Genomic DNA, 230,686 nt, shown 5'->3' on the forward strand with positions numbered 1-230,686 from the left:
GCACGGGCGTCCCCTCCCCCGGAGGGGGAGGGGACAGGGAGGGGGCTCCCAGAGAGGAAAATACTACCGCCCGGGCAGTTCCAACTCCTTCATCTTCCTATAGAGAGTATTGCGCGCGATGCCGAGGGCCTTGGCGGCTTCGGTGATGTTGCCGTCGTACTGGCTCAGCGCTTCCTTGATGGTCTCGGCTTCGGAGTCCTTGAGGGCGTGCAGCGGCGGTACGATCTTCTTCCTGCGCATCACCGCGAGCAGATTGGACTGGGCCTGGCGCAGAGAGGTGAGCATCCCGGTCAGTTCGTCGGCCCCGAGCCGGTCCAGACACTCGCAGCTGCGACATTGCTCGACGAGGTCGCCGCCGGCATGAAATGACTCCGGCTCGGCGGAACGCAGCGCCGGTTGGGCTGCCGAACGCACCGGGGCGGAAGGCCCGGCCAGGAAGGTGCCCCCGAGGTGCTCGGGGAGGATGGTGTCGCCGTTACAGATCACCACGGCGCGCCGCATCACGTTGGCGAGCTCGCGGATGTTGCCGGGCCAGGAGTATCCCTGCAAAAGGCGCACGGTGCCCGGGGCGAGCCGGAGATCCCGGTTCAACTGCTGCACGAAGTGCTCCGCCAATAGCGGTATGTCCTCGTGACGCTCGGCAAGGGACGGGATCTCCAGGCGCACCACGTTGAGCCGGTAAAAGAGGTCCTCGCGGAAGGTCTTCTCCCTGATGGCCTGCTCCAGGTCGACGTTGGTGGCGGCGATCACCCTGACGTCGGTCTTGATGGGACGCTCCCCCCCTACCCTCATGAACTCGCCGGTCTCCAGCACCCGCAACAGCTTCACCTGGATCTGCGGGGTGGCGTCGCCGATCTCGTCCAGGAGCAGCGTCCCGTTGTTGGCCAGTTCGAAGATGCCGCGCCGGGTCTGGTTGGCGCCGGTGAAGGCGCCCTTTTCGTGACCGAAGAGCTCGCTCTCCAAGAGGTTCTCGGGCAGCGCGCCGCAGTTGACCGGGATGAAGGGCTGACCGGCCCGGGCGGAGGCGGCATGGATGAAACGCGCCAGCACCTCCTTGCCGGTGCCGGTCTTGCCCTGGATCAGCACCGAGATGTCCTTGCCGGCCACCTTGTAGGCCAGGGAGACCATGCGCTTCATCGGCGGAGAGACACCAACCCGGAAACCGACCCCCTGGGCCACCTCGGCCCACTCGTCGGCGGCGGCAAGCCCCCGGCCGCGCACGAGGCCCGCACCGGCGGCGCGCTCGATCATCAGCTCGATCTGGTCGATGTCGTCGAAGGGCTTTTCCAGGTACTCGTAGGCCCCCAGCTGCATGGCGGTGACCGCGGTCTTGACCGTCGAGTACCCGGTCATGATGATCACCTCGCAGGAGGGCTGCCTCGTCTTGATGATCTCAAGGAGCGTGATGCCGTCCGTATCGGGGAGCTTCAGGTCCACCAGGGCGACGCTGAAGCGCCCCGCTTCCAGCGCCGCCAGGGCCTCGGGCTCGTTGGCGGCGGTGACCACCTGGTACCCCTTGCGGGTCAAAAGGCGGCGGAAGAAGGTGCACACGTCCCTCTCGTCATCGATTATCAGGATTTGCATTTGAGATTCTGTCACGGCCTGCTCCCAACTATTCGTCGTTGCTTTCATCTACCGGCAGTACGAGACTGAAACGGCTCCCCTGCCCCAAGGTGCTCTCCACCTCGATGTTGCCGTGGTGCGATTCGGCGATGCCCAGGCTGACCGAGAGACCGAGTCCGGTCCCCTTGCTGGCTTCCTTGCTGGTGTAAAACGGTGTGAAGATCTTGGAGACGTTCTCGGGCGCTATGCCGATGCCGTTGTCACTGACGCTCAAGACCGCCCAGCGCTGTTTGCCGTCGAGCCGTAGCGAGGTGGCGACCTCGATCACCTTCTCCTTGCCGTCCACCTCGGTGAGCGCATCCCGGGCGTTGATCAGGAAGTTGGTCAGCACCTGCTGGATTTGGGGACCGTTGGCGCTGATCTTGGGGAGGTCCCGGTCGAAGTGCTCGAAGATCGCTATCTGGCTGCGGTTGATCTGGTACTGGATCATGTCCAGCACCCGCTCCGCTTCGGCGTTGAGGTCCACCGGCGAGAACGGGGCCTGGTCCTGGCGCGAGAAGGTGAGCAGGTTCTGGATGATGCGCTTGCAGCGCAGACCGCAGTTGATGATGTCGGAGAGCGCCTCGACGTGCTCGGAATCCTCCTCCCCCTGCAGGTCGCGGGCGAGCATCTGGGCGGTGCCGATGATCACGGTCATGGGGCTGTTCAGTTCGTGGGCGACGCCGGCCGCCATGACGCCCAGCGCCACCATCTTGGCCGACTGCACCAGCTGCGCCTCCATCTTCAGCTTCTTGGTCACGTCCTTCATGATGATGGTGACCGCGGCGAGCTGCTTCTCCTCGTTGAAGACCGGGTAGTAGGAAAGTTCCAGGAATTCCCCCTCCGGGGTGTTCCACTGCTGGAACACCGGCTTGCCGGTCTCCTTGATCTCCTGGATGGGGCAGTTCTGGCAGGGCTCGGTGCCGCCCCTCAGCTTGGCGAAGCACTTGTTGCTGATGGCCTGGTTGAAGGCGTTGCTCATGCCCGGGGGGAGCTGGCCGTTGTGCAGCAGCACGTTGTAGTCGGTGTCGATCAGGAAGATGGGATCGGTCACGGCGCGGAAGGTGGCTTCCCACTCCTTCTTGGCGCGGGAGACCTGCTTGTACAGCCGCGCGTTCTGCATGCTGATGGCGAGCTGGTCGGCCAGGTGCTGCGCGAAGTTCAGTTCGGCACGGGCGTAGGCCGCGTCGATGGTGCTCCCCAGGAGCAAAAGCCCGGTCACGGAAGAGCGCTCGAACAGGGGAGCGGCAGCGAGGGAGCGCAGCGGCTCGACGTGCTTTTTGGTCACCTGGGCCAGGCAGAGCGGGTCCAGCATCGGGTTGTAGCTGGTGGCGCCCTTGTCCCGGAAGGCATTCCAGAGGATGGACTGCTTGGGGATGTAGCCGAGATCGGTGAAGTCGCGCGGGGCCACGGCGATCAGCTTGAGCTTCCCCTCGGTGAGCTTGGCCAGCGCCAGGAAGTCGCAGGGGAGCGCCTCAGGGAGTTTGCGGAACGCCCTCTCGATGATGTCGCCGATGGACATGTCGATGTTGATGTCTCGGGTCAGCTGCTGCAGGATCTCCAGGCGGCTGTTTTGTTTCAGCACGTCCTGGTTCCTCTTTTTGAGCTCGACGTAGTAGTTGAGCTTCGAGGAGTCGACGCCGGTCAACTGTTCGAGGAGTTTACCCCTGTTTTTCACGGCACTTCCTTTGCGGCCCCAGGCCTACATGGCGTTGCGGTAGATCTGCTCGATCTGCTCGCGGGTTGCGTAGCGCGGGTTGGTGACCAGGCAGGCGTCCTTGGTGGCGTTCTCGCTCAATAGCGGGATGAACTCCTCCTTGAGCCCCAGCTCCGAGAGCCCCTTGGCGAGCCCGATGTCCTCGATGAGACGCTGCACCGCCTCAATGGAACGCTCGGCGGCGGCCACAAGCTCCAGCCCGGCGACATCCTCCCCCATGGCGACGGCGATGTCGCGGAAGCGCTCCGGGCACGCCTGCAGGTTGAAGCGCATCACGTGCGGCAGGATGGAGGCGTTGGTCTCGCCGTGGTGCTGATCGAGCAGTCCGTCGACCTGGTGGGTCATGGCGTGGGCGGCGCCGAGGATGGCGTTGGAGAAGGCGAGGCCCGCGGTGAGGCTCGCCATGGCCATGTTGGTGTTGGCTTCCATGTCGCTTCTCTCGGCAACGGCCCTTCTCAGGTTGCGGGAGATGAGCGAGATCGCCTTGAGGGCGTGAATGTCGGTGAGCGGCGTGGCGGCCAGCGACACGTAGGACTCGATACCGTGGGTGAGCGCGTCAACCCCGGTGGCGGCGGCGAGCTTGGCGTCCTTGGTCTTCAAGAGTTCCGGGTCGACGATGGCGATGTCCGGGATGAGGGAGCGCGAGATGATGGACATCTTCAGCTTGCGGTCGGTGTCCACGATGATGGTGAACTGGCTCACCTCGGACCCCGCCCCCGCCGTCGAAGGGACGATGACCATGGGGGGAAGCGGCGTCGAGATCTTGTTGATCCCCTCGTAGTCCTTGAGGCGCCCGCCGTTGGAGGCGATGGTGGCGATGGCCTTGGCGACGTCGGTGGGGCTCCCCCCGCCGACCGAGACGATGCCGTCGCAGCCGGAGGCAAGGTACTTGGCCGCCCCCTCGGTGACCTCGCAGTCCTTAGGATTGGTGGTGAGGCTGGAGAAAATGACCGTGTCCAGCCCGGCGGCACGAAGGTAATCCACCGCGGTGTCGACCCACCCGGCCGAGATGACGTCGTCGTCGCTGACCAGGAAGACCTTGGACACGCCCAGGCGCACGACGCTCTCGCCGATCTGGCTCAGGGAGCCCCGGCCGAAGATGATTTCGGGTGCAACGAACTTGCTGATTTCCATAGTGCTGTGACTCCTGAAGCGGGCTCTGCACCTGCGCTGTGGCGCCGGCTGACAACGTATACACTGGCAAGATCGATACCAAAACCGGGCCCGAGCAGCCTCGGGATGGCAGCATCTCTAATGAAGAATGCCGGTAAGCATTGAATACAAAACAATGAGACGGTTTTTTACGATCTGCAAAAAGAGACGCCCCGATTTGGAACACCGCGCTGCTCCAACCGGTAACAGTGTCACTATACCTAACAAATGTAACTTTTTGGAACAGAAAAAATGTCCTGCTTTGTAACAGTGGAGAGTTGGAGGGCGGCGCCGGCGGCGTAAAGATGGGACAAGTCTTTGAGAAAAGGGAGCTTGCACTGCTTGATGGTACGAAAGGGAGACTTACCCCTCCTGCAGGGGCGAAAGGTTCTATTTATGTGTAAACAAAGGCGCAGAGAGGGACTGGCTCCGTCAGGTGCCTGTCCCTATAGCGGAACGCCCTGTCAGCTCAGCCAGCTTCACAAGCGGCAAAGGGGACAGGCACCTGGCGGAGCCAGTCCCCTTTAGTTCTGCTTTGCTTTTACCTTGAGGTGGGGCTTGAACTCCCAGGGGGGCTGCGGGTTCTCCTGGGTCCAGAGGCCGTTGCGCCTGGCGCGGGCCATACGCTCGGTGGCAAAGTACTGCGGGTGGTCACCCCTGCTGAGCAGCCTGCGGTAGGCCCAGGCCCAGCCGTCGTTGACCATTTCCAGGTTGATGTTGCGCCCGTCCAGGAAGACCACGGCAACGGCAACCTGGGTGGGTTCCGTTTTGAAAACCAGGGTTTCGCGGATTTCGATGCGCACCACCTGGTGCAGCACCTTCAGGGAAAGGGCGCGGAAGGCGTCCTCGGCGTAGGGTTGGCCCTGCTTGTACCAGCCGGTGAACCTGTCGATCTTGGCGGTTTGGGGTGCAGCGATTCCGTAGAGCCGGACCGGTATCTCGGTGCCGTAGGAGTTGACGGTGAGACGGTCACCTTCGCTGACTCCCACCACCAGTCCTTCGATGATGTGCACCTGGTGATGGGGATCGTTCTGGGCCTGGGCCGGCACTACCAAAAGGAGCAGGCACGAACAGAGCACCAATAAACAGCCGGCTTTTTTCAACAACAGCCCCCTTTCCACCATCACAACCGGTTGATTTGCAAATGCGTGCGCCATGTTAACAAAAGAGAGTGGCCAAAGCAATGCTCAATAGCGCGCCTGTTGTGCAGGAAGCGGAGGAAGAAGCTTGATCAGCAACTGGTAGGCAAGTATTTCGAGGGAAACGATGCCGACTGCGATCATGACTTCGGCGAAAGAAGGGAAGTAATGCCAGCCAGTGCCGGGGTTGAACCCGATCAGGTAGACGTTGAACCGGTACAGCCCTCCCCCAAGGAGCATGACGACCGCGGCGAGAAAGAGACGGCGCGGTGAGTGCCTGGTGCCGACTCCGAAAAAGGGGATGGCACCGATGCCCATCAGGAAACACTCGGCCAGGAAGAAGATGGAGTAGAAATCGCCGTGAAAGACGGCGGGGACCTGGTCGCGGCGCATGACGTCGCCGATGCGGATCACCAGCCAGGCCATGGTGAGCCAGGGGATGACCCGGCCGACCGCGGCGAGTTGCGCGTTGTAAAAGCCCCGCTCCAGGACGAACGAAGACAGTATGGAAACGAAGATGACGATGGCGTAGCCGAAGTAGATGCAGTTGATCAGGAACAGCAGGGGGAGAAAGGGGCTGTGCCAGAGCGGATGCAGCTTGGTCGAGGCGATCAGCATCAGCGAGCCGAGCGCGGACTGGTGCATGGTCGGGAGGATGATGCCGGCCACAGCGGAGCAGATCAGGGTGCGGTTGATGATGGTGGCAAGCCGGGCCGAGGCGACCGGAGTGCTCCCCTCCCCTGCCGGCTGCCAGGCCACCAGTGCCCGGCGCACAAGGCAGTTCAGCGCCAGGGTGCGCAGCGCGGTGGGCGTGCCGCGCCCCATGGAGGCAAGCAGGTTGGGAAGGTATTCCAGGCTCAGCGCGATCAGGTAGCCGAAGAGGCAGAGCACGAGCTCGAAGAAGGCGGAGTTGGGCTGCCAACTGGTGGCGGAGAGGAGTCCGTGGGCGTTCCAGGGGCGGCCTATTTCCACCACGATGGAGGAGGCTGCCAGGAAAGAGCCGAACAGGCTGGTGAGGATGGCGGATTTGACCAGGGTGTGGTAGCGGCCGCGGTTGATGATGTAGCTTAACAGGGCGACGGTGTAGCCGCCGCAGGAGACGGCGGTGCCGATGGCGACGTCGTAGGCGACCCAGATCCCCCAGGGGTAGCCGTCGCTCAGGTTGGAGACGGCTCCGATCCCCTTGGTGAAACGGACCGCCGTGAAGAAGATGCCGACCAGGGAGAGGATAGACAGGACGAAGAAGGATTTGGTGAAGATATGTCCGTTGGCGCCGGGATGGCGGGTACTGTCAGCGATCATCTCTGTCCCTGTTGTGTTGCGCTATGAAGCGCCGCAAGTGTAAGGGGTGCAAGGGGTGACTGTCAACAGTTGCGTATTACATGAGTTAGAAACAGATCCCCCCTGCCCTTCGCAAAAGGTGGCTCGAAGCCGACCATACCCTCGCCCTCCGGGAGAGGGTATGGTCGCAGGCCGGGTGAGGGCGACGCCACGAAGTAGAGTTTTCCTGGTTCCCAAGCTCCAGCTTGGGAACCCCATATGGCGCAAAGCTCCAGCTTTGCATCCGAGGGAAGTCGGAGCTTCGGAGAGGCTTTGCGTTCCCAAGGTGGACCTTGGGAACGAGAGCAAAGCCGACCATACCCTCGCCCTCCGGGAGAGGGTGGCCGCAGGCCGGGTGAGGGCGACGCCACGAAGTAGAGTTCAGTGTCGGTGGCAGGGTCAGCGCAGATTGCTGCGCCCTCACCCCAGCCCTCTCCCGGAGGGAGAGGGGGCGAGAGGTGAACAATCCCCGGTCGCTCGCCGGAGGAGGAGTGCGTGGAAAGGTGGCTGAGCTGAAAGGAGCGTTCCGCTAAAGGGACAGGCACCTGACGGAGCCAGTCCCTTCTGCTCACAAAAAAAGCCCCGGGGGGACCCGGGGCGAGGGACAGACTTGAGGTTGTGGCGGTTACGCTTCTTCGAAGAGCGCGGTGGAGAGGTAGCGCTCGGCGAGGTCGGGGAGGATGACCACGATGGTCTTGCCGGCAAACTCGTCGAGGTTGGCGAGACGGACGGCGGCAGCCACGGCGGCGCCGCTGGAGATGCCGACCAGCAGGCCTTCCTCCTTGGTCAGGCGCTTGGCAAACTCGAGCGCCTCGTTGCTGTCGACCTGCTCGACGCGGTCGATGACGGAAAGGTCAAGGGTATCCGGAATGAACCCGGCACCGATGCCCTGGATCTTGTGCGGACCGGGCTTGAGCTCCTGGCCGGCCAGCTTCTGGGTGATGACCGGGCTCTCCTTGGGCTCGACGGCGACGGAGATGACCGGTTTGCCCTTGGTCTGCTTCAAGTAGCGCGAAATACCGGAGATGGTGCCGCCGGTACCCACGCCGGAAACGATGACGTCGACGGCCCCGTCGGTATCAGCCCAGATCTCGGGACCGGTGGTCTTCTCGTGAATGGCAGGGTTCGCGGGGTTCTTGAACTGCTGCGGCAGGAAGTAACGAGCGGGATCGGAAGCGGCAATCTCCTCGGCCTTCGCAACCGCCCCCTTCATCCCTGCGGAGCCGGGGGTGAGGATCAGGTTGGCGCCCAGGGCGGCGAGCACCCTGCGGCGCTCGATGCTCATGGTCTCCGGCATGGTGAGGGTGAGCTTGTAGCCGCGTGCGGCGGCGACGTAGGCGAGCGCGATACCGGTGTTGCCGCTGGTCGGCTCGACGATCTCGACCCCGGGTTTCAACACGCCACGTTCCTCGGCGTCCCAGATCATGTTGGCGCCGATACGGCACTTGACCGAGTAGGCGGGGTTGCGCCCTTCGACCTTGGCAAGGACGGTAGCCTTGGCCCCCTTGGTCACATGGTTCAGCCGCACCAACGGTGTGTTGCCAATGGATTGGGAGTTATCTTGGTAGATACGGGACATGGTGGTTGTTCTCCTTTCGGGTGGGTGACCTTCGTTGGCTGCGCCAACTTTAACATCTGCGAAATTGTCGGCAATCTCTCAGCGTTTTGATAATTTTTATATTTAACCTGCAACATTGTCAACTATTTTATTCGGGTACTTGATCTATACGATGTGTTTTACGAAGAATCAGGGTGAATTCATCCACCTGTGGGACCGCCGGCACGGCCATCACAAGGAGCGCCACGTGCAGCTGCCACGCCGCCACATTGTCGCACGACTGTGTCAATTATTGCCTTTATTCAACCCACTCCCTCAACACTCCCGGGGTAGAGATCACAAGGTAAGCGGCCGAGAGTCCGTCTCTTTGTTTGATCTCGACGCCGGCACAAGATGCTGACAAAGGATGCGCCATCTGTGTCGGCTCCCCCCCTTTCTGTGACAACCAGAGCCAGACTGAAACAACACCTTGCCACTATGACAATTGATAATTATTTCTTGACAAAAGGACTTTTAAAAACTACCCTCCCCGCAGTTATTGTTGCACTATGAGAATCGGCATACGCCGGTCCGCCGTGAACCGGCGAACGGAGGGGATGTGGCAGAGGCGGGACAGGAGCTAAAATTCGACACGAAACTCATCCATGGCGGGACCACCCTCGGCCCTTCCGGCGCGACCAAGGCCCCCATCGTGCAGGCTTCGGCTTTCGCCTACCAAACCGCTGAAGAACTGGAAGACATCTTCAAAGGACGCGCAGTAGGCCAGGTCTACACAAGGATCGGGAACCCTACCCTGGAGGGGTTGGAGAAACGGCTGGCGGTGATAGAGAACGGCATCGCCGCCGTGATTACCTCCTCCGGCATGTCCGCCATCACTACCGCGGTAATGGCCGCGGTGAGAAGCGGCGACGAGATCCTCTCCTCGTCCTCCCTCTTCGGCGGCACCTACTCGTTGTTCCACGACACGCTGGCCAACTACGGCATCAAGACCCGCTTTTTCGACCCCACCGATCTGCAGGCCCTGGAAGCGGGCATCAACGAGGCCACGCGCCTCATCTTCGTGGAAACCATCGGCAACCCCAAGATGGACGTCCCCGACATCGCTGCCTTCTCGGCCATTGCCCGGCGACACGGCATCCCGCTCATGGTCGATGCCACCGTCTCCACGCCCTACCTCGCCCGCATGCGGGAACTGGGCGCCGACCTCATCATCCACTCCACCAGCAAATATATAAACGGCACCGCCAACTCCATCGGGGGCGCCATCATCGACGCGGGAAGCTTCGACTGGCGCAGCGACAAGTTCCCCCACTTCGAGCAGTTCCACCGCAAGTACCGCAACTTCGCTTTCACGGCCCGGGTACGGAAGCTGATCCACAAGGATTTCGGGGCATGCGCCGCGCCGCTGAACGCGTTCCTCTCCGGCGAGGGCCTGGAAACGCTCGCTCTCAGGATGGAGCGCCACTGCTCCAACGCCCTCGAACTGGCGAGATTTCTCCAGGCGCACCCGAAGGTCGCCTGGGTCAACTACCCGGGCCTGCCCGATTCGCCCTTCCACGAGGTGGCCTCGCGCCAGTTCGGCGGACGCTTCGGCGGGCTGCTCACCTTCGGCCTTGCCGACAAGACGGCGGCGTTCCGGGCCATCAATGCGCTCAGGCTCGCCAAGAACCTCGCCAACATCGGTGACACCAAGACCCTGGTGATCCACCCCGCCAGCACCATCTGCGCCGACTATACCCCCGAGGTTAAGGCACTCATGGGGGTGAGCGAGGAACTGGTCCGGGTCTCGGTGGGAATCGAGGATCCCGCCGACATCATCGAAGATTTCCGTGTCGCGCTGGAAGGGGTTTAAGGCTGTTATTTACCAATCATCTATGCTACTAAACGAGGAGCGCATCTAATGAATCTGACTGTGAACGGCAAACCCGCCACCATCGCCGAGGAGACACCGGTCTCCCTTACCTACCTGCTGGAGGCCCTCAACGTCGAGCAGCGCGAGTACGTCACCGTGGAACTGAACGGCGACATCATGGACCGCGGCGACTTCGAGGGAACCACGGTCAAGGACGGCGACACCGTCGAATTTCTCTATTTCATGGGCGGAGGTAGATAGTGAAGCTCACCGAAGAGCAGATTAACCGCTATTCGCGGCACATCCTTCTCAAGGAAGTCGGCGGCAAAGGGCAGCTGAAGCTGATGAACGGCAAGGTGCTGGTGATCGGCGCCGGCGGCCTTGGCTCCCCCATCGCCCTCTATCTCGCGGCCGCCGGGGTAGGCACCATCGGCATCGCGGACGCCGACCAGGTCGATCTCTCCAACCTGCAGCGCCAGATCATCCACAGCACCCCCGACGTGGGCAAGGCCAAGGTGCTTTCGGCAAAGGAAAAGATGCTCGCCATCAATCCGGAGCTGAACGTGGTCACCTACGAGACCTGGGTCAACGCCGACAACATCCTGCCGATGATCGCCGACTACGACTTCATCATCGACGGCACCGACAACTTCGCGGCCAAGTTCCTGATCAACGACGCCTGCGTGCTGGCCGGCAAGCCCTACTCGCACGGCGGCATCCTGCAGTTCGACGGGCAGACCTTCACCGTGTCCCCGGGCGAGTCCCCCTGCTACCGCTGCGTCTTCCCGGAACCGCCCCCGAAGGACGTCATCCCGACCTGCTCGCGGGCCGGCGTGATCGGCGTGCTCCCCGGCGTCATCGGAACGCTGCAGGCCACCGAGGCGATCAAGTACCTGCTGGGCGCCGGCGACCTGCTGCACGGGCGGCTCCTTACCTACAGTGCGCTGCGCATGCGCTTCCGCGAGGTACCGATCCGGAAGAACCCGAAGTGCCCGATCTGCGGCGACCACCCGACCATCACCGAACTGAAGGACGAGCTGGACGCCCTGACCGTCTGCGACCTGGGGCACTGAGATGCTGGAGATCCCGAGGGAGATACTGGACGCGGTGATCGAGCAGGCGCAGCAAGGGTTCCCGCTGGAGGTGTGCGGCCTGATGGGGGGGGCGGGCAACCGCGTGGCGAGCCGCTACCCGATGACCAACACGGACGCGAGCAACGAGCACTTCATGATGGACCCCAAGGAGCAGTTCGCCGCGGTGAAGGCGATGCGCGCCGCGGACGAAGAGATGCTGGTGATCTACCACTCCCACCCGGAGTCCCCCGCCCGCCCCTCGCAGGAGGACATCCGTCTCGCCCTGACCCCGAACGTGTGCCACCTGATCGTGTCGCTGGAGAACCGGGAAGAGCCGGTGGCGAAGGCGTTCCGGATAGCGGCGGGCGTGGTCGAAGCGGTGGACATCGAAACCATTTAACAGGGATAAAAGGGATAAAGGGGATAACGGCAAAAGGCTTTGGGTAAAACCTTTAAACCTTAAATCTTTCAACAGGGATGAAGGGGATGAAGGGGATAACGGCAAAAGGGCTTGGGTTAACCAAAAAGCTCTTGAGGTGTTCGGTTTTATCCCTTTTATCCCCTTTATCCCTGTGAATAAAGGTTTGTTTTTTAAGGAGAGAACTGTGGCAGAACCGAAGATCGATCTGAAAAACCTGAAGGCCGGCGGCTTCATCAAGGAACGCGGCAAGGACCTGTTCACGGTGCGCCTGCGCGTGCCCGGCGGCAGGATGAGCGTGGACCGCCTGTCCAAAATCGCGGCGGTGGCACAGAAGTACGGCAAAGGATACGTGCACCTGTCGGTGCGCCAGTCCATCGAACTGATCAACATCAACTTCGCCGACTTCGACGCCGTGGTGGCGGAATTGGGCGAGGAGCAGCAGAAGGTCGCCTCCTGCGGCGCCCGCGTGCGCGTCCCGACCGCCTGCGGCGGCTGCGAATACAACCCCAACGGGCTGGTCGGCACGCAGAAGTCCGCTCTCGAGGTGGACCAGAAGCTGTTCGGGACCGCCACCGGCCATCACAAGTTCAAGGTCGGCTTCGCCGGCTGCCCCTTCGACTGTCCCAAGTCGGCAACCAACGACGTCGGCTTCCAGGGCGCCGTGTGGCCCAAGCTCGACAGCGACGGCTGCATCAGCTGCGGGCTGTGCGCCAAGTCCTGCGCCGAGGGGGCGCTCTCCATGGGCGCGGACAACAAGCCGGTTTTCGATGCGGCCAAGTGCATCTACTGCGGCGACTGCATCAAGGTCTGCCCGACCGGCGCCTGGAGCGCCGAGAAGAAAGGGTACACGGTAAGGATCGGCGGGAAGTGGGGGCGTCGCCCGCTGGTGGGGACCCTCTACGCTACCTTCGTCCCGGAAGAGCGCGTGGTGGACTTCATCGCGGCAGTACTGGGCTGGTACCAGGAGAAGGCCGAGGGAGCCGGGCGCGTGCGCCTCGGGGACATCATCATCCGCGAGGGGTGGCAGTCGCTGCTGGAGCGCCTGCGCAGCGAGTTCCCGGAATACGTGGTCCAGGAAACCATCGCGCCGCAAGTGATCCAGAGCCAGCTGCCGTTGCCCGGCCAGCAGGCTTAAAAGCAGAAAGCGAGGAAACAGCATGCAAAGCATAGATCTCAGGGGCGTTACCTGCCCCACCAACTTCGTCATGGCCAAGCTGAAACTGGAGGACATCGAGGTGGGCACCACGGTCGAGTTCCTGCTCGACGACGGCGAGCCGGTCAAGAACGTCCCCAGGAGCCTCAAGGATGAAGGGCACAAGCTGCTCGGACTGCAGGAGCGGGACGGGTACTACGTGCTCACGCTGGAGAAAGGCGCGGAGTAAAGGCAAATCCCCCCTGCCCGCCGGCAGGAGGGGGACTGGCTCCGCCAGGTGCCTGTCCCCTTGGTGTTTTCCTGGTTCCCAAGCTCCAGCTTGGGAACCCAATATGGCGCAAAGCTCCAGCTTTGCATCCGAGGGAAGTTGGAACTTCGAGGCTTTGCGTTCCCAAGGTGGACCTTGGGAACGAGATCAATCCCCCCTGCCCGCCGGCAGGAGGGGGACTGGCTCCGCCAGGTGCCTGTCCCCTTGGTGTTCGCGAAGCTGGTTTAGAACTGAAAAGAGCGTTCCGCTAGAGGGACTGGCACCAAACGGAGCCAGTCCCTTCCGGCACGCCCCGCCCTCTCCAACGGCAACGAAGCCACTCAACGGAAAAGAATAAATGTCAGATAAAAAACGCGTAGTAGTGGCAATGAGTGGCGGCGTCGATTCATCGGTGACCGCCGCTCTTCTTAAGGAACAGGGGCACGACGTGATGGGCGTGTCGCTCCAACTGTACGAGCGCCCGGAACAGACGCCTTCGGGCGGGAAAACCTGCTGCTCCCTCACCGACGTGATGGACGCGGCACGCGTCGCCAAACGGCTCGGGATCCCCTTCCAGGTGGTGGACCTGCGCCAACGCTTCAAGGAACTGGTGATCGACGATTTCGTGGCGGAATACAAGGCCGGCAGAACACCGAACCCCTGCGCCCGCTGCAACGAGAGGATCAAGTTCGGCCTGCTCCTGGAGATGACCGCCTCCTTCGACGCGGACCTCCTCGCCACCGGGCACTACGCCCGTATCGAGCCGGACGCCTCCGGAATCTACCGGCTGCGCAAGGGGCTCGATCCCCGCAAGGACCAGACCTACTTCCTGTTCGGCATGAACCAGCAGCAGCTCGCCCGCACCATCTTTCCGGTCGGGCACCTGGAAAAGCCCGAGGTGCGGCAACTCGCCGCGCACTTCAACCTCCCCGTGGCGCAAAAACAGGAAAGCCAGGAGATCTGCTTCATCCCCGATAACGACTACGTCCGCTTCCTGGAAGAAGCAGGCGTGACGCCGCGGCCGGGCGAGATCGTGGATCGCGACGGCAAGGTGCTCGGGCGCCACGACGGCATCCACCGCTACACCGTGGGGCAGCGGCGCGGCCTGGGCATCGCCTGGAAGGAACCGCTCTACGTCACCGGCCTCGATACCGCCAACGCACGGGTTGTGGTGGGCTCGAAAGAGGATCTGCACCGCAGCAGCCTCTGCGCCGACCAACTCACCTGGACCGACCTTCCCATCACCGGTACCTTCCACGGCACCTGCAGCATCCGCTACCGGCAGCAGCCGGTGCCGTGCCGCGCCGAACTGTGCCCGGACGGCAGGCTGCGGGTCGAGTTCGACACCCCGCAGGCGGGGGTCACCCCGGGACAGGCCGTGGTGCTCTACGACGGGGACACGGTGGTCGGCGGCGGCTGGATCCTCTAGCCGCCAGTTGCCTTCAGCTCAGGCGGCGGAAGGACGAGGCCTTGATCACGGCGTACACTTCGTGACGTGCCTGGATGGCCAGGTCGTCGGCCGCCTGCACCACTACCTCCGCGATCAGCGTCTCGTGGCCGCAACGCAGCTCCACCCCCACCTTGTTTCCCGAGGGAAAGGTGTCCATCACGGTGCACTTGAGGAGATTGCGGGCGCTGACCGCCTCGGGATGCCTGGTGAACAGGATGATGTCCCGGGAGGAAAGCTCGAACACCGCCATGGGCCCGTCGTCACCGGCAGAGACGAAGAGTTCCTCCATTCCCCAGCGGTAGACGTACAGCCCTCCCATCTTGCGCAGTTTCTCCACCTGCAACAGGTTGATGTACCCCACCTGGCTCTGCCCCATCCGCTCGCGGGCCAGTTGTTCCGGCGTGGTCTGGCCGAGCACCCTCCCCCCTCCCATGGTCAGCACCTGGTCGGTCAAGAGCCGTATTTCCAGCAGCGAATGAGAGATAAATAAATAGGGAATCCGGAACTTTTCGCTGGCGCGTTTCAAGTAGTGGATGATCTGCAGCTTGAGGGCGTCGTCGAGTGCCGACAGGGACTCGTCCATGAGCAGCAGGCGCGGGTTGGAGAGAATGGCCCGCCCCAGGGCGACCCTCTGCTTCTCCCCTCCCGAGAGCCGGTTGACGCCGCGGTCGAGCAGGCCGTCCAGCTTGAGCACCGACACCAGCGCCTTGACGTCGATCTGCCGGTGCCGGGTCGGACAGCGCCGGTAGCCGAAGAGCAGGTTGGACTCCACGCTGAGATGCGGGAACAGGCAGCTGTCCTGGAACACGATGGCGACCCGGCGCTCCTGCGGCGGGACGTTGATGCCACGCCCGCTGCTGAACAGGCAGTCGCCGTCGAGGACGATCTCCCCGTGGTCCGGCTCGATGAGGCCGGCGAGAAGCCCGACCAGGGTGGATTTGCCGCTCCCGGAGACGCCGAATACGCCGACCTGCTCACCCGTCACCGTAAAGTCCGTCCTCAGGTCGAATGCGCCACCGAAATTCTTGGCAACCGCCATGCTCAGTTCCATGTCACTGTCTCCTGGTGAGCTTCCTGGTAAGGCTTTCGTGCACCAGCAGTACCAGAACCGAAAGGGCGACGGCGACGGCGCACAGCAGCAGGGCGGCCTGTTCGCCGCCGGGTGAGCCGGCATAGTCGTAGATGGCGAGCGGGATGGTGCGGGTAATCCCCGGGATGTTGCCGGCGACGATGATGGTCGCCCCGAACTCCCCCATGCTGCGCGCGAACATCAGCGAGGAACCGGCCACGATGCCGGTCCGGGACAACGGGAGGATCACGGTCAGCAGCGTGTCCACGGAGCCCGCGCCCAGCGTGCGCGCAGCCTGCACCAGGCGGCCGTCGATGGATTCCATGGCCAGACGGATCGAGCGCACCAGCAGGGGAAAGCCGACCAGCGCGGAGGCGAGCACGGCAGCCTTCCAGGTGAAGATAAGTCGCACCCCGAGGGGCTCCAGCAAGGGGGCAAGCGGGCCGTTCTTCCCCAAGGCGACCAGGAGCAGGTAGCCCATGACCACGGGAGGCAGCGTGAGCGGAAGGTTGACCAGGACTTCCAGGAGCACCTTCGCCCTGAACTTGAAGAAGGTCATCAGGTACGCGTAGAGGAAACCAAACGGCAGGCTGAGCAGGGTCGCGGTGAGGGCGACCTTGAGGGAGAGGACGATGGCATCGATATCGGGACTGCTCAGAACCGGCATGGCTCACCTCGCTGTGATGCCGTACCGGTAGCAGGTTTTGTTCCAGATGCGGTAAACGGCGCAAGTGGTTGAGCTGGCGCGGTTGTTGGGGCTGGGGGTGGCATGGGGTAGCGGCCGGGGTGGGCGGTCGGTGCTGATTTTTAGGGCAAATGGAGGCGGACTCAGGCAGAGAGAGTGGCAAAAGGGGGGACGCGAGGGAACGTACAGCACCGCCGTAGCGATTGCATCGCAAAAGTTGCAGTGCTTGACAGGCGGCCGTCTTTCCGGCCGCCTTTCTCTTTTTCTGTCAGGGCATGCTGTCCGTTAGCACGCGACCTTGAACTGGCTCATGATCCGCTCCAGGTCCTTGACGCAGACGGTGAGCTGGGAGGCCTGGCCGGCACAGTTGTGAGAACCTTCGGCGGTGCTCTGCACCAGGTCGGTGATCTGCCTTATGTTGCCGCTGATCATCCCGGTGGTTGCGGTCTGCTCCTCGGCGGCCTGGGCGATCTGCACGATCTCGCCGGCAACGATGTTGACCTGGTCGAGGATCTCCCGCAGCGCCGCGCTCGACTTGGTCGCCTCGCTGGTGCCGGCCTCCACCTCGCGCACTCCTTCTTCCATGGCGACCACCACTCCGCGGGTTTCCTGCTGCATGGTATTGATCATGTCGCCGATCTCGCGGGTGGCCCGGGTGGTCCGCTCGGCAAGCGCCCTCACCTCGTCGGCGACGACGGCAAAACCGCGCCCCTGTTCGCCGGCGCGGGCAGCCTCGATGGCAGCGTTCAAGGCCAGCAGGTTGGTCTGGTCGGCGATGTCCTCGATGGTGCCGATGATCTGACCGATCTGGTCGCTGCGCTGCCCCAACTGTTCGACGGTCCCGGACAGCCCCTTGACCCGCTCTGCGATCTGCTCCATCACCGTGATAGTGCCGGCGACCACGGTAACGCCGGTCTCGGCGATGCCGCTGGTGCAACGCGAGTTTTCGGCAGCATGCTGGCAGTTGCGTGAGATCTCGTGCGAGGTGGCCGCCATCTCTTCGCTCGCGGTGGCCATGGTGACCGATTCGTTGGCGGCGTGGCCTGCGTTGCCGGCTATCTGCTCCGAGGTGACCGAGAGCTGGTCGGCAGCGTCGACCAGCGTTGAGGACGTGGTTTGCAACTGCCGCATCACCTCGCTGAACCTTTCCACCATGGTCTTCAGGCTGATCATCATGCTTCTGACACTGCCGCCCCCTTCCACCGTGACGTCGACGGAGAGGTCGCCCCCTGCGATGCGGTCCATCACCGTGGTGCAGGCAAGGAAGGTGTTGTGAATATTCCTGATGATGAACGCGCTCAGGAGGAGGCAGCCCACGGTGACGGCGAGGCAAAGCGCAACGAGTAACGCGGTGGAGCGGCTTAGCTCGCCACCCGCACTCTTCTCCAGCGCTGTTCCATTGGCGTTGGCCAGTTGGACCAGCTTGTCGATGCTGATGCGGTGCTGTTCATACAGCCCGGTCAGTGTTGCGACCGCCTGGCCTGCCTTGGCCTGGTCGCCGGAGAGCAGCGCCGGGAAGAACTCGCTCTGCGCGACCTGGTAGAACTGTGCCGCGGGGCGGTACGAGGTCTCGGAAATGAGCCGTTTTTCCTCTCCATCCTTGAGTTTCTTGCCCCAGTAGGCATGGCGCTCATTGTACTCTCCCTTGAGCTTCTTGAAGGAGTCCTGCAACGCCCGGACCTTGGCCTGATCGGTCTCCCGCGCGGCCTGGAGCACCACCAGGTACGATTCGATGATGTATTCCGGCGGCGGGAGGATGTCGGCGACCAAGTCCTTTCCCTGCACCAGTTCGTTGTAGATCGGCCCGTTGACCTTGACCCGGTTGATGATGGAGTATGCGGTGACGGAAACGAAGCTGAGCCCTACCACGCAAACAAGCGCGAGGAAGACGATCTGCTGCAAAATGCTGAAGCGGGAGATGGAGGATTGCCTCATTGCACACCTCTGATAATGATGATCGTTGATGCAACCCAACGAGTATCGGCAGACGCGGCCGCAACTTTAGCGAGAAGAAGGAGCTGCTGCACAATTGGAGGGGAGAGCCTGGAGGAGAATCGGATGAAGGTCAGGCGCCGTTGGCCAGGAGGGTGCCGCGCAGCAGCTCACGGGCACGCTCTTCGCCCAGGAGGGATTCGATAACCGAATAGCCGCCCACCAGCATCTCCCACAGCTTTTCGCTGCGGTGCCCGTCGCTGCCGACGCAGGAGTACAGGCCGTGCCGGAGAAACAGCAGGGCGCGCTCGCGAACCTCGTAGCCGTAGTATCCGGCGAAGCTGCCCAGGTTGCCCTGGAAGCGGCAGCCCAGCCGCTTGAGCGCCACGACCTCCGACTCCTCCAGTTGCGGTTCGCTTTCCTTGCCCAGCACCTGGGAAAGCGCGCCGCGCAGCACCCCAGTCGCCCGGGCAGGATCGAAGGCGTTGCAGCGTTCCGGATGGGCGATGAGCGGGGCGAGACCGTGGCCGGCGAAGGTCTGCACCATGGGACGCAGCAGCTCGGGACCGGCATGGAAGGGAACCTCGACCAGCAGGTAGCGGGTGTCGCCGGCTCGAAGCGCACCGTGGAGCATCTCCGGCAGGTACTGGTCCAGGTAATGCTCGTTCCCCGGAACCAGGCGCAGGGAAATGCCTTCGTCATCGAGCCGCCGCTGCATGAACTGTACGGCGCGAACAACACGGGCCGGATCATTCTCATAGCCGCCGCGGATCAGGTGCGGCGTACAGTGCACCGTACCGAAACCGAAGCTTGAGAGCGTGCGCGCCATGTGGAGCGACTCTCTCAAGTCGACGGCTCCGTCATCGAGCGCGGGGAGCAAATGGCAGTGATAATCGATGAAGTCTGAAGGCATGCCTCATTCTGTAACACCTCAAAGGTGTGAAGTCAAAGATGGACATGGTTACAATGCTCTAAAACAGTCAATTGGCCTGTCAGTGAATCCCGCGGTAATGCCTTGCCATCATCAGCTCCCCCGGTAGAATTGTCACTTGTGCAAGGAGGTACCGTGGCGAAGAACTTCCTGAAAACCTCACGGCTGGACCAGTTCCTGGAGACGCTGCGCCTCTTCGGAGAACTGCACGCACCGACCATCTCCGAGAGCGGGGTGCACGGGTTCGCGCCCCTGGACGACCCCGCCGATCTGAACCTTGACTACCGCCGCACCCAGATTCCCCCCAAGAAATACCTGCTCCCCTTCAGGGAAGAGATCCTCCAGTGCGCCGGCGGCAAGTACCGTGAAGGGAACTCCGGAGCCGGCGACATGGTCCTGTTCGGCGTCCACAGCTGCGACCTGGAAGGTATCGCCTACCTGGACCGGGTTTTCCTGTCCGACCCCGTTGATCCGGGATATTCCGCGCGCAGGGCCCGCCTGACGCTGGTGGGCATCTCCTGTGTTCCGGACGACTACTGCTTTTGCCCGGAAGAAATGACATCCACCGCCTGCGATCTCTTCCTGGGCGCCTCGGCAGAAGGCTTCCATCTCAGCTGTTACAGCACCAGGGGACGCGCCCTGCTCGCCGCGGCGGAGCACCTGCTCGAGGAAGGAGCCCCCCTGCCGGCAGCGACCTGCTCCGGCCCCTGCTTCCCCCCCCAGGACCCGGACCTTCGCTTTTCCGACCACCCGCTTTGGCAGAAGTTCGCCTCCACCTGCGTCTCCTGCGGGGCCTGCTCGGTCTGCTGCCCAACCTGTTACTGCTTTGACGTGCGCGAGTACCCGGGGCTTGCCGGGGGAGGCACGCGCATCAGGGAGTGGGACAACTGCCTGTTCGCCACTCACGGCGAGGTGGCGGGGGCGAACTTCCGCCCGGACCGGCTGGACAGGCTGCGTTACCGCTTCCTGCACAAGTACTGCGGTTTCACCCCGCTGCAGGGGACCAGTTCCTGCGTCGGCTGCGGCCGTTGCAAGGCGGTCTGCCCGGTGGATATCGACCTGCGCGAACTCACCGTCGCGCCGAAACGGGTGCAGCCATGAAACAGCCCCACCACTCGCCTCACCTCCCCTATTCCGCGTACCTGGTCGAGCGTCGCGACCTCTCCGAGGACACCTCCCTGTTCCGCATCGCGCCCGAAGCGGACGCGTTGACCGAACTTTCCTCCTTCGTTCCCGGGCAGTTCGTGCAGCTCTCGGTCCCCGGGGGCGGCGAGATCCCGATTTCGCCAGCGGACCTCCCCGCTGCCCAGGGAACGGTGGAGTTGTGCGTGCGCCGCGTGGGACACGTCACCGAACTGCTGCACAAGCTCGAACCGGGGGCCCAACTGGGACTACGCGGCCCCTTCGGCTGCGGCTTCCCCCTCGACGACATGGCCGGCCGGCCGGTCCTGCTCCTTGCCGGAGGGCTGGGGATCGCCCCCCTGCGTTCGCTGCTCATGCACCTTTTGCGGCAGAGGGAGCGTTACGGCGACATCACCCTCATGTACGGCGCCAAGCAGCCCGGGCTCATGCTGTTCCGCGAGGAGTTGGCCGCCCTCGCCGCCGCCGGTGGCATGCGGCTCTACCTCACCGTCGATTTCGCACCGGAGCAGCTGGAAGGCGGCTATTCCTGCGCCATCGGTCTGTTGCCCGACCTCCTGAAGGGTTTCCGCTTCGATGCCGCCAACACCTATGCCGCCGTGTGCGGTCCGCCCCCTCTGTACCGTTGCCTGGTCGCCGACCTCGAACGCGCCGGGGTCGCGGCGCAGCGGATCCTGCTCAGCCTGGAACGCAGGATGCGCTGCGGCGTGGGCCGCTGCTGCCACTGCGCAATCGGACAGAAACTGTGCTGCGTGGACGGGCCCGTGTTCCGGGCCAGCGATCTGAAAGGCATTCCGGAGGCGCTATGAGACCGATGAAAATCGCCATAACCGGCCTCACGGCCTGTTCCGGCTGCCAGCTCACCCTGTTGAACTGCGAGGACCAACTCCCGGACCTGCTGGCGCGCTGCGAACTGGTCTACTTCCCGCTCGCCGAAAGCGGCAACACGCTGGAGGTGAAGTTCGACGCCGCCATCGTGGAAGGAGCCGTTTCCACCCCGAAAGACCTGGAACTCCTGTTCCAACTCAGAAACGCCAGCACGCACCTGGTCGCCTACGGGACCTGCGCGCTCTTTGGCGGCGTCGCCGCCATGAACAACAGGACCAGTTGCAGGCAGGATCTGCTGCACACGGTATTCGGCGCAGCAGAGAAGCTGCCGGAGAGCTTTGCCCCCGCCCCGTTGGCCAACTACGTCAGCGTGGACGCCGCTGTCACCGGGTGTCCGCCGGAAAAGCAGGAGATCGCGGAACTGGTGGCAGCGCTCGCCGCCGGCACCCTCCCACCGCCCCGCTCCTACCCGGTCTGCACCGAGTGCCGCAGCCGGGAGAACCTATGCCTGCTACTGGAGAAAAAGGAGCTTTGCCTGGGGCCGGTGGTGCAGGGAGGATGCAACGCGCGCTGCCCCGCCACAGGAATCGTCTGCGAGGGGTGCCGGGGACCGGTACGCGAGGCCAACGTGGCCCAGGAGCTGGAGCTGTTGCTGGAGCGAGGCTTCGGCAGGGACGAGATCGAACGCAGGATGAGCCGTTTCAAACCGGAGTGGGACTATGGGCAGCGTCGTTGAAATAGCGCCTCTCACCAGGCTGGAAGGTCACGGCAGGGTCCGCATCTACCGGGAGGGATGCCGGGTCGAGCGGGTCGAACTGCAGTTCGTCGATTCGCCCCGCCTCTTCGAGGCGCTCCTGGTCGGGAAGAGTTTTGCCGAGGTGCCGGAGATCATCTGCCGCATCTGCGCGCTCTGTTCCACGGTGCACAAGGTGACCGCGCTTCTGGCCGTGGAGAACGCTTTCGGCGTCGAGGTCTCCGAGGTGACCTCCCTCACCCGCGACCTCATGCTGCAGGCGGGCATGGTCCAGGACCACGCGCTGCACCTGTACTGCCTGGTGCTGCCGGACCTGTTGGGTGTGCGGGGTGTGGCCGAACTGGCGCGGGTCGCCCCGGAACTGCTCAAGACCGGACTGGCGATCAAGAAGGCCGGCAACCTGGTCCTGGAAACCGCCGGGGGGAGGCTCATCCACCCGGTCAACATCTGCCTTGGGGGGCTCGGCCGTTGCCTGAACAGGAAGGAACTGACGCTGCTCAGGGATGAGCTTCAGAAGGTGCTCCCGGCGGCGCAGGAGGCGCATCGCCTCTTCAGCACCCCGTTCCCCTTCCCCGAACTTCCCGCCCCCGATTTTCTCGCCCTGCACCCCAGCGACCGCCCGCTGCAGGCGCAACTGTGCCGCATGGGCGACGACCCGGCGTTTCCGCTGCGGGACTACCGGGAGCACATCGAGGAGACCGTGCTCGAGTACTCCCACGCCAAGCTGTCGAAGGTGCACGGCAAAGAAGCCACCGTCGGAGCCCAGGCCCGGCTCAACCAGGGGCCCGACCTGGAGCCGCTCGCCGCGAAGCTTTTCGCCGACCACAGGCATGAACTGGTCGGCAGGGACATGCGGGGCAACAACCTGGCCCAGGCGATAGAGATGTGCCACGCCACCGAAAGGGCACTGCGCCTGGTGGAACGGCTCATGGAGCTTGGTACCCGGCGGGCGGACGCGGCGCCCATTGCCCCGCGTGCCGCGACAGGTTGTGCCGCCTGCGAGGCGCCGCGCGGCACCCTGATCCACAGCTATAGCTTCGACCCGCAAGGGATCTGCAGCGCGGCCGACGTCATCACCCCCACCGCGCTGAACCAGGGGGCCCTGGCCCGCGACCTGCTCGCCCTGGCCCGCGGCATGGAGGGCGAAGAGACCAGCCGCATGACGACCGCAGTGGAGCGCCTGATCCGCTGCTACGATCCCTGTATCTCCTGCTCGGTACACGTCCTGTCACTCTAACAGTCTTACCGGTGTGACACCCGTCACACTATCAGGCAACCGATGCGCACCTCGCCGCTGCAATCTTCGTTGCACCTCCCCCCTTGCCACCCAAACAAAACGAAAGGCAACTGTCATACCAACAATGAGAAAAAGTGGTCTGACAGGGCGGTAACCGATCTGACTCAACGAGCCGAAAGGTGCGAAATGACAGCCGCTTTGAGCGCCAAGCAAAATGCATAAAGATACTATTTTTCAATACGTTGCATCAGATGAAATTAATTTCATGTCAGCCTTGACACTCATAGCGCGGTTGCTAGACTTGGGTCAAGCTTTAGCATGTCAATGCGAGCGGCTCTGGAATACTCGTTGCGCATCCGTTTGGGTCCCTGACTACCTTTATTATCAAGATGTCCCTGGTTTCAGTCGTGGTGAGCAAGCCCTCAACAAGGCAGAGGGAAGCCTGAAGCGTCTCACCGGGGTATGTTGCGACACAGGTCAGTAATCCAATCTTCCTCGTGGCGGTATTCCGGAGCAAAAAAAATTGGCGTTAGTCGGGACAACGCTGAAAGCGACTTATCTCATCCGCCAGGCGGCTGCGCTTGAAAAAGGGAAGCCGACCGGTACGCGCTGCGAGGAGGCACCGACCGCGCAGCACCCGGCCGCGAAGCTTTACCGACGGATTGGAAGAAAGTGCCCCGCTCTAACGCCAATGCAGGGAAAAGGCCCATGGAACCCATGGGCCTTTTTTAGTGTCCGTAAAAGTCCGGCAGGGGACGTTTCTCATAAAGCACCCAATTCGCGGCCAGTTGCGGTAGTTACCCCCATGCCGCGAAGCCCCCCGCAACCGGTTGAGCGCAAGACGGTAAGACATTATCTAACTACCTATATTGTTGGGATAAATGATGCAAGCGATCTTCCACAAGAACTGTGGAAAACTCTGTGGGTAACGCCCCTTCAAAACGAAAAAACCGACGTGGCAATCGCTAATGATAGCGTTTTGCTCATTTTTTAGGCAGACCAATCACACCAATAAAAAAGGCGCAGCCAGCGCCACGCCCTTCCCCTCCTACAGCGCTTCCGGCGCCGCTATCATTCGACCTGCAGCTTCCTGAAGTGGTCCTTGATCATCTCTGTTTTCTTAAGCGCCCGCACCTCGAGGATGCCGTCCCTGAATGTAGCCTTGGCGGTGTCGGTGAGGATGGCCACCGGGAGCCGGCAGGTCTTGATGAACGAGCCGTAGGAGCGCTCCATGCGGTAGTAGTCCTTGTCGTCGATGCGCTGCTCCTTGCTCTTTTGCCCGGAGATGGTGATGTTGTCCGCGGAGAGTTGCACGTCGAGGTCTTCCCTTTTGAGCCCCGGGATCTCGGCCTTCACCACCACGGAGTCTCCTTCCTGGTAGATGTCGATGGGCGGGTTCAACTCCTCCATCTCCTCACCCGACATCCTTTGTGACAAGTGGTGGAAAAAGGGCCTCTTGAATACCTCGTCGAACAGCCGGTCCATCTGCGCCAGCGCAGAGAGTTGCCGGTCATCCTGGTCAGCGCGGCGCCCCGTCTGGGGGCGTCGATCCGCCTCGCGCCGGTCCTCCCGTTTCAGCAGGTCGCTTTCCTTTTCCAGCATCTGTGCACCTCCCCATCGCGTTTTTTGGAATGGGAAAACACTAATGCAGAGCAGGGTATTGTCAAGAAAACGCGGGGAGGCAAAGGCGGGCGAATGATTATTCGCCCCTACGGGTGGACCGGTGTCACTCCTTCAGGCCGGCCTCCAGGTTGGGGTAGAGCAAGGTGATGCCCAGTTCCTTCAGCATCTTGCTGCTGTCGACGATGCGCCCCTCGGAGAAGTAGGAGATCATGAGCGGGGTCATGAGCTGGCGCGCCTCGGCCATGGTCACCTGCCTGGGCCGGGGAAGCCCGAGTTTGTCGGCAGCCGCGTTGAAGTAGGCGGTCATGGTACTGGGGGCGCCGTCGCTCACGTTGAAGACTGCGCCGTCCCGGCCGCGTTCCAGGGCCGCCAGGCAGATGCGGGACAGGTCGTCGGCGTGGATCCTGTTGCTGGGGAGGCATTCCTCCTCCAGGAGCACCGGCTGGCCGGTGGTGAGCTGGGTGACCGGGAGGCGGTCGGCCGCATAGATGGCAGTGACCCTCAGCACGACCACGGCGACCCCGCGCTCGCGCCCCCAGGCCTGCAGCAGGCGCTCCGCGTGCAGGCGTCTCTTGCCGCGCGCGGTCTGCGGGTCGGGCTCGGTCTCCTCGGTGACGACACTGCTCCCTCCGCCGTAGACGCCGCTGGTGCTGATGTAGACCACCTTGGCGGGCTCGTCCCCGGCGGCGATGCTGCCGAGGAAGCTGCGCATCCTGGTATCTTCGTGGCCGCCGCCCGGTGGCGGAGCGAGGTAGATCACCCCGGCGCCGCGGGTGGGGAGCCCCCGCAGCGTATCCGGCTCGTCGAGGTTGCCGCTATGGTGCTGAACCCCGGAAAGCGGGGCCTCGCCCCTGTTGAAGGTGCAAACGCTCTGTCCCTGCGCGAGCGCCAGTGCCGCTACCCGGCGGCCGACGGCGCCACACCCGACGATCAATAATGGTTGCATGTAGAGACCCCTTTACCGCGTAGTTCTACCGCAGCAGGCGCTGCAGCCCTCCTTTTCTAGCAGAAACCCCGTCGCCATGTCAGCAAAAAACACCCGAGGGTGGGGACTGGCTCCGTCAGGTGCCTGTCCCCTTAGTGTTTTTGTAGCTGAACTGAGCGTTCCTAAAGTTTGCTGAGCCGAACGGAGCGTTCCGCTAAAGGGACAGGCACCTGCGGAGCCTGTCCCTTCTGCCGCGCCCCCTCTCCCGATCTGCCTCCGACATTTTTGTAAATGAAATTTAATGTGCTATCGTTTTGCTTTTGGGCGGAGGTAAAGGCATGAAATATCGTGCGGGCACCTGCATTGCGCTGCTTCTGTTCACGGGAATGGCCACGGGGGCGCTGATCCCCACCCCTCCGACCATCCATATCGAACAGGAGGAATACCTGGAGGCCGACGACTGGTTCCAGGCCGGTGTGGAACTGAACAGCGAAGGGAACTACCGTGAGGCCACCGAGGCCTTCGCCAGGAGCGTCGCCTTGGCCCCCAGCAACGCGCTGGCCTGGCTCAACCTGGGCACATCGCAGGCACTGATCGGAGACTACCAGCGGGCCATAGACTCTCTCAAGAACTCCCTGTTGTTGGACAATACCCTGGCACTGGCCTATTCCAACCTGGCAGAAGTCTGTTTCAGGGCCGACCGCTACCAGGAAGCTGCCGAAGCCTACAGTTCATTGCTGAAGCTGTGGCCGGGCAATGCCAATGCACTGTACAAGCTGGGACTGACACATCTGCTGCTCAATGAGACAGAAAAGGCCCAGGGAGAGTACCTTACCCTGAAAATTGTGGACCCCGAACTGGCGGAAAAACTGCATCATGCGATAATTCAGGGTGCTGGTAATTGAACGGGGGGACACCATGACGTACTCGGCACTGCTGACCGACCTTTACGAACTGACCATGCTGGCGGGATACCATGACCAGGGAATGCACCAGCGGCCGGCCGCCTTCGATCTTTTCTTTCGCCACAACCCGTTTCGCGGCGGCTACGCGGTCTTTGCCGGGCTCGATACCGCCCTCTCCTTCCTGGAAGAGCTCTCCTTCAAAAGCGACGAGCTCGCCTACCTCGACAGCCTGAAGATCTTCAAACCCGCCTTTCTCAATTACCTCTCCGAGTTCCGCTTTACAGGCAAGGTAACCGCGCCGCCCGAGGGGACAGTCGTGTTCGGCGGAGAACCGCTGCTCACCGTGGAGGGTGGCCTCGCCGAGGCGCAGTTCGTCGAGACGGCACTGTTGAACATCATCAACTTCCAGACCCTGGCGGCAACCAAGGCGGCGCGCATCAAGATCGCAGCCGGCGCTGCCACCGTGCTGGAATTCGGACTGCGCCGCGCCCAGGGTCCCGACGGCGGGCTTTCCGGAGCCCGGGCCGCCTTCATCGGCGGCGTGCGCTCCACCAGCAACGTGCTGGCGGGGATGCGCTACGGCATCCCGGTGCGCGGCACCCATGCCCACAGCTGGATCATGGCCTTCCCGGACGAACTGACCGCTTTTCGGACCTACGCCAAGGAGTTCCCGGACAGCTGCGTCCTCCTGATCGACACCTACGACACCTTGCAGAGCGGCCTCCCCAATGCGCTGATCGTGGCGCGCGAGCTGAAGGAGCGCGGCCATGACTTGGCCGGCGTCCGCATCGACTCGGGCGACCTTGCCTACCTCTCCCGCCAGGTCCGCGCCGCCTTCGACGAGGCCGGTTTCCCGGGGGTGAAGATCGTCGCCTCCAACGAACTGGACGAGCACGTGATCGAATCCATGCGCCGGGAAGGAAGCAGGATCGACATCTACGGGGTCGGCACCCGCCTGGCCACCTGCGCCGGCGAGGGAGGCGGCGCCCTGGGCGGAGTGTACAAGCTGGTGTCCATGAACGGCGAAGCCAAACTGAAGCTCACCAGCGACGTGGCCAAGGCCACCCTTCCGGACCGGAAGAAGGTGCTGCGTGCCATTGCCCCGGACGGCTCCTTCATCCTGGACCTGATCGCGTTGCAGGACGAGGAAGTGCTGCCCGGCACAGTGGTCTTCGATCCAGCCAACCCGGTACGGCACGTCCGGATCCCGGAGCAGGCGCGACTGGTCGATCTGCGTCGCATGGTGATGGAAAACGGCCGCAGGTGCCTCCCCACGCCGGACCTGGAGAGCAGCGCCGACCTCGCCTCGGCACAGCTGCAACTGCTGCCGGAAGGATGCCTGCGCCTGGTCAACCCGCATATCTACAAGGTATCAATCAGCGCCGGGGTCAACACGCTGCGCCTGAAACTGATGACCCGAATCCAGAGCAAATACCGCATCTAGAGCCGGTCGGCAGCTGCGCCGACGAAACGGCAAAGGAGGTACGCGATGCAACGCAGAGCCGCCCTGCTCGTGATCGACGTACAGCTCGATTTCTGTCCCGGAGGCGCCCTCCCCGTGTCCAACGGTGACCAGGTGGTGCCGGTGCTCAACCTCTACCTCGAACTCTTCAACATGAGGAGTGTGCCGGTCTTCGCGTCCCGGGACTGGCACCCGGAGCACAGCAAACACTTCAAGGAACAGGGCGGCATCTGGCCCCCGCACTGCGTCCAGGGCTCGCCGGGCGCCGACTTCCACCCCGGCCTGAGACTGCCGAAAGGGACCATCGTCATCTCCAAGGGGATGTCCAGCTGGGACAACGGCTACTCGGCCATGCAGGGGACCACGGAAAACGGCACCCCCTTCGCCATGCTGCTGCGCCGCATGGAGCTGGACCGGCTCTACGTCGGGGGACTGGCGACGGATTACTGCGTGAAGGAGACCGTGCTGGAAGCGCTCAAGGAAGGGTTTGCGGTGACGGTGCTGACCGATGCGGTACGTGGAGTCGACGTGAAGCCGGGCGACACGGAGCGGGCGCTGCAGGAGATGCGGCGAGCCGGTGCCGACCAGACTACCTTCTCCTCGGTCCGCAGCGCCCTGCTCGCCGATGGTGAGGCGCGCCCCCCTGCCAGAACGGGGTAAAGTCCCCAAGCTGGTTCAGCTTTTTATACCTGCACCATACAAAAATATGCTCCCGGCAAAATTCAGTGCCGACGGGGCATTTTTTTTTGACAGCGTCCCGGAAACGCGCTAGATTACGCCACATTAAAAACTGCTAGCGCGGGAGCGTACCATGATTAAGACGAACAACCTCAAGGTAAAAAGCATCACCCCGATCATCGCACCGACCGATCTGAGGCAGGTTTTCCCGATCTCCGAGCAGTCCGGGACCTGCGTGAGCGAAAGCCGCGCGGCCATCGCCAAGATACTGCGGGGCGAGGACAAACGCCTCATGGTCGTGGTGGGCCCCTGCTCCATCCATGACCCGAAGGGCGCCCTGGAGTACGCCGAGAAACTCGCGGCCCTGGCCAAGGAAGTTTCCGGGGAACTGCTCCTGATCATGCGCGTCTATTTCGAGAAGCCGCGCACCACCGTCGGCTGGAAGGGGCTCATCAACGATCCCGGCATGGACGGCACCCACCTCATCTCCAAGGGGCTGGGCATCGCCCGCGGTCTTCTGTGCAAGGTGACCGAGATGGGGCTCCCGGTCGCCACCGAAATGCTCGATCCCATCACGCCGGAGTACCTGGCCGACCTCCTCTCCTGGGGCGCCATCGGGGCCAGGACCACCGAGTCGCAGACCCACCGCGAGATGGCCAGCGGCCTCTCCTTCCCGATCGGCTTCAAAAACGGCACCGATGGCAACCTGCAGATCGCCATCGACGCCATGAAGGCCGCGCTGCATCCGCACAGCTTTTTGGGCATCAACCGCGACGGCCTCACCTCCATCATCCAGACCACCGGCAACCCGGACGTGCACATGGTGCTGCGCGGCGGCAACAAGAAGCCCAACTATGCGCCGGAGGACATCGCCAAGTCCGAGGAGATGCTCTCCAAGGCGGGGCTCAATCCGACCCTGATGGTGGACTGCAGCCACGGCAACTCGGAGAAGAAGTTCGAGCGCCAGACCGAGGTGCTGAAAAGCGTGGTCGACCAGATCGTCGCCGGCAACCGTTCCATCTCCGGTGTCATGATCGAGAGCTACCTGAAGGAAGGGAACCAGCCGCTGCCGAAGAACCTGGCCGACCTCACCTACGGCGTCTCCATCACCGACAGTTGCATCAGCTGGGAGACTACCGAGAAGGCGCTGCGCGAGGCGCACCAGAGGTTGAGGGCGTGCGGCGGTAGAAAATTAGCCTAACCCCGGAACACAGAGGACACGGAGTCCACAGAGGGCACAGAGGAGACCGAAGGACCTCTTGATGAGGCATGAATAACTGTAGGGGCGAATAATCATTCGCCCCCCTTATGCGTGCCGGCAACGCCGCCGATACCTGCGACGGCGTCCTGGCGTCACCGGCGCTGGGCGAATGGTTATTCGCCCCTACACTCCAAGGCACCCCTATACGAAAAAAGGCCCCCGAGCTTGCGCCGGGGGCCTTTTCTGTTCCTGCTTTTCTATCCCGCCTTACTTCGCGGTTGTGCTTGGGAAGGTGGCTGAGCTGAAAGTAGCGTTCCGCGAGAGGGACAGGCACCTGACGGAGCCAGTCCCTTCTGCAGCGCCCCCCTCTCTCACTGCTCGTCCTTTCGCCTTACTTCGCGGTGATCAGGTAGAGGGGCTTCACGAAGGTCGCGTCGGTCGCGGCCCTCACCTCTTCCACCACGTCCGCAGGGACCGCGGAGTCGAGGGAGAGGATGACCATCGCCTCGCCCTTCTTCTCGCGACGGCCGAGGTTCATGGCGGCGATGTTGATCTCGTGCTTGCCGAGGATGGTGCCGATCTTGCCGATGATGCCCGGACGGTCGCCGTAGGCCAAAAGCAGCATGTGCTCTTCCGGACGGAAGTCCATCTGGTAGTCACGCAGCTTGACGATGCGGGGGACCCCTTCGAACACGGTGCCGGAGATCAGGCGTTTCTCGCCCGGCCCCTCGATAGTCACGGTGATGAGGTTGGAGAAGTCCTCGGAGTGGGTGGACTTCACTTCTTCGACCACGATGCCCATGTTGTCGGCCACCAGCTGCGCGTTGACCATGTTCACTTCCTGCTCGACCCTGCGGTTCAGCAGTGAAGCGAGACCGCAGACGGTGATCGGGGTGCAGTCGTACTGCGCCAGGCCGCCGGTGTAGGTGAAGGTGATCTTGTTCAGGTTGGTGTCGACCAGCTGGATGATGAAGTCGGCCAGCACGTTCACCAGGTTCAGGTACGGACGCATCTGCCCCATGAGGGAAGCGTCGAACTTGGGGATGTTGATGGCGTTCTCGATGGGCTGCTCGTCCATGTAGCGCAGGATTTCCTTGGCCACGTCGACCGCGACGTTGACCTGCGCCTCGAAAGTGTTGGCGCCCAGGTGCGGGGTGACCACCATCTTCTCGTGACCGATCAGCTTCTTGAGGGTCTCGGAGTCGGGCGGCTCCTGGCTCCAGACGTCGAAAGCGGCACCGGCGACGCGGCCGGAGTCGAGGGCTTCCAGCATCGCCTCCTCGTTGATGATGCCGCCGCGCGCTGCGTTGATGATGATGACACCGTCCTTCATGGCGGCCAGTTCCTTCTTGCCGATCATGTTGTGGGTCTCGCTGGTGAGCGGGGTGTGGACGGTGATGATGTCGCAGTTCTTGATGATCTCGTCGAGGGTGACCAGCTTCACGCCGAGGTCATGGGCGCGCTTCTCGGCGATGTACGGGTCGCAGGCGAGCACTTCGCATTCGAAGGCCTTGAGGCGGGTGGCGACGCGGCCGCCGACCTTGCCCAGACCGATGACGCCGGCCGTCCTCCCCTTGAGCTCGTAGCCGGTGAAGGGAGCGCGTTTCCAGGCGCCGCCTTTGAGGGAGCCGTTGGCCTTGGTTACGTTGCGGCAGAAAGAAAGCAGCAGCGCCATGGCGTGCTCGGCCGCGCTGTTGGTGTTGCCGAAAGGTGCGTTGACCACGATGACGCCCTTGGCGGAGGCGTAGTCCACGTCGACGTTGTCGACGCCGACGCCGGCGCGGGCGACGAGTTTCAGGTTGGTCGCTGCGTCAAGCAGGGGCTTGTCCACGGTGGTGCCGCTTCTGGTGATGATAACGTCGTAATCACCAATGATCGAGTAAAGCTCCTCCTTCTTCAGTCCCAGCTTGATGTCCATCTGCACGCGCGGGTCACGCTGCAAAATCGCCAGTCCTTCCTGAGCCACCTCATCGGTTACGATAATCTTCATTGCCACTCCTTTTTTTGGGTTGGAAACCGGTTCTGCGTTCAACGTCTCCGTTGTACGTACTCTTAACATTCACCTGCTATGTCTTTGTTGCTCAATCAGTTTGTGTATCAGACCGGGTGCGGGTGCTTTGCCAACTGGATGAAGCGGCGCACCTTGTCGGGATCCTTCCTGCCGGGGGATGACTCTACCCCGCTGGAGACGTCCACCCCGTAGGGGCGCACCCGCGTCACCGCTTCCGCAACGTTGTCAGGGGTGAGCCCGCCGGCCAGCACGATGCGCCCCTTTTCCTTGGCGGCAATGGCGCACTCCCAGTCGAAGACCTCACCGGTACCGCCGTAGGCGTTGGGCGAATAGGCGTCGAGCAGGTAGGCCGAGACCTGGTACTCGGCGAGCGGGGTCAGGCTCTCGGGCCCGCGCACGCGGAACGCCTTCATCACCCTGCGGTTCACCAGGCGGCAGTATTCCGGGCTTTCCTCACCGTGCAACTGGACGATGTCGAGGCCGCAGCAGTCGGCGGTACTGTTGACCACGTCGAGATCGGCATTGACGAAAAGGCCGACCACCTGGATGAAGGGGGGGAGCTTGGCGATGATCTTCTGCGCGGCCGCCGCTCCGATGAAGCGGGGGGACTTGTCGAAGAACACGAAGCCAAGGGCGTCGGCCCCGGCATCGACGGCCATCAGAGCATCGTCCTCCGATGTTATGCCACAAATCTTCACCTTTGTCATGCGCGTATACCCTTAGAATTATTCAACTTCCCAAAAACCAAAACCATTGGCCACGGAGAAAATCTGAGGACTTCTGAGAAAACCTGTTCCACGTCTTTTGGGGAAACCTTCAGCATCCTCTCTGCTTGCCGGCCTCAGTTGCCCGGGATCCTCTTCCGTTACAGGCTCACCTTGGGGAGCCGCTCCAGTGATTGACGGATCGATTCCTCCGGATACTCGTAGTCTTCGAGCCGGCCGGAGAGATAGGCATCGTAGGCGCCCATGTCGAGCTGGCCGTGACCGGAAAGCCCGAAGAGAATGGTCTTCTCCTTCCCCTCTTCCTTGGCAAGCACGGCCTCGTCGATGGCGGCGCGCAAGGCGTGGGAGGATTCCGGCGCGGGGACGATCCCCTCGGTCCTGGCGAAGAGGAGCGCGCCCTCGAAGCAGGCGTTCTGCTTGTAGGACTTGGCCTCGATCTCACCGGCATGGTAGAGCTGCGAGATGAGCGCGGACTCGCCGTGGTAGCGCAGGCCGCCGGCGTGGATCCCCGGCGGCATGAAGTCGTGCCCCAGGGTGTACATCTTGGTGATGGGCGCAAGCTTCGCGGTGTCGCCGTAGTCGAAGGCGTAGACCCCCTTGGTGAGGGTCGGACAGGAGGCGGGCTCGACGGCCAGGCAGCGCACCTTCTTGCCGTTGGCGCGGTCCATCAGGAACGGGAAGGTGAGTCCCGCGAAGTTGGAACCGCCGCCGCAGCAGGCGATGACCACGTCCGGGTAGTCTTGGGCCAGCGCCATCTGCTCCTTGGCCTCCAGGCCGATCACGGTCTGGTGCAGGCAGACGTGGTTCAGCACGCTCCCCAACGCGTAGTTGGTATCGTCGTGGGTGGCGGCGTCCTCCACCGCCTCGGAAATGGCGATGCCCAGGCTCCCCAGGTTGTCCGGGTCGTGCGCCAGGATGCCGCGCCCGGCATTGGTGAACTCGGACGGGGACGGGATCACGGTGGCGCCCCAAAGCTGCATCATGCTCTTTCTGTACGGTTTCTGCGTGCAGGAAACCTTCACCATGTAGATGGTGCACTCCAGGCCGAACATGGAGCAGGCCAGGGCCAGGGAGCTCCCCCACTGCCCGGCGCCGGTCTCGGTGGCCAGCCTGCGGATACCGGCCTGCTTGTTGTACCACGCCTGCGGGATGGCGCTGTTGGGCTTGTGGGAGCCCGCCGGGGAAACGCCCTCGTACTTGTAGTAGATCTTCGCAGGGGTCTGCAGCGCCTGCTCCAGCCTGCGCGCGCGGAACAGCGGCGACGGGCGCCAGATCCGGTACTTCTCGCGCACCTCTTCCGGGATGTCGATCCAGCGCTGGTTGGACATCTCCTGCTCGATGAGAGACATCGGGAAGATCGGGGTCATGTCCTCCGGGGTGACCGGCTTAAGCGTCGCCGGGTTGATCACCGGCTCCAGCGGCCCCGGCATGTCGGGAATGATGTTGTACCACTGTTTCGGGATGCGGGACTCGTCAAGCAGGAACTTGGTATTCATAGCCACTCCTTTGTCAGTTGGAACATTTCAATTCAAATGTCTACCTTGGGTGAGAAGCAAATCCCCCCTGCCCCCCCTTTGACAAGGGGGGACGCTGGGTCGCGTGCAGCGCGTTGCGGGCTATCTTTTCCTGGTTCCCAAGCTCCAGCTTGGGAACCTCATATGGCGCAAAGCTCCAGCGTTGCATCCGTGGGAAATCGGAGCTTCGGAGAGGCTTTGCGTTCCCAAGGTGGACCTTGGGAACGAGACCAACGAGATCACTCCCTGCCCCCAGCCATTTACCCCAGCAACTCGGTGAGCTTCGCACCGACATCGGGCTCGCGCATCATGGACTCGCCGATCAGGAAGGCGTGCAGGCCTTTCCCGGTGAGACGCACGATCTCGGCGCGGGTGTTGATGCCGCTCTCGGCAACGATGATCCGGCCGGCGGGAATCTGGGCCGCCAGACGCTCGGAGGTCGCGATATCGACCTGGAAGGTGCGCAGGTCGCGGTTGTTGATGCCGATCAGGCTGCAGTCGGTCTGCAGCGCCATCTCCAGTTCCTTCTCGTCGTGCACCTCGAGGAGCACGTCCATGGAAAGCTCTTTGGCCAGGCTGTGAAAGTCGCGCAACTGCGGCACGTCGAGCATGGCGGCGATGAGGAGGATGGCGTCGGCGCCGGCGGCGCGGGCCTGGTAGATCTGGTAGGGATCGAAGATGAAGTCCTTGCGCAAAAGCGGCAGCGAGACCTGCTCGCGGATCAGCGCCAGGTAGCTTAAGTGCCCCATAAAAAAGTGCTCGTCGGTGAGGACCGAGAGACAGGTGGCGCCGTTGTCCTGGTAAGTGATGGCGATCTGCAGCGGGTCGAAGTCGGCGCGGATCAGCCCCTTGGAGGGGGATCCCTTTTTGACCTCGGCGATGATGGGGGTCCAACCGGAGCCGAGCGCGTTGAGGATGGCGTTTTGGAAACCGCGGGGGGTGTCTTCGAGGTCGGCCAGGCGGTCCATGATCTCGTTGAGCGGGACTGCCCGCATGGCCTCTTCAAGCTCGCCCTGCTTGTAGTCGACTATCTTCCTGAGTACGTCGGGTACCTGGGTCATCTGCTATTGCACCTCGTTGGTGAGCGCCACCAGCCGCTCCAGTTGCTTCAGGCCGCGCCCGGAATCGATGGTCTCGGCGGCAAGCCTGATCCCTTCCGGGACGTCGGCTACCTTGCCGGTGGCCAGCAGCGCGAAGGCGGCATTGAGGAGGACGATGCGGCGCTTGGCGCCGTCCTTGCCGGCCAGGATGTCCCTGACGATGACGGCGTTGCCCTGGGCGTCGCCGCCGTGCAGTTCCGCAAGCGGTGCGCGCTCCAGGCCGAACTGCTCCGGCGTGATCTTGTAGACCTTGACGCCGTCGGGGCCGACCTCGCCGATGGTGCTCTCACCGGTCAGGGTCACTTCGTCCATGCCGTCGCAGCCGTGTACCACGTAGCCGCGGCGGCAGCCGAGCTTTTTCAGCACCAGGGCCAGCTTTTCGACCAGTTCCTCGCGATAGACGCCGAGCACCTGGCAATCGGCGCTGGCGGGGTTGGTGAGGGGGCCGAGGATGTTGAAGATGGTGCGGACGCCGATCTCGCGGCGGGGGCCGATGGCGTGCTTCATGGCGCCGTGCAGCGCCGGAGCGAAGAGAAAGCCGATGCCGATCTCGGAGATGCAGCGTTCCACGGTTTCCGGCGTCACGTCCAGGTTCACGCCCAACGCTTCCAGAACGTCGGCGGAGCCGCAGGAGGAGGAGACGGCACGGTTGCCGTGCTTGGCGACCTTGACGCCGCAGGCGGAAACAATGAAGGCGACGGTGGTGGAGATGTTGAAGGAGTTGGTGCCGGAGCCGCCGGTACCGCAGGTGTCGAGGATGGTCTCGCGGTCGAGGTTGATGTCGTCGCGGTCGATGCCGAGGACGCTCTTGCCGACGCGGATGGGAAGGGCCCGGTCCCGCATGACCCGCGCCGCGCCGGTGATCTCGTCGACCGTCTCGCCTTTCATCCTGAGCGCGGTGATAAAGGACGCGATCTGGGCCGGGGTGGCCCCGCCGGACATGATCTGGTCCATCACCTCGATCATCTCCGCCTCGCTGAGATTTTCCCGCTCCACAACACGTGCAATGGCCCTACGAATCATAGCAGCTCCTTCCAAACGGAATTCAAAGACACAAAAAGACAAGCTCGCATTTCCCCTCTCCCTATGGGAGAGGGTGCCCGAAGGGCGGGTGAGGGGTTTTCTGCTACTTTGGCGCCGCTGCCGCCGCCCTCACCCTAACCCTCTCCCAGAGGGAGAGGGCACACTACCGAAGACTTCTCTCTACCGGGACGCCCTGGACATCTTCAAGAAGTTGCGCAGCAGATCCATGCCCCCCTCGGTGAGGATGGACTCGGGGTGGAACTGCACCCCCCAGATCGGCAGCGTGCGGTGGCGCATCCCCATGATCTCACCCTCGGCGACCCAGGCGGTGATCTCCAACTCGGCCGGCAGCGTATCGCGCTCGACGATGAGGGAGTGGTAGCGGGTCGCGGCGAAGGGGTTGGGGAGTCCCTCGAAGAGTCCCTTGCCGTCGTGCAGGATCGGCGAGGTTTTGCCGTGCATCAACGTGGCGCTCTTGACGATGTTGCCGCCGAAGGCGTAACCGATGGACTGGTGGCCGAGGCAAACGCCGAGGATGGGGATCTTGCCGGCGAAGTGCCGGATCACCTCGACCGAGATGCCGGCCTCCGCCGGCGAACAGGGACCGGGGGAGACCACGATGCGATCGGGGGCGAGCGCCTCGATCTCGGCGATGGTGATCTTGTCGTTGCGGAAAACCTTCACCTCCTCACCCAACTCGCCCAGGTACTGGACGATGTTGTAGGTAAAGGAGTCGTAATTGTCGATCATCAGGAGCATAGATGGCAACCCTGCTGGCGTCGGGCCGAAGGCGCGAAAAGCGATGCGAACCCCACCCGTTTGCTGTTAATTGGAAAGGCTGAAATATATAGGTTTCGCGGCAAAAACTCAAGAAAATCCGACAGGAAAAGCACAAAAAGAGAGGAGAGGAGCAGGCCGCCATGGGCAAAAACGTCGTTACCCCAGTGGCCGGGGAGGAAATATTTATCCTCCCTAAAACAATATTTACCGAGGCTAGCTTGTGGGACGCCTGTTCCAGGCGAGCCAGTAGAAGCCGAGGTCACGCAGCAGGTTGCTGAAAGAATCGAAGTCGACGGGTTTGGTGAGGTAGCTGTTGGCGTAATGGTTGTAGGCCTGGGCCAAATCACGCTCGGCTGCGGAAGTGGTCAGGATCACCACCGGTATGGCCTTCAGCTGTTCCGAAGACTTCACTTGCTTGAGCACCTCGATGCCGTCCACCTTGGGCAGGCGCAGGTCGAGCAGGACCAGGTGCGGGCGCGGGTAGGCGCCTTGGTCCGCGAACCGGCCGCGGTTGTTGAGGTAGTCCAGGGCGGCCTCGCCATCCTCGACGTGGAACAGGTGGTTGACCAGCCCGGCATCGGTCAGGTTGCGGATGGCCAGTTCGGCGTGGTCCGGGTTGTCCTCAACCAGCAGGATGCACAGCGGTTCGCCTTCTATCATGGTTCGCTCCTTTCAGGCCAATCAAACTACCAAAGGCGTTTAACAGGGATAACAGCGGATTAAAGGGATGGGTAAACCAAACCGTTTAAAGGCCTTTATCCCTTTCATCCCCTTCATCCCTGTTTGAATCAGTACACAAAGACATTCACTGCAAAACCGTTTAACAGGGATAACGGCGGATAAAAGGGATTGTAAAACCTATAAACAGCCTTTATCCCTTTTATCCCTTTTATCCCTGTTCGAGTGGTTCTGGAGGGCGGGTGTTCAGGGTGAAGCAGAAGGTGCTCCCCTGCCCTGCCCCGTCCGACTCGACCCACAGCTTGCCGCCGTGAAATTCGACGATGCGCCGCGCCAGGGCCAGCCCGATACCGGTCCCCTCCGAACGGGCATCCAACTGGTTGAATAACCCGAAGATGGTTTCGTGGTACTGTGCGGGCACCCCGATACCGTTGTCGCGCACGATGAATACCGCCCCTCCCGCTTCGTCACGCATGCCGATCTCGATGCGCGGTTGTCGCTGCTCACCCCTGTACTTGATCGCGTTCTCCACGAGGTTCTGCAGCACCTCGCCTATCCGGGGCTGGTCTCCCCATACGGTGCCCAAGCCCGGCTGCAGCACCACCTCCACCCCGGCCTGCTGAACCGGCCCGGAGAGCTGGGCAAGCACGTCTTTCACCAGCAGGTTCATGTCGATCAGGGAGGGTGCGTTGACGATGCGGCCGATGCGGGAAAGTTCCAGCAGATCGCTCAAAAGGGCCGACATCTTGTCGGCAGCCCCCATGATGCGACGCACGTCGCCGTCCAGGCGCTGCAGGTTGCCCCCCTCGACGTCCTTGAGCACCGCACCGGCGAACCCCTTGATGGTGATGAGCGGGCTCTTCAAGTCGTGGGACACGGTGTAGGTGAAGCGTTCCAGCTCCGCGTTCTTCGCCTCCAGTTCGGCTTCCCGCTCCATGCGCTCGCGCACTTCCTTTTCCAGGAGCACCGCCTGCTCGCGCAGGGTCTCGCTGGCCATTTTCCGGTCGGTGATGTCGCGGTTGCTGCCCCGGATGCCGTTCTCGACGCCGCTGGCGGTGTAGACCAGACGGCAGATATGGGCGATCCAGCGGATCTCGCCGTCTTTTCTGATGATGCGGAAGTCGATCGGCTTGGGCGTACCGCAAAACGACTCCCGGACGTGGTTCTCGTAGCACGGCTGGTCATCCGGGTGCACGATGCGGTGCAACAGGTCCGGATCAGCATAGAACTCCTCGCGGCTATAGCCGGAGAGCTCAAGACAGGACGGCGAGACGTACCGGAAGGTGCGATCCGGCCCCTGCCAGTACTCCCATCCCTCGGTGTAGTCGGCCACGGTCCGGTAGCGCTCCTCGCGCTCCTCGATGGCGCGGGCGCTGCGACCGAGCACGCGTGCGCCGGTGCCGATCAGCCCCACCCCCAGCAGCCAGATGAACCCGTGGCTCACCGCCGCGCCGGTAACCACGTCCCCCATCACCGCCGCATCGACGTCCAGCGGCACCGAGGCGCTGACGCCGCCCCTGATGTCCCCGACACGGTACCCCTGTGCCGCGTGGCACTTCAGGCAGGAAGGTTCGGTCACGAAGGGGCGCATCAGCCTCATGTAAGGGCGGCCTCCCATCTGCTGGACCTCGCTCACCTCTTTCACCCCGGTTTCAAACTGTTTCAACGCCTTGGCCTCCCACGGGTCGGGCTTGTTTTCGGGCCGGATGGGGTTGAGGCTGGTGATGTGACCGCGCACCAGGTTGTTCTGGCTGTCGGCGAGCTCGAACACCTGCCGGGTCATGTACGCCGGGTTGACCAGCGTCAGTGCCTTGCCTGAGGGGGTGGTGACGTCGCGCTCGGGAACGTGCTGCAGGTACGGGTTGGCAGGGCTTTGTTCCGACGCGGGCACATAGACCCCGCCATGCCGGGTCGCCCAGCGCCGGTACAGGGTATCTTTCTCGAAGGTGGCGCGCGCCTCGGCGCGGCCGATGGCCAGCACCGTTTGTTGCTCGCCCCGGTAGAACCAGTAAAAGGAGAATGCGATCCCCGCACTCCAGAACAGCACCAGGACCAGGGCAAAGCGGCGTATCTTGTGGACCTGCGTGATCATGCCAGCCACCTCTTTAGGGGCAGATTAAGACTAAGACTAAGACTAAGACTAAGATTGAGACTGAGATTGAGATTAAGACTAAGACTAAAATTAAGAGTACGAGTAAGAGGAACAGGAAGACTGAGAAAGATCTGTCCTACCTTAATCTTTATCTCAATCTTTATCTGCTTCACCACGCCGGTCCAGCATCTCACGGACCTTTTTCAGCAGCACCATGGGCTTTACCGGTTTCATGACCAGCTCGGCGCCTTCCTCGAGATCGCTCCGGCTGCGGATGATGTCGGCCGTGTAGCCGCTGGTGAAAAGAATCTTCGCATCAGGCTGATATTCCCTGATGGTCTCTGCCGCTTCCTTGCCGTTCATGACCGGCATGATGATGTCCATCAGCACCAGCCTGATGCCGGTGTTTTCCTTGAACCGCTGCACCGCCTCCAGTCCGTTGGCGGCGTGGATGATGGAATAACCGTACTGCTTGAGGATGGAGGAAACCAGGTCGAGGACATGCAGATCGTCCTCGGCGACCAGGATGGTCTCGGTGCCGCGCACGTCCGGCTCCGCGGTCGGCGCGCTCTTTTCGGGTTCTGCGGCGTTGATGGCGGGAAGATAAATCCTGAAGGTGCTGCCGATACCCGGCTCGCTGTAGACGTTCACGAACCCCTTGTGCTGGGTGATGATGCCGTAGACGATGGCAAGACCGAGCCCGGTCCCCTTGCCGACCACCTTGGTGGTGAAGAAGGGATCGAAGATCTTCTTGCGGGTGGCCTCGTCCATCCCCTGCCCGGTGTCGGAAATGGTAAGCAGGGCGTACTGTCCGGGGATGCCGAAACCGTGGGCGTGCACGAAGGCGGCGTCGATGTCGTGGCGCTCGGTCTCCACGAAGAGCCGCCCTCCCTTGGGCATGGCGTCGCGGGCATTGGCCGCCAGGTTCATCAGCACCTGCTCGATCTGCCCGCTGTCCACCACGGCCCAGAGCGCCCCTTCTGCCAGCGAGGTGGTGAGAGCGATGTCCTCTCCGATGATCCGCTGCAGGAACTTCTCCACCCCCTTGACGATGTCGTTGAGGTTGGCAGGGGCGGCCTTCACCTCGCCTTTGCGGCTGAAGGCGAGCAGGCTGCGGGTCAGGTTGGCGGCCCGGTCCGCCGCCGCCGAGATCTGCATCACCTTGTCGCGTGCTGGGTTGTCCTGGGGCAGGTCCAGTTTGAGCAGTTCACAGTAACCGCCGATGACGGTGAGTATGTTGTTGAAGTCGTGGGCCACGCCGCCGGCCAGCACCCCCACCGCCTCCAGTTTCTGCGAGTGGCGCAGCTGCTCCTCCAGCTTCATCCTCTCGGTGATGTCCAGGGCGATGGCCAGCAGGCGCTCGCACCCGTCCACGGTGATCCGTTGGCAGTAGTACTCCCCCTTCAGGGTCCTGCCGTCCTTGGCATGCAGGGTCACCACGGTCCCGGCGACCTGTCCCTCCTGGTCCAGCTTGTCGATCAGGGCCTTGCGGTCGAGAGGGCTGATCCAGCCCAGGGAAGTGGAGGTCCGTCCCAGCACCTCGTCACGGCTGAAGCCGGAGAGCTCCACGAACTTGCGGTTCACGTCGAGGAAGGCCCCCTCCTCGAGGTCGGTGATCACCATGATGAGCGGCGCGCTGTCGAAGGCCTTGTGGAACTTTTCCTCGCTGAGCCGCAGGGTCTCCTGGGCCAGCTTCCGTTCCGCGATCTCCTTTTTCAGCAGCAGCGCCTGCTCCTGCAGCGCCTCCTGGGCCAACTGGCGCTCGGCCACCTCGTGTTCGAGGCGGTGGCTTTGCAGCTTGAGCGCCTCCTCCGCCCGCTTGTGCTCGAGCATGTGGTCCCACTCCCGCAGGGCGCGTTCCACGATGCGCGGCATGGCGTCGAAGACCTCGGGCATCTTCACCACGTAGTCGATGGCTCCGGACTTCATCACCTCGACCGCGACCTGCTCGCTGCCGTGCGAGGTCATCATCACTACCGGCGCTATGTCCGCCGACTGCGCCACCAGGTCGCCACCTTTGCCGTCGGGAAGGAGGTAGTCGGTGAGCACGATGTCGTAATTCCTGCTGCGGATGCGGTCTAACGCCTCCTTCACTGTGGCGGCGACGGTCAGCTCGTACTGGCCGGACAGGTCGCTGAACCCCCGCCGGATCAACTCCGCGTGGGCGTCGTCATCCTCCACAACAAGGATCTTCTTGATTGGGCTAAGCGAGGCCATACTCATCACTCCCGCATCTTCTGTCTGAAGAGCTCTCACAGCATTTCAGTAAATCTCACAGCGACGGCGTCCAAATAAACAAGGCTGGAACCAAACAATTGATCGAAAGAATTTTACAATAAATTTGCCATTAGTCTGCAACCGACTATTCTTTTTGAGATTATAATTCGACAACATGTGAATCTGTTTTTCGCTGAGCCTGCCCTATGACAGCAGGTAGTAGCAAGACGTGGACGAAAGCCCCCAAAGACTAAGCAACGCGGTGCGGAAATTGGGCTGGAAGGGTTCAGGGCAGAAAAAAAGGGCGCACCGGAAACCGGGCGCCCTTTATCGAATGCGGAGGGAGGGGACTGTGAGTTGAAAGGGGCGTTCCGCAAAGGGACAGGCACCTGACGGAGCCAGTCCCTCCTACTCTCAGTCCAGCCCGCGCTCGGCCATCTCGATGGCCTTCACTACGGCCTTGGCCTTGTTGACGGTCTCCACGTACTCGGCGGCAGGATTGGAGTCGGCCACGATGCCGGCGCCGGCCTGGAGGTGCACCTTGCCGTCCTTGATCACCAGGGTCCTGATGGCGATGGCCATGTCCATGTTGCCCGAGAAGGAGAAGTACCCGACCGCGCCGCCGTAGACCTCGCGCCGCACCCCTTCCAGTTCGTCGATGATCTCCATGGCCCTCACCTTGGGAGCCCCGGAAAGGGTCCCCGCCGGGAAGGTGGCGCGCACCACGTCGAAGGCGTCGTGCCCGGGCGCCAGTTCCCCCTGCACGTTGGAAACGATGTGCATCACGTGCGAGTAGCGCTCGATCACCATCAGCTCGGAAACCTTGACGCTGCCGATCTCGCAGACGCGCCCGAGATCGTTTCTCCCCAGGTCCACCAGCATGACGTGCTCGGCGCGCTCCTTGGGGTCGGCCAGGAGGTCCTGGGCCAGCTCCTCGTCGGCGGCGGGAGTCGCCCCGCGCGGGCGGGTGCCGGCGATGGGGCGCAGTTCGACCAGTTCCCCTTCCTTGCGCACCATGACCTCGGGGGATGCGCCCACCACCATGGTCTCGTCCAGGCGCAGGAAGAACATGTACGGGGACGGGTTCAGCGTCCGCAGCACGCGGTAGATGTCGAAGGGGTCCACGGTGAGATCGCCGGAGAAGCGCTGGGAGAGCACCACCTGGATGATGTCGCCGCTACGGACGTACTCCTTGGCGCGGGTCACCCAGGACTCGAACTCCTCGCGCTTCACGTTGGAGGTGAGCTCGACCTTCCCCTGGGCAGGCTTCTTCTCCATCGCCGGCAGCGGCTTCTTGAGGCGCTCGATCAGCCCCTCGATCTTGCCCACCGCCTCGGCGTAGGCGGCCTCGGGGGTGGTGCTGCCGTCCAGGTGCGCGTTGGAGACCACCTTGATCTTCTGGCTCAGGCTGTCGAAGATGACGATGGTATCGGTGATGATGAAGTAGGCGTCGAAAGTGTTGATGAGGCTCGGGTTCTGGTCCGGCAGGCTTTCGAAGTGGCGCACCGCGTCGTAGCCGAGGTAGCCGACCGCGCCGCCGAAGAACCTCGGGATGCCGGCCACCTCGACCGGCTGGTAGCGCGCCATGTAGTCCCGGACGTAGTTCAAGGGGTCGGACACCTCGATGCGGCGCACCTCGCCCCCCTCCACGATCTCGACCCAGTTGTCCTTGCCGCGGATGACCACCGCCGGCGAAGAGCCCAGGAAGGTGTAGCGCCCCCATTTCTCGCCCCCCTCGATACTCTCCAGCAGGAATCCGAAGCGGCCGTCGTCGATCTTCTTGAAGGCCCCCACCGGGGTATCCAGGTCGGCCAGGATCTCCCGGTAGACCGGGATCAGGTTGCCTTGTGCGGACAGGGTCTGGAACGTCGCGAAATCGGGGCAGTACATGAGGCTCCTTTTTATGGCGTGCGAGGTGTTAGGTAGGCTATCCCCTTGCGGGGAAACGAGTTTTGGCCCGACCTTAGTAACATAACGATGAAAGGGTGTCAAGGAAGGGGGAGTCTGGTAGAATCATGTGCTAATGAAAACACCCGAGCTCCTGATCAGATTAAGAGAGCGCTACTTCGCCTTCGCATTGAGGGTGGTGGACCTCATCGTCCGTTTCAAGCGGACCACCGAGAAGATGTTCCTCTCCTGGGAAAAGTGGGTAAAGCCGGAGGGGCACATCGCGCTGGAAAAGCTGGTCTCGCGTTTCCCGCGTTACCTCACCCCTCCCTCGGGCAGCGTGCGCTGCGGCCCCGGCTGGTATCCGCTGGTGTGGGACCTCTGCACCGCCATCGAGGCCATGGAGCACCTGGCCATGCCCAGGATCGGCCATTTCAAGGCCGAGGAGAGGCTCGGCGGCCTCTTCGTGAGGATCGGGTCCCGCTCGTCGATCGTCCAGGAGCTGGCCAAGGACATCGAGCACAAGGCGACCGCCATCTGTTCCGAGTGCGGGGCGCCGGGATCGCTGCAGCTGGGCCACGGCTTCGCCAAGACGCTCTGCCCGGCCCACGGCAAAAAGCGCCAGCCGCAGAAGGCAAAGCCGGCCCCGTTGTCCGCCGAACTCGCGGCCGGCGAGCCGCTGCTCCTCTTCCTGGACACCGAGTTCACCGATTTCGACTATCCGCAGCTGATCAGCATTGCGCTGGTGTCGGAGAGCGGGGAGAGTTTCTACGCCGAGCTCGCCAACGGCTGGAGCCCCGAGGTGTGTTCCGCATTCGTGACCGCCCACGTGCTGCCGCAGCTGACCGGCGGCGACTTTTTCCAGGAGCGCAGCTACGCCAGGCGCAGGCTGGCCGAGTGGATCACGTCGCTGGCCGTGCCGGTAAGGGTGGTGTGCGACGCGCCCGGGTTCGACTGGGTGCTCATGGTGGACCTGCTGCACGATGCCTTCCCCAAGAACCTCTACCCCGCCCCGATCCACTACTACAGCGAGAGCTTCCCCGGTCTGTTCGAGCTGTTGCAGAAGGCCCACGCCGAGGCCTACGACGAGTTCCCGCCCCACCACGCCCTGCACGACGCCGAGGCCCTGCGCGAGGCCTGGGAGGTCATGAAGGAGCACCTGCACCCCGCGATTCTGAAGCAGTACTTGAAATTGTAAGGCGTAACCCAAAAACGGATCACAGAGTACACAAAGGAAAAGCCAAAGCGGTCACAGAGAAATACACAAAGGTTTTAAACCTTTTAGTCCTTTCTCTGTGCCCTCTGCGGACCTCCGTGACCTCTGTGGTAGCGCTTTTAGTCTTTTTCTTCCTTCCCCCTTGAAATCCTCCCCTCCAGTGATTATGTTCCCTCGACCATTCCCTAAGACCAAAGGAGACCACCCAGACATGGCTAAAACCGTCAAGAAGTTCGAGACCGAGGTCCAGCAGCTTTTGGACCTGGTGATCCACTCCCTCTATTCCAACAAGGAAATCTTCCTCCGGGAGCTCATCTCCAACGCGTCTGACGCCATTGACAAGATAAAGTTCGAATCCCACTCCAACATGGAACTGCTGGAAGGGAACGCCGACTGGAAGATCAAGCTGCACGCAGACAAGGAAGCGGGCACCCTCACCATCACCGACAACGGCATCGGCATGAGCATGGACGAGGTGGCCGACAATATCGGCACCATCGCCAAGTCGGGCACCAAGAACTTCGTGGCCGCCCTGAAGGAACAGAACCTCGCCGACAACCCGGAGCTGATCGGCCAGTTCGGCGTCGGCTTCTACGCCTCGTTCATGGTGGCGGACAAGGTGGTGCTCACCACGCGCCGGGCGGGCGAAAAGCAGTACGGCTGCCGCTGGGAGTCCACCGGCGACGGCTCCTACTCCATCGAGGAGTGCGAGAAGGAGACCCGCGGCACCGAGATCGTGCTGCATCTCAAAGACGACATGAAGGAATTCCTCGACGAGTGGAAGATCCGCTCCATCGTCAAGAAGTACTCCGACTACGTGCAGTACCCCATCGTGATGGACATCACCCGCTCCGAGCCGGTCAAGGACGCCGAGGGTAAGGTGATCGAGGGCGGCGGCACCATCGACAAGACCACCGAGGAGACCCTGAACTCGATGAAGGCGATCTGGACCCGCCCCAAGAGCGAGATCACCGAAGAGGAGTACGAGGAGTTCTACAAGCACATCTCGCACGACTACGACAAGCCGCTTTCCACCATCCACTACTCCGCGGAAGGGGTCAGCGAGTTCAAGGCCATCGTCTACATCCCGTCCCACAAGCCGTTCGACCTGTTCCTGCGCGACCACAAAAAGGGCGTGCACCTCTACGTGAAGCGGGTCTACATCACCGACAACTGCGAGGCGCTCTTGCCGGACTACCTGCGCTTCATCAAGGGGGTGGTGGACTCCTCCGACCTGCCGCTCAACGTCTCCCGCGAGATCCTGCAGGAAGACGTGCAGATCAAGCGCATCCAGAAGTCGCTGGTGGGCAAGGTCCTCTCCACCCTCGCCGAGATGAAGGAGAAGAACCTCGACGACTACCTGAAGTTCTACGGCGAGTTCGGTCCGGTCCTGAAGGAAGGGATCCACTTCGACTACGCCAACAAGGAGAAGTTGCAGGACCTGCTCCTGTTCGAGAGCTCCAAGACCGAGAAAGGGAAGTTCGTCTCCCTCAAGGAGTACGTCGAGCGCATGCCCGAGGGGCAAAAGGAGATCTACTTCATCACCGGCATGTCGCGCGAGTCGGTTGAGAACTCCCCCTACATGGAGGCGCTGCGCAAGAAGGACTACGAGGTCCTCTACATGACCGACCCGGTCGACGAGTGGGTGGTGCAGGCGATCCACGAATACCAGGAGAAGCACCTGAAGGCGATCGACAGGGGCGACCTGGAGCTCGACACCGAGGAGGAAAAGAAGGAGAAGGAAGCCAAGAAGGAGGAGGCCAAGAAGGAGTTCGGCGGCGTCATGGAGTACATCCAGGAAACCCTGAAGGACCGCGTAAAGGAAGTGCGGTTATCTTCCCGTCTGACCGAGAGCGCCTGCTGCCTCGTGGCCGACGAAATGGGACTCAACGCCAACATGGAGAAGATCCTGAAGGCGATGAACCAGGAAGTACCGGAAGGAAAGCGCATCCTCGAGCTCAACCCGGAGCACCAGATCATGCAGGTCATGACGGCCATGTTCGAGAAGGACAAGACCAACCCGAAGCTCGCCGACTACAGCGAGCTCCTCTTCGACCAGGCCCTCCTGACCGAAGGTTCACCGATCAAGGACCCGCTGCGCTTCACCAGGCTGGTCAGCGAACTGATGGTCGCCGGCGGTAAATAGCGCCACTTCAATCACATGAAAAAAGCCGGGAGGTTCCGCGACCTCCCGGCTTTTTTGTGTTTAGGCTCACAAAATCAATACTTTTCCGCATGTTAATTAGTTTTTGTAATTTACACACCTACAATTTTAATTTATATGTTCCTACACCAACATGGGAAAACCCGTGTGGAATATGCTATGGCAACGCTTTGCATGCACAAGGAGGACTCAGATGACGAAAAGACTTTTCGCCCCCGTGGCGGCCTTACTGCTCGTTTTGGTAGCTTCCACCGTCGTTCTCGCCCAGGATCTCGACACCCGCTACGGCAAGATCTCCATCGTCGCTTATGACCGCAACGGCAACCTCATCATGGACGACGGCACCAAGACGAACTACAAGAGGATCCAGTACCTGTTGAACGACAAGCTCATCCACGAAGAGGTGGACGAGTCTGTCGCCAAACCGGTCCCCGAACTGGTCCGGGTATTCCAGCAGAGCCAGTCCGACGCCGTGCTGGTACTGACCGACACCGGCGAAACCACGGGCACCGGCGCCATCCGCTTCATCGACGTGACCGACGCGGGAGCCAAACTCTCCAACGTCTTCGCCGACTGCAAGGGGGAGCCCCGCTACTCCCGTAAGGGTGATGTGATCCGGGTCTTCTTCAAGGAGGCCAAGCCGCTCAAGGTCGCGACCTACAGCAACGGCTACATCCGCTAAATCCGCTGCACGAGAATTAAAAGAGGGGCGCCCTGCAAGAGCGCCCCTCTTTTTTCGCCATCTGCTTACTCTTAATCTCAATCTCAGTCTTAATCTTGCCCCCCCAGCACCTCGGACAGCTTCCTGCTCATCTCCAGCACCTTGTACGGCTTCTGGATGAACCCGGAGAGTCCCGCACCGGCCAGCTTCAGGCTCACCTCCTGCTCGTTGTAACCGCTGGACATGATCACCTTGACGTCGGGTTTCAGGGCGCGCAGCTCCCGGAAGGTCTGCTCGCCATCCAGGTTGGGCATGGTCAGGTCGAGCAGGACGCAGACGATGTCATCCATCCCCGCCTTGAACAGTTCCACCGCTTCGCGGCCGTCGCTGGCCAGCATGACGTCGAACCCCAGGGAACGGAGCATGTCGCTGCCGAGCACCCGGATGCTTTCCTCGTCATCGGCGAGCAGGACGGTGCCGCTGCCGTGCCACAGCTCCTGCGACTGAGGAGGCTCGGGGCAGTCGGCCGCGCCGGCGCTGCAGGGGAGCAGCAGTCTGAAGCTGCTCCCCTTCCCTTTCTCGCTGTAGACCTTGATGGCCCCCTTGTGCGCCCGCACGATACCGAGAACCGCGGCCATGCCCAGCCCTCGCCCGGTGAACTTGGTGGTGAAGAAGGGGTCGAAAATCTTGGGGATGATGTCGCGATCGATGCCGCAGCCGGTGTCGGAGACCTCGAGTACCACGTAGCACCCTTCCGGGAGCCGGTCGTCGATCCAGGATTCCGAGAGATAGGAGCGGTCGCACTGCATGCTCCTGGTGCTGATGGAAATGAGACCGGTCCCCTCGTCCATCGCCTCCGAGGCGTTGATGACCAGGTTGAGGATCACCTGGCGCAGCTGGGTCGCGTCCCCGCTGATGGCCGGCAGGTCCGGGGCGAAGTTGTAGCGCAGCAGCGCCTTTTTGGAGATGGAGACCTCGAGCATGGAGCCCATGTCCTGCACGAGCCGGTTCAGGTCGAGCTTTTCGATGACGAAGTTGCCCCTGCCGGAGTAGGCGAGCATCTGGCGCGCCAGGTCAGCCGCCCGGGTGGCGGCCTGCTCGATCTGGACCAGGTTCTCGGTGGCAGGGGAGTCGGGAGGGACCCGAAGCAAGGCGAGGTCGGCGTTGCCGAGCACCACCATGAGGATGTTGTTGAAGTCGTGCGCGATGCCGCCCGCCAGCACGCCCAGGCTTTCCAGCTTCTGCACGTGCAGCATCTGGGCCTCGATCTGGCGTTTCTCCTCCTCGAGCCGTTTTCGCTCGGTCATGTCGACCGAGATGAACATCAGGTGGTGGGTCCCCTCGACGTCAAAGCGGGACAGGAACACCTCAACCTGGAGATCCCTGCCGAAAGAGGTAGAGATGGCCACCTCCATGTTGCGGGTCTGGCCGTCAGCCAGCACCCGCTCACCCAGTTCGTAGATGCCGGTTTCCTTGAAGGAGGCGATGCTCCTGAAGTTCTGGCTCAGCAGCCCTTCCACGGTACCGCCGACCATGCCTGCGATGGAGTGGTTCGCCTTGACGCAGGCGCCGGTCTCGCCGTCGTAGACCAGGATGCCGGTAGGCGACGAGGCCAGCAGCGATTCCAACATGGCCAGGGCGCGGTCGCGCGCCTCCTCGACCCTCTTTCTCTCGGTTATGTTCTCGTACACGCCGAGGACGCCCACCACGGCGCCGCTGTCGTCGCAGAGGGGAACCTTGGTGGTGTCGACCCAGTGACGGTCACCGCTGGCCTGGAGCTGCTGTTCGATGATGTGGTATTTCGGGGTGTTGCTGTCCATGACGCTACGGTCATCGGCCCGGTAGGCGTCGCTCTCTTCCTGCAGCCAGGGCAGGTCGTAGTCGCTCTTGCCGCGGATCAGCTCGGTCCGGTCCAGGCCGGCCCCCCGTGCGAAGACCATGTTGCATCCCTCGTAGACGCTGTTTCGGTCCTTCCAGAAGACGAACTGCGGGATGGTGTCGATGATCTGCGCCAGCATGTTGCGCCCCTGCCGCAGTTCCTCCTCGACCCGCTCCCGTTCCACGAGTTCCTGTTTCAACTGCTCGTTGGCCTGGTGCAGTTCCTCGGTTCTCTCGGCTACCCTCTGTTCGAGCTCTTCCTTGGCCCGCCGCAGTTCCTCCTCGACCTGGGCCTGCTTGCGGGCCTTCACCTGGAGAGCTTTGCCCAGTACCAAGGCAAAAAGCGCGAAGAGGGCCACTACCACGGCCAATTGCAGCCAGTCGCCCTGCCAGTGGAATCCCCCGGGCGCCGCCACGGCGGCAAAGCCCGGGGACAGGCGCCGGCTGCAGGAACTTCCGGGGATGGTTTGTGTGAGGTGCGGCATCTGCTCTCCTACTGCCAGCGGGCGGCCCTGCGAGACGAGCCGGCGCGGCGGGTGCAGCATCGATGAGGGATGGTGCTGGGTTGGATTTCTTTTCGGCAAGGACCACTGGCTTCATTAGGGAAAAACGGTGTCGCGGGCGCGGAGGGAGGAAATGACGGCATCGGCGCTGGGCGAATGGTTATTCGCCCCTACGGTGGTGGCAACGGCCGCCCGCCCCGGTGTTTGAAAGTTTCAGGCGGTCTTGCCGTAGAGGGCTTCCCTGCTGGCGAAAGCGCGCTTGACCCTGGTGAGGAGGCCGATCTCCTTGACCGGCTTCAGTACGAAATCGAAGAACCCCTTTTCCAGGGCCTCCTTCTCCTCGTCGGGAGTGGCCGCGGCAGTCATCAGGATCACGGGCATGTAGCGGAACTCGGGGATGTTCTTGATGGCGAACAGGAACTCGTACCCCCCCAGTTTGGGCATGACCTTGTCGGTGATCACCAGCTTGGGCTTCAGGGTGAAGATCTTGCTGAAGGCGTCCATGCCGTCTATGGCGGTCTCCACGGCGTACCCCTGGCGGGTGAGGATCTTGGCCACCATCTCGCGGGAGAGTTGATCGTCCTCGACCAGCAGGATCGACTTGCTGGCGGGGCCGGCGATGGTCTGCCCGAGGTAGTGGCGCGCTATGGCCCGGTTGATCTCGAGGCGCGTGGAGACGTAGAGCACCAGCTTCACGTTGTGCTGGGCCGCGATGGAGGCAAAAAGGTCGTCGGTGGTCGGGTCGGCCACGGCCAGTCCCAGGCGGCCGTCGTCGAGCTTGAGCGGGAAGATGCTGTGCTTTACCGCCATCTCCATCGGGATCAGCTTGAGCACGTTGGCGGGATAGCTGTACTTGGCGAAATCGACGATCTTCCGGACCCGGTACTGTATGGCGAGCGCCTCGGCGAGTTCCTCCGGGGTGACCAGGCCGATCACCTCGAGCAGTTCGCCCAGGCGGATGTTCTTGCTCTTGGCGTGGGCGATCAGGCGGTCGACGGAGGCCCGGGTCAACAGGCCGCGCTCGACGAAGATCTCGCCAAGGGGTTTGCGGGTGGCTTGCGGTGCGGCAATCGGTTTAATATCTGCGGTCATGCGATCCTTCTCCTGCGGACGGTGCTGCCAGCCGCGGTTGCTGCTCGTTCTTCGGGTAAATAGCAGCCGCCGACGCTGTAGCGAGCAGGTGCGGCGACGATGCGCGAAGCACAATAATGTGAGCGGAACAGGTTGAAAGTCAATGACTTTATCGGCAGGACCGGCGAAAAGATGATCAGGAAATGATCATCTCGTCGGAGAGCTCGTTGCGATCGTCATCGCGGCGCGGGAAATGGCGCTGCAGCTCGTTGCCGCAGGCCTCAACCACCTCGCAGACCGCCTGCGCACCGCGCCCCTCGCGCAGGCCCTGGGCGAGCCGCTCGGCAAGAGTCTTCCAGTACCCCGGCGGAATCTTCTCATTGATGCCACGGTCGCCCACGATCCAGACCTTGCGTTCCAAAAGGGAGATGAAGATCAGTATCCCGGTCTCCATGCGGGTCCGGTACAGCCCCTGCTGGTAGAAGGCGACCAGCGCCCGTTCGCTGACCGCCTCGGCCAGCCGCCTGGGTCCCACGAAGGAGAGCTTCAGGCGCGGGAAGCGGCGCAAAAAGAGGAGTACCGGATAATAGAGCAGGACGACGACGGGGATGTAGGTCCAGATGGTGACGTGGTGCAAAAGCACGGCGACCACCACCCCGACGAATCCCGAGAGGAGCAGCGCCCCCAGCGCCTCGGCCTCGCGATAACGGTCGCTCTCGGAGACCACCATGGTGGCGATCTCGCCGCTGGAGCGCGCCTCGGCGCGGGCCACCGCCTGCTTGATGGCCTCCTTGTCGGCCTGGCTGAAGAAATCGTCAGCTATGGAATTGTGCGAAAGGTCCATTTACCAGTCTCCCGAAGCGCCGCCGCCGCCGAAGTCGCCCCCACCGCCGGAGAAGCCGCCTCCGCCCCCGCCGCCAAAACCGCCGAAGCCGCCACCCCCGCCGTAGCCGCCGAAGAAGGGGGGGCCTCCCATGAAGCCGCCGCGCCCTCCCGAGGAGAAGAGGAAGGCGATGAAGAGGCCGGCCAGGAAGCCGACCACCGCCAGCGCTCCCAGCAGGAGCAGCGAGACCCCGGAGAAGGAGATAAAGGCGGCAACGGGGAGGCCGATGGCTCCGGCAACCCCGCCCAGGAAGCGCGAGATGCCACCCAGGAAGACCGAGGCGACCAGGACGAAGAGAAGCAGCGTCAGTATCGGTGGCGCCCCCTTCTTGCCATGGCGCAGGTCGGTGGCCTGCGCCTGGTACTCGCCGCGCACCGTCGCCATGATGGCGTCCACGCCGCGGGAAATGCCGATGTCGAACTCACCGCGCTTGAAGGCGGGGGTGATCTCGTTGCGGATGATGCGTCCGGACATGAGGTCGGTCAGCTTCCCTTCCAGCCCCCGCCCGACTTCGATACGGATCTTGCGGTCGTTTTTGACCACCAGCAGCAGCGCGCCGTTGTCCTTCCCCTTCTGCCCCAGCTGCCACTTCTCCACCACCTTGATGGAATACTGCTCCAGCACCTCACCCTCCAGGCTCGGGATGGTGAGGATCACGATCTGGGTCGAGTCGCTAGCCTCGAAGGCGGTCAGCTCCGATTCCAGCTGCTGCGCCATTTGCGGCGAAAGCATCGAGGCGTAGTCGTTCACGTGGCTGCGCAGCGGCGGCACCTCCGCCGCCGCGCAGACCTGGACCGTCAGCAAGAATATGAGGAGCAAAAACAGCTTTTTCATGGGCGCCTCAAAGGCAGATTAAGATTGAGATTAAGATTGAGATAAAGAGAAAGACACAGAAACTACGACGACCTAAGTCTTGGACTTAATCTCTATCTTAGTCTTAATCTGTTTTTCAGAACTTGATCTTGGGCGCCACCTTGGCCCCCTCTTCCGCCTTGAACGGCTCCTTGCGCTGCAGGTGCAGCATCATGGAGTTGGTGAGCGAGTTCGGGAAGGTCCTGATGGTGGTGTTGAAATCCTGCACCGCCTGGTTGTAGCGCACGCGCGCCACGTTGATCCGGTTCTCGGTCCCCTCCAGCTGGTTCTGCAGGTCCATGAAGTTCTGGTTGGCCTTCAGGTCCGGGTAGCGCTCGACCACGACCATGAGGCGGGACAGCGCACCGCTCAACTGGGACTGGGCCGCCTGGAAGTTCTGCATGGTCTTGGGATCGTTGACGGCGTCCTTGGAAACCTGCATGGAGCCCACCTTGGCGCGGGCCTCGGTGACCGCCTTCAGGGTATCGGCCTCGTGCTTGGCGTACCCTTTGACGACCTCGACCAGGTTGGGCACCAGGTCGGCGCGGCGCTGGTAGGAAGCCTCTACATCGCCCCAGGCGGCGAAGACGGCCTCTTCTTTCGCCTGCATGGTGTTATAGCCGCAGCCGGAAAGTGCGGCAAGGGTGAACAGCGACAGCAAAAGTAACGTCAGGCGTTTCATGATGTGATCCTCCTTGAATGGCATGAGCACAATAATAATCATCAAGCTGCCAAATGTCACCTGTTGAGAGCCGAAAAATGCATGTAATTTCAAGGAACAGTCAGTTGTCGTCCTGCTGAGAGAAGAAGAGTGCCAGATAGAGAGGAAAAAACGGGTGACCGGGAGGCACAGATCAGCGAGCGTGCACCCTCTGTAGGGGCGAATAACCATTCGCCCAGCGCCGGCGCCAGCACGTAATGGCAGCTTCGACAGCTGATTACTGCCGCCGGCGACAGAGTGTCAGAGCCTCAGCCTTGGGGGAAGATCCTGGTATTGTCGGCGAGGACGCGGAAGGCAAGCAGATACATGGCGGCGTTCCAGGACTGCCTGGGCATCCCCATCGGCTCGCCCGTCTGTCCTTGAAACCACTCGTTGAACTCCCAGCCGTTAACCTTGCAGCTGAGCGCCATTTTTGCCAGCTCGGCGCGGGCCAGGGTGCGCTCGCCAAGCATCGCCAGCAGGATGACCCAGAAGCCCCCCACGAAGGGCCAGGCCCCGCCGTTGTGGTACTGCCAGGGAAGGTTCTGCCGGTGACGCTGCATGTACGGCCGCCAGCGCGGCGAGCCGACCTCGATTGGGATACCCACCACGCGCACCGGGTGCGGGTCGTTGGCGCTGAGCGCCGTGACGCCCGCCACCATCTTGCAGGCCTCGGAAGCGGTCCCAAGGCCGGTAAGGTAGGCGAGGATGTTGCCGAAGATGTCGATCTCCTCCCCCCAGAAGGAGAAGTTGACGTAGCTCAACAGGAAAGGTTCCGGGCGGCAGCTGTTACGGACGTAGTGGCGCATGAGCCGAACCCGCTTCTGGTCCGGCACCGCGTTGTCGAAGGGGTTGAAGAGAAGCCGGGCAAAGCGCTGGGTCTCTGTGGCCGTGGGAAGATCATAGAGCCGCTTGGCCCAGTACCAGATGGCGTTGCTGTAGAGAACGAAGCCGCTTCTGGGCATGATGTCGGCCCAGTCGGAACAGTCGTTTTGCTGCAGCAGGAACCATCCCTGGTGTTCCTGGCATTCCAGCCAGTTCAGCGCGCGCACCACGTTGGCGGAGAGCCGCGTTGCCAGGTCGAGGTGCGGCGCCACCCGGTCTACGAAGTGGACGGCTATCAGCCACCAGATGGTCGCGTCAACGCAGCCTGCGTACCAGAAGTCGACCTCGGCCAACTCCGGCTTGACGAACTTCGGGATCTGGCCGTTGCGGGCCTGGTGCCGCGCCAGGGTGAGCAGACCGGCCTCGGCCGACTGAAGCAGCTCCGCATCGCCGGAAAGGGCCATGCCGAGCGCGCAGATGGCGGCGTCGCGGCCGAAGATGGAGTCGTAGTTGCGACCGGACGACTTGGGGTTGCGCGCCGAGGCGAGCACGCCGGCCGGAGTCGAATTTTCCCGCAGCAGGCGCAGGGCTTCCCGGTAACACTCCGCCAGCAGGAAGTCCTCCCCCTCCCGCGCCGCCGCCGGCACTGTATCGCGGTGAACGGTAGTCACTTGAGTTGCACCATCTGGAAACTCGCCTGCCCCTTCCTGACCCTGACCACGAGGATGTGGTTGACCCTTTCGCCGTGACGGCTCATCCAGACCAGGGGGGCGCCGGCGCCGCCGGAAATGAAGGCGGGCACGCCACCGAAGACGCTGGCATCGTAGAGATGGGAGTGGGCGAAGAAGAGGCCGCGCACGGTGGGCGCCGCGGCTACCATCTGCTCCAGCTCGGCGGCCCCCTTGGTGAAGGTATGGCCGCGCCAGCGCTTGGTTTCGGGGGGGACGTGCATGGCCACGAAGGTGGCGCCGGGGGCGGATGCCAGTTCGCGCTTGAGGTAATCGAGATCCGTGGAGTGGAGCCTGTTCTGCGAGTTGTCCAGGGCCACCACCTTCAACCCGAGGCGGGGTACGGCAGCGGTAAAGCGCGGCGGACCGATGGTTTTTTCGAAAACCTTGGGATTCTCGTGGTTGCCGAGCACCACGAAGACCGGGATGCCGGGGGCGTTTTTCTCAAGCAGGGTGAGGAAGTTGGCCGTCTCCTCCTCCCCACCCTCGGTGGAATAGTCCCCGCCGTGCAGGATGAAGAGCGGGTTGAAACCGGCGGCGGTACGCAGCGCCTTCTTGAAGACGGCGTCGTTGGATCGGCTGTCCCCCATGACCACGAAGCAGTAATCGTCGGCCTGGGTGTGACGGGCTTTCTCTTCAAGCTGCGTCGAGGAGCGCTGGAACAGGGTATCGGCGTAGGAGACAGAGGTCAGCAGAAGCAGGCAAAGCAGGAACAGGAGGCCGACATGCGGCCCCCTGCCCGGGGTGAAGGATTTAGCTGTTGACGACATACCGCTTGTTGCTCTCGATGCAGAGCTTGCACAATTTCTCAATGCTGGCTACCTGGCTGTCAGTGAGTCCGGTTGTGTCGGGCAGAAAAAAGGTGCGGCAATCACAACAACAGCAGAGCATACCAAGGTCGAGTCCGAGATCCCCATCAAGCATCACTGCGCCCCCAACATAGATTTGGATGAGCTAATGTTGCAGCATGCTATCACAGAAACCGACAGCAGGCAACATCTTTGAGACAGTGAAAAATGACCGGATAGTGAAGTTAGCTTCTGGACAGGGAACGATGCTTTTTGGCGGCGGAACGGAGCTTTCCGGCATCGTTTTTGGCCACCTTGGTTATCTTGGCGCCGCGGTGCCCGGCACGGGCCTGCAGCGTACGGCGGCCGGGCTTGACCGAGCACTTGGCCGCGTGACGGTCATGACGAAGCTTCAGCGAGGCGAATCGTTGCACGCTGCGCCCGCCGATCTGGGTCGCCGCAGCAGTGATGACCTGCGCCTTGATCCTTTGCTCCTCGGCCGGCGGCGGCAACTCGCCGGCAATCCCCTTGAGGTCCGCGGCGGCGTAGGTGGAGACGTTCCTGCGCAGCTGGTTGAAGTTATGCACGTTGCGGTAGTCGACCCGCCTGGTCAGCATGATGACGAACATGTCCTGCTGAGGGTCGATCCAGATCGAGGATCCGCTGTAGCCGGTATGGCCGAAGGAGGCTTCCGAGAAGTAGCTCCCTTTGGGCGCAGAGAACGGCGATGCCACGTCCCAGCCCAGGGCGCGCTTGATCCTGCCGTTGTTACAGGCGTAGGGGGTGGTCATCTGGGTCACCGCCTGCTCGGAGAGGATGCGGGTGCCGTCGAGGGTGCCGCGCCCGAGGATGAGCCGGGCATAGCGCGCCAGGTCGTAGGCGGAGCTGAACAGCCCGGCATGGCCTGCAACGCCTCCCAGGCGCCGCGCGTTCTCGTCCTGCACCACGCCCCCCTGGGTGCCGGAGGTGGGGGCGATTTCGTTGCCGTCCCGGGACGGGAGGAAGGAGGTCTCGCGGGTCCCCAGCGGCTCGTAGATCTGTTCACGGCAGAACTTGTCCAGCCTCTCCCCGGTGACCCGGTGCACCAGTTCCCCGAGCAGGATGAAGTTGATGTCGGCGTACTCGAAGCCGGTGCCGGCGCCGCGGAAGCGTTGTGTCGCGATCTTGCGCACCAGTCCCTCTATCGAGCCCCCCTGCCCCACCATGACATCGGAAAGGCCGGAGGTATGGGTCATCAGGTGCAGGATGGTGATGTTCCCCTTGTCGGTGCCGGCAAGCTCGGGATACCAGCGTGAGAGCGTGTCGGTAAGGGAGATGCGTCCTTCGTCGAGGAGTTTGATCACCGCCGGGGTGGTGGCGATGACCTTGGTGAGCGAGGCGACGTCGAACAGGGTCCGGTCCGTGATGGCCGGCGCCCCGGCGCTGCCGCTGACCTGGCCGCGGGCGGCGGTGGCGATGATCCCCTCGTGGTTGCCGACCACGACCACTCCGCCGGCAATGAGGTTTTCGGACATGGCGCGCTCCAACAGGAGATCCAGGTTGGCGGTGGATATGGTCTCCGAAGAGGCGGGATCAACCATGGCCCGGGCTTTGATGGGGGACACAAGCGGGAACAACAGGAGTATCAGGAGAATAACGCGCACGAGCTTCCTTTTAAGATCTGTGCTGCCACAGATTTTCAGTTAGGACTGCGGTTGATGTTCTTGGTGAGCAGTCGGAGTGGAGGGGGCTGACGCTGCCGCCCGGTAAGCACGACAGGGGCTAGGATACAGGAGAGGCCGGTTTAGTTTTGTGACCAAGGTCACCATTTTGCCAGCCAAATCCGCGATCCGCCGTGGGAATTGCCGCGGCAAACTTCCGGCAGTTTACTTTGTCTGCGGGAAGGGATGCAAGAGATCTTTACAGCGGCGCCCTGTCCCACCCCCTAACCCCCTCCCCTTGCGGGAGGGGGAGGCGACCAAGGGTGCGCGGCAGAAGGGACTGGCTCCGTCAGGTGCCTGTCCCTCTAGCGGAACGCTCCTTCGGCTCAGCCACCTTCCACCAGCACCAAGGGGACAGGCACCTGGCGGAGCCAGTCCCCTCCTCCCCCAAAAGAAAAGGCCCCGGGATTTCTCCCGGGGCCTTTTCGGTGCAAATGATTACTGCAGGTGGTGCGCTTACTTCATGCTGGGCAGGTCGTGGACGTCGAGGTGGCAGCCCAGGCAGTTCGGGAAGCGGGTCAGGATCGACGCCGGATGCGGAGCCTTGTGGCACTCGGTGCACTGCGGGATGTAACCGTGCTTCGCCTTGTGGCAGGAAGCGCAGGCAACCTTGGAGTGACGTGCCTTGGAGTTGAACAGTTTCGCCGCCACCTTGCTGTGGCAGGAAGCGCAGGTCTGGTTCCAGTCGGTGCCCTGGTAGGTCACCTGCTTGGGCTTGTGTACCGAGTGGCACTTGGCGCAGGCCTCGATCGGCTGATCCTTGAAGTGCGGCTTGTGGCACATGAAGCAGGACGGCTTGAAGCCGTGCGAAGTGTGGCAACGGTCGCAGGAGACGTTGGTGTGCTTGCTCGGGAACTTGACCAGTTCGGCCTTCTCCTCGGCATGGCAGGTAGCGCAGGTGGTGGCCAGGCGCTGGGTCATGGCGACTTTACGCGGGGTGTGCGGGTTGTTGTGGCAGCTCGCGCAATCCTTGTTGGCCGGCCCGTGGATATCGGTGTGGCAGGAGGCGCACTTCGGCATCACTTCGTCGTAGTTGGCCTTCTTCGGGTTGTAGGCGTGGATCACGGTGTGGCAGGCCTGGCAGTCGAAGCGGTGCTTGCCGCCGGCGGTCTTGAGCCCGTTGAACGCGCCGGTGTGGCACTGGGCACATTGCTGCGGGGTGAGCGCAGCCGGTGCGGTCGCGTACATCTCCGGCTTTTCCGGGATGTCAACGGTCGCCATCTTGGCAGCAAAGGCCGTGGAAGCGACGAGAATCAAGGTCGCAACGAAGAGCGACAGGGTACTCTTTTTCATCATTCCTCCCCAAATAACAGTGTATTCACTACAGTCGACTGGTCTTAATACTACCTATGGCGACTGTCTGTCAAGAAAAGATGTGATTAAAATCACGGGCGCAGCAAGGTGATATACGTCGAGGGGAAGAATGAAAGAGCCGTGCTAGAGGCGGATCAGGTCTTCGTGCGGTTCGTCGGAAGGGTTTATGTGTATCATCACGTCACCCACGTTGCTGAAATGTTCGAAGATGCGCCGCTTCACTTCGGTGGCGATGTCGTGGGATCGTTTCACGGTCATCTCCGGGGGCATCTCGAGCTTGAGATCGACGATGAGGTACTGTCCGGAGTGGCGCGCCCTGATCTCGTGCACCTGGTCCACCCCCTCCACGCTGCGGGCGATCTGGGTGATGGCGTCCAGAAGGGACTGTTCGGGCTGACCGTCCATGAGCTCGTGGGCCGAGATGCGGAAGGTGTGGTAGCCGATGTGAAAGATGAAGAGCGAGGTGAGGGCGGCTGCAATGGGGTCCATGATGCGGATGCCGAAGTAGGCGCCCCCGACCCCGACCAGGGTGGCGACCGACGTGATGGCGTCTTTTCGATGGTCCTTGGCGATGGCGAGCAGGGCGGGACTTCCCAGGCTCCCCCCGACTTTCATGGAGTAGCGGTACAGCGCCTCCTTGGCCACGATGGTGCCGGCCGCGGCCAAAACGGCCACCAGCGCCGGCGTGGCGTAGCGCCCCTCCAGCATGATGGTGGCGGCGCCGTAGAGAATCCACCCCCCGGTGGCGGCGATCACCAGCGAAACGAAGATGGCGGAGAGGCTTTCCACCTTGCCGTGGCCGTAGGGGTGATCCGAGTCGTAGGGTTTGCGGCCGACCTTGAGGGCGATCAGGGTCATGCCGATGGCGATGAAGTCGCAGGCGCTTTCCACGCCGTCGGCGAAGACCGCATCGGAATGGCCGTAATGACCGGCGGCGAGCTTCAGCACCATGAGGACCGCGTTGGCCCAAAAGCCGATGCGGATGACGCGGTCGGCCTTGTTGAAGCGGTCGCTCCTCAGCACGTCCCCTCCGGGCGCAGGTCCTTCACGGTCAGCTGCAGCGAACTCCGGCCGTTCCAGACGTTGATGGTGGGGGCAAAGAGGAGGTCGACGTTCCCCTGCGGCAGGCCCGCCTCGGCGAGACCGAAGCCGATGGCGTCGAAACTCTCCCCCCCCTGCCCTACCTTGAGCTTCAGGTGCCCCCCCTTGAGCACCCGGCTCTCGAGCACCCGGGCCCCCTTCAGTACGAAGAGCGGTTCGGGGTTCCCCATGCCGAAGGGCTTCATCTGCTCCAGCTGCCGCACCAGGTCCGCGGTGATCTCATCGCCATCCAGCTCCAGGTCGAAGGCGAGCGTGGGGGTGAGTGCGTCGGCGTCGAGGGCTTCCCGGGCCGCCTCGTCGAAGCGCAGCGCGAAGCGCTCCAGTTCCTCCTGCACGATGGAGAGGCCGGCGGCGTGGCTGTGTCCGCCGAAGCGCAGCAGGTGATCGGCGCACTCCTTGATGGCGTCCAAAAGGTGAAAACGGGAGATGCTGCGCCCCGAGCCCCTGCCCGTGGCGCCATCGAAGGCGAACAGGATCACCGGACGATGGAAAAGCTCCACGATGCGCGAGGCGACGATGCCGATGACCCCGGGGTGCCACTCTTGCGAGCCGAGCACGATGCTCTTGCGGCCGCTGCAGGCCCCCTGCTCCAGCATGGCGCGCGCCTCCTCGAAGGTGGCGCGCTCCAGGGCCTGGCGCTCGGCGTTGGCCTCGTCCAGTTCGCGGGCGATGTCGCGGGCGCGCTGGGGGTCGCGGCAGAGCAGCAGTTCGAGCCCGAGCGCGGCGTCCTCGAGCCTCCCGGCCGCGTTGATGCGCGGGGCCAGCCGGAAGCCGACCGCGCCGCAACCCACCTCACCCGTGATCCCGGCCACCTCCTTGAGCGCCTCGACGCCCACCCGGGTGCCGGCGCAGAGCTGCTTCAGGCCGTAGGTGACCAGCACCCGGTTGATGCCCAGAAGCGGCACCACGTCGGCGATGGTGCCCAGGGCGACCAGGTCCAGGTACTCCTTGAGATCGGGCTCGGCGCCGGGCTTGAAGTAGCCGTCGGCGCGCAGCCGGGCGCGCAGTGCCACCACCAGGTGGAAGGCGACGCCGACCCCGGCCAGTGACTTGAACGGGAACGGGCAGCCGGGCTGCAGCGGGTTGATGACGGCGCAGGCGTCCGGGAGCTCTTCGCCCGGCGAGTGGTGGTCGGTGACGATGAGGTCGACGCCGGCCTCGCGGCACAGGCGCGCCTCGTTGACGGCGGTAATGCCGCAGTCGACGGTGACCAGCACGGTGGCGCCGGCGCGGGCCGCCGCGGTCACCCCCTGCTCGGAGAGGCCGTACCCCTCGGTGAGGCGCTTGGGAATGTAGTGGCAGCAGTCGAGGCCGATCTTCTGGAAGAAGCTGATCAGGACGGCGCAGGAGGTGACGCCGTCGACGTCGTAATCGCCGTGCACGCAGACCCGCTCTTTGGCCTTGAGCGCCCGGACCAGCCGCGCCACCGCCTGCTCCATGCCGGCCATGAGCATGGGATCGTGCAGCCGGGACAGCACCGGGTTCAGGTAGCCGTCGGCCTCTTCGGGGGCGCAGACGCCGCGGTGGGCCAAAAGGCGCGCCAAAAGCGGAGCGACGCCGGCCCGGGTCAGGCCGGACACCGCCTCGGCATCCGCCTCCCTGGCGCGCCAGCTTCTATGGGTGACAGGTTTCATCCCTCCTCCAATGGAAAAAAATCAGGGTGCAATCATAGCATAAGGAACAGCCGGTTGCGCGGTTAATGTGCGGCAAGTCCTACTCCCCCTCACTTGACGGCAGCAGAAGGGACTGGCTCCGTCAGGTGCCTGTCCCTTTAGCGGAACGCTCCTTTCGGCCAGGCCAGCTTCCACAAACTAAAGGGGGACAGACACCTGGCGGAGCCAGTCCCCCCTGCATCCTTCAGCAAGCAACAAAGGGGACAGGCACCTGGCGGAGCCAGTCCCCTAAAAAAAAACCCGCCGGTGGGCGGGTTTTTTCTCCATCTTTTTCTTTATCTTAATCTCAATCTTAATCTGTCTCTTCCCTTACTTCTTGAACGAGGTCGGCATCTGGTTCAGGCCTGCCATGTCGTTCTTGATCTGCTGTGCCGTCGGGCTGGTCGAGTCGAACTGCAGGTACTTGGTCCAGATCTCCTTGGCCTTGTCCGGCTGTTTCAGGTCCTGGAGGTAGACCACGCCGAGGTTGTACAGGCTTTGCAGATGCTTGGGGTCGATCGACTGCGCCTTCTCGAAGTTGGCGATCGCCTTGTCGTACCAGCCGATCTTGCGGTACATGATGCCCTGGTCGGTCATCACGTTCAGGTTGTTGGGATCGAGCTCCAGGGCCTTGCCGTAGGCGTTGACCGCCTTCTGGGCCTGGTCGGTGTCGAAGTAGTCGTTGCCAAGCTGGATCCAGGCCTGCAGGTTCTTGGGATCCGCGGCCACGATCTTCTCGGCCTCGACGATGCGCCGCTGGTAGTCGGTCGGCGAACCCGCGCCCTGCGGCACGCTCATGGCGACCTCGGGAGCCTTATTCTGGCCGGCGATGTTGAAGATCAGGTAGCCTCCCAGAAGCCCCACGATCAGCGCTACCACTATGGTGAGTACGTTCTCCTTGTTCACAGAACCTCCTTAGGCGGCCTCGGCCTTGGTCTCGACCGCGTGCTTTTCCCACAACGCCACGATCGGGCTCGCCACGAAGATGGACGAATAGGTGGCGACCACGACGCCCACGACCAGGGCGAAGGCGAAGTCGTGGATCACCTCGCCGCCGAACAGGAACAGCGATACTGCGGCGAGGAAGGTGGTCACCGAGGTGATGATGGTACGGGACAGGGTCTCGTTGATCGACTTGTTGAAGATGGTGATCATCGGGTCCTTGAGGCTCTTGTGCATGTTCTCGCGGATTCGGTCGAAGACGACGACGGTATCGGTGAGCGAGTAACCGGCGATGGTCAGGACCGCGGTGATGAACAGGATGTTGACCTCGCGGTGCATGACGTAGAACACGGCGATCATGGCGAGCACGTCGTGCATGGTGGCGATCACCGCGCCCACGCCGAACTTGAAGTCGAAGCGCCAGGCGATGTAGAGGATGATGCCCAGCATGGAGAGCGCCACGGCCACCAGGGTGTCCTGCTTTAGCTTCTCGCCGATGGAGGGGCCGATCTCGGTGGAGCTTTCCACGGTGAAGGTGTTGCCCGGGATGCCGGCCTTGAGGGCGTCGGCGACCTGGTCGGCGGACTTGCCGGTGGACTTGTGCATCTTCACGATGACCTGGTTACCGCCGGTGATCTCCTGCAGTTCCACTTCCTTCACTCCAGCCTTGCCTAAAGCCTCACGGATGGCCTGGGTGCTGGCCGGCTGGGCGAACTTGATCTGCATCTCGGTGCCGCCGGAGAAGTCGATGCCCATGTTGGCGGTGCCGCGGGCGATGGCGATGATGCCGAGAATGCCGATGATGGCCATGATGCCGGAGGCGATGAAGGAGAACTTCCTCATGCCGATGAAATCTATGTTGGTCTTCTTGAGCAGTTCCATTGGTCTCCCCCTTATACGCTGAGTCGCTTCACGTGGACGCGCTCCAGGAAGGCGTCAAAGAGCACCTTCGTGGCGACGAGCGACGTGAACAGGTTGATGATGATACCGAGGCTCAGCGAGACGGCGAAGCCCTTGACCGGGCCGGTGCCGAACTGGAACAGCACCGCTGCGGTGATGAGGGCGGTCACGTGTGAGTCCATGATGGTGAGAAACGCCTTGTCGTAGCCGGCGTCGAGCGCCGCGTGCGGCGTCTTGCCCAGGCGCAGCTCCTCACGGATCCTCTCGAAGATGAGGACGTTGGAGTCGACCGACATACCGACCAGCAGGACGATAGCGGCGATGCCCGGCAGGGTCAGCGTCGCGCCCAGCGCGGAGAGCGCGCCCATCAGGAACAGGATGTTGAGCACCATGCCCAGGTTGGCCACCATGCCGGAGAGCTTGTAGTACATGGCCATGAAGGAGACGACCAGCAGCACGCCGATCAGGCCGGCCATGAGCCCCTTGTGGATGGAGTCGCGACCCAGGGAAGGTCCGACGGTGACGTTCTGCAGGATCTTGACCGGAGCGGGGAGCGAACCGGCGCGCAGCACGATGGCCAGGTCGGCGGCTTCCTTCTCGGTGAAGGAACCGGAGATCTGGGCGGAACCGCCCGAAATCCTCTCGCGGATCACCGGAGCCGAGTAGATGTTGTTGTCCAGCACGATGGCGAAGCGCTTGCCCACGTTGGCCGCGGTCACCTGGTCGAACAGACGTGCGCCGGTGGAGTTGAACTCGATGGCGACGTAGGGCTGGTTGTACTGGGAGTCGATCCTGATCTGGGCGTCGGTCAGCAGCTCGCCGGTGATGATGGCCTTCTTCTTCACCACCAGCGGGGTCTCGGAGACGGCGCCGGTCTGGGGGTCGGTCCTCTTCTCGGTGAGGAGTTCGTCGTCCTCGGGGAGCGAGCCGGCGGTCGCGGTGGCCGCGTTCACGGTCTCGTCCACCAGCTTGAACTCGAGGCGGGCGGTCTTGCCGATCAGCTCGATGGCGCGTTTGGGGTCCTTGATGCCGGGGAGCTGCACGACGATGTTGTTCAAGCCTTCGCGCTGGATCACCGGCTCGGAAACGCCGAACTGGTCAATCCTGTTGCGGATGGTCTCCAGGGCCTGCGCCACGGCGCGGTCCTTCCTGACCTGGGCCTCTTTCTCGTTGATGCGCAGCTGCATGTTGACGAAGCCACCCTCGTCGAAGACCGGCAGGGTCTCGAGGTCCGGGTACTTCTTCTTGATCAGCGCCTGCACCTTGTCGGCGGAGCCGCGATCGTAGAGGGTGAGCTGCACCTTGTCGCCGCCCAGGCGCGCGATCTTCTTGAAGCGGAGGTTCTGCGCGGTGAGGGAGTCCTCGAGGTCGGTGGCGATCAGGTCCAGGGAGCCTTCCACGGCCTTCTGGGTCTCGACCTCCATGACCAGGTGGGTGCCCCCCTGCAGGTCAAGACCCAGGTGGATCTTGTCCTTGGGCAGCAGGCCGCTCCACCACTTCGGGAGCGTGTCGACCAAGGTCGGCGTCAGGTAGACGCACGAGGCGATGATGAAAATGAGGATAAGAGAGATGCGCCAGGTATAACCCTTCATGGGAAAAGCTCCTTTCGGAAAAATTTCAATACACTAGTCCTGCTTCACAGACGCAATGTACCCTTTGTTGATCCTGACGTTGACGCCGGGAGCGATCTCCAGGGTGACCACCTGGTCGTCCAGTGCGGTCACCTTGCCGTGCATGCCGCCGGCGGTGACGACCTGATCGCCTTTCTTGAGCGCATCCAAAAGCGCCCTGTGCTCCTTGGCCTTCTTCTGCTGCGGCCTGATGAGCAGGAAGTAGAAGATGGCGAACATGAACACCAGGGGAATCAGCCCCTGGAACTGCGCCATCATACCTCCGCCCGCCGGCGCGCCGCCCTGCGCGGGAGCAGCCATTGCAAACGCCAAACCTAACATTTAGTTACCTCCTGGGATGTATTTCCATCACTTCGTGAGAGTGAAAAACCTTCCGGTAAAACTTCAATTAAAACGGCTAACAGCTTGTTCTGGCGGCATAGAACTCCTGCCTGAACTTGACGAATTCGCCCCTGCCGATCGCCTCCCGCATCTGCTTCATCAGGTTCAGGAAGAAGTGCAGGTTATGCCAGCTGTTCAGCCGCGAGGCCAGGATCTCCTGGCTGCGGTACAGGTGCCGAAGATAGGCCCTGGAGTAGTTGCGGCAGACGTAGCAGTCGCAGGCGGAATCGATGGGACCCTGGTCCTCGGCGTAGATGGCCGCCTTGATGTTGATCCTGCCGAAACTGGTGAACAGGGCGCCGTTTCTGGCGTTCCTGGTGGGCATGACGCAGTCGAACATGTCGAAGCCGTTGTAGACCGCCTCGACCAGGTCCTCGGGTGCGCCGATCCCCATGATGTAGCGCGGCGAGTTTTCGGGAAGGATGTCGCTGCACTCCTGCATCATGGCGTGCATCACTTCCTTCTCCTCGCCCACCGACAGCCCCCCCAGCGCATAGCCGTCGAAGCCGATGTCGGTGATCTGGCGGGCGCTCTCGCGGCGCAGGTCCGGGTGCATTCCCCCCTGCACGATGCCGAAGAGCGCCTGGTCCGGGCGGCTGTGCGCCTCCTTGCAGCGCCTGGCCCAGCGCGTGGTCAGCTCCAGCGACTTCTGCACGTAGGAGCGTTCCGCCGGATAGGGAGGGCACTCGTCGAAGCACATGGCGATGTCGGCGCCCAGCGCCTCCTGGATGGCGATGGAGACCTCGGGGGAGATGAAGTGCTTGGAACCGTCGATGTGGGAGCGGAACTTCACCCCCTCCTCGGAGATCTTCCTGAGTTCCCCCAGCGAGAAGACCTGGAACCCCCCTGAGTCGGTCAGCATGGGGCGGTCCCAGTGCATGAAGCGGTGCAGGCCGCCCAGCCGCGCCACCAGCTCGTGGCCGGGGCGCAGGTAGAGGTGGTAGGTGTTGGCGAGGATGATCTGCGAGCCCACCTCGACCAGTTCCTCGGGGGTCATGGCCTTGACCGTGGCCTGGGTGCCGACCGGCATGAAAATCGGGGTTTTGATCCTGCCGTGCGTGGTTGTCAGAGAGCCTAAACGGGCCGCGCAGCCCGGGTCTTTCTTGATCAGTTCAAACGATATAGCTGACAAAGCACTCCCTACGGATTCTCTTTATATCCCCCTCCCCTTGCGGGAGGGGGAGGAACGTCATCTCTTCCAATTGCTTCAAGGTCCACTGTAGGGGCGAATGATCATTCGTCCGTCCACCCCCTCGCCCTCCGGGAGAGGGTGGCCGAAGGCCGGGTGAGGGAGGCGCCATGGGCAGCCCTGCAGCGGTCGGCGAGGTCATTGCTGATTTCAGCGCCCTCACCCCGACCCTCTCCCAGGGGGAGAGGGAGGTTAACGCATCAGCCGATGAACATGGCGTCGCCGTAGCTGAAGAACCGGAAGCGGCGCCGTACCGCCTCGCGGTAGGCCTCGAGCATGAACTCTTTGCCGGCGAAAGCGCACACTAACATAAATAGGGTCGATTTGGGGAGATGAAAATTCGTTATCAACGCATCAACCACCCGGAAACGGTACCCGGGCAGGATGAAGATGTCCGCCTCGCGCTCCCCTGCCTCCAGTTCGCCGGTCGATGCCGCGTGCTCCAGGGCCCGCATCGACGTGGTCCCGAGCGCGACCACCCTCCCCCCGGCCTCCCTGGTGCGACGGATGGCCTCCGCGGTTTCATGCGGGATCCGGTACAGTTCCCGGTGCATGGTGTGCTGGGACAGGTCCTCTACCCGCACCGGCATGAAGGTCCCTAGTCCCACGTGCAGGGTAAGGGGCGCGATCTCCACGCCGCGACCCCGGATCTCAGCCAGGATCTCCGGGGTGAAGTGCAGTCCGGCGGTAGGGGCGGCCACGGCCCCCTTCTCGCGTGCGAACACGGTCTGGTAGCGCTCCAGGTCCTCGCCTTCGGGGGCGCGCTTGATGTAGGGGGGCAGCGGCATGCTCCCCGCACCTTCCAGCCACCCCATGAAATCGTCGCTCCCTTCGAAGCGGACCTGCCATTCCCCTGCCTCGCGGGCCACCACGGTCGCGGTGACGCCGGCGGGGAGGATGATGCGGGTGCCGGGGCCGGGGGACTTGGAGGCCTTGATCAGACAGCTCCACACCTCACCGTCGCCGGGAACGCGACGCACCAGGAACACCTCGACCGCACCGCCGCTCTCCTTGTGCCCCTTGAGGCGGGCCGGGATGACGCGGGTGTCGTTCAGCACCAAAAGGTCGCCGGGACGGAACTCCCCGGCGATGGCGGCCACCGTGCTTTCCCCCACCGCGCCTGTGGCGCGCTCGAGGGTCAACAGCCTGGAGGCGTCCCTGCGGCTGGCCGGGTGCTGGGCAATCAGCTCCGGCGGGAGTTCGTAATCGAAATCGGAGAGGCGCATGCTAACGTCCGTACCCGCCGGAAAGCTTCACGCCCGGATAATAGTAAGTAAGGATCTCGCGGTAATCGAACCCCTCGTTGGCGCGCCCCTTGGCGCCCCACTGGCACAGCCCGACGCCGTGCCCGGAGCCGGCGCCGACCACCTGGAGGTCGTCGCGCTGGCCGCGCAGTTCGAAATTGGTGCTCTTGACGGCGCCGTAGCCCAGCGCCTTGCGGAAGGCGACCGCGGGGATGACGACGCTGCCGCGGGAGCATTCGGCGACCACGTCCTGCACCCTGCCGCTCGCGTTCCTGCCGCGCACCCGCAGCTCCCTGAGGCCCGCCACCTGGAAGCCGGCGGCCTTGAGCGAGCTCTCCACCTTTCTCAGGGGAAGGTTCAACTCCCAGCGGATCGGGTTGGACTCGCCGCAGTAACGGCAGGAAACGCCCTGGAGGTACGGGATGGCGAGCCCCCAGACGTTCCTGGAGTTCTCGGTGTGGCCGGCGCAGTTGGAATGGTAGAAGGCCTGGATGGTCTTGCCGTTGTAGGTGAGCACCTCTCCAGCGGTCTCGCGCACGCCGTAGGCGGCGCGGCTGTCCTCTACGTCCGCCCCTTCGTAGACCTGGTCCATGACGCTGGACTCGAGCTGGTAGTTCTGGCCGCGGCGGGCCTGCATCTGGTACACCGCGTAGGAACGGGCGATGACCGCCTGCGCCTTGATGGACTCGATGGGCCAGGCGGAACTGATCTCGCAGTTGATGAGGCCGACCAGGTACTCCTCCAGCGGCAGTTCGTTCACCACCAGGAGCCCCCTGTCGGCAGGCGTCACCTCGATGAGCGCGCGGTACCCCTTGCCGTTCACCGAAATACGCGAAAAGGCGGAGGCCACCAGGCGGCTCACCGGCCTGCCGTTCACGGTGAGGCCGTTGCCGGAGCGCCGCACCTCGAGGGGCATCTCCACCCTGAGCGGTTCGCGGCCGTCGGTAAGGAGCACGCCGTCGCCGTCGATCCTGAGGGTCTCGGCCCCCTTGATCAGGGCCACCCGCACCATCTCCGGTCGCATCGCCGCGGCACTACCCCCGGCGGCGAGGCAGATGATTAATATGATCAACGTCCTGAAGCAGCTCATCAATTCCGTTTACACATGGGTTTAACTGTCCCCGCAAAAGCCTTAGATATAAACCATGGAACCGCCCGCAAAGTCAATAATTTTGTGGCTCTAATCAGAGGGTTTTCAGCTTAATGAGTTGGCAAGCGAATTGCTTTCTTTCTCATTAAGTCCGGGGTCCACGGGGTCGTCGCCTGGGGGGTCCGCACTAACCGGCAAAGCTAAACTGTCGACATCAGTAGGTTTGACGGCAGCGACGCTAATCTGGAAAATCCAAATAAGTGTTGCCAGAAGTACAAAAAAAGGCTATATCGCTGTTGGGGCTTAGCCATTTAGCGTGATCTGTGCCACCGTTCGGAGCTGTATGCGCGTCTCCCTCAAAGTCAAAATACTCACCCTGGTCACCGCGATCCTGGTCATCGTCATCTCCACCGTTGCCTACCATAACTACAGGCAGCAAAAGGAAATGCTGCACGAGATTGCCAACCGGAACACTTCCGTTCTGATCGAGACCATCAAGAGTTCCATTGCCAACGCGATGCTCTCCGGCCGCTCCGACGAGGTGGCCAACATCTTCGCCCGGATCAAGTCGCGCGAGTTCGTCAAGTCCATCAGGATCGTGGACGCAGAAGGGAAGATCCTCAATTCCGCCGACCGCGACGAAATAGGCAAGCAGATCCCGGAACAGGGACGCGGCAAGCTCCCCAGCCGAAACCTTTCCCTGCTCCCCGAAGAGGGGGTCTTCCTCTCCTACGCACGCATCTTCAACGCACCGCAATGTTATAAGTGTCACCCCGCCAGCAGCGAAACCCTGGGGCTGCTCCAGATCAAGCTCTCCCTCGGGTACATGAACGGTTTCATCTCCCGCGAGCGCGAGATCGCCATCGTCTCCGCCATCGTGCTGGTTCTGCTCACCGTATTCACCATCTTCACCTTCCTGGTCATCTACGTGGAGCGCCCCCTGCGCAAACTGATGCGCTACATGGAGAAAGTGGAGCAAGGGGACTTCACCCAGGAAATCAGCCTCACCTCCAGCCGCGAGATGCGCTCGCTGGGCAACAGCTTCAACCACATGGTCGGCACCATCGCCGACCTGATGGAATCGACCGTGAAGCACGAGAGGGAACTGGCCCGGGCCCAGGAAAAGCTGGCGCACCACCGCGAGACCCACCTGATGAACGGCCGCCTGGAAGAGCAGATCCGGGAGATCGAGAACCTGAACGTGACCCTGGAGGAGCGCATCGAGGAGATCGAGGAGGCCAACTACAAGATCGCCGACCTGGCAGGAGAGCTGGAAGACAAGAACACCAACCTGGAAAAGGCGGTGGCGAAGCTGTCCACCCTGTACCGCCTGGGTCTGGCCATCAACTCCACCATCGAGGTGGAGGACCTGTACCGGCTGGTGGTGAAGACCACCATGGACACGCTGCAGGCCCAGGTGGGCTACGTGGTCCTGTACGACGCCGAGCACGGCGAGCTGCGCGTCACCAACCTGGTCGGCTACCGCGACCCGAACCCGCAGCACCTGCGCGTCCCCATGAAGCCCTCCAGCGTCTCCAGCTGGGTGATCCAGAACAGCAAGCCGCTTCTGATAGCCGACATCGCCCTCACCCCGGAATTCGACCGCGTCAGCCCGCTGGGCTTCGAGAGAAAGACCCTGATCTGCGCGCCGCTCATGGTCAAGGACGAGATCATCGGTACCCTCACCGTGGTCAACAAGCTCAACAACACGGTCTACAACCACGAGGAGCTGGAACTTCTTTCCACCATCGCGGCCCAGGCCTCGATCGCCATCAAGAACGCCATGCTCTACGACGAGCAGCAAAAGACCTACCTGAACACCATCCAGGCCCTGGTCTCCGCCATCGAGGCTTCCGACAGCTACACCCGCGGCCATTCCGAGCGCGTCACCCGCTTCTCGCTGGCACTGGCCAGAAAGCTCGAGCTTCCCGCCAACCGCCTCAAGGTGATCGAGCGCGCCGCCATCCTGCACGACATTGGCAAGATCGGCATCGACCTCTCCCTGCTGCACAAGGAGGAGACCCTCACCAGGGACGACGTGGCCGAACTGCAGCAGCACCCCACCATCGGCATGAAGATCCTGGAGCCGATCGAATTCCTGCACGACGTGCGCCTGTGCATCGGCCAGCACCACGAGCGCTACGACGGCAAGGGCTACCCCAACCGCCTGACCGGGCAGGAACTCCTGCTCGAGTCCCGTATCCTGGCCATCGCCGACAGCTTCGACGCCATGACCTCGGACCGCCCCTACCGCAAGGCGCTCAAGCTCGAGGTCGCCATCCAGGAGCTGGCCGAGAACGCCGGCACCCAGTTCGACCCCGAACTGGTCCCCATCTTCATCAAGCTCCTGAAGACGCCCAATTTCCTGCCGCAGCGCGAGGAATACCCGGGACTGCACGTGGTCCCCGCGCCGCAAAAGGCCGGTAACGCAACTCACTCCTGCATTGCCCAGTAATTCAAATAATGGTATAAGATAAAACTTTGCAGCGCGGCCCGCAGAGCCGGTCCGCGCCCTTTTTGTGCCCTCGCGGGCACCGGGAGCCCTTGTGCCGGCACTTCTAGAGATCACAGGACTGCGCACCGAATTCCGCCTGAAAACCGGCGTGCTGAAGGCCGTGCGCGGCGTCGACCTGACCGTCGAACCGGGCGAGACGCTGGCCCTGGTGGGGGAGTCCGGCTGCGGCAAGAGCATCACGGCCGCCTCGGTGTTGAGGCTGGTCCCCCCGCCCGGACGCATCGTTGCCGGGTCGATCCGCTTCAAGGGGGAGGACCTCCTGGCCCTCTCCGAGGAGCGCATGCGCGAGATCCGCGGCAACCGGATCGCCATGGTGTTCCAGGACCCGATGACCTCGCTGAACCCGGTCTTCACCGTCGGCTTCCAGGTCGCCGAGGGGCTCAGGATCCACCGCGGCCTCTCCGCACAGGCCGCCGAGCGCGAAGCGGTGGAGCTACTGACCCAGGTCGGCATCCCCGCCGCCAAGGACCGGGTCAAGGACTACCCGCACCAGCTCTCCGGCGGCATGCGCCAGCGCGTCATGATCGCCATGGCGCTTGCCTGCGGCCCGGAGCTGGTCATCGCCGACGAGCCGACCACCGCCTTGGACGTGACCATCCAGGCGCAGATACTGGAGCTTCTGGACCGGCTCATGGCGGAAAAGCGCATGGGGCTGATCCTGATCACCCACAACCTCGGTATCGTGGCCGAGCGCGCCCACCGGACCGCCATCATGTACGCCGGCGAGATCGTGGAGAGCGCCCCCACCGCCGAACTGTTCGAGAACCCCTTGCACCCCTACACCAAGGGGCTGCTCGCCTCGCTCCCGGAGTTCGGGACGCCCGGCGAGAAGCTCGCCACCTTCGCCGGAGGGGTCCCCGACCTGCGCGGCGACCTGGCCGGCTGCCCCTTCCGGGAGCGCTGCCCCATCGGCGACGACGCCTGCGAGAGGGAAACCATAGCGATGAGGGAGGTGGCGCCGGGACACCTGGTGCGCTGCCGGAAGGTATCATGACGCCGCTTCTGACCGCAGACAACCTGGTGAAGCAGTACCCCGTGCGCGGCGGCATGTTCGCCGAGAAGCGGATCCTCACCGCCGTGGCCGGCATCGACCTGGAGCTGTACCCGGGTGAGACGCTGGGCCTTGCCGGCGAGTCGGGGTGCGGCAAGTCCACCGTGGCCAGGCTTTTGACCGGCCTCACCCCGCCCACCTCGGGGAGCATCAAGTATGAAGGGCGCGAACTGGCGCGCATGAGCAAGAGCGAGCTGGCCCAGTACCGCAAAGAGGTGCAGATGGTGTTCCAGGACCCGTTCTCGTCGCTGAACCCGCGCATGCGGGTCGCCGAGATCCTCGGGGAGCCCCTGGAGATCCACCGCATCGGCGATGCCGCCGGGCGGCGCGACAAGGTGGCCGAACTGCTCACGCGGGTGGGGCTTTCCCCCGAGCACATGATGCGCTTCCCGCACGAGTTCTCCGGCGGGCAACGCCAGCGTATCGGCATCGCGCGCGCCCTGGCCGTGTCGCCGCGCCTCATCATCGCGGACGAGCCGGTATCGGCCCTCGACCTCTCCATCCAGGCGCAGATCATCAACCTCTTGCAGGACGTGAAGAAGGACCTCGGGCTCTCCTTCCTGTTCATCACCCACGACCTCTCGGTGCTGCGCCACCTGAGCGACCGGGTGGCCATCATGTATCTCGGGCGCATCGTGGAGACCGGCAGTCGCGACCAGGTGCTGGACCGCCCCCTGCACCCCTACACGGAGGCGCTCCTCTCCGCGATACCGAGCATCGACCCCGGGAAGAGGACCCGGCACGTGATCGCCAAGGGCGAGCTCCCCTCCCCCGTTGCCCCGCCCAGCGGCTGCCCCTTCCACCCGCGCTGCCCCTACGCGCAGCCGGTATGCAGCGAGCAGCGCCCTGAACTGCTGGAAAAAGTGCCCGGGCAACGGGCAGCCTGCCACTTCAGCGAGGAAATCTTCCTGAAGGAAACAAAGTAATTCAGTTGACAATTGCAATCAGCATATATAGATTATCTTTAGCCCAAACCGGAGGATACCAAGTTGGCATTTGACAAGACCAAAGATTACGGAAAAGAAGCGGAGATGCTGAAGGTGCTCGGGCACCCGATCCGCCTGAAGATAGTGGCAGGGCTGTGCACCCAGGAGTGCAACGTGAAGCACATCTGGGAATGCCTGGGGCTTCCCCAGGCGACCGTGTCGCAGCACCTGGCGCTTTTGAAGAACAAGGGAATCATCGAGGGGACCCGGGACGGGGTCGAGGTGCACTACGCCGTGGTGAGCCCGTTCGTGCGCAGGCTGATCGAGATCCTGGACGCAGAGGCGTAAGAGAAGCAAAGCTTGCTGAAGGACCGCACCCGCCCGGGGCGGTCCTAGGTTCCGCTGATATCGAGTTCGGCGATCCGCAGCGACGGCGAACCCGTCGAGCCGAAGAAACGCAGGTCGCTGCCGACCTGGTCCACCCTTGCAAACATCTCCAGCAGGTTTCCCGCCAGGGCCAGCCCCTTGACCGGGTACCTGATCTCTCCATCTTCCACGTAAAAACCTGCCGCACCGACCGAGAAGTCACCGGAGATGGGGTTTGCCGTGTGCATGCCCATCACCTCGGTGATCATTACCCCTTTGCGCACCCCCGTAAGCAGTGTGGCGAGATCTGCCGTGCCGGGCTCGACATGGAGGTTGTGGGGGCCGACCTTGGGCGGGGTCTTGATGCTGCTACGCACCGCATTGCCGGTCGAGCGCGCCCCCAGGCGCCCGCCCCAGTAGCTGTCGTAGAGGAAGCCCTGCAGCACGCCCCCCTGCACCAGCGCGGTATCCTGCTGCGGCACGCCCTCGCCGTCGCAGGGCGCGCTCCCCAGGCCGCCCGGCAGGAGGCCGTTGTCGCGCACGGAGACCAGCCCGGAGAACAGGCGCTCCCCTACCCTGCCGGCCAGAAGCGACTTCCCCTTGTGTACGTTTTCGGCCAGAAAGGAGCCGGACAGGACATCGAGCAGGTCGGCTGCCACGCGGTTGTCCAGCACCGCCTGGCAGCGCATGGTGGCCAGCGTCCGCGCTCCTAACAGCCCGGTCGCCTTGCGCCCGGCGCCGGAGGCGACCGCCGCCAGGTCGATGCCGGCGAAGGAGGGCGAGAAGCCGTAATCCCAGCCGGTCTGGGCGTCGCCGTCGGCTTCCGCCACGGCGGAGACGCTGCAGGAGTTGTAGGTGCCGCTGTAGGCGGCGCTTAAGCCCAGGGAGTTACGGACCAGGGAATGGTAGGTGGATTCGCCGTAGCTGCATTTGCGCACCCGTTTCACGCGCGGATCGACCGCGAGCACCAGGCGCTCCAGTTCCAAAGCGCGGGCAACCTTGACCGATTCGTCTACTGAGGCGAGCGAGGGATCGAAGAGCCAGGGGGTATCAGGATAGGAGGCGGCGGCTTGGGCAAAGGTGAAATGCTCGTCCGGTGTCTGCACCCGGGCCGCGACCAGCGCCCCCTGCACCATGCTTTCCAGCGCGGCGTCGTCGAGGGCGGTCGAATAGGAAAAGCCCATGCCCTGGCCCACCAGCAGGCGCAGGGAGATGCCCAGCGGCTCCGCCACGCGGAAGGCGTCCACCTTCCCCTGTTTCACCTCGATGGCAAGGTCGCGCGAGCCGGAAACGGCGATCTCGTAGCCGTCGATTTGGCGCCCCTTGAGCAGGCGTTCCACCGCGTCGGCGTGTCGTGTCAGTTCCATGGTGGCCTCGGAAAGATAGTGACCGGGAGCCCGTGTCATTGCGGCTTCCATCGGGTGGGTACTGCGGGGGCAAACTTCGTGATTTGCTGTGATGTCCAATAATCCCTCTCCCTCCGGGAGAGGGTGCCCGAAGGGCGGGTGAGGGCTCTTGCCGGCTGCGGGTCTTTTGCCCTTGGCAATGCCCTCACCCTAGCCCTCTCCCCGAGGAAGAGGGAATGTGGACGCATGCCTGTGGTGGCGACGCCATAAAGGAGGGGCGAATGATTATTCGCCCCTACAGGTCGACGACGCCCTCTCCGGCCTTTACAGCTCCAAAATCATCGCGATCTCGTCGCAGTCCGGGAACTTGACGCACTTGATGCAGTCGCCCCACACCTTGTGCGGCAGCTCGCTCTTGTCGGCGATCTTGAAACCGAACTTGGCGAAGAAGTCAGGCTTGTAGGTGAGGCAGAAGAGCTTCTTGAGCCCCAGGCTACGCGCCTCCTCGATGCAGGCTCCCACCACCTGGCTGCCGATGCCGCGCCGCCCGGCGCTCTCGGCGACGGCCACGGAACGGACCTCGGCCAGGTCCTCCCAGACGATGTGCAGCGCGGAGGTGCCGAGCAACTGCCCGTCCTCCTCGAAAACGTAGAAGTCGCGCAACGCCTCGTACAGTTCGGAAAGCGAGCGGGAGAGCATCTCGCCGCGGCTCGCGAAGTTGGTCAATAGTTTCTGAATCTCTTTTACGTCGCCAATCCTGGCCTTCCTGATCATCTCACTGCCTCCTGAATCAACTCCCTGGCGTGCTCCAGGGTCTTTTCCGTGACGCGCGCGCCGGACAGCATGCGCGCCACCTCGGCCACCCGCTCCTCCCCTTCCAGGAGCTCCACGCCGGTGGCGGTGCGCCCGTCGGCGACCTTCTTCTCGACCTTCAAGTGCTGGTCGGCAAAGGCGGCCACCTGCGGCAGGTGGGTGATGGCCAGCACCTGCTGCTCGCGGGCCACCCGTTTCAGCTTCTCGCCCACCAGCGCGCTGGTTGCCCCGCCGATGCCGGTATCCACCTCGTCGAAGATGAGCGTGGGCACCTCGGAATCGGGATGCAGCTGCTTCAGCGCCAGCATGAGCCGGGAGAGCTCGCCACCGGAGGCGATCTTCGCCAGCGGTTTGGGGGGCTCGCCCGGGTTCGGGGAGAAGAGGAACTCGGCGCGCTCGAAGCCGTAGCTCTTCGCGTCAACACTCTTCTCGAAGGAGGTCTCGAAGACGGCGTGTTTCATGGCCAGTTCCGCGAGTTCGTGCTCCATACCCTGCTTGAGCTTCTGGGCGCCGTCCTGGCGCGCCCTGGTCAGCCTGGCGCCCAGCGCCGCCAGTTCCTGCTCCAGCTGCGCGATGCGCTGCTGCAGCTCGCCGCGGGTCCCCTCCAGGTTGGTGAGCACCGACAGTTCCTGGTCCACCTGGCGCTGGTACTCGAGGATCTCCCCGATGCTGGCGCCGTACTTCTTCTTGAGGCGGCCGATGGCGTCGAGGCGGTCCTCGATCTCCTCCAGCCGGGCCGGGTCGGACTCGACGCGGGCCGCGTAGTCGCGCAGGGTGAGCGAGGCATCTTCCAGCTGCGCGTAGGCCGCCTCGAGCGCCTCGGTGACCGGAGCCAGCGCCGGGTCGATGCGACCTGCGTCGGCTACCCCGGCGATGATGCTGGCGAGACTCCCCAGCAGGGTTGCCTCGCCGCCGTAGAGGGCGTCGAAGGCGCCCTGCGAGGCGCCCATCAGCTTCTCGCTGTGCGCCAGCCGGGCGCGCTCTTCGGCCAGCTCCTCTTCTTCACCGGGGGTGAGCTTGGCCTCGGCGATCTCGTTGCTCTGGAAGGCGAGCAGGTCGAGCCGGCGCGCGGCCTCGCGCTCCCCCGCCTCGAGCGCCTGCAGTTCGTGTTTCGCCGCCTGGCACTGCTCGTAGCGTGCGGCGAAGTCGGCGCGCAGGGGGAGCGCCCCGCAGTAGCCGTCCAGAAGAAGCAGGTGCTGCTCGGTCTTCAAAAGGCTCTGCGCGTCGTGCTGCCCGTAGATGTTGATCAGGTTGCGGCAGATCTCGGAGAGGAGCGACGTGGTGGCCAGGCCGCCGCCGATGAAGACGCGGCTCTTGCCGCCGGCCGCGACCACGCGCCGCACCAGCAGCTCGCCGTCGCACTCGATCCCGGCCTGCGCGAGCGCCTGAAGCAGCCCATCCCGCCCGGAGAGGTCGAAGACGGCCTCCACGGAGGCCTCCTTGGCGCCGGAGCGGATCAGGTCGGCGCTGCCGCGCCCGCCCAGGATCAGGTTCACCGCGTCGATGATGATGGACTTGCCCGCGCCGGTCTCGCCGGTGAGGATGTTGAGCCCCGGGCTGAATTCCACGTGCAGCCTGTCGATGATGGCGAGGTTGGTTATCTGGAGCTCTCTGAGCACTTAGCGTTCACCCCATTTGAGCTTGGTGCGGAGCACCTCGAAGTAGTCCTTGCTGCGGGACTGGATCAGGCGCGTCACGTGAGGGGCCTTCCGAATCTGAATGACGTCGCCGGAAAGAAGCTTCATCCCCACCTGGCCGTCCAGGGTGAGGAACACGGACTCGTCCGGTGCGTAGTTCAGCTTGATGGCGATCTGGGCCTGCGCGTCCACCACCAGCGGCCGGTTGGTCAGGGTGTGCGGGCAGATCGGGGTGATGGAGATGCACTCCAGTTCCGGGTGCAGGATGGGACCGTTGGCGGAAAGGGAGTAGCCGGTCGAGCCGGTCGGGGTCGATATGATCAGGCCGTCGGCCTTGAAGGTGGTCAGGTAGCGCCCGGTCACCGAGGTCTCCATGTCGATGATCCTGGCCAGGGCCCCCTTGTTGATGACCACGTCGTTGAGCACGCGGTGCAGCTCGACCACGGCACCGTCGCGCTCGACGCTCGCCAGGAGCATCATGCGCTCGGTCACCTCGAAGTCGCCGGCCAGGCAGCGCTCCATGGACGGGTAGAGCTCGTCCAGGGTGATCTCGGTGAGGAAACCGAGGCTCCCCAGGTTGACCGCCAGGATCGGGACGTCGCACTCGCCGATGAGGCGGGCAGCGGCGATCAACGTGCCGTCCCCGCCGAGCACCACCACGAGGTCGGCGTCGCGCGCTATTTCGGAACTCTCGGAGCTCTCGGCGAGCGTGGTGCGTCTGAGCCTGCGCGAAAGATGTTCCTCGACGTGGGCGGTAACGCCGCGGGCCGCCAACCACTCGATCAGTTCCTCGGCGACCCCCAGGCAACGCGGATCGTGTACTTTCGCGAAAATGGCGATTTTTTTCATCACGAGCCCTTTACTTGTACTGTAATCTAGGATTTACTAGCACAGTTGGTGTATCATGTCCAACGGAAAACTGGCGCACCCCAAGTAGTCCCGCAGAGACCTTTCCCACAATAACTACGTGCAGATGCAGGGTGACTCATGACTGAAGAGCAGATAGGCGTGAACGAAGAGCTTGACAAGCAGATGCTCATTATCAAGTCCTTTCTGGAACACCTCGAATACACACTGGGAAAGGACAAATACTCCGCTACAGCTTATGACAGGTTCAACGCCCTCGCCTATGCGGTCCGCGATTACCTCGTTGAGCGTTGGCTCGACACCCAGCAAGCGTACTACAACTCCGACTACAAGAGAGTCTACTACATGTCCATGGAGTTCCTGATGGGAAGGACCCTCAGCAACAGCCTGATCAACCTGGGGCTGTGGGAGGACTTCAAGGACGCCATCAGCTCCCTGGGCAACGACTTCGACCAGATCGTCAACGAGGAACAGGACGCGGGCCTCGGCAACGGCGGCCTGGGGCGGCTCGCCGCCTGCTTCCTCGACTCCATGGCCACCATGTCCATCCCCGCCTACGGCTACGGCATCCGCTACGAGTACGGCATCTTCCGCCAGCACATCATCGACGGCGCCCAGGTGGAGATCCCCGACAACTGGCTGCGCTACCGCAACCCCTGGGAGTTGGACCGCCAGGAGCACCTGCACACGGTGAAGTTCTACGGCCGGGTCATCTCGACCCCCGACGCCAACGGCAAGCTGGTGCGCGAGTGGGTGGACACCGACGACGTCATGGCCATGGCCTACGACACCCCCATCCCCGGTTACCAGACCCAGAGCGTCAACACGCTCAGGCTGTGGAGCGCCAAGTCCAGCCGCGAGTTCGACCTCAAGTTCTTCAACGAGGGGAACTACATCCGCGCCGTGGAAAAGAAGATGCAGTCGGAGACCATCTCCAAGGTGCTCTACCCCGCCGACAACGTGGTGGAGGGGAAGGAACTGCGCTTCAAGCAGGAGTACTTCCTCGCCTCGGCCACCGTGCACGACGTCATCTACCGCTTCAAGAAGAAGCACCAGGACATGCGGCTGTTGCCGGACAAGGTGGCCATCCAGTTGAACGACACCCACCCCACCCTCGCCATTCCCGAACTGATGCGCGTGCTCATGGACGTGGAAGGGGTCGAGTGGGAGGAGGCGTGGGACATCACCAAGAAAACCTTCGCCTACACCAACCACACCATCCTCCCCGAGGCGCTGGAGCAGTGGCCGGTCTGGTTCTTCGAGCAGATCCTGCCGCGGCACCTGCAGATCATCTACGAGATCAACGAGCGTTTCCTCAAGGAGATCCGGGAGCATTTCCCCAACGAGCCCGAGCGTCTGGCCCGGATGTCCATCGTCGAGGAACACTGGGAAAGAAAGATCCGCATGGCGCACCTGGCCATCGTGGGGAGCCACTCGGTGAACGGCGTCGCCGCGCTGCACACCGAGATCCTCAAGAACGAGCTGTTCCGCGATTTCTACGAGATGTACCCGGAGCGCTTCAACAACAAGACCAACGGCATCACCCAGAGGCGCTGGCTCAAGATGTCCAACCCCGCCCTCTCGGCGCTGATCGACGAGTACATCGGCGGCGGCTGGACCACCAACCTGTACGACCTGGAGAAGCTCTCCGCCATCGCGTCCGACCCGGAGTTCATCGCGCGCTGGCGCCAGGTGAAGCGGAGCAACAAGGAGGGGCTGTGCCGCTACATCAAGCAGCACAACGACCTCGACGTCGACCCCGACTCGCTCTTCGACGTGCAGGTGAAACGGCTGCACGAGTACAAGCGCCAGCTGTTGAACGTGCTGCACATCATCACGCTCTACAACCGGATCAAGGACAACCCGGGAGCCTACGTGGTGCCGCGCACCTTCATCTTCGCCGGCAAGGCAGCGCCGGCCTACGCGACCGCCAAGCTGATCATCCGGCTCATCAACGCCGTGGCCGCCGTGGTCAACCACGACCCGGACGTGGCGGGACGGATCAAGGTGGTGTTTTTAGCCAACTACAGCGTCTCGCTGGCGGAAAAGATCTTCCCCGCCTCCGACCTCTCCGAGCAGATCTCCACCGCCGGCACCGAGGCTTCCGGGACCGGCAACATGAAGTTCGCCCTGAACGGCGCCCTCACCATCGGCACCCTCGACGGCGCCAACATCGAGATCATGGAAGAGGTGGGACGCGACAACATCTTCATCTTCGGCATGACCGCGGCCGAGGTGTCGCAGCTGCGCGCGCGTGGCTACAATCCGCGGGAATACTACAACGGCAACCGGGAACTGAAGCGGGTACTGGACATGATCGCCTCGGGCTTCTTCTCCCCCTGGGCTCCCGACCTGTTCACACCGCTCACCGACTCCCTTTTGAACCTGGGGGACCACTACATGCTCCTGGCCGACTACGCTTCCTACGTCGCCTGCCACGAGAAGGTGGCCGAGCTGTTCAAACAGCCCGACGAGTGGGCGCGGCGCGCGATACTCAACTGCGCCGGCATGGGCAAGTTCTCCAGCGACAGGACCATCGACCAGTACGCCCGCGAAATCTGGGGCATCAAGCCGGTGAACATCCTCCCGGGGACCGTGGAACTACAGAGGCATTGATTGGATCTTTTCAACGGAACCGACGCACGATTCGCACCGCTTGCCGAACGCATGCGGCCCCGCACCATCTCCGAATACCTGGGCCAGGGGCACCTTCTGGGTGAAGGGAAGCTCCTGAGAAGCCTGATCGAAACCGACCGGGTCACCTCCCTCATCTTCTGGGGCCCTCCGGGCTCCGGCAAGACCACCCTGGCCCGCATCATCGCGGGCGCCACCAAGAGCCACTTCATCTTCTTCTCGGCCATCATGAGCGGCATCAAGGAGATCCGCGAGGTGGTCAAGGAAGCCGAGGACATCCTCAAGTTCCAGGGCAAGCGCACCATCCTCTTCGTGGACGAGATCCACCGCTTCAACAAAAGCCAGCAGGACGCCTTCCTCCCCTACGTGGAGCGCGGCACCTTCACCATGATCGGCGCCACCACCGAGAACCCCTCCTTCGAGGTGATCGCGCCGCTTTTGTCGCGCTGCAAGGTGCTCGTTTTGAACCCGCTTGCCGACGAGGACGTGCGCCAGATCCTGGTGAACGCCCTGAACGACCGGGAGCGCGGGCTCGGGGAGTTCGAGCTCGCCGCCTCCGAGGACGCCCTCTCCTTCCTGGCCGAGCAGGCCGGCGGCGACGCCCGCATCGCGCTCAACACCCTGGAGACGGCGGCCAGGCTGGCGCGCGACGGCGAGATCTCCCTGGATATCGCCCGCGAGGCATCGCAGAAGAAGCCGCTGCTCTACGACAAGGGGGGCGAGGAGCACTACAACGTCATCTCCGCCTTCATCAAGTCGATGCGGGGCTCCGACCCGGACGCCGCGCTCTACTGGCTGGCGCGCATGATCGAGGCGGGGGAAGACCCCATCTTCATCCTGCGCCGCATGGTCATCTTCGCCTCCGAGGACGTGGGCAACGCCGACCCGCGCGGGCTGCAGATGGCGGTATCGGCGCTGGAGGCGTTCCGCCTGGTGGGGATGCCCGAGGGAAGGATCATCCTGGGGCAGGCCGTCACCTACCTCGCCACCGCCCCCAAGTCCAACGCGAGCTACACGGGGATCAACGAAGCCCTGGCCGAGGTGAGAAAGTCCGGCGGCCTCCCGGTCCCCATGCAGATCAGAAACGCCCCCACCAAGCTCATGAAGGGTCTGGGCTACGGCAAGGGCTACCTCTACCCGCACGACTACCGGGACGGCATCGTGGCGCAGGGCTACCTCCCGGAGCAACTCTCGGGGCGGCGCTTCTACGCACCGAAAGAGAGCGGCTACGAGAAAAGCATCCGCGAGCGTATGGCCTGGGTCAGGGGACAACGGGAAAAGACGAACGATCCCGAGCGGTAAGGCCTTGTTGAAAATGCGACACCCCATGATATATTCAAGCTTGCTTTGCCCGGGGGCATCCCCCCCCGGCACACTAACCTCCAGCGGAGTCAGAGCATGAAGAAGATCGGGATACTCACCAGCGGCGGAGATTGCTCCGGCATGAACGCGGCGATCAGGAGCGCAACGCGCACGGCGCTGGGACACGGGGTGCAGGTGGTCGGCTTCAGGAAGGGGTACGCCGGCCTTTTGAAGGGCGACCTGCTGGAGATGACCACCAGGGACGTAGCCGGGATCCTGCACCGCGGCGGCACCTTCCTGCAGTCGGCCCGCAGCGAGGAGTTCCGCACCGTGCTGGGGCGGGAGAAGGCGGTCCGGCACCTGCAGGACCTGGGGGTCGAGGGACTGGTGGTGATCGGCGGGGACGGCTCACTGAACGGCGCCCTCGCCCTGCACCGCATGGGGGTGCCGGTGATGGGGATCCCCGCCAGCATCGACAACGACATCGCCTACACCGACATGGCCCTGGGCGTGGACACCGCGCTCAACAACATCATCTACGCCGTCGACTGCATCAAGGACACCGCCAGCTCGCACGACCGCGCCTTCGTCATCGAGGTGATGGGAAGAAACTCCGGCTACCTGGCCAGCATGAGCGCCATAGCCACCGGCGCCGAATACGCCATCATCCCCGAGGTGGAATGCGACATAGCCGACCTGTGCAACCAGCTCAGGATGCGCTACGAGGAAGGGCGCAGCAACGCCATCATCATCCTGGCCGAGGGGGCCGGGCGCGCCCAGAACATCGCCGACAACATCAAGGACGCCATCGGCTTCGAGACCCGGGTCACCGTGCTCGGGCACTACCAGCGCGGCGGAGCGCCCTCGGTGTTCGACCGCCTGTTGGGAAGCCGCTTCGGCCACGCCGCGGTCGAGCACCTGCTGGCGGGAGAAAAGGGGAAGATGGTGGGGCTTTGCTGCGGCGAGATCTGCCTGACCTCGCTGGAGACGGTGGTGGTGAGCGAGAAGACCCAACAGGATCAACTGCACGATCTGTCGATGATCTTGGGGATCTAGGCCACGTCGTCCACATCCCCTCTCCCTCCGGGAGAGGGCCAGGGTGAGGGCAGCAGCCGGTGAGAAGGATCCCTCACCCGCCCTTCGGGCACCCTCTCCCGGAGGGAGAGGGAATAAGGGAAGGCACAAGAAAAGGCCGCGCCGGGGAAACCGGGCGCGGCCTTTGACGTTTATGTTACGACTTTTACGGGCGGCAGTAGGTGATGGCGCTCAGCACCGCGCCCTGCGGGTCCTGGAGCACGCAGAAGCGCCCCACCCTCGGGATGTCGGTTGGCGGGACCAGCACCTTCCCTCCCAGTTCCTCGGCCTTGGCGGCAGTCTGGTCCACATCGGTCACCGTGACGTAGACACCCCATCCCAGCGGTTTGCGGCGCCCGGGGCCGGCGGGCGCCATCCCCGCCACCTCCTTGCCGGCGACCTTGATCAGGGTGTAATCCGCCTCCCCGTCCCAGCGCTCGGTACTCCAGCCGAACAGCCTGCCGTAGAACGATTGTGCGGCGGCAACGTCATCCGTGGTCAGTTCGAACCAGCTGAAAGCACCCTGTTCTTTGAATCGGTCGGTCATCTGGCACCTCCTCGTACTCTGTTAGGGCAAACGAGGAGAAGTATACTACGGAACCGGGTTCAACGCAGGCCCACTCGGGAAAGAGCGATGCCCAGCCACTTGTTCAGGAAGTGATCCCGGGAAAGGAAACGCAGCGGCGGCGGTTTCCTGGTGCCCAGTGTGGCCAGGAGCGCCTTGATCTCCTCGCTCCCCCCGACCGACATCCCCTTCCTGAGCGCCTCCAGGGCTTGCGGCTTGTCCCGGGCCACCTGGTGCACCCGGGCCAGGTTCAGGTAGTGCACCGGGTTCTCCGGCTCCAGCTCCAGGGAGGCCAGGCAGAGCTCCCGCCCCTTCTTCACCTGGCCCCGCTCCTTGGCGATGCACAGGCCAAGGTAGGAGTGCAGCAGCGGGTTGTCTTCCAGCTTGAGAGCCCGCTCCAGCTGGGCCAGGGCCGCCTGGTACTCGCCTGCGGAAAAGGCGGCGAGGGCACGGCTGAACAGCTTCTCTGCATCTTCCTGCGGCACAGGCTCCATTGATCCGACCCTCCGGTGGCTAAAGCAGTAACAGCAGATCCTGGTGTCTATCTATCCTGGTAGCGCAGCCCAGCTCGCCGCGGTAGGCGACGAAGGGGACCCCGGCCCCTTGGGCGGCGCGGCGGTCGACGTCGGAGTCGCCCACGAAGAGGGCCTCCTCCGGCGCGAGGCCGTAGTGCTCCAGCACCTTGAAGAGCGGCTCCGGATGCGGCTTGGGGTTCTTCACCCTCCCGGCGGTCATGACGCAGCTGAAGTAGCCGTCCAGCCCGAAGTCGGCGAGCAGCATATCCATCGAGCTCGCGCGGTTGGTGCAGATCGCCAGCTCCACCCTCCCCTTCAAGGCGTCCAGGGTCTCGCGCAGCCCCTGCTCCATCACCATGAGCGGGAAGAGCTTGCGGTAGTCGATGCTGGCGGAAAAGGCGCGCACCTCGTCCATCCGGTCGTCGCCGGCGAACAGGTATTCCAGTACGTCCTTGTTGCAGTAGGTGTGCAGGATGCGCATGGTGTCGTGGTCCCCGCGGTCGATGGCGGGCTTGCCGAAGCGCTCCAGTATCAGGTGATAAAAGGCGTAGTTGGCCTCGAAGGAGTCGAACAATACGCCGTCGCAGTCGTAGATGACCGCCTTGATCTTTTGGCTCAAAACTCTATCTCCACGGCAGCCTCAGTCGGTACCGGCACCGCCGTCCCGCCCCATCCCTTCCAGGTATTCCTGCCATTCGATGGGGAGCATGTGCTTCTTCTTGTTGTTGCATTCCTTGCAGCACGGGACCACGTTTCCCTTGGCGGACTTGCCGCCCCGGATCACGGGAACGATGTGGTCCATGGAGAGTTCCGCCGGGGGGAACTTCCCCTGGCACCAGTGGCAGACTCCCTTGGCCACCCGGTTCTTCCACCACTGGCTGCGCCGCAGTTCGCGCGCCTTTTCACGCTCGCGCCGGACCTCCTCCTCGGAGACCTCGATGATAAAGTAATCCACTACACCCTCGATATCGGGAGCCTGAAGCCCCTACCTGCCGGCGCCGGCCCGGTAGCTGTCGATGGCCGCCCGCGCCAGTTCGTCGCAGCGCTCGTTTTCCACGTGGCCGTTGTGACCGCGCACCCAGACCCAGGTGATGCGGTGCATCTTGGCCAGGGCCAGCAGTTTCTCCCAGAGATCGCGGTTCAGGACCGGCTCCTTCTTGGAGTTCACCCATCCCCTTTTCACCCACCCGGAGAGCCACTCGGTCATCCCCTTGGCGAGATACTGCGAGTCCGTGGTGACCACCACCTCGCAGGGGCGGGTCAGCGCCTCCAGCGCCTGGATCGCGGCGCTCATCTCCATCCGGTTGTTGGTGGTCTCGCCCTCGGCGCCGGAGAGCTCCTTCACCTTGTCGCCGTAGCGCAGGATGCTCCCCCAGCCGCCGACCCCGGGGTTGCCGCTGCAGGCGCCGTCGCAAAAGATCTCAACCCGCATGCGGCCGTCCTCCCTGCTGCTGCAGCAGCGCGGCGATGGCGTCCATGACGCGGTCCACGATCATCTGGTGGGTCTCCTTGCAGTCCTCGAGCTGGTACAGGTCGCTGAAATCGAGCGGCGCACCGAAGACGACGCCCCCCTGCAGTCCCATCGCCGGGAACTTCCAGCGGTTGATGCCGGTGAGCGCCGTCGGGATCACGTGCGGCCTGGTGTCGTAGATGATCTTGCCCACGCCGCGGTTACCCTTGCCGAGCACGCCGTCCTTGTGCCTGGTCCCCTCGGGGAAGAGCATCACCTTCTGGTCCGCCAGGAGCGCGTTGATCTGCTTGCCGGCGCGTACGTCGCGGCCGCGGCGCACCGGGAAGGCGCCCCAGGAACGGTAGACCAGCCCCATGAACCCGGAGAAGAGTTCCTCCTTGGCGGGGGCCCAGAGCATCTGCATGGGATGACTGCGGATCACGGCCCAGGGGAGAAAGACGGTGTCGTAGGCGGAGATGTGGTTGGAGGCGATCAGGACACCCCCGTCGGCGGGGATGTGCCGGGCACCCTCGACGCGGAACCGGTTCAGAAGTGAGGCGTAGCTGCCGATTACCCAGACGGAGAAAGTAACCCAGAAGCGACGTAGCAGTGAAACCTTCAAGAAGAAAACCTCTTCATCACGTGAATTTTATTGAAAGAAAGTTGATGTATAGCATGAATGGCGATTCCGGGGCAACCGTTTCCGCGTCACCCCGGGAGGGTGAAGTAGAAGGTGGCGCCGCGGCCGGGTTCACCTTCGCCCCAGACGCGGCCGTTGTGACGGCGCACGATGCGGCGCACGGTGGCGAGTCCCAGACCGGTACCGGGGAATTCCCGGTAGGTGTGCAGCCGCTTGAAGGGCTGGAACAGCTGCCCGGCGCGGGTGCTGTCGAAGCCGGCGCCGTTGTCCCGGATGAAGATGAGAGTCTCCCCCTGTTCCGTCCTCTGCGAGCCCAACTCGACCACCGGGGCCTCCACCTTGGCACTGTACTTCCAGGCGTTGGAAAGCAGGTTTTCCAGCACCACCCGCAAAAGCTGCGGGTCACCGTACACCGGGAGTTGTTCGGGGACGCGGAAGGTGACCGGACGTTCCGGGTAATCCTGGCGCAGTTGGGCCGCTATCTCCCGGGCGGAGGGAACGAGATCGAAGGTGGTGCAGGAAATCTCCACCTCGGTGACGCGGCAGAGCACCATCAGCGAGTCGAGCAGCGCCTCCATCTGGATGCAGCCGTCATGAACGAGGTCGACGAAGAAGCGGCCGTTGTCGTCCAGCTGTTCGCGGTAGCCCCGCAGTTCCTGGGCCGAGCTGTACACCCGGGTGAGCGGAGCACGCATGTCGTGGGAGATGGCGTGGCAGAATGCCTCGAGTTCCTGGTTGGCCTGTTGCAGTTCCGCGGCCTGGTGGGTAAGCGCCGCGTTGAGAGCGGCGGTTTCCTGTTCGGCCAGCTTGCGTGCCGTGATGTCGCGCACGATCTCGATGCCGAAGAGGGGCTTGCCGTCACTCCCCTTCAGCGAAGAGCCGATCAGCTCCACATATCCCCCGGTGGCGGAGGCTTCCGGCCCGAGCTCGGCGCGGTGCACCTTGCCGTCCTCGAAGGAGCCAAGAATGTGGCACCCGGCGCAGGCCGCGCTCTCCTTGCGGTACGCCTCGTAGCAGTAGCGACCGGCATGGGCGCCGGTCATGCGCTGGTGGGCCGGGTTTTGATAAAGCACCTTGAGATCGGGGTCCTGGATGGAGACGGCCTCACCCAGGGCCTCGAAGATCCCTTCCATCTTGGCCCGTTCCCTTTGGGCCTCCTCCAGCGCATTCTGCAGGGCCTTTTCCAGCGCGGCTTCGTTGCGGTGGGCGCGGCGGCTGTAGAGCAAAAGGGCGCAGACCAGGAAGAACACCAGGGCGAAGTCGTGGTGCGTTTCTGAAGCCAGGACAAAGTCAGCCAGGGGTTTCCCGCCGAAGACCAGGTAGTCGACCAAGCCATCGAGGACCCAGAACAACAGGACGACGCCAATTCCCAGAAGGATCTGAAACAGAAAAGAGATGAGCCCAGGTTCCGAGAGCTTGGCCCACCGGGCCATGCGCCGCGTTACGTCCATACACCCTCGATGACCGCCCCGCAGCCGGGGCAGGTTCCATTGCAGAGAAGATTCTTTTCCACCAGGTAGCCAAGCCTCTTAATTAGCAGGGAGCCACAGAAAGAGCAATAACTGTTTTCGCCCCCCTCGCCCGGCACGTTCCCTTCGTACACGTAACGCAGCCCCGCCTCCTGCCCTATACGCCTTGCCTCCCGCAGGGTTTCCACCGGGGTGCGCGGCTGGTCGGTGAGGCGGTGGGTCGGGTAGAACTGGGTCACGTGCCAGGGGGTCTCCACCCCGACCTCGGTGGCGATGAAGCGGGCAAGGTCGCGCAACTCGGACTCGGAATCGTTGCGGTTGGGAATCACCAGCGTGGTGAGCTCGACCCAGATCCCCTGCCGTTTGTAGTCGCGGATGCAGTCCAGAACCTCCCCGAGCGCGGCGCCCACCACCTCCCGATAGAACGACTCGCTGAATCCCTTGAGGTCGATGTTGGCGGCGTCGAGGTAGGGGGCGATGGTGGCCAGGGCTTCGCTGGTGATGTAGCCGTTGGTCACGAAGATGTTCTTGAGCCCCGCCGCCTTGGCCAGCTTGGCGGTCTCGTAGGCATACTCGAAGAAGATGGTCGGCTCGGTGTAGGTGTACGCGATGGAGCGGCATCCCGTGGCCAGGGCCCGCTCCACCACGGTCTTGGGCTCTACGAAAGTGCCGGAACGCGCCACGGACCGTTCATCCGGCTGGGCAATGGTGTAGTTCTGACAGTGCAGACACCTGAAATTGCAGCCGACGGTAGCCACGGAGTAGGAGCGGGTCCCCGGCAGGAGATGGAAAAGCGGCTTCTTCTCGATGGGATCGACATGCTCGGCAACGAGGTTGCCATAGACCAGGGTGTACAACACCCCGTCACGGTTCTCCCGCACCCGGCAACGGCCACGCTGCCCCGACACGATCAGGCAGCCGAAACGGCACAGCCCGCAGCGCACGCGCTCCCCGTCCAGCTTCTGGTAGAACATGGCTTCTTTCATGTCACACCTCCGATACGGCCGGCAAATTAGCGAGCGCAAATATATCATTTAAGACCCAAAATTTCCAGCGGAAATTTAGGCAGATGCAGGTCCACGCCCCGATACCGTATACGCTCCGTCAAACCGTTGTTCCAGGATTTCAGGCCTGAATATTTTTTTCGGCACCCCACTCATTTTACGCAAAGGTCAACGCCAGAACTGCCTTAAAGCATACCTTTGTTTGATTGTGGAAATGTTCGTGTAAATACGGTTGTTTACGAATGAGAATGGCAATGACATTGACCTAAAAAAAAGAAATGTTTTAAAATGAAGGCTCAGGAATGGAGGGGGAGACAAAAGCTAAACTACTGTTTTAGGTCACTTTTTCGAAAAAATAGCACTTGACCAACACAATCCGTTCTATATATTGTCAAAATCAAAATTTCCGCGTTGGGGAGAAACAAACATGAAATGCCCGCATTGTGACAACAAGATAGGAATCGAGATCGATATGCATTCCGACGGCTACGCCAAAGACCTGCTGGAATGCACCTCCTGCGGTACCGTCTGGCTCGAGAAAGCATCCCAGATCATTACCGTGAACAAGCACGCCGCCTAAACGGGAACGGGGGCGCCGCAGGCGCCCCCCCTCCGCCGTCCGCTCCTTCCTCACCAGCCGAGAGCAATCTCCTGCACCCCTGCACCTGCACCGGCAACCAGCCCGGCAAAGAAGTCATCGTAGACCGCAGCCATGCGCCCCCAGTCGTAGCGCGCCACGTGCCGGTCCAAAGCCGTCCGCGCCTTACCCTCTCCCGTCAGCAGTTCCCGCAACCGCACTACCAGCGACTCATCCTCGCGGTACAGTACCGCCTTCCCGAGTCCGTCCGGCACGTGTTCCGGATAAGCGAGCCGGTGCGGCAGCAGCGCCTGGCAACCGCAGTAAAGCGCCTGCACCACGCTGGCGCCGAAGAATTCCTGGCGCGAGGTCACCGGCAGAATGTCCGCACGCCAGAGCCACTGCGCATACTCGCCGAAACTCTTCTGGTAGCCCCATTCCACCACGCGCGCGCCCAGCCTCTCCCGCGCCTGGTTGAAGACCGCCGGCGCCCGCCCGAAGGACTCCCCCAGCACCGCCACCCGGAACTCGACCCCCTCTTCCGCCAGTTGGTACAGCGCCTGGAAGAACGCCTCCGGCGCCTTGTCGTACTCCCAGCGGTGGTTCCAGAGCAACAGCGGCGCTTCCGCCTCGGGCGTTCCCTGCGGGCGAAAGCCTTCCAGCTTGGCCAGGTCCAGCCCCAGGGGGAGCACCCGGCTCTTCCCGGCGATGGCGTCCACGCTGGCGAGTTCGACTGCGTCGGGGAAGCGCTTCAGGAAGGCGGGAAGCTCGCCCAGGAAAGAATCCATATGGTAGCGGGAGTTGAAGAGGACCGCGTCGGCGGCCAGGGCGCTCACGTAGTTGATGAAGGCGTAGTGCAGGTCGCGCTGCGCGCCGACGTCGGGGTCGCCCGGGGACCAGGGATAGGTGAGCTGATTCTCGTGGAAGTAGATGGCGCTCGGGCAGCGGTCGCTGAGCGGCCTGGTCAGCGCCAGGAAGGTGGTCAGGTCGAGCATGTCCGTGGCGAGGATGAGGTCGGGCCTCCTGCCCGCGGCGAGGAAGCGGCTGGCGAGCGTCACCGCGCCGCCGTGCATGCGCCACTTCCAGTTGCGGCCCGCCAGCGTGAAGAGTTCCACCACGTGGCCGGAACGGGCGGCGTATTCGTTGGCCCAGGCGGCGTGCGACCCGGTGCAGTAGGGCTCGACGAGGGCGATGTGCATGAGTGGCGCTCCTATGGGGCCGAAAAGCCCCGGCGGTGGTTAGAACATGAAGCGCCGCATGCTGATGTTGAGCAGGATACCCACCCCCACCATGGAGGTGACCATCGAGGTCCCGCCGTAGGAGAAGAAGGGGAGCGGCACCCCGACTACCGGCATCAGGCCGATCACCATCCCCATGTTGATGGCGATGTGCCAGAAGAGCATGGCGGTGACCCCGACCGCGAGCAGGGAGCCGAAGCGGTCGTTGCATTTTTTGGCGATCCCCAGCCCCCACAGGATCAGGAACAGGTAGAGGGTAAGTATGAGCAGGCAGCCCAGAAAGCCCCATTCCTCGGCGAAAACGGAGAAGGCGAAATCGGTGTGCTGCTCGGGCAAAAAGCGCAGCTGGGACTGGGTCCCCTGCATGAACCCCTTGCCGAAGGTGGCGCCGGAGCCGACGGCGATCTTGCTCTGGATGATGTGGTAGCCGCTCCCCAGCGGGTCGAGGTCCGGGTTGAGGAAGTTGTAGATGCGCTTTTTCTGGTAGTCGTGGAGCAGGAACTGCCAGGCGACGAAGACGATGGGGACTGCGGCGGCGAAGATGGTGCCCAGGGCCGACCAGCGCACACCGACGAAGAGGAGCATGGTGCCGGCGATCAGGGAGACCAGGATGGCGGTGCCCAGGTCGGGCTGCTTCATGATCAGCGCCGCGGGGATGCCCAGCAGTAAGAGCGGCTGCACCAGCTCCTTCAGGGTAAGCCCCTTGAAAACCGGGTAGCGGCTGAAGAACCGGGCGAAGGTCATGATGATGACGATCTTCATCGGCTCCGAGGGCTGCATATTGAAGAACCCCAGGCTGATCCAGCGCGTGGCGCCCATGGTGGTCTTGCCGGCGACCAGAACCAGCACCAGCAGCACCAGTACCGCGCCGTACAGCCAGTAGGAGAAGTCCTCCAGCATGTGGTAGTCGAGGCTGCAGACGGTGAGGCACAGCCCAAGGCCGGCCACGATCCAGTAGAGCTGCTTCAGGTAGTACGGCGTGCCGATGTCCCGGTACGAGGACGAGGCGCTATATATATTGATCACCCCGAAGGCGGTGATGAGCAGCACCACCCCAAGCAGGGTCCAGTCGAAGTTGGTGAATAGCCGTCTGTCGAACATCTCTTCCTCGTCATGCTATCCGCGGTTATCTTCCGCAGGTGAAAGTCCCCCTTTGGTGCAAGTCCCCCTTTTGCAAAGGGGGATTCAGGGGGATTTGAACGGTCGGGTTATTGTTGCGCGGGGGGGGCGGTGTCGGGCTCGGCCACCCCTTCGCCCCCCTCTTCATCCTTGGGCACGGGCTTTGGCACCGGTTTCTTGATGACCCCCTTCCCTTCGAAGTAGGAGCGCAGGATCTTGCCGGCCACCGGCGCCGCCGCCGACCCGCCGTGCTCGCCGTGCTCGACGATGACGGCGACCGCTATTTCCGGCTTCTCATAGGGGGCAAAGGAGACGAACAGCGCATGGTCGCGGAAGCGGTACGGCACCCCCCCTTTGCTGTCGCGCAGCTTGACCACCTGGGACGAACCGGTCTTGCCCGCCACCTTGACCTCCCAGAGCCGGGAGGCACCGCCGGTGCCGTGGGCCTCGTTGACGACGGCCAGGAGCCCTTCCTTGACGAAACGGTACGTCTCAGGTTTCAGGCCGGTCTTCCCCAGCACCTGCGGCGCGAAGTCCTGCAGCACCTTGCCATCCGCATCGACGACCCGCCTGACCAGGTGCGGCCGGAAGATGGTCCCCTCGTTGGCTACGGTGGCGATCATCGAGGCAAGCTGTACCGGGGTGGTGAGCACGTACCCCTGGCCGATGCCGACCGGGAGGGTCTCGCCTGAATACCACTTCTTGCCGAAGCGCTTGAGCTTCCACTCCTGGGTCGGGATCACCCCGCCCTTCTCGTTCTCCAGCCCGATGCCGAGCGGTGTCCCCAGGCCGAAGCGTTTGGCGTACTTGGCGATGCGGTCCACGCCCAGGCGCTCGGCCAGCTTGTAGTAGTAGACGTCGCAGGACTCCCGCAGCGACTTCTTCAGGTCGACCGAGCCGTGCCCCTTGTGCTCCCAGCAGCGGAAGGTGCTGTTGCCGAACTTGTAGGAGCCGGTGCACTGGATGGTGGTGTGCTCGTCGATGAGCCCTTCCTCCAGGCCGGCTATGGCCGTGATGATCTTGAAGGTGGAGCCCGGCGGGTACATCCCCTTGAGCGCCTTGTTCTCCAGGGGGTGGCGCTCGTCCTCCAGGTACTTCTTCCAGACCTCGGGGGGCATGCGGCCGGTGAAATGGGCCGGATCGAAGTCGGGACTGGAGACGAAGGCCAGGATCTCGCCGGTATTGACGTCCATGGCCACGGCGGCGCCGGCCTGGTCACCGAGAGCCTGCTCGGCCGCCTTCTGCATCTCCAGGTCGATGGTCAGCATGACGGTGTTGCCGACGCTGGAGCCGGTCTCGGCCACGGTGCGCAGGAAGCGGCCGCGGGCGTCCACCTCGATCTGGCGCCCGCCGTCGGTGCCGTGCAGGTAGTTTTCCCAGGCCCGCTCGATGCCGCTCTTGCCGACGTAGTCGCCGGCGTTGTACTCGCGGTAGCGTTCGCTGCTCAACTCTTCCTCGGAAACCTCGCCGAGGTATCCCAAGAGGTGCGAGGCGAGCGAGCCGTTGGTGTAGGCCCGGATCGGCTTCATCTCGATGTTGACGCCGGAGAGGGCGAGACGGTTCTCCTCGAGGAATTCCATCTGGTCGCGGGTGATCCCGGAGGCGACCACCAGGGGATAGTACTTGGCCCTCCCCTGCCCCTTGTTCCACTTGGTCTCGATCTCGGTGCGGTCCAGGTTGAGGTAGCGCGCCAGGTTGTCGATCAGCTGGTCCTTGTTCTTCACGTCCTGCGGGATGACCGCCACCGAGAACGACGGGGTGTTGGAAACCAGCACCTTGCCGGTGCGGTCCAGGATGGCGCCGCGGGGGGCCGCCACCGGGACGAAGCGGAGCCGGTTGTTCTCGGACTGGTCGATCAGGTCCTCGGCGCTGATCACCTGCAGGTACCAGAGTCTGGCCAGCAGCAGGAAGAAGACGGCGCAGGCGCCCAGGGAGAGGCCGATGATGCGGCGGCCGCCCCCGTCGTCGTCGGGAAGGATATTGTTGAGGGCCTTCATCGCGCCTCCTCGACCGGGAGCCTCACCCCCGAAAAGAGCGAGGCGACCAGCGCGTTGATCAGCGCCTGCGGCAAGAGCGCAGGTAACACCGAGGCGTACAGGCCGTTACCGACCGAGAAGACCAGGAGCAGCACAAGGTTCAAGAGGGCACTCATAATGGTTGCGATAAAGACAACCAGCACGAACAGGGCGCGGTTGTCGGTGTAGAGACGATCTGCGAGCTCGGACAAAAGGGTGTAGATGCAGAGATAGGAGAAGGCGTGCAGCCCAAGGTAGATGCCGCTGAAGCTGTCCTGCAACAGCCCCAGGGCAAATACGGCGACGCCGGCGAAACGGTGCGGCAGCTTAAGCCCCAGGTACACCACCAGGATGATGATCAGGTTGGGCTGGAAGGGATCCAGCAGGTACCTGGGGAGGAGCGTCATCTGCAGCAGCAGGGCGGCTATGAGGATGCCGGCTATTTTGAGATAGGCGATCACTGGGTTGACCCGTGTTGAAGGAAGCTACTCATCGCGCTGCTTGACCAGTACCAGCGCCTCTTCCAGTTTGCCGATGTTGACCAGCGGGCGCACCTCGATGGTCTGGAAGACGCCGTACTCACCCTTTTTCACCATGGTGACCTCCCCGATGGGGAGCCCCTTGGGGAAGACGCCGCCGATGCCGGAACTGATCACGGTGTCGCCGACCTTGACGTCCTCGTCCTTCACGGTGAACTCCAGGGAGCAGCGCCCGCCGCCTGCGCCGCGCACGATGCCCCGGGCGCGGGAGCGCTGGACGATGGCGGCGATGGCGCTGGCGTGGTCGGTGAGCAACAGCACCCGCGAGGAGTGCGGCGCCACCTTCACCAGGCGACCGACCACCCCGCCTATGGCCACCACCGGCATCCCTTCCAAAAGGCCGTCGGCGCTGCCGCGGTCCACCACCAGGGTCTTGAACCAGGCCGAGCTGTCCTCGCCGATCACCGACACCGCAAGGGAGGGAACGGCGACGCTCTCCTTGAGGTCGAGGAGCTGCTTGAAGCGCATGTTGGCGGCAACCGCCTCGTTGTCGGCGATGATGCGCGCGTTGAGGCGTTTCACGCTCTTTCTGAGCTCGATGTTCTCACGACGCACGTCGATCAGGTCGATGTAGTTGTTCCAGATGTCGCTGAAAAAGCCGGTCGCGCTGGCCGCGGAACCGGCCACCGGAGCAGTGATGCCCATCACGGTGCGCTCCACCGGGTTGGCGTGCTCCTTGTTCCTCAGGTTCAGGGCGTAGGTCAGAAAGGCCGCCAGCAACAGCAGTGCGGTCATCAGGAAACGCCGGTAGCGGATCAGAAGGTTTTTCATCGGCCTCAAAAATGGTTAGGGGGCACTGTGCCCCCTAGAGAAAAAATGACGATGCTAATCACAAAACATGATGTTGCGGGCAGGGGGACAGGCACCTTACGGAGCCAGTCCCCTTGTTAGTCCAGTTGGTAAGGCGAGTCCACCAGTTCCTCGTGGCGGATCTCGTCCACCGGTTCACTCTTGCCCTGCCCGGCAAAAAGGCGGTTGGGGGCGTTGAAGACGATGCCGTTCTCGGTGCCGATGTTGCGGTAGGCATGCACCACGCCCGGGGGAACCACCACGATGGAGGGGGCGTCCACCCCCGCGTACAGCACCTGCTTCACCCCGAAGCTCGGGGAGCCTTCCCGGGTGTCCCAGAGGTAGACCTTGAAATTGGACGGTCCCAGGAAGCAGAAGTAGTCGGTCTGCTCGACATGCTCGTGCGGCCCGCGGGCCACGCCCGGCTGGGTCATCGAGACGTAGGACATCGCCGGCATGATCTCCGGCTCCAGCTCGTCGGAACGGAACAGCTCGGTGAGCCATCCCCTCTCGTCCAGGAACTTCTTGAGCGGCTTGCAGGCTACGTCGTGGATGCGTCCCTTGGTGAATTGCTGTACCGCGTTCATTTAATGGCTACCTCCGCCGCAGAGTTCGGTCTCGTTGTAAACCCGCTGCAGGTAGTCGCGGTACGAAGACTTAGGTGTTTCATCTATGACCTTGGCCATGCCTTTGCAGTCGAGATAGCCCATGCGCAGCGCGATCTCTTCGAGGCAGGCGATCTTCAGCCCCTGGCGTGCCTCCAGCGTCCCTATGAAGTGGGAAGCCTCGAGCAGGCTTTGGTGCGTGCCGGTGTCGAGCCAGGCGATGCCGCGTCCCAGGCGCTCGACCATCAGTTCCCCGCGCCCCAGGTACTCCCTGTTGATGTCGGTGATCTCCAGTTCCCCGCGCGGCGACGGTTTCAGTGCCTTGGCGATCTCGACCACGCGCGAATCGTAGAGGTAGAGTCCGGGAACGGCGTAGTTGGACCTGGGCGCCGTCGGTTTCTCCACGATGTCCAGCACACGGCCGTCCTTGTCGAATTCGACCACGCCGTAACGCTCGGGGTCCTGCACGTAGTAGCCAAAGATCCTGGCGCCGGTGCTGAACTGGGCCACCAGCCGGTCCAGTTCCATCTTGCCGTAGAAGATGTTGTCGCCGAGGATCAGGCAGACCGGGTCGCCGTTGATGAACTCTTCGCCGATGATGAAGGCCTGGGCGATCCCCTTGGGCTCGGGCTGCACCGCGTAGCTCAGGCGGATACCCCAGCGCGAACCGTCGCCCAGAAGGGCCTCGAAACGGGGGGTGTCCTGCGGGGTGGAGATGATCAGGATGTCCGAGATCCCCGCCATCATCAGGGTAGCCAGCGGGTAATAGATCATCGGCTTGTCGTACACCGGCTGCAATTGCTTGCTGGCCACCATGGTCAGCGGGTAGAGCCTGCTCCCGGCGCCGCCGGCCAGCAGAATCCCCTTCTTAATCCCTTGCGTCATAGCACCCTTTCCAGAGCAAAAAATCACATTAACAAAAGGTTTTTACTACCACACCGCCGTGCCCTGCGTCAAACAGATAATCCCGCGTACTTGCCCGTTACAGCAGGCGATCCTTGAGGCCCTGGTCGATGAAGCTCTCTTCGATCGCCTCGCGGACCCAGGGTTCCTTGCAGCGGGCCAGCACGACGGCGGCCCCTTCGGCGATAGCCGGTATCTGGCTCCAGAGCGCGTTCCTGAGCGAGCGCAGGCGCCGGGGATCGGGATTCTTGACGCCGACCAGCTCGCGGCAGGAGTGGCACAACAGCGCTACGTTCTCCTGGCTCGGCTCCTGGTCCGGCTGGTATTCCCAGAGCCTGAGCTCCTGGTCACCTTCGCACCATTCGCAGCGAAAGCCCGCCCTCTTGCTGATCGTCTTGCCCAAGAGCTGCACGGCCGCCAGATGATCGCGGTTTTGCTGTGCGCCTTTTGCCATCGGTCGTCCTCCCTGCCGCGGCTCCCGCCGCGGGCGATCCAGCACCTGATATTAGCAGAATGGCTAACCAGATCAATACTTTTCTCAACCGGCCGCCCCTGGGCCGCAACCAATTCTAACTGGACAGGTGCCGCCGCTTGCGGGTAAAGTCTGGCGCCTGGCGACGACGGCCAACGGCAAGGGGACAGGCGCCAGGCGGGGCCAGTCCCCACATAACTAAACGGGGACAGGCACCTGGCGGAGCCAGTCCCTACATAACTTAAAGGGGACAGGCACCTGGCGGAGCCAGTCCCCCCCAAAAAGGATCGACCATGAAACTGCCGCAACCGCTCTACCAGGGGACCCTGATCCGCCGCTACCAGCGCTTTCTCGCCGACGTGCAACTCGACGACGGCACCGTGGTCACCGCGCACACCCCCAACACCGGGAGCATGATGGGGTGCGCCCTCCCCGGCAACCGGGTCCTGCTCTCGGTGAGCGGCAATCCCGGCCGCAAGTACCCGCACAGTTGGGAACTGGTCCAGGCCGACGGCGTCTGGGTCGGGATCAACACCATGCTCCCCAACCTGCTGGCCCGGGAGGCGATCCTGAACGGCGTCGTCGCCGAACTGGCCGGCTATGACCACATCAAGCTGGAGGTCCCCTACGGCACCGGGAGCAGGATCGACCTGCTCCTCTCCGGCGAGCGCGGCCTGTGCTACGTGGAGACCAAGAACGTCACCCTGGTCCGGGAGCGCTGCGCCCTGTTTCCCGACGCGGTCAGCACGCGGGGGCAGAAGCACCTGCGCGAGCTCATGGAGATGGTGCGCCAGGGGCATCGCGCCGTGAACCTGTTCGTGGTGCAGCGCGGCGACGGCGACGCCCTCTCCCCGGCCGACGCCATCGACCCGGCCTACGGCGCCCTGTTGCGGGAGGCGGCGCAGGCGGGGGTGGAACTGCTCGCCTACCAGGCCAGCGTCACCGAAAGCGAGGTGCGGCTCAGTCATTCGGTGCCGGTACTCCTGTAGGTCGTTGACATCCTTGGGAAGGACGCTAAAGTTATAGGCGCTGTCCCGGGGGACCAATGAGAACACCCAAACTGACCATCTTCGCCAAGCAGACCGGCGTCGAAATAGCTCCCAGCGAAAAGAGGCAAAACGGCAAGCCCGAGGAGGGGCGCGTCGCCTTCCGGTTCTTCCGGCTCGCCACCGGCCAGCCCCACATCCGCTTCGTGGCGGAACCGTGCGAGGCGTTCGAGGTGGCCAGGAAGATCACGGCACTGCAGGCGTCGACAGGCAAGGCGACCTTCACCCACCGCTTCGAGTCGGCGGAAGGGGAGACCGTGACCAAGCTCAACGTGGAGAGCTACCAGCGTAACGGCAAGCAGGGCTACGCCTTCTCCATCCAGCGCGGGGAGGAGAGCATCAACGTGCCGGCGCCGGAGGGGGAATTCCTTTTTGCCGCCGAGTTTCTGAAGCAGCTTTCCGTGGCGCAGTCCTGGGTGGCCTGGAGCGAGCCGGAAGCGCACAAGCAGGACTAGAAGAGGCCCGACCGGCCGAAGTAACGGCGGCCTGATCGGGAAAGGACGACATCGAAGCGACCGAAGCAACCGGGACTACGGCCGAAAGCGGGACAGCGTGATCAATAAACCGAGCAAGACCCTCTATCTCAGCATCGAAAGCAGGCTGTGCGACGTGGCCCTGGTGGGGCATGCGGTGCGCGGCGTCTGCGCCTGTTCTCCCCTCAAGCTGGAAGCCTACGGCGAGATGGAAGTATGCGTCGTGGAAGCCCTCAACAATGCCATCACCCATGCCTACAAGCGTCAGGAAGGCTACCGGGTCGACACCGCCATCACCCTGCACCACGACCGCATCTCCTTCGAGATCACCGACGAAGGGAACCCCATGGAGGAATTCGCCCCCCGCAGCCTGGAGTTCGACCCCGAGGTCATCGGCTCGATCCCGGAAAACGGCATGGGGCTTTTCATCATCGAAACCCTGATGGACGAAGTGAGCTACAGCTCCAAAAACGGCAGGAACACCCTCTACTTCTGCAGGTATTTCACCCAGCCCCAGGCCTAGCCGCCAGCCTAGCTGCTCAGTGCAAGGGGGACAGGCACCTGCGGAGCCAGTCCCCTTCTAGCCTCACCCCTGCCCCAGCAGAAATTCAAAATCCTCCCGCCCGATGGCCACGGCGCCCTCGTTTTCCGCGTCCTCCAGGAGCGCCCGGTACAGCTTCAGCTTGCGCTTTTTCAGCTCCATCATCTTTTCCTCGATGGAGTGCCGCATCAACAGCCTGGTGATGGTCACCTGCCGCTTCTGGCCGATCCGGTGGGCACGGTCCGACGCCTGGCTTTCCACTGCCGGGTTCCACCACGGATCGAGATGGAAGACATAGGAGGCGCGGGTAAGGTTGAGCCCCCTCCCCCCGGCCTTCAGGCTCAGCAGGAAGACGCCGGGCTCGGCCGCATCCTGGAAGTTCTGCACCAGCTCCTTGCGGCGGGAGACCGGGGTGGTGCCGTCCAGCCGTGAAGAGACGATGCCGCGCTGGCTGAGCCCCTGCTGCACGATGTCCAGGAACGAGGTGAACTGCGAGAAGACCAGCACGCTGTGCCCTTCCGCAAAGAGCTCGTGCAGCTGTTCGACCAGGAAATCCACCTTGGGCGAGCGGTCGGCGGCGTCGGGGAGGACCAGCCGCGAGCAGAGGCAGATCTGGCGCAGTTTCAGAATCGCGGTGAGGGCTATGATGCGCGCCTGGCCTGCGGAGTTGGAACTGTAGGCGCGGGCCACCGTCTCCCTGACCTCGGTCACGGTGCGGGCGTAGAGGGCCTTCTGGCGCGGGCTCATTTCCAGGTAGATGTCGGTCTCGACCTTGGGGGGGAGCTCCGCCGCGATCATGTCCTTGGAGCGCCTGAGGATGAAGGGGTGGGTGCGCCGGATCAGCGTGTCCAGGAACTCGGTCCCCTCGCGCCCCATCTGCCGGCGGAACTGCTCGTAGGGCCCCAACAACCCCGGCAGGGCCAGGTCCATCACGGAGAAGTATTCGCCCAGGTGATTCTCCACGGGAGTACCGGTCAGGGTGACCTTGAACCTCCCCTTGAGCTTGCGCACCGCCCCCGTGGTCTCGGCGTGGATGTTTTTCACCGCCTGTGCCTCGTCGAAGACGATGACGTGGAAGGGGATCTCGCTCAGGATCTCGATGTCGCGCTGGATCACCCCGTAGCTGGTAAGGACCAGGTCGACCCCGGAGAAGTCGGCGCGACGCCCCTGGCCGCGGTATACGCCTACCTTGAGGGCGGGATAGAAACGGGCCAGTTCGCTCTCCCAGTTGAAGATCAGCGTCGGCGGCACCACCACCAGGTGCGGCACCTCGGCAGGGAGCTGGGCTTCGATGCCCCCCTCTTTGAGCCCGGCCAAAAGCGCGATGGCCTGGATGGTCTTGCCCAGGCCCATATCGTCGGCAAGGCAGGCGCCGAAACGGTGCTCGTACAAGAAGGCGAGCCAGCTGTACCCCTCGAGCTGGTAGTTGCGCAGGGTGGCCTTCAACTCGACAGGGGGAGAGCGCCGGGGGATGCTCTCGAACCGGGTCAGGCTCTCGAAGATGCGCTCGTCCTCCGGGGAGAGGAGCACCCGGACCCCGTTTCTCCGGAGCGTGATCCAATCGAGGATCTGCAGCCGCGGCACCCGCACCACCTCGCGCTTGGCGTGGGGGGCGAACAGGGCCAGCGTGCTGGAGGTCATCGGGTCGAGCACGAACAGCGAACCGCCCCTGCGGAAGACGCCACCCCCCTGCAGCGCTTCCAGCAGTTCCGTTTCGTCGACCAGTTCTCCGTCGGCGCGGATCTCGGGGCGCAGTTCGAACCAGTCGATGCTGGAGCGGGTGGCGTCCAGGGTGAAGGTCCAGGAGGCAGTCTGCAGGTCCTCGCCGGCCAGCGCCAGCGTGAACCCTTCTCCGGCCAGCGCGCTTTTCAGTTCCGAAAGCTCGCGCATCAGCGTTTTGCGCTCCAGCGCGAAGCGCCCTACCCCTTCGGACTGCCAGAAGATGTCGAAGCCGAAATGCCCGGCCAGAAGCTCGAGAAGCCGCCCCTGGCGCTCGACCGCAACGGTCACGGCCAGCCATGTTCCCTCTTCGGAGAGTTGCAGCAACGTGGTCGGCTGCTGCACCAGTTGGCAGAACTCGGTGATGACGTTGCGGGCATCCGCCCTGACCCCGCGCTTGTAGAACTCGGCCCCCTCCAGCGCCTGGCGCACCACCCGGTCACGCTCCCCAAGGCTTTCGGCGCCCAGCGCTGCGAAGCAGGCCTTGACGATGGCGGCGACACGCTTCTTGGCCTTGAGCGGTTGGGGGAAGACGGCACGCCCGGCGGCGTTGAAGAAGCGGAAAGCCGGGGGAGAGAGGGAGAAGGCGATGCCGTCGGCGACCCCTTCCGCGACCAGGGACGAGGTTTCCGCCAACTCGAGGATGTTCAGCCGGTAGCGCGGTTCGAGCGGCAAGGGGGGAACGATCTCGCCGGAGCGGGAAAAGACCACCCGGCGGCCCAGTTCGTCCGGGCTGCCGCCGAAGATGAAATGGACCGCGTTGAACCTGGCGGCGGGAAAGCGGAGGATCCCATGCTCCGCCGAAGGCGCCATCCCGGAAGGGGCATGCTCCGGCGCTGCCTCCTCAGGTGCGACCTCCTCCGGCGCTGCCCCTTCGGACACGGCTGCTTCGGAGAGGGTCTCCTCCGACCGCGCCAATCCGGCCCGCTCAGCCTGCGCCAACCGCTGGGCCAGTTCCGTGTAGAGCGCAGAAGCCGTATCGTCCACCTTGTGGATCACGCCGCGCCTGAGGTCGAAATAGTACCCCTGGTGTATGAAGGATTCCTCGCCCTCGACAGAGGCGCCATCCTCAAGAGAAAGCTTGGCCGCGATCTCCTCCTGGTGCAGGTCGAGGTGCAGCAAGACCGTGCGCTGCAGCGAGGGATCGAAAAAGAGCTGCCGGGGGCCATCCGCCCCCTGGTAAAGAATGGGGAACCGGCCGCGGAAACGGGACAGGAACTCCTCGACGGCGCGGCCGCGCAGCGCCGAGGAATGCAACAGGCGCAAAAACTCCCGGATCGAGGCGGGAAGAGCGGCGTCGTAGAGGGCGACCGGAACCTGGTCCAGCATCAGGCGCATGCGCAACGCCCCCATGTCCCGGTCCAGCACCAGCGCGTACCCCCCCTCGGTCACCGGGGCGCCTTCTTCGCCGGCAGTGCCCTGAACCGGTGCGGTGGAGAGGACGGCACGAAGCCCCTGCAGGTAGTCGTTGGGAAGTTGCAGCATGGGGAAGGAAGCGGGCGCCAGGGCCTTCTTGAGGGTGGCCAGGGCGGCGACCAGGTGCGGACAGCGACCGTGCGGACTCCAGGCGCCGCAGTCGCAGGCGCTGGAGAACTCTCCCTGCACCAGGGAAAGAGTGACGCGGCAGGACAGCTCGGCATCGCGGAGCTCGACCTCGAGGACGCTGCCGTCCTTGTGCCAGCTCAACCCGCGGATGGGAGTCCTCTTGCACAGCTCGAAGCCGTTGAAGAGGTGCACCTTGTCCGCAAGTGCGTATATGCCCGCGGCGGGCATCTGGAACAGGTGCCGCAGCAGGGGGATGGCCGTGATGTCGATCAAGTCGTTTTCTCCCGGTAGGGTAGCCAATAACGGACCGTTCAAGTTAGCAGAAACAGACGCTGAACACAACAGCACCATGCACTGCAACAGATTAAAAGCCGGGAGCGGACCGTAGAATGGGGAAGGCGGAGGGAAGCAAGGGGGCCCAAAGGGCGAAGGAGGAACGGGCGAGCGAGCAGAGTGAGTTGCCACGAAGCGCTGCAAGTAAACCAACGTCGTAGCCCCCCTCCCCTTGCGGGAGGGGGGTAGGGGGTGGGGGAACTGGCCGTCATTGCCACCGCTTGCGGCTTCACCCACACCCCGGCCCCCTCTCGTCAAGGGAGGGGGGGATCAACCTATGACGTTTCCATGGAATTTGATCTCGTTCCCAAGGTCCACCTTGGGAACGCAAACCCTCTCCGAAGCTCCAACTTCCCTCGGATGCAAAGCTGGAGCTTTGCGCCATATGGGGTTCCCAAGCTGGAGCTTGGGAACCAGGAAAAGGTTGGCGAGAATATTTCCTGGTTGGGCAAAAAAAAATGGGGAGCGGTCTCGATCCGCCCCCCTAAAAAGGAGACCCAGGAGTGTGTTCCGGGGTGTTAATTAACTCTATCGGCCCCACATCCCAAGACTTTAATTATTTTTTTCACGGCAGCGAATTATATAAAGCAAAGTTGTCGATGATATAGCGCGCGATGCTGCGCTTGGGGGGCAGCGCCGGCGGCATGCGCTCAGTGGTAAACCACTGGGCATCCTCGAGCTCATCCGCCTCGACCGTGATCTCGCCCGACTCGTAGTTCGCCACGAACCCGGCCATGAGCTGGCTCGGGAAGGGCCAGTTCTGGCTCCCCACGTAACGGATGTCGGTGACCTTCAACCCGGTCTCCTCGAACACCTCGCGCACCACGCACTCTTCCAGCGATTCCCCGAAGTCGACGAAACCGGCCACCAGGCTGTAGCGCCCCGCCGCCCACTCCGGTTTGCGGGCCAGCAGGAACTCGTCGCCGCGCCGGATCAGCACGATGACGCAGGGATGGATGTGCGGGTAATGCTCATGGCCGCAACCGCCGCAGCGCTTGCCCCAGGTGGGGGCGATGCGGGTCATCTCGGAACTGCCGCAGCGGGAACAGTGCCGGCTCAATTTCTCCCAGTACAGGATCTGCCTCGCGACGCCGTACAGGGTCGCCAGTTGGTCCGGAAGCTCGGTCCAGGGAACCGCCTGCAGCCCCTGCGGGACCTCGTCCCCCTTGGACAGGCTGAAAAGCCGCACCGGGACGCCGTCCCACTCGCCGAAGCGAAGCGCCTGTCCGTGGTCGGCAAGAGGCGCGGGCAGTTCGCCGCGGTGCAGCTCCCCCTCCCGCAGCAGGAGCGTGTCCCCCTGCAGTAACACCCAGAATCCCGGGCCATCCGTGCCGGCGGCGTCGGGCTTCAACTGGGTGAACCTGGTCCTGATGATCTCACCGTTGAACGGTAGGTTGACGGTCTCGGGGTAGGACATGCTTCTGCTCCTGTGGCGGGGTGGTTGCTGTGCTGGCGTGCATCATACAGGAACCGGTCGAGGAAGCAATCCCCCTTTTCTTTCAAAGCATTTAACTTGATTGGCTGGCCCGCCTATGTTACTTTTTTCGTTCGCCAATACCGGCCGTAAGACGGCTGAAGCAGGAGATAAAGTGACACAGAACAGAAGATTACCGGCGGAGTGGGAACTCCAGGACGGCGTGCTCATGGCTTGGCCGCACGAAAACAGCGACTGGCTCCCCTACCTGGACCAGGTCCGCCCTGTCTTTGCCGCCATCGCGAGCGCCATCAGCCAGTTCGAAAAGGTCGTAGTCGCCGCCGACGACCCCGACCGGGTCCGCGAGGAGCTGGCAGCGGCCGGAGCCGACCTGGAGCAGGTCCGCCTCCTTCCGGTAGAGACCAACGACACCTGGGCCAGGGACTTCGGCCCGATCACCGTGCTGGAGGACGGCGCCCCGAGGCTCTTGAACTTCGGCTTCAACGGCTGGGGGCTCAAGTTCCCGTCCGACCTCGACAACCGGATCAACAAGTGCCTGCAGGGGCTTGGCGTGTGGAATGCGCCGCTGGACACGGTGGGGTTGATCCTCGAAGGCGGCAGCGTCGAGAGCGACGGCAAAGGGACCATTCTCACCACCGAAGAATGCCTGATGAACGACAACCGCAACCCGCACCTGACCCGCGAGGAACTGGAGGAGGAACTGCACGGCCTGTTCGGCAGCGACCGCTTCCTGTGGTTGTCCAACGGGTATCTGGCCGGCGACGACACCGACTCCCACGTCGACACCCTGGCCCGCATCTGCCCGGACGACACCATCGCCTACGTAGCCTGCGACGACGCGGAAGACGAGCACTACCCGGCGCTCAAGGCCATGGAAGACGAGATCCTCGCATTCCGCACCCGCAGCGGGCGGCCGTACCGCGCCATCCCCCTCCCCTGGCCGAGCGCGGTGTACGACGACGAGGGACAGAGGCTTCCGGCGACCTACGCCAACTTCCTGGTGATCAACGGCGCCGTGCTGGTGCCGACCTACCAGGACAAGAACGACGCCGCCGCGCTGGTTGCCGTAGGCCAGGCGTTTCCGGGGTACGAGATCATCGGGATCGACTGCCTCCCGCTCATCCTGCAGCACGGGTCGCTGCATTGCGTGACCATGCAGTTGCCCAAGGGGACGCTGAGGTAGGACAAAGGCGGGCGAATAATCATTCGCCCCTACCATACGCCCCACCCCCTCTCCCCCCGGGAGAGGGTGGCCGCAGGCCGGGTGAGGGCGACGCCGCCAGCAACTAATCGGCCCATGCAACGCCCTCACCCCCGCCCCTCTCCCGGCGGGAGAGGGGGGACATTCAAGACGGAGAAGAACATGACCAAACTGAAAGTAGCCCTTGTGCAGCAGGCCCTGAAACCGGGCCGCGACGAGATGGTGAACGCCACCATCGCCAGGATCCGCGAGGCCGCCGCTCAGGGCGCCCAACTGGTGCTGCTCCAGGAACTGCACACCGGCAGCTACTTCTGCCAGACCGAGGACACCGCCTGCTTCGACGCGGCCGAGACCATCCCGGGCCCCTCCACCGAACAGTTCGGCGCCGTCGCCCGCGAACTGGGCATCGTCATCGTGACCTCGCTCTTCGAGCGCCGCGCCCCCGGGCTGTACCACAACACCGCGGTGGTGCTGGAGAAGGACGGCTCCATCGCCGGCAAGTACCGCAAGATGCACATCCCGGACGACCCGGCCTTCTACGAGAAGTTCTACTTCACCCCCGGCGACCTCGGCTTCGAGCCGATCCAGACCTCGGTAGGAAAACTGGGCGTGCTGGTCTGCTGGGACCAGTGGTACCCGGAAGCTGCGCGCCTGATGGCCCTTGCCGGCGCCGACCTCCTCATCTACCCGACCGCCATCGGCTGGGACCCGCGCGACGAGGCGGCCGAACAGCAGCGCCAGCTCGATGCCTGGGTCACCGTGCAGCGCGCCCACGCCGTCGCCAACGGCATCCCGGTCTGCAGCGTGAACCGCGTCGGTTTCGAGGCCGACCCGAGTGGCGCCGGCGCCGGCATCAAGTTCTGGGGCTCCAGCTTCGTGACCGGCCCTCAGGGAGAATTCCTGGTGCGCGCCGGTGAGGAAGAGGAACTGTTGCTGGTCGATCTCGACATGCGCCGCAGCGAGGACGTGCGCCGCATCTGGCCCTTTCTGCGCGACCGCCGCATCGACGCCTACGGCGACCTGGTCAAGCGCTACCGGGATTAATAAAGTACTTCGATCCCCTTGCTCTCCCCCCCTCGCCCACCGGGAGAGGGGCGGGGGTGAGGGCGCTGCAATAGGCAAGATGGTGCCTCGTGTCACCGCCCTCACCCGCCCTTCGGGCACCCTCTCCCGGAGGGAGAGGGGATGCCACCACCTTTCTTGCCAGGCTACCGTTCCAGAGCGTCACGAGGTTCCAGGTGACTCAGCCAAAACAACCACAGCCCCAACCTAATGACCTCCTGGCCCGCTGCACGCCCGAGCAGTCGGTGCTCGTCCAGCTTCTCTCCGTCATCCACGCGCCTCTCTCCAAGCACGTGCTCCTCAACATCGTCAAGAAAACCGGGCTTCCGGCACCTCCGGGACGGAACTATACCGGCCTGGTCCTCGCCGAACTGCTGGAGGAACTGAAGAACCGGGAGCTGGTCCGCCACACCGGCGAGGGGATCTCCTGTGCCCCCGAGGTGGCGCACGCCGCCACGCTGCTGGCCATCGAGCAGGGGCGCTTCGAGACCATGGTGCGCACCATCCTCGCCGAGATCCCGATGGTGTCCAACTGGGGGAGCAACTTCTACCGGCTGTCGGCCCATGCCCTGCGCGACGTGCGCATCGGCGTCTACCGCAAGGACGTCCGCGCCGCCCTGGAAGCCGCGGAGCGCTACCTGCGCCAGTTCCCGTACGAGGCCCAGCGCTGCCACCCCCTGGACGCCGTCTGCTTCCGCCCCTTCGACGAGGCGTGGTTCCGAACCCTCCCGGTGATTTTGCAGGGGGCGGCGCTGGCGGCGCACCTCACCTTCGCCCGGGAGACCCTTACCGCGGCCGATGCACCGTTTCGCGTGCTCGCCGAGCTGACCGCCCGTTCCGACTCTCCCCCTTTCCTGCTCGACATGTACTGCCTGGAACTGTTATCCCGGGACCACGCCGCCGACGCCGAAGCCGCGGCTGCCGAACGCTGCAGCTCCACCCAGATTTCCGTGCTCGCCTGCTGCGCACTGCAGCGCGGCCTGTACGACCGCTGCGTGGAGTTGTTCCGTGCCGCCTTGGCCGCTTTGCGCAAGGAGACCGGCAAGAGAAAAGCCTATTTCGACAACGGCACCGGTCCCTTTTACATCCTCGCCCTCCTCGCCACGCAGGACGCGAAACAGCTCGAAGAAGCGGCGGAACTGTGCAGCTTCATCGCCGCCAAGAGGGAGTGGCCGGACCAGGAGGTGTACCACGTCCTGCAGGGGGTGATCGCGGAACGGCAGGGAGGGCGCAGCAGCAAGGAGTTCCTGGAGGCGTCCCTGCAGCGGCCCGCCCAAAGTCCGCTGCACGCCCTGTTCCGGCTGATGGCACTGTACTGGTGCGCGAGCGATCAGCGCGCCGCCGAGGTACGTAAGCAGGCAGCCTTGGTGCAGCGCCTAAAGGATTCAGGACACTGTTGGATCGCCCGCGAGATCGAGCATGTGGCTGCGGCGGATGTTGCGGAACCCGCCCCGGGCAAGGCGCCCGTCCCGTTGTACCGCGCTCTCGCCCCGGTCGAATCCTGGCAAAGCGCCATCTCCGCCCTGCTGCGCCTGACGGGTGACGAGGCAGCCGACGCGGAGGGGCCGCAGTCGCGCCTGATCTGGCATTTCGAGGAGTTGCGCGGCTTCTTCCAGATCACGCCCAGGGAACAGAAGCAGTCCCCCAACGGCAAGTGGAGCGCCGGGCGCAACGTATCGCTCAAGCGGCTGGTGGAAGAGACGGAGAGCCTCGATTATCTCACAGCGCAGGACCGGCTCATCTGCGGCTGCATCAAGAAGGAGCGCGGCGCCGGCTACTATAACCGCGAGAGTTACGTGCTGGACCAGGACCAGGCGGTGCCGCTCATGATCGGCCACCCGCAGGTCTACCTCGATGCCGCCGCATCGGTCCGCCTGGAACTGGTGCACGGCGAACCGGAGCTGCAGCTGACCACGGAGGGAGAATTCCTGCAGCTGCAGTTCTTCCCCCCTTTCCAGCAGGATCAGAAGCTCTACCTCCAGAAGGAGACCCCGACCCGGATCAAGGTGTACCAGGCCAGGACCGAGTACAAGAAGATTGCCGCCATCATCGGCGCCGGGCTCAAGGTGCCCACCCGGGCCAAGGACCAGGCGCTGGCGGCCATAAACTCGCTGGCCTCTGTACTCACGGTGCAGTCGGACGTCGGCCTCGATTCGTCGCAGCAGGTCCCCGGCGACGCGACGCCGCACTTCCACCTGCTCCCCTACCAGGCCGGCCTGCGGCTGCAGGTACTGGTGCGCCCCTTCTCCGATGCCGGCCCCTACTTCCGGCCCGGCACCGGAGGCGAGACCGTTCTGGCGGAGATCCAGGGGAAGCGGGTGCAGTGCCGGCGCGACCTGAAGCTCGAACAGGAGCAGGCGGCGCTGGCGCTGTCCCAGCTCACCGCGCTGGCGGAGAGCGACGAGAACGAGGGGGAGTGGCTGGTTCCCGGGACCGAGAGCGCGCTGGAGCTTTTGACGCAGCTGCAGTCGCTGGGGGAAACGGTCCGCGTCTCGTGGCCGCAGGGGGCGCGCTTCAAGATAAAACAGATGGTTACCCCCGGACAGTGCAAGATTTCCGTGAGACAGGCGAAGGACTATTTCGAACTGGCAGGAGAGGTGAAGATCAACGAGGGGCTGGCGCTCGATCTGCGTCAACTGGTGGATCTGGCCCGCAGCGCTCACGGCCGTTTCGTGGAACTGGGCGACGGCGAGTTCCTCGCCCTCTCCTCGCAGTTGCGGCGCTACCTGGACGACCTCGCTGCCTGTGCCGACCCCAGCGGCGCCGCCTTCCGGTTCCATCCCCTCGCCTCTTCCCTCTTCGAGGATTTCGCCGCCGCTGCGGGAGAATTCCAGGCCGACCGCTACTGGCGCGACCAGGTGCAAAGGCTGCGCGAGGCGGAGTCGTTCCGGCCCCAGCTGCCCGCCACGTTGCAGGCGGAGTTGCGCGGCTACCAGGTGGAAGGGTTCAACTGGCTGAACCGGCTCGCCTACTGGGGCGTGGGTGCCTGCCTCGCCGACGACATGGGCCTGGGCAAGACGGTCCAGGCGCTGGCCCAGATCCTCACCATGGCGCCGGAAGGTCCGTCCCTGGTGGTCGCGCCCACCTCGGTCTGCCTGAACTGGGACAGCGAGGCGGCCCGCTTCGCGCCTACCTTGAACCGCATCGTCTATGGCGGACCGAAACGGTCGGAACTGCTGCAAGGGCTCAAGCCGCTCGACCTGGTCATCTGCAGCTATGGGCTGTTGCAGCAGGACGCCGAACTGCTGGAGGCGGTGCCCTGGCAGGCCATCGTCCTGGACGAGGCGCAGGCAATCAAGAACATGGCGACCAAGAGGAGCCAGGCCGCCATGAAGCTGCAGGGGAAATTCAAGATGGTCGCCACCGGCACCCCCATCGAGAACCACCTGGGCGAGCTCTGGAACGTGTTCCGCTTCATCAACCCGGGGCTGCTCGGCTCGCTGAAGCAGTTCAACGTGAGATACGCATCCCCCATCGAGAAGAGCGAGGACAAGAAGGCGCGCCAGCGGCTCAAGAGGCTGATCCAGCCCTTCATCCTGCGCCGCACCAAGAACCAGGTGCTGGAGGAGCTGCCGCCCCGGACGGAAATCACCATTCCGGTGCAGATGGGCATGGAGGAGGCCGCGCTCTACGAGGCGATCCGGAAGAGCGCCCTGGACAACCTGGCCGGCGTCGACAAGGTCGAGGGGAAGGCGGAACTGCATATCAAAATCCTGGCGGAGATCATGAGGCTGCGCCGCGCCTGCTGCAACCCGCGCCTGGTGCTCCCCGACAGCGCCATACCGAGCGCGAAGCTGGCGGCCTTCGCCGAGATCGTCGACGAGCTCAGGGAAAACCGCCACAAGGCGCTGGTCTTCAGCCAGTTCGTGGGACACTTGGAGATCATCCGGAACTACCTCGATGGCGCCGGCATCCCTTACCAGTACCTGGACGGCAGCACTCCGGCACCCGAGCGCAAGGAGCGGGTCGACGCCTTCCAGGCCGGCTCCGGCGACCTGTTCCTGATCAGCCTGAAGGCGGGCGGCGTGGGGCTCAACCTGACCGCCGCCGACTACGTCATCCACATGGATCCCTGGTGGAACCCGGCGGTCGAGGACCAGGCTTCCGACCGGGCGCACCGCATCGGGCAGCAGCGCCCGGTGACCATCTACCGGCTGGTCGCCAAGGGGACCATCGAGGAGAAGATCGTCGGCCTGCACCAGCAAAAACGCGGTCTCGCCGACAGTCTGCTCGACGAAAGCGATGTCTCAGGCAAGGTCACCGTCGAAGAGCTCCTGGCGCTGTTGCGGATCGGCTCATAACGCGGCCTATAACAGGCGCGGGACGCTCATATCATCCGGTTCGCTTCCATCCTTCCCATTCTCCCTGCATCGCATATAATCAACGTGTCCGCTTCACAACTGATATGAGGATGCAGCGTGAGTTACCTCGACCATTCTCACAAACGCCTTAGGATGATCGATCTCACCTTCTCGGCAGCCTTGCTGCTGCTGACTGTGATGCTCTTTTTGTCCTACTTCATCAGGACGGAACTGGTCCAGACCAACGTGCAGACCCAGCACACCTATGACGTCATCATGGCGGTCGACGAACTCAGCAATTCCATGCTGCAGGCGGAAAGCAGCAGGCGCGGCTATATCCTTACCGGCAACGTGCAGCAGAAGTCCCGTTGTGAAGTTTTCGCCAAGAGCGCGCAGGAGAATCTGAAAGAAGTACAGGATCTGACCCTCGACAACCAAAGCCAGCAGCGGCGGCTGGCCAAACTGGACAACTTGATCCAGCGCAAGATAACCATCTTCAAGCTCTCCATTTCCCACTACGACAGAATGGGTTTCCGCGGGCCGGAGCAGGCACAACTGACCGAAGAAGGCACGTCGCTCATGACTGCCATTCGAGTCGAAATCGACGAGATCAAGAGCCATGAAAAGGCCCTGCTGAGCGAACGACGCGCCCGCGAACGGACCACCCTTCTCATCCTTACTGTCGTGGTCCTTTCCGGCATCCTGATCGCCATCATCCTGCTGAGCCTCAGCTACTACATCGCGCGCCACGAATCGCGCAGCCACCTGATCGCGGCGGGAGACCTGCAGGCAGCCAACAGGGACATCTCCGACCTGAGCAGCATGACCCAGCTGCTGCAATCCTGCTCCAACTTCGACGAGGCGCGCGGCATCCTCTCCTGTTACGGAGAGAAGTTCTTCCCCAGGGCGTCGGGTGGCATCTACCTGATCAACGCCTCCAGGACGCTGATGACCGATGCCGCGGCCTGGGGGGTGGCCGACAGGAAGCCGTTCACTCCGGACCAATGCTGGGCCATGAGGCTCGGGCAGACGCACCTGAGCGCCGCCGCATCCGACGTGAAATGTCAGCACGTAGAGACGGGGGACACGACGGCGCATCTGTGCATCCCGCTGGCCGCGCACCACGAAACGCTGGGGACACTCCACTTGAGCTTCGCCCCCAATGAAGATCCGGACTTCATGGAAAAGAAACGCTTGAAAGCCGCGGCTTTCGCGGAACAGGTCGCCCTCGCCGTGCGCAGCCTGCAACTGCGCGAACAGTTGCGGGAGCTTTCCATCCGCGACCCGCTGACCGGCCTGTTGAACCGGCGCCACATGGAGGAGTCGCTGCTGCGCGAGATCAGCCGCACGACCAGGACCAGGCAGCCGCTCAGCGTAGTCATGCTCGATGTGGACCATTTCAAGAGCTTCAACGATACCTTCGGGCACGAAGCAGGCGACCATGTCCTGAAGGAAGTGGGCCAGCTGCTGCAGAAAAACGTGCGCGACAGTGACATAGCCTGCCGTTTCGGAGGCGAAGAGTTCACCCTGATACTTCCCGAGGCGGACTGCGACATTGCCCTGGAGATCTGCAACCGTATCAGGAACGCGGTAAAGGGGCTGCAACTGGTCATGGGAAGACAGCACCTGGGTCACATCACCATTTCGGCAGGAATAGCGGTGTTCCCGGCCGATGGCGACACCATCCAGCAGTTGCTGGCCACCGCCGACGAGGCACTGTACGAAGCAAAGGAAAAGGGTCGCGACCGCGTCATAGCGAGTTGCACCGATCAGTCATAGGCACAGCCCCTCCCAGGGGACTGGCTCCGCAATGTGCCAGTCCCCCTCCGCTCACCCCCTACCCTGCCGCCCCCTACGTTTTGATCTCGTTTGATCTCGTTCCCAAGGTCCACCTTGGGAACGCAAAGCCTCTCCGAAGCTCCAACCTCCCTCGGATGCAAAGCTGGAGCTTTGCGCCATATGGGGTTCCCAAGCTGGAGCTTGGGAACCAGGAAAATGCCCCTGAATCCCCCTTGATCTCGTTGATCTCGTTCCCAAGGTCCACCTTGGGAACGCAAAGCCTCTCCGGAACTCCAACCTCCCTCGGATGCAAAGCTGGAGCTTTGCGCCATATGGGGTTCCCAAGCTGGAGCTTGGGAACCAGGAAAATGCCCCTGAATCCCCCTTGATCTCGTTCCCAAGGTCCACCTTGGGAACGCAAAGCCTCTCCGAAGCTCCAACCTCCCCCGGGTGCAAAGCTGGAGCTTTGCGCCATATGGGGTTCCCAAGCTGGAGCTTGGGAACCAGGAAAATCCCCCTGAATCCCCCTTTGCCAAAGGGGGACTTTTACCGGCGGAAGATCTCGCTAATCCGCATTGTCATTGACTTTGTAGTAGCGCCCGTTGTATTAAGAGCAAATTGTTAAGGTCGTCCCATGGAGGATGTCATGCACATACATCGACGCACGGAAGCAGGCCGTGCCGTGGCCCTGCTCCTCGCCTGCACCCTGCTCGCGGGCTGCATGCACCATCCCAAGAACCCGCCCGCCCCAGGCCTCACGTACTACCGGGCGCTCGGCTCGCTGCAATGCACCGGCGGCGGCAAGAGCGTCGCCGAACTCGAGCAGGAACTCCGGAAGGCGGGCCTCACCGTCACCCGGTCCGCCTGCGGCGTGGACGGCAGGGTGCATGCCGCGGTCTGCGGCGCACCCGACGGGCGCATCGCCATCTTCGAGATCCCGCCCGGGCAGGCGCAGGCCGCTGCGTCACTGGGACTGCAACCGCTGGCCACCCTCCCCGATGCCGCCGAGGCACCCTGCCGGGAGCCTTAATCACCACCATGGAGACGCGCATGACTGCAACGAGCCAACATCCCGCCACCCAATGGCGGCAGGTACTGGGCCTCCCCGTGATCGTGGCGGCGCTGGGCTACTTCGTCGACATCTACGACCTGGTGCTGTTCAGCATCGTACGGGTGCCGAGCCTCAAGGGAATCGGTCTGGCGGGACAGGAACTGATTGACCAGGGCGTGTTCCTGCTCAACATGCAGATGGCGGGCATGCTGCTGGGGGGCATCCTCTGGGGGATCCTCGGTGACCGCAAGGGGCGCCTGAAGATCATGTTCGGGTCCATTTTCATCTATTCGCTGGCGAACCTCGCCAACGCGACGGTGCACTCCATCGAGGCCTACGCCCTGCTCCGCTTCCTGGCCGGGATCGGCCTCGCCGGCGAACTGGGCGCCGGCATCACGCTGGTCTCCGAGGTGCTGCACCGCTCCATCAGGGGCTACGGCACCATGATCGTGGCCACCGTCGGCGTCTCAGGCGCCATCCTCGCCAACTTCGTCGCCAAGCAGTTCGACTGGCGCACCGCCTTCGTCATCGGCGGGGTGCTCGGGCTGATGCTCCTGGTGCTCAGGCTGAGCGTAGCCGAATCCGGGATGTTCAAAGGGATGGAGTCCCGGGAGATGTCCAAGGGGAATTTCCTGGCCCTGTTCACCTCGCGGGACCGTTTCGGGCGTTTCCTGCACTCGATCCTGATCGGCCTCCCATCCTGGTTCGTGGTCGGGGTGCTGATCACCTTCTCCCCCGAGTTCGCCAAGGTGTTGAACGTGCAGGGAACGGTGAGTGCGGGCAACGCGGTGATGTACTGCTACCTGGGCCTGGTCGGCGGGGACCTGGCCAGCGGCGTGCTGAGCCAGCTGCTGCAAAGCCGCAAGAAGGTGGTGCTCTTGTTCCTGCTCATCACCGTCGCCGCGGTCGCCGTCTATTTCAGCGCGGCGGGTGTGAGCGCCGGCGTCTTCTACGCCATCTGCTGCCTCCTCGGCTTCGGCATCGGCTACTGGGCCATCTTCGTCACCGTGGCGGCCGAGCAGTTCGGCACCAACCTGCGCGCCACCGTAGCCACCTCCGTTCCCAACTTCGTGCGCGGCATGACCATCCCGATCACCATGCTGTTCCAGGTGGCCCGCAAGAGCCTCGGCATCGAGACCGGCGCCATCGTGGTCGGCGTGCTCACCCTGGTCATCGCCCTCTTCTCCCTGTCGCGGCTGCAGGAGACCTTCCACAAGGATCTCGACTACTTCGAGGAATTCATCTGAGCCAACCGGCAACACTCCAGGTTACATAGACCATGACAACAGACCAGAAGCCGCACCTTCTGCGCACCTCCCTCATCACGGCGATCGCCCCCTGCATCTGGGGCAGCACCTACATCGTGACCACCCAGATGCTCCCCCCCAACCACCCGCTCACCGCGGCCCTGCTGCGCGTGCTCCCCATCGGTCTGGTCATGATCGCCCTGCAGCACCGCGCGCCTGCCGGGGAGTGGTGGGGGCGGCTGTTGTTCCTGGGGCTTTTGAACATCGGCGTCTTCCAGGCGCTGCTCTTCATCGCAGCCTACCGGTTGCCGGGCGGGGTGGCCGCTACCGTGATCGCGACGCAACCGTTGGCGGTCATCGTGCTGTCCCGGCCGCTTTTGGGCAGCACTCCGACGCGGCTCGCCTGGATCGCGGCCGGCACCGGAGTCGTCGGCGTTGCCCTGCTGGTGCTCACTCCGGCCGCCCGGCTGGACGCCATCGGCCTGACGGCGGCCTTTGCCGGCGCAGGGTGCATGGCACTGGGCACGGTTCTCACCAAGCGCTGGGCCGCAACGCCCCTTCCCATCGCCGCCTTTACCGGTTGGCAGCTGGTCTTCGGCGGTCTGTTCCTGCTCCCCTTCGCCCTGTTCTTCGAGGAGCCGCTCGCCGGTCTCACGGTGAAGAACGTGCTCGGCTACGCCTACCTGGGCATCTTCGGCACCGGCATCACCTACATGATCTTCTTCTGGGGCATCCGGCGCCTGCAGCCGTCCGCGGTTTCGCTTTTGGGGTTGTTGAGCCCGGTCATGGCCACCGCGCTCGGATTCCTGGTGCTGGGGCAGAGCCTTACGCCCCTGCAGATTGTGGGTGGGGTGTTGGTGTTGTGGAGTATCTGGACGGGGCAGCGCTAGGGCGCGCCCGAGAGGAAGGTTTCCAGCTCAGACAGGGTGGGCAAAGCAGCGCGGCCGCCCAGGGCGCGCGTATTCATGGCCCCGACGGCTGCCGCATAGCGGGCGGTCTCCTTCAGGGAGCAGCCGCGGGCCAGGGCGAACAGGAAGGCGCCGTGGTAGGCGTCTCCGGCGCCGGTGGTGTCGATCACAGGCTTCACCCGGAAGGCGGGCTGGTGGAAGCTCTCCCCTCCCCTGGCGTGGACCCGGCTTCCCGCCGTCCCCTCCGTGATCACCACAAGGCTCGGACCTGCGGCGAGCAGGGCTTCGGCGCCAGCGGCGGTATCGGCTGCACCGGTATAGGCGGCGGCGTACTCCGCCGCCACGATGCAGACCTCCGCTCGCGGCAACAGTTCGCGGTGCTCGGGGCGGAAGCGGTGCGCGCCCCCGTCGAAGGAGACGGTCACGCCCCCCTTCCTGGCGACGGCGGCCGCGTGCAGGGAGGCCTCCCAGTGGCGCCCGTTCAGGTGCAGTATCCTGGCGGCGCGGACCACGTCCTCCCGCACCTCCCGAGGTTCCAGTTCACCGCAATCTCCTGGCGAAAAGGCGATGACCCGGGCGCCGTCCTCCCTGCGCACCAGAATGGACGCGGTCGAGGAACGCCTCCCCTCGGCGACGATTATGCCTTCCGTGTTGACCCTTTCCACGGCGAACTCCGAGAGGATCATCCCGCCGAAGGGATCTCCCCCGATCCGGTCCAGCATCGCCGTTCTCGCGCCCAGACGCGCCGCCGCGACTATGGCGGTGGCGACCGGCCCTCCCCCCTGGATGGTCGAGGCGTGCGCCCGCTGGACCATCTCCCGTCCGGGAAGCTCGTCCACTATGAAGATGACATCGATGGTGGATACGCCGAGACCTGCGACGTCGAACGTCATGGCTGCCCCTCATTCGCCAAATGCTTTGAAATGTGAGGCACTATACGGCGAAGAGACTGTAAAAGTAAAGTGCCGCCGATGGGAGAACCGCCGGGCTATCGGACCAGTTGCCAGCCGCCGTCGCTCCAGCGGTACAAGAAGGGAACCCCCGCGGGGTTGATGGAAACGGCGCAGCTCTTGGCGCCGTTGGTGATGTACACGTCGGCGCTGCCGCTATCCTCGGTGAGAAACCCCTTGTCATCGAGGCGTGCGCATTGAAAGCCGGCCAGCAGAGGGGCGTCCGTCGCGGCGGGACAGGCGTTCTCGGAGAAGGTGGTCTGCGGCACCGAGCTGCTTTCGTTTCTTACCTCCCTCGTCACGGACGGGGCCGCGCCATACCACGCTCCGCCGAGGGTCCCATCCTCGAGCAGCGCGAATTCCGAAGGCTCTTTCAGCTTGTCCGCATCGGCGTCCAGCCACTCGACCACACGGTACCTCCTTGTCGAGGTGTTGACCGCCAGGTAGAGCCGTTTCGCGACCAGCTTTCCGTTCACCAGGTCGACCTGCCCCCCGGTGACCGCCCTGGTCTGCGCCCACTTGAACGTGTTCTGCAGGGTCGACGCCCTCTCCTCGAGTTTCGCGCCTTGGTACCACTCTATAAAGGGCCCCATCGACAAGGTCATAAGGGTCGCCATGATCCCAAGAACCACTACCAGCTCTACCAGGCTCAGACCGCGCTCGCTTCTCACATCTTTCTCCACCACAGGACTTTGTAGTTGTTGGACTTGTTCTTGGAGGCGCTGAAGTCCGTCTTCGATCCGATCTGCAGGATGCTTCCCTCTTCGGACGCCTTGAGCGGCGTGATATAGGCGTGCTTGCGGTCAAAGTCGAAACCGCCCACGTACCCTCCCGACTGCCAGTACCCTCCCCCTCCTATGAACATCACGTTGTTGATCCCTTGCGCCCCGTCGGGCTGCACCTTCAGGTCGATGACGACTATCCTGCCGTCGCTTTGCAGCGTCGACACGGTCTGGCTGTTGAAATAACTCCGGGCCGTGGCGACATAAACCTTCAGGTCGCCGGTTATCGCCGGCTTGGCCCAGACCTTCTCCTTCCCCTTGCCGGAAGCGCCGTCATAACCTGCCAGAGCCACCTTCTGCACAGCGACGGTTTCCGTCGCTCCGATCTTTATGATCTCGATCCTGTTCACAGTGGCGTCGGTCGGGCTGCCGTTGGAGGGGAAGTCGGCCCCGCCCGAGGCGAGCACGATGTAGTCCCGGTAGACCGAGACCGGGGCGCCGATGGGTTCCTTGGCGCCGGTGGCCACCCCGTTCTGGTTGCTCAGCTCCCAAACGGGCTGGATCGCCTTCCCATCTGTGGTGCGCAGCGCCCAAACCCTCCCCTGCATGTCCCCGAACACCAGATAGTCATAGGAGCCGTTGTTGTCGCGATCCATCAGAGCGGGGACGGCGGGGGTCTCGTTGATCCCCGCTGCATCGCCGGTGTAGGCGAGCGAGCGCTCCCAGACCACGTTGCCGGTATCGAGGTCCAGCGCGTAGGCGCTCAGGCCATACGCGCAGGCGCCGGAAGAATCGTCGGGCGCGCAAACCTTGTAGAGGGTCTCGCCGGGATTGCTGGAGGCGGGCTTCTTCCTGTCTATCCAGCTGGAAGTGAGAAAGACGAAGTTCCTGATCTCCTTTCCCACCTGTACGGAACCGATGGCGACCCCTTTCGAGGTTCCCATGTTGCAGTTCCTGGAACTGTCGGAGCAGCTCTTGTCTCCGGCGACGTCGTAGGTGTTCTCCCACAGGAGTTGGGGCGCGTAGGGATCGGTCACATCGAGCGCGAAGACGATGCCCCGGTTTTGGGAGCGCACCATCGCCGTCCCGACGAGCCGCGTCTTCCACTCCCATTTGCCGCAACTCCCCGTCGTGGAGCCGGCCCTGGTGCAGATCAAGAAATCACTGAGCGCGGGCGAACCGTCGACGGCAACCTTGGGCTCGAAGGAGGATTGGTTGGCGGGGTCGGCGTAGGACTGGTTTTTCAGCTGCGCCAGCATGGTGGATGGCAAAAAGGCCCAGATCTCCTTCCCCGAGCCGTTGCCCGCTTTGGTGTCCGGATAGCCTCCAGTTTCCGGGTCGAAGCTCCCAGCCCAGAAGGCGTGCAGCATGCCGTCGTCGGCGCCGGCGAAGACGACCCGGTCGCGGCGGTCCTTCCCGGCCGCGATGGCGGCGGAGGTAACGGCCGGGGCGGTCGCCTCGACGTACTTCGACTTCACCTTCAGCGCCGGAGTGGAATTCTCGATGGCCCATAACCTCTTTGGGTCCTCACCGCAACCGGTGGCGCCGGAACAGCTGGAGGTGCCGCCGCTGGAGGCGCCGGTGCGCCCCCTGACCGTGTTGATGGTTATCGCGGCCTCCGTGTCCGACCCCGCGCCGAGCTGGGCCTTCAAAATCGCCTTGGTTGAGGAGTCCAGCCTCGCGAAGGAGTCCGGGTCGAAGAGGACGCGGGTGGCCGAGCCTGGCAGGTTGGTGAAGATGTAGCGCGGTGACGTGGTGTCGGTGGCGCCGAGCGGGGCAGCGGGGAAGCCGGTGGCGCCGGCGGGAGGCATCGCGCCAGCCGCGTCCCAGACGGTCACCGCCTCCTCCCGGGAATCCGTGGGGACCTTGACCATCCTGAGATGCCCCCGGTAGCCCGGGTAATCGTAGCTCGCCCGGTAGAGGATGTTATCCTGCACGATCGGCTGCGTCTTCGTGTATTCGCTGCTGGAGCCGAGCTGGTACTTGAGCGCCAGGATGGTGTTGAGAACGTACTTGATGCCGCAGGTGTTGGAGCTGCCCCAGTTGATGGAACAGGAACTTAGATAGGGGCTGACATAGTAGGAGCAGATCCCCTTGCCGAGCAGGTAGCTCCAGCCGGCGGGGGGGGCGGGAGGGATGACGCCGCTGCAGGTCGCGGGGGACGAGTGGTTCGGTGTGCATACCGTCTCCGAGGTGGTGTCGTTGTAAACCGCGGTCAGCGTGCCGCTGCCGGGGAAGACGACCTGGATGTCGGTCAGCGTCACGTTGGCGCAGGAGCCGCCGCGCTTCAAGATGATGCCGCTCAGCGTGTTCGCCTTCCCGTCGTAGACCGCGGAGCGCAGGTCCAGGGTGAGGTTTCCCGAGGAGGCGACGGTTCCGGTCTGCAACGCGATGTCGTAGCTCGCGCTTACCTGGCTGCTCACGAAAGGCACGGTGACGGAAACGGTCTTGTTACCGCCGGCGGTGACGTTGCCCTGGAAGGTGAGGGTCAAGGAACTCGCGGGTGTGGTGGTCGAACAGCGCGCCGCGACGACGGGCGAGAGGCTGCTGGTCTGGTTGGGGGTGCAGAGGCTCTGCCGGTCGGGAACGGTCAGGTCCGCGATGTTCGAGAGTTTCACCCTGCCGAGGTCGCCATCGAAGGTGACGAAGAAATCGGTGATGCGCACGTCGTCGGTGGCGTTGGGATTGACGCTCGCGCAGGTCACGCCGGTGAGGCGGTTGGAGGCGGGGTCGAAGGTGGCGAACTCGGCGCTCAGTTCGAGGCTGCCGTTTTTGGCCCGGGTCCCGGTTCCCGTCGCCGGATCGTAGGAGACCTTGGGGCAGGTGAGCCCCTGGGTGCAGCCGCTGTGGACGACTTCGAGGTAAATGGGGCTTCCCGCCGGCAGGTACGAGTTGAACTGGAACTGCAGCGTCCGCCAGGGCGGAAAGCCGGAATCCCCGTCGCTGCTGCAGTTTATGAAGGAGTGCCCCGGCAGGTACACGACGTACCCCTGGGTGGGCGACCCGTTGATGCGCCCCCCCACCAGGTAATCGTAAAGGAAGTAGTTCGCCGCGCTCCCCTTGCCGGCGTCGTACGCCCCGCTGAGCTTGTTCGCGTCGTCGTGGATGAACCGGGTGAGTTGGCCCCCTACATAGCGCTCGTCCGCCGTGGTGCCGGGATCGTCGGCGAGCTCGGTGCTGAGGTAATGGTAGGACTTGACCAGGCTGGGACGGAAGTTGTGCACATGGCCGCCGGTGGCCTTGAAGCTCCACCCGCCGCACTGGGTCAGCCAGAAGGAGGGAAGTTCGTACTTGAAGTAGCCGGCGGAGCACTTCGAGCCGTCGGAACAGCCGCCGTTGGTCTCGATCCTGGGAAGGGCGACGTCCGCGCCTATGGTGAACCCTCCCGCGCTGCCGACACTGACGCCGCCGCTTGCCGACCCCTCCATGCTCTCTATCGAGGCGCACTCGAAGAGCCCGGAGTTGCCGCGCTCCAGGAAGTTCCTTATTTTCCGGATCACCGCCTGCTGCTCGGCGACGGTGGGCCGCCCCCCCTCCCAGTTGTCGGAGACCAGCCAGTGAGGCGCCCAGAGCAGTTGGAAGGGGGCCGTGATGTCGGGCTGCCGCGCCGTGCAGGAGGAGGGGACTGGATCGTCCAGGCACCCGGCCAGGATGTCCCTGGCTCCTACGTGCTGGAACATCGCCTTGGTCCAGGCTGACGCTCCTGCGGCCCTGATGTAGCTGTCCAACACCTCGCTGGCCCCTTCGTTGAGGACGGCGATCTTGGGAGGCTTGCCGATCAGGACCTTGTCCACGTTGCCGGTGAAGGGGATGTTGGCCCGGTGCAGCTTCACAGAGGGGAACTTGGCCCTGACGATCTCGAACTCCGCCGCGGTCAGGTCGTTGACGTCGATGACGAAAGGTCCGCCGGCGTAAGAGATGGAGGTGGCGGCGCCCGAATCGGCCTTGGTGACGTAGTTGCTGATCGGCGCGACCGTACCCTCCCTGGTGCTGTTGTAGATGGTGACCATGGGGCTCGCGGCGGTGGCGGAGTTATCCGTCAGCTTGAGGTCCGGGGCGTTCGGGTCCTTTTTCCCGTCGTCAATGATCCAGTAGACCCTGATCTGCTTGCAGTAACCGAAAAGCATCTTCTGCAGGGGCGCCGATCCATCGTTGTTCACGCACTGGCCCGACCGCTGTCCCGTGTCCAGCAGTGCGTAGAGCATCCCGAACATCTGGAACAGCGACTTGTCGTTCTTGTTCGGGTCGCAGTAGTTCGCCCGCGTGACGGTGGCGGTATCGTTGTTCGGCTGCCAGCATGAATCGGAGGCAAGGATGTAAGAGCCTGCCCCGAAGCTGCGCGTGGTCCCAAAGGCGTCGCCGGCGCAGGCGAGAAGAAGCAGCAGGAGCATCAAGACCGGAGCGCCGAGTGTCGTGTAGGGAAGACGGTTCATGTCTCATCCTAGAATCTGGCGCGGACCTGGCCGGCGTCAGCACCGAGAGTTTCTCCTGAAAGCCCTTCGCGTGTCCCTCCCTGCCCCAGTTGCTTGTAGTCGCCGCCGACGGGTTTGGTGAAGATGAGGCCGGCATCGACGACGGTCTTCGAGCCCCCCTGCTTCTCCGAGACGACCACAACGTTCAGGACGGTAGGGATGTTCGTTGTCTTGGCCAGGACCTTGTAACTGTAATTGTCAGTGCCGTTGTGGCTCACGCTACCGCGCAGGTCCAGCTTGTACCTTTCTCCCGCGACGACGATTTCGGGCATGGATTTCGAGAACACGGACTTGATGTCGTACGATATGTCCGTGAACTGATCGGTGTTAACCCCAGCCATGCACGCCTCCCAATGGGGAGGAACGCAGTCCTTGGCCAGCAGGAAGTATCGCGCCTGGTTCAGGCCGATCTGGGCCGTGTAGACACTTTGGCTCTTCACCATGCGTCCCCTGGTCCCTATCGAGAAAAGGCCGACCCTGAAAGACAGGGCGATTACCACCAGGGTCAGAAGCAGGGTGATCATGAGCGCGGTGACGAGGACGATGCCCCGTTCGCCGGACAGCGGTCCTTTAATTGATAGAGGCAAGATTCTTCACCTCCACGGTCTTGTGTAGCAGCACGCGCCGGTAGTGGTCGCGGTACGGCCCCAGGGTGATCCGCCCGTCTTTCGTGCCAAGGGTGTAGATCCTGTCATCGGTGTAGCCCGCGTCCGGCTTGTCCGCGCGCAGCAGCAGCCATGCGGAGACGGTCCTCACCTCCGAAAGGGAAGCCGGGAGTGGCCCGGTCACCATGGTGTTGGAAACCGGGTCGAGGACGGAGAACTCGAATCTGACTCCGTCCACCCCGCCGCTGGCGCCACCCGAGTCGCTGGCTGGTATCAGGTCGGCGCTGACGTCCGGCCCGCAGTCGCACCCACTGTCCCAGCCGATGCGCCTGAAGGATCGGCCGACCACCGCATATCGGTACATGCGCACCGCGTACACGGTGGACCCGTCGGGGATGTCCTGCTGGATCGGTTCCCTGAAGGTGAGAGTCGTGCCCGCCGAGGCGAGCGAATAGTAGAGTTGCGAAGCGCTCCCCGCGACGTCGGAGCCCGACATCCTGAGGGAATCGAAGGTTACCAGGGAACGGCCGTTTTCGGCCGGAGTCGGGCCCAGGGCGATCCCGCGGTAGCAGGAGTCCGGGGCGCTCACCGTTACGGAAGCCCCTCCAGTGTGGGATTGGCACCGAGTGGCGAGGTAATAGTCTATCCGGTCGTTGTTGTGACCGGAAGGATCACCGGAGGAACAGTCCTTCTGCGCCTCGCTCCCCCCGGGCGTGAAGAGCTGCCGGCAGGAGGCCGAGTCGGAGATCTCAACGGGTCTCGAGGTGAGAAACGTCAAGGTGTCATACGGATTGCCGCTGGTGTGAGAGAGGGTCGGTGATTTGGAGGGCAAAGCCGCGCCGTTTCCGTTGTCGGCGCCCGGGCAGTAAGGTATCTGGGCGTCCGGCCCGAGCAGGAACCCGATCATCCGCATGTCCTCCTCCAGGTAGGAAAGTACCCGTTGCCCCTTCTCGGCGAGGCTGTTGTCGACGCTCACCCGGTTGACCTGACTCGTCACCGCGCTGAAGGTCGCATACATCGCCGTGGAGACAGCGGTGAAGATCAGCACGGAGACTATGAGCTCGACTAGGGTGAATCCCGCCATCGGTCCTCGTCCGGCCGTCATCAGAAGGTTCCCATGGTGCAGAAGGAGCAGGACCTGATCTTGCCTCTGTACGGGTAACGCACCACGCAGGTGAAGATGACCGGCTTGGGATAGACCACGAGGTCCGGCACCTGGGAGATGTTGAACGTCCTCTGAAACTGGGCCGACTTGTCATCGGTCACCGCCCCGTCCGCTGTCACGTACTCGATGGAACTGGTGTAAGTCGTGCCGCTTCCGAGGTAATGTTCCACGGCGTCCGGGGGTAGAGAAGCAAGCTCCTCGACCTTTTGCACGGCGACCTCTTTGGCCTTGCTTCTCAGGTGCACCGCACTGTTCTCGTCTAGGCTGTTCCAAAACAGCGGCAGTATCGCGAGAGCGCTGATAGTGACGATCAACATCGCCACAAGGACCTCGACGAGAGTGAAGCCTCGCTGTGAAAGAGTGGATTTCGCACTGGAAACAGCTATGCGTGCCGTCAGTCGGGTTCCCACGGCAAAATCTCCGTCCGGCTAGACATTTGAGACGATCCGTAGATATTAAATATATTTAAGATAGTGTCAAGGGGAGCTTTTGAGGGGGGATGTGGTGTGGTAATCACGGGGTGCGCGGGCACGAAAGATTGATCAGATGCAGAAATCCAGCACGTCCTCCTGGCGCGCTCCCGCTTCGTCCACCTTCATCAAGACGTCCGCGAGTGTAGTGCCGTCCAGGATGCGCGCCATCTCGTCGCGCACGTCCTTCATGACCAGCCGGATGCCGCAGGTCGCCTCGTTGCCGCACTCGGTGCACCTGGCGTAGGCCATCTCGCTGACGCAGGGGACCGGCGCCAGCGGCCCTTCCATGATCCGGATCGCCTGCCCGAAGGTGACCTTCTGGGGCGGCCGTCCCAGGTAATACCCCCCGCCCCTCCCCTTGCGGCTCTGCAGGATGCCGCTGTTCTTCAGGGTGAGCAGGATGTTCTCCAGGAACTTCTTGGGGATCTTCTCGTCCCGGGCCAGGTCCGCGATCAGGATCGGCCCCTGGTCGTACTTCTGTGCCAGGTATATCAGGGCCTTCAGGCCGTACTTCGTCTTCTTGGATATCATGCTTTTCCTCTTATATCTTCAGCCCGAGCACGGGCCAGATGAACAGAACGGATCCCATGAACAGCAGCCACGAGATGGCCATGACCACGGCGCCTGCCACGATGATGTCGCGGCTTTTGAGGTACCCGGAGGCGTAGGCGATGGCGGTGGCCGGGGTCCCCATGGGGAGGCAGTAGGCAAGGCCCGCCGGCAGCGCAATGGACAGCGTCATCACCTTGGGGTCCATCCCCGTGGTCTGGCACAAACCCATCCCGACCGGCATCAGGATCGCCACCACCGCCGCATGGCTGATGCACTCGGTGACCAGGATGGCCACCAGCGAGATGACGGCGATCACGGCCAGCGGTGAGTGCGCGTGGTCGCCCATCCCTTTTTTCACCACCCACACCGCCGCGCCGGTCTTCTCCAGGGCCGAGGCAAGCGCGATGGTGCCGCCGTACATGAGGATTATGCCCCAGTTGACGTACTCCTCGATCATCTGCCAGGAGATCACCTTGAAGGTGAACAGAGCGGCCGCCCCCAGGATGGCGATGGCGGCGAGCCCGGTCTTCTCGCCCAGGAACATCCAGCAGGCGACGGTGACCACCATGACCAGCGCGGTCAGGATCTCGTCGTAACTGATCTTCCCCATTTCCAGGCGTTTGCCGTTGAGAAACTTGAGTCCCACGTCAACGTCGTCCAGGTCGGGCGGGAAGAACCTGAGCAGTATGGCAAACCCCAGCACCAGGAGCGGCAGCACGATCATGCAGGCCGCCGTGGACCACTCGATGAAGGAGAAATGAAGTCCGGTCGCCTCTTTGAGCAGTCCGGCCGCCAGCGGCGCGCGCGCCCCGCCCAGGAAGGTGGCGATGCCGCCGATGATGCATCCCCAGGCCATGGACATGAACAGCAGGCGCCCGAAGTTGCTCTTCCCCTTCTCCAGTTGCAGGGCGGTCGCCAGTTCGGTCACCACCGGGAAGAGCATAGCGGCCACGGCGTGCTCGCTCATGATGAAGGAGAGGAACGCGGAGAGCAGGAACACCGTCAGGGCGAGCCGGGTGGGCGTTCTGCCGAACTTTGCCAGCATGGCGCGCGCGAGGCGGGCGGAGATGCCGGTACCGGTTAAGGCGGCGGCGAGGATGAAGGCGCCCAGGATGAAGAAGACAGACTCGTTGCCGAACATGGAGTAGGTCTTCTTGGCGTCCATGATGCCCAGGAGGGGCAGCATCACCATGGAGAGCAGCGCGGTCACCGCGATGGGAAGGAGTCCGGATATCCAGAAGAACACCGTCGCCCCGAAGAGCACCAGCGAGCGGTACCCCTCGACGGAGAGCCCCTCGGGCGGGGCCAGGCGGATCAGGAAGCCGATCACCAGGGCGACGGCGGCCATCACCTGGTAGCGCGCGGTACGGTCCAGCACGATGAGCCACAGGGGGCGGTTGTCGATTTTTAGCGGTTTGTCCAGGAAGTGCTTTGATTCCATCGGTTGACGGGTGCCCTCGTTGCTCGATTTCATGACCGGATCCCTAATTAGAGACCGGAGGATTCGTAAGATTCTGCCACTTCTTTCACGCGCAGCAAGCGCCGGAGATCGGAACCGGCCAGGAGCCTGCGGTCCTCGATGCTGTCGATGAAGCCGCGCAGGATCCCCTTGGGAGATGCGGGTGCAAACGGGGAGACCAGGAAAATGAGCGGCAGCAGCGGCTTGATGAGCGCCCTCTTCTGCTGCCAGCCCCGCTGCAGGTGGTTGAAAACCTTGGTGAGCTGCTCCGGCGGGAGAGCGGCGGCTTGCGCTGTCAGTTGCACCAGCGGCACGATGTCGCGCTCCAGCAGCGCGTCGATACCGGCCACGGTGGCGCCGGCCGGCTCGCAGCCGGCATCGAGCGAGGAGACCACGGACCAGCGCGGGAAGACGGCCCGGGCGCTATCGAGCGAGCGCAGGCGCGCCTCGAGATGCCAGCCGCACTCCCTGGAACGGGCATGGTCATAGGCATGCAGCGGGATGTCGAGGATGTCCACCCCGGCGGCGTAGGCGCGCTCCACCAACTTTTGCGAAGGACAGAAGTCGACCCTCCCCACCAGGTAGGCGTTGAAGTTTTTCTTGATCAGCCGGGCGAGGTTTTCGGCCCGGGCAAAGCGCTCCTCGTCGCCAAAGGTGAGGTGAAAGAGCGCCGCGTTGCTCTGGAAATGGCTGTCGTACAGCGTCTCTATGGTCTGACGCTCCGGGAGATCCCCCCCCACGTAGAAGACGTTGGCTTCCCGCCGCAGTTCGTCGGGGGAATACGGGGAGGTCCGGCCGACGAGCTCCCGCATTTTCTTCTGGTCAATCCTCATGGGTGCTGCTCCCCCTGGCAATCCAAGATACATCACGACGCTGTGCGATTTTAGCAACCTTACGTAAATTAACCAAAACAGTCAACAAAAAATACTGCATTACCCACCATTATACTAGAGTAATCTGAAAGGCATATCTTTCCGTGCACTTGCCCCATCAGGGAAAGTATGAGACCACCCTATTGACACTCCCGTTCGGCGCCTTTTTGCACCGACTGAAGAGCTGAATCCATTCTCATTGACTTGCCGTCACGGACGCGCTATAGAAAGTGAGCGCCGCGACAGGCGGCAACGAAAGGTAAGCAGCCGAAGATACAACGTTGCGCAACGTCGAAAGGTTGTTATCCTCATTAACCGTTCACTCACCGGCTGTCGCCCCTGCGGCGGCCGACAAGGCTCTCATGATATCTCGCATCGATCATCTCAACATCGTGGTACGCGACCTGGAAGCGGCCACCGCCTTTTTCGCGCTGCTCGGCTTTACCCCCGGCATCAGTTCCGCCCTCGACACCGGGTTCCTCGAGAAGCTGACCGGCGTGCGCTGCGCGGGAGGCAGGTTCACCGCCCTGCACCACCCCGGTTCCGACCTTTCCATCGAACTGTTGCAGTTCGACGCCGGCGGTGACCCCGACGCCGGCGTCGGCATCGCCAACCGCATCGGCATGCGCCACCTGGCCTTCGCGGTCACCGACATTGACGCCGAGGTGGCGCGGCTGCGCGGCCACGGCGTGCAGTTCATCGGCGAGGTGCAGGTCTGGCAGAAGACCGGGAAAAAGCTGATTTATTTCCACGGGCCGGAAGGGATCCTGTTGGAACTCGCCCAGTACCCGAACCAGTAACCAAACCGACACGAGGGCTGCCGCCGGCCATGCCGATCAAGAACAAGACCCCGCGCCACCTGGCCGAATTCGTCTGCACCGAACTGCGCAAGCGCAAGGCGGTTGTGCCTGACGACCAGGTCATCATCGAGCTCATGGAGACCATGTACTACTCCAGCCTCCGCACCGAGGAGTCGGAGCCGGTACTGTTCCACATGGTCTTTCTCGACCCGAGCCAGCCCGACCCGAAGCCGCCGCGCAACCCGGCGCGGGACCGCTGGAGCTACATCCCCTTCGCCGACCCCATCCCCTTCACCGTCTCCAACGTGGTGAAGATTGCCAAATCCACCGACCTGCGCACCTCTTCCTTCGTGATCTGGCCGGACCAGCTGGACCAGCTCTACATCTGGGGACTGGTCGACCAGCAGAACCGTTTCCACAAGTTCCTGAACCGCTCGGCAGAGGTCGAGGTGGAGCGCCCGGGCGTGTTCCAGGCCAGCGTCGAGGGGATCGGCATCATCGCCGTCTACATGCGCTACGAGAAGGTGGCGGAACTGAGGGTCAACGAGGTGATCCGCCACTCGCTGGACCTGTTTCGCGAAGGGCCGGTGCGCGAACTGTTGGCGCCGGGGATGGACCGGTTCCTCCAGGGGGTGCGCAGCCACATCCCCGACGACATCTACCAGGCCCAGGGGGCCGGGGACGAACTGCACGCCCAGCAGTGGATCTCCGTGCTGTGCCGGATCCTGCTCAGGATCCAGAAGATCAAGAACGGCGGGGCCATCCTTATTACGCCGCAGATCACCCCGGACGACCTCAACGTGAAGTACGGCATCAACTACGACCGGCTGCCGACCTCGCTGCAGTCCAACGCCGTCAGCAAGATCAAGTCCGACTACCTGGAACGGCACCTGCTCGGGCACGGCGACGCCCGGCCGAAGGAACTTTCCGCGGACCAGTTCCAGCAGTTGCGGCGCCTGGAGAAGGAACTGCGGGCCAACAAGAACGAGATCGACGGGGTGATCTGGTTCATCGCCCTGTTGACGCGGGTGGACGGGCTGGTGGTGATGGACCCGAACCTGGTGGTGCGTGGTTACGGCGTGGAGATCAAGAACTGGCAGGAGCCGGACCAGGTCTTCATCGCCACCGACCGCCTGGGGAGCGAGGCCAAGCTGCGCCCGGTCAGTTACAACCACTTCGGGACCCGGCACAGGTCGATGATGCGCTATTGCTGCCAGAACCCCGGCAGTCTCGGTTTCGTGATCTCACAGGACGGCGAGGTGCGGGTCATGACCATGCTGGGCGAGCGCCTGGTGATGTGGGAAAACATCAAGCTGAAGTACTACAGTTACGCCTCCAAGAAAAAATGACGCCACACGTGCTCAAGCGTCCCCACCTTTGCGAAGGGGGGACAGGGGGGATTTTGCTGCTGCGCAACCAAAAGCAAATCCCCCTAAATCCCCCTTCGCAAAGGGGGACTTTAACTACCCGAGGTTCACTATGAAAATGAGGATGATCCCCCTCTCCCTGTTGCTGCTCCTTAGCTCTGCCCTCGCCCTCGCGGCGCCGACCACCACCCAGACCGCGTCCTCCCGGATCGCCGCGGTGACCGTCTATGCCGACAGCGCCCAGGTCACCCGCCAGGCGAGCGTCGCCCTCAAGGCGGGAACCAACCTGGTGACGCTGGAAAACCTGCCCCGGCTCATGGCCGAGGAATCGCTTAGGGCAGAGGGGAAGGGAGCCGGACGTGCCCGTATCGCCGGCATCACCGTGAAGAACGTCTTCCTCGACCGCAGCAAGGATCCGCGGGTGCGCGAGCTCGAGGACGAGATCGCCCGGCTGAACCGGAAGGTGGAAGCGATCGAGGCGCGGCGCAAGGCTCTCGCCGCCCAGCGCGCCTTCGTTGATTCCATCCGGGTCGGCTGGGGCGAACGCATCTCGAAAGAACTGGGGCTGGGCAAGCCTACCGCTGCGGAACTCTCCGAGGCGGTCCGTTTCGTGGGTGACAACACCGGTAAGATCGAGGAAGAGCTCTACGACGCCGAGGCCGCCAAGAAGCCGCTCCAGGAGCAGATCGCGGCACTCAAGAAGGAGCTGGCGCAGTACCGTGCCGAGCCCCTCAAGGAGGTGCGCTCGGTCCAGGTAGCCATCGAGGCCGAGCGCGACATGAAGTTCGATCTCGACCTCAGCTACCTGGTGGCCCAGGCCAGTTGGCTCCCCGCCTACGACGTGCGCCTGGCACCCGACGGCAAGGAGGCACTTCTCACCTACCGCGCCCAGGTCTGGCAGCAGACCGGCGAGAACTGGCCGCAGGTGAAACTCACCCTCTCCACGGCGAGCCCGGCGGCCGGCGGCGGCGCTCCCGAACTGGCGCCGTGGCGCATCTCCTTTTACGAGCCCCCGCGCCCCATGCCGTACCTCTCGCGCAACAAGATGGAACTGGGCGCAGCGGCGCCGGCCGCGCCGCCGCCTCCCGAAGCGACCGTCGCCGGCGCCCCCGCCGAGGATCGCATGGAGCCCGCTGGCTTCGTACCTGCGGAGGTCGCCCAGGGATCGACCTCGGTCCAGTTCCAGGTGGCGCAACCGGTCGACGTCCCCACCGACGGCACCCGCGCCGCCAGCGTCATCGCCGCCGAGACCGTTCCCGTCAGCGCGGAGTACGTCACGGTGCCCAAGCTCTCCCCGCGGGTGTACCTCAAATCCACCGTGGTCAACCGCACCCCCTTCCCGCTGCTCTCAGGCGAGGCGAGCATCTTCAACGATGCCGTCTTCGTCGGCAAAAGCCATCTGAAGACGGTAGCTTCCGGCGAAGAGTTCGACCTTTACTTCGGCAGCGACGACCAGGTGAAAGTGAAGCGCGAAGTGGCACGGGTCAAGAAGAAAGGCGGCATCATCAGCGGCAGCAGCGTCACCTACCACGTCACCATCGAGCTGGAGAACTTCAAGCAGCGACCGATCACGGTGTCCCTCAAGGACCAGCAGCCGCTGCCGGGCAACGCGGAGATCAAGGTCGCCGTGGAAGACGCCGCCCCGAAACCCTCGGAAACCAAGGAAGACGGGACCCTGGTGTGGAAGCTGGAACTTGGCCCCTCAGAGAAGAAGAAGGTCTCCTACGACCTGGTCATCGAATATCCCAAAGGAAGGGAACTGGTCGGGCTCGAATAGCCGATCTGCGCCGCCGGACAACCTCAACCGTTTTAGAAGGGAACTGCATGAAATCGTTATGTCTTGCCGTCGTTGCGCTGTTATGCCTGGTATCCGTCTCTCATGCAGCAAAGTTCGACACCTCGTTCCGGTACTCCACCGTTGAGACCAGGCACTTCTCAATCCACTACCACCAGGGACTGGAAGGGGTGGCCGGCAGGGCCGCCGGGATGGCCGAAGATATCTACGACAAGCTGACCCGGGAGTTCCAGTGGCGACCGGCCGAAAAGACCCAGGTGGTGCTGATCGACGACAGCGACTTCACCAACGGCCTCGCCATCACCATCCCCTACAACACCATCTACCTTCAGGTGGTCCCTCCCGGCGTCTCCTCCACGCTCGGGGAGTACGACGACTGGCTCAGGACGCTGTTCACCCACGAGTTCGCGCATATCGTTTCCGCCGATCCCGCACGCGGCTACTCCAAGGTGACCCGCACTATCTTCGGCAAGCCCCTTCCCTGGATGGATCCCATCTCGGTCGTGCTCTTCCTGGTCACCGCGCCTCCCAACACCTTCCTGCCGCGCTGGTGGCACGAGGGGATGGCGACCTGGGCGGAAACCAAGTACACCGGCCAGGGACGCGGCAAGAGCAGTTATTACGACATGATCTTCCGCAGCGCCGTCGCCGAGGACAACCTCCCCACGGTGGACCAGATCAACGGTGACGTGCCCGACTGGCCCTCCGGGCATCTACCCTACATCTACGGCTACCGCCTGCAGCGCTACATCGCCGACACGTACGGCAACGACGTCGCCGGGAGGCTCGCCCTCGGGCATGCGGGACGCTTCCCCTACACCATCAGCAGCCCCGCCAAGGAGAACTTCCAGGGCAAGAGCTACCGCGAGGTGTACCGGGACATGATTGCGTCGCTCAGGGACGAGCAGTCGGCGCGCATCGCCCTCCTGTCCCGGCAGCCGTTCACCCCGCTCACCACCGTCTATGACCAGGGCGAGAACCTGGCGTCGCCGCGCTTCTCGCCGGACGGCATCCGCATCGCCTTCACCAGGCGCGATCCGCGCGACCACACCACCGTCGTCGTTACCGATGCCTCCGGCCGTAAGGTAACCGAGTTCAGGCGCCAGTTGTCCGACGGCAGCCTGAGCTGGTCCCCCGACGGCAGGAGTATTTATTTCACCCAGGCCGAGGTCACCCGCGGTTTCGACCTGTACCAGGATCTCTACGTGCACGACCTGGAGCGTGACTGCACCAGGCGGCTCACCAAAGGGGAGCGCCTGGGAGAGGTCCAGGCAGCACCGGACGGCAAGTCGTTCGTGGCCGTAGCCAGCAGTCGCGGCAGTCAAAACCTGGTGCTGCTCGGTGCCGACCTGCCGGGAGGAAACCCCGTCCCGGTGCCGTTGACCTCCTATTCCGAAGAGCGCGTCTCCGGCCCACGCTTCTCTCCCGATGGTCGCGCCATCTGTTACGTCCTCACCGACAACGCCGGGAGCAGCACTCTCAGGATCTACGATCTGGTGCAGAAGACCGACCGTCCCCTGTTCACTGTGGGCAACACCCTCGCCTACCCCGCCTGGGCAGCCGACGCTTCCGTCATCTACTACGTCTCCGACGAAACCGGCGTGTTCAACGTCTTCGCCTATGACCTGCGCGACGGCAAGAGCTACCAGGTGAGCCACCTTTTGACCGGCGCGCTGCAGCCCGAGCCCGCGCCCGACGGGAGCCGCCTGCTGCTGGCCAGCTATACCTCCCGCGGCTTTAAGATCGCCCAGATGCGTATCGACCGCAGCGAGTGGCGCGAGCAGCGTGGTCCCTCCCTCCCCCAGACCCGCGCCCTCCCCGCCGCCACGTTGCAGGCAGCCACCGCCCCCGCAGCCCCCGCAGCCAGCGCCCCCGCAGCCCCGGCAGTCTCGGCAGTTTCCCCTGCCCCCACTGCCGCTGTTTCTTCGGCTTTGCCGGTTCAGGTTTCCCAGAACTCCCAGTCCTCCCAGGTTTTAAGCAGCGCCAGCTACACCCCCCTCCCCACCCTACTGCCCCGCTTCTGGCTCCCGCGCCTCTACGCCGACGGCCCCGAGGGGACCGTGGTGGGCGCCTTCACCGCCGGTGCCGACGTCCTGGGCTACCACAGCTACGCGGTCAGCGCGGCCTACAGCAACGAACGCAAGAGGGGCTACTACACCCTCCTCTACAACAACGACTCCTTCTACCCGACCCTGACCCTGCAGGCCCACGCCGAGCCGTTCCTGTATGCGGACCTGTACCAGAACGGCAACGACTACTGGGAATTGAACCGGGGCGTCTCGGTACAGGCATCCATCCCGATCAACCGGCTCGAGTCCCACTACCGCCTGCTGGCAGGCTATGAGATCGTGGACCAGAAGGCGCTCAGCACGCTGAGCCCCGACGGCACCCTTTACGGCGTCCCCGTCTTCCAAGGGCGGCGCGACAACGTCTTCGCCGGAATCGACTTCGACGACGTGCTCAAGTACCCCTACTCCGTCAGTTCCGAGGAGGGGAGGCGCATCTCGCTCCTCTACCGCTACTACGCGCGCGACCTGGGGAGCGACATCAACCTCTCCGAGTACAGCGCCACCTACGAGGAGTACCTGCGCCTCCCCCTGGCGTCGCCCCGGCACCAGGTGCTCTACCTGCGCCTTTCCGGCGCCCTCGCCGACGGCGACCTGCAGTACGGACAGGAGGCCTTCCAGATGGGCGGTCCCCCCTCCGACCTGAACAAGTTCCCCCTGCGCGGCTACCCGGTGCGCTCCATGGCCGGCAAGTACATAGCCACCGGCACCCTGGAGTACCGGGCTCCCATCATGTACCCGCTGCGCGGCTTCGGTACCGTCCCGGCCTTCGCGGAGAAACTCCACGGCGCGCTCTTCGTCGACGCCGGCCAGGTCTGGGACGACCGCAGGTCCTTCCACGGCGACGAGACCCGTATCGGCGCCGGGTTCGAGCTGCGTGCCGACGTGACGCTCGGATACTGGGTCAAGGTGACCCCGGCGCTGGGATACGCCCACGGCTTCAACAAAGGGGGGGAAGATCAGATATACTTCACGCTGTACCTCGGCCTCTAGCCGGGCCTGGCCCGTCGAGCCCGGGGACGCCACAGCGCCAACAGGGGAGGACAGGCTTATGAAGATCATAGTGGTAGGAGCGACGGGGACCATCGGCAAGGCAGTGGCCAAGCTTTTGGCAACCGAACACGAGGTGGTCAAGGTCGCTTTCAGAAGCGGCGATCATCGGGTCGACATGTCCAGCAAGCAGTCCATCGAGAAGATGTTCCAGGAGGTAGGGCCGTTCGACGCCCTCGCCTGCGCAGCCGGCGTGGCGCACTTTGGTCCCCTGGCGGAACTCTCCGACGAGGACTTCCAGACCGGGCTGTCGGGGAAACTCATGGGGCAGGTAAACCTGGTCCGGGTGGGGATGAACTACATCAACGACAACGGCTCCTTCACCCTCACCAGCGGGGTGTTGAGCCATCAGCCCATGCCGGGGAGCACCTCGATCAGCATGGTCAACGCGGGGCTGGAAGGGTTCGTGCGGGCCGCGGCGCTGGAAATGCCGCGCGGCATCAGGATCAACGTGGTGAGTCCTCCCTGGGTGAAGGAAACCCTGGAAGCGCTGGGGATGGACACCTCCGGCGGCATGCCCGCCCAGCAGGTGGCCCAGGCGTACTGGGCCAGCATGCACGGTACGCGCAGCGGCGTGGTGATCAACGCGAGAGATTTCACCTAGCCTTTCCGGCCAATGCCGGAGTATTCTGAACGGCCGCTCCCCCACGGGACGCGGCCGTTTTTACTTTGTCCCCCCCCTCTGCCTCCGGGAGAGGGGCAGGGGTGAGGGCGCCGCGATCTGCAGCCACTCGCCCGATCAGCACCCCTCACCCGCCCTGCGGGCACCCTCTCCCGTAGGGAGAGGGAACACGGTCTAACCCGTGCAGAGCATGCAACGTCGTGCTGAGCCGCCCGTTAGGATGCCGGCTTTTGCTCCGGTTTGGGCCTGTTCTTCTCGTGCAGGTACCGGTGCAGCTCCTCAAGCGAAGCGGCCTTGCCCAATTGGGCCAGCATCTCCTGCTGATCGATCACGTTGAGCTTCTTCTCCAGGGCCGCCTCGATGCTCCCACCAACGTGAATGGTGTTCTCCACCGCCTGGGGCGGCTTCTCTCCCCGGTCCCCAACCACGTAGAAGAACTTCAGGTACGGGTTGAAGCGCATCGCCTCGGGGAGCACCGCGCGCAGCATCTCCAGCGGCACGTTCTTACCGATCCAGACGGCGCAGTTACTCTGCTGGTCTGCCACCCACATGTTCTTGGGTGGAATCACAGTGCTGTATCCCCTCTCCTTCAGCAGAGCGGCCAGATCACTGCTTTTTCCCACGTCGGCTATCTCGACGGCGTAGCCAGCGGAGGCGGCGGCCCGTGATGCCGACGGAACGGCGCTTAAGGCAGAGGCCAGGACTATGACCAGAAAGAGGCGTGTGGCGAAGTGTAACATCATTCCCTCCTTGAGACGGTTCGCCGGTTGCGAATCCAACAGGTTCAGAGACGGGTCGCACTAGCGGCGGAAAGCTGTAAGCAGTTCCGGCAAGGAAGTGGAAGCCCGAAGAGGCGGGTGCCCCCGGGGCACCCGCCATGGTGTTTCAAGATGTCCAAATCGTCGGAAGTCGCTACATCAGGGCATGGTCAGACCGCGCTCCGGACGCGAGAAGGTGTGGCACCAGGAGCAGTCAAACCCTTTGCTGAGGGAGTGGCTGTGGATCCTGGTGTAGTCGCCAGGAGTCTTCTCGCGGTGGCACTGGATGCAGACCACCGAGGTGGGTGCCTTCAGCGCGTACCCAATACCCTTGAGGTTGACGGTGGTGTTTTCGTGGCAACCGGCGCAACCCATTACCGAACCAGCCGGCTCGACCTGGTGGTTCAGGACCTGGAACTCATCGGTCAGCACGGTGGTGTAGGGAGTGGTGGTCGGCAGCCCCATGTAGGCCATGCCGTCCTTAACCGCCTGGTCATAGTTGGCAGTGGAGAAGAAGGTGCCCACCTTGAGCGCGATCAGCTTGCCGTTGGCCATGGGCTGGTGAGAGGTCTTGTACTTGAAGGGGAAGAGCTTGGTCCCGACGGGGCCGTTGATGGCACCGTTGGGACGAGAGATCTTGTAGGCACCGGTGGCCGGGTCGAGCACGGCGGCATCGCCGACGTTGCTGCCCCAGGAGGTGCCGTCCCAGAAGGCGTACTTGGGTACCTGATTGCCGGCCATGACGTGCTCGGGCTCATAACGGCCGAGGGTTGCATTCCACACGGCCGGGGCGCTCCAGTCGCGGTCCATCTCGGTCTGGAAGCCGCGTGCGTAGGTCTTGATGTGGCAGCTCTGGCAAGCAACGCGGCCGACGTGATGGTAGACGTCAGCATTGACGTGGCCGGTGCTGGTGGTCTTGGTCGGGTGGCAGGTGGTGCTGGAGCAGTTGAGATCGGTGCTGCTGTCCTGCGGGCGGAGATCGGAACCGCGGCCGATGACCCTGTGGCTGGTGAAGGTGTGGCAGGACTGGCAGGCCATGTTGCCGCCGCCGGTAGCCATGTGGGCGTCGTCCGCCGGGTTGGAGAAGGTCACAGTGGCAAGAGCGAGGTCCCCGCGCTTGACGCCGTCGCCGCCGCCGGCCTTCGCATGGCAGGCGCCCAGGCAGTTCTTACGGGCCGGCTTGATGTTGGCCTTCTGCACCACAAGGTTCATGTCCAGACCGGCAGCCGGCTCGAACAGACCGGTGGTCGCGTTGCGTACGCGGCTGTAGGGCGCGTTAACCGTGTCGTTGTGGCAGATAAGGCAGTCGATGTTGCTGGGGGTAAGCGTGGAGGTGGGACGGGCACCGGCGCCAACGTGGCAGGCGGCGCAGGGATTCCAGGTCCCCTCAATGTTGACGCAGTAGGCGTTCATGGAACTGGAGCCGTCGGTGGCGTCGATTTTGCCCTGGGTCGAGGGCCCGGTGGTCATCTCGGATGCATCCCCCTTCCACTGGTAGTGCACGGAGCTGTGCACGGCGCTGGCGCGCCCGGAGTGGCAGGTGGAGGTGCTGCACATGCCGTAGCCGGTCCAGGTCAGGGTGGCGTGGGTGGAGGGAGGGGCGCCGATGGTGTAGGTCTGGGTCTTCACGGTCTCCAGGTTCCCGGCGGTGTCCTTGGAGAAGTACTTCAGCGTCTTGGTGGTGCTGATGGTCAGGGGGGCACTGTAGACGGTCGAACTGGTGGTCGGGGTGGTGCCGTCGGTCGTGTAGTAGGTGGTTGCCGGCTCGTTGACCGAAAGGGTCACGGTGACGGCGCTGGTGAAGGTCCCCCCCAGGGGCGATGCGGTGGTGGTCGGCGCGGTTCTGTCGGCGACCGGTTTGCCCGCCATCGCTACCGGCACGGCAAGTGCCAGGAGCATGGCGAGGCAGGTGAGTGCTGCTAACAGTTTTTTCATCTTTGCTACCTCCTTTTGAGTGATGCTGAGGGAAATATCCCACCCATTGGGGTAAACCACTCAGCTTGAATAACGGCGTGCAGCTGTGAAACTGCCTGGCACCACCAGACGCAGCGCTTAGATCTGGCCGTGATATCCGCTGGTTAACTATCGCACCGCCAGGCTCGCCAACGTGAATTTCACGCAGCCGGTGGGCAGTTACCCCCAATATCAGCATCAACCGTTCCACTCAAAAATCGAATTATTGGAATATAAAACAAAAAATCCACCCCCGGTTCTGAGGGTGGATTCAGCAAAAACGTCTTAAGTCACATCGCTAGCTGGACAATTCTTTCCAGCCGTCGCCGTTAATTCCCGCACGCTTTATGCGAAAATAAAATAAGAATAAATCATTTTAATGCAAAAATCGCTTATCACGGGTGGGGCATTTAGCGCTCCAGCACCTCGCGCACCTTGCGCAGCAGCTCCATCGGCTGCACCGGCTTCATGATCAGTTCGACCCCTTCCTTCATGCCGCGGCTCTGGATGAAGTCGGCGGTGTAGCCTGAAGTGAACAATACCTTGGCCCGGGGCTGGATCTTCTTGATCTCCGCGTAGGCCTCGATGCCGTTTTTCCTGGGCATGATGATATCCATCAGCACCAGCTCAATCCCGTCCTGTTCCGCCTGGAAGCGATGCACCACCTCCTCCCCGTCTTGCGCCAGGATCACCTGGTAACCGTGCCTGCTCAGCACCATGTCCACCAGGTTGCGCACGTTGGGGTCGTCCTCGGCGACCAGGATCCTCTCGGAGCCGGTCTGCGGCACTCCCTGCTGGGCGAGCACCGGCTGCAGCGCCGCGCCTCCCTCGACCAGGGGGAGTTCGATGGTGAACACGGTTCCCTGCCCCGGGGTGCTGCTGAGCGAGATGTTCCCCTTGTGCTGCTGCACGATGCCGTACACGATGGCCATACCCAGTCCGGTCCCCTTCCCCACCTCCTTGGTGGTGAAGAACGGTTCGAAGATCCTGCGGCTGGTTTCCTCGTCCATCCCTTCGCCGCTGTCGGCAACGATGATGACCGCCTGCTTGCCGGCGGGATCTCCATTGCCGCGGCCGTCGCGCAGCCCGGTGGCTATGGTGAACACCCCTCCCCCGGGCATGGCGTCGCGGGCATTGGCCGCCAGGTTGACCAGCACCTGCTCGATCTGGGCCAGATCGACCTGCACCGGCAGCGGCTCGGGCAGGATTTCGGTCTTGAGTTGGATGTCCTCGCCGATGACGCGCCTCAGGAACTGCTCGACGTGGCGCACGATCTCGCCCAGGTCGCAGCGCTGCGGGCTCATGGCCTGCTTGCGGCTGAAGGCGAGCAGCCCGCGGGTCAACTGCGCGGCCCGCTCGGCCGCCGCGGCTATCTGGTCTGCCAGTTCGTAGTGGGCGCTCTCCGAGGTGAGGTCCATCTTGAGGATGTTGGCGTAGCCGGCGATGACGGTGAGGACGTTGTTGAAATCGTGCGCGACCCCGCCGGCTAGTTGCCCCACCGCCTCCATCTTCTGGGCCTGGCGCAGCTGCTCTTCCATCAACTGCCGCTCGGTCATGTCCGTGATCGCCCCCGACATGCGCACCGGCTCACCGGCCTCGTCCCATTCCGCCTGCCCCCGGCAACGCACCGTCAGGTATTCATCGCCCCTGGTTCTCAGCCTCAGTTCCAGGTCGAAGGGGGTCTGGCCCAGAAAGTGCGCGCACAGGGAGTCCTGGACTCCGGGCAGGTCCTCGGGGTGCAGCCGGGAAAAGAAGGTTTCCGGGCGGTTTGGCAGTTCGTCGTCGGCGAAGCCCAGAAGCTCCTTCCAGCGGGGCGAGTAGTAATAGTCGCCGCTGACCAGGTCCCAGTCCCACAAGCCGTCGCTGGTGCCGCGCACCGCGCGCGAGTAGCGGGCCTCGTTCTCCACCAGGCGCCCCAGGTGCCCCTGGAGTTCCTGGTTCGCCTCGGACAGCTGCGCCGTACGCCGCTGCACCAGCGCCTCCAGGGAATCGCGCTCCCGGCGCAGTGCGTCCTCGGAGCGCTTGATCCTGACCATCGCCCTGATCTGCGCCACCAGTTCCGCCTCGTCGAAGGGCTTGGAGAGGAAGGCGTCGGCGCCGCACTCGAGCCCCATGACGCGACAGGCGGAGTCGCTTCGGTGGGCGGTGACCAGGATGACCGGGATGTGCTGGGTCGCCGGGGAGGCCTTCAGGCGGCGGGTGGCCTCGAAGCCGTCCATACCCGGCATCTGGATATCGAGCAGGATCGCGTCCGGCGCCTCCATCCCGGCGCGGCGGATGCCGTCCTGCGCCGACTGCGAGGTGATCAGCTGCGCCTCGGGGAGGAAGGTCTTCAAAAGCGCGCTCAGGGTGAGCAGGTTGTCCTGGTTGTCGTCGATGGCAAGAAGCTTCATCTCAATGATCCTTTCGGGATGGCCGCTGCGCGTTCTAAAGCGGGGTGTCCCCCACGGGGGCGACGAACGTCGCCACCAGCTCCTGCAACTCCTCGGGCTGATAGGGCTTGGAGAGGTAGGCGGCGCATCCCGCCGCCAGCACCTTCTCGCGGTCACCGGCCATGGCGCTCGCCGTGAGCGCCACCACCGGAATGGCCGCGGTGCCCGGGTCTTCCTTGAGCCTTTTCAGCACGGTGAAACCGTCCAGCACCGGCAGGTGCAGGTCCAACAGGATCAGCGAGGGGGACCCGCTGCGCGCGGCTGCCAGCCCCGCTGCCCCGTCGCACGCCTCCACGATGCGGTACTTCCCCGCCAGCGTCGCCTTCAGCGTGACCAGGTTGTCCGGGTTGTCCTCCACCACCAGCAGGGTGCCGTCCCCTTGCCACTTTGGAAGATCGCTTCCCTGCGCGGCCTGGGCGCAGGCGGCCGGGCTCCCGGGACGGAACACGGTCACGTTCCCCAGCATCTCGTACACCCGCTGCAGCAGGTCCTGGAGCTCGACGTCCCCTTTTTGCACCAACTGGCGCACCTTGAGCCCCCTGAGCCGGTCGTGTTCCCCCGGGGACAGGGTCTTCGCGGTCATCACCATCACCGGCACGTCCTCGGTCAGGCTGCAGGAGCGGACCGCCTCCAGCACCTGGAAGCCGTCCACCTCGGGCATCATCAGGTCGAGAACGATGCCGTCCGGGACGTGGGACTTCAGGTACGAGAGCGCGTACCTGCCGCCGGAAACCGCGTCCACCCGGTACCCGGCCGACTCCAGGGCAAAGCGCAGCTGCACCGTCGCGGCCTCGCTGTCCTCCACGATCAGGATCCTGGCACCCTGGCTGTCGTCGCGCCGGGGAAGCCGCCACCCCAGGCGCTCCAGGCTGCGCACCAGCTCGTCCAGCACCACCTGGCGCTCCAGCCCGTTCTTGGAGATGATCGCGCTCACTCCGCGCGACAGACGCTGCAGTTCGGCGTGGGAGAGTTCCTTGGAGGTGATCACCACCACCGGGATGTCGGCGGTGCAGGCGTTGGACCGGAGCCGGTCCAGCACCTCGGCGCCGCCCATGCCCGGCATGAGGAGGTCCAGGGTAATCAGGTCGGGATGGTCTGAGACGGCCAGGTCGAGCGCCTCCGGCCCGCTTTCCGCCAGCAGCACGTCCAGCCCCTTCTCCTTGAAGAGTGTGGCCAGGAAGCAGCGGTCGTAGTCGTTGTCGTCGACCACCAGCACCAGCCGGCATCCCGCCCCGGTCAGCCGGGCGAACGCCTCCATGAGCTCATCCTTGCCCACCGGCTTGCTGATCACCCCGACCGCGCCCAGTGCGATGCCGGTGGCGCGGTCCTCGGAGAGGGAGATGATCATAACCGGTATATCGGCGGTGTCGGGATGTTCCTTGAGTTCCCGCATCACCTCCCAGCCGTCCATCTCGGGCATCATGATGTCCAGGGTGATGGCGAAGGGACGGTTGGCCCGGGCCAGGCGCAGGGCGTCGCGGCCGTTCAGGGCGCTCAGGGTGCCGAAACCGGCCTGCCCCAGGTGGGTGGTGATCAGGGAAACCGCTTCGGGGTCGTCGTCCACCACCAGCACCGATCGTCCCGTTGCCTGCGGCGGACGCCACTCCTGCTCGGGCGCTGCCGCCGCTCCGGTGACCGGCTCGGGCGCGAGGGCGCACTCCAGGGGGAGGCGCAGGGTGAACACCGAGCCCCGCCCCAGTTCGCTGGCAACCTCGACGTCGCCCCCCAACAGCAGGGCGCTCTTCTTGACGATGGCGAGGCCGAGGCCGGTCCCCTCGTAGGAGCGCGAGGTGGAGCCGTCGGCCTGGCGGAACTCCTGGAAGATGGTCTCCAGGTACTGCGGGGCGATACCGATGCCGGTGTCCTTCACCTCGAAGCGGATCTCCTGGCCGCACGCCTCCAGGCGCAGAGTGACCGACCCCTGGGAGGTGAACTTCACCGCGTTGCCCACCAGGTTCTGCAGCATCTGGCGCAGCTTCTTCGCGTCGATGCGCATCCGGGGGAGCGCCTCGGGCGCCGACAGCGACAGCGCGATCCCCTTCTCCCGGGCCAGAGCCGCCAGGCTGTCCACCACCTCGCCCGCCAGCTTGGCCGGGTTCACGCTCTCGATGAACAGGTCCTGGCGCCCGGATTCGATCTTGGCCAGGTCCAGGATGTCGTTGATCAGGGAGAGCAGGTGCTTGCCGTTTCTCTCGATGATGCCCAGGTAGCCGCGCTCCTCCTCGGAGAGGCGCGGGGCCGCCTGCACCGCCAGCACCCGGGACAGCGCCAGCACCGAGTTGAGCGGGGTGCGCAACTCGTGGCTCATGTTGGAGAGGAACTCGCTTTTCAGGCGGGTGGCCTCCTCCAGGAGCTGTTTCTGCTGGTCCAGGACCTGGTTGCGGCGGGCCAGCTCGTCGGACTGCTGGGCGAGCTCGGTGGACTGCTGCACCAGTTCCTCGGACTGCTGCACCAGCTCGGCGTTCTTCACCGCCAGCTCCGAGGCGAGCCGGCGCACGTCCTCGCCCGCCACCACCCTGGAGAAGGCGGAGCCCAGCGGCACCCGGACCATCTCCAGCGTGTCGTGCACCCAAAGCGGGAACCGGTGCTCGCAGCCCAGCGACACGAAGGCGCGCAGCTCGCCGTCGGCCTCCACCGGGACGGTGATCACTTCGGCCGGCGCGATCTCGCCGAAGGGGGTGACGAAGCGCAGCCCCTCGCCGGTGGGGGCGGGCGCGAAGCGCGAGATCCTGCGCGAGGTGAGCAGTATGCCCAGTTCACCCTCGAGCTGCGCCCGGCTGTAGCGGCGCATCCGGCCCGAGTCGGCGCCGATGGCGTGCACCGGCGCGAAGCAGTCGCCGTCCCCCTCCTGCACGAAGGCGGTCACCATGCGGGCCCCGGTGACCTCGAGGAAGACCGGGAGCAGCTTCCTGAAAAAATCGTCCAGGCTCACCACGTCCACCAGGTGCTCGGAAAGCCGCGCCAGCCCCTCTTGCGCCGCCATCTTGAGCTGCAGCGTGTCGGCCATGGCGTTGAAGGAGCCCGCCAGCGACACCTGCTCCAGGGTCCCTTCCGGCTCGATGCGGGCCTCGTAGTGGCCGGCGCCCAGCTCGGTGGCGGTTTCGGAGAGCTTGACCAGCGGCGCGCTGATGCCGCGGGCCAGCTTCAGGGCGAAGGCCCACACCAGGAGGGCAATCACCCCGGCAATGCCGTAGGTGACGTAGAGCGTGCGCCGGATCGGCGCGAAGACCTCGGCGGAATCCTGCTTGCACACCAGCCCCCATCCGGTGCGCGGGATGTGGGCATAGGCGGAAAGGACGTTGACGCCGCGGTAGTCGGTGGTCTGGGCGATGCCGCTTTGCCCCCCTGCCGCCATGATCGCGGGCTTGCCGGTCAGCTTCACCTTGAGCACCGCGTTGGGTATGCCGCGCAGTTCCACCAGCGGCCTCACGTTGCGGTCGACCAGCACCACCTCGCCGGTCCGCCCCATGCCGGTGTTGTTCTCCAGCGTGGTGGCGAAGAGCTTGCGCAGGTTGTAGCGCACCACGACGACGGCACGGGCGCCCTGCGTTCCCGCCCTTTTCACCGGTGCGGCGATGTCGAGGCTCGCGTTGAGTTCCCCCGCGAAAAGGTACGGCTCGCCGATCACCGGCGCCGAGTCGTTGAGGGCGGTCGCGACCATCTCGGGGCGGGCGACGCGCCCCCCTACCCTCCCCTGGTCGGTGCTGAGCAGGACCCGGCCATCTTCCGCCACGATGGAAACGTCGCCTACCGGCTCGAACTCCTCCCGGTAGCCGCGCAGAAGCCCGAGGGTGTCGCTTGCGGCGCCGCCGGAGGTGGCCGCCGGCTGCGCCGCCAGGGTCTGCGCCGCGACCAGAACAGACCTTCCGGAACCGAGCGTGGCGACGTCGCTGATCAGGTTGTCCAGCACCGAGTTGATCTGGTCCTGGCGCAGCGCCGTGACCGCGGAGAGCTTGTCCAGCATCAACGCGCTGGCCAGCTGCACCCGCTGGGTATAGATCGCCGTGGTGACCAGCGCCAGGGGAACCAGGCAGATTGTGGTGAACCAGAAAGCCAGACGCCCCTTCAGCGTCGGCAACATCCTCTTTTTCATTTAGCACCGTCCGATTGGTCAGAGTTGCGGTAGTCGAATTGTTGCAGGGCGAGCTTGTCCCCCTCGGCCATGACCTGCCGCATCATTTCAATGTCAAAAGAGTCGCGCACCTTGGCCCAGGGCGTGGACTCAGGGATCTTGCCGATCCGCTTCAGGAAGGTGAACTTCTGGTAGAGCAGCCCCTCCTCGCTCAGGAGCGCGGTCGGGATGCGCGGCGCGCCGGGAACGTTGAGCAGGTCGTTGCGGATTATGTTGTTCATGGCCCGCCTGGTGAGCAGGTAGGGCGAGCCCTGCAGGCTGGTTGCTGAGGCCGCGGTCCAGCCGGCCGCCTGCTCCAGGTCCCTGGGGATGCGCATCCAACCACACGCCCTGGCCACGGCGGCGGCCAGTTCCCGGGCCTGCGCCGGCCGGGAGCGGACGAAGTCGCCGCGCAGGCAGAGAAAGCCGTAACTGACCCCCTTGTGCACCAGGTGGAATTCCCGGTGGGCGGCGAAGGCCAGGGTTGGCGTCGGCTCCCAGGCGCTGAAGGCGTCGATCTTCCCCTCCGCCAGCGCCTGCGGCATCTCGCTTACCTCCATCGGCACCAGGTCGATGTCCTTCTCGGTCAGCCCCTCGTTTTGCAGGGCGCTCAGCAGGGTGAAGTGGGCCGCCGAGCCCACCCCGGTCGCCACCCGCTTTCCCTTCAGTCCGCGCACCAGCATCGCCTTTCTGGAAACGATGCTGGCAAACCCCTGCTTCATGAGCGCCACGCAGACGAAGTCCCCGGTGGCGGCGGCGGTAAGCGCCGGCATGTCGGCGAAGATCCCCCCCTTCAGCTTGCCGTGGGCGAGATACTGGGCGATGTCTTTTCCCTTGAAGAACGGGTGCACGCGCAGCGAGTGGCCGGAGGCGGCCAAACGGGAGGCAAGCACGGTATCCCGGGACATCAGCTCTGCGACCGCCCCTTCCGGCAGGGTCAGCGGTTGAGTGCCCAGGTCGATCACCTCGTCACCGCCGAAGTTGTACCCTGCGTACCTGTCGGTGGCCGGTTGCTCCTTGGGGCGGGGGGCGCCGCTCTCCTCACGCGAACAGGCGCACAGGCAGACAGAGATCAGCAGGATGGCAGCCAGACACCTGATCAGGGTACGCATCAGCACCTCCCTCCCTGCTGTTTGCGGTACAGGTTGCCGCATTCGTGGATCCGCACCAGGTGCTGGTGGTAGCGGTCGGGCACCGTTTCCGCCTTGCCCAGTAGCAGCACCCCGCCCGGGTTCAGAGCACGGAACAGGTTGTCGAACACCCTCAGGTAGGCCTGCGGGTCCAGGTACATGAGGAAGTTGCGGCAGCAGATGAGATCGAAGCTGCCAAAGAGTGATTCGGGGGGGGCGAAGGTATGGGGGTCGAGGAGGTCGTGACGGCAGTAGCTGATCATGGACAACAGCCTGGGGTCGATGCGGTAGCCGTTGCCGTCGGCCTTGAAGTAGGTGTCCAGTTGCCTCAGGGTGACGCCGGCAAGGCTCCCCCGGGTATAGTACCCTGACCGCCCCTCCTCGAGGGCATCCTCGGCGACGTCGGTGGCGAAGATCTGCACCGTGGGGCGCACATCCAGCAGCTGCACCGTCTCGTCGATGATGATCGCCAGCGAGCATGCTTCCTCGCCGGCGGCGCAGGCGGCGGACCAGGCGCGCAGGAAGCCCCCCTGTGACGAGCCGGGGAGCAGGCTGGACATGATCTGCGACCTGAGCAGTTCGAACTGGAGCGGGTCCCTGAAGAAGCTGGAGAACCTGATGCGCAGCATGCGGGAAAGGTAGGCGGGCTCGCCGGGGTCGCTGTGCAGGAAGTGACAGTACTGCGTCAGGCCGGGAAGGCGGAGCTGGCTGATCCGCTCGGCGACCCGCTTTTCCGCAAGGGAGTGGGAATACGATTGGAAATCTGCGCCGAAATAATCGGTGAGAAACCCCAGTATCTCGGCTACCGTCTCACCCAAGCAGGCCCCTCCTGAAGAGTTGCGTACCTCAAATGCCATATTGGACAAGTCGGCATTGTCTCAGAGAACTTGAGGCTTATAATAGGCAAAGTTCAATTACACCTTTTTACTATGATAAGTCAATTAGAATCTACTAGGTAAAACAAAACAAAAGCGTAAGACTTGTAAACACTTATAAAGCGGACTTGGCTATGCCAGTGGGGATAGGCGTGTGGAAGGTCTGTGACTGTCGGGAGAGGCAGAATCAAAATGAAGGTGAAAGGGAACAAAGGAAAAAGGGGACAGGCACCTGGCGGAGCCAGTCCCCTTCCCTTCAATCGGCGGGACACGGGGTGAACCGCAGTACCGGTTCCCCCTCCACCATGACCGTTTCCAGGAACATCCCCTCGGGGCGCACCCACAGGCCGCCTTCCCCGTAGAGGGGACGGTACACGACCATGGGCTCATCGGTCTCGCTGTGCCTGGCCGTGCCGATTACTTCGTAGTAATTCCCTTTGTAGTGACGGTAACGTCCCGGTGCTACGGCCATGATCCCTCCGGTTATCTAGAACGAGGTGTGCTCGGTCCTGGTGATGATCTCGTCCTGCAACTCGGGGGAGAGGTCGCAGAAATAGTCGCTGTACCCGGCCACGCGCACGATGAGGTCGCGGTGCTCCGAGGGGTTCGCCTGCGCCTGCTTCAGGGTTTCCACGTTGACCACGTTGAACTGGACGTGGTGCCCGTCCATCTTGAAGTAGCTCCGCACCAGGCTCGCCACGCCGTCCAGGCCGCTGGCGTCCGAGAGCAGGGTCGGGGAGAACTTCATGTTCAGGAGCGTGCCGCCGCTGCGGATGTGGTCCATCTTGCCTGCCGAGCGGATCACGGCGGTCGGGCCGCCCCGGTCCGCACCCTGCACCGGCGAGATTCCCTCGGAGAGCGGCGTGCCGCGTTTGCGCCCGTCCGGGGTGGCGCCGGTGACCGAGCCGAAGTAGACGTGGCAGGTGGTGGGGAGCATCTCGATGCGGTACACGCCGTCCTTGGTGTTGGGCCTGCCGTCCACCTCGTGGAAGAAGGCGTCGAAGACCATGCGCATCAGGTCGTCGGCGTAGTCGTCGTCGTTGCCGTACTTGCGGGTCTTGTTCCACAGGCGCTGCCGGAGCGGTTCGTCGCCGGCGAAGTCTGCGTCCAGTTTGGCCACCAGTTCGGGCAGGGACAGGGTGTTGCGCTCGAAGACGTGGTCCTTGATGGCGGACAGCGCGTCGGTGATGCTCCCGATCCCCACCCCTTGGATGAAGCTGTTGTTGTAACGGGCGCCCCCGGCGTTGTAATCGACGCCCCGGCTGATGCAGTCGTCGGTCAGAACGGACAGGAAGGGAGCCGGCATCTGCGCGGCGTAGATCATCTCGATCAGACGGTTGCCGCGGATTTTGATGTCCAGGAAGTGGGCCAGCTGGGCGCGGAAAGCCTCGAAGAGTTCCTCGAAGCTTTGGAAGCTCGCCGCGCTCCCGGTCGGCGGCCCCAGTTGCACGCCGGTCAGCGGGTCCACGCCGTCATGCAGGGCGAGTTCCAGCATCTTCACCAGGTTGAAATACCCGGTGAGGATGTAGGCCTCCTTGCCGAAGGCGCCCACCTCGACGCAGCCGCTGCAGCCGCCGGCACGGGCGTCCACCAGGCTCTTCCCCTGGCGCAGCTGCTCCTCGACCACCGCGTCGGCGTTGAAGATGGAGGGGAAGCCGTAGCCGCTGCGCACCACCTGCAGGGTGTGTTTCAAGAAGGCGTCCGGGGACTTGCGCGACAGCTGCACGTTGCTGGAGGGCTGCAAGAGATGCATCTCGTCGATCACGTCCAGTAAGAGGTGCGACACCTCGTTGGAACCGTCCGAGCCGTCGGGTAAGAGTCCCCCGAGGTTGATGTTGGCGAAGTCGGTGTAGGTGCCGCTCTCCGCCGCGGTGACCCCGACCTTGGGGGGCGAGGGGTGGTTGTTGAACTTGACGAAGAAGCACTCCAAAAGTTCGCGCGCCTGCTCGCGGGTCAGCGTCCCCTTGCCCAGTTCCGCCTGGTAGAAGGGGAACAGGTGCTGGTCCAGGTGTCCCGGGCTGAAGGCGTCCCAACCGTTCAGTTCGGTGATCACGGCCAGGTGGCAGAACCAGTAGGACTGCAGCGCCTCCCAGAAGTCGGAAGGCGCATGCGCCGGCACCCAGCGGCAGTTGGCGGCGATCTTAAGCAGTTCCTGCTTGCGCGCCGGGTCGGTGCAGGCCGCGGCCATGCTCTCGGCCAGCTTGGCGTGGCGCTCCGCGAAGAGGATGACGGCGTCGCACGAGATGTCCATGGCCACCAGTTGCTCCCGGCGGGCCCAGGCGTTGGCGTCCCTGGCGAAGTCCAGCGCCTCGATGGCCTGCGCGATCTCCTTCTTGAAGTCGAGCAGCCCCTTGCGGTAGATCTTGTCGTCCAGCACGGTGTGTCCCGGGGCGCGCTGCTCCATGAACTCGGTGAAGATGCCGTAGCGGTAGGCCTGGTGCCACTCCTCGGGGAGCGCGGCAAAGATCTTGTCGCGCAGGCTGCGGCTTTCCCAGTACGGGATCACCGTCTCCTGGTACGCCTTGAGGCAGGCGTCGTCGACGCGGTAGGCGGTCAGTTCCCGCGAGTTGAGGATGCGCAGGTCTTCGACGGAGTGGCAGGTCAGTTCCGGGTAAGTCGACACCAGCTTCGGCGCCGCCCCCCTTTCCCCGACTACCAGTTCACCGTCGCCGATGTAGATGGTTTTCTTCTCGCAGAGATAGAGGAAGGACTTGGCCCGCATCACCGGGACCGACCAGCGCCCCTCGTTGTCGCGGTAGAACTCGGTGAGCAGCAGCGCCCGTTCCGCCGAAATGGCGGGCTCGGCGGCAAGGCTTTCCTGGCGCAGGCGTTTCGTTCTTGCGTTCATCTAGGCTCCCCCTCCTATCTGCGTATCCAATCCCCGGGCGCTGAACAGCCGGGCGAAATCTGCCATGCGTTGCGGTGACGGCGTCCGTGCAGCCAGGGCCTCCGCCGGCGGCTCGGCGCCCAGGCGGGCCGGCTTGGCGGCCCAACTGCCGTGGTAGGGGAGCAGCCAGACCTGGCGCACCCCGGCGGCACCCGCCGCGCACTCCGCCAGCGCCTCCATTTCCTGTTCCGTGTCGTTGAAACCCGGGATGACCGGGATGCGGATCCAGATGTTGCGGTGCACCCGTCCCAGCTGTGCCAGGTTGTCGAGGATGCGGCCGTTGCCCATGCCGGTTCCCTTTTGGTGCAGCGCATCGTCAGCGCATTTCAGGTCGAAGAGGAAGAGGTCCACCAGCGGGGCGATCTCGATGAGGGTTTCCGGCGGGCAGAGCGCGGCCGTGTCGACGGCGGTATGGATGTCGTGAGAGCGGCAGGCAGTGAGGAGCGCTTTCAGGAAGGCGGGTTGGCAGAGCGGTTCGCCCCCCGAGAAGGTGACCCCGCCCCCCGACTCCTCGAAGAACATGCGGTCCTTGAGGATGTTCTGCAGCACCTGGTCCACTGTAGTTTCGGCCCCGAGCAGTTCCCGTGCCCCCGTGGGGCAGGCTTCAGCGCAGTCGCCGCAGGCCCGGCACGTCTCGCGCGGTTGCAGCCCTTCGTGGCAGGCGAGCAGGCAGGCGTCGCACGAGATGCAGCGATTTTGCGACCAGGCCGTCTGGGGCGAGGCGTTTTGGCTTTCCGGGTTATGGCACCACCAGCACCGTGCCGGGCACCCCTTCAGGAACACCGTAGTGCGGATACCGGGTCCGTCGTGCAGCGAGTAGCGTTGCACGTTAAAAATGATGCCCGTACTCATGCCTTCCCCCTCACCCCTTCCCCGCTGTCAGCTTTCACCAGCTTCCGCAGGCTTTCACCAGCTTTCACCAACTTCACACCCTCTCACCAACTCTTTCGGTGTCCACTGGGTCCACCGGGTCCACCGGGTCCACCGGGTCCACCGGGTCCACCATCAGACCGTCACACCACCCTTATCATAAACTCCGGGCACGCCGCCCCGCAGTACCCGCACAGGATGCACGTTTCGTCATCCACCTTCGCCTTGCCGTCCACCATGGCCAGGGCGTTGTTGGTGCAGGCCGGCACGCAGGCGCCGCACCCCTTGCAGAAGGCCTCCATGATGGTCAGCTTGCGCCGCCTCCCTTCCAGGGTGTTCCAGAGCGTCTCCTCGGCGCGCCCCTCCTGGAACAGCGCCAGGTTGCCGTCGATCTCCGCCTTCGAGAGCATGCCCAGGGCGATACCGTGCACCCCGGTAAGCCCCAGCACGAAGCGCAGGCTTTCCCGCGCCGTCGAGATGAGGTTCCCCCCCGCCAGCGCCTTCATGGCGTAGACCCCTTTACCGGCCGCGGCGCAGGCCGCGATGGCGGCGGCCATCTCCTCCTGGGTGCCGTCGATGATCCCCATGCCGGTCCGGTTGATGAGCGGATGCACCACCTCGATCTCCGGATGCTGCACCGACTTCAGCATGGCGCTGACGAAGTGCGAGGAGAGCCCGACGTGGGCGATCTTCCCCTCCTCCTTCATGGCCAGCAGCGCCTCGATCACCTCGGGGCGCTCCACGAACGGGTCGGCCACCCGGGCGCCGTGCAGGTGCACGATGTCCAGCCGCTCCACTCCCAGTTCGACAAGCGCCCGCTCCACGTGGCCGCGCGCCACCTGCGCCGTGTTGGCGTGGGTCTTGGAAGCGATGAAGACCTCCCCGGTAAAGCCCTTCAGGGCGGCGCGGATGTGCGGGTAGGTCTGGTACAGTTCCGCGGTGTCCAGGAGGTTCACGCCGCGCTCCAGGGCGTAGCGGATCAGGCGTCCCCCCTCATCAGGGGAGAGCGCGGCCTGCAGGGGGCCGAGCGGAAGGGTGCCGAAAACGAGGGGATTGATGCTGAGACCGGTACAGCCGAGGGCAACTTTCTTCATGTGGATCCTGTTCGGTTAGTAATGGGGCGGAGGCTCTTCTTCGGAGGGGAGCCTGTTTTCGGAAGCGCTCAGGCCGCGCAGGTGTTCCTTGATGATCCTCAGTTCCTTGGTGAGTTGGTCAATGAGGGCCTGGTGCCCGGTGACCACCTCGTTCAGTTGGTCGATGATGTGACCCTGGTGCATGATCAGCATCTCCATGTCAGTCAGACGCTGTTCCATAGTGAGCTCCTTATGGTGCCGGTTGTAAAGCAGGCAAAAGTTTAACCTGATTCAAAGCGATAGCCAAGATAAAAAACTTCAAAAACCGGACGGATTCTGATAATTTCGCTGACGCTTTGAGCACGTGAAGTGCGCGGCACAGGAGGAAGCGATGCAGGAAACACCGAAGTCGAGCAGCGAGCGTCATATCGAGGCCATCATGCAGCACCTGGAGCCGGGGAGCGACCGGTACGAGGTGTTGGACAAGGCGAAAAGGTTCAAGTCGTCGTGGGTCGAGTTGGGCGAGAAGCTGTTGGACGTCAGCAAGAGGGGTCGTTTTCGCGAGTGGGGTTACGGGACCTTTGAAGAGTACTGTGTGCAGGAGATACGCATCAAGCGCGGCACCGCCGAGAAGCTCACCATGGCGTACCGGTTCATGGAGAAGGAAGAGCCGCAGTTGTTGGACCGGCGCGAGGAGTTGCGTCCCCTGCCCGATTTCAGGTCGATAGACCTGTTGCGGCAGGCCAAGGAAGAGAAGGGGTTTACCGCCGAAGAGTATGGCGATTTGAGAAAGCGTGTGGTCGAGGACGACAAGAGTCACCCGACCGTGTTGAAGAAGTTCAAGGAAGTAGCCGCGTTGCGTGAAGAGCCCAACCCGTTGGTGCCCTTGAAGGCCGCCGTGTCAGCCGCGAAGCGGCTGGACAACGCGTTGCGTCTGTTGGAGCACGTGCCGCAGGCCTATGTGCAGCAGGTGGCCGAGCTGTTAGGTCACCTGGAGCAGGAGCTAAATGCCCACGACCTTGGCGCCGACACCGAAGCCGGCAACCTGCGCGAGCTATAGCCGCGCAGGAGCCCCTTTTAGTCCACGGGGCCGTTGCCCCCGTTTTTGTCCACCGGTTTTCTAAGTTCCCCGTCCACTATTGTCCACCGGGTCCACCGGGTCCATAAGGTCCACCTGCGGTTGCCCGTAGCTGCCGCAGCTGCCCCTTAGCCGCCCCCGTCCACCCGCCGTTGCCACCACCGGTCCCTGTGCCGGCTACGCCGGTCTACCGGTAGCTATCCCAGAACAGCTTCGCCGTCACCGCCAGCACCGAGCAGATGAACACCGGCCGCACGAACCGGGTCCCCTTGTGGATCACCAGCCTAGCCCCCATGCGTGCGCCGACCGCCTGCCCCGCCCCCATCAGCAGTCCCGCCCAGATGAGCACGTGCCCCCCCGCCACGAACACCACCAGCGAAACGATGTTGCTCACGAAGTTGAAGAGCTTGGTGTACCCGGTCCCCTTGCGCATGTCGAAGCCGAGTCCGAGCATGATGGCGATGACCCAGAAGGAACCGGTCCCGGGCCCCAGGAAGCCATCGTAGAAGCCCAGCCCCAGTCCCGCGATGGCGTAGAAGAGCCGGCGCGGCAGGCGCGGGTGCACCTCCTCGGCGCCCAGCTTGGGCGTGAAGATGGTGTAGCAGAGGATGCCGAGCAGCAGAAACGGGATGCACTTCTTAAGAAAGCCCGGGTCGATCTGCTGCACCGTGTAGGAGCCGAGGATGGCGCCGATGGTGGTCCAGATGACGCCGGGGAGCGCGTCGCGCAGGTTGACCGTGCCCGCCTTGACGAAGTGCGCCATGGCGGAGCAGGAGCCGAAACTGGCCTGCAGCTTGTTGGTGCCCAGCGCCGCCTGCGGCGGCAACCCGATGCCGAGCAGCACCGGGATGGTGATGAGCCCGCCACCACCTGCGATGGCGTCGATACAACCGGCGACTGCGCCGGTCAGGAACAGGACGGGAAAAAGAACCGGTGAAACTTCCATCATCTAACTGCCACTCCCCTGCCTGTTGTTTTCGTTGCGTTTGCGGTATGCCGTGAAACTATGCCGTGCTATCGATACTGCCAATGGAATCTCTTTCAACGCGATGCCTTCATCCGCTACAGCCTGCGCCACGTGGTACATCCGCTGCCAGGGGATGGGCGCCTCCCCCGCTGCAGCCTTCAGCCAGAGCGTTTGCAGCACCAGCCGCTCCAACAGGAGCGGTCGCTGCTGCTCCAGGACCTGGTCGCACAGCCGCTCCAGGACGATGGCCGCCTTGACCGTCTTCCCCGCTCCGCGGGCCGCCTCGATGACGCGGTCGACCGCGCTCCCCTCCACGCGCCAGTTCCCGAACAGGGCGCGGTAGCGGTGCCACTGTCCCGACTCCTCCAGGGCAAGCATCTCCTCGCTGGCGGGGGACTGGCTCCGCAGGTGCCTGTCCCCTTTTCCCTCTTCGCCGCCGGCCGGGGACTGGCTCCGCAGGTGCCTGTCCCCCTCAACCTCTTCAGCCAGCTGCTGCAGCGTGTCTACCGGGTCCAGCACGCTCCCCTTCCAGTGGTCGCGCCCCAACAGCTCCGCCGTCCGTACCAGCCAGTGCCCGGGCGCCCTACCCGCCTCGGTCCCGGCGGTAAGCGCCATGCCCAGGCGCAGGTCGAGGTACTCCCCCGTCGACGCCAGGCAGCAGCGCCGGCTGCGGGCAGCCCTGACGAAGTCCTCCCGGTCCCTGCGCGTCTCCAGGCGCACGACGGTGCAGTCGGCAAGGCCGCCCCCCTCCTGCAGGGTCAGGATGCAGCCGGCATAGGCGGCCTGGTCGGCAACGATGACGTGGAAGAACTGGCCGCCGGAGCCATCCAGGCAGCTCGCGTACACGGTCTCCTCGCCAGGCGCCTCCAGGTGGGCGCACGGCACCCGCGCCCGGCGCGCGTTGTTGATGGTCTGGTCCACGATGCCCCGGGTCGGCTCGGCGAACCAGTTGCGCGCCATGATCAGCCGCCGCAGCGTCGAGGGGGTCAGCGTCGCCCCCGCCACCGCGACCAGCATCCGGGCCACCTCGCGGGATAGCTCAGGTTCCGGATTGAAGACGAGCAGCGCGGCGATCTCGCGCAGGAAGGGCGCGTCGGCGGTCAAAAGCTCCCAGGTCAGCCCGGGCCTCAGCTCCGGGTCGTTCACCGAGAACAGTTCCAGGATCTCCTGGGCGCCGGCGAAGGGACAGGTGACCCCGGTCGAGGCGAAGTGCCGCAGCACCCCGGAAACGAACTCCTCGCTGGACGCCGCCTGCACGTAGAGCGGGCCCTGCGCATCGCCCTCCCCCGCCCTGCAGATGGCCTGCAGTTCGGGGATCAGGTTCAGACGGCTGTTGAGCAGGATGTCGGTCACCAAAAGGCGCAGCTCCATGCTGCTCCTTTCCCGGTACACCCGTAGCACCAGCGCGCTTTGCAGTCGCTGCAGCTGCTGCCGCGCACCCGGGCGCCCCCCCTCCGCTTCCACCTGGTAGAACTCCAGGGTCAGGGAGAGTATCCTCAGCGCCGCCGAGACCCGGTCGTGGTCCGCCTTTTCGTCGCGCCCCAGTGCCGCCAGCAGGGTCGCCAATTCCTCCACCGCCAGGGGATCTGCGAGCAGGTGGCGGTGCAGTTCGTCCTGCAGGCTGAGCAGGATGGAGATCGACGCGCTCACCCCGGCGCGGGCGAACAGCTCCATCAGGCGCATGATCCCCGACGGTCCCCCGGGCGCGGCGCAGGTGGGCTGGGGACAGCCGGGTGTGAAACCGTGCCGGACCGACTCGGTCAACATGGTCTCCAGGTCCGGCGCCGGCATGGCGCGGTAGAAGAGGTCTCCGGGCAGGGGAAACGGGGCGCCGCGGTAGGGGACGCCGTCGATCAGCTCCCGCACCTCGCCGTAGCGCTGCTGCATGCGCGCCACCCACTCCGGGCGCGCATTGAGGGTGTGCACGCAGAAGTCGAGCAGCTCCTCGGCGTAGGTAATCTGGTAACTGGAGCCGTCCAGGTAGGGGCCGGTGAAGGGTCCGTCGCCGTCGAAGCCCAGGCAGATCATGGCCTTCTGGCGCTGCTTCTGGTCCAGCACCAGCAGGGCCACGCGGCGGCAGTCGCAGCCGGGGCTGGTGCAGTAACACTCCACGAAGGCGTAGCTCCCCTTCGGGATCCGTCCGCTCTGCGCCAGCAGTTCCAGGGTCATGGTGGCCCCGGCTGCATCCGGGAAGATCTGGTGGTACGGCTTCATGCCCACTCCATCGAAAAAGGCCGCTCCGGGCGGTTTCCAAAACCGGTCCGGTAGCGGCCGCTAAAAGGAGGCGGTCGTCACTGCTGCGCTGCCGGTTCAGCGTTTCTTGCGCTTCCCCTTCCCTTCGGTGACCAGGATCGCCTCGACCGCCGCCTGGAGGTCCTCGTAGGCGCGCACCCCCTTGGGGAGCCGCGCCGAGTCGGTCGCGCCGTAGCCGGTCAGGACCATGAGCGCGCGGCAGCCGGCGTTCAGTCCCGCTTCGATGTCGGCCAGCTTGTCGCCGATCATGTAGGAACGGGCCAGGTCGATGTCGAAATCGCGGGCGGCCTGCTCCAGCATTCCCGGGGAGGGTTTGCGGCAGTTGCACTGCACCCGGTAGCCGCCCACGCCGTGCTCGGGGTGGTGCGGACAGAAGTAACAGGCGTCGATGGTGATGCCGAAGTCGCCCAGTTCCTCGTGCATGCGGTCGTGGATCGCCGCCAGCGCCGCCTCGTCGTACAGGCCGCGCCCGATGCCGGACTGGTTGGTCACCACGATCAGGAGAAAACCGGCGTCCTTGAGCCGCTGCAGGGCGTAGGGGACCCCGGGGATGAGGCGGAACTCTTCCACCCTGCTCAGGTACTGCACCTCTTCGTTGATGGTCCCGTCCCGGTCGAGAAAAACCGCCCGCCGCTGCTCCATGGTGCCCCTGGCCTTTCCCGCTGCCTAATCCCGCCGCGCCGTCATGAAAAGAGTTCCCGCTCCACCAGGTCGCACAGGATGTGGATCATGGTGATGTGCCCCTCCTGGATCCTGGGGGTGTCGTTACTGGGGACCACCAGCGGGAGCTCGGCAACATCCCTGATGCTCCCGCCGTCCTTGCCCAAAAGGGCGATGGTGCGGCACCCCAGGCTCTTGCCCGTCTCCAGGGCCAGCTGCACGTTGGGGGAGTTGCCGCTGGTCGAGATCCCCACCAGCACGTCCCCCGGGTCGGCATGCGCCTCGACCTGGCGCGAGAAGATGCGCTCGAAGCCGTAGTCGTTGCCCACCGCGGTGAGGATCGAGGTGTCGGTGGTGAGGGCGATGGCCGGCAGCGCGCGCCGCTCCAGCTTGAAGCGTCCAACGATCTCGGCGGCGAAATGCTGCGCGTCGGCGGCCGAGCCGCCGTTGCCGAAGACGAGGAGCTTCCTGCCGTCGCGAAGCGCCCGGGCCAAAAGCGAAACGGCGCTCTCCAGGGACGGACAGAGGTCCCTTTCGAGCGCCGCAATGACTTGGGCGTGGGCCTGGAGCTGGGCCTTGATCTCTTCTTTCATCAACCCTCCGCCGCCGCGGCTCCCCGCGGCGATGCTAGTGAACCCGCCCCCTGATGCGCTCGGTGAGGTCGGAGAACGAGAGGTAACGCTCGCTCCAGGGGAACGGCATCCCGTCCACCGCGGTCACCGGCATGGTGCCGGGGCGCTCGCCGATCAGCTTCTCGTAGAGGCGGCGCTTCATGCCGTCGAAGCCGAACCGCGGCAGCGGCACCAGCTTCACGTTTTCGTGCAGGCAGCAAAGCCCCGACTGCCGGGCCGCCTGGCTCAGCGCGTGGGGGACCAGGACGGTGTAGCTGTCGCCGTGGCGCGCCCCCTGCACCAGCAGGTCGAGCTTCTGGCGCAGCAGTTCCACTTCGACCCCCTTGGGCACGTGCAACAGGAAACTTCCCCCCTCGCCCCAGCGCTCGCGGAACGCGGTGATGCTGCGCTGCAGTGTCTCCCGGCGCCGGAGCTCAGACCCCAGCGGCACTTCCTCCTGGTGGCTCACCACGGGCCCCGGCACCTGGAAGGTGAGGTACCCCTTGGCGCAGGCGCGCCGGGTGAAGTCCTTGAGGCACCAGGCGCCGCCGTCCAGGTACTCGTCCAGCCCCCCGATCTCGCGGTAGAGTTCGCGGCGGATCACCATGGCGGCGAAGGAGCCGCTCTCCACCTCGCAGGGCCCCTCGCAGGGGTCGCCCGGATCGAGGCAGGGGAGCAGTATGCCCGCCTCGGCATGCTGTTCGGCAAACTGCAGCAGCGGGTCGAGCCAGCGGGCGCTAACTATGCTGGTGTTGCGCACCAGGGCCAGGAAAGGGGCCTTTGAGCTCTCGAAGCCGCGGTTGACGGCACGCACGAACCCGATGTTGCTGTCGTCGCGCATCAGCAGCGCGCGCTCGTCCAGCCCGTCCGCGAACTCCTGCAACATCCTCTCGGTGTCGCGCTCGGAGCCGCAATCAACGATGATGAGCCGGGCGTTCGGGGTGTGGTTGATCAGGTTGACCAGGCAGTTTCGAGTCTCGTCGGGCCGGTTCCATACGGGTATGATGACGTCTATGATAGCGTCGGTCATGAGCATCCCTCGGGCAGAAACGGCAAATGGGAGAACGGGAAACTAGGAGCTGACCGCTACGTTGCGCAACAGCGCGAGCTCGTCGAGCACCTTGCCGGAACCGAGCACGACGCAGGAGAGCGGGTCTTCCGCGGTCACCACGGGGAGACCGGTCTCCTCGCGCAGGAGCACGTCGAGGTTTCTCAGCAGCGCGCCGCCGCCGGCCAGCACGATCCCCTTGTCCACCAGGTCGGCCGCCAGTTCGGGCGGGGTACGCTCCAGGCAGTTGCGCACCGCGTCCACGATGGCGGTAACCGGCTCGGAGAGCGCCTCGCGGATCTCGTTGGAATCGATTTCGGTGGTCTTGGGGATCCCGGAGACCAGGTCGCGCCCCTTGACCTCCATGTGCAGCAGCTGGGTGCCCGGGTACGCCTCGCCGATCTCGATCTTGATCAGCTCGGCCATGCGGTCGCCGATGAGCAGGTTGTACTTGCGCTTGATGTACTGGACGATCGCCTCGTCCATCTTGTCGCCGCCCACCCGGACGCTCTTGGTGTAGACGATGCCGGCCAGGGAGATCACGGCCACCTCGGTGGTGCCGCCGCCGATATCGACGATCATGTTGCCCGAGGCCTCGGTGATGGGAAGTCCCGCGCCGATCGCGGCCGCCATCGGCTCCTCGATCAGGTATACCTCGCGGGCGCCGGCGGACTCGGCGCTCTCCTTGACGGCGCGCTTTTCCACCTGGGTGATCCCGGAGGGGACGCAGATGACGATCCTGGGACGGACCAGGGTCTTCCTGTTATGGACCTTGTGAATGAAGTAGCGCAGCATCTCTTCGGTGATGTCGAAGTCGGCGATGACCCCGTCCTTCATGGGCCGGATGGCCGTGATGGTGCCGGGGGTGCGACCGAGCATCTTCTTTGCCTCCATCCCTACGGCGAGCACCTTCTGCTGGCCGCTTGGCATCTTCTGGACCGCCACCACGGAAGGCTCGCGCACCACGATGCCCTTGCCCTTGAGGTAGACGAGGGTATTGGCGGTGCCGAGGTCGATGGCGAGGTCGTTAGAAAACATGCCGAAAAGGGCATCGAAAATCTTGAGCATGCATGAACTCCTTTGAATTTACGCGATAACCGGGCCCCTGCCCGGCTCAAAGGTGGAAATATAGCAAATGGGACAGACCCTTGCAAGAAAGAAAACCCGCACCATGGCACACGCCGCACGCGGCAAGCCGGGTATACTGCATCATTCTACCGTTGCTTTTGCGATTAAAGTATATTATCATTCGCCACTCTTGATTATGAAATAGACTCAATTCTTATGAGCACAAAGGAGCCGAACCGGAATGCTAGGCGTAATGAGGAAGTACAAGCAATCCATTGTCATCAAGGTTGTATTCATCATCATCGTTCTTTCTTTCATAGGGACCATCTTCCTGGTCTGGGGCAAGGGCGGCAGTGACGGGCAGGGTGGCAAGAGCTATGCGGCAACGGTAAACGGCACCAAGATTTCCCTGGACGAATTCCAGAAGAGCTACTACCGCACCCGCGGCCTCTACGAGCAGATCTACGGCCGCACCCTTACCCCGGAGCTGGAAAAGCAGATGGGGATCAAGAAACTCACCATCGACACCCTGATCGACAACGTCCTCATCCTGGACCAGGCGGACAAGATGGGCGTCAAGGTCAAGAAGGACGAGGTTGCCGCCGAGATCGCCAAGATCCCCTCCTTCCAGAAAAACGGCGCCTTCGACTTCGGAGTGTACCAGCAGACCCTGAAGGCCAACCGCATCACCCCCAAGGACTTCGAGGAGTCCCAGGAGCAGGAGTTGCTGCTGCAGAAGACCCGCAACAAGATCAAGGAATCCGCCACGGTCACCGACGCCGAGGTTAAGGAAGCCTACAAGAAGCAGAACGACAAGGTGAACCTGGCCTACGTCTCCTTCTCCCCCGCCGACGTCAAGGGGAGCATCAAGCTGACCGACCAGGAGCTCACCACCTACCTGCAGGACCACCAGAACGAGTTCAAGACCCCGGAGCAGGTCTCCGTCGCCTACACCCTGGTCAACCCGGCCCAGCTGGCCGCCAAGGTGAGCGTCACCCCGGAAGAGGTGCAGACCTACTACCAGAAGAACATCGACCGCTACCAGGGCAAAGGGGGCATCCTTCCCTTCGCCGAGGTGAAGGACAAGGCCACCGCCGACGCCCAGAAGCAGAAGGCAGCCAAGGAAGCCTACGAGCAGGCCGCCGCCGCGGTCAACAAGTTCAAGGCCAACGGCGACCTCGACGGCGCCGCTGCCTCCCTGGGCGGCAAGGTGGAAAAGACCGCGCTGTTCACCGCCAAGGCGCCCGCTGCGGCGCTGGCCGGCGAGAACGAGGTGGTCGCCCGCGCTTTCGCCCTGAAGCAGGGTGAGCTGGGCGGCCCGGTGGAGACCGCCAAGGGGATCTACCTGGTCAAGGTACTGGACAGGAAGCCGGCCGCCGTTCCGCCGCTGGCCCAGATCAAGGGCGCCGTCGAAGCCAAGGCCGTCGAGGTCAAGGCCGCCGACCTGGCCAAGAAGAAGGCCGAAGAGGCGCTGGCGCAGTTCGCCAAGGGCGGCGTTGCCGCCAAGGAGACCGGCAGCTTCGGCTACGCTCCCACCGGCCAGGTGCCCACCATCGGCGCCTCCCCGGAGATCATGGAAGCGGCCTTCACCCTGAACGCTCCCAACCAGGCCGCCAAGCAGCCCTTCAAGGTGGGCGAGCGCTGGTACGCCGTGGCGCTCAAGTCCCGCACCGAGGCGCCGCTCACCGGCCTCGCCAAGGATTCCGGCTCCATCAAGGCTGCACTTCTGCCCAAGAAGCAGCAGGAGGCCCTGGACAAGTGGGTCAAGGATCTGCGCGGCAAGGCCAAGATCGACATCAACCCGCTGGTGCTCCAGGACTAGACAGGAAGTAACACAGACTTACAGTGCGAGGTGGAGGGTGCGGGTGCACTCTTCACCTTTCACTTTTCACGCTCAGCGCGAATAAAAGGAGAATGCACCAATGACAACACCGGTACTCAACACTGACTTCCCCGGCCTCAAACTTGCCGCACGCGGGAAGGTGCGCGACATCTACGACCTCGGGGAGACGCTGCTCATCGTCACCACCGACAGGATCTCCGCGTTCGACGTCATCATGAACGAGGGAATTCCCCACAAGGGATACGTCCTGACCCAGATCTCCGCCTACTGGTTTCGCCAAATGGAAGACATCATCAAGAACCACATCATCTCCACCGATGTGGCCGATTTCCCCGCCGAGTGCCAGCCCTACGCCGACGTCCTGGCCGGCCGCTCCATGTGGGTGAAGAAGGCCCAGCCGCTGGCCGCCGAGTGCATCGTGCGCGGTTACATCTCCGGCTCCGGCTGGAAGGACTACCAGCAGACCGGCGCCATCTGCGGCATCAAGCTCCCCGAGGGGCTCAAGGAGAGCGACCGCCTGCCGCAGCCAATCTTCACCCCCTCCACCAAGGCCGAGCTCGGCACCCACGACGAGAACATCTCCTTCGAGCAGATGTGCGAGATCTGCGGCAAGGAGATCTCCGAGAAGGTGCGCGACGTCACGCTCAAGATCTACGAGAAGGCGCGCGACCTGGCCGACCAGAAAGGGATCATCATCGCCGACACCAAGTTCGAGTACGGCATTTACGAAGGCGAGCTGATCATCATCGACGAGTGCATGACCCCGGACTCCAGCCGCTTCTGGCCCAAGGAGAGCTACAAGCCGGGCGGTCCGCAGCCCTCCTTCGACAAGCAGTTCCTGAGGGATTACCTGGAGACCCTGGACTGGGGCAAGACCGCCCCCGCCCCGGCGCTCCCCGAGGAGATCGTGAAGAAGACCGGCGAGAAGTACATGGAAGCGCTGGTGAAGCTCACCGGCAAGGGGATTTAAGGCAGATTGAGACAAAGATTAAGATAGAGTAGAGGCAACAAAAAGGCCCCGCGTCGTCAGATGCGGGGCCTTTCTTTCGTTCAGAGTACCCTCGCCCTTTGGGAGAGGGTGGCCGAAGGCCGGGTGAGGGCGCTTGCCCCTACCCTATTAATTTGGCCAGCCTCGACCTCTCCTTCATCAGCCTGGCCTCGCCGTCCTCGAGTGCCTTCAGGAGCCCCTTCTTGGCGCCGTAGGCCATGTCCTTGCCGCGGTCCAGGATCTCGGAAGCGCGCTCGCCCACCGCCTCGGCCATCTCCCCCACCTGCTCGGTGAAGTCCTCTACCGCCTCCAGGGCCTCTTCGCCTTTGCGGCGCGCCTTCTTCGCGTAGCGCCCCAACTCCTTGCGGGTCTTCTCGCCGCTTTGCGGCGCGTACATGAGCGCCACCCCCGCCCCGATGATCCCTCCGGCCAGGAGCAGCAGCGCCCCAACCATCACCTTGTTGTCTCTTTCGGCCATAGCCCCTCCTCCTTCGCCAGCGTTGTTTTTTTCGGACTGCCTCCCTATACTACCCGATGCCGACTCTTTGCCAAGCCCGCTTCTCATTATTGCTAGGAAGCACCCGTCCAAACGTGTATAGTTGTACCGTTATAGAACACCCAGTGAAAGACCCGCGAGGAGCACCATGGATCAAAAATACGATGTACTTATCGTCGGCGGAGGCCCCGGTGGTGTGGCCGCCGCCTACTTGTGTCACAAGAACGGCCTGAGCCACGTCCTGATCGAATCGGGCAAGTCGATCTTCCAGGGCATCGCCAACACCTACCCCGAAGGGAAGAACGTTTATCCTTCCAAGCCCAAGGAGAACCCGGAACCGTTCCTGGTAGAAGAGCTGCGTCCCCCCGACAAACCGGTCACCGTGGAGAAGTACATCCAGTACGTGCAGCACTTCGTCCAGCACGAGGGGCTCAACGTACTGACCGACACCCAGTTCGAGAACATCGAGGACGGGCGCGATTACCTGAAGGTGCATACCTCCCGGGGCACCTTCCAGGCCAAAAAGGTGCTGCTCGCCTTCGGCAGCTCCATCCCCAAGGAGCTCTCCGTGTACGGCGATGCCAAGATGGTCGCCAAGGGGCTCGACGACCCCAAGAAGTACATCGGGGTGCGCACCCTGGTGATCGGCGGGGGCAATTCCGCCGCCGACGTCATCATCTCCATCCTGAAGGAGAAGCGTAACGCCAACGACAAGGAGCCGGTGTACTGGGCGCACGTGGCCGAGACCTTCGACGTGAACAAGGAAACCGCGCAGCGTTTGGGCGAGGAGATCCTGTTGGGCGGCAACATAAGGCTCCTGCCAGGCGCCACACCGAGGATCGGCGAAGTCGATGACGAAGGAGTGGACCGGCTGGTGATCCGCGTCAGCGAGGACAAGATGGAGGGGGGCATCGAGCGCTACCACGCCATGAGTTTCCCGATGAAGAACGTCATCGCCTGCATCGGCAGCCAGGGGCCCACCTCCATCTACGACAAGATCGGCGTGCAGACCATCGCCTGCGCCGAAGGTGTCTGCCAGGTTGCCAAGGAAGGCGACCGGTTACTGCTGCTCACTGCCGATTTCGAGTCCACCAGGAAGGGGGTCTACGTGATCGGCGGGGCCATCTCCCCCTCCTACATGCGCATCAACCAGGGAGCGATCCAGGAAGAGCGTCATCCCAACCTGATCTACACCGCCGTCAACGACGCCCACCACGTCATCGAGGCCATGCTCAAGAAGATCAAGAAGTAAGCAGAAGGGACAGGCTCCGTAAGGTGCCTGTCCCTTTGGCGGAACGCTTCAGTCAGCTCAGCCAGCCAAGAAATAGCAGAAAGGGACAGGCTCCGCAAGGTGCCTGTCCCTTTAGTGGAACACTTCTGTCAGCTCAGCCAGCCCAAAGGGGACAGGCACCTGGCGGAGCCAGTCCCCAGCCTAGCCCCCAGCCCCTGCCGTTTACTTCATCTCCTCCTTAAGCCCCTCGATCACCGCCTTCACCTCCGCGATCATCTCCCTGGCCTGCGGCGAGTGCTCCCTTTTCAGGTAGTTCTCGAAGTGCTTGATGGCCTCGGCGGTGCGGTCCTGGTCGATGCAGATGTTGCCCAGGGTCAGGTAGCTCATGGTGAAGTCCGGGTCGAGGCGGATCGCCTCCAGCGTCTCGCGCTCGGCCGCCTCCAGGTCGTCCATGTCGTAGTAGAGCTCGCCCAGGTTGAAGCGGGCGGTGGCGTCGGTGGGGTCGATCTCGATGCCGCGGTGGTAGGCGGCGATGGCCTTCTCGTTGTCGCCCAGGCCGTAGTAGAGGTCCCCCATGGCGTTCAGGGCGAAGACGTTGGAGGGATCGAGCTCGAGCGCCTTCTGGAAGGCCTTCAGCGCGTCGTCGGCGCGCTCCATGGCGTTGTAGACCAGCCCCATGCTGACGTAGCCGTCGCAATCCTTGGGCTGCAGCTCGGTCACCTTGCGGTAGCAGGCCAGCGCGTCCTTGTGCTTGCCCGACTCGAAGTACACGTCGCCCAGCGCGGTCAGGCCGTCCAGGTCCTGCGGGGCCAGCTCCAGCCCCTTCTTCAGCGCCGCGACGGCGTCATCGACGTGACCCGCCTCGGAGTGTGCCTCGCCGAGGTAGAAGTACCCTTCGGCGTTCTGGGGCTCCAGCGCGATGCAACCCTTGAAAGCCTCGATGGCCTGGGCGTAATCGCCGGACTCCATCTGCGCTATGCCGCTTGCCAGCTTTTCCTCAAAAGTTGTTGCCATTGCCACCTCCACGACTCCAATCGGATTTCATTGGCGCACACTATAACAGAGATCCCCCCCCTTTGCCAACTCAAGAGCGATGAAATTGCATTAAAAGCTTTCACATATCATTTTACTCATCTATACTGCGACCATCACACGCAAAGGGGAAGGCAATGCCAGAGGAGGCTGGTGAGCAACTGGGACTGAGGACACTGGAGGATATCAGCGCGCTGATTCTCCAGTCCCACGATCTGCAGGAGACTCTGGACAACATCGTTAACCTGGTCGCTAAGAGGATGTCCTCCGACGTCTGCTCCATCTACCTGTTGGAGGAGGACGGCGAGACACTGCGCCTGCACGCCACCCGCGGCCTTTCCAGGCTCTCGGTCGGCATCACCATGAAGATTTCCGAGGGCCTGACCGGCCTGGTCGTGGAGCAGCGCGGCGTGGTCGCCACCGACAACGCCCCCCGCCACCCCCGCTACAAGTACTTCAGAAAGACCAAGGAGGAGAAGGTACTCTCCTTCCTCGGCGTCCCCTTCTTCGAGCGCGACACCCCGATGGGGGTCCTGGTCATCCAGAACCGCGAGGCGCGCACCTTCACCCCCCAGGAGATCAGCGCCGTCTCCACCATCGCCTGGCAGATATCCAGCATCGTCTCCAACGCCAAACTGCTCGACTCGGTACGCAAGAAGGAGGAGGAACGCGCCTTCTTCGCCGCCGAGGTGGACCGCCTCAAGAAGAGCGGCGTCCTGAAGGAAGGGGGGCGGCCGGCGCGCAAGTCCCCCTCTTCCGCCGCCCTGACCGGGATCGGTATCTCCCCCGGCTTCGCCCTGGGCAAGGTCTCCATCCTGCACCACCGTGGACCCACCGAAGAAGCGGTCCTGGAACGGGTCCGCCCGCGCGCCGAAGAACTGAACATGTTCCAGCAGGCCCTGGAAAAGGCGCGCATCCACACCATCTACATGGAAAAGCGGATGGGCGAGATCCTCTCCGAGGCGGACGCGGCCATCTTCCACAGCCACCTGATGATCCTCGAGGACCGCGGCTTCATCGCCAAGATCACCGCCCTCATCGAGGACGGACTCGGCGCGCACCGCGCGGTGAACCAGGTGGTCGAGGCCTACGTCTCCGCCTTCGCCCGGATGGAGGATCCCTACCTGCGCGAGCGCTCCGCCGACATGGAGGACATCGGCCGCCGGATCTGCGACGCCCTGAACGGCCACAGCAGCCACCGCGAGCGGCTGCGCGAGGAGCGCATCATCGTGGCGCGCGAGCTGCTCCCCTCCGACCTCGCCATCATGGACCACGGCAAGGTGATCGGCATCGCCACCGAGAAAGGGAACCAGAACGCCCACTCCGCCATCATGGCGCGGGCCCTCGGCATCCCCGCGGTCTTCGGCGTGGAGGGGCTCCTGCAGCAGGTCGGCGTGCGCAGCGAGGTGGTGGTCGACGGCAACTCCGGCTGCGTCTACGTCAACCCGGACCACTCCGTGAAGCAGGAGTACGTGCGGCTGCAGGGCGAGTTCGACCAGAAGCAGCGCGCCCTGGAGGAGATCCGCGACCTCCCCGCCTGCACCCCGGACGGCTGCACCGTGTCGCTTCTGGCCAACATCGGCCTTTTGAGCGACATCAAGGTGGCCCACCTGCACGGGGCCGAAGGGGTGGGCCTGTACCGCACCGAATTCCCCTTCATGACGCGCTCCTCGCTCCCCACGCGCCAGGTGCAGGCCTCGGTGTACCGCAAGGTGCTGGAGGGCTTCCCGGATCTGCCGGTGCATATCAGGACCCTGGACATCGGCGGGGACAAGGGACTCTCCTACTTCCCGCACCCCAAGGAAGACAACCCGTTTCTGGGGTGGCGCTCCATGCGCCTGTCGCTGGACCGGGAGGACATCCTCAGGGAGCAGCTGGCCGCGATACTGATCGCGTCGGCGTCCGGGAAGTGCCACCTCATGTTCCCGATGATCTCGGGGGTGGACGAGGTGCGCCGCATCAAGGCGATCCTGTCACAGGTAAAGGACGAACTGACCCGGGAGGGTAGAAGCTTCGACCCGGAGATAGGTTTCGGCGTGATGGTGGAGCTGCCGGCGGCGATCCTGGTGATCGACATGCTGGTCAAGGAGGTCGATTACGTCAGCATCGGCACCAACGACCTGATCCAGTACACGCTCGCCTGCGACCGGAACAACCCCAGGGTGAAGAAGTGGTACGACCCGTACCATCCGGCGGTGCTGCATTCGATAAAGAAGGTGGCGGATGCCGCCGCGGGCGCGGGAAAACCGGCCTCGCTGTGCGGCGAGATGGCGGGTGAGCCGATCAACGCGGTACTGCTCATGGGGCTTGGGCTGCGCTGTTTCAGCCTGTCGGCGCCCAACATCCCCAGGGTGAAGGAGGCGGTGCGGCGCGTCAGCCTGCAAAAGGCGCGAGAGATCGGCGACCGGGTGCTCGCCATGGAGAGCGCCCAGTCGATAAGGGAATACCTGGAAGCGGCCCAGCGGGAGCTGGGGCTTTAAAAACAAAGGCCGGGCCCATCAGGGACCCGGCCTTGCTACGTTATATCCAGCAGTCGCCGCCGTCGTAGTTCATCTGATCGGTGCCGTTCTTCCTGGAACGCATCTTGGCGTTTTGCACGCACCCTTTCAGCTTGTCCAGCGCCTCGTCTTTCGCTTCGCCCAGCTTCTCGCGGACCTCGCGACCGGTTTTCGGGGTAAAGAGGAGAGCGGCACCCGCAGCTACCGCGGCTCCGGCCAGGAAGGCCAGCAGAGCGGCCTGTTCGCTTTTCTTCGACATGTCGTATGCTCCTTTTGGTTCTGGAAGTTGTAACCGGAGAAAAATGTGCAGTCATTCTTATCACATTCCGCAGCGCATTAAAACCCCCAACAGTAAATAATGACGCTTTTCCTGCCATTCTGTTTTCTGATTTGAATTGACAACCGTTAGGTGCTACTATCCGTTGATAAAAAATTCCCAAAGGAGATGTGCATGTTTTCCTTCAAGAAATCCTCTGTGCCTGCCGCTGCCGCCCTCCTGATGGCCTTGACACTTCCCGCAGCCGCCCTTGCCGAAGAAGCAGCGGTGAGCGCCGCGGCCGAACCGGCAGCGAAGGCAGCGCCCAAGCCTGCCAGGAAAGCGGCCAAGAAGCACGCCAAGAAAGGAGCCAAGCCCGCCGCCAAGGCAAAGGCCAAGACCGCGGCCAAGGCGACCGCACCCGCTGCGAAACCGGCAGCGAAGACCGCTGCGCAGGAGCCCGTCAAAGAGGCGGCCAAGGAGCCCACCAAGGAATCGGCCAAGGAACCGGCCAAGGCGCCGGTCCAGGAAGCGGCCAAAGAGCCGGTGAAGGAAGCGGCCAAGGCGCCTGCCAAGGACCAGGGCAAGGACCCGCTCAAGGAAGCCACCGAGCTGGCCAAGGAGCAGCAGCAGAGGGAGCAATCCCAGCAGTCGCAGCACCCGGCCAACATCGCGGTACTCCACGTCAACAACTCCGTCATCACCAAGCTCGACATGGATCGCGCCCTCAAGGTTATGCTGGCGCAAAGCCAGGTGAAGCAGCCCTTGGCGCCCGATGCCCAGAAAGAGGCTGAAGCCGCGGTACTGGACCAGCTGACCTCCGTGGAACTGCTGTACCAGGAGGCGGTCAAGCTCGAAGTACCCGACCTGGACAAGCAGGTCACCGACAAAGTCGCCCAGAACCGGGCCAAGTTCAAGACCGACCAGGAATTCATCGAAGCGCTGAGGAGCGTTGACATGACCATGCAGGACATGCAGGACTTCACCCGCAAGGACATCGTCATCAACAACTTCATCGAGCAGAAGTTCACCGCCAAGGCGGCCGCCACCGATGCCGAGGCCAAGAAGTTCTACGAAGACAACAAGAACCAGTATTTCATGCAGCCCGAAGGGGTTCGTGCCAGCCACATCCTGGTGAGCGTCGACGAGAAGGCGACCCCGGAGGAGCGCAAGCGGGCCAAGGACAAAGCAGAGGCGCTGCTTAAGCGGGTCAAGGCGGGTGAAGATTTCGCCGCCGTCGCCAAGGCCGAGTCATCCTGTCCCTCCGCCAGCCAGGGAGGCGACCTCGGTGCCTTCGGTCGTGGCGAGATGGTTCCCGCCTTCGAGAAAGCCGCTTTTGCCCTCAAGGTAGGCGAAGTAAGCGGAGTCGTGGAGTCCGAGTTCGGTTATCACATCATCAAGGTGACCGACAAGCAGGAAGCCGGCGCCGAGAAGTTCGAGAACGTCAAAGACAAGATCGCCGACTTCCTGAAGCGGCAGAAAGTGCAGCAGGAAGTGACCGACCTGGTCGAGCAGTTGAGGAAGACCGCCAAGATCCAGAAAGACTAGTGGCAGACTCCTCTGATCCGACTAAAAAAGGGCCCCGTGGTTACGGGGCCCCTTTTTATATGTATGTCAGTCTCCCCTCTCCCTCCGGGAGAGGGGCGGGGGTGAGGGCGTCGCCATCTGCGTCGTCATCCCTTCGTGGCATCCCCCTCACCCGCCCTCCGGGCACCCTCTCCCACAGGGCGAGGGATTCTCCCTTCAACTGCACGAGCCCTAAGGTTCCCCCCTTTGCGAAGGGGGGACAGGGGGGATTTGCCTTTGAGAAAAGGAGATTCCCTTAAGCCGCCGTAGCCGGCGGCGGCACGAACACCCTGGTCGCCAGCTCATTATCCAGCATCAAGAGCCCCTGCCCGTTGTCCCCGATCAGCTTCAGCTTGCCGATGATATCCCTGTCGTTCTCCTCCTCCTCGATCTGCTCGGTCACGAACCACTGCAGGAAGATGTTGGTGGCATGGTCCTTCTCCGACAGGGCGAGGTCGGTGAGCTCGTTGATGGAGGCTGTGATGGTGAGCTCGTGCTTCAGGGTCTGCTCGAACATGTCCAAAAGGTTCTTGAACTCGGCCGGGGGCGCGTCGATCGCCTGCAGCTTCACGTGCTCGCCGCGGCTGTTGATGTAGTTGTAAAACTTCATGGCATGAACCATCTCTTCCTGGTACTGGACCATGAACCAGTTGGCGCTCCCTTTGAGTCCGATGGAAGCGGCATAGGAAGACATGGAGAGGTAAAGATAGGCAGAGTAAAGTTCCTTGTTCAGTTGTTTGTTGAGAGCGGCGCACAGCTTTTGGGTCAGCATCAGGTGTTCCTCCTTGTAATCAAATAGCACGCAGTCGTGAACATCATGTCTTTGTCATCCACGTACTATGTTACCGAAGGCTGTGCCGTTGGCAAGCAGGGTATACGCAAGGCAGGTAGTATGCTCAGATCCGTGATTCAATCGGACGGCTGCTCCAGCCATCCAGGTAGCGTTTGTACCCCTTCCTGGCCGGCGTCCTCAGGTAGACGAACAAGGTGGCGAACTCCGCCATGGCCTTCAGGTAATCCGCCATGGCAACCTTGGACCCCTTCACGTCACGCCATTCCTCCAGGGGGTACTCCACCCAGTTGGCGCACACCTCGTCACTGGATGCATCCAGCACCAGCGGAAACCTCGCCAGGAGTTCGACATCGAAGGTCCAGCTGACCTTGAAGGGACTGGAGAAGACAATTTTCAAGGCGGTGGAATTGCGGAAGATCTTGGCGCCGCACTGGGTGTCGTAGATATTCATGCCGAGGAGCAGGGAGGCGAAGGTGGCGAAGATCCGGCCCAGGTAGTGCCTCATCGGCCTGCGCTTGATCTTCCTGCCCAAGAGCCGGACCCGCGCCCCCAGCACGGCGTCTACCTGGCGCTGTTCCAGCACCGCGCAGAACTCCGGGATGACCTCGAGCGGCGTGGCCAGGTCGGCGTCCCAGTACCCGACGTAGTCGAAAAGGCCCTCGCTCGCCTCCAGGACCCCGCGCCGGACCGCCTCAGCCTTGCCGCAGTTGGTCTCGAGATCGAGCACGTCGACCTGGGCGGGATTCTTTTCCCTCATGGCGTTGAGGACGCGCAGCGTATCGTCGCTGCTGCCGTCATTTACGAAGAGAAAGGACAGGGAGGGATCGTTGTGCAGGGCCGCGAGGAAAGAGTGCGGCTGCAGGCGCAGCGCTTCGTTGAAACAGGGGACGACTATCCTTGTTTTTCGCACAGCACCCATCCTGTCAGGCCCGGTAGCGTAACACCCAACCGGCCTGCGGCAAGGAGAATCTTGTTGTCCAGCTTAAGAGCCAGGTGAACCAGGGAGGTGATCAGCGCCCCCCTGCGCCAATGCCCGACCCCTTGGCAAGAGTCAGCCGGTTTCATCAGCTTGAAGAGCACCAGCTTGGGCAGCAGCAAAGAGAAGAAAAGGTAGCCGCAGCGGCGGGGTTTCAAGCCGGCCGCCTCAACCACCCGCAACAACTGCGTCATGCTATAGCGCCGGTAGTGTCCGAGGAATACGTCGTGTCCGCTGAAGATGGCTTGAAACGCCGGCACCGTTATCATGACCAGCCCGCTGGCGGCGAGGTGCCGGTCCACGATCCCCTTGAGGAAGGAGATGTCCTCCTCGACATGTTCCATCACGTCCAACAGCAGGACGACGTCGAAGCCCCCCTCATCCGGCAGCTCCTTCCGGAACGAAATCCCGGCCTTGGCCGCGGTGAACTCCCGCAACTGTCGATCGGAGAGGTTGGTATCGACGGCAGTGATCTTGAGTCCCGGAATCTCCGTGAAAAGAGTTTCGGCGACAAAACCGTCGCCGCACCCTATATCGAGGATCCGCATTCCCGGCGTGAGAAAGTCGGAGAGGATGTCCTGCAAGGCATCAACCCGGGAAGTTTCCCAAGGATGTCTGTTTTCGTTGCCCGCCTGTGTCTCTTTCAGGTCCATCCGCCGTAACCATGCCTTTGTCAGCCACTTTAAGATGGCGCCAATGTCTCACAACACGATGGCATAGTCAACGTCTGCCGTTAGCGCGCGCCCTACCGACGCGACGCTGTCCACGAAGTGCTGAACTTAGTCTCACGTCCCCCCCTTGACAAAGGGGGGACAGGGGGGATTTGCCTTGGCCTATGCCCCACCTCGAATTTCCCCACGAAGCAACGCACGTCGCCTCACGTCCCCCCCCTTGACAAAGGGGGGACAGGGGGGATTTGCCTTTACTTGCCGCAGGCTTACCCGCCGAAGCCCCTCCCCTACTTCCCCATCTTATCCATGAACATCTTCAGCATGTCGATAGGCACCGGGAAGATCGTCGTGGAATTCTTCTCCGCCGCAATCTCCGTCAGCGTCTGCAGGTAGCGTAGCTGCAGCGACATCGGCTCGTTGCCCATGATAGTCGCCGCCTGCGCCAGCTTCTCCGATGCCTGCAGCTCGCCCTCGGCGTGAATGACCTTGGCGCGCCGCTCGCGCTCCGCCTCGGCCTGCCGCGCAATCGCCCGCTGCATCTCCTGCGGCAGGTCGATGTTCTTCACCTCCACCGTGGAAACCTTCACCCCCCAGGGCTCGGTCTGCCGGTCCAGGATCTCCTGCAGCTCTTTGTTGATCTTCTCACGGTTGGCGAGGAGCTCGTCCAGGTCCACCTGCCCCAGCACGCTCCTGAGCGTGGTCTGCGAGAGCTGGCTGGTGGCGTAGAGATAGTTCTCCATCTCGACCACCGCCCGCACCGCGTCCACGACACGGAAGTAGATGACCGCGGAAACCTTGACGGTCACGTTGTCGTGGGTGATCACGTCCTGGGAGGGAACGTCCATGGCCACGATGCGCAGCGAGACCCGCACCAGGCGGTCGATGCCGGGAATGATCAGTACCAGGCCCGGCCCGCGCACCTTCTTCACCCGGCCGAGCCGGAACAGCACCCCGCGCTCGTATTCGGGGAGGATGCGGATGGCGTTGGCCAGAAAGGCGACGATCAGAAACAGGACGATAAGGACCGGGAAAAGGTTGACTACGTTCATGATTCCCTCCGCGGAAAGTTCTTAATAAAAGCGCGAAAAAACCCGCGTAAGTATATCGGAACAAGGCTTTACGTCAAATTGGCGGCTTGCCAAATATCGCCATCCATGTTATTGAAGAAATCTCTAACACTGGGAACTTACCGAATGAAACCCACCATAAAAATACTCCTCATAGAAGACGACGACGGCAGCCGCGAGGCGATGCTCATCCTGCTCAAGGCGAGCGGGTTTGCCATCAAGGGATGCTCCAGCGGCAAGGAAGGCCTCGAGCAGCTGGCGAGCGAGCCGTACGACATCGTCATCAGCGACCTGTTCCTGCCCGACGTGAACGGCATCGACATCCTGACCCGGGTGAAGCAGGACTCCCCGCGCACCGAAGTCATCCTGGTCACCGGCCACGGTTCCGCCGAGACCGCCGTGCAGGCGATGAAGAAAGGCGCCTACGACTACATCACCAAGCCCCTCAACATCGAAGAGCTGCGCATCATCATCGACAAAGCCGTCGAGAAGGGGCAGTTGTTAAGCGAGAACGTCTACCTCAAGAAGCAGTTGCAGGACAAGTACGAGTTCGCCAACATCATCGGCAACTCGCAGGCCATGCAGCAGCTCTTCTCGCGCATGAAGCGCATCATCAAGACCGACTCCACCGTCCTCATCCTGGGTGAATCCGGCACCGGCAAGGAGCTGGTCGCCAAGGCCATCCACTTCAACGGCAACCGCAAGGACAAGCCGTTCATCGCCGTGAACTGCTCCGCCATCCCGGAGAACCTGCTGGAGAGCGAACTGTTCGGCCATGTCAAGGGAGCCTTCACCGGCGCGGTGAAGGAGAAGGTAGGTAAATTCGAGGCTGCCAACAACGGCACCATCTTCCTGGACGAGATCGGCACCCTCCCCATGCACCTGCAGACCAAGCTGCTGCGCGTGCTCCAGGAGCAGGAAGTCGAGCGCGTCGGGTCCAACAAGCAGATCAAGCTGGACGTGCGCGTCATTTCCGCCACCAACGTCAACCTCGAGGAAGAAGTCGCGCGCGGCAATTTCCGTGAAGACCTCTTCTACCGGCTCAACGTCATCCCGGTTCTCATTCCGCCCCTGCGTGAGCGCATCGAGGACATCCTCCCCCTCACCCGGCATTTCCTGGAGAAGAACTGCCGCTCCATGCAGCGTCCCATCATGCACCTGGACAAGGAAGCGCTCGAGGCGCTGGAGGCGTATCCCTGGAACGGCAACGTGCGCGAGTTGGAGAACATCATGGAGCGCATTGTCGCGCTCACCGAAGGCGACGTCATCACCCTGCGCGACCTCCCCGCCAACATAGCAAAGAGTTACCAGGAAGGCGCCCACTCCGTCAGCGTGACCCCGGCCGGTATCGACATGGTGCAGGCCATCAGCGAGATCGAGAAGCGCATGATCGGCGAGGCCCTTCAGTTAGCCGGCGGCGTCAAAGCCCGTGCCGCCGCCATGCTCAGCATCAACCGCACCACCCTCGTCGAAAAGATGCGCCGCCTCGGTATGCCGCTTTAGTCTTACTCTGAGGAGGAGGCGCTGCCTGCCCCTCCTAATCTCTCCCCTCCCCTCACCACCCGTTGCAGCCATCAGCCAGTAAAAGCGTCCAAAGCTTCGCCTTTACACCGATGAAGTATTTTTATATATTGCGATCTAACCCGTTTAAGGATGTGATTGGGAGATGGCCAGTTTTCTGGCCATCCCCCCAATCGGCACAAATTCCATCCATTGGCATGTATCATATCAGCATGTTACGTCAGCAGATCTATTAGCTTAATCAATATATACGCGACAATGTGGGAGGATGACGGCAATTTCCCACTACTAAGTAGTTGGGCGAGGAAGATACCTATGTGGTACGAGAGTCTTGGTATCATATCGATTGGCGGCCAAAGTGGTGGTCCAAGAGATAACGGAATTGGCAACATCAAGATTGATCTTTGGTATCTCCTTTTGAAGCACTGCACCAGCACCCATTGTGCCGCAGTTGACCACTTCGCCTTGGCCTTGCGGGTTGGAGGACAGTTTGCGGATTGGTCACCTGAGAGGATTCACCGTGTAAGGCGCAGCCGCAAGGAACGTTATATAGGTTGTGACATCGACATTCCCTTAGCGGTATGGCAACCACAAACGACAGACCAACTAAAGGAGTATCTGGCTCAAAAGGTACGAGAATCTATAGAAGTGCTAGTTGCTAGGCTCAAAAAGGACAAAGAGAGCATAGATGCGGAAAGCCTCTTTAGAGAAGTTGATACGGCCATAAAACTCTTCCTGGCATATCGATACACAGGTTACCCCGAAGGGCCAGCCGCCTAATAATCGGACCTTGAAAGGTTATCGGTGTCGGACCGGGTGAGGATAATTTGAAAACATGAAGAAGTGAGATCCCAACAAGGAAGTTAGACCAGACGATCCGGTCAACTTCCGACCGTTGGGTAAGTGAACTTAAGGTACCAAATATGACGTATTTCCCCTGCACCTCATCGGCCTACACCACTTTTGCTATGTACTTATCGGTCCTCCTCATCATGTGGCTATTCATAATTTCAAAGGATAGGTCAACAAAGATAGCAAGGGGAAGAATGATTACGTGCTTGGCGCTGTCGGTTGTGTACGTCGGTGTGGTCTATAATGCAGTATTTATCCGTTATTTCTACGGATATGACATCATCGAAAAGTCAAAGATTATCCAAATAGAATATTTGTCACCACAGCGGACAAGGCTACTGAGCGTAAGCATGATAGCGACAGTGAGGTGTGAACCCAGTTATAAAGGAAGCTATCAGACTGTTATCATAACGAAAGACGGCAAAAGATATGAGGGAGTACCTTCAGCAAGAGGTGATGCTGAGAGAGTCGCTCTGCGCTTAAATCCAAATCTTCTTTAAGGTTGCCGCTTACGGCGGTAAAGGAAAAGGCGGGGGCAGCCCTGGATATGGGACACTTCGAGGAACATGTCCCAACAAAGTGGGTGGACCGGTCTACGCGGTGGTAAGAGCAGGAATGAGTCGGTAATGGGCGGGCGCTCCGCCGGTCACCTCACGCCGCTGGCATAGAGAGAGAGCAAATCTTAGTGACGGTGGGAGTGTTGCGGGGCCATCAGATTGATTTGCAGTCTTGCCCGTCCAACAAACATATGAAGAGAATACATAGCTTAAATTAAGGTTTTGAGTTCGCGTGACTAGTGAGACTTCAAATGGACAACCAAGAAATATATTATCGGCGTAACTTCTATGATTTGTTCTGGGATGCGGTGCGTTTAGGACGTATGGCGCAGGAAGTACAGGAAGACGATGACACCGAATTCAGCTGTGCCCGTGCTTCAATAATGAGTTCAGTATTTTCTTTAGAATGTGCCTCAAACTGTTGTGTCGAAATTATGCCTAGTGGCAGTGGTTTTAAAAAAGACGTAGATAAACTTCCATTTCTTTCCAAGTTTGAAGTCTTTTTAGGCGTGATGTTTCCCGGAAAAACTTTAGATCGTGGACGACATGAAGTGCAGTTGGTCCAAGAACTTAAGACCATACGCGACTCATTCACTCATCCTAAAGTCAAAAGGACCAAGCTTATACGGGTTGATAGCAACTGCGAGTTTAAAGAAGGTGCTGGCTACATATCGAATATATTTGGAACGGGACCTACTAGATCCTACGATTTTGGTTGCACCCAATTCCTCAATCTCCCTAACACCATCACGTGGCAGGCAGAAGATGCCATTTCAGTCCTACATGCTGCCACCAAGTTTCTGAACTATTTTTTTGTAGGACTCTGCTCTTACGACAGCGACACAATTAATGATATTCTCCGTAGTAGTGGTGAGATATCCATCCCTTCAAAAATCTCCTACGGAAGACTTGATGATCCAGAATTAAAGCGGGCTATGGATCGATGGAAGTTGAACTTGGATTTCCTCGGTGGGTAAAAAACAAATGGGCAGAGTGGACAGTAGTAAGTTGTGTAAGTTGTTGTAGGACAATGGAACTGAAATCGGATACTTGAGACGATGGAATTCCAACGAAGCGCGTAGACCGGTCTCGCAGTTGATGAGAGCGGGAGGAAGTTGAAAGGGGGCAGGTGCTCTGCCGGTCACGCCGCGCCGTCGTTGGACAATAGAGACATGAAAAATGAAATCAATAGGAAAATCCGGCTGGCACTTTTGGGATGCGCGGTTGTCGTCGGAGCAGTTTTCTGGTTCCTTTTCGGGGACTCAATTCAGGAACGACTTAACCGAAGGGAATTCGATTCAACAGAGTGGAAAAACCCAAAGAATGTGACCTACAACATTAGGATCAGAATGGTGAACGATTTGTTGCGCCGCCACCATTTGACTGGAATGAGCCGGGAGCAAGTAATCGCTATTATAGGTGAACCAGACAAGACTCAATACTTCAAAGACTGGGATATGGTTTATTGGCTTGGACCCGAGAGAGGGTTCCTAAGCGTAGATTCCGAGTGGCTTGTAATGCGATTCAATAGCCAGAAAAAGGTTTCCGAAGTGAAAGTTGTAAGAGATTAGTGGCAGACACGGACGACTGACGCCGCCGGTCAAGGCCGCACCCGTTGGCCAGAAGACAAAGACTTGGAAAGTGCTAGAGATAGATTGGATACTGCCGCGTCGAATTGGTGCTATTCCGGGATCATCAGGAGATTCAGATGCAATTGAAGCTTGCAGAGCTTTCGGATATCGACGGTGTATTGGCGTTGCACAGCAAATTTCAGATTGATACGATAAAAGAGGAAGATAAAAAGGACGGTTTTGTTACAACTGCTTTTACCAAGGATCAGCTGTCGGAGTTGATTCTAGGTGAAAACGGACTCTTCATAGCGAAAGATGATGGCGTAGTAGTTGCCTACGTAATGGCTGCATCGTGGCATTTCTGGTCGACACACCCGGTTCAGGCATACATGATCGGTCAACTCCACCATTACAAGTTCAACGGGGAAACGTTGACTGCAGAGAATTCATACCAATACGGCCCAATCTGTATCGACACAACGGTTAGAGGCGCCGGTGTTCTCGAGAAGATCTTTGCATACGCCCTGGAGTCGATGTCCCAAAGGTACCCCATCCTTGTCACCTTCATAAACAAAACAAACCCTCGCTCGCTTTCGGCTCATATCAAAAAGCTTGGTTTGTCTGTTTTGAACGAGTTCCAGTTCAACAACAACAGCTATTACTGGCTGGCTTGTTCTACCCGTACCGACGCAAACAGGCCATTTGAACCCTGATTTCTGATAGGGGCATCTGGGGTCAGGCTGAATCTGGTGAATCTGGAAAGCGAGATCGCACAAAGCGTAACAGCGGCCAAGCCGCTGTACTCTCAGGCGTTTAACGACGAAAATGGAGAGAAAATGCGAAAGCAGGTTCTGCTTGTCGTAGTAGCTTTACTCAGTGTGAACACCTCAGCGCTCGCTGGCGAGAAGCAGAAAGATTTTAATTTCAACTCTCAGATCGGTATCGCTGAGATCACACCGACAGGCGACGGATGCCTAACCATTTCCAACTCAACCCTTCCAGAAAACCAAAAGATAAAGCTGGTCATTATCGAAAAGCAGCAGAAGGTCATTGAGAAGGAAGTCCATAAAAAACTTAAAGCAAGCTGTTCAAGAAATCCTGAGACCCCACCAGACGCCTCGTTTTACTCGTTTTCAACGCGAAAAGAAGAACATTTTGATCCAGCAATTGCTGTAGTTGGATTTACTGGCAATTTCAAGACGGTAAAAGGCAAGGTTCGAGCGGATCTCGACGGTAATGGAACCGCTGAGAGTTTCCGGTCGTGCACCAGCAATGAGGGACTGCATTTGACTGTATGGGCCGGAGAGGCGCTGAACTCGAAACGACAGTGGCACGAATATTACTATCTTGGCTATGACGTCGAACCGTCCTGTAAGCCTGCTGATTATAAGGAATGACGCTCAACCAGCGACACCCGCGGTCTCCGCTGACGCTCCGCCGCTGGGAACGAGAGAGGACGTAGGTAGCTGATGTAGCTTATTGACCACTGCGGGGGACATAAGATACATAAGATACCAGCGTCGCCTCCTCCTCCCCCTCCTCCTCATTTTTACTTGATTGTTAACGTAGGACACATAGACGGGCGACGCACACGCACGACCGGTCCTGGCACAGGGGGCGGTCAACGCTCAGGCGTTGGCAAAAAGAGACTATGATTAAACAAGGCAAAATTACATCATGGAATGATGACAAGGGGTACGGTTTCATCACCCCAAGCTCGGGGGAAGATAAAATATTCGCCCACATCAAGGCCTTTAAGAACCAGGTTCACCGACCAGAAGTAAATCGGTTGGTTACCTATATCCTGACCACTGACAAACAAGGTCGAATTTGTGCAGCAGAGGTTACTATGCTTGCTGCAGCAGTGATCAAAAAAGATGATCAAGGCAATTGGGTGTTAGCAAACGCCTATGCCGCCTTGTTTTTGGCTTTCATCATGTTCATTTGTCTCGTTGGCACTGCTCCTTCCTGGTTGTTTGCAGGTTATCTTACTACAAGCTTAATCACCTATATCGTTTACTATTTCGATAAGTCTGCCGCTCAAAAAGGACAGTGGAGAACACAAGAAAGCACCTTACACCTGCTTGCCTTGTTTGGTGGATGGCCGGGAGCACTTGCAGCCCAACAACTATTACGGCACAAATCCAGAAAGAAACCATTTCGCATGGTTTTTTGGATGACCGTAGTTCTGAATAGCTGTGCCTCTATTGTTTTCATAAACCCAAGTGCTGTAGAGGCACTCAAGTCGCTACTAAAAAAATAAGATAAGATAAGGAAAAGGCGGGGTCAGCCTTGGACATGGGACATTTCGAGAAACATGTCCCAACAAAGTAGGTGGACGGGTTTACGTAGTAGTAAGAGCAGGAACGACTCGGTACCCTGGACGCTCCGTCACCTCACGCCTGGAGCCGGGCTGGGTGAAGGGCAAAGATGGACCTATGTCAGGAGCAAGCGGGAGATTGGACGATCAGTGATGGTGCGTGGCGCACTCAGAAAGAAGTTCCACGATCCACGCATTAATGCTCTTGCCGTGAGCGGCAGCTTGGGTGGCTAGACGCTGGTGCAGTACTGGAGGGACCCTCAAATTGAACTTCCCGGAGAATTGCTTGCGAGGCTCGACCCCATCCTCGGCACACATCTCCAGGAAAGCCTTCAGTGAAGGCTCGCCCTCTTTCCGAAGATCGTCTACTGTACTGGCATAAAAATCAGCACCACCGTTGATGCCCACAAATTCCCCCCGGAACATGTCGATCTCGGGGTCATAGGAAATTACAGCATCAAACCCGTTAATATTCATGTTCATGGTCTTACTCCGTTCGTATGGTCTTATTTTACTACCACCATGAACGTACAACCGTCAAGGCTGGACCCCGAAGGGGTCAGGCACGTTTTAATCTGAAGCAGCATGACGATGCCAACCACGCGGGTAGACACGGTCTCCGCGGTGGATAAGAGTGGAAGTGACGTGATATAAAGTTGAGCGCTCCGCCGGTCAGCCTCAAGCCGTTGGACGAGGGAGAGAAAGCCAGGTAAAGGAGCGAGGTCTAATGGCGAGGCTGAGCAACCAAGCGGACTCCAAGCGCGGAACAAACTCGGCTGATTGTGTCGAAGCGTGGATGAGCTCCGGGACGCAAGGCTTTGTAGAGGGCTTCGCGTGTCAGCCCGGCAGCCTGAGCAATTTCAGCCATGCCGCGCGCTCGTGCGGCGACTCCTAAGGCATGGGCCAACTCTGCTGCGTCACCATCCTCAATCACCATGGTGATATACGCCGCAATGTCGGCCTCGCTTTTTAACTGGGTGGCAAGATCAAATTCCGAGAGGTCCGATACAACGATTTTTTTCGGCATGGGTCAATCCTCCAATCTGGCTGCCCGCTCGAAGGCAATGGCAATGTCGGCTGTTTGTGTGGATTTGTCCCCACCGCCGAGCATCACGATAAGCATGTTGCCACGTTCAATGTAGTACATTCGCCAGCCGGAGCCAAAGAACTCACGCATCTCAAAAACGCCGTGGCCAACGGATTTCACATCACCGAGATCGCCTCGCTGGGCCTTGTCAAGGCGTCGAGCCAGCCGCAACCGAGTGGTGCGGTCTTTGATGCCATTTAGCCAAGCGTCAAATTCGGGAAGGGTCTTGACGATGTACATGCCGCTATTGTAGTCGAGCGATTACAAAAAGGCAAGCTGCTCAAAGGCATAAAAAGACACCAATAACTGCCGAAGGAAGGGCCCAGTAAGAAATTGGATCGGCCAAACCTGCCGGTCAAGAGGGGACAGCCCTCGACACCCCATCTATAAAATCCCTGGAGATACGAATCCATGAAAGAACTATCCCTTATTTGTCTAGTCCTGGCTTCCTTGCTGACGGCCTGCACCAACTACATGTACGGCGTACCCCAGGAAAGCTGGGACCGGATGAGCGAAACGGAGCGGGTAGAGGCGATACGGGTGTACGAGCAGGAACAGCGGGCACGCCGCCAGGCTGAAGAGGAGCAGGCCCGCCGCCAGGCGGTGGAACGGGAGCGGGAACGGGCCCGTCGTGCCGCGCTGGAGCGGGAACGACAGGAACGGATCGATGCCATACACAGGGGCGAGGGTGCCTTCGGCGAGTTGATCCGGGTTCGCTTGCAGGGTGGCGAGATCAAGATCGGCGACCGGCATCATCACTACCAACCCTTGACCTTCACCATCGCCGACGGCGAAACCCGCAGGATCGCCGTGGCCGACAGGAAAGGGAGAGAGACGGAACTCACCGTAACCTACGCCGGCGGCGCCCTTTCCTTCGAAGGGCTCCGTTTCCCCTACGACCGGCGCTGGGGAAGGGGTGAACTCTATACAGACACCGGCACTTCCGGCCCCCTGGCGTTACGGGGGGTGGATGTCTTCATCCAGGTCCACGACCGTTCTTCTCGATTTGACCGGGAGATGCCGCGACTGATCATCGTCCGGGAGGAACCGCCGGTGGTAATACGGGAACGCGAACGCGAACGGGAAAGGGAAAGGTCAATGCCTCCACCTGCAATCATAGTCGAGAAGGATCGGCCCAAGCCGCAACCGGTAACGCCCCCCCCTCCGCCGGTGCGTCAACCCGCGCCCCCTCTGCCGGTGCGTCAGCCAGCTCCCCCTCCGCCGGTACGTCAGCCGGCCAGCCAACCGCCGGTTGGTCCGCCGGCAAGCCAAGCGACGGTGCATCCTCCGCGCACCGTGGCAGTCGCCCTCCTCTCGGGTGAGTTGAAGGTGCGGGGCAAGAAACAGCAGGTGGAGCAATCCGCGCTGCGGATTGCGGATGGAGAGACCCGGGAACTGCAGGTAAAGTCCGGGGCTGAAACCCGCACCATCTCGGTCCAATACCGAAACGGTGAACTTCTCATCAACGAGCCCCCAGGAAAGGGGCGCAACGACATCCGGCTTCGCTTCGAGAAGGATTGGAAGACGGGTAAGATTTACCGCTTTGACCTGAAGGGCAGAACGGGCCTGGAGAAGGTGGAAATGAGGGTGACAGGGGTCGAATAAGGCCCCTTGTCCGCCTATCCGCTAGGCTACTTGTCTAAGACCGTCACGTGGCTCTTCATGCTATTGGTCTGAGCAGAGAGTGTTCCTCTTCGCCAACGGGTTCTTTGGACGTGGTGAGGGCACCGATATTGAGCACACCGGTAATGTATCTGAAGTAGACAGGCTTCTCGTTTCTTAGCAGATCAAGGACGTTCTGGAAGTCGCGATCCGGGAAGAAACACCAGGCAAAGCTCCTGCTACTGCTTGCCTGATCGTCGACAGCAGGCATACGTGCCGGATCCCTGTAGAAATAAAGGACGGCTATCAGGGTGTTATCGGCCCGGCAAAGATCGATGCTGGCGCGAAACTCATAAGAACTCGTACCGCCCGCGTAATAGGTAACGACATACTTCTTTACTTCTTCGTAGGTATCAGGCATCCCCCCCTCCCTTGTTACCTTGGTTTCCAGCTTCTCATCAATCTCATCAATCGCCCCTAATTTAGTCCAGCGCCCTCACGCATTAACACAGTATCATTATGGCAACTCCAGTCAACTACACCGCCCGTTTTTCCGGTGGCGGCTTCCGTTCCAACTGAAAACAGACACGACAATTAGCCATAATTAATACCGCCCATTACTTGAAATTAGCGGTTCTCAACCTATTATCGGGGCATAGGAACAGGATCTGTTCCTCTGACAGAAGTCTCAGCGACTTTCGGCCAGGCTACTTTCCAAAAGGTCAGGCAAGGAGAAGCCAGAGAGTTGGAAAAAGTCCCCATCATTGTTCTCTCATATCTATTGGGCTGCTTCACCACCGGTTACTATTTGGTCCGCCTGGCAACGGGAGACGATATCCGTACCGTATCCAGCGGCAACGTGGGAAGCCGTAACGTCGGGCGCCTCTTGGGAGCAAAAGGGTTCGTCGCGACGTTTGCCGGCGACGCTGGCAAGGGCTTCCTGGTGGTCTGGCTGGCTCGGCATCTCTCACCTGAGATAGGGGTTGCACAGCTTGCCCTTCTCGCGGCGGTGTGCGGACATGTCTGGCCGATACAGCTGCGGTGGCGCGGCGGAAAGGGGCTGGCAACGCTTGCCGGGGGCATGATACTGCTGCACCCGTTTGTCATCGGTACGGGATTCCTGCTCTGCCTCCTCCTTTACGTTTTTACCCGAAGCACCACAAAGTCCGCGCTGATCGCCCTCATCTTATCGCCGCTGTTCCAACCGGCCCTGTCCTGGTATCAGCAAATCCCTATCCAGATCATCAACGTGGCGCTCTATACCGTGCTCGTATGCATTGTCCTCTATGCACACCGCTCCAATATCCGCAGCGAGTTCCGACTAGCCTAAGCAAGGGGGGAACAGCCATGCCACCGTTCAAACCGACCTTTAAAATCGCCTCGACACCAGCTGAGTTCGACCAGATCCACCGCCTTAACTACAGGACCTTTGTCGAGGAGATCCCACAGCACCCTGCCAATCACAAGAAGATGCTGGTAGACAAGTTCCATGAGGACAATACCTACTGCATCTGCCTGGACGGGGAACGCCTGATCGGCATGATCGCCATTCGGGGCAAAAGACCCTTTTCCCTGGACAGCAAGGTGCCGGACCTGGACCGGTGGATCCCCCCTGCTGCGCAGGTGTGCGAAATGCGTCTTCTTGCCGTGCTTCCCGAGTACCGCGGCACGGCAGTCTTTGCCGGTCTCATTCATTTCGCTGCCAGCGAGTGCATCCGCCGCGGATTCACCATGGGTCTGGCCTCCGGCACGCTGCGGCAAACGCGCCTTTACCGGCGCATGGGATTCGTCCCTTTCGGTGATCCCGTCGGTAGTGCCGCGGCGCGTTTCCAGCCGATGTCCCTGACGCTGCACACGGCCGTTTCACTCATGGATCGACTCAGGATGGACGTACCGGAGCTTCCTGCCGCGTCGATGGCAAATTTCCTCCCCGGGCCTGTCAAGGTGTCACCGGCCGTACAGGCGGCCTTTGCCGCGCCGCCGCTCTCCCACCGTTCGTCCGAGTTCCTCGACCTGATGGCAGAGACCCGGAGCCTCTTGTGCCGGCTTACCGCCGCGCGTCACGTGCAGTGCTACCTGGGAAGCGGCACCTTGGGAAATGACGTCGTAGCAGCCCACCTCAAGGTGGAGGCCGGCATGGGGGTGGTGCTCTCCAACGGCGAGTTCGGAGACCGCCTGTTCGACCATGCACAGCGCATGGGGCTCGAGTTCAAAGCGTACAGCGTCCCGTGGGGAGAAACGTACGACATTGCGGCTATAGAGGATCTCCTCGTGCAGTCGCAGGCGACATGGCTGTGGACCACCCATTGTGAGACCTCTTCCGGCATCCTCAACGACGTGGAGCGCTTGTCGGAGATGTGCCGTCGCAGGGGGGTGGCGCTGTGCCTTGATTGCACCAGTTCGCTCGGCACGGTTCCGGTCGACCTCTCGCGTGTCTTCCTGGCCAGTAGCGTCAGCGGCAAAGGGCTCGCGTCGGTTCCAGGGCTTGCCTTGGTTTTCTACAACGACGAGCGTAAGCCGGACCACCGCATCCCGCGTTATCTGGACCTGGGATACTACGGCGACAAGCAGGGCGTTCCCTTCACCCATTCCTCCAACCTGTTGAAGGCCCTCAACCAGGCCCTGCGGGAGCTCGAGCCTCCGCGCCGGTTCCGAGAGGTCCGGCGCTGCCAGGAGATCTTGCGCAAGGGATGTTCCGACATGGGGTTGGAAGTCACAGCTAAAGAGCGGGTCTCATCACCTGCGGTACTTAGCATCAGGATTCCTGCACCGCACTCGAGCCTTCTGTTCGGGGAGGCACTGGAGCGGAAGGGGTTCATACTGAACTACAGAAGCGAGTACCTGGTGCGAGGCAACATCGTGCAGCCTTGTCTCATGGGCCAGGTAACCGAAACCGAATGCCGTGCCCTGATCCAAGCCATTGCCTCGCTCATCGCTGTTTCAAGACCTGTCGGAACCCATGTCAAGGCTGCGCACGCCCTACCGCGTAGCGCCGTCCCGCCCCCCCCTTAAAGAAAAGAAGAAAAGGGGAGAGGCTACTTTTGTAAGTGCGTGTCCCCTTCCTTTTTCGGACGGCCCCTTGGATGAAGTGTCGATTCCAGCCCGACCTTTTCGCAAACTGCTTCTACCCACCACTCGGCACCAAAAGGTGTATGCCTGTTGACGCTCCTGCGAAGCCGTTCAACTTCGTTTACCGTTATACATCCGTCAATGCCCTACCCTCATATTCTTGCCGCGACACATGGCTGTCAGCATTCCGACCACGCGACCAGCGATTAGATGACGGCAGTGTTGAAATCAAGGGAGGAGTTGGTGTAGGTTGCATCGCGTGAAGCCAAGGGAAGGCCGTGTCCACCATTTTGAGGAAATGACGATGATCGAACACACCGTCGTGCGCTGCGACTACCAACAGCATGGGGATGCAATACTGGAGATTTTCAACGACGCGATCTTGCACTCGACCGCCCTCTACGAGTACAAGCCGCGGACCCGGCAGTTCATGCTGAATTGGTTCGAGACCAAGGAGATGGCCGGGTTCCCCGTGATCGGCATCGAGGACGGCACGGGGAAACTGGTGGCATTCGGAAGCTACGGCACCTTCCGGGCCTTTCCTGCCTTCAAGTACACGGTGGAACACTCGGTATATGTGGATAAGGATCATCGCGGCCGTGGCCTTGGCCGGACGGTGATGCAAGAGCTGATTGCGGCGGCACGGGACCACGATGTGCATGCCATGATCGGCGGCATCGATGCGACCAACGCCGGAAGCATCGCCCTGCACGAGCAACTCGGCTTCAAGCACGTCGGCACGCTGCCCCAGGTCGGCTTCAAGTTCGGCCGCTGGCTCGACCTCGCCTTCTACCAGTTGTTGCTGGACACGCCCGCCAAACCGATCGATGGCTGATTTATCTCGCAACGGCCTACCCTGCCGGGGCGGTTGGTCACGTCGGGGGGACTTCTTCCGGCTTCCGCTGCCATGGCCAGTGTCCTTCAAGCTCCACTTGCAAGGCCATGCTTAAAAAAGTCCGAATAACTACTATGACGCCGAGGACCAGCACCCCTCCCAGGGTGGGGGTCACGGCCACGGTGCGGATGATGTCGGCGGCAACGAGAAATTCCAGGCCGAGGAGGATGCCGCGGCCAAGGTCCTGCCGCAACTGCCTGAATCCGTCCTCCACCCTGCGCCCCTGCATGGCATACCTCGTTACCGCCACCACGAGTCCGGCACAAATGGCTACCACACCTGCCCCGTCGATGACAACGCCGACCGTCTCGGCGATTTCCTTGAATGTCAGCATGTCTGCCACTTTCCCTCCGGTGTGTGCCCTGCCAGCCGATAATTAACACAATCCAACTTTACCAGGGTTTATACATGCCACCAAAAACAAAATCCCCCCTGTCCCCCCTTCGCAAAAGGGGGGAACGTTGCCGCCATCATCTATAGCGGCCGGCGTCATTTCTATGTAAACAACGGCATTTACACAAAATTCTTTACAGGCCCCACGTGGGTACATCGTTAGGGGGCGTGGGTACATCGTTAGGGGACGCGGGTACATCGTTAGGGGTCGCGGGTACTTCGTTAGGGGTCGCGGGTACATCGTTAGGGGTCGCGGGTACATCGTTAGGGGTCGCGGGTACATCGTTAGGGGACACGGGTACATCGTTAGGGGTCGCGGGTACATCGTTAGGGGTCGCGGGTACATCGTTAGGGGTCGCGGGTACATCGTTAGGGGACGCGGGTACATCGTTAGGGGTCGCGGGTACATCGTTAGGGGACGCGGGTACATCGTTAGGGGACGCGGGTACATCGTTAGGGGTCGCGGGTACATCGTTAGGGGACGCGGGTACATCGTTAGGGGGCGCGGGTACATCGTTAGGGGTCGCGGGTACATCGTTAGGGGACGCGGGTACATCGTTAGGGGACGCGGGTACATCGTTTGGCGGCGCGGGCATGTCGAAAGGGGGCGCGGGCACATCGTTAGGAGGCGCAGGTACATTCTTAGAGGACACAACGGCGCCCTTTGTGGTCGGGGGAAGAAGTTTTTGAGAGGCCTGGGAAAGTAACGGGACGAGAGGGCGCCATTGCGGCACCCTCCCGTGAAGTGCGGGAAATCAGGTAATGAATACGCTGGTGATCGAGGACCAGGGACCGGGGCCATCGGGACCGTGGTGCCTCATCCGGAAGAAGGTGTTGCCCGGGTCCAGGTTATCGAGAATCATGTTCTTGGCATCCGGGTACATCGACTTGTGGAACCAGTCCGCTTCCACAGCAGGATCCTTGGTATTGACATGAATCTCGTGGTTGTAGGCGCCCGGCGCCGAGCTCGCGCTGGCCACCGCCTTTCTCGGTTCCCCGGAGTTGGTAACGGTGAAATCCGGGGGAGAGGTCAACGGCAACCTGGTCCTGCGGTGACTTCTACGCTCTTGAGCGATGTTAAAGCCGGTGGTGTACAGGGCATCCGGATTGCGCATCGACACCGCTTCCAGGAACGAGGCCATCTCATCGAGGAGGGCAATGATCTCTTCCATGAGCTTGTCCCGCTCGCGGATCAAAAGCCGGTCGCCGTTACTGGCCAGGCGATAGGCTGTTGCCAGCGCCGTCACCAGTTCGACGAACTTTTGCAGCAGCGCGCCATTGGTTCCCCAGACCGAATCCGGATAGTTCTTGTTGCCAATCAGGCTGAGCTGCACCTTCTGTGCAAATGAGAGAAACTCCTTGGGACCATACCGGCGATAGTCCCTCTTTATCCTCCTCTGCATGACCATTAATGCCTCCTTTGCCGTGGTGTTGGCTATCCGCAAAGATTAGACCGCACTAACCGGGCTAAAGGATATAAAGCACCATTTGAGATGTCAAGCAGCAGGGCGAGATCTTTCCTTACGCTGCACTACACGATATGCGCCGCATCTTGGGGCAGGTCACTCCGATACCGGCGGAGCCCATTTCAGCTTCGGACCTGATTTTTTTGGCGCTTCCGACGACTCCTTCGCGCCAGCGGAAGCGGGCTGCTTTCCGAGCAGGAGTGTCCTTAGCTTTTCGGAGAGGGGAACGGAGGTCTCGCCGACAGTGATATCCTGGATATCCTTGGCGTGCCCGAGCAGCTCGACGCTCTGCACCTCCCCTGATGCGTACTTGATGACCAGCGTGTCGGCAAGCGCCGTCCCGCTGATGGCCATAGAGATGACGACTGTCCCTAACGATTTTAGTTTCCACTTCATATGAACTCGGTTAAGCTTCATGCGTTACTCCTATTGTCGAGATAGAGGACTCTACCGTGTACAAATACGACGCTGACATGACGGCCGCGACGCCAAAGTTCGAACTCCCGGGGTGGATCGCGTGCGCGCCTTTCGAGGAATACCTCGGGATGCGTATAGAGGAGGCTGCGGGCGGACGCGCGGTCCTCAGCATGCCGTTCAAACTGAAACTGGCGCAGGGTGTGGGGCTCATGCATGGAGGCGCCATCACGTCGCTGGCGGATACCGCCGTAGCCATGGCCATCAAGAGCATTCTCCCGGAAGGCTCAGACTTCGTGACCGTCGACCTGCACCTGAAGTTCTTCGCCGCGGTGCGGGAGGGTTCAGTACGCGCCGTGGCGCGCGCCATACCTCAGGATGAGCGCAAGATTGTCGGGGAAGCGGAGATTTTCAACGGGGACACCAAAGTGGCGGAGTTCAATGCCTTTTTCATCGTTAAGAGAAGGGGAGCGGAGTAAAAGTTACTGGGCGTACTCTTTCCAGACCAGGCCGGTATCGGCGTTGAACTTGGTGATGCCTTCGCTGTCCTGCATGGTGCCGGTGAAGGCCTCGTCGTCTTCCCACAGAATCCCTTCCGGCATGAGCACCCGGGCCACTACTCCCTTGCCGGTGATGGTCCTGGCTCCCAATTGCTTCGTCTTCGCAGCCTTGCTCTGTTCGTAGACCTTCAGGGTGAACCTTAACGGCGCCGGCTCTTTGCCTTCGGTTTCCACTGCAAAGGTATAGATCCCCTCCCCTGTCTTCTCGATAATCGCTTCCCTGGTCTTCTCAGGGGTCTTGACCACGATGGGCGACAGCTGCTTTTCACGCCGGGACTCGTTGCGGGTCAGCGCCCTCCCCCGTTTCGACTTCGGATACTCCTTGAAGGAGACGCTGAGCTTGACATCGTGTGCGCCGGCCACGATCAGCTTGAGGTCGCCGTGTATGGAGGGGATCACCAAGCCTTTCTCTTCCGGCGGCTTCTCCGAAGGCCGCGGTCCTGCCGTTTCTTTCTTTGCCTCAACCGGCTTCGCAGCTGCCGGCAGTTGCCCGGCTGCTGCTACGGCGGTGCGCCGGGCCTGCTCCGCCTTCTCCGCGGCCAGCCGTTCCCGGGCCAGTTGCTCCGCCTGGGCGCGCAGCGCGGCAAGGCGCTCGGCCTCGGCTCTCCTGCGCTCCTGCTGTTCCTGCTCCACCCTCTTCTTCTCGGCCACCGCCAGACGCGCCAGTTCGGCCTTGGCAGCGGCAGCCTGGGCGCGTTCTTTAGCCTGCTTTTCCTGCTGCGCCTTCAGGGCGGCCAGCCGCTCCTGCTCCGCCTTCCTCTTCTCCTGCAGCGCCTGCTCGGCGACCCTCTTTTTCTCCGCGGCTGCCTGACGCTGCTGTTCCTGCTTCTCCGCCGCCAGGCGCTCACGTTCGTGCGCCGCCCTTTCCGCCTCGGCACGCTGGGCGGCTTTACGCTCCTGCTCGGCCTTGCGCTTTTCCTGCAGGGCCTGTTCGGCGAGCCGCTTCTTCTCCGCTGCCGCCTGGCGTCGTTGCTCGGTCTTCCCGGCTTCCTGCTGCGCCCGCTCGCGGGCGAGCCTTTCCGCCTCGGCGCGCTGGGCGGCTTTGCGCTCCTGCTCGGCCTTGCGCTTTTCCTGCAGGGCCTGTTCGGCAAGCCGCTTCTTCTCCGCTGCCGCCTGGCGCCGCTGCTCGGCTTTTTCTGCTTCCTGCTGCTCCCGCTCGCGTGCCAGCCTTTCCGCCTCGGCGCGCTGGGCGGCTTTGCGCTCCTGCTCGGCCTTGCGCTTTTCCTGCAGGGCCTCTTCGGCGAGCCGCTTCTTCTCCGCTGCCGCCTGGCGCCGCTGCTCGGCTTTTTCGGCTTCCTGCTGCTCCCGCTCGCGGGCGAGCCTTTCCGCCTCGGCGCGCTGCGCGGCTTTGCGCTCCTGCTCGGCCTTGCGCTTTTCCTGCAGGGCCTGTTCGGCAAGCCGCTTTCTCTCGGCCGCGGCCTCCCGCTCCTGGCGGGCCTTTTCCGCGGCCAGCTGTGCCCGCTCACGGGCCGCCTGGTCGGCCCGCGCCTGTTCCGCTGCGACACGTTCCCTTTCCGCTTCCCGCTTTTCCTGTTGTTCCTGCTCGGCCTGGGCGGCCGCCGCACGGCGCTCCTGCTCCGCCTTTTCCGCTGCGACCCGCTCCCGCTCGCGGACCAGCCTCTCCTGCTTGGCCCTCTCCGCGACGCGGCGCTGCAACTCGGCCTGCCTTTTGTCGTGTAACTCCTGCTCTGCTCTTTTTGCCTCGGCCGCCTTCCGCTCCCGCTCCGCTTTTTCGGCCGCGGCGTTTTCCCGCTCGAGGGCCAGCTTTTCCTGTCGCGCCTTTTCAGCGGCCTTACGCTCCTGCAGCGCCTTGTCGCGGGCAATCTTCTCCTGTTCCGCTTTCGCCTTGGCCGTTTCGGCGGCCTTGCGTTCCGCCTCTTTTTTCTCCGCGGCTTTGCGTTCGGCTTCCTGCTTCTCGGCAACCTTGCGTTGGCGCTTGGCCTCTTCCTCGGCCTGACGTTCCTGCTCCGCTTGCAAGGCGGCAAGCTTCTTGCGCTCGGCCTCCTCGCGTGCCTTGGCCTCCTCGGCGGGATCGGGGGGCGGGGTCTCTGGTTCTCCCCCCTCGGCGGTGTCTTCCTCCTGCTGGTCGGCCTGGACCTTGGGCAGCAGCACCGGCGTCTTTTTCGGCCCCGGAGCCGGCTGCTTCGGCTTGCCCGCGTTTGCCTTGGCGGCGACCATCTCTACCCGCGGTTCTCCCGCTGCCGCCTCAGCGGGCTGGTCCGGCAGATCCGCCTCCGCCGCAGCATCAGGCTCGGCAGCGGGAGGATTGACGGTCGCAAGGGTGCTCACGGGAAGTTCGGCAGTCGGGGAGGAGGCCGGCGCGGCGCTGGCCTTGTCGGGTGTCGCGGTGGCGGCCATGGGGAGTGAGGAAGGGGAAAGCCAGAGGATGTCGAACCTGGCCGAAGTGCCGGTCTGGGGATAGTAGATGGCAGCCGACGACAGCACGAAAAACAGCAGGGTGTGGACCGCAAGCGAGCCTACGGTGGCCCAAACGATGCCACCCCGGTCCACCCTTCTGTTCAACCACACGTATTCGTCCATAAATCCGTCGACTCCACTTGTGTCGCGTCCGTGCCGCATCCCCCGGCAGGACCACCTGCCGATCAGGCTTTGTCTTTCTTGTCGTCCAGGACCGCAGGCCGCACGTCGGGATACTTCTCCATGAGAGGCCGGTATTCCGGCACGTTTCGGACAAAGATATTGGTAACCTTGTCGGCGTAGATCAGTTTCCAGGCCGGGTGGATCAGCAAATGGCGCGACAGCGTTGCGTCCGCAGGGAAAATGATCCACGATATCCGGTATTTTTCCAGAATCTTTTCCCACCCCGGCTGGAAAGCGGTTACCTTGAAGTACTCCTTCAGGCGCTCAGCGCCGTACATGTCGAGCCTTCCGTCGATGAACACCTTGTAGGCCGGCGCCGCCGCGTAGATCAGGCAATCCCCGAATTCGTCGTTGTTGAACATGTTGCCCGGTATCCGCTCCCTTTTCAGGAACTCGATGGCCGCCATCGGCTTGATCTTCGGGTCGAACTGGAAGCTGATCCTTCCGGAGTGCACCATGATGACCACCGCAGCGAGCGCCGCCAGCGGCCACAGGTAGCCCCTTGTGCTGGCATCGATGGCAGTGATGTTGCGGGACCTTTGTTTGACGAAGCGGGCAAAGCCGGAATCGGACTCCCGGAGCACCCGGGTCAGCCTCCTGGCGATGACAGGGGCGACGATGATGGCAAAAAGAGGGATGTACCGCGCCGAGAACAGGGACATATGGGTAAAGAGCAGGATCAGAATCATCTCGACCAGGTTCAGCTTATACCTGGACAACCCTACCGTGGCAAGCAACACGAAGAGCAGCAGTTCGAAGTACTTTATGTAGTATTCGTGAAAGTTGGGAGAAAGGAACTCGGAAACCCCGTCCATGAGGTCCTTGGACGAGGTGAGCTGGAATGGGAACAGCAGGATGTGGAATCCGTAAGGATTGACCACGCTGGCCGCACCGCACGCGAGGATGGCGAGGCCGAGACCGCGCAGCCTGCGCAGGCTCTCCCCCCTCCCCTCACCTTGACTGAAGAAGGCGTCGAGCAGGTTGCCGAGAAAATACGCTCCCAAGAGGATGAAGCCGCCCATGAAGCCGCCGTGCAGGTTGGCCCACGGGATCATGATCAACGGCAGCAGGAAGAGAAGGTTCCTCCCCTGGTGTTGGTACTGGTCCAGGATGTAGTACCAGGCCACCATGATGACCAGCGAGAAGACGTGCGGCCGGGCCAGCCAGTGCAGTTGCGCTGCGCCGCCGACCAGGACGACCACCGACAGCGAAACGAGGATGTCGCCGTCAGCCGATTGCATCATCCTGAAGAGCAGGAAACAGGACAGCGCCAGCAAAAAGGCGAAGAAGATCACCACGCCGCTCAGCCCCCAGGCCTGGTGCACCAGCGCCATGATGACCTCGGAGAGCCATTCATGGGCGGTCCACGGGAGCGGCGGTGAGAGGAAGGAAAACATGTCCTGGTGCGGGATGCTATGGGTGTTGAGGATGTACTCGCCGGCGCGGATGTGGTATCCGGTGTCGCCGTCGTTGAGCAACTTCTTGCCCGAGTAGAGTGCGATGAGCATGAAGATGGCGATAAAAAGGAAGTCGCCGATGGAAGGAAGCAGGAAGGTCTTTTTCGTGTCGCAGGGACTCAATCTGTACCACCTTTCAAAGAAATCATTACAGTAGCCTACCGGCAGCTACGCAGGCACCGCCCGGATCAGCATCTGTTTCCCCAGCGGCTTGAAGGGGAGCCTCAGATAGAGACGAATCAACAACGGCGACACAGGCAGAGCGGACTTGATGGTCAGCGGCAGGAAACGCGGCTCGCAGTGGATCACCCTGAAGCCGTGACAGGAGAGGAAGTCGCTGATACTGCGGTCGGAGTAGACCGTCCGGTGGCTGAAATCGTCGAAATATTCACGGTAGGCATAACGGTAGTTGGGCTGCAGCAGGTTGAGGCTTCCCCCGGGGGTGAGCTTGTCGCGAAGCTGCGCCAGAGTCAGGGCAAATTCGTCCTGGGACATGTGCTCGAAGAGGTTGCTGGCGAACCCGAAATCCACCGAGCGCTCCGCAATGCCGCTCAAGTCGGTGGCGCTGCCGATGACTGTTTCCACGCCCTGAGCCGCGTGCTGCGGCATCCCGTCCCAGAGATCCAGGGCGATGCGGCGGGCGCAGCGGATGTGGTTGATGAAATGACAGTACCCGGCCCCCAGTTCCAGCACGCAGGCGCGCTCCGGGATCAGGGGCTGGAAGTACGCCTCGCACAGCGTCTTCCAGAGGAGATCCCTGCGCTCATCGTAGGGAAGACGTATCTCGTGGTAACTCTTCATGCTCACCGCCGCTTTCTCCATCCGAAAACGATGCCCAGTATCATGCGCGTGCCCACCCTGAGCGCCTTCCAGTTGCTGGAGTTGCCCCCCTTGCTCAAGCCGACCCGGTTGTGGAAGGTGATCGGGCACTCCACGACGGCCAGCCCCCTGGCCAGCGCCGTGTCCAGGAGGTGGGCGTTGAATTCCAGGTTTATGGAGGGGGTCAGGTAGGGCAAAAGCCGCTCCAACGGGCGATTGCGGCACAGCTTGTAGGTCGTGCCGACGTCGGTGAAGGTCCCTTTGCCCAGGTGTTTCACCTCGAGGAGCTTCCCGGCAAAGAAGTTGCCGTAGTACATGAAGGTGCTCAACTGGGTGCGCTGTTCCCGCAGTTGCTCGCTGATGCGCGTGCCGTTGACCAGGTCCGCGTGCGGCAGGTAGGCCAGGAACTTGTCGATGTCGTAGGCCCGGAAGGTCATGTCCCCTTCGCACAAGAGGGTGAGGTCGGTATCGGTGTAGCGCAGCCCCTCGCGCAGGGCGCGATAGACGCAACTGCCGTAGCCCGGCACCGGTTCGTGCACCACGATGGCACCGGCCTTCCGGGCCACCTCGGCGGTGCGGTCGCTGCTGTTGTTGTCCACCACCACGACGCGCTGCACCAGCGGATGCGCCGCGAAGTCTTCCACCGCGGCCCCTATGCTCAACTCGTCGTTGAAGGCCGTCAGCACCACGGTGAGGCTCTTCCCGTCCGAGGGCGCCCAGCGCACGACGCGGTCATGGCGCTTGTAGGGGAGCAGTAAGAAGAGGTCGCACAGGATGAGGATCAGCCCGGCAACGACCGGCACGCCGCTGTACCAGACGATCCTGTCCACCACCCAGAGCAACTGGCCGTCCGCCTGCAGCAGCAGTCTAAAGAAGCCGAGCAGCACCCCGGTCAGGTAGACCGCCATCCCAAGGCCCGCGATAAGGAGGCCGTAGAGGAAGGCGGGGAACCTGGAGAACCCCGGGGCAACGTTGGCGGAGGAGCTGATTTCTGTCATTTGCGCCTGTAGAGGTACCACTGGTTGGACTCGGCAGCGAGCCGGAAACGGGCTTGCAGCGCCGGCGTGTAGATTCTCATCAGCCCCGCGTTCATCCGCCCAGGCGCGGCGGGCTGTTTCGGCACCATGACGATATCGGTATCCCCGAAAAACCTCGCGTCCGAGGGGCGATGGCTGTCGCTGAAGGTGTAATTGTAAGCGATGGCCGCCATGCCTCCCTTGGGAGCAGGCCGTCCCAGGGCGTAGGGAAAAGGATTCATCATGTCCATGGTGAGGACCTTCTCCGACGGAGCGGAACTTTGCCGCAGCAAAAGGGTCCCGTCATTGACCGACTCGACATATGCGTGGCCGTTGCTGTGAGGCTCAGCCTCGTCGTCGTAAAGGAGCATCTCCTTGAGGCGCGGCTCGATGAATCGTGTCACCGACGCGCCCCCTGAGGGGTGCGCCTTCTGCATGACGCCATAGGCGAGCCCGGCAAGTTGGCTGAAGAAGGAAACAAGGATGAAAACCGTTCCGATGAGGAGGGTACTCTTGACGCCGACAGAGGACCGCCTTGCCTCACCGCCGGGGTTATTCCGGCTCCAGACGCCGAGGTCGATGACCACCCACAGGGAGTAGATCGCGGTAAGCGGCAGTTCCGAGTACTGCTGGTTGCTGCACAAAAGCAGCATGTCGACCGCGAACACGAAGCAGCCCAGCAGAACGCCGGCAAGGCGGCGGGTTCCCTTGCCCTCGCCCTTCGCACGGGCACTCTGAGTGGTCAACAGGAGCACGAACAAAAGGGAGAGCGTGTTGAGGGTGAACTTCCGGAACACCTCTGCGTAACTGAAGCTTTTGGACCGTGCTCCGGCGGCGATGTCGAGGTCCCGCAAAATCGCGCCGGCATCGAACTGGAGGTACGCCAGAAAGGCGAGGCTCACCAGGAAGAATCCGGCGGCGATGCCGGCCAGGCGCCGTTTGCCGAACGGCCTCCACAACAAAGAGGCACCGATGAGAAGAATCGCTGCGGCGAAGTAGTTCGCCTTCAAGAAAAGGCACAAAGCGGTCACAGCGCCGGTGGAAACTCCTCCAAGCAGCCAGTCACCGTCCGGCAGGTCACCGCCCCGCGGGAGAGCCTCGATCATCAGCACGCCGAGCAGTGCGTAGCCGTAGCGGTTGTAGAACATGGCGTGGCTCGAGTTGAGCGCCCCCCACCCCAGGGAATACGGGGAGACCACCAGTAGCGCCAGATAGAGGCAGAGCAGCAACCGCGCCCAAGCCGGCACCGTGTCGCGGCAAATCCGGTAGCCCCATATGCCCACAGCGAAGGCGAACATCGCGTTGCCATACCCGATGGCGTCGACGGAGAAGCGCGAGACCGCCAATCCGGCTGCCACCACCAGGAAGGAAAGCGGGCCCCAGGGGCTGGTGTAGTCGAGGTGGGGGCGCTGCCCGGTGACCACCCGCCAGCCGTTGTCGAGCAGGAAAAATATGTCGTGTCCGAACTTGCGGGTGGGAACGGCGCCGGTGTAGACCGCTGCCGCGCAGATGCCGACCAGGAAGAGCAGAAACAACAACAGGTGGTGGTTATCGCCGCGAGACGAACTGCTGGAACGGTTCATAGAGATCAATGTTCACCGCCAATGTGGCGCAAAGACTACATGGACAAATTGTTTACTGATACTGCATCATCTTTCACCAAATCCGCACACTCCCCTCTCCCTCTGGGAGAGGGCCAGGGTGAGGGCGTTGCCAATGTCACCATAATCGCAGCCGGCAGATCCCTCACCCGCCCTTCGGGCACCCTCTCCCGGAGGGAGAGGGGACAAACGCGCCGGCAGACCCGTCAAGGGAGGGGATAATTCACGCAATCTCGATCCTGTTGCCGATGACGGTTACGGTGGCGTCCAGGGTGCCGGCGGGGAGTTCGAGCACGCTGGAAGCCTTGGGGTGGAAACCGGACACGCGGTTGGGGATGAGCGTAGTGGCGACCGCCACGATCCGCTGCTCCCCGTCCAGGAAGGCGACGTCGATGGGGAATCTCATGCCGAAGGTATGAACGCTGTTGCAGGGCCTGATCCACAATCCCTGCCCCTGCGGCAGTTCCTTCCTGCCCAGCAGCCCCTTGAGCCTGGCGACGAAGGTATCGGCGACCGAGACTGCCCCGGCCAGTTCCCTCCCCGATGTGACGTCGACCGCCCTCATCTAGTCGAACATCTTTTCCGGCAGGAACAGGCGAATGCCGATCGTGCCGACGAAACTGTTGGGGTTGTATTCCTGCGGCGTGGACTTGATGTTGCCCGCCGGGGCGAAGATCCCTTTCAGTTCCGCGGTGAGGGCGATGCCCCGGGTGGCAAAATAATCGAGACCCGCACTGACATGGCCGCCGGTAGTCCACTCCAGGCCGTACCTGCGGTCGGCCGCGTTGGTGAATTTCCCCTTGATGAAATCGACACCGGCCCCGAGGTAGGGAACCAGGCGGCGGTCCGGGGTGAAGCGGTACTGCAGCCCGAGGGATATGTCGGTGAGGGAAGCCTCCCCCACCTTCCCCCCCGCCGCTTGAACATTGAGGGTCGGGGCGTGGGTGATATCGAGCTCGGCGCCAAGGTTTTGGCCCAGGCCATAGATGACGCCTCCACCCGCGGCGAGCCCGGTGTTGGTTTCATCGGCACCGGTGATGAAGTCATCCTGAATGGGCATCAGGAAACCGATCTTGCCGGTAATGCCGAACCGCCCGTCGATGCTGTCACCCATGGCAGTTCCTGCGGTGAGAGTTGAGATGACAGCCATCAAAAAGATAATTCTGCGCATCATACCTCCTCATACTTTTATCGTCGGCAAGGAGCAGCCATCGAGGTGGCAGCTCCTGAACCGGTACAGTTGTTTACGGCTAGGGCGCCTTGTCCTGGGTGACGGTGGCGATGAAACCGCCATACGAGAGCATGGAGACGCCCCCCGAGGTGGCCGTAGCCTGGTAGATGACCGACTCGGTGTTGGTCATGCCGGCGCCCGGTGCGGCCAGGCTGACATTGCAGGTGAAGATCCCCATGCCATGATCATCCGTGGTCACCGTGATTCTCAGCGGATCATCGAAGGGGTACACAACCGGAACTCCCGGCAGGGGTGGCACCAGTTCAATCCTGGTATCGAGGTTTCTGCCCGTGTTCGAGATCTCCAGGGTGACGGCGACGCCAGGCAGGGGAATGCCGTTGTTGTCGAGCACCTGTAAAGGAACCAGCTGTTTAAAGATCACAGGGCCTACGTAATCAAACGCGACGGTCCCGGAAAGACGGTTGAGGTTGCCGCCGGGGTCGCTGGTCGATGCGGAGGTAAGGAAGTTTATCACGTAGCTGTTCTGACGGACGATGTCGATGGTGTGGTAGGCGGTCACCACGGTGTCGTTGACCGTCGTGGTCGCCTGCACGATTATGCTCGAGCTCAAGGGGGCCGCCGCTGACCTGAGCCGGCACACGGCATTGCCGACGGAATCGGTATTGACCGCGTAGGATGCCTGGACGGCGCCGTTGAAGTCGAGGATGCTGCCCGAACCGGCGACCACCCGGAAGGTGACCGCGTTGTTCTGCACCGGCTTCGGGGGAGACTGCATGTCGGTCACCGTTGCGGTCAGGATGACGTCGGTGTTCAACCCGACCGAGTCCTTGTCGCTTAGGAGCGTCATCCTGATGATGGACGCGGAGAAGGGTTGCGTCGTGATCTGCACGGGGGCGAGGGCGGTGACCAGGGTGCCGTCGATGTTGGCCGAGGCCTGCAGGATGACCGAGGACGTGGAAGCGGGGTTCAGGGCGCGGATGCGGGCGAGCCCCTTGCCGAGGGAGTCGGTGACAGCCGTTGCGGTGATGACCGATGCCTCACCCGAGGCGACAGTGAAGGCGACGGTCTCGCCCACCACGGGGTTGGCGCCGGAATCCTTCAACAACACCTGGACGAAGAATTCCTCGTTGTTGTCCACCACCTGCTTGCTGGCCGCCATGGTCATCGTGTAGTTGACGGTAGAGATGGTGGTCGGCACCACCTGGAAGGGGATGTTGGCCACCACCGCGCTCCCGCTCACCGTGGCGGTCGCCTCGACGATGGCGTTGGAGACGGCGGCGGGATTGCCGGCCTTGACGATGGTGGTGGCCTGGCCGTTGGAATCGGTCACCGAATTGGCGATCACCATGGATGCCAGTCCAGCGGCGACCCGGAAGGCGACCGGGAGGTTCGCTATCGGGTTGTTGGAGGCGTCCTTGGCCGTGGCAACGATCACCTGCTCCTGGTTGGGGCTCACCGCGAGCGTGGTCATGCTGAGGGACAGTCTGGTGCTGTTGAGGTTGCCGTCGGCCGGCGAAACCTGGAAGTTGCCGTACCCCACCACGTTCTTGCTGCTGACCGTCGCGGCCCCCTGGACGATGACGTTGGTGGTGACGGCGGTGACGCCGGTCCTGACAAATGCCAGGGCGATGCCGTTGGAGTCGGTCCTGGCGGAGGTCGATACCGCCGTGGCCGGTCCCGCCGTGATCGAGAAGTTCACCGTCTGGTTGGCGATGGGGGTGTTGGAAGCGTCCTTCAACACCGCAGTGACGATCAGCTGTTCGTTGGTAAACGCCGCTGATTTAGCGGGAGTGAGTGTGAGGCTGTAGGGGGGTGTACCGGACGTTGTGCCGCCGACGGACCCGCCGGGATTAAATGGGTCCGCGCTGCCGCTGGAACTGCCGCCGCAGCCGGCCAGCGCCAGCATCAACACCGGCAGAAGTATCAAAGCCAACTTGTAGAAATATCGCATGCCCCCTCCTCGCATTTAAGGACTGATATCAGGATTTGCTACTTCTTGCAGAGCCTTGAGTAAACAAGAGCCAGTTCGACTGCGATCACCATTAAAAGAGCGCTGTTCAAATCGAAATGCATGGCCGTTCCTCCTGTTGGTTGTGCTGCTGTTTATTTTAAGAGTGTCTTGCTGATCTGGACGTAGGCCGGCCCGAGGATGACCACCAAAAGCGCCGGAAAGACGAACACAACCAGGGGAAAGATCATCTTGATGGTGGTCTTCGCGGCGGCCTCCTCGGCGAGTTGCCGTCTCTTCGTGCGCAGCGTGTCGGCATGGACGGTCAAGGCCTGGCTCAGACTGGTGCCGAATCTTTCGGTCTGAGACAGCATGGTGACAAACGACTTCACGTCATCCACCATGGTCCGGTCAGCCATGTCCTTGAGCGCCTGTATGCGGGGCTTACCCGCCCTGGTCTCCATGCTCGCCGTCTTTATCTCTTTTGCCAGCGGGTCATTGGCAAACTGCGGGACCTCCGTGGTCTTGATGAGCGCCGCGTCCATGCTGAGTCCGGCGTTGACGCAGACTGTCAGAAGGTCGAGGATGTCCGGCAGAGTATGAAAGATCTGCAGTTTCCGCTCGTTGTACCGGTAGGAGAGCCAGTAGCTGGGAGCGAGATAGCCGATGATCGCCAGCATGAGCGTCACGAGGAGCAAGAGCCGGTTCAACTCAACCCCTTTGAACATGAGCCAGAACAGCACGAAGGCGCCCGGCAAGAGCATGGTGAGCAGGATCTTGCAGCCGAAGAAGACGTAGACACTCTCCCGCTTGTACCCGGCGGCGACCAGAAGCCTCGTGTACTTCCCTTGTTCCTTTGATGACAGTTTGAGCGACTTGCCCAACTGCCCCAGTTGGTCGTACCACTTGGGCGGTTCAGCGACCAGTTCGACCTTGCTCACCTCCTGTACTTCGAACTTCTCAAGCCTGGTCTGCACCACGCCGCGACGGGCAAGGTAGGGATAAATTGCCGCTACGGTAAGAAGCACGATGGCTACGAACACGGCTGCCGTTATTGCGAGAACCATGGTCGCCCCCTAAATCCTGATCCTGATAATCTTCCTGATGACCAAAAAACCCATGACCTGCAGAACCACCGCGAGCGAAAGGACATACAGCCCCCTGACCTCCTTATAAAGAAGCGACTCGTACTTGGGGTTCAAGATATTGAACATGACAAAGGTGAAGACCGGCAAAACCCCAAGCACGTACCCGGTCATTCGTCCCTGCGCCGTATAGACGCGCACCTGCCTGCGTATCTTGAGCCGCTCCCGGATAGTCAGCGCGAGATTCTCCAAAATGTCGGAGAGGTTGCCGCCGACGTCGTTGTTGATGGAAATGGCGGTGGTGAAAAACCTCAAGTCGAGGCTTTCGATGCGCTCGTTCAGGTTGCTGAGGGTCTCGGTAATCCTCAGGCCGAGCAACTGCTGCTCGTAGGCGGTCTTGAAAAGCTCCCCCACCGGGTCCTGGATCTCCTCCCCGACAAGCTGGATGGCGCTGGTAAACGAGTGCCCGGCACGCAGCGATCGCGAAATCATGGTCAGGGCATCCGGAAAGAGCTCCGTGAATTTATCCAGCCGTTGCCTGATCTTGAAGGAAAGATAGGCGAACGGGAGCAGCGATATCACCACCGCGCCACCAAGAGCGATCAGGAACGACTTTGACAGCAGCACGATGACTACGAAACCGATAACGGTCCCCCCTGCCGACAGCATGACAAAGCGGGATGCGGTAACGTCGAGTCCTGCGTGATCGAGCTTCTTGTCCAGGTCACGGGTAAGCGGCAGCCTGGCCAGGATCCTATCCAGGGGCGGAATCTCGCGTATGATTTCAGCACGCAGTTCTTCCGGCATCCCCTGCGCGCCGGTATCCCTGGCAAGACGCTGAAGTCGCCTTTTCAGCTCGTATTTAGGCGAGGCCGTTACCGCGGTGACGCCAAAGTACAGCGCCAAGAGCAGAAAGAATACGGCCAGGAAGGTAACGATGATAATGGGTAGCATCGCAGTATCCGCCTCTAGTTCTCGAAAATGCCCTGGGGAAGATCAAACCCGTAAACCCTGAATCGCTCTGCGAAGGTGGGTCTGACCCCCGTGGCCCGGTAGCTACCGACCACCCTGCCGTCCTTGTCGATGCCTTTTTGATCGAACACGAAGACGTCGTGCATGACGATGGTATTGCCCTCCATGCCGGTTATCTCGGAGAGTTTCACCACCTTCCTGGTCCCGTCCGAGAACCTGACCAGTTGGACCACCACGTTGAGGGCCGCGGCCACCTGCTCGCGGATGGCGCGCTCGGGGAGGTCCATGCCGGCCATGAGCACCATGGTCTCGATACGCGCCAGCGCATCGCGCGTGGTGTTGGCGTGGACGGTGGAGATGGAGCCGTCGTGACCGGTGTTCATGGCCTGGAGCATGTCAAGAGCCTCGCCACCGCGGATCTCGCCCAGGATGATCCGGTCCGGACGCATCCTCAGGGCGTTGCGCACCAGGTCGCGCTGGGTCACCTCACCGCGCCCCTCGATGTTGGGGGGCCTGGTCTCCAGGCGCACCACGTGTTCCTGCTTGAGATGCAGCTCCGCGGAGTCCTCGATGGTTACCACGCGCTCGTCGTGGGGGATGTATTCCGACAGCACGTTGAGCATGGTGGTCTTACCGGTGCCGGTACCGCCGGAAACCAGGATGTTGAGCCTGGTGCGGACCGCCCCCTCCAGGCATTTTTCCATGCGCGGGTCCAGCGTGCCCAGGTTGAGCAGGTCGCTCATCTTGAGCGGGTCCTGCCCGAAACGCCGGATGGAGAGCACCGGCCCGTCCAGCGCCAGCGGCGGGATGATGGCGTTGACGCGGGAGCCGTCCGGGAGTCTCGCGTCCACGTAGGGAGAGGACTCGTCGATGCGGCGGCCGACCTTGGAGACGATGCGCTCGATGATCTGCAACAGGTGCGCGTTGTCCTTGAAGCAGACATCGCTCTTGACCAGCTTGCCGAAACGCTCCACGTAGACCTGGGAGCTCCTGTTCACCAGGATGTCGGAGATGTGCGGGTCGGCCAGCAGGGGCTCCAATGGTCCCAGGCCGAAGGTCTCGTGCTGAATCTCCACGACCAGCCGGTCCCGCTCGAACTGGTTCAGGGGCACCCCTTCCTCGATGATCAGGTTTTCGATGACGAACCCGATTTCGCGGTTCAGCTCGTTGGTGCCCAGAAGGTCCAGCTTGGCCAGGTCGAGGCGCTCGATCAGCCTGCGGTGGATGCGGCTTTTCAGGTCCTGGAAGAAATCCTGGTCGCTGGTGGTGCCGGGAATATGGAACGGGTCGTTCGGCATAGGTCAGACCTCGTGAGCGGTGCTGAGGATAGCGCGCTGCCCCGCGCCCAGGCGGCGGCAGCGGCCGTCCGCTGCGCGTTAGTGTTTGGCTACCATTTCGGCCAGGCTGATGACCGCCTTGCTGACCGGGGAACCGGGGGAGTACTTCACCACCGGCATCCCCTTGTTGATGGAGTTGACCACATCGAGGTACTCGTTGGGTATGGTCTGAAAAACGGTATGCCCGAGCACCTTCTCCGCGTCCTTGATCTGGATGTCGGCCTTGGGCAGGTAACGGTTGACGATCAGCTTCAGGCGGTCCTTGCGCAGCCCCTTCCTTTCCATGGCGGTGAGGTAGCGCTTGCTGTTCTTCAGTGCGGGAAGGCTCAAGGCCGTCGTGAACAGGATCAGGTCCGAGGACTCGAAGATGGCCATGTTGCAGCCGGCCAGCGGTCCGCCGCAGTCGACCACCACGTAGGTGAACACCCCCCTCAGGAAGGAGAGGATGCGGTGTACCTGTTCGGGGGTGATCAAGATGGCATCGTCGACCTCGTTGGGTTCGGTAAGCACGAACGGTCCCGAGGCATGCCTGGTCATGACCGTCATCAGGAAGTTGGCGTCGAGACGGTCGATGTTGCTGGTGACGCTGCTCAAGGTGTAGGTCGGGTCGACGTCGAGGAAGGTGCTGATGTCGCCGGAGTAGAGGTTTAGATCCACTAACGCCACCTTGACACCTTCGGCGGCGAGACTCGCTGCCAGGTTCACCGCAACCGTTGTGGTCCCCATCCCACCGGTGGGGTAGTAGACAGATATGATCTTGGCTCGGGAGACCTCCTCAGTCTTGGAGAAGATGAAGCGTCCCACCTTCTGCAGGGCGAGTTTCAGCTCGTCCTGGGTCAGGGGGCGCAGCATGTACTCCACCGCCCCGGCGCGCATGAGGGAGAGGATCCAGTCGGAACTCTTCTCGGAGGAACTGACGATGACCGAGGTCCTGGGAAATTTGGAGGTGATGTGCTGCACTTCCTGCATGCCGCGCTGGATGTCGTTCACCTCGAGGATGACCACGTTGGGCGAGTTCTTCTCGATGATCCTCAGGCCGGAGCTGAAGTTTTCCACCGATCCGATTATGCTGATCGTCTCGGCAAAGGGCCTCAGCGTCGCCTCTATGGACTCCCGGGAGGAAGCTTCGCTGTCGATGATGGCTAAAGTGATGCGTGGAGGCATAGGTGTTCTTTTCCCTTGAGTTGTCGACCGCTGTTATTTCACCAGCGTTGCTTTGCTGCCAAGGAAACTGGCGGTGGAACACCCCTGGCAGTCTATCCTCTGAATCTCGGCGTAGGCCTCTCCCCCTCCGGCGGTAGTCTTCACCTCGATGAGGTCGATCTCAGCGTACTCGACAAGTTTGGTGAAGCTCTCACCCCAGGAAACGGAGGAGGGACAGACCTCGAAAATGGGCACCAGGACGGTCCAGATCTTGGTACTAGGGTCTCTCTCGGCCAGGTAGGCATCGCGCAGGATATCGATGGTCTTGCCCAAGCCGTTGTTGGTCCAGAGGGTTTCGCCGCAAAGACCCAGCGGGATTTCGTGGTCGGGGTCCTTGATCAGCTTGGCGACAGTACCGTTGGGGCCTAACTCCGTCGCCTTGGAGGTGGCGGAGAACTCGGTCCACCCGACCGTGTACAGCGGGTTGGCGACCCCGGCCGGGTCAACCGCCTTGGTCTGATTGAAATACACTTTGAAGGGGAAGGTGGTAACACCGCACAGGCTCTGGCAGAGCACGATGGGGGCCGAGGGCTTCGGGGGTCTGCAGGCGATCGCCTCGGCCCTAGCTGCCATGGTGTCCCAGTTCATCACTTGGGCGAAAAAGCTGTCCACGGGCTTATTGTCCGTGCTGATCCCTGTCCCCGCCTCTGAGGTCCTGCGCGTCATGACCTTGACCGCGTTGGCGACCTTGCCGAACGGGACCACGGGGAGCAGCTTTCTTGTCTTCTTGTCCCAGTACCCCACCACGATGTCGCCATTTGCGCTGTTGGTGGTGTTGAGGTCCACTTTGGCCGTTTCGCCGGCGGCCTTGTTGCGCTCCGTGAACTGCTTCGCGGTCTGCCGGGCTACCGTGACATTGGGCAGTTGTGACACCCCCGCGAGGGCACCGGAGTCGGCGGCGTTTTGCAACTGCCCCTTGGTCAGGTACATGTGCCCCATGTCCACGGCGAGGCCTACGAAGGCAAACAGGACCACGACCATCAGCGCAATGTAGACCAGCGCAAACCCCTTCTGGTTGTTGTTTCTTACTCTCCTAAAGGCATCCATGACAGTTCCTTCTCCTGCTCAGGAGTAAGCTTCTTGTCAGTCGGCAGTTCGGTCTTCCCCCCAGGCAGCGTTGGTTTCACGAGCTTCGGCGTGATGAAGAACACCAGTTCCTTCTCGGTGATGTCTTTACTGCTGGAACGGAACAACGCCCCCAATATCGGGATGTCACCCAGCAGGGGAATCTTGGACATGTTCTTGACCTCCTCCTCCTGCAGCAACCCGGCGAGGATCAAGCTTTCGCCGTCCCTGAGTTCCACACTGGTGTCGACCGTCCTGGAGTCGATGATGGGGTAGCCGTTGACTGGTAGAAACCCCTGAATGCTGCTCACCTCGGCAGGGTTGATCTTCAGTGCAATCATGCCGTTTTCCAGCACCTCGGGCTTGAATTTCAGCTTGATACCGATGGGCTCGTACTTGATGCTGGTGGTGGCCTGCCCGTTGGTGCTCTCGATAATGGCGATGGGGACCTTGCTACCGGCCAGGAAGTTCCCCTCCTGAGAGCTCTTGACCAGCAGGTTCGGTTCGGCCAGCACCTTGGCGAGTCCCTTGGAGCTCAGGGCCTGCAGCACGGAGGAGATGCCTGCTGGGAAGTAGGAGACGCCGGCCTGGAAGGTGTCCAGGGAGGCGAAGTTCCCGATCCCCGTCCCTACCCCGGTCGCCTTGCCGTCAGGCCCCCCGATCAGGTTGGAGAAGCCCTCGGCCGTATTCCCCTTGACCAGGAAGCTTATGCCGAGTTTTTTCAGGGAAGTCTTGTCCACCTGGGCAACCTTCACCTGTAGCAGCACCTGTTGCGGTTCGTTGACCGTGATGTTGTTGATGACCTTCGCGGAGAAGGCCTTGGCGAGGTCCTGGGCCTTGGTCCTGGTCTGGTCGTTGGCGACGTTGCCTGAAAGCACCACCGTGTCATTGGCGTACTGCACCTCAATGGCGTCCTTGGGGGCCATCTCCTTCATCTGGCTCTGTATGGTGTCGCGATCGCCGACCACCCTGAGGTCGAAGAAGGTCGGCACCGGACGCTCGTCCCCCTCTCCTTTCGTCCAGATGATCATGCTGGTGCTGCCGATGCTGATGCCATCCAGTTTCAGCACGTACTCGGAGAGCACCTCGGGCACCACAAACTTGTTGGTGTTACCAGTGTCTGTCTCCGAGGTCCTCTTTCTTACCGCGCTGGCCGCAACTACGTTGGACGCGTCGGCGGTGCCAGGTTTCGGCACGGCAACCGTCTCGTCGACGTCCTTTTCCTTGGCCTCCTTCTTGGTGTTGGCAAGCGTTACCAGCACGATCTTCTTGTTCTGGCTCTTGAAGTCCACCAGGATGCTTTTGTAAAGCCCTACCTCCAGAGGTACCCCGGCGTGTGCCGCGGTCACACATGTACAGGTCACCAACAACGCCCAGGCCAGCAACTGCAGTTGTTTTTTAAGGACGATTATCATCAAAGCACCTCATTCGTGAGCTGAATGTCAGCCGATCTATTGAAGAACGAACTCCTTGGTGGTGCGCACGCCGCCGTCTATGAGCGTCACGGTGTGGCCGGTGCGCGGCGCGGGAACCTGCGGCTTCGGGGCCGCCACTGCGCGCGGCTTCTTTACCACAGGACGTTTCGCGGCCACTTTGACTGGCTTGGGCGTGGGTGCTGGTGTCGGCGTCGCGGCAGTCGGCGGGGCTGAACCGGCCAGCACCTTGGCAATGGTCGCTCCCCTGGCGTCTGTCGGCCCGGAGTCCGCAATGTTCCTGAGCAGCAGTTGCAGCGTCCCCCTGCTGGCCCCAAGGACGAGCCGCTCCGAATCATCGGGGGTAACGTCCAGGGTGACGGTGGGAACGACGACAGGCTTCCCTTCCTTCTGTTCAGTGATTTGCCCGGTGGCCAGCACGGGTACATTCTGCAGGATGATCTTGCTGATTTTCTCGTTTTGGACGCCCGGAATTGGGGTGGTGAGAACAACATCTACGCGGTCGTTGGGGGTGATGAAACCGGCCACGCCGGCAACTTCGTTTACGGCGACCGTTACGGCGCGGTGCCCCAGAGGGATGATATAGGTCATGAACCCAGCCCCCTGCCCCCCCGCCTTGGGTTTGAGCTTTTGTTCCGTCACGGCATCCCCCTTGGAGATGGGGCGGATGGCGACGCGCCCGACCAGGGGCTTGGGATTGAGGGAACTCCCCGGGGGAATGCTGTCCTTGGGCCAGGAGGTCACCTTCAGCTGAGGCTCGCTGATCGTCGCGCCGATGGGTATATCAGTCGCCGCGACGACGATCTGCTGTGGCTGAACCGCCTTGGTCTTGTCCATCTCCCCCTGCAGGTAGTGGAAGGTGAGCCAAGCAGCAATCCCTGCAAATACCAGAGCAAGAATCGCCACGACGATCACTGCCTTGGGTCGAGTCATAGCACCTCCTGAAATAGCCAAAACTATTCATAACGCATTGAAGCTTCAGCCGTGATCCGGTTCGTGATGGGGATCAGTAGAGGGAGCACGGCTTCGAACTTGTCCCACCTCAGGGTGATGGTAACGCTGTCGCCGGAGCTAAGGCCAGCCGGAGCAGCCAGTTCGGTGTATGCGATATCCACCACGACCTCGTTTTTCGGAATGCCTGCAAAGAGCGAGCTGCAGATGCTGCGGTACACCGCTCCGTTCGAGGCTGCGTATTCGCTGTCGGTGCAACTCATGGTATGGGTGACGCCAGTGGCCGCCATGCCGTCGGGATGGAGGGTGGCATCGAATCTGGGAGTAACGGCTGCGGCGCGGGCACCCGCCCGGGCGGCGTTGTTGATAGTGTTCTTCAGATAAAGAAAGCGGCCGAACTCAAAAAGCCCCATGATCAACAGTATCAACAAAGGGAGAATTATTGCTGTCTCAACAATGGCCTGGCCTTTTTGATCTTTCATTATTTTTTCCTAAACTATTATGTCGACTGCTATAACACTATTGGTATTCTTTTATACAAACTCACACAGTTGTCAAGAACTCTAATAGAAAAAAAGGAGAATCTTAGCCCTGAAAGAAGCCAACCTTTCAGGAAAAAGATCCTCCTTGTAAAATTCAAAAACTACTGCCAAGGAATGCCGAAGCGGACAGGTTACTGCGTCAGTGCGCTATTCACCGTGCTGAAGGCTTCACAGGTCTTGCCACCCAATGCCGTCATTATGACGATAACAACGATGGCGATCAGGACGAGGATGAGGGCGTACTCCACAAGCCCCTGCCCCTTCTGGCTTTTCAGGTTTTCAACGCCGGCAAGCAGGTTAAGATAAACCATTTTGATCCAGTCACTCATGACACGTCTCCTTTTTTTGATTGAGATCCGCCCCGCATGGCAAAGGCGGCGATGCAGAATCATTTACCGGCGTTTTGAACCCCGGAGTTAATCGTCTCATAGGTGTTGTTGAGCTGCCGGCCAAAGGCCACCAGCATCAAGAAGATCACCATAGCTATCAGCACCAGCAACAGCGCGTACTCCACGAGCCCCTGCCCTCTACGATCAGCCAGCTTGGAACCGAGAAAAATTGGAATTATTTTAGCTTTAGCCATAAAGGATCACGGTCTTACCCTCTGAGGACACAGCGCATGGTCCGGAAAATTTATATTTAAATTATTAACCGTTGTCAATTCCACTATTAACCACAAACGGTATTAGAGTTCTATAATTTTCAATATACACAATGACATTAAATTAGATATTTATAATAGAAGGCTGTTGCTCTAGTTCAGTAAATGATCAGCACAATGCGTGCCGCACCTCCTTCAAGTAAGAAAGATTTTGTTAGTTCCATCTGATTACGGGAAATTAGAGATCGGTTGGGCTGACACGGGGCTGCGGGGCGCGACCGGAAAGTGTCAGGGAGGTGTAAATGAAGTGTAAAGCTGACTGTAAAGGAGGTGTAAAGCAGATGCGGAGCCCGGCGGGTTATTTCATGTCGTCCCTGCTGATTCCGTGTTTCTTGATCAGGGCGTACATGCTGGGACGGCTGATGTTCAACTGGCGGGCAGCCCGGGCGATGACGTAATCGTTTTGCTCCAGCACCTGGATGACGTACTCCTTCTGGGATGACCCCGGCCTGGAGACCGGCTCGGGCACCGGTGCGGGGATGCCGTCCTGGTCCAGCTCCATGCACTCAGGGTCGATCACCCTCCCCGTGGCCATCAGGAATCCCCTCCTCACCTTGTTCTCCAGTTCACGGACGTTGCCGGGCCAGGCGTGGCTGCGGATGGCGTCCAGGGCCTCCTCGGAAAATTGCATGGAGCGGTTTTCGCTGCAGGAGAATTTATCCAGGAAGTACCGGGCCAGCCGCACCTTGTCCTCTCCCCGCTCGCGCAGGGGGGGGAGCTTGATGGTGAAGGAGTTGAGCCGGTAGAAGAGGTCGGTGCGGAAATGTCCCTGGCCGATGGCACGTTGCAGATCGCAGTTGGTGGCGGCCACGATCCTCACGTCGATCTTTTTGGAGTGCGCGGAACCAACCGGCTGGACCAGCCTGTCCTCGAGAAAGCGCAACAGTTTCGCCTGCAGGCTGGCGGGGAGGTCTCCGATCTCGTCCAGAAACAGGGTGCCGCCGTCGGCTGACTCGAATTTACCCTTCTTGGTGGCGTAGGCCCCGGTGAACGCCCCCTTTTCGTACCCGAACAGTTCGGCCTCGAGCAGGGTTTCGGGAATGGCGGCGCAGTTGACGGCGACGAAGGGGCCGTCCCTGCGCGTAGAGAGCTGGTGCAGGGACCTCGCGGTCAGTTCCTTGCCGGTCCCGCTCTCCCCCAGAAGGAGCACGCTCATTTCGGTGGGAGCCACCTTCCTGATCATGGAGAACACGGAGAGCATCCCCTCCGAGGTGCCGACGAACTCCTTGTCCGGGGAGCGGTGCTGGATCTTCAGCAATTTGGAGTCTACGAACTGGATGATCTTCTGGATGTGCTCGAGGTTGAGCCGGCTGAGACGGATGTTGAGGCGCTGGGCGAAGGTGTTTTCGATGTGCCGTTCGAGGTAGTTGTTTTTGGCAAAGTTGAGGTAGAGGTTGCACTTGTCGCAGGACCCTTCGCGGGAGTCGTCGGGGTGGCCGCAGTAGGGACAGGAATCGGTCTGGGGAAGGCTGTCCCTGACGTGTTCCCACAGGGCCTGCATGGTGTCGTGGTCGGAGTAGAACAGACGGACTGCGGCACCTCCCTGCCCCTGCCGCACCAGCTTGGCCAAGAGCTCCACCTCGCCCTTGCCGGGAATGACCGGCTTAATGGCGAAAATTTCGCTCAGCTGTGTGGAAAGGCCGACCACCAGGGCGCCGCTCAGGCTGAGTTCCGTGACGGTCACCTGCTCTTCCGGCCTGTCTTCCCGTGCGATGTAGCAAACAGTGGAGTCAAGATGCGTGCGGACTCTGACATCAAGTCTACCCATGCTGCCTCCCAAGAGAATCAGCGACACCGCTGGACTCTTTAGTTAAAATGTGACAATACTATAATCTGACAGCAGGCCGGAAACAAGGACAACATTTCTGACACAACCTGTATATGGGTTCTTTACATGGCGAAGTTTTGAGGTAAATCTTACCACCAAACCGCGCTTATGACAGTCATGGGGGAAACAATGTTCATTCTCGGTGAGAAGCTGGTTAAGGAAAACATCATTACCCAGGCGCAACTTGACGAGGCACTGGAGCGGCAGCGCCGGCTGGGAGGGCGGCTCGGGCACAACCTGGTGGCCCTGGGACACGTCACCGAACAGGACATTAAGAAGCAGTACCAGCGAAATCCCCCACCCCCAAAATGCGTGGAGGATACCGGGCTCGACCTCTCCTTCATTACCGACCTGGTCCTGAAGCACATCGTTTTCATGGGGGAGTTCCGCATGGGGGACGTCGTGGAGCGGATCAAGCTCCCCATGACCATCGTGAACCGGGCGCTGGAAATCCTGAAGCGGGAGAAGTTCGTCGAGATCAAGGGGGCCACGAGCTACGCTTCGGCCACCTACACCTTCAAGGTCACCGAATCCGGACAAAAGCGCAGCCTCGAGTTGATGGACCTGTGCCGCTACGCCGGGCCGGCGCCGGTCACCCTGGACGAGTACCAGACCATGGTGGAACTGCAGACCGTGAAGTGCGTGACCATCAGTGACGAGACGCTGCGGGACGCCTTTTCCCACCTGGTGTGCCGGGAGGACCTGTTCCGCCGCCTGGGGCCGGCCATCACGTCGGGGAAGACCGTGTTCATCTACGGTCCTCCCGGCAACGGCAAGACGGCGATCGCCGAGGCGGTGGGGCGCGTCCCGACCGACTTCGTCTACGTACCCTACGCCATCGACGTCGGCGGCCAGATCATCAGCGTCTTCGACCCGGTGAACCACATCCCGGTCCCCCCTACCCTGCTTGCCGAGAACGTGGACCAGCGCTGGGTGCTGGTACGCAGGCCGGTGGTCATGGTGGGGGGAGAACTGACCATGAGGATGCTCGACCTCGACTTCAACCGCATCTCGAAATACTACGAGGCCTCGCTGCAACTGAAGGCCAACAACGGCATCTTCATCCTGGACGACTTCGGCAGGCAGCAGATCGAGCCCCGCGACATCCTGAACCGCTGGATCGTCCCCCTGGACCGGCACATCGACTTCATGACCCTGCACACCGGGATGAAGTTCGCCGTCCCCTTCGACATGCTGGTCATCTTCGCCACCAACCTCGAGCCGACCGAGTTGCTGGACGAGGCCTTCCTGCGCAGGATCAGGTACAAGGTGGAGATCGACCGCCCCACTGAACAGGAGTACGGCAGGATCTTCAAGCTGGTCTGCAGCGCCAACGAGGTCCCCTTCTGCCAGGAGGCGTATGACTACCTGATGAGTTACTGCTACAAGAAGTACGGCGCGATCCCGAACGCGTGTCACCCGCGCGATCTCATAGAACAGATTATTGTCGAATCCCGCTATAACAACCAGCCGGCTCGACTGACAAAGGAAAGTATTGAGATGGCATGTTCCAATTATTTTGTTAAAATGGAGGCATGACGCAGGTCGTTTGCACTGCCGGTCTGTCTGCAAGCGGCACCGCGATGTTGTTTTGTAACAGTCCTGGAGGGATTCGGAACACGGCAGTTGGCATCCAATGTTCATTCACACCGATCCGGTTGTCCATGCCATGCGATTTCGTATGAGAGGATGCCACCCGCGGGGGAGAGAACGATGCTGATACGCGTGGTGTACGATGAGTTCCAGAGCGCAAAGGTGCACGACTACCTGCTCGACTCCCTGATCATGCAGCGCAAGATCGTGGGGTTCTTCCGCTCCGACGGCTACGTCCGCATCGGCCAGGATCGGGTGCGCGGCACGGGCGGCAGCTACGTCGGCCATGACCGCAGGCGCGCGTTGAAGGCGGCGTAGGCGCCACGGGATTGTTTTCCGCAGCGCCCCCGCTTCCGGCACTGTCTCCCGGCAGATGCCACCCCTGAGTTATTGCCCAGGTCCTTACCCGCTACACCGCTCCTAACCATCCACCCGGTTCACCTTCCCTTCCGCCCCCCCCGAGCGCCCCTGAGATTTTCTCTCTGTCCTTTTTGCAGCCCCTCCCGCATGCCCCGCATCTTTTCCCTGATTGCCCCTTTTTTTGTCGCCATCGTTGACACCTCAACAAACCCCGCTAAATTTGATCAAACTAATTATATTTCACCAATCCATTATCTCATTATTGCGGATGCAGGGCTGTCGGGACGTGTACAGACAGAGCCGGCCTTTGCCCAGACCGGATATGACGAGAGAACCATGATCTCCCACGCACTCACCATTGTAATGAATGAGCTGAACAAGCATCTTCATGATGTCTACAACTCGGTGGACGCGGTCGGTCTTGGCAATGTCTCCGACATCTTCACGGCCGGAGGGGGCGGCGGCAACGTATCCCGGGACAAGCTGTACCTTTCCGCGGTCAACGTGAAAGAAGAGAAGACGCTGAAAAACCTCCCCAATTACGTGCGCGACGAAGCGGCGCTTAAGGCGAGCTACCAGAACCCGCCGGTATTCCTCAACTTCCTGATCCTGATGACTGCCACCCATTCCGGCTACGTCGACGCCCTCTCGGTACTTTCCCGCGCCATCCGGTTTTTCCAGTTCAAAAACGTCTTCACCGAGACCACGGTCGACCCGGCCTCGATAACCACGTCCAGCGTCCCGATCAACCCCCTGGACCAGTTGCAGTCCTTCAAACTGATCTTCGACATCTATTCGCCCACCCTGGAGGAGGTGAACCACCTCTGGGGCACCCTGGGCGGCAAGCAGTACCCCTTTGTCCTCTACGTCATGCGCATGCTCGACCTGAAATTCAGCTTCGTGGAGAAGGAGGAGAGCCTGATCCTCGAGGTGGACCGCAACATCCATCACAAACCGGCGGTGACGGTATAACCCATAGGCGATCTACAACACGGTGAGCTCAAAAGGAGGGAGACGAAAATGGCCACACTGTACAAGACACCGGGAGTTTACATCGAGGAGATCCCCAAGTTTCCCCCTTCGGTCGCCCCGGTGGAAACCGCGATCCCGGCCTTCATCGGCTACACGGAAAAGGCCGATGATGTCACTCCCGGGGACCTCACCTTGAAACCGACGCGCATCTCCTCCCAGGTCGAGTACGAGAAGTATTTCGGCGGTCCGCAGAAGGAGCAGGATATCAACGTGGACGTGCAGGAGACCCAGGTCAACGGGGTCACCACCGACCTGAAGGCGACCGCGTCCCTCACCGAGGCGGCCCGCTCCAAACATGTCATGTACTACGCCATGCAGATGTTCTTCGCCAACGGCGGCGGCCCCTGCTACATCGTCTCGGTCGCCCCCTACAAGGCAACCTTCGGGGGCGCCCTGGTGGAGACCGAACTGAAGGCGGGCCTCGACACCCTGGTGAAGAAGGACGAGCCGACGCTGATCGTCTTCCCGGAGGCGCAGAGCCTGTCGGTGGCGGACTTCAAGGCCCTGCACGACGCGGCGCTGGCCCAGTGCGCCGACCTCAAAGACCGCTTCGTGATCATGGACCTGCACGGCGATTCCATCTCCCTGTCCGATCCCAATGCGAACCTGCTCAACGCGGTGAACAACTTCCGCAACAGCGGCATCGGGACCAACAACCTGAAGTACGGCGCGGTCTACGCGCCCAACATCGACACCATCCTCGACTTTCTGTACGACGACAGCGCGGTCGACGTGACCATCACCACCAACGGCTCGGCGGCGGCGCCGGTAAAGCTGGACACGCTGAAGGCGGCCAACAACCGGGTCTACGAGCAGGCCCGCGCCGCCATCACCGACATGGCCTGCCGGCTGCCCCCCTCTTCCACCATGGCCGGCATCTATGCGGCGGTCGACAACGCCCGCGGCGTCTGGAAGGCGCCGGCCAACGTGAGCGTCAACTCGGTTATCCAGCCCGCTATCCAGTTCTCCAACGTGGAACAGGACCAGATGAACGTGGACCCGGTGGCGGGCAAGTCGGTGAACGCCATCCGTGCCTTCACCGGCAAGGGGACACTGGTATGGGGGGCGCGCACCCTGGCCGGCAACGACAACGAGTGGCGATACGTGAACGTGCGCCGGCTCTTCAACTTCGTGGAAGAGTCGGTGAAGCGGGCCACGGAGCCGTTCGTCTTCGAGGCTAACGACGCCAACACCTGGGTGCGCGTGCAGGGGATGGTGGAGAATTTCCTGACCGTGATCTGGCGCCAGGGGGCGCTGCAGGGGGTGAAGCCGGAGCACGCGTTCTTCGTGGCGGTGGGACTGGGCAAAACCATGACCGCCATCGACATACTGGAAGGGCGCATGATCGTGGAGGTGGGGCTGGCCGCGGTGCGCCCCGCCGAGTTCATCATCTTCAGGTTCTCGCACAAGATGGCTGAGTCGTAGGGTCCTCCCCCCCGTAGCCTTTACCCTCGCCCTCCGGGCCTTCGCCCACCGTAGGGCTTCGGTCCGCAGGCGGGAGAGGGTGGCCGAAGGCCGGGTGAGGGGGATGCCACGAAGTGAGTGCAGTGCCAGTTGCAGCGCCCTCACCCCGACCCTCTCCCGGAGGGAGAGGGGGCAGGAAGCAGCGCCCTCACCCCGACCCTCTCCCGGAGGGAGAGGGGGAAAAGGCGCACACCCCCCTCCTGTGTATCTCCGGGAGTGGGGGAAACATCGGAAGCCGGAAAAAATGGATAAAGGAGACAGACATGGCGCAAGAGTATCCCTTACCGCGGTTCCATTTCCAGGTCGACTGGGGCGGGGCCAAGATCAGCTTCACCGAGGTGACCGGCCTGGTCATGGAGCGGGAGAAGATAGAGTACCGGCACAGCGACAGCCGCGACTTCAACAAGATCGCCATGCCCGGCCTGGTGAAAAACAACAACATCAGCCTGAAGCGCGGCAAGTTCGAGAAGGACTTCGACTACAACACCTGGCTGGAAGAGGTGGCCAACGAGCGGGTGGAGAAGCGGCGCGACATCATCATCCGCCTGTTGAACGAGAAGCACGAGCCGGTGGCGGCCTGGACGGCCACCCGCTGTTTCCCGGTCAAGGTCACCGCACCGGACCTGAAATCGGACGCCAACGAGGCCGCCATCGAGACCCTCGAGATCGCCCACGAAGGGCTCAAGCTGATGAAGGTCTAGGGCCTGGCCATGGTCGATTACTACCCCCCGTGGGGATTCTACTTCCGGGTCGAGTTCGGCATCAGCAAGGACAAGAACGACGTCCGCTTCCAGATGGTGTCGGGGCTCTCGGTGGAGTACGACACCGAGGAATACAAGGAAGGGGGCGAGAACCGCTTCACCCACAAGCTCCCGGTACGCACGAAGTACGCGGACCTGGTGCTGAAGCGCGGCATGCTGACCGATTCGGAGGTGATCAAGTGGTTCCTGCGCGCCTTCCGGGACCGCGACTTCGAGCCCACGGATCTGAACGTGATCCTGATGAACGAAAAGGGTGAGCCGCTTAAGACCTGGCAGGTGTCGCACGCCATCCCAAGGAAATGGCAGGTGAGCGATCTCAACTCGGGGGAGAATGCGCTGGTGATTGAGACGTTGGAGCTGACGTACAGATATTTTACGGTGGCCTGATTGCGCGGTGGCATATTTTCCTGGTTCCCAAGCTCCAGCTTGGGAACCCCATGTGGCGCAAAGCTCCAGCTTTGCATTTGAGGAAAGTTGGAGCTTCAGAGTGGCTTTGCGTTCCCAAGGTGGACCTTGGGAACGAGCCAAATCCCCCCTGTCCCCCCTTAGCCTCCCATTCCCTCGCCCCCCGGGAGAGGGTGGCCGGAGGCCGGGTGAGGGCGACGGCACGAAGTGACCGCGGTGCCAGCTGCAACGCCCTCACCCCAGCCCTCTCCCGGAGGGAGAGGGGGCGAAAGACCGCGGTGCCAGCTGCAACGCCCTCACCCCAGCCCTCTCCCGGAGGGAGAGGGGGCGAAAGACCAAGGTGCCAGCTGCAGCGCCCTCACCGCAGCCCTCTCCCGGAGGGAGAGGGGGCGAAAGACCAAGGTGCGCCCCATCCCGTCAAAGGTAGGGGAGACAGACGACAACGGAACAGCCTATGCCCATCGAGATCAAGGAACTGCACATAAAGGTCGCGCTGACCTCCTCCCCTGCCCCGCCGGCCCGAGCCGGTGACGGGGCGGGCAGGGAGGCGATGGTCGCGGAGTGCGTGGAACAGGTGCTGCAGATTCTCAAGAACAAGGCGGAACGCTGATGGCGGATAACGGCAAACTGGAAAAACTCCTGATCCTGGCCTTCGACACCTCGGAGGACGCGGAACGCGGCACGAAGAGCGAGGCCAAGGAGACCTTCGAGGCCTTGATCAACCCGGAGAGCTACACCCTGGAGTACAAGGTGAAGACCTCGGAGGGCCAGGGCCAGGGGACCAGCGGCGCACAGGCGAAGTACGAGTTCACCCTCCCGGAGGAGTTGACCTTCGAGTTCCTGTTCGACAATACCGGCATCATCGACGGCAAGAAGAACAAGGACGGCGTGAACAAGGACGTGGACCGCTTCCGCAAGATGCTGACCGGCTACCAGGGGAAATCGCACGAGCCATACCACCTGAAGCTGGTCTGGGGCAGCCTCGTCTTCACCGGCCGCGCCATAGAGCTCTCGCTGACCCACAAACTGTTCAATCCGGACGGGCAGCCGATCCGCACCGTCGCCAAGGTGAAGTTCAAGAAGAGTGTCGAGGACAAGAAACGCGCCCGCAAGGAGGACAAGTCATCCCCCGACCTCACCCACCGGCGCACGGTAAAGGGTGGCGACACGCTGCCGCTGCTCTGCTACCGCATCTACGGCGACCCGAAGTACTACCTGCAGGTGGCGCAGGCGAACGGGCTGAACAACTTCAGAAAGCTTGTGCCCAACACCAGCCTGCTCTTCCCGCCCCTGGACAAGAAAGGCGCAGCGCCGTGAGCACCGGGTCGACCATCCCCACGCCCGCCACGCCGGACGTCTGCAGCGTCGAACTGCTCATGGATGGTGCGGCCGTTCCGGGGCAATACCACGTGCTGTCGGTAGCCGTGCGCAAGGAGGTGAACCGCATCCCGACCGCCACCATCCAGATCCGCGACGGCGAGGCCTCCAAGGCGACCTTCCAGGCCAGCAACAGCGACTTATTCGTCCCGGGCAAAAAGATCGAGATCAAGCTCGGCTACCGCTCGCACAACGACACCGTGTTCAAGGGGATCGTGGTGAGGCACGGCATCAGCGTGCGCAAAAGCGGCAGCATCCTCACGGTTGAGTGCCGCGACGAGGCGGTGCGGATGAGCGTCGGCCTGAAGAGCCGCTACTTCGTGGACATGAAGGACGGCGACGTCATCGAGCAGGTCATCGACTCCTACAAGCTCGGCAAGGACGTCCAGGCCACCAAGCCGGATCTCAAGGAGGTGACGCAGTACAACGCGACGGACTGGGATTTCCTGCTGCTGCGTGCCGAGGCCAACGGCATGGTGGTGATCGCCAGCGACGGCAAGATCACGGTCAACACGCCCACCACGGAGGGCGACGCGGTGGTCACGGTAGGGTTCGGCAGCACGCTGTTGGAACTCGACGCCGACATCGACGCGCGCAGGCAGAGCAAGGGGATCGTGGCCAAGAGCTGGAACGCCGCCGAGCAGAAGGTCGTCGAGGCCGAGGCCAGGGAACCGGGGCGCTCATCGAGCGGCAACCTCTCCCCTGACGATCTGGCCGGGATACTGGGCAGCGCCCCGCACGAGCTGCGGCACGGCGGGAAGCTGGGGCAGCCGGAATTGCAGGCCTGGGCGGACGGCAGGCTGAGGACCGAGCGGCTGGCCCAGGTGCGGGGGCGGGCCCGGTGCCAAGGCTTCGCGGCGGTGGCTCCCGGCAAGGTCATTGAGCTTACCGGCGTCGGAGAGAGGTTCCAGGGGAAGCTGTACGTCTCGGGTGTGCGCCACGTGGTGGACAACGGCAACTGGGAGACCGACGTGCAGTTCGGCCTATGTACCGAGACCTTCGCAGAGAGCTTCGACCTGCGGCCGATGCCGGCAGCGGGGCTGATCCCGGCGGTCACGGGGCTGCAGATGGGGGTGGTCACGGTGCTGGAGAAGGATCCGCAGGGGGAGGACCGCATCAAGGTGCGGCTGCCGCTGGTCAGCAAGGCCGAGGAAGGGATCTGGGCACGGCTGGCAACCCTGGACGCCGGCAAAGGGCGCGGCACCTTCTTCAGGCCGGAGCTCGGCGACGAGGTGGTGGTCGGCTTTCTCTGGGACGACCCCCGTCACCCGGTGGTGCTGGGGATGTGCCATAGCTCGGCAAAACCGGCGCCGGAACCGGCCAAGGACAAGAACCACCGCAAGGGGTACGTGAGCCGCTCCAAGATGAAGCTCACCTTCGATGACGACAGGAAGGCGGTGCAACTGGAGACGCCCAAGGGAAACAGGCTCACCCTAGCCGAGGACAAGAAGGGGATCGTCATCCAGGACCAAAACGGCAACAAGATCACCCTGGACGACCAGGGGGTGCGGATCGAGAGCAGCAAGGACCTCACCCTGAAGGCGGCCAAGAACCTGAAGATCGAGTGCGGCTCAAACCTGGATCTCTCCGCGCAGATGGCTCTGAAGGCGGCCGGGAGCGCCAGCACCGAACTGTCCGGCGCCAGCACCACCATCAAGGGGAGCGCCAAGACGGTGATCCAGGGGGGGATCGTGCAGATCAACTGATAAGCGCGCAAGGGAGTCAAAAGCAACGTCAAAAGCTGTTACGCAAAGAACATGAAGTATCCGCTGAGAACACGAAGAAAAAATCTTGAATGAAAGACAAACCCAAAAGCTCTCTTTGCGGACATCGCGACTACTTGGCGTTCTTTGCGTAACCGCTTCGTGGTTTCAAAGATTAAAAGCGGTTACGCAAAGAACACGAAGTATCCGCTGAGAACACGAAGAAAAAATCTTGAATGAAAGACAAACCCAAAAGCTCTCTTTGCGGACATTGCGACTACTTGGCGTTCTTTGCGTAACTGCTTTTTGTCTCTAGGAGTTTCCATGCTTCCTGCCGCGCGCATCACCGACCTCATCGTAAGCTCCGCCACCCTCGGGGTGCCGACGCCCATCATTCCGCCGGGGGCGCTGAACGTGCTGATCGCGGGCCTGCCGGCGGCACGCATGGGGGATACCTGCGGCGCGGACGTGATCATCAAGGGCTCCACCACGGTGTTCATCGGCGGGCTGCCGGCAGCCCGCGTGGCGGACCAGACCGCCGGGGGGGGCGTGATCCTTCCCCCTGGCGCATTGACCGTCCTCATCGGAGGCTGACGGATGAACCTCGATTTCCTGGGGCGCGGCTGGTCGTTCCCGCCCGAATTCGACAAGACGCTGCCGGGCGTGGTTCTGCTGGAGCAGGAGGCGGACATCGTGGCCAGCCTCCAGGCCCTGTTAAGCACATCGCAGGGGGAACGGGTCATGCTGCCGCAATACGGCTGCAACCTGGACGACCTGATCTTCGAGAGCCTCGACACGGGAACCAAGACGCTGATGGCGGACAAGATCGAGACCGCCATCCTGTACCACGAGCCGCGTATCGAGCTGGAAAGCGTCAACCTGGACGACACCCGCGAGCTGGAGGGGGTGGTCCTGATCGAGGTCACCTACCGGGTCAAGACGACCAACTCGCGCTTCAACTTCGTCTTCCCCTACTACAAGCTGGAAGGGACCGACCTCGACCTCGGGGTAACGGTGAACCTCCTGCCGGAAAGCGATTAGGCCCTATGCCGCAAACCACCGACTGCACACAGAACCGGGATGCGCTGAAACCGGTACGCGAAGGTACCAGCCAGGACCAGCGCCTCGCCCTCCCCCTCGACCCGGCCTTCGCACCGGTGGACCAGCGCGACGTGGCGCACGGCATGGTCTTCGCCAAGGCCTATGCCTCCTTCCTCAACTACTTCAACGCCGGCAACGTCATCGACGGCAACTGGACCACCTTTTTCGGCAGCGACGTTTCGGTGCAACTCGCCCTGGCGGCGGTGCAGGACGTGGAGTTCTACCGCCAGAGGATCAAGGAATACCTGGACTTCCTGAAGGATCTCGGCTTCGGCTCGGACGAGACCAAGGCGAAGGATTACCTCGGTTACCTTTTCAGCAGCGCCGGCAGCCTGGCCCTGGAGCTGGACCGGCTTAAAGACGCCCTGCCGGCAGACACCGCCCTGAAGGGGATGCTGCGCAACCTGGTCGTCAGCCAGCTGGCGCCGGCCTTGAACCGGCTCATCTCCTACTACAAGGCCGACCTCGCCATCACCCCGGACAGCGACCGCCTCATCGCGGACCTCCAGCCGGGACTGGAACTGTTCGGCGCCAGCACCGTCCCCTTCAGCGCCGTGTACCAGGCGGGACTGGGCAAAGACTGGATCACCGACGGCTCACCGGACTGGGCCGCCTACACCGGCGCGATCGCGGCGGACGCCTCGGTGTACGGCACCGGCATCGAGCCTTTCCAGCGCATCAACCACATCGCGACCCACAACCTCTTTACCTCTGTGCTGGACCAGTTCCTCAAGGCCTACGCCAAGGTGGCGGGCGAAGGGGCACGGTCGCTGCAACAGAGCCTGACCGGGCGGGACGACCACCAGCCCCATTACGCCCTCCTGCTCGCCTTCCTGCGCCTGTTCGCCTACGCCCGCGACGCCGCCAACACGCTCACGGCGCGCCACCTCGACTTCTACTACCGCGAGATCCTGCGGCTCAAGGAGAAACCGGCCCAGCCGGGGCACGCACACCTGTTGGCCGAACTGGCCAAGCAGGTCGAGGCGCGGCTCTTCCCGGCGGGAGAGCTGTTCAAGGCGGGCAAGGATGCCTTGGGCAAGGACGCCTTTTACGCCGGCGATCAGGACTTCGTGGCGAACCAGGCCAAGGTGGCCGACCTGAGGACGCTGTACCGTCACGGCACGGAAAGAGTGGGCGTCATCGCCCCGAGCGACAGGGACGAGGGGCGCCTGTTCGCCTCCCCCGCCGCCAACTCCGCCGACGGCAAGGGAGCGGAACTCACCTCGGCGGACAAGTCCTGGCACCCCTTCCACAACAAGCGCTACCAGGACGGCGCGCTGGCCGCCATCGACATGCCCCGCGCCACGGTCGGCTTCGCCATCGCGTCCCACTACCTGTTCCTGGCCCAGGGCGAGCGCGGCATCACGGTCACCTTCCAGCAGCCGGTGCCGGTAGCGGGCGATTTCAGCAACGATGTCAACTGCTACCTGACCACCGCCAAGGGGTGGCTCGCCAAGGCCCCGGCCTCCTTCAGCCAGGTGACCGGGGGGCTCAGGCTGGAGCTCGCCCTTACCGGCGCCGACCCTGCCGTGGTCCCCTACTCCGCCGACCTCCACGGCTACAACTTCGACACCGAGCTCCCGGTCCTGATGGTGCAGCTGAAGCACCGGGACGACGCGAAGTTCGTCTACCCGAGGCTGGAGGACGTCACCATCACCGGGTTGGAACTGGACGTGGACGTTGCCAACCTGAAGGCGGCGGCGCTGGCCAACGACTTCGGGCCGGTGGACGCGTCCAAGCCCTTCCAGCCCTTCGGCCCCTCGCCGGTCGCCAACGCTGCCTTCGTCATCGGCTCCAAGGAGCTGTTCCAGAAAAAGCTGTCCAGCGCTGCGCTGAACGTGACCTGGCAGGCAACCCCGGCGCCCTACCGCGGCAAGACGGTCAACGCGGTGACCGAATACCTGCAGGGAGGAAGCTGGCACCCGTTCCGGACCGCGGTGCAGGCCTCGGTGACCGGCACGACCTTCACGCTCTTGGGAGATCCGCAGTCGGCCGATGCACCGCCTTACCAGGACGCGCCGGACCCGACGCAGAACGAGCAATTCACCACCGACTCCCGCTACGGCTTCGTGCGGCTACGGCTTTCCGACGACTTCGGCCAGGCGAGCTACGAGCAGGCGCTCATCGACTACATCAAGCGGGTGACCGACGCCGATCCCAACAACGACGGCACCAAGCCGACCCCGCCCGTGGGCCCGATGGTCACCGGGTTGAGCCTGGCTTACTCGGCAAGCCAGACGGTTTCCCTGACCAGCGCAGACCGGGGACAGTTCCAGGGCCGCAGCGCCCGGTTCTTCACCGTCGCGCCCTTCGGAACGGCGGAACAGCATGGCTACCTCAAGTCCGCGCTGCCTTCGGTGGACGGCGCCATTTACCTGCTGCCCCAGATGAAACACGCCAACCGCGACGACCAGAAGATCCCCCAAGGACAGCCGGTCAAGCACGAGGCGGAGTGCTACATCGGCGTCACCGATCTGCAGCCGCCGCAAAACCTCGCCCTGCTGTTCCAGGTGGTGGACGGGAGCGCCGATCCCCGCTCCATCAAGCCCAAGCCGCACCTCAACTGGAGCTACCTGTGCCAAAACGAGTGGCACCCGTTCGGCAAGGACCAGGTGAGCGACGCGACCGGGGAACTGCTCGATTCCGGCATCATCACCTTTTCGGTGCCGCGCGAGGCCTCCGCGGACAACAGCGTGCTTCCCCCGGGTATGCACTGGCTGCGCGCCTCTGTGGCCGGCAATGCCGACTCGGTGTGCCGGCTCGTCATGGTGGCGGCACAGGCGCTCAAGGCGACCTTCACCGACCGCGGCAACGCCCCCGCCTTCAGCGCCACGCCCCTCCCCGCCGGGACCATCACCAAGCTGGACCAACCGGACGCGGCCGTGAAGGGGATCAGCCAGCCCTTTGCCGGCTTCGGCGGACGGGGCAAGGAGTCGCCCCGGGACTTCTACACGCGCATCTCGGAGCGGCTGCGCCACAAGGACCGCGCCATTGCGCTGTGGGACTACGAGCGCCTGGTCCTGGAGGCGTTCCCCCAGGTGTACCGGGTCAAGTGCCTGAACCACACGCAGTACGAGCCGGACCAAAGCGGCACCGGCATCTACCGGGAGCTCGCGCCGGGGCACGTCACCGTGGTCACCATACCCAACCAGCGCTTTTTGAACCTGCGCGACCCGCTGCGCCCCTACACGAGCCTCGGGCTCTTGGAGCAGATCGCGCAGTTCCTGCAGCGGCGCACCTCCTGCTTCGTGAAGCTGCACGTGAAGAACCCGCAGTTCGAGGAGGTCCGGGTGGTGTGCAAGGTGCGCCTGCAGCCCGGACTGGACCAGTCCTTCTATGAAAAACAGATCTCGGACCAGTTGGTCCGCTTCCTCTCCCCCTGGGCCTTTCCCGGCGGCGGCAGCCCTAGCTTCGACGGCAGGGTGCGCAAGTCCGTGCTGATCAACTTCCTGGAGGATCTCCCCTACGTCGATTGCGTCACCGATTTCCAGCTCTTCCACAGCTACCAGGATGACAACAACAACCCGAGGACGGACGAGGTGAACGAGGCTTCCGGCTCCAAGGCGGTCTCGGTGCTGGTTTCGGCCAGGAAGCACCTGGTCACCGTCATCGACCCCGCGCTGGAAGCGACGCCCGTCGAGATCTGCAGGTGCGCCCCATGACCCGGCTCCCGGCAACCATAGCGTCCAAGCCCGCCTTGCCGCCTGAGCAGGATTTCTACCGGCTGCGCCGCGAGGGGATCGGCTTCATCGAGCAGATGGCGAGCCGGCTCTGGACCGACTACAACGAAAGCGATTCCGGCATCGCCATCCACGAGGCGCTGTGCTACGCCATCACCGACCTGGGCTACCGCACCGGCTGGGACATCCGCGACCTGCTGGCGCCCGCGACCCCGTCGGGCGACCCGAAGCACCCCTTCCCCAACCAGCCCTTCTTCACGGCCCGCACCATCCTCACCGTCAACCCGTGGACCGAAAGCGATTTCCGGCGGCTGCTGATCGACCTTGAGCCGGTAAGAAACGCCTGGATCGTCTGCAAGGAGTGCGCGTGCGACACCGCCTATTACGCCTGGTGCGGGGATGACGGGCTGGCACTCTCCTACCGGGCGCCGGAACTGGCCCGGCGCACGCCGCTGCAGGTCTGGCCGCTTGGGCTGTACGAGGCGCTCCTGGAACTGGAGGCGGACCCGGACGCGGGGGATCTCAACGACCGGAAGATCGAAGCCAACGCGACCGTCACCGATGCGGCCGGGAGCCACCAGCTTACCTTGGAACTGCGCTTCGAGGAGATGTCGCTGGCCGACCGCGACCAGTGGCAACTTTTTCTGGACAGCGATGATGCCTTTGCCGGCCGTAACGGTGGGTCGATCGCTCTCAAGCTGATCCGCTTCGGCGCCACCAAGAGTTACGATCTGTTGACCGATCCCACCCTTGACGACCAGGGGCGCAACGAGTACCTGCGCGGTCACTGGCGCACCGTCTTCTACCCAACCTTCGAGATTACCCTGGCACCCTCGGGGCAAAAGATCGTCCTGCACGCCGCCCTGCGCCTGCTCGGCACCACGGCCACGAGAGACGCGCTCACCGTTTCGGCCCTGAAAGCGATGCTTGAAGAAGCGTCCGTCAACGGCCTGATCCAGCGCTACCGGCGCAAGGAGCACCTGAAGAGTGCGGCCGTGGCGCTGGCCAAGACGGAGCTGATGGCGCACCGCAACCTGGACGAGGATTATTGCCGGGTACAAGTGATTGAGATCGAGGAGGTGGCGGCTTGCGCCGACGTCGAGGTGGCGCCCGACGCGGACATCGAACTGGTGCAAGCGCGCATTTGGTTCGAGATCGAGCAGTACTTCAACCCGCCGGTCCCCTTCTACACGCTGCAGGAGCTTTTGGACCAGGGGGTGCCGGTGGAGGAGATCTTCAACGGCCCGGAGCTGGCCAGCGGCTTCCTGCGCCAGCAGGACCTGGACGCCGCAGTGCTCCGATCCGTGCTGTGCGTCTCCGACCTCATCAACCGGCTCATGGACATCGATGGGGTCATCGCGGTGAACCAGGTGCAGCTCACGGCGTACGACTCCGAGGGGAACGCGATCAAGGGGGTGTACGATCCGGTCTTTTCCAGCGACGGCAAGCCGATCTTCGATCCGGGCAAGGCAAGCGCCAACTGGCTTCTGTACCTGTCCAGCCAGCACCTGCCGCGGCTGTACCGCAACGCCTCCCGCTTTCTCTTCTACAAGAACGGGCTCCCCTTCCTCCCCAGGATGGACGAGGCGCTGGACACGCTCACCCTGTTGCGCGGCGAGGCGGAGCGCCTGAAGAACCCCGGGGCGGCCGACGACCTGGACATCCCCACCGGGACCTACCGGGAACCCGAGGAGTATTTCCCGGTGCAGTACAGCTTCCCGCTCACCTACGGCATCGGGCCGGACCAGCTTTCAACGACCGCCTCAGCGCGGCGCCGGGCCCAGGCCCGCCAGATGAAGGCCTACCTGATGGTGTTCGAGCAGATCCTGGCCGACGCCTTCGCCCAGGTGGCACACACGGCCGACCTGTTCTCGCTCGACCCCGCCGTGAACCGGACCTACTTCGCCGCCCACCTCGACGAGACGATGATCCAGGGGTACTCGGAGCTGGTAACCGGCCTGACCCAGCCGCTTTTGGAGGGGATGCTGGAGACGGTGCAGGAATTCCGGCAGCGGCGCAACCGCTTCCTGGACCACCTGCTGGCCCGCTTCGGCGAGGATTTCAGCGAGTACGGCCTGCTGCTGGTCAAGGTCCTGGGGCAGGACATCGCCCTGGACCAGCTGATCAAGGACAAGATCGCCTTTCTCGCCGACTACCCGAGGATCAGCCACGACCGCGGCAAGGCGTTCGACTACCAGCACGACCCATGCAACCCGGACAACCAGCCCGGGCTCCGGCGGCGCATCACCCTGCTCCTTGGCTACCCGGAGCTGGATCAGCGCATGATCGTCGTGGAGCACCTGCTTTTGCGCCCGAAGTTCCCCGGCGACGCCCTCTACCCCGCCTGCACCGAAGGGGCGTGCAACACCTGCGGCGCCGAGGATCCCTACTCCTTCCGGCTCACCCTGGTCATGCCCGGGTGGCTCGACCCGTTCCACACCGACCTGGAGATGCGCGGCTATGCGGACCGGGTCATACAGCAGGAAGTCCCGGCGCACCTGGTCGCCAAGATCTGCTGGGTGGGCAACGACGGCTACGTGGAGGATCCCTGCGACCCGGTACTGGGCAAGCTGGCGACTCTCCTGGAGCGTGACGGGCACAAGGCGGATGGCCTTCCCCCCGGGGCGGACGAGGCATGCGCCTGCGCCATCCTGATCTACCGGGAATTCTCGCGGGTGTTCCAGACCTGGTACCAGGACAAGTTCCTGCAGCACTTCCACGCCGATGCCCTGAAGATGGAGCTGGAATTGCTCTTCGACGCCCAAGTGAAGCCGGAGCAGATCGCCTGCGTGGTGCTGCTCCCGTTCGGGCTCTGGTCGCAGGTGCTGGCCTTCATGGTGGAGCACTTCGTCAACATCGCGCGCTACGGCTGGCAGTACCAGCGTTTCCAGAAGGCGTGGTGCGAGTGGCTCACGCTGAACGCCACCTTCGACTGGATGGAGGAGCGCCTGGAAGAGCGGGTGGAGGCGATCCTGAGCCGGAACCTTCTGTCGGTGGTGCCATTAAAAACTAGGGGGACAGGCACCTGGCGGAGCCAGTCCCCTCCGCGGAGCCAGTCCCCTCGGCTGTGCAACTGCGCCCGCGCCATCCTCACCGGCTTCGGGATGGAGTTCTACCAGTGGCTGGACGGCCTGTTCCGCTCCGGCAGCTTCACCCCGGACAGCAAGCTCCGCACCTTCCCCATCGAACTGCCGCCCGAGTGCGCCGGACTCACCTTCCAGGCGGGGACGCTGGACCAGGTCCGGGCCCTGCTCGAGGAGAGGTATCAGGCCTACAGCGAGGTCTCCTACCGCCTGCGCGTGGTGCTCGACCTCTTGGGCGCATTGAGCAACAGCTACCCCCCCGCGACGCTGCACGACTGCGACGAGGGCAACGACAAAAACCCGGTCCGTCTGGGTACCACGGCTCTAGGAAGCTGATCGAGGTGCTGCGCGATGAAACCTTCACAAGATAACTTCCCGGTTTTCGTAACCAACCAGGTGCTCTCGTCCACCCACTTGAACCAGGTCTTCGACTACCTGGACGAGCAGGAGCGGCTCACGCGCGCCGACCTGATCGGCATCGGCATCGTCTGCGGCCTGGACATCTCGCTGTCCCAGGACCCCGACGGCGGGCTTGCCGTGCTGCTCACCAAGGGGTGCGGGGTCACCTCGCAGGGGTATCTGATCGTGGAGCCGCAGGACGTCGCCCTCACGAGCTACCGGCAGTACCTGCCCCCCAGCGACCTCCCCTATCCCCCCTTCATGAAGGACGACAACCCGTATCCTCTCTGGGAACTGTTCCCCGCCGGGGAGCCCGACACCGCGCCCATCACGACCCCGCAGGGCTTTCTGGCCGACAAGGCGGTGCTCCTGTTCCTGGAACTGAAGAAGGAGGGGCTGCGTAACTGCAGCATGAACAACTGCGACGACAAGGGGAGCGAGGTCACCATCACCGTGCGCCGGTTGCTGATCGGCATCGGCGACCTGAAGGAGATCATCGCCAGGGCCAACGCCATCGAGGACAGCCTGAGCGTGACGGAACTGGCGGAAGCGCTCCTGGAGCGGCTGAACCTCCCCGAGTTGCACCTGCCCCGGGTCGACGTCCCCAACACGGCCCCCGCCACCTCCCAGGACGTCTACCACGCCTTCCATGCCGCCTTCACCTCGGAGAAGCTGGTGCAGCAGGCGCAGACCGCGCTCAACGCAGCCTATGACGCCTTCAAGCCGCTGGTGCAACAGAAGTACCCGGACAACCCCTTTGCCGGGTTCACCGGCCGCTTCGGTTTCCTGGACAACGTGCCGGCCAACACGGTCCAGGTGAAATTCCTGCAGTATTACTACGACCTTTTCGACGACATCGCCCGCGCCCTGCGCGACCTCTCCCGCAAAGGGGCGGAGCTGTTCGCGGTCTGCTGCCCGCCGGAGATGCTCTTCCCGCGCCACCTGATGCTGGGCGCGCTGTTCCCGAACCAGGTCACCAACCCGGAGCTGTACCGGACCCCCTTCTGGCCCTCCCCCGCGCTCTTGGGCGGCGAGGGACGGCTTTTGGAGCTGGAGCAGCTCTTCGCGCGCCTGGTGGAGATGGCGGCGCGCTTCAGCGACGCGCCCCCGCTGCCGCTCTCCGGCTTCTCGCGTCTGCCGGGAGACAGCTCCATCCGTATCACCCCGAGCAGGCTGGGTGACGGACCGCTGGCCGGCAAGGCGATCCCGTACTACTACCTGTTCACCGGCGACCCGCCGCTGTACCGGCTCTGGGACCCGGACAAGACGCGCCGCAACCGGGCCAACCAGAACCTCGGCTACCGGTCCGACTCCTACCAGCCGCCGGCGCCCCCCTTCGTGACCCAGGCGCTGCGCTACGACCTGGAGCCGTACAACTTCCTGCGCGTCGAGGGGCACCTGGGCAAAAACTACCAGGGGGTGATGAGCACCCTTTTGACCCTCAAGTCGCGCTACCGCCTCCCCATCGAGGTGATCGCCCTGCGCACCGGCGCCTTCGACGAAAACGTGACGGTGGACCCGACCAAGGATGACTGCCGCTTCCAGGACCTGGAGGCGCTGTACGAGACGGTCAAGGCGGAGTCCACCTGCTTCATCTGCCTGGAGATACAGTACTTTTACGGGCTACCTTTCGAGTTGCGCTCGAAGATCACCACCCCGGTCAAAGCGCAGCTTCCCCTGCTGGCCCAGTGCGCCCCGGACTTCCTGGTGCAGCCGCAGACGCTGGGTCGCCTGTTCGAGGATTTCCTCGCCAACCAGCCCGGCGGCGCCGTCCCCGAGATCGACCCGAACATCATCATCAACTTCCTGAACAGCCAGAACGTCGGCCAGTCCAACCTGATCATCTTCTACGTGATCATCTACCTGGTGAAGCTCTACGGGGAGTTCACCCCGACCCTGGCGCAGCTGAACTACGCCTCCTTCGAGAAGCGCTACCAGGATCTGGTGCGGGTGACCGAGGCGGTGGAGAAGGAACGGGAGGACGCGGCCGGGACCATCGACGGCACCGTGAACCTCTTGCGCTGGGAGGAACTGGACGACCGGCTGGAGGCGATCCTGTACCAGTGCCGCCTGGACGTGATCAAGGCGCTGGAGGGTGAATACCAGGACCGGCTCCGCGAGGTGAAGCAGAAGCTGTACCTGAGCACCTTCCTGCGCGACCACCCCGGCATCCAGCACAAGGCCGGCGTGCCGCTGGGCGGAACCTTCATCGTGGTCTACCACGAGGCGCCGCCGAGGATCTTCAGTCCCGGCCGCGGCATCGACCTGGGGGGGCTGCGCAACCGGTTCAACGTTGATAGCCGCATCGGCACCGGCCGCGTCACCACCATGACCTCACCGTCCGGCGCCACGTCGCTTTGCGCCGAGGTGGAACCGGCCGCCATGATGGACGCCTTCGACCGCATCGGCTCCCGTCCCGAGCTGGCCGCGGACCCTGATATCCGCCTGGTGCTGGGCGCCTTCACCGGGCGGGTGCCCGATCTGGGCGCGGTCCGGCCTCCGCGGCCGGTGGCTGGCGACATCATCGAACAGGCGGTGGGCGAGCTTGCCGACGGCACGGTCATCGCCGACTTCTACCTCCCCTACCTCTGCTGTTCCGACTGTGCGCCGGTGCAGTTCGTGCTGCCGACGCCGCCTTTAGGCTTCACACTGAAGATCGGCTGCACCAACGCCAACAACCAGGCCGAAGTGACGGTCACCCCGGAAGGAGGCGTCGCCCCCTACAGCGTCAAGGTGGACCAGCAGGATTTCCAGCCCCTGGATGGCGTGCTGGCGCTGGCCGCAGGGAGTCACACCCTGTCGCTGCGGGACCAGGAGGCGACCGTGTCGGCGCCGCAGACCATCGAGATCCCGCAGCGGCTGGTGCTGGGGGAGCCGAGGTTCGACTGCATCGGCGACACCGGCGAATACGTCGCCCTCTTCTCCATCAGCGGCGGCACCCCGCCCTACACGGCGAACCGCGGCACGGTGAACGGCACCGATT

The 230,686-nt window shown here is 62.7% G+C and carries 194 protein-coding genes and 1 other RNA gene (1 of these 195 running past the window's edge); 74 read left to right on the plus strand and 121 right to left on the minus strand.

Features of this window, described 5'->3' with window-relative positions; all coding sequences use genetic code 11:
- Window positions 1-63 precede the first annotated feature (63 nt).
- The 6 genes from H7687_RS10230 to cysK form a co-directional block, all read right to left on the minus strand.
- The gene (locus H7687_RS10230; RefSeq protein ID WP_246404777.1) at window positions 64-1,584 is read right to left on the minus strand and encodes a sigma-54-dependent transcriptional regulator; all 1,521 of its coding nucleotides are present in this window, start codon (window positions 1,582-1,584) and stop codon (window positions 64-66) included.
- Window positions 1,585-1,612: 28 nt separating this feature from the next.
- Window positions 1,613-3,280, minus strand: coding sequence for an ATP-binding protein (locus H7687_RS10235; RefSeq protein ID WP_183346973.1), 1,668 nt, complete (start codon window positions 3,278-3,280; stop codon window positions 1,613-1,615).
- Between the two features lie 24 nt (window positions 3,281-3,304).
- Window positions 3,305-4,453: an iron-containing alcohol dehydrogenase gene (locus H7687_RS10240; RefSeq protein ID WP_183346974.1), complete on the minus strand. Its 1,149-nt coding sequence runs from the start codon at window positions 4,451-4,453 to the stop codon at window positions 3,305-3,307.
- A 542-nt stretch (window positions 4,454-4,995) separates the two neighbouring features.
- Window positions 4,996-5,574 carry a thermonuclease family protein gene (locus tag H7687_RS10245; RefSeq protein ID WP_183346975.1) on the minus strand — a complete coding sequence of 193 codons (579 nt, stop codon included), beginning with the start codon at window positions 5,572-5,574 and terminating at the stop codon, window positions 4,996-4,998.
- Between the two features lie 84 nt (window positions 5,575-5,658).
- The gene (gene hybB, locus H7687_RS10250; RefSeq protein ID WP_183346976.1) at window positions 5,659-6,912 is read right to left on the minus strand and encodes a Ni/Fe-hydrogenase cytochrome b subunit; all 1,254 of its coding nucleotides are present in this window, start codon (window positions 6,910-6,912) and stop codon (window positions 5,659-5,661) included.
- 643 nt (window positions 6,913-7,555) lie between these two features.
- Window positions 7,556-8,509, minus strand: a complete 954-nt coding sequence (gene cysK / locus H7687_RS10255) for a cysteine synthase A (protein WP_183346977.1) — start codon at window positions 8,507-8,509, stop codon at window positions 7,556-7,558.
- A gap of 577 nt (window positions 8,510-9,086) precedes the next feature.
- Between cysK and H7687_RS10260 the strand changes: the two genes are divergently transcribed.
- From H7687_RS10260 to mnmA, 7 genes are all read left to right on the plus strand, one after another.
- Window positions 9,087-10,340: an O-acetylhomoserine aminocarboxypropyltransferase/cysteine synthase family protein gene (locus H7687_RS10260; protein WP_183346978.1), complete on the plus strand. Its 1,254-nt coding sequence runs from the start codon at window positions 9,087-9,089 to the stop codon at window positions 10,338-10,340.
- Window positions 10,341-10,388: 48 nt separating this feature from the next.
- Window positions 10,389-10,601, plus strand: a complete 213-nt coding sequence (gene thiS / locus H7687_RS10265) for a sulfur carrier protein ThiS (protein WP_183346979.1) — start codon at window positions 10,389-10,391, stop codon at window positions 10,599-10,601.
- Entirely contained in the window at window positions 10,601-11,413 is an 813-nt protein-coding gene (locus H7687_RS10270; RefSeq protein WP_183346980.1) for a HesA/MoeB/ThiF family protein, read from the plus strand. The genes thiS and H7687_RS10270 overlap by 1 nt, the downstream gene beginning before the upstream one ends.
- 1 nt (window position 11,414) lies before the next feature.
- Window positions 11,415-11,813, plus strand: coding sequence for a M67 family metallopeptidase (locus H7687_RS10275; protein WP_183346981.1), 399 nt, complete (start codon window positions 11,415-11,417; stop codon window positions 11,811-11,813).
- A gap of 205 nt (window positions 11,814-12,018) precedes the next feature.
- On the plus strand, window positions 12,019-12,969 hold the full coding sequence (locus H7687_RS10280; protein ID WP_183346982.1) for a ferredoxin-like domain-containing protein: 951 nt from the start codon (window positions 12,019-12,021) through the stop codon (window positions 12,967-12,969).
- A gap of 22 nt (window positions 12,970-12,991) precedes the next feature.
- Window positions 12,992-13,216: a sulfurtransferase TusA family protein gene (locus tag H7687_RS10285; protein WP_183346983.1), complete on the plus strand. Its 225-nt coding sequence runs from the start codon at window positions 12,992-12,994 to the stop codon at window positions 13,214-13,216.
- Between the two features lie 376 nt (window positions 13,217-13,592).
- Window positions 13,593-14,663: a tRNA 2-thiouridine(34) synthase MnmA gene (gene mnmA / locus H7687_RS10290; protein ID WP_183346984.1), complete on the plus strand. Its 1,071-nt coding sequence runs from the start codon at window positions 13,593-13,595 to the stop codon at window positions 14,661-14,663.
- 13 nt (window positions 14,664-14,676) lie between these two features.
- Here mnmA and modC read toward each other — a convergent pair whose 3' ends face one another.
- The 4 genes from modC to H7687_RS10310 all read right to left on the minus strand — a co-directional run bounded on the left by modC (window position 14,677) and on the right by H7687_RS10310 (window position 19,283).
- The gene (gene modC / locus H7687_RS10295; protein WP_183346985.1) at window positions 14,677-15,735 is read right to left on the minus strand and encodes a molybdenum ABC transporter ATP-binding protein; all 1,059 of its coding nucleotides are present in this window, start codon (window positions 15,733-15,735) and stop codon (window positions 14,677-14,679) included.
- Window position 15,736: 1 nt separating this feature from the next.
- On the minus strand, window positions 15,737-16,420 hold the full coding sequence (modB, locus tag H7687_RS10300) for a molybdate ABC transporter permease subunit (protein ID WP_183346986.1): 684 nt from the start codon (window positions 16,418-16,420) through the stop codon (window positions 15,737-15,739).
- A 303-nt stretch (window positions 16,421-16,723) separates the two neighbouring features.
- The gene (locus H7687_RS10305; protein ID WP_183346987.1) at window positions 16,724-18,373 is read right to left on the minus strand and encodes a HAMP domain-containing methyl-accepting chemotaxis protein; all 1,650 of its coding nucleotides are present in this window, start codon (window positions 18,371-18,373) and stop codon (window positions 16,724-16,726) included.
- A gap of 130 nt (window positions 18,374-18,503) precedes the next feature.
- On the minus strand, window positions 18,504-19,283 hold the full coding sequence (locus H7687_RS10310) for a tyrosine-protein phosphatase (protein WP_183346988.1): 780 nt from the start codon (window positions 19,281-19,283) through the stop codon (window positions 18,504-18,506).
- 153 nt (window positions 19,284-19,436) lie between these two features.
- Between H7687_RS10310 and H7687_RS10315 the strand changes: the two genes are divergently transcribed.
- The 5 genes from H7687_RS10315 (at window position 19,437) to ssrS (ending at window position 23,779) form a co-directional block, all read left to right on the plus strand.
- On the plus strand, window positions 19,437-20,402 hold the full coding sequence (locus tag H7687_RS10315) for a 4Fe-4S dicluster domain-containing protein (protein WP_183346989.1): 966 nt from the start codon (window positions 19,437-19,439) through the stop codon (window positions 20,400-20,402).
- The gene (locus tag H7687_RS10320) at window positions 20,399-21,250 is read left to right on the plus strand and encodes an FAD/NAD(P)-binding protein (RefSeq protein ID WP_183346990.1); all 852 of its coding nucleotides are present in this window, start codon (window positions 20,399-20,401) and stop codon (window positions 21,248-21,250) included. The genes H7687_RS10315 and H7687_RS10320 overlap by 4 nt, the downstream gene beginning before the upstream one ends.
- A complete protein-coding gene (locus tag H7687_RS10325; protein ID WP_183346991.1) occupies window positions 21,247-22,005 on the plus strand; it encodes an NADH-quinone oxidoreductase subunit B family protein in 759 nt (252 codons plus the stop codon). Before H7687_RS10320 ends, H7687_RS10325 begins: the two co-directional genes overlap by 4 nt.
- Window positions 21,989-23,260, plus strand: a complete 1,272-nt coding sequence (locus tag H7687_RS10330) for a Ni/Fe hydrogenase subunit alpha (protein ID WP_183346992.1) — start codon at window positions 21,989-21,991, stop codon at window positions 23,258-23,260. Before H7687_RS10325 ends, H7687_RS10330 begins: the two co-directional genes overlap by 17 nt.
- 330 nt (window positions 23,261-23,590) lie before the next feature.
- Window positions 23,591-23,779, plus strand: a non-coding RNA gene (gene ssrS, locus H7687_RS10335) — 6S RNA.
- 552 nt (window positions 23,780-24,331) lie between these two features.
- Here ssrS and H7687_RS10340 read toward each other — a convergent pair.
- Together H7687_RS10340 and H7687_RS10345 are read right to left on the minus strand one after the other, a co-directional pair.
- Window positions 24,332-24,862 (minus strand): Hsp20/alpha crystallin family protein, encoded by a 531-nt coding sequence (locus tag H7687_RS10340; protein ID WP_183346993.1) that lies wholly within the window; start codon window positions 24,860-24,862, stop codon window positions 24,332-24,334.
- Window positions 24,863-24,986: 124 nt separating this feature from the next.
- On the minus strand, window positions 24,987-25,829 hold the full coding sequence (locus H7687_RS10345; protein ID WP_183346994.1) for an NAD-dependent epimerase/dehydratase family protein: 843 nt from the start codon (window positions 25,827-25,829) through the stop codon (window positions 24,987-24,989).
- 317 nt (window positions 25,830-26,146) lie between these two features.
- On the opposite strand from H7687_RS10345, the gene H7687_RS10350 reads away from it, so the two are divergent.
- The 4 genes from H7687_RS10350 to H7687_RS10365 all read left to right on the plus strand — a co-directional run bounded on the left by H7687_RS10350 (window position 26,147) and on the right by H7687_RS10365 (window position 30,054).
- The gene (locus H7687_RS10350) at window positions 26,147-26,713 is read left to right on the plus strand and encodes a tetratricopeptide repeat protein (protein ID WP_183346995.1); all 567 of its coding nucleotides are present in this window, start codon (window positions 26,147-26,149) and stop codon (window positions 26,711-26,713) included.
- A gap of 13 nt (window positions 26,714-26,726) precedes the next feature.
- Window positions 26,727-28,157: a nicotinate phosphoribosyltransferase gene (locus H7687_RS10355; protein ID WP_183346996.1), complete on the plus strand. Its 1,431-nt coding sequence runs from the start codon at window positions 26,727-26,729 to the stop codon at window positions 28,155-28,157.
- A 45-nt stretch (window positions 28,158-28,202) separates the two neighbouring features.
- Window positions 28,203-28,835 (plus strand): nicotinamidase, encoded by a 633-nt coding sequence (locus H7687_RS10360; protein ID WP_183346997.1) that lies wholly within the window; start codon window positions 28,203-28,205, stop codon window positions 28,833-28,835.
- Window positions 28,836-28,986: 151 nt separating this feature from the next.
- Window positions 28,987-30,054 carry a 3-deoxy-7-phosphoheptulonate synthase gene (locus tag H7687_RS10365; protein WP_183346998.1) on the plus strand — a complete coding sequence of 356 codons (1,068 nt, stop codon included), beginning with the start codon at window positions 28,987-28,989 and terminating at the stop codon, window positions 30,052-30,054.
- Window positions 30,055-30,445: 391 nt separating this feature from the next.
- Here H7687_RS10365 and serA read toward each other — a convergent pair whose 3' ends face one another.
- The 10 genes from serA to trpE all read right to left on the minus strand — a co-directional run bounded on the left by serA (window position 30,446) and on the right by trpE (window position 44,084).
- On the minus strand, window positions 30,446-32,044 hold the full coding sequence (gene serA / locus H7687_RS10370; protein WP_183346999.1) for a phosphoglycerate dehydrogenase: 1,599 nt from the start codon (window positions 32,042-32,044) through the stop codon (window positions 30,446-30,448).
- Window positions 32,045-32,151: 107 nt separating this feature from the next.
- Entirely contained in the window at window positions 32,152-32,772 is a 621-nt protein-coding gene (locus H7687_RS10375) for a phosphoribosylanthranilate isomerase (RefSeq protein ID WP_183347000.1), read from the minus strand.
- A 158-nt stretch (window positions 32,773-32,930) separates the two neighbouring features.
- Window positions 32,931-34,286, minus strand: a complete 1,356-nt coding sequence (locus H7687_RS10380) for a TrpB-like pyridoxal phosphate-dependent enzyme (protein ID WP_183347001.1) — start codon at window positions 34,284-34,286, stop codon at window positions 32,931-32,933.
- A 278-nt stretch (window positions 34,287-34,564) separates the two neighbouring features.
- Complete coding sequence (gene trpC / locus H7687_RS10385) at window positions 34,565-35,365, minus strand: indole-3-glycerol phosphate synthase TrpC (protein WP_183347002.1); 801 nt, start codon at window positions 35,363-35,365, stop codon at window positions 34,565-34,567.
- A 3-nt stretch (window positions 35,366-35,368) separates the two neighbouring features.
- Window positions 35,369-36,427 carry an anthranilate phosphoribosyltransferase gene (trpD, locus tag H7687_RS10390; RefSeq protein ID WP_183347003.1) on the minus strand — a complete coding sequence of 353 codons (1,059 nt, stop codon included), beginning with the start codon at window positions 36,425-36,427 and terminating at the stop codon, window positions 35,369-35,371.
- A 180-nt stretch (window positions 36,428-36,607) separates the two neighbouring features.
- The gene (locus tag H7687_RS10395) at window positions 36,608-37,186 is read right to left on the minus strand and encodes an anthranilate synthase component II (protein WP_183347004.1); all 579 of its coding nucleotides are present in this window, start codon (window positions 37,184-37,186) and stop codon (window positions 36,608-36,610) included.
- A 234-nt stretch (window positions 37,187-37,420) separates the two neighbouring features.
- The gene (locus H7687_RS10400) at window positions 37,421-37,867 is read right to left on the minus strand and encodes a response regulator (protein WP_183347005.1); all 447 of its coding nucleotides are present in this window, start codon (window positions 37,865-37,867) and stop codon (window positions 37,421-37,423) included.
- 229 nt (window positions 37,868-38,096) lie between these two features.
- A complete protein-coding gene (locus H7687_RS10405; protein WP_183347006.1) occupies window positions 38,097-39,977 on the minus strand; it encodes an ATP-binding protein in 1,881 nt (626 codons plus the stop codon).
- 153 nt (window positions 39,978-40,130) lie between these two features.
- A complete protein-coding gene (locus H7687_RS10410; RefSeq protein ID WP_183347007.1) occupies window positions 40,131-42,194 on the minus strand; it encodes a response regulator in 2,064 nt (687 codons plus the stop codon).
- A gap of 414 nt (window positions 42,195-42,608) precedes the next feature.
- Window positions 42,609-44,084, minus strand: a complete 1,476-nt coding sequence (trpE, locus tag H7687_RS10415) for an anthranilate synthase component I (protein WP_183347008.1) — start codon at window positions 44,082-44,084, stop codon at window positions 42,609-42,611.
- Between the two features lie 133 nt (window positions 44,085-44,217).
- Between trpE and H7687_RS10420 the strand changes: the two genes are divergently transcribed.
- The 3 genes from H7687_RS10420 (at window position 44,218) to H7687_RS10430 (ending at window position 48,143) form a co-directional block, all read left to right on the plus strand.
- Window positions 44,218-45,279, plus strand: coding sequence for a 3'-5' exonuclease family protein (locus tag H7687_RS10420; protein WP_183347009.1), 1,062 nt, complete (start codon window positions 44,218-44,220; stop codon window positions 45,277-45,279).
- 229 nt (window positions 45,280-45,508) lie between these two features.
- Window positions 45,509-47,443 carry a molecular chaperone HtpG gene (htpG, locus tag H7687_RS10425; protein ID WP_183347010.1) on the plus strand — a complete coding sequence of 645 codons (1,935 nt, stop codon included), beginning with the start codon at window positions 45,509-45,511 and terminating at the stop codon, window positions 47,441-47,443.
- Window positions 47,444-47,654: 211 nt separating this feature from the next.
- Entirely contained in the window at window positions 47,655-48,143 is a 489-nt protein-coding gene (locus tag H7687_RS10430; protein WP_183347011.1) for a hypothetical protein, read from the plus strand.
- An 89-nt stretch (window positions 48,144-48,232) separates the two neighbouring features.
- Here the strand turns inward: H7687_RS10430 and H7687_RS10435 are convergent, their stop codons facing one another.
- The 18 genes from H7687_RS10435 to H7687_RS10520 all read right to left on the minus strand — a co-directional run bounded on the left by H7687_RS10435 (window position 48,233) and on the right by H7687_RS10520 (window position 69,494).
- Window positions 48,233-50,485, minus strand: coding sequence for an ATP-binding protein (locus tag H7687_RS10435; RefSeq protein WP_246404780.1), 2,253 nt, complete (start codon window positions 50,483-50,485; stop codon window positions 48,233-48,235).
- A 231-nt stretch (window positions 50,486-50,716) separates the two neighbouring features.
- On the minus strand, window positions 50,717-51,595 hold the full coding sequence (locus tag H7687_RS10440) for a response regulator (RefSeq protein WP_183347013.1): 879 nt from the start codon (window positions 51,593-51,595) through the stop codon (window positions 50,717-50,719).
- Window positions 51,596-51,770: 175 nt separating this feature from the next.
- The gene (locus H7687_RS10445; RefSeq protein ID WP_183347015.1) at window positions 51,771-52,418 is read right to left on the minus strand and encodes a TPM domain-containing protein; all 648 of its coding nucleotides are present in this window, start codon (window positions 52,416-52,418) and stop codon (window positions 51,771-51,773) included.
- Window positions 52,419-53,291, minus strand: coding sequence for a TPM domain-containing protein (locus H7687_RS10450; RefSeq protein ID WP_183347017.1), 873 nt, complete (start codon window positions 53,289-53,291; stop codon window positions 52,419-52,421).
- 115 nt (window positions 53,292-53,406) lie between these two features.
- Window positions 53,407-53,991, minus strand: coding sequence for a LemA family protein (locus H7687_RS10455; RefSeq protein WP_183347019.1), 585 nt, complete (start codon window positions 53,989-53,991; stop codon window positions 53,407-53,409).
- Window positions 53,992-54,278: 287 nt separating this feature from the next.
- Window positions 54,279-55,505: an amylo-alpha-1,6-glucosidase gene (locus H7687_RS10460; RefSeq protein WP_246404783.1), complete on the minus strand. Its 1,227-nt coding sequence runs from the start codon at window positions 55,503-55,505 to the stop codon at window positions 54,279-54,281.
- Window positions 55,502-56,332: a metallophosphoesterase family protein gene (locus H7687_RS10465; RefSeq protein ID WP_183347021.1), complete on the minus strand. Its 831-nt coding sequence runs from the start codon at window positions 56,330-56,332 to the stop codon at window positions 55,502-55,504. Before H7687_RS10465 ends, H7687_RS10460 begins: the two co-directional genes overlap by 4 nt.
- Window positions 56,333-56,595: 263 nt before the next feature.
- Complete coding sequence (locus tag H7687_RS10470) at window positions 56,596-57,993, minus strand: serine hydrolase domain-containing protein (protein ID WP_183347023.1); 1,398 nt, start codon at window positions 57,991-57,993, stop codon at window positions 56,596-56,598.
- Window positions 57,994-58,506: 513 nt separating this feature from the next.
- On the minus strand, window positions 58,507-59,343 hold the full coding sequence (locus H7687_RS10475) for a cytochrome c3 family protein (protein ID WP_246404786.1): 837 nt from the start codon (window positions 59,341-59,343) through the stop codon (window positions 58,507-58,509).
- 144 nt (window positions 59,344-59,487) lie between these two features.
- Window positions 59,488-60,387 carry a cation diffusion facilitator family transporter gene (locus tag H7687_RS10480; protein ID WP_183347027.1) on the minus strand — a complete coding sequence of 300 codons (900 nt, stop codon included), beginning with the start codon at window positions 60,385-60,387 and terminating at the stop codon, window positions 59,488-59,490.
- Window positions 60,381-62,099, minus strand: a complete 1,719-nt coding sequence (recJ, locus tag H7687_RS10485; RefSeq protein ID WP_183347029.1) for a single-stranded-DNA-specific exonuclease RecJ — start codon at window positions 62,097-62,099, stop codon at window positions 60,381-60,383. The genes H7687_RS10480 and recJ overlap by 7 nt, the downstream gene beginning before the upstream one ends.
- 348 nt (window positions 62,100-62,447) lie before the next feature.
- Entirely contained in the window at window positions 62,448-63,023 is a 576-nt protein-coding gene (locus tag H7687_RS10490) for a tetratricopeptide repeat protein (protein WP_183347030.1), read from the minus strand.
- A gap of 9 nt (window positions 63,024-63,032) precedes the next feature.
- The gene (gene secF, locus H7687_RS10495; RefSeq protein WP_183347032.1) at window positions 63,033-63,941 is read right to left on the minus strand and encodes a protein translocase subunit SecF; all 909 of its coding nucleotides are present in this window, start codon (window positions 63,939-63,941) and stop codon (window positions 63,033-63,035) included.
- 11 nt (window positions 63,942-63,952) lie between these two features.
- The gene (gene secD, locus H7687_RS10500; RefSeq protein ID WP_183347034.1) at window positions 63,953-65,551 is read right to left on the minus strand and encodes a protein translocase subunit SecD; all 1,599 of its coding nucleotides are present in this window, start codon (window positions 65,549-65,551) and stop codon (window positions 63,953-63,955) included.
- 33 nt (window positions 65,552-65,584) lie between these two features.
- On the minus strand, window positions 65,585-65,911 hold the full coding sequence (gene yajC, locus H7687_RS10505; protein WP_183347036.1) for a preprotein translocase subunit YajC: 327 nt from the start codon (window positions 65,909-65,911) through the stop codon (window positions 65,585-65,587).
- Between the two features lie 76 nt (window positions 65,912-65,987).
- Entirely contained in the window at window positions 65,988-67,103 is a 1,116-nt protein-coding gene (tgt, locus tag H7687_RS10510) for a tRNA guanosine(34) transglycosylase Tgt (RefSeq protein ID WP_183347038.1), read from the minus strand.
- Window positions 67,104-67,360: 257 nt separating this feature from the next.
- The gene (gene queA / locus H7687_RS10515) at window positions 67,361-68,386 is read right to left on the minus strand and encodes a tRNA preQ1(34) S-adenosylmethionine ribosyltransferase-isomerase QueA (protein WP_183347041.1); all 1,026 of its coding nucleotides are present in this window, start codon (window positions 68,384-68,386) and stop codon (window positions 67,361-67,363) included.
- Window position 68,387: 1 nt separating this feature from the next.
- Window positions 68,388-69,494 carry a SpoIID/LytB domain-containing protein gene (locus H7687_RS10520; protein ID WP_183347043.1) on the minus strand — a complete coding sequence of 369 codons (1,107 nt, stop codon included), beginning with the start codon at window positions 69,492-69,494 and terminating at the stop codon, window positions 68,388-68,390.
- 343 nt (window positions 69,495-69,837) lie between these two features.
- Between H7687_RS10520 and H7687_RS10525 the strand changes: the two genes are divergently transcribed.
- From H7687_RS10525 to H7687_RS10540, 4 genes are all read left to right on the plus strand, one after another.
- Window positions 69,838-71,949 (plus strand): HD domain-containing phosphohydrolase, encoded by a 2,112-nt coding sequence (locus H7687_RS10525; protein ID WP_183347045.1) that lies wholly within the window; start codon window positions 69,838-69,840, stop codon window positions 71,947-71,949.
- 91 nt (window positions 71,950-72,040) lie between these two features.
- Window positions 72,041-73,003, plus strand: a complete 963-nt coding sequence (locus H7687_RS10530; RefSeq protein ID WP_183347047.1) for an ABC transporter ATP-binding protein — start codon at window positions 72,041-72,043, stop codon at window positions 73,001-73,003.
- Entirely contained in the window at window positions 73,000-73,986 is a 987-nt protein-coding gene (locus H7687_RS10535) for an ABC transporter ATP-binding protein (RefSeq protein ID WP_183347049.1), read from the plus strand. Before H7687_RS10530 ends, H7687_RS10535 begins: the two co-directional genes overlap by 4 nt.
- Before the next feature lie 63 nt (window positions 73,987-74,049).
- Window positions 74,050-74,334 (plus strand): ArsR/SmtB family transcription factor, encoded by a 285-nt coding sequence (locus H7687_RS10540; RefSeq protein WP_183347051.1) that lies wholly within the window; start codon window positions 74,050-74,052, stop codon window positions 74,332-74,334.
- Window positions 74,335-74,378: 44 nt separating this feature from the next.
- Here the strand turns inward: H7687_RS10540 and H7687_RS10545 are convergent, their stop codons facing one another.
- The 4 genes from H7687_RS10545 to H7687_RS10560 form a co-directional block, all read right to left on the minus strand.
- Entirely contained in the window at window positions 74,379-75,719 is a 1,341-nt protein-coding gene (locus tag H7687_RS10545) for a TldD/PmbA family protein (protein WP_183347053.1), read from the minus strand.
- Window positions 75,720-76,022: 303 nt separating this feature from the next.
- Window positions 76,023-76,472, minus strand: a complete 450-nt coding sequence (locus H7687_RS10550; protein WP_183347055.1) for an N-acetyltransferase — start codon at window positions 76,470-76,472, stop codon at window positions 76,023-76,025.
- A complete protein-coding gene (recN, locus tag H7687_RS10555; protein WP_183347057.1) occupies window positions 76,469-78,130 on the minus strand; it encodes a DNA repair protein RecN in 1,662 nt (553 codons plus the stop codon). The genes H7687_RS10550 and recN overlap by 4 nt, the downstream gene beginning before the upstream one ends.
- Window positions 78,131-78,997 carry an NAD(+)/NADH kinase gene (locus tag H7687_RS10560; RefSeq protein ID WP_183347059.1) on the minus strand — a complete coding sequence of 289 codons (867 nt, stop codon included), beginning with the start codon at window positions 78,995-78,997 and terminating at the stop codon, window positions 78,131-78,133. It lies immediately after the preceding gene.
- A gap of 138 nt (window positions 78,998-79,135) precedes the next feature.
- Between H7687_RS10560 and H7687_RS10565 the strand changes: the two genes are divergently transcribed.
- From H7687_RS10565 to pfkA, 3 genes are all read left to right on the plus strand, one after another.
- The gene (locus H7687_RS10565) at window positions 79,136-81,631 is read left to right on the plus strand and encodes a glycogen/starch/alpha-glucan phosphorylase (RefSeq protein WP_183347061.1); all 2,496 of its coding nucleotides are present in this window, start codon (window positions 79,136-79,138) and stop codon (window positions 81,629-81,631) included.
- 51 nt (window positions 81,632-81,682) lie between these two features.
- Window positions 81,683-82,951 carry a replication-associated recombination protein A gene (locus H7687_RS10570; RefSeq protein ID WP_246404809.1) on the plus strand — a complete coding sequence of 423 codons (1,269 nt, stop codon included), beginning with the start codon at window positions 81,683-81,685 and terminating at the stop codon, window positions 82,949-82,951.
- A gap of 96 nt (window positions 82,952-83,047) precedes the next feature.
- A complete protein-coding gene (pfkA, locus tag H7687_RS10575; RefSeq protein WP_183347065.1) occupies window positions 83,048-84,007 on the plus strand; it encodes a 6-phosphofructokinase in 960 nt (319 codons plus the stop codon).
- Window positions 84,008-84,191: 184 nt separating this feature from the next.
- On the opposite strand, the gene H7687_RS10580 is transcribed toward pfkA, so the two are convergent.
- The 8 genes from H7687_RS10580 to amrS all read right to left on the minus strand — a co-directional run bounded on the left by H7687_RS10580 (window position 84,192) and on the right by amrS (window position 89,650).
- Window positions 84,192-84,572, minus strand: coding sequence for a VOC family protein (locus tag H7687_RS10580; protein ID WP_183347067.1), 381 nt, complete (start codon window positions 84,570-84,572; stop codon window positions 84,192-84,194).
- A gap of 59 nt (window positions 84,573-84,631) precedes the next feature.
- Window positions 84,632-85,084 carry a tetratricopeptide repeat protein gene (locus H7687_RS10585; RefSeq protein WP_183347069.1) on the minus strand — a complete coding sequence of 151 codons (453 nt, stop codon included), beginning with the start codon at window positions 85,082-85,084 and terminating at the stop codon, window positions 84,632-84,634.
- 19 nt (window positions 85,085-85,103) lie between these two features.
- Window positions 85,104-85,724: an HAD family hydrolase gene (locus tag H7687_RS10590; RefSeq protein WP_183347071.1), complete on the minus strand. Its 621-nt coding sequence runs from the start codon at window positions 85,722-85,724 to the stop codon at window positions 85,104-85,106.
- Between the two features lie 21 nt (window positions 85,725-85,745).
- The gene (locus H7687_RS10595; RefSeq protein WP_183347073.1) at window positions 85,746-86,060 is read right to left on the minus strand and encodes an HNH endonuclease; all 315 of its coding nucleotides are present in this window, start codon (window positions 86,058-86,060) and stop codon (window positions 85,746-85,748) included.
- 30 nt (window positions 86,061-86,090) lie between these two features.
- Window positions 86,091-86,537 (minus strand): ribonuclease HI, encoded by a 447-nt coding sequence (rnhA, locus tag H7687_RS10600; protein ID WP_183347075.1) that lies wholly within the window; start codon window positions 86,535-86,537, stop codon window positions 86,091-86,093.
- A complete protein-coding gene (locus H7687_RS10605; RefSeq protein ID WP_183347077.1) occupies window positions 86,527-87,177 on the minus strand; it encodes a lysophospholipid acyltransferase family protein in 651 nt (216 codons plus the stop codon). The genes rnhA and H7687_RS10605 overlap by 11 nt, the downstream gene beginning before the upstream one ends.
- A gap of 86 nt (window positions 87,178-87,263) precedes the next feature.
- Window positions 87,264-88,646 carry a sensor histidine kinase gene (locus tag H7687_RS10610; RefSeq protein ID WP_183347079.1) on the minus strand — a complete coding sequence of 461 codons (1,383 nt, stop codon included), beginning with the start codon at window positions 88,644-88,646 and terminating at the stop codon, window positions 87,264-87,266.
- On the minus strand, window positions 88,637-89,650 hold the full coding sequence (gene amrS, locus H7687_RS10615; protein WP_183347081.1) for an AmmeMemoRadiSam system radical SAM enzyme: 1,014 nt from the start codon (window positions 89,648-89,650) through the stop codon (window positions 88,637-88,639). Before amrS ends, H7687_RS10610 begins: the two co-directional genes overlap by 10 nt.
- Before the next feature lie 445 nt (window positions 89,651-90,095).
- On the opposite strand from amrS, the gene H7687_RS10620 reads away from it, so the two are divergent.
- The gene (locus H7687_RS10620; protein WP_183347082.1) at window positions 90,096-90,248 is read left to right on the plus strand and encodes a TFIIB-type zinc ribbon-containing protein; all 153 of its coding nucleotides are present in this window, start codon (window positions 90,096-90,098) and stop codon (window positions 90,246-90,248) included.
- A gap of 50 nt (window positions 90,249-90,298) precedes the next feature.
- On the opposite strand, the gene H7687_RS10625 is transcribed toward H7687_RS10620, so the two are convergent.
- The 8 genes from H7687_RS10625 to H7687_RS10660 all read right to left on the minus strand — a co-directional run bounded on the left by H7687_RS10625 (window position 90,299) and on the right by H7687_RS10660 (window position 97,907).
- A complete protein-coding gene (locus H7687_RS10625; RefSeq protein ID WP_183347083.1) occupies window positions 90,299-91,444 on the minus strand; it encodes a tRNA-queuosine alpha-mannosyltransferase domain-containing protein in 1,146 nt (381 codons plus the stop codon).
- 39 nt (window positions 91,445-91,483) lie between these two features.
- Window positions 91,484-92,584, minus strand: a complete 1,101-nt coding sequence (rodA, locus tag H7687_RS10630; protein WP_183347084.1) for a rod shape-determining protein RodA — start codon at window positions 92,582-92,584, stop codon at window positions 91,484-91,486.
- Window positions 92,585-92,691: 107 nt separating this feature from the next.
- Window positions 92,692-94,599, minus strand: a complete 1,908-nt coding sequence (gene mrdA / locus H7687_RS10635; RefSeq protein ID WP_183347085.1) for a penicillin-binding protein 2 — start codon at window positions 94,597-94,599, stop codon at window positions 92,692-92,694.
- A complete protein-coding gene (gene mreD / locus H7687_RS10640; protein ID WP_183347086.1) occupies window positions 94,596-95,078 on the minus strand; it encodes a rod shape-determining protein MreD in 483 nt (160 codons plus the stop codon). Before mreD ends, mrdA begins: the two co-directional genes overlap by 4 nt.
- Window positions 95,079-95,102: 24 nt before the next feature.
- Window positions 95,103-95,927 (minus strand): rod shape-determining protein MreC, encoded by an 825-nt coding sequence (mreC, locus tag H7687_RS10645; protein WP_183347087.1) that lies wholly within the window; start codon window positions 95,925-95,927, stop codon window positions 95,103-95,105.
- Between the two features lie 116 nt (window positions 95,928-96,043).
- Window positions 96,044-96,532: a dTDP-4-dehydrorhamnose 3,5-epimerase family protein gene (locus tag H7687_RS10650; RefSeq protein ID WP_183347088.1), complete on the minus strand. Its 489-nt coding sequence runs from the start codon at window positions 96,530-96,532 to the stop codon at window positions 96,044-96,046.
- A complete protein-coding gene (gene rfbA, locus H7687_RS10655) occupies window positions 96,533-97,435 on the minus strand; it encodes a glucose-1-phosphate thymidylyltransferase RfbA (RefSeq protein WP_183347089.1) in 903 nt (300 codons plus the stop codon).
- Between the two features lie 97 nt (window positions 97,436-97,532).
- On the minus strand, window positions 97,533-97,907 hold the full coding sequence (locus tag H7687_RS10660) for a hypothetical protein (RefSeq protein ID WP_183347091.1): 375 nt from the start codon (window positions 97,905-97,907) through the stop codon (window positions 97,533-97,535).
- Window positions 97,908-98,218: 311 nt separating this feature from the next.
- On the opposite strand from H7687_RS10660, the gene sfsA reads away from it, so the two are divergent.
- From sfsA to H7687_RS10675, 3 genes are all read left to right on the plus strand, one after another.
- Window positions 98,219-98,914, plus strand: coding sequence for a DNA/RNA nuclease SfsA (gene sfsA, locus H7687_RS10665; protein WP_183347093.1), 696 nt, complete (start codon window positions 98,219-98,221; stop codon window positions 98,912-98,914).
- Window positions 98,915-98,970: 56 nt separating this feature from the next.
- Window positions 98,971-99,426, plus strand: coding sequence for a hypothetical protein (locus H7687_RS10670; RefSeq protein WP_183347095.1), 456 nt, complete (start codon window positions 98,971-98,973; stop codon window positions 99,424-99,426).
- A gap of 97 nt (window positions 99,427-99,523) precedes the next feature.
- On the plus strand, window positions 99,524-99,967 hold the full coding sequence (locus tag H7687_RS10675) for an ATP-binding protein (protein ID WP_183347097.1): 444 nt from the start codon (window positions 99,524-99,526) through the stop codon (window positions 99,965-99,967).
- Window positions 99,968-100,030: 63 nt separating this feature from the next.
- Here H7687_RS10675 and H7687_RS10680 read toward each other — a convergent pair whose 3' ends face one another.
- Both H7687_RS10680 and nudC read right to left on the minus strand, forming a co-directional pair.
- Complete coding sequence (locus H7687_RS10680; RefSeq protein ID WP_371877569.1) at window positions 100,031-103,522, minus strand: DEAD/DEAH box helicase; 3,492 nt, start codon at window positions 103,520-103,522, stop codon at window positions 100,031-100,033.
- A 625-nt stretch (window positions 103,523-104,147) separates the two neighbouring features.
- Window positions 104,148-104,999 (minus strand): NAD(+) diphosphatase, encoded by an 852-nt coding sequence (gene nudC, locus H7687_RS10685; protein ID WP_183347099.1) that lies wholly within the window; start codon window positions 104,997-104,999, stop codon window positions 104,148-104,150.
- Between the two features lie 172 nt (window positions 105,000-105,171).
- Between nudC and H7687_RS10690 the strand changes: the two genes are divergently transcribed.
- From H7687_RS10690 to H7687_RS10720, 7 genes are all read left to right on the plus strand, one after another.
- Window positions 105,172-106,200 carry an agmatine deiminase family protein gene (locus tag H7687_RS10690; protein WP_246404788.1) on the plus strand — a complete coding sequence of 343 codons (1,029 nt, stop codon included), beginning with the start codon at window positions 105,172-105,174 and terminating at the stop codon, window positions 106,198-106,200.
- A 180-nt stretch (window positions 106,201-106,380) separates the two neighbouring features.
- Window positions 106,381-107,262, plus strand: coding sequence for a carbon-nitrogen hydrolase (locus H7687_RS10695; RefSeq protein ID WP_183347103.1), 882 nt, complete (start codon window positions 106,381-106,383; stop codon window positions 107,260-107,262).
- A 194-nt stretch (window positions 107,263-107,456) separates the two neighbouring features.
- Window positions 107,457-111,581, plus strand: coding sequence for a DEAD/DEAH box helicase (locus H7687_RS10700; protein ID WP_183347105.1), 4,125 nt, complete (start codon window positions 107,457-107,459; stop codon window positions 111,579-111,581).
- Between the two features lie 117 nt (window positions 111,582-111,698).
- Window positions 111,699-113,360, plus strand: coding sequence for a diguanylate cyclase (locus H7687_RS10705; protein ID WP_183347108.1), 1,662 nt, complete (start codon window positions 111,699-111,701; stop codon window positions 113,358-113,360).
- 646 nt (window positions 113,361-114,006) lie between these two features.
- Entirely contained in the window at window positions 114,007-114,390 is a 384-nt protein-coding gene (locus H7687_RS10710) for a hypothetical protein (RefSeq protein ID WP_183347110.1), read from the plus strand.
- 20 nt (window positions 114,391-114,410) lie between these two features.
- On the plus strand, window positions 114,411-115,658 hold the full coding sequence (locus H7687_RS10715) for an MFS transporter (protein ID WP_183347112.1): 1,248 nt from the start codon (window positions 114,411-114,413) through the stop codon (window positions 115,656-115,658).
- 32 nt (window positions 115,659-115,690) lie between these two features.
- Window positions 115,691-116,548, plus strand: a complete 858-nt coding sequence (locus H7687_RS10720) for an EamA family transporter (RefSeq protein WP_183347113.1) — start codon at window positions 115,691-115,693, stop codon at window positions 116,546-116,548.
- Here the strand turns inward: H7687_RS10720 and H7687_RS10725 are convergent.
- The 9 genes from H7687_RS10725 to H7687_RS10765 form a co-directional block, all read right to left on the minus strand.
- On the minus strand, window positions 116,545-117,459 hold the full coding sequence (locus H7687_RS10725; protein WP_183347115.1) for a carbohydrate kinase family protein: 915 nt from the start codon (window positions 117,457-117,459) through the stop codon (window positions 116,545-116,547). The genes H7687_RS10720 and H7687_RS10725 overlap by 4 nt on opposite strands.
- A gap of 95 nt (window positions 117,460-117,554) precedes the next feature.
- Window positions 117,555-118,187 (minus strand): prepilin-type N-terminal cleavage/methylation domain-containing protein, encoded by a 633-nt coding sequence (locus H7687_RS10730; protein WP_183347116.1) that lies wholly within the window; start codon window positions 118,185-118,187, stop codon window positions 117,555-117,557.
- Complete coding sequence (locus tag H7687_RS10735) at window positions 118,184-122,671, minus strand: PilC/PilY family type IV pilus protein (RefSeq protein ID WP_183347117.1); 4,488 nt, start codon at window positions 122,669-122,671, stop codon at window positions 118,184-118,186. The genes H7687_RS10730 and H7687_RS10735 overlap by 4 nt, the downstream gene beginning before the upstream one ends.
- Before the next feature lie 8 nt (window positions 122,672-122,679).
- Window positions 122,680-123,297 carry a pilus assembly PilX N-terminal domain-containing protein gene (locus H7687_RS10740; RefSeq protein WP_183347118.1) on the minus strand — a complete coding sequence of 206 codons (618 nt, stop codon included), beginning with the start codon at window positions 123,295-123,297 and terminating at the stop codon, window positions 122,680-122,682.
- Window positions 123,281-124,399, minus strand: coding sequence for a prepilin-type N-terminal cleavage/methylation domain-containing protein (locus tag H7687_RS10745; RefSeq protein WP_183347119.1), 1,119 nt, complete (start codon window positions 124,397-124,399; stop codon window positions 123,281-123,283). The genes H7687_RS10740 and H7687_RS10745 overlap by 17 nt, the downstream gene beginning before the upstream one ends.
- A gap of 20 nt (window positions 124,400-124,419) precedes the next feature.
- Entirely contained in the window at window positions 124,420-124,890 is a 471-nt protein-coding gene (locus H7687_RS10750; protein WP_281376696.1) for a type IV pilus modification PilV family protein, read from the minus strand.
- 132 nt (window positions 124,891-125,022) lie between these two features.
- Entirely contained in the window at window positions 125,023-125,484 is a 462-nt protein-coding gene (locus H7687_RS10755) for an RrF2 family transcriptional regulator (protein ID WP_183347121.1), read from the minus strand.
- A gap of 10 nt (window positions 125,485-125,494) precedes the next feature.
- The gene (locus H7687_RS10760; protein ID WP_183347128.1) at window positions 125,495-126,946 is read right to left on the minus strand and encodes an SLC13 family permease; all 1,452 of its coding nucleotides are present in this window, start codon (window positions 126,944-126,946) and stop codon (window positions 125,495-125,497) included.
- A gap of 47 nt (window positions 126,947-126,993) precedes the next feature.
- A complete protein-coding gene (locus tag H7687_RS10765; RefSeq protein ID WP_183347130.1) occupies window positions 126,994-127,797 on the minus strand; it encodes a hypothetical protein in 804 nt (267 codons plus the stop codon).
- Window positions 127,798-128,198: 401 nt separating this feature from the next.
- Between H7687_RS10765 and H7687_RS10770 the strand changes: the two genes are divergently transcribed.
- The 5 genes from H7687_RS10770 (at window position 128,199) to H7687_RS10790 (ending at window position 135,518) form a co-directional block, all read left to right on the plus strand.
- On the plus strand, window positions 128,199-128,636 hold the full coding sequence (locus H7687_RS10770) for a VOC family protein (RefSeq protein ID WP_183347132.1): 438 nt from the start codon (window positions 128,199-128,201) through the stop codon (window positions 128,634-128,636).
- Between the two features lie 29 nt (window positions 128,637-128,665).
- On the plus strand, window positions 128,666-129,985 hold the full coding sequence (locus H7687_RS10775) for a putative sensor domain DACNV-containing protein (protein WP_183347134.1): 1,320 nt from the start codon (window positions 128,666-128,668) through the stop codon (window positions 129,983-129,985).
- A 130-nt stretch (window positions 129,986-130,115) separates the two neighbouring features.
- Window positions 130,116-131,780, plus strand: a complete 1,665-nt coding sequence (locus H7687_RS10780; RefSeq protein WP_183347137.1) for a mucoidy inhibitor MuiA family protein — start codon at window positions 130,116-130,118, stop codon at window positions 131,778-131,780.
- A 47-nt stretch (window positions 131,781-131,827) separates the two neighbouring features.
- On the plus strand, window positions 131,828-134,857 hold the full coding sequence (locus H7687_RS10785) for a BamA/TamA family outer membrane protein (protein ID WP_183347139.1): 3,030 nt from the start codon (window positions 131,828-131,830) through the stop codon (window positions 134,855-134,857).
- Window positions 134,858-134,915: 58 nt separating this feature from the next.
- Window positions 134,916-135,518, plus strand: a complete 603-nt coding sequence (locus H7687_RS10790; protein ID WP_183347141.1) for a short chain dehydrogenase — start codon at window positions 134,916-134,918, stop codon at window positions 135,516-135,518.
- A 233-nt stretch (window positions 135,519-135,751) separates the two neighbouring features.
- Here the strand turns inward: H7687_RS10790 and H7687_RS10795 are convergent, their stop codons facing one another.
- The 11 genes from H7687_RS10795 to H7687_RS10845 all read right to left on the minus strand — a co-directional run bounded on the left by H7687_RS10795 (window position 135,752) and on the right by H7687_RS10845 (window position 151,865).
- Entirely contained in the window at window positions 135,752-136,276 is a 525-nt protein-coding gene (locus H7687_RS10795) for a hypothetical protein (RefSeq protein ID WP_183347143.1), read from the minus strand.
- A 177-nt stretch (window positions 136,277-136,453) separates the two neighbouring features.
- Window positions 136,454-138,229 carry a chitobiase/beta-hexosaminidase C-terminal domain-containing protein gene (locus tag H7687_RS10800; RefSeq protein WP_183347145.1) on the minus strand — a complete coding sequence of 592 codons (1,776 nt, stop codon included), beginning with the start codon at window positions 138,227-138,229 and terminating at the stop codon, window positions 136,454-136,456.
- A gap of 428 nt (window positions 138,230-138,657) precedes the next feature.
- On the minus strand, window positions 138,658-140,640 hold the full coding sequence (locus tag H7687_RS10805) for a PAS domain-containing hybrid sensor histidine kinase/response regulator (protein WP_183347147.1): 1,983 nt from the start codon (window positions 140,638-140,640) through the stop codon (window positions 138,658-138,660).
- A 34-nt stretch (window positions 140,641-140,674) separates the two neighbouring features.
- A complete protein-coding gene (locus H7687_RS10810; protein WP_183347149.1) occupies window positions 140,675-144,772 on the minus strand; it encodes a response regulator in 4,098 nt (1,365 codons plus the stop codon).
- On the minus strand, window positions 144,769-145,902 hold the full coding sequence (locus H7687_RS10815; protein WP_183347151.1) for an NrtA/SsuA/CpmA family ABC transporter substrate-binding protein: 1,134 nt from the start codon (window positions 145,900-145,902) through the stop codon (window positions 144,769-144,771). Before H7687_RS10815 ends, H7687_RS10810 begins: the two co-directional genes overlap by 4 nt.
- Window positions 145,902-146,738, minus strand: coding sequence for a CheR family methyltransferase (locus tag H7687_RS10820; RefSeq protein ID WP_183347153.1), 837 nt, complete (start codon window positions 146,736-146,738; stop codon window positions 145,902-145,904). The genes H7687_RS10815 and H7687_RS10820 overlap by 1 nt, the downstream gene beginning before the upstream one ends.
- A gap of 313 nt (window positions 146,739-147,051) precedes the next feature.
- On the minus strand, window positions 147,052-147,267 hold the full coding sequence (locus H7687_RS10825; RefSeq protein WP_183347155.1) for a DUF1653 domain-containing protein: 216 nt from the start codon (window positions 147,265-147,267) through the stop codon (window positions 147,052-147,054).
- A gap of 15 nt (window positions 147,268-147,282) precedes the next feature.
- Window positions 147,283-149,643 (minus strand): trans-4-hydroxy-L-proline dehydratase, encoded by a 2,361-nt coding sequence (hypD, locus tag H7687_RS10830; protein WP_183347157.1) that lies wholly within the window; start codon window positions 149,641-149,643, stop codon window positions 147,283-147,285.
- Window positions 149,644-150,534, minus strand: a complete 891-nt coding sequence (locus tag H7687_RS10835; RefSeq protein ID WP_183347159.1) for a glycyl-radical enzyme activating protein — start codon at window positions 150,532-150,534, stop codon at window positions 149,644-149,646.
- Window positions 150,535-150,695: 161 nt separating this feature from the next.
- Window positions 150,696-151,646, minus strand: a complete 951-nt coding sequence (locus H7687_RS10840; protein WP_183347161.1) for an aldo/keto reductase — start codon at window positions 151,644-151,646, stop codon at window positions 150,696-150,698.
- A gap of 15 nt (window positions 151,647-151,661) precedes the next feature.
- On the minus strand, window positions 151,662-151,865 hold the full coding sequence (locus H7687_RS10845; protein WP_183347163.1) for a SlyX family protein: 204 nt from the start codon (window positions 151,863-151,865) through the stop codon (window positions 151,662-151,664).
- A gap of 151 nt (window positions 151,866-152,016) precedes the next feature.
- Between H7687_RS10845 and H7687_RS10850 the strand changes: the two genes are divergently transcribed.
- The gene (locus H7687_RS10850; protein WP_183347165.1) at window positions 152,017-152,685 is read left to right on the plus strand and encodes a hypothetical protein; all 669 of its coding nucleotides are present in this window, start codon (window positions 152,017-152,019) and stop codon (window positions 152,683-152,685) included.
- Window positions 152,686-152,890: 205 nt separating this feature from the next.
- On the opposite strand, the gene H7687_RS10855 is transcribed toward H7687_RS10850, so the two are convergent.
- The 6 genes from H7687_RS10855 to H7687_RS10880 all read right to left on the minus strand — a co-directional run bounded on the left by H7687_RS10855 (window position 152,891) and on the right by H7687_RS10880 (window position 159,310).
- Complete coding sequence (locus tag H7687_RS10855; protein ID WP_183347167.1) at window positions 152,891-153,652, minus strand: TSUP family transporter; 762 nt, start codon at window positions 153,650-153,652, stop codon at window positions 152,891-152,893.
- Window positions 153,653-155,884, minus strand: a complete 2,232-nt coding sequence (locus tag H7687_RS10860; protein WP_183347169.1) for a Y4lR C-terminal helical domain-containing protein — start codon at window positions 155,882-155,884, stop codon at window positions 153,653-153,655.
- 96 nt (window positions 155,885-155,980) lie between these two features.
- Window positions 155,981-156,565 carry a D-glycero-beta-D-manno-heptose 1,7-bisphosphate 7-phosphatase gene (gene gmhB / locus H7687_RS10865; RefSeq protein ID WP_183347171.1) on the minus strand — a complete coding sequence of 195 codons (585 nt, stop codon included), beginning with the start codon at window positions 156,563-156,565 and terminating at the stop codon, window positions 155,981-155,983.
- Window positions 156,566-156,606: 41 nt separating this feature from the next.
- Entirely contained in the window at window positions 156,607-157,176 is a 570-nt protein-coding gene (gene gmhA, locus H7687_RS10870; RefSeq protein ID WP_183347173.1) for a D-sedoheptulose 7-phosphate isomerase, read from the minus strand.
- A 34-nt stretch (window positions 157,177-157,210) separates the two neighbouring features.
- On the minus strand, window positions 157,211-158,224 hold the full coding sequence (locus H7687_RS10875; protein WP_183347176.1) for a glycosyltransferase family 2 protein: 1,014 nt from the start codon (window positions 158,222-158,224) through the stop codon (window positions 157,211-157,213).
- Window positions 158,225-158,266: 42 nt separating this feature from the next.
- Window positions 158,267-159,310, minus strand: coding sequence for a rod shape-determining protein (locus tag H7687_RS10880; RefSeq protein ID WP_129128273.1), 1,044 nt, complete (start codon window positions 159,308-159,310; stop codon window positions 158,267-158,269).
- Window positions 159,311-159,551: 241 nt separating this feature from the next.
- Here H7687_RS10880 and H7687_RS10885 point away from each other — a divergent pair, with 241 nt between their 5' ends.
- A complete protein-coding gene (locus H7687_RS10885; RefSeq protein WP_183347178.1) occupies window positions 159,552-161,132 on the plus strand; it encodes a peptidylprolyl isomerase in 1,581 nt (526 codons plus the stop codon).
- A 100-nt stretch (window positions 161,133-161,232) separates the two neighbouring features.
- A complete protein-coding gene (locus H7687_RS10890; protein ID WP_183347180.1) occupies window positions 161,233-162,123 on the plus strand; it encodes a phosphoribosylaminoimidazolesuccinocarboxamide synthase in 891 nt (296 codons plus the stop codon).
- 139 nt (window positions 162,124-162,262) lie between these two features.
- On the opposite strand, the gene H7687_RS10895 is transcribed toward H7687_RS10890, so the two are convergent.
- A complete protein-coding gene (locus H7687_RS10895) occupies window positions 162,263-162,619 on the minus strand; it encodes a YtxH domain-containing protein (RefSeq protein ID WP_183347182.1) in 357 nt (118 codons plus the stop codon).
- 166 nt (window positions 162,620-162,785) lie between these two features.
- Between H7687_RS10895 and H7687_RS10900 the strand changes: the two genes are divergently transcribed.
- On the plus strand, window positions 162,786-163,889 hold the full coding sequence (locus H7687_RS10900; protein ID WP_183347184.1) for an NAD(P)-binding domain-containing protein: 1,104 nt from the start codon (window positions 162,786-162,788) through the stop codon (window positions 163,887-163,889).
- A 201-nt stretch (window positions 163,890-164,090) separates the two neighbouring features.
- Here H7687_RS10900 and H7687_RS10905 read toward each other — a convergent pair whose 3' ends face one another.
- Window positions 164,091-164,882, minus strand: coding sequence for a tetratricopeptide repeat protein (locus H7687_RS10905; RefSeq protein WP_183347186.1), 792 nt, complete (start codon window positions 164,880-164,882; stop codon window positions 164,091-164,093).
- 155 nt (window positions 164,883-165,037) lie between these two features.
- Between H7687_RS10905 and ptsP the strand changes: the two genes are divergently transcribed.
- Window positions 165,038-167,380 carry a phosphoenolpyruvate--protein phosphotransferase gene (ptsP, locus tag H7687_RS10910; protein WP_183347188.1) on the plus strand — a complete coding sequence of 781 codons (2,343 nt, stop codon included), beginning with the start codon at window positions 165,038-165,040 and terminating at the stop codon, window positions 167,378-167,380.
- Window positions 167,381-167,420: 40 nt separating this feature from the next.
- On the opposite strand, the gene H7687_RS10915 is transcribed toward ptsP, so the two are convergent.
- On the minus strand, window positions 167,421-167,657 hold the full coding sequence (locus H7687_RS10915) for a YtxH domain-containing protein (RefSeq protein WP_183347190.1): 237 nt from the start codon (window positions 167,655-167,657) through the stop codon (window positions 167,421-167,423).
- 192 nt (window positions 167,658-167,849) lie between these two features.
- On the opposite strand from H7687_RS10915, the gene H7687_RS10920 reads away from it, so the two are divergent.
- Window positions 167,850-169,202, plus strand: coding sequence for a peptidylprolyl isomerase (locus H7687_RS10920; protein WP_183347192.1), 1,353 nt, complete (start codon window positions 167,850-167,852; stop codon window positions 169,200-169,202).
- 274 nt (window positions 169,203-169,476) lie between these two features.
- On the opposite strand, the gene H7687_RS10925 is transcribed toward H7687_RS10920, so the two are convergent.
- The 4 genes from H7687_RS10925 to H7687_RS10940 form a co-directional block, all read right to left on the minus strand.
- Window positions 169,477-169,992, minus strand: coding sequence for a ferritin (locus tag H7687_RS10925; RefSeq protein ID WP_183347194.1), 516 nt, complete (start codon window positions 169,990-169,992; stop codon window positions 169,477-169,479).
- A 124-nt stretch (window positions 169,993-170,116) separates the two neighbouring features.
- Window positions 170,117-170,923, minus strand: coding sequence for a glycosyltransferase (locus H7687_RS10930; protein WP_198424629.1), 807 nt, complete (start codon window positions 170,921-170,923; stop codon window positions 170,117-170,119).
- Window positions 170,905-171,642, minus strand: coding sequence for a class I SAM-dependent methyltransferase (locus tag H7687_RS10935; RefSeq protein WP_183347198.1), 738 nt, complete (start codon window positions 171,640-171,642; stop codon window positions 170,905-170,907). Before H7687_RS10935 ends, H7687_RS10930 begins: the two co-directional genes overlap by 19 nt.
- A 305-nt stretch (window positions 171,643-171,947) precedes the next feature.
- Window positions 171,948-172,709, minus strand: coding sequence for a slipin family protein (locus tag H7687_RS10940; RefSeq protein WP_183347200.1), 762 nt, complete (start codon window positions 172,707-172,709; stop codon window positions 171,948-171,950).
- A 144-nt stretch (window positions 172,710-172,853) separates the two neighbouring features.
- On the opposite strand from H7687_RS10940, the gene H7687_RS10945 reads away from it, so the two are divergent.
- The 7 genes from H7687_RS10945 to H7687_RS10975 all read left to right on the plus strand — a co-directional run bounded on the left by H7687_RS10945 (window position 172,854) and on the right by H7687_RS10975 (window position 179,491).
- Entirely contained in the window at window positions 172,854-174,230 is a 1,377-nt protein-coding gene (locus H7687_RS10945; protein WP_183347201.1) for a sigma-54-dependent transcriptional regulator, read from the plus strand.
- Between the two features lie 333 nt (window positions 174,231-174,563).
- Window positions 174,564-175,028 (plus strand): Imm44 family immunity protein, encoded by a 465-nt coding sequence (locus H7687_RS10950; protein WP_183347203.1) that lies wholly within the window; start codon window positions 174,564-174,566, stop codon window positions 175,026-175,028.
- An 880-nt stretch (window positions 175,029-175,908) separates the two neighbouring features.
- Entirely contained in the window at window positions 175,909-176,634 is a 726-nt protein-coding gene (locus H7687_RS10955) for a hypothetical protein (RefSeq protein WP_183347205.1), read from the plus strand.
- Window positions 176,635-176,829: 195 nt separating this feature from the next.
- A complete protein-coding gene (gene bamE / locus H7687_RS10960; protein ID WP_183347207.1) occupies window positions 176,830-177,228 on the plus strand; it encodes an outer membrane protein assembly factor BamE domain-containing protein in 399 nt (132 codons plus the stop codon).
- A 137-nt stretch (window positions 177,229-177,365) separates the two neighbouring features.
- Window positions 177,366-177,941 (plus strand): GNAT family N-acetyltransferase, encoded by a 576-nt coding sequence (locus H7687_RS10965; RefSeq protein ID WP_183347209.1) that lies wholly within the window; start codon window positions 177,366-177,368, stop codon window positions 177,939-177,941.
- A 36-nt stretch (window positions 177,942-177,977) separates the two neighbouring features.
- Window positions 177,978-178,625: a hypothetical protein gene (locus H7687_RS10970; RefSeq protein WP_183347211.1), complete on the plus strand. Its 648-nt coding sequence runs from the start codon at window positions 177,978-177,980 to the stop codon at window positions 178,623-178,625.
- A gap of 254 nt (window positions 178,626-178,879) precedes the next feature.
- Window positions 178,880-179,491 carry a DUF1294 domain-containing protein gene (locus tag H7687_RS10975; protein WP_183347213.1) on the plus strand — a complete coding sequence of 204 codons (612 nt, stop codon included), beginning with the start codon at window positions 178,880-178,882 and terminating at the stop codon, window positions 179,489-179,491.
- Window positions 179,492-179,695: 204 nt separating this feature from the next.
- Here H7687_RS10975 and H7687_RS10980 read toward each other — a convergent pair whose 3' ends face one another.
- The 3 genes from H7687_RS10980 to H7687_RS10990 all read right to left on the minus strand — a co-directional run bounded on the left by H7687_RS10980 (window position 179,696) and on the right by H7687_RS10990 (window position 180,875).
- On the minus strand, window positions 179,696-180,031 hold the full coding sequence (locus H7687_RS10980; RefSeq protein WP_183347215.1) for a type II toxin-antitoxin system HicB family antitoxin: 336 nt from the start codon (window positions 180,029-180,031) through the stop codon (window positions 179,696-179,698).
- A gap of 241 nt (window positions 180,032-180,272) precedes the next feature.
- Window positions 180,273-180,575 (minus strand): addiction module antidote protein, encoded by a 303-nt coding sequence (locus H7687_RS10985; RefSeq protein WP_183347216.1) that lies wholly within the window; start codon window positions 180,573-180,575, stop codon window positions 180,273-180,275.
- Window positions 180,576-180,578: 3 nt separating this feature from the next.
- The gene (locus H7687_RS10990; RefSeq protein ID WP_183347217.1) at window positions 180,579-180,875 is read right to left on the minus strand and encodes a type II toxin-antitoxin system RelE/ParE family toxin; all 297 of its coding nucleotides are present in this window, start codon (window positions 180,873-180,875) and stop codon (window positions 180,579-180,581) included.
- A gap of 171 nt (window positions 180,876-181,046) precedes the next feature.
- On the opposite strand from H7687_RS10990, the gene H7687_RS10995 reads away from it, so the two are divergent.
- Window positions 181,047-182,240 (plus strand): hypothetical protein, encoded by a 1,194-nt coding sequence (locus tag H7687_RS10995; protein WP_183347218.1) that lies wholly within the window; start codon window positions 181,047-181,049, stop codon window positions 182,238-182,240.
- 55 nt (window positions 182,241-182,295) lie between these two features.
- Here the strand turns inward: H7687_RS10995 and H7687_RS11000 are convergent, their stop codons facing one another.
- Entirely contained in the window at window positions 182,296-182,658 is a 363-nt protein-coding gene (locus tag H7687_RS11000; RefSeq protein WP_183347219.1) for a hypothetical protein, read from the minus strand.
- A gap of 324 nt (window positions 182,659-182,982) precedes the next feature.
- Between H7687_RS11000 and H7687_RS11005 the strand changes: the two genes are divergently transcribed.
- The 3 genes from H7687_RS11005 (at window position 182,983) to H7687_RS11015 (ending at window position 186,141) form a co-directional block, all read left to right on the plus strand.
- On the plus strand, window positions 182,983-183,567 hold the full coding sequence (locus H7687_RS11005; RefSeq protein ID WP_183347220.1) for a glycerol-3-phosphate acyltransferase: 585 nt from the start codon (window positions 182,983-182,985) through the stop codon (window positions 183,565-183,567).
- Window positions 183,568-183,584: 17 nt separating this feature from the next.
- On the plus strand, window positions 183,585-185,249 hold the full coding sequence (locus tag H7687_RS11010; RefSeq protein WP_183347221.1) for an aminotransferase class V-fold PLP-dependent enzyme: 1,665 nt from the start codon (window positions 183,585-183,587) through the stop codon (window positions 185,247-185,249).
- Between the two features lie 361 nt (window positions 185,250-185,610).
- Window positions 185,611-186,141: a GNAT family N-acetyltransferase gene (locus H7687_RS11015; RefSeq protein WP_183347222.1), complete on the plus strand. Its 531-nt coding sequence runs from the start codon at window positions 185,611-185,613 to the stop codon at window positions 186,139-186,141.
- Between the two features lie 37 nt (window positions 186,142-186,178).
- Here H7687_RS11015 and H7687_RS11020 read toward each other — a convergent pair whose 3' ends face one another.
- The 3 genes from H7687_RS11020 to H7687_RS11030 form a co-directional block, all read right to left on the minus strand.
- Window positions 186,179-186,535, minus strand: coding sequence for a DUF1622 domain-containing protein (locus H7687_RS11020; RefSeq protein WP_183347223.1), 357 nt, complete (start codon window positions 186,533-186,535; stop codon window positions 186,179-186,181).
- Between the two features lie 814 nt (window positions 186,536-187,349).
- Window positions 187,350-187,997 (minus strand): hypothetical protein, encoded by a 648-nt coding sequence (locus H7687_RS11025; RefSeq protein WP_183347225.1) that lies wholly within the window; start codon window positions 187,995-187,997, stop codon window positions 187,350-187,352.
- A gap of 159 nt (window positions 187,998-188,156) precedes the next feature.
- Window positions 188,157-188,477, minus strand: a complete 321-nt coding sequence (locus tag H7687_RS11030) for a hypothetical protein (protein WP_183347227.1) — start codon at window positions 188,475-188,477, stop codon at window positions 188,157-188,159.
- Window positions 188,478-188,533: 56 nt separating this feature from the next.
- Here H7687_RS11030 and H7687_RS11035 point away from each other — a divergent pair, with 56 nt between their 5' ends.
- The gene (locus H7687_RS11035) at window positions 188,534-188,953 is read left to right on the plus strand and encodes a PaaI family thioesterase (protein ID WP_183347653.1); all 420 of its coding nucleotides are present in this window, start codon (window positions 188,534-188,536) and stop codon (window positions 188,951-188,953) included.
- 3 nt (window positions 188,954-188,956) lie between these two features.
- Here H7687_RS11035 and H7687_RS11040 read toward each other — a convergent pair whose 3' ends face one another.
- The 19 genes from H7687_RS11040 to H7687_RS11130 form a co-directional block, all read right to left on the minus strand.
- Window positions 188,957-191,575: a hypothetical protein gene (locus H7687_RS11040; protein WP_183347229.1), complete on the minus strand. Its 2,619-nt coding sequence runs from the start codon at window positions 191,573-191,575 to the stop codon at window positions 188,957-188,959.
- 62 nt (window positions 191,576-191,637) lie between these two features.
- Complete coding sequence (locus tag H7687_RS11045; RefSeq protein WP_183347230.1) at window positions 191,638-193,215, minus strand: hypothetical protein; 1,578 nt, start codon at window positions 193,213-193,215, stop codon at window positions 191,638-191,640.
- A gap of 45 nt (window positions 193,216-193,260) precedes the next feature.
- Entirely contained in the window at window positions 193,261-193,893 is a 633-nt protein-coding gene (locus tag H7687_RS11050; protein WP_246404815.1) for a class I SAM-dependent methyltransferase, read from the minus strand.
- 2 nt (window positions 193,894-193,895) lie between these two features.
- The gene (locus H7687_RS11055; protein WP_183347234.1) at window positions 193,896-194,909 is read right to left on the minus strand and encodes a glycosyltransferase family 2 protein; all 1,014 of its coding nucleotides are present in this window, start codon (window positions 194,907-194,909) and stop codon (window positions 193,896-193,898) included.
- Complete coding sequence (locus H7687_RS11060) at window positions 194,906-196,510, minus strand: hypothetical protein (RefSeq protein ID WP_183347236.1); 1,605 nt, start codon at window positions 196,508-196,510, stop codon at window positions 194,906-194,908. The genes H7687_RS11055 and H7687_RS11060 overlap by 4 nt, the downstream gene beginning before the upstream one ends.
- 241 nt (window positions 196,511-196,751) lie before the next feature.
- A complete protein-coding gene (locus tag H7687_RS11065) occupies window positions 196,752-197,093 on the minus strand; it encodes a DUF192 domain-containing protein (RefSeq protein WP_183347238.1) in 342 nt (113 codons plus the stop codon).
- Entirely contained in the window at window positions 197,094-197,699 is a 606-nt protein-coding gene (locus H7687_RS11070) for a porin family protein (protein ID WP_183347240.1), read from the minus strand. It abuts the gene before it with no gap.
- A 79-nt stretch (window positions 197,700-197,778) separates the two neighbouring features.
- Window positions 197,779-199,671: an Ig-like domain-containing protein gene (locus H7687_RS11075; protein WP_183347242.1), complete on the minus strand. Its 1,893-nt coding sequence runs from the start codon at window positions 199,669-199,671 to the stop codon at window positions 197,779-197,781.
- 152 nt (window positions 199,672-199,823) lie between these two features.
- Window positions 199,824-200,735, minus strand: coding sequence for a type II secretion system F family protein (locus H7687_RS11080; protein WP_183347244.1), 912 nt, complete (start codon window positions 200,733-200,735; stop codon window positions 199,824-199,826).
- Between the two features lie 9 nt (window positions 200,736-200,744).
- Window positions 200,745-201,707, minus strand: coding sequence for a type II secretion system F family protein (locus H7687_RS11085; protein ID WP_183347246.1), 963 nt, complete (start codon window positions 201,705-201,707; stop codon window positions 200,745-200,747).
- Between the two features lie 14 nt (window positions 201,708-201,721).
- The gene (locus tag H7687_RS11090) at window positions 201,722-203,023 is read right to left on the minus strand and encodes a TadA family conjugal transfer-associated ATPase (protein ID WP_183347248.1); all 1,302 of its coding nucleotides are present in this window, start codon (window positions 203,021-203,023) and stop codon (window positions 201,722-201,724) included.
- Window positions 203,024-203,101: 78 nt separating this feature from the next.
- Window positions 203,102-204,226: a CpaE/TadZ family protein gene (locus tag H7687_RS11095; RefSeq protein ID WP_183347250.1), complete on the minus strand. Its 1,125-nt coding sequence runs from the start codon at window positions 204,224-204,226 to the stop codon at window positions 203,102-203,104.
- Window positions 204,227-204,259: 33 nt separating this feature from the next.
- On the minus strand, window positions 204,260-205,312 hold the full coding sequence (locus H7687_RS11100; RefSeq protein WP_183347252.1) for a pilus assembly protein TadG-related protein: 1,053 nt from the start codon (window positions 205,310-205,312) through the stop codon (window positions 204,260-204,262).
- On the minus strand, window positions 205,291-206,745 hold the full coding sequence (locus H7687_RS11105; protein WP_183347254.1) for a type II and III secretion system protein family protein: 1,455 nt from the start codon (window positions 206,743-206,745) through the stop codon (window positions 205,291-205,293). The genes H7687_RS11100 and H7687_RS11105 overlap by 22 nt, the downstream gene beginning before the upstream one ends.
- 36 nt (window positions 206,746-206,781) lie before the next feature.
- Window positions 206,782-207,696 carry a Flp pilus assembly protein CpaB gene (gene cpaB / locus H7687_RS11110; RefSeq protein ID WP_183347256.1) on the minus strand — a complete coding sequence of 305 codons (915 nt, stop codon included), beginning with the start codon at window positions 207,694-207,696 and terminating at the stop codon, window positions 206,782-206,784.
- Between the two features lie 23 nt (window positions 207,697-207,719).
- Window positions 207,720-208,196, minus strand: coding sequence for a TadE/TadG family type IV pilus assembly protein (locus tag H7687_RS11115; protein ID WP_183347258.1), 477 nt, complete (start codon window positions 208,194-208,196; stop codon window positions 207,720-207,722).
- A gap of 191 nt (window positions 208,197-208,387) precedes the next feature.
- Window positions 208,388-208,585: a Flp family type IVb pilin gene (locus tag H7687_RS11120; RefSeq protein ID WP_246404793.1), complete on the minus strand. Its 198-nt coding sequence runs from the start codon at window positions 208,583-208,585 to the stop codon at window positions 208,388-208,390.
- Window positions 208,586-208,644: 59 nt separating this feature from the next.
- Window positions 208,645-208,839 carry a Flp family type IVb pilin gene (locus H7687_RS11125; protein WP_183347260.1) on the minus strand — a complete coding sequence of 65 codons (195 nt, stop codon included), beginning with the start codon at window positions 208,837-208,839 and terminating at the stop codon, window positions 208,645-208,647.
- Between the two features lie 376 nt (window positions 208,840-209,215).
- Window positions 209,216-210,685 carry a sigma-54 interaction domain-containing protein gene (locus H7687_RS11130; protein ID WP_183347262.1) on the minus strand — a complete coding sequence of 490 codons (1,470 nt, stop codon included), beginning with the start codon at window positions 210,683-210,685 and terminating at the stop codon, window positions 209,216-209,218.
- Between the two features lie 189 nt (window positions 210,686-210,874).
- Here H7687_RS11130 and H7687_RS11135 point away from each other — a divergent pair, with 189 nt between their 5' ends.
- From H7687_RS11135 to H7687_RS11200, 14 genes are all read left to right on the plus strand, one after another.
- Entirely contained in the window at window positions 210,875-212,284 is a 1,410-nt protein-coding gene (locus tag H7687_RS11135) for a DUF8689 domain-containing protein (protein WP_183347264.1), read from the plus strand.
- A 174-nt stretch (window positions 212,285-212,458) separates the two neighbouring features.
- Window positions 212,459-212,656, plus strand: a complete 198-nt coding sequence (locus H7687_RS11140; RefSeq protein WP_183347266.1) for a GSU3473 family protein — start codon at window positions 212,459-212,461, stop codon at window positions 212,654-212,656.
- Between the two features lie 378 nt (window positions 212,657-213,034).
- On the plus strand, window positions 213,035-213,670 hold the full coding sequence (locus H7687_RS11145) for a Pvc16 family protein (protein ID WP_183347268.1): 636 nt from the start codon (window positions 213,035-213,037) through the stop codon (window positions 213,668-213,670).
- A 48-nt stretch (window positions 213,671-213,718) separates the two neighbouring features.
- A complete protein-coding gene (locus H7687_RS11150) occupies window positions 213,719-215,155 on the plus strand; it encodes a phage tail sheath family protein (RefSeq protein ID WP_183347270.1) in 1,437 nt (478 codons plus the stop codon).
- A 302-nt stretch (window positions 215,156-215,457) separates the two neighbouring features.
- Window positions 215,458-215,895, plus strand: coding sequence for a phage tail protein (locus H7687_RS11155; protein WP_183347271.1), 438 nt, complete (start codon window positions 215,458-215,460; stop codon window positions 215,893-215,895).
- Between the two features lie 9 nt (window positions 215,896-215,904).
- The gene (locus tag H7687_RS11160; RefSeq protein WP_183347273.1) at window positions 215,905-216,342 is read left to right on the plus strand and encodes a phage tail protein; all 438 of its coding nucleotides are present in this window, start codon (window positions 215,905-215,907) and stop codon (window positions 216,340-216,342) included.
- A 472-nt stretch (window positions 216,343-216,814) separates the two neighbouring features.
- The gene (locus tag H7687_RS11165; protein WP_183347275.1) at window positions 216,815-216,970 is read left to right on the plus strand and encodes a DUF5908 family protein; all 156 of its coding nucleotides are present in this window, start codon (window positions 216,815-216,817) and stop codon (window positions 216,968-216,970) included.
- On the plus strand, window positions 216,970-217,677 hold the full coding sequence (locus H7687_RS11170; protein WP_183347277.1) for a CIS tube protein: 708 nt from the start codon (window positions 216,970-216,972) through the stop codon (window positions 217,675-217,677). The genes H7687_RS11165 and H7687_RS11170 overlap by 1 nt, the downstream gene beginning before the upstream one ends.
- Window positions 217,674-219,443 (plus strand): type VI secretion system tip protein VgrG, encoded by a 1,770-nt coding sequence (vgrG, locus tag H7687_RS11175; RefSeq protein ID WP_183347279.1) that lies wholly within the window; start codon window positions 217,674-217,676, stop codon window positions 219,441-219,443. Before H7687_RS11170 ends, vgrG begins: the two co-directional genes overlap by 4 nt.
- A gap of 321 nt (window positions 219,444-219,764) precedes the next feature.
- Entirely contained in the window at window positions 219,765-220,034 is a 270-nt protein-coding gene (locus H7687_RS11180) for a PAAR domain-containing protein (RefSeq protein WP_183347281.1), read from the plus strand.
- Window positions 220,035-220,037: 3 nt separating this feature from the next.
- Window positions 220,038-220,481: a GPW/gp25 family protein gene (locus tag H7687_RS11185; RefSeq protein WP_183347283.1), complete on the plus strand. Its 444-nt coding sequence runs from the start codon at window positions 220,038-220,040 to the stop codon at window positions 220,479-220,481.
- A 5-nt stretch (window positions 220,482-220,486) separates the two neighbouring features.
- Window positions 220,487-224,203, plus strand: a complete 3,717-nt coding sequence (locus H7687_RS11190) for a baseplate J/gp47 family protein (protein WP_183347285.1) — start codon at window positions 220,487-220,489, stop codon at window positions 224,201-224,203.
- Entirely contained in the window at window positions 224,200-227,640 is a 3,441-nt protein-coding gene (locus H7687_RS11195; protein WP_183347287.1) for a baseplate wedge protein, read from the plus strand. Before H7687_RS11190 ends, H7687_RS11195 begins: the two co-directional genes overlap by 4 nt.
- A gap of 15 nt (window positions 227,641-227,655) precedes the next feature.
- A protein-coding gene (locus H7687_RS11200) for a SprB repeat-containing protein (RefSeq protein ID WP_183347289.1) crosses the window boundary here: on the plus strand, window positions 227,656-230,686 show its 5' portion. 1,367 nt of this gene lie beyond the right edge of the window; only the first 3,031 of its 4,398 coding nucleotides appear in the window; the start codon lies at window positions 227,656-227,658; the stop codon falls past the right edge of the window.

Origin of the sequence: Geomonas paludis (assembly GCF_014193585.1) — a bacterium.
GTDB classification, from domain to species: Bacteria; Desulfobacterota; Desulfuromonadia; order Geobacterales; family Geobacteraceae; genus Geomonas; species Geomonas paludis.

Bases quoted from the DNA above. Each gene is read 5' to 3' on its own strand.
- H7687_RS10230 (WP_246404777.1), bottom strand. From the start codon at position 1,584: ATGCAAATCCTGATAATCGATGACGAGAGGGACGTGTGCACCTTCTTC.
- H7687_RS10240 (WP_183346974.1), bottom strand. From the start codon at position 4,453: ATGGAAATCAGCAAGTTCGTTGCACCCGAAATCATCTTCGGCCGGGGC.
- hybB (WP_183346976.1), bottom strand. From the start codon at position 6,912: ATGATCGCTGACAGTACCCGCCATCCCGGCGCCAACGGACATATCTTC.
- cysK (WP_183346977.1), bottom strand. From the start codon at position 8,509: ATGTCCCGTATCTACCAAGATAACTCCCAATCCATTGGCAACACACCG.
- thiS (WP_183346979.1), top strand. From the start codon at position 10,389: ATGAATCTGACTGTGAACGGCAAACCCGCCACCATCGCCGAGGAGACA.
- H7687_RS10275 (WP_183346981.1), top strand. From the start codon at position 11,415: ATGCTGGAGATCCCGAGGGAGATACTGGACGCGGTGATCGAGCAGGCG.
- H7687_RS10285 (WP_183346983.1), top strand. From the start codon at position 12,992: ATGCAAAGCATAGATCTCAGGGGCGTTACCTGCCCCACCAACTTCGTC.
- mnmA (WP_183346984.1), top strand. From the start codon at position 13,593: ATGTCAGATAAAAAACGCGTAGTAGTGGCAATGAGTGGCGGCGTCGAT.
- modC (WP_183346985.1), bottom strand. From the start codon at position 15,735: ATGGAACTGAGCATGGCGGTTGCCAAGAATTTCGGTGGCGCATTCGAC.
- modB (WP_183346986.1), bottom strand. From the start codon at position 16,420: ATGCCGGTTCTGAGCAGTCCCGATATCGATGCCATCGTCCTCTCCCTC.
- H7687_RS10305 (WP_183346987.1), bottom strand. From the start codon at position 18,373: ATGAGGCAATCCTCCATCTCCCGCTTCAGCATTTTGCAGCAGATCGTC.
- H7687_RS10310 (WP_183346988.1), bottom strand. From the start codon at position 19,283: ATGCCTTCAGACTTCATCGATTATCACTGCCATTTGCTCCCCGCGCTC.
- H7687_RS10320 (WP_183346990.1), top strand. From the start codon at position 20,399: ATGAAACAGCCCCACCACTCGCCTCACCTCCCCTATTCCGCGTACCTG.
- H7687_RS10325 (WP_183346991.1), top strand. From the start codon at position 21,247: ATGAGACCGATGAAAATCGCCATAACCGGCCTCACGGCCTGTTCCGGC.
- H7687_RS10330 (WP_183346992.1), top strand. From the start codon at position 21,989: ATGGGCAGCGTCGTTGAAATAGCGCCTCTCACCAGGCTGGAAGGTCAC.
- H7687_RS10340 (WP_183346993.1), bottom strand. From the start codon at position 24,862: ATGCTGGAAAAGGAAAGCGACCTGCTGAAACGGGAGGACCGGCGCGAG.
- H7687_RS10345 (WP_183346994.1), bottom strand. From the start codon at position 25,829: ATGCAACCATTATTGATCGTCGGGTGTGGCGCCGTCGGCCGCCGGGTA.
- H7687_RS10350 (WP_183346995.1), top strand. From the start codon at position 26,147: ATGAAATATCGTGCGGGCACCTGCATTGCGCTGCTTCTGTTCACGGGA.
- H7687_RS10355 (WP_183346996.1), top strand. From the start codon at position 26,727: ATGACGTACTCGGCACTGCTGACCGACCTTTACGAACTGACCATGCTG.
- H7687_RS10360 (WP_183346997.1), top strand. From the start codon at position 28,203: ATGCAACGCAGAGCCGCCCTGCTCGTGATCGACGTACAGCTCGATTTC.
- H7687_RS10365 (WP_183346998.1), top strand. From the start codon at position 28,987: ATGATTAAGACGAACAACCTCAAGGTAAAAAGCATCACCCCGATCATC.
- serA (WP_183346999.1), bottom strand. From the start codon at position 32,044: ATGAAGATTATCGTAACCGATGAGGTGGCTCAGGAAGGACTGGCGATT.
- H7687_RS10375 (WP_183347000.1), bottom strand. From the start codon at position 32,772: ATGACAAAGGTGAAGATTTGTGGCATAACATCGGAGGACGATGCTCTG.
- H7687_RS10380 (WP_183347001.1), bottom strand. From the start codon at position 34,286: ATGAATACCAAGTTCCTGCTTGACGAGTCCCGCATCCCGAAACAGTGG.
- trpC (WP_183347002.1), bottom strand. From the start codon at position 35,365: ATGACCCAGGTACCCGACGTACTCAGGAAGATAGTCGACTACAAGCAG.
- trpD (WP_183347003.1), bottom strand. From the start codon at position 36,427: ATGATTCGTAGGGCCATTGCACGTGTTGTGGAGCGGGAAAATCTCAGC.
- H7687_RS10395 (WP_183347004.1), bottom strand. From the start codon at position 37,186: ATGCTCCTGATGATCGACAATTACGACTCCTTTACCTACAACATCGTC.
- H7687_RS10400 (WP_183347005.1), bottom strand. From the start codon at position 37,867: ATGATAGAAGGCGAACCGCTGTGCATCCTGCTGGTTGAGGACAACCCG.
- H7687_RS10405 (WP_183347006.1), bottom strand. From the start codon at position 39,977: ATGATCACGCAGGTCCACAAGATACGCCGCTTTGCCCTGGTCCTGGTG.
- H7687_RS10410 (WP_183347007.1), bottom strand. From the start codon at position 42,194: ATGGCCTCGCTTAGCCCAATCAAGAAGATCCTTGTTGTGGAGGATGAC.
- trpE (WP_183347008.1), bottom strand. From the start codon at position 44,084: ATGTACTGCCCCGATTTCGCGACGTTCCAGACCCTGTCCGCACAAGGC.
- H7687_RS10420 (WP_183347009.1), top strand. From the start codon at position 44,218: ATGAAAACACCCGAGCTCCTGATCAGATTAAGAGAGCGCTACTTCGCC.
- htpG (WP_183347010.1), top strand. From the start codon at position 45,509: ATGGCTAAAACCGTCAAGAAGTTCGAGACCGAGGTCCAGCAGCTTTTG.
- H7687_RS10430 (WP_183347011.1), top strand. From the start codon at position 47,655: ATGACGAAAAGACTTTTCGCCCCCGTGGCGGCCTTACTGCTCGTTTTG.
- H7687_RS10435 (WP_246404780.1), bottom strand. From the start codon at position 50,485: ATGCCGCACCTCACACAAACCATCCCCGGAAGTTCCTGCAGCCGGCGC.
- H7687_RS10440 (WP_183347013.1), bottom strand. From the start codon at position 51,595: ATGACCGCAGATATTAAACCGATTGCCGCACCGCAAGCCACCCGCAAA.
- H7687_RS10445 (WP_183347015.1), bottom strand. From the start codon at position 52,418: ATGGACCTTTCGCACAATTCCATAGCTGACGATTTCTTCAGCCAGGCC.
- H7687_RS10450 (WP_183347017.1), bottom strand. From the start codon at position 53,291: ATGAAAAAGCTGTTTTTGCTCCTCATATTCTTGCTGACGGTCCAGGTC.
- H7687_RS10455 (WP_183347019.1), bottom strand. From the start codon at position 53,991: ATGAAACGCCTGACGTTACTTTTGCTGTCGCTGTTCACCCTTGCCGCA.
- H7687_RS10465 (WP_183347021.1), bottom strand. From the start codon at position 56,332: ATGTCGTCAACAGCTAAATCCTTCACCCCGGGCAGGGGGCCGCATGTC.
- H7687_RS10475 (WP_246404786.1), bottom strand. From the start codon at position 59,343: ATGAAAAAGAGTACCCTGTCGCTCTTCGTTGCGACCTTGATTCTCGTC.
- recJ (WP_183347029.1), bottom strand. From the start codon at position 62,099: ATGAAACCTGTCACCCATAGAAGCTGGCGCGCCAGGGAGGCGGATGCC.
- secF (WP_183347032.1), bottom strand. From the start codon at position 63,941: ATGGAACTGCTCAAGAAGACCAACATAGATTTCATCGGCATGAGGAAG.
- secD (WP_183347034.1), bottom strand. From the start codon at position 65,551: ATGAAGGGTTATACCTGGCGCATCTCTCTTATCCTCATTTTCATCATC.
- yajC (WP_183347036.1), bottom strand. From the start codon at position 65,911: ATGTTAGGTTTGGCGTTTGCAATGGCTGCTCCCGCGCAGGGCGGCGCG.
- queA (WP_183347041.1), bottom strand. From the start codon at position 68,386: ATGCGCCTCTCCGATTTCGATTACGAACTCCCGCCGGAGCTGATTGCC.
- H7687_RS10520 (WP_183347043.1), bottom strand. From the start codon at position 69,494: ATGAGCTGCTTCAGGACGTTGATCATATTAATCATCTGCCTCGCCGCC.
- H7687_RS10525 (WP_183347045.1), top strand. From the start codon at position 69,838: ATGCGCGTCTCCCTCAAAGTCAAAATACTCACCCTGGTCACCGCGATC.
- H7687_RS10535 (WP_183347049.1), top strand. From the start codon at position 73,000: ATGACGCCGCTTCTGACCGCAGACAACCTGGTGAAGCAGTACCCCGTG.
- H7687_RS10545 (WP_183347053.1), bottom strand. From the start codon at position 75,719: ATGGAACTGACACGACACGCCGACGCGGTGGAACGCCTGCTCAAGGGG.
- H7687_RS10550 (WP_183347055.1), bottom strand. From the start codon at position 76,472: ATGATCAGGAAGGCCAGGATTGGCGACGTAAAAGAGATTCAGAAACTA.
- H7687_RS10560 (WP_183347059.1), bottom strand. From the start codon at position 78,997: ATGAAAAAAATCGCCATTTTCGCGAAAGTACACGATCCGCGTTGCCTG.
- H7687_RS10565 (WP_183347061.1), top strand. From the start codon at position 79,136: ATGACTGAAGAGCAGATAGGCGTGAACGAAGAGCTTGACAAGCAGATG.
- H7687_RS10570 (WP_246404809.1), top strand. From the start codon at position 81,683: ATGCGGCCCCGCACCATCTCCGAATACCTGGGCCAGGGGCACCTTCTG.
- pfkA (WP_183347065.1), top strand. From the start codon at position 83,048: ATGAAGAAGATCGGGATACTCACCAGCGGCGGAGATTGCTCCGGCATG.
- H7687_RS10580 (WP_183347067.1), bottom strand. From the start codon at position 84,572: ATGACCGACCGATTCAAAGAACAGGGTGCTTTCAGCTGGTTCGAACTG.
- H7687_RS10585 (WP_183347069.1), bottom strand. From the start codon at position 85,084: ATGGAGCCTGTGCCGCAGGAAGATGCAGAGAAGCTGTTCAGCCGTGCC.
- rnhA (WP_183347075.1), bottom strand. From the start codon at position 86,537: ATGCGGGTTGAGATCTTTTGCGACGGCGCCTGCAGCGGCAACCCCGGG.
- H7687_RS10610 (WP_183347079.1), bottom strand. From the start codon at position 88,646: ATGGACGTAACGCGGCGCATGGCCCGGTGGGCCAAGCTCTCGGAACCT.
- amrS (WP_183347081.1), bottom strand. From the start codon at position 89,650: ATGAAAGAAGCCATGTTCTACCAGAAGCTGGACGGGGAGCGCGTGCGC.
- H7687_RS10620 (WP_183347082.1), top strand. From the start codon at position 90,096: ATGAAATGCCCGCATTGTGACAACAAGATAGGAATCGAGATCGATATG.
- H7687_RS10625 (WP_183347083.1), bottom strand. From the start codon at position 91,444: ATGCACATCGCCCTCGTCGAGCCCTACTGCACCGGGTCGCACGCCGCC.
- rodA (WP_183347084.1), bottom strand. From the start codon at position 92,584: ATGTTCGACAGACGGCTATTCACCAACTTCGACTGGACCCTGCTTGGG.
- mrdA (WP_183347085.1), bottom strand. From the start codon at position 94,599: ATGAAGGCCCTCAACAATATCCTTCCCGACGACGACGGGGGCGGCCGC.
- mreC (WP_183347087.1), bottom strand. From the start codon at position 95,927: ATGAAAAACCTTCTGATCCGCTACCGGCGTTTCCTGATGACCGCACTG.
- H7687_RS10650 (WP_183347088.1), bottom strand. From the start codon at position 96,532: ATGAACGCGGTACAGCAATTCACCAAGGGACGCATCCACGACGTAGCC.
- rfbA (WP_183347089.1), bottom strand. From the start codon at position 97,435: ATGACGCAAGGGATTAAGAAGGGGATTCTGCTGGCCGGCGGCGCCGGG.
- H7687_RS10660 (WP_183347091.1), bottom strand. From the start codon at position 97,907: ATGGCAAAAGGCGCACAGCAAAACCGCGATCATCTGGCGGCCGTGCAG.
- sfsA (WP_183347093.1), top strand. From the start codon at position 98,219: ATGAAACTGCCGCAACCGCTCTACCAGGGGACCCTGATCCGCCGCTAC.
- H7687_RS10670 (WP_183347095.1), top strand. From the start codon at position 98,971: ATGAGAACACCCAAACTGACCATCTTCGCCAAGCAGACCGGCGTCGAA.
- nudC (WP_183347099.1), bottom strand. From the start codon at position 104,999: ATGTCCTACCCCGAGACCGTCAACCTACCGTTCAACGGTGAGATCATC.
- H7687_RS10695 (WP_183347103.1), top strand. From the start codon at position 106,381: ATGACCAAACTGAAAGTAGCCCTTGTGCAGCAGGCCCTGAAACCGGGC.
- H7687_RS10710 (WP_183347110.1), top strand. From the start codon at position 114,007: ATGCACATACATCGACGCACGGAAGCAGGCCGTGCCGTGGCCCTGCTC.
- H7687_RS10715 (WP_183347112.1), top strand. From the start codon at position 114,411: ATGACTGCAACGAGCCAACATCCCGCCACCCAATGGCGGCAGGTACTG.
- H7687_RS10720 (WP_183347113.1), top strand. From the start codon at position 115,691: ATGACAACAGACCAGAAGCCGCACCTTCTGCGCACCTCCCTCATCACG.
- H7687_RS10725 (WP_183347115.1), bottom strand. From the start codon at position 117,459: ATGACGTTCGACGTCGCAGGTCTCGGCGTATCCACCATCGATGTCATC.
- H7687_RS10735 (WP_183347117.1), bottom strand. From the start codon at position 122,671: ATGAACCGTCTTCCCTACACGACACTCGGCGCTCCGGTCTTGATGCTC.
- H7687_RS10745 (WP_183347119.1), bottom strand. From the start codon at position 124,399: ATGGCGGGATTCACCCTAGTCGAGCTCATAGTCTCCGTGCTGATCTTC.
- H7687_RS10755 (WP_183347121.1), bottom strand. From the start codon at position 125,484: ATGATATCCAAGAAGACGAAGTACGGCCTGAAGGCCCTGATATACCTG.
- H7687_RS10760 (WP_183347128.1), bottom strand. From the start codon at position 126,946: ATGGAATCAAAGCACTTCCTGGACAAACCGCTAAAAATCGACAACCGC.
- H7687_RS10765 (WP_183347130.1), bottom strand. From the start codon at position 127,797: ATGAGGATTGACCAGAAGAAAATGCGGGAGCTCGTCGGCCGGACCTCC.
- H7687_RS10770 (WP_183347132.1), top strand. From the start codon at position 128,199: ATGATATCTCGCATCGATCATCTCAACATCGTGGTACGCGACCTGGAA.
- H7687_RS10775 (WP_183347134.1), top strand. From the start codon at position 128,666: ATGCCGATCAAGAACAAGACCCCGCGCCACCTGGCCGAATTCGTCTGC.
- H7687_RS10780 (WP_183347137.1), top strand. From the start codon at position 130,116: ATGAAAATGAGGATGATCCCCCTCTCCCTGTTGCTGCTCCTTAGCTCT.
- H7687_RS10785 (WP_183347139.1), top strand. From the start codon at position 131,828: ATGAAATCGTTATGTCTTGCCGTCGTTGCGCTGTTATGCCTGGTATCC.
- H7687_RS10790 (WP_183347141.1), top strand. From the start codon at position 134,916: ATGAAGATCATAGTGGTAGGAGCGACGGGGACCATCGGCAAGGCAGTG.
- H7687_RS10795 (WP_183347143.1), bottom strand. From the start codon at position 136,276: ATGTTACACTTCGCCACACGCCTCTTTCTGGTCATAGTCCTGGCCTCT.
- H7687_RS10800 (WP_183347145.1), bottom strand. From the start codon at position 138,229: ATGAAAAAACTGTTAGCAGCACTCACCTGCCTCGCCATGCTCCTGGCA.
- H7687_RS10805 (WP_183347147.1), bottom strand. From the start codon at position 140,640: ATGAAGCTTCTTGCCATCGACGACAACCAGGACAACCTGCTCACCCTG.
- H7687_RS10810 (WP_183347149.1), bottom strand. From the start codon at position 144,772: ATGAAAAAGAGGATGTTGCCGACGCTGAAGGGGCGTCTGGCTTTCTGG.
- H7687_RS10815 (WP_183347151.1), bottom strand. From the start codon at position 145,902: ATGCGTACCCTGATCAGGTGTCTGGCTGCCATCCTGCTGATCTCTGTC.
- H7687_RS10825 (WP_183347155.1), bottom strand. From the start codon at position 147,267: ATGGCCGTAGCACCGGGACGTTACCGTCACTACAAAGGGAATTACTAC.
- hypD (WP_183347157.1), bottom strand. From the start codon at position 149,643: ATGAACGCAAGAACGAAACGCCTGCGCCAGGAAAGCCTTGCCGCCGAG.
- H7687_RS10835 (WP_183347159.1), bottom strand. From the start codon at position 150,534: ATGAGTACGGGCATCATTTTTAACGTGCAACGCTACTCGCTGCACGAC.
- H7687_RS10840 (WP_183347161.1), bottom strand. From the start codon at position 151,646: ATGAAGAAAGTTGCCCTCGGCTGTACCGGTCTCAGCATCAATCCCCTC.
- H7687_RS10845 (WP_183347163.1), bottom strand. From the start codon at position 151,865: ATGGAACAGCGTCTGACTGACATGGAGATGCTGATCATGCACCAGGGT.
- H7687_RS10850 (WP_183347165.1), top strand. From the start codon at position 152,017: ATGCAGGAAACACCGAAGTCGAGCAGCGAGCGTCATATCGAGGCCATC.
- H7687_RS10855 (WP_183347167.1), bottom strand. From the start codon at position 153,652: ATGATGGAAGTTTCACCGGTTCTTTTTCCCGTCCTGTTCCTGACCGGC.
- H7687_RS10860 (WP_183347169.1), bottom strand. From the start codon at position 155,884: ATGAAGCCGTACCACCAGATCTTCCCGGATGCAGCCGGGGCCACCATG.
- gmhB (WP_183347171.1), bottom strand. From the start codon at position 156,565: ATGGAGCAGCGGCGGGCGGTTTTTCTCGACCGGGACGGGACCATCAAC.
- gmhA (WP_183347173.1), bottom strand. From the start codon at position 157,176: ATGAAAGAAGAGATCAAGGCCCAGCTCCAGGCCCACGCCCAAGTCATT.
- H7687_RS10875 (WP_183347176.1), bottom strand. From the start codon at position 158,224: ATGACCGACGCTATCATAGACGTCATCATACCCGTATGGAACCGGCCC.
- H7687_RS10880 (WP_129128273.1), bottom strand. From the start codon at position 159,310: ATGCTCAAGATTTTCGATGCCCTTTTCGGCATGTTTTCTAACGACCTC.
- H7687_RS10885 (WP_183347178.1), top strand. From the start codon at position 159,552: ATGCTAGGCGTAATGAGGAAGTACAAGCAATCCATTGTCATCAAGGTT.
- H7687_RS10890 (WP_183347180.1), top strand. From the start codon at position 161,233: ATGACAACACCGGTACTCAACACTGACTTCCCCGGCCTCAAACTTGCC.
- H7687_RS10895 (WP_183347182.1), bottom strand. From the start codon at position 162,619: ATGGCCGAAAGAGACAACAAGGTGATGGTTGGGGCGCTGCTGCTCCTG.
- H7687_RS10900 (WP_183347184.1), top strand. From the start codon at position 162,786: ATGGATCAAAAATACGATGTACTTATCGTCGGCGGAGGCCCCGGTGGT.
- H7687_RS10905 (WP_183347186.1), bottom strand. From the start codon at position 164,882: ATGGCAACAACTTTTGAGGAAAAGCTGGCAAGCGGCATAGCGCAGATG.
- ptsP (WP_183347188.1), top strand. From the start codon at position 165,038: ATGCCAGAGGAGGCTGGTGAGCAACTGGGACTGAGGACACTGGAGGAT.
- H7687_RS10915 (WP_183347190.1), bottom strand. From the start codon at position 167,657: ATGTCGAAGAAAAGCGAACAGGCCGCTCTGCTGGCCTTCCTGGCCGGA.
- H7687_RS10920 (WP_183347192.1), top strand. From the start codon at position 167,850: ATGTTTTCCTTCAAGAAATCCTCTGTGCCTGCCGCTGCCGCCCTCCTG.
- H7687_RS10925 (WP_183347194.1), bottom strand. From the start codon at position 169,992: ATGCTGACCCAAAAGCTGTGCGCCGCTCTCAACAAACAACTGAACAAG.
- H7687_RS10935 (WP_183347198.1), bottom strand. From the start codon at position 171,642: ATGGACCTGAAAGAGACACAGGCGGGCAACGAAAACAGACATCCTTGG.
- H7687_RS10940 (WP_183347200.1), bottom strand. From the start codon at position 172,709: ATGAACGTAGTCAACCTTTTCCCGGTCCTTATCGTCCTGTTTCTGATC.
- H7687_RS10945 (WP_183347201.1), top strand. From the start codon at position 172,854: ATGAAACCCACCATAAAAATACTCCTCATAGAAGACGACGACGGCAGC.
- H7687_RS10950 (WP_183347203.1), top strand. From the start codon at position 174,564: ATGTGGTACGAGAGTCTTGGTATCATATCGATTGGCGGCCAAAGTGGT.
- H7687_RS10955 (WP_183347205.1), top strand. From the start codon at position 175,909: ATGGACAACCAAGAAATATATTATCGGCGTAACTTCTATGATTTGTTC.
- bamE (WP_183347207.1), top strand. From the start codon at position 176,830: ATGAAAAATGAAATCAATAGGAAAATCCGGCTGGCACTTTTGGGATGC.
- H7687_RS10965 (WP_183347209.1), top strand. From the start codon at position 177,366: ATGCAATTGAAGCTTGCAGAGCTTTCGGATATCGACGGTGTATTGGCG.
- H7687_RS10975 (WP_183347213.1), top strand. From the start codon at position 178,880: ATGATTAAACAAGGCAAAATTACATCATGGAATGATGACAAGGGGTAC.
- H7687_RS10980 (WP_183347215.1), bottom strand. From the start codon at position 180,031: ATGAACATGAATATTAACGGGTTTGATGCTGTAATTTCCTATGACCCC.
- H7687_RS10985 (WP_183347216.1), bottom strand. From the start codon at position 180,575: ATGCCGAAAAAAATCGTTGTATCGGACCTCTCGGAATTTGATCTTGCC.
- H7687_RS10990 (WP_183347217.1), bottom strand. From the start codon at position 180,875: ATGTACATCGTCAAGACCCTTCCCGAATTTGACGCTTGGCTAAATGGC.
- H7687_RS10995 (WP_183347218.1), top strand. From the start codon at position 181,047: ATGAAAGAACTATCCCTTATTTGTCTAGTCCTGGCTTCCTTGCTGACG.
- H7687_RS11000 (WP_183347219.1), bottom strand. From the start codon at position 182,658: ATGCCTGATACCTACGAAGAAGTAAAGAAGTATGTCGTTACCTATTAC.
- H7687_RS11010 (WP_183347221.1), top strand. From the start codon at position 183,585: ATGCCACCGTTCAAACCGACCTTTAAAATCGCCTCGACACCAGCTGAG.
- H7687_RS11015 (WP_183347222.1), top strand. From the start codon at position 185,611: ATGATCGAACACACCGTCGTGCGCTGCGACTACCAACAGCATGGGGAT.
- H7687_RS11020 (WP_183347223.1), bottom strand. From the start codon at position 186,535: ATGCTGACATTCAAGGAAATCGCCGAGACGGTCGGCGTTGTCATCGAC.
- H7687_RS11025 (WP_183347225.1), bottom strand. From the start codon at position 187,997: ATGCAGAGGAGGATAAAGAGGGACTATCGCCGGTATGGTCCCAAGGAG.
- H7687_RS11030 (WP_183347227.1), bottom strand. From the start codon at position 188,477: ATGAAGCTTAACCGAGTTCATATGAAGTGGAAACTAAAATCGTTAGGG.
- H7687_RS11035 (WP_183347653.1), top strand. From the start codon at position 188,534: ATGACGGCCGCGACGCCAAAGTTCGAACTCCCGGGGTGGATCGCGTGC.
- H7687_RS11040 (WP_183347229.1), bottom strand. From the start codon at position 191,575: ATGGACGAATACGTGTGGTTGAACAGAAGGGTGGACCGGGGTGGCATC.
- H7687_RS11050 (WP_246404815.1), bottom strand. From the start codon at position 193,893: ATGAAGAGTTACCACGAGATACGTCTTCCCTACGATGAGCGCAGGGAT.
- H7687_RS11055 (WP_183347234.1), bottom strand. From the start codon at position 194,909: ATGACAGAAATCAGCTCCTCCGCCAACGTTGCCCCGGGGTTCTCCAGG.
- H7687_RS11060 (WP_183347236.1), bottom strand. From the start codon at position 196,510: ATGAACCGTTCCAGCAGTTCGTCTCGCGGCGATAACCACCACCTGTTG.
- H7687_RS11065 (WP_183347238.1), bottom strand. From the start codon at position 197,093: ATGAGGGCGGTCGACGTCACATCGGGGAGGGAACTGGCCGGGGCAGTC.
- H7687_RS11070 (WP_183347240.1), bottom strand. From the start codon at position 197,699: ATGCGCAGAATTATCTTTTTGATGGCTGTCATCTCAACTCTCACCGCA.
- H7687_RS11075 (WP_183347242.1), bottom strand. From the start codon at position 199,671: ATGCGATATTTCTACAAGTTGGCTTTGATACTTCTGCCGGTGTTGATG.
- H7687_RS11080 (WP_183347244.1), bottom strand. From the start codon at position 200,735: ATGGTTCTCGCAATAACGGCAGCCGTGTTCGTAGCCATCGTGCTTCTT.
- H7687_RS11085 (WP_183347246.1), bottom strand. From the start codon at position 201,707: ATGCTACCCATTATCATCGTTACCTTCCTGGCCGTATTCTTTCTGCTC.
- H7687_RS11090 (WP_183347248.1), bottom strand. From the start codon at position 203,023: ATGCCGAACGACCCGTTCCATATTCCCGGCACCACCAGCGACCAGGAT.
- H7687_RS11095 (WP_183347250.1), bottom strand. From the start codon at position 204,226: ATGCCTCCACGCATCACTTTAGCCATCATCGACAGCGAAGCTTCCTCC.
- H7687_RS11100 (WP_183347252.1), bottom strand. From the start codon at position 205,312: ATGGATGCCTTTAGGAGAGTAAGAAACAACAACCAGAAGGGGTTTGCG.
- H7687_RS11105 (WP_183347254.1), bottom strand. From the start codon at position 206,745: ATGATAATCGTCCTTAAAAAACAACTGCAGTTGCTGGCCTGGGCGTTG.
- cpaB (WP_183347256.1), bottom strand. From the start codon at position 207,696: ATGACTCGACCCAAGGCAGTGATCGTCGTGGCGATTCTTGCTCTGGTA.
- H7687_RS11115 (WP_183347258.1), bottom strand. From the start codon at position 208,196: ATGAAAGATCAAAAAGGCCAGGCCATTGTTGAGACAGCAATAATTCTC.
- H7687_RS11120 (WP_246404793.1), bottom strand. From the start codon at position 208,585: ATGAGTGACTGGATCAAAATGGTTTATCTTAACCTGCTTGCCGGCGTT.
- H7687_RS11125 (WP_183347260.1), bottom strand. From the start codon at position 208,839: ATGGCTAAAGCTAAAATAATTCCAATTTTTCTCGGTTCCAAGCTGGCT.
- H7687_RS11130 (WP_183347262.1), bottom strand. From the start codon at position 210,685: ATGGGTAGACTTGATGTCAGAGTCCGCACGCATCTTGACTCCACTGTT.
- H7687_RS11135 (WP_183347264.1), top strand. From the start codon at position 210,875: ATGTTCATTCTCGGTGAGAAGCTGGTTAAGGAAAACATCATTACCCAG.
- H7687_RS11140 (WP_183347266.1), top strand. From the start codon at position 212,459: ATGCTGATACGCGTGGTGTACGATGAGTTCCAGAGCGCAAAGGTGCAC.
- H7687_RS11145 (WP_183347268.1), top strand. From the start codon at position 213,035: ATGATCTCCCACGCACTCACCATTGTAATGAATGAGCTGAACAAGCAT.
- H7687_RS11150 (WP_183347270.1), top strand. From the start codon at position 213,719: ATGGCCACACTGTACAAGACACCGGGAGTTTACATCGAGGAGATCCCC.
- H7687_RS11155 (WP_183347271.1), top strand. From the start codon at position 215,458: ATGGCGCAAGAGTATCCCTTACCGCGGTTCCATTTCCAGGTCGACTGG.
- H7687_RS11160 (WP_183347273.1), top strand. From the start codon at position 215,905: ATGGTCGATTACTACCCCCCGTGGGGATTCTACTTCCGGGTCGAGTTC.
- H7687_RS11165 (WP_183347275.1), top strand. From the start codon at position 216,815: ATGCCCATCGAGATCAAGGAACTGCACATAAAGGTCGCGCTGACCTCC.
- H7687_RS11170 (WP_183347277.1), top strand. From the start codon at position 216,970: ATGGCGGATAACGGCAAACTGGAAAAACTCCTGATCCTGGCCTTCGAC.
- H7687_RS11180 (WP_183347281.1), top strand. From the start codon at position 219,765: ATGCTTCCTGCCGCGCGCATCACCGACCTCATCGTAAGCTCCGCCACC.
- H7687_RS11185 (WP_183347283.1), top strand. From the start codon at position 220,038: ATGAACCTCGATTTCCTGGGGCGCGGCTGGTCGTTCCCGCCCGAATTC.
- H7687_RS11190 (WP_183347285.1), top strand. From the start codon at position 220,487: ATGCCGCAAACCACCGACTGCACACAGAACCGGGATGCGCTGAAACCG.
- H7687_RS11195 (WP_183347287.1), top strand. From the start codon at position 224,200: ATGACCCGGCTCCCGGCAACCATAGCGTCCAAGCCCGCCTTGCCGCCT.